Annotated in this window: 186 protein-coding genes, 4 pseudogenes and 1 riboswitch; of the genes and pseudogenes, 113 read left to right on the forward strand and 77 right to left on the reverse strand. The window is 53.4% G+C overall.

The features are described from left to right. The 7 genes and pseudogenes from AYI96_RS01650 to AYI96_RS01685 form a co-directional block, all read left to right on the forward strand. Nucleotides 1–582: pseudogene (locus AYI96_RS01650) on the forward strand (alpha-amylase family glycosyl hydrolase); the annotation flags it as partial. Between the two features lie 603 nt (nt 583–1,185). Next, nucleotides 1,186–1,305 (forward strand): annotated as a pseudogene (locus tag AYI96_RS01660) (alpha-amylase family glycosyl hydrolase); the annotation flags it as partial. 63 nt (nt 1,306–1,368) lie between these two features. Then, nucleotides 1,369–1,596, forward strand: a pseudogene (locus AYI96_RS01665) (alpha-amylase family glycosyl hydrolase); the annotation flags it as partial. Between the two features lie 366 nt (nt 1,597–1,962). Then, on the forward strand, nt 1,963–3,363 hold the full coding sequence (locus AYI96_RS01670) for a TolC family protein (RefSeq protein ID WP_039034851.1): 1,401 nt from the start codon (nt 1,963–1,965) through the stop codon (nt 3,361–3,363). Further along, a complete protein-coding gene (locus tag AYI96_RS01675) occupies nt 3,353–4,327 on the forward strand; it encodes an HlyD family secretion protein (protein WP_028781331.1) in 975 nt (324 codons plus the stop codon). Before AYI96_RS01670 ends, AYI96_RS01675 begins: the two co-directional genes overlap by 11 nt. A gap of 2 nt (nt 4,328–4,329) precedes the next feature. After that, nucleotides 4,330–5,487: an ABC transporter permease gene (locus AYI96_RS01680; protein ID WP_144360870.1), complete on the forward strand. Its 1,158-nt coding sequence runs from the start codon at nt 4,330–4,332 to the stop codon at nt 5,485–5,487. Continuing rightward, nucleotides 5,484–6,647 (forward strand): ABC transporter permease, encoded by a 1,164-nt coding sequence (locus AYI96_RS01685; protein ID WP_144360871.1) that lies wholly within the window; start codon nt 5,484–5,486, stop codon nt 6,645–6,647. The genes AYI96_RS01680 and AYI96_RS01685 overlap by 4 nt, the downstream gene beginning before the upstream one ends. On the opposite strand, the gene hydF is transcribed toward AYI96_RS01685, so the two are convergent. From hydF to AYI96_RS01730, 9 genes are all read right to left on the reverse strand, one after another. Continuing rightward, on the reverse strand, nt 6,607–7,839 hold the full coding sequence (gene hydF, locus AYI96_RS01690; protein WP_144360872.1) for a [FeFe] hydrogenase H-cluster maturation GTPase HydF: 1,233 nt from the start codon (nt 7,837–7,839) through the stop codon (nt 6,607–6,609). The genes AYI96_RS01685 and hydF overlap by 41 nt on opposite strands. Next, entirely contained in the window at nt 7,832–8,845 is a 1,014-nt protein-coding gene (gene hydE / locus AYI96_RS01695; protein ID WP_144360873.1) for a [FeFe] hydrogenase H-cluster radical SAM maturase HydE, read from the reverse strand. Before hydE ends, hydF begins: the two co-directional genes overlap by 8 nt. Continuing rightward, nucleotides 8,842–9,453, reverse strand: coding sequence for a hypothetical protein (locus AYI96_RS01700; RefSeq protein WP_052248165.1), 612 nt, complete (start codon nt 9,451–9,453; stop codon nt 8,842–8,844). The genes hydE and AYI96_RS01700 overlap by 4 nt, the downstream gene beginning before the upstream one ends. Then, nucleotides 9,450–10,904 carry a [FeFe] hydrogenase H-cluster radical SAM maturase HydG gene (gene hydG / locus AYI96_RS01705; protein WP_144360874.1) on the reverse strand — a complete coding sequence of 485 codons (1,455 nt, stop codon included), beginning with the start codon at nt 10,902–10,904 and terminating at the stop codon, nt 9,450–9,452. Before hydG ends, AYI96_RS01700 begins: the two co-directional genes overlap by 4 nt. A 68-nt stretch (nt 10,905–10,972) precedes the next feature. Continuing rightward, on the reverse strand, nt 10,973–11,638 hold the full coding sequence (locus AYI96_RS01710) for a cytochrome b/b6 domain-containing protein (protein ID WP_144360875.1): 666 nt from the start codon (nt 11,636–11,638) through the stop codon (nt 10,973–10,975). 10 nt (nt 11,639–11,648) lie between these two features. Then, nucleotides 11,649–11,966: an iron hydrogenase small subunit gene (locus AYI96_RS01715; RefSeq protein WP_039034845.1), complete on the reverse strand. Its 318-nt coding sequence runs from the start codon at nt 11,964–11,966 to the stop codon at nt 11,649–11,651. A 10-nt stretch (nt 11,967–11,976) separates the two neighbouring features. Next, nucleotides 11,977–13,209: a [FeFe] hydrogenase, group A gene (locus AYI96_RS01720; RefSeq protein ID WP_144360876.1), complete on the reverse strand. Its 1,233-nt coding sequence runs from the start codon at nt 13,207–13,209 to the stop codon at nt 11,977–11,979. Between the two features lie 277 nt (nt 13,210–13,486). Next, nucleotides 13,487–13,891, reverse strand: coding sequence for a hypothetical protein (locus AYI96_RS01725; protein WP_039034843.1), 405 nt, complete (start codon nt 13,889–13,891; stop codon nt 13,487–13,489). 447 nt (nt 13,892–14,338) lie between these two features. After that, on the reverse strand, nt 14,339–14,821 hold the full coding sequence (locus AYI96_RS01730; RefSeq protein ID WP_039034842.1) for an Rsd/AlgQ family anti-sigma factor: 483 nt from the start codon (nt 14,819–14,821) through the stop codon (nt 14,339–14,341). 613 nt (nt 14,822–15,434) lie between these two features. Here AYI96_RS01730 and hemE point away from each other — a divergent pair. The 3 genes from hemE (at nt 15,435) to AYI96_RS01745 (ending at nt 20,361) form a co-directional block, all read left to right on the forward strand. After that, nucleotides 15,435–16,499: a uroporphyrinogen decarboxylase gene (hemE, locus tag AYI96_RS01735; RefSeq protein ID WP_039034841.1), complete on the forward strand. Its 1,065-nt coding sequence runs from the start codon at nt 15,435–15,437 to the stop codon at nt 16,497–16,499. 434 nt (nt 16,500–16,933) lie between these two features. Further along, nucleotides 16,934–19,531 carry a putative bifunctional diguanylate cyclase/phosphodiesterase gene (locus tag AYI96_RS01740; protein WP_071476154.1) on the forward strand — a complete coding sequence of 866 codons (2,598 nt, stop codon included), beginning with the start codon at nt 16,934–16,936 and terminating at the stop codon, nt 19,529–19,531. Nucleotides 19,532–19,557: 26 nt separating this feature from the next. After that, nucleotides 19,558–20,361 (forward strand): SDR family oxidoreductase, encoded by an 804-nt coding sequence (locus AYI96_RS01745; RefSeq protein WP_039034840.1) that lies wholly within the window; start codon nt 19,558–19,560, stop codon nt 20,359–20,361. A gap of 53 nt (nt 20,362–20,414) precedes the next feature. Here the strand turns inward: AYI96_RS01745 and AYI96_RS01750 are convergent, their stop codons facing one another. Together AYI96_RS01750 and AYI96_RS01755 are read right to left on the reverse strand one after the other, a co-directional pair. Then, a complete protein-coding gene (locus AYI96_RS01750; protein WP_039034839.1) occupies nt 20,415–20,639 on the reverse strand; it encodes a hypothetical protein in 225 nt (74 codons plus the stop codon). Between the two features lie 74 nt (nt 20,640–20,713). Then, entirely contained in the window at nt 20,714–22,357 is a 1,644-nt protein-coding gene (locus AYI96_RS01755) for a methyl-accepting chemotaxis protein (RefSeq protein WP_233962916.1), read from the reverse strand. A gap of 339 nt (nt 22,358–22,696) precedes the next feature. Here AYI96_RS01755 and uvrD point away from each other — a divergent pair, with 339 nt between their 5' ends. From uvrD to AYI96_RS01775, 4 genes are all read left to right on the forward strand, one after another. Further along, on the forward strand, nt 22,697–24,862 hold the full coding sequence (gene uvrD / locus AYI96_RS01760; RefSeq protein WP_039034838.1) for a DNA helicase II: 2,166 nt from the start codon (nt 22,697–22,699) through the stop codon (nt 24,860–24,862). Nucleotides 24,863–24,964: 102 nt separating this feature from the next. Further along, the gene (gene ubiA, locus AYI96_RS01765; RefSeq protein ID WP_039034837.1) at nt 24,965–25,825 is read left to right on the forward strand and encodes a 4-hydroxybenzoate octaprenyltransferase; all 861 of its coding nucleotides are present in this window, start codon (nt 24,965–24,967) and stop codon (nt 25,823–25,825) included. A 150-nt stretch (nt 25,826–25,975) separates the two neighbouring features. Beyond that, nucleotides 25,976–27,016, forward strand: coding sequence for an NAD(P)H-dependent flavin oxidoreductase (locus AYI96_RS01770; protein WP_039034836.1), 1,041 nt, complete (start codon nt 25,976–25,978; stop codon nt 27,014–27,016). 139 nt (nt 27,017–27,155) lie between these two features. After that, nucleotides 27,156–27,584 carry a hypothetical protein gene (locus tag AYI96_RS01775; protein WP_025009251.1) on the forward strand — a complete coding sequence of 143 codons (429 nt, stop codon included), beginning with the start codon at nt 27,156–27,158 and terminating at the stop codon, nt 27,582–27,584. Nucleotides 27,585–27,709: 125 nt separating this feature from the next. Here AYI96_RS01775 and AYI96_RS01780 read toward each other — a convergent pair whose 3' ends face one another. Then, on the reverse strand, nt 27,710–28,282 hold the full coding sequence (locus AYI96_RS01780; RefSeq protein WP_144360877.1) for a nucleoside triphosphate pyrophosphohydrolase family protein: 573 nt from the start codon (nt 28,280–28,282) through the stop codon (nt 27,710–27,712). A 289-nt stretch (nt 28,283–28,571) separates the two neighbouring features. On the opposite strand from AYI96_RS01780, the gene AYI96_RS01785 reads away from it, so the two are divergent. The 3 genes from AYI96_RS01785 (at nt 28,572) to AYI96_RS01795 (ending at nt 35,255) form a co-directional block, all read left to right on the forward strand. Next, nucleotides 28,572–29,288, forward strand: a complete 717-nt coding sequence (locus AYI96_RS01785) for a response regulator transcription factor (protein ID WP_039034834.1) — start codon at nt 28,572–28,574, stop codon at nt 29,286–29,288. Nucleotides 29,289–29,340: 52 nt separating this feature from the next. Further along, nucleotides 29,341–31,509, forward strand: a complete 2,169-nt coding sequence (locus tag AYI96_RS01790; protein ID WP_186299992.1) for a tetratricopeptide repeat protein — start codon at nt 29,341–29,343, stop codon at nt 31,507–31,509. 290 nt (nt 31,510–31,799) lie between these two features. After that, a complete protein-coding gene (locus AYI96_RS01795; RefSeq protein WP_071476146.1) occupies nt 31,800–35,255 on the forward strand; it encodes a S8 family serine peptidase in 3,456 nt (1,151 codons plus the stop codon). 69 nt (nt 35,256–35,324) lie between these two features. Here the strand turns inward: AYI96_RS01795 and hslU are convergent, their stop codons facing one another. The 4 genes from hslU to argS all read right to left on the reverse strand — a co-directional run bounded on the left by hslU (nt 35,325) and on the right by argS (nt 39,742). After that, nucleotides 35,325–36,650, reverse strand: a complete 1,326-nt coding sequence (gene hslU / locus AYI96_RS01800; protein ID WP_100142985.1) for an HslU--HslV peptidase ATPase subunit — start codon at nt 36,648–36,650, stop codon at nt 35,325–35,327. A 21-nt stretch (nt 36,651–36,671) separates the two neighbouring features. Continuing rightward, complete coding sequence (hslV, locus tag AYI96_RS01805) at nt 36,672–37,196, reverse strand: ATP-dependent protease subunit HslV (protein WP_025009255.1); 525 nt, start codon at nt 37,194–37,196, stop codon at nt 36,672–36,674. A gap of 227 nt (nt 37,197–37,423) precedes the next feature. After that, entirely contained in the window at nt 37,424–37,993 is a 570-nt protein-coding gene (locus tag AYI96_RS01810) for an SPOR domain-containing protein (RefSeq protein ID WP_039034831.1), read from the reverse strand. A gap of 3 nt (nt 37,994–37,996) precedes the next feature. After that, nucleotides 37,997–39,742, reverse strand: a complete 1,746-nt coding sequence (argS, locus tag AYI96_RS01815; protein ID WP_144360879.1) for an arginine--tRNA ligase — start codon at nt 39,740–39,742, stop codon at nt 37,997–37,999. Between the two features lie 291 nt (nt 39,743–40,033). On the opposite strand from argS, the gene AYI96_RS01820 reads away from it, so the two are divergent. Continuing rightward, complete coding sequence (locus tag AYI96_RS01820; protein ID WP_144360880.1) at nt 40,034–40,711, forward strand: DedA family protein; 678 nt, start codon at nt 40,034–40,036, stop codon at nt 40,709–40,711. 54 nt (nt 40,712–40,765) lie between these two features. Here the strand turns inward: AYI96_RS01820 and priA are convergent, their stop codons facing one another. Next, nucleotides 40,766–42,961: a primosomal protein N' gene (priA, locus tag AYI96_RS01825; RefSeq protein ID WP_039034828.1), complete on the reverse strand. Its 2,196-nt coding sequence runs from the start codon at nt 42,959–42,961 to the stop codon at nt 40,766–40,768. A gap of 253 nt (nt 42,962–43,214) precedes the next feature. Here priA and AYI96_RS01830 point away from each other — a divergent pair, with 253 nt between their 5' ends. The 8 genes from AYI96_RS01830 to AYI96_RS01865 all read left to right on the forward strand — a co-directional run bounded on the left by AYI96_RS01830 (nt 43,215) and on the right by AYI96_RS01865 (nt 52,576). Next, the gene (locus AYI96_RS01830) at nt 43,215–44,036 is read left to right on the forward strand and encodes a FimV/HubP family polar landmark protein (RefSeq protein WP_186299994.1); all 822 of its coding nucleotides are present in this window, start codon (nt 43,215–43,217) and stop codon (nt 44,034–44,036) included. Between the two features lie 125 nt (nt 44,037–44,161). After that, nucleotides 44,162–44,374, forward strand: coding sequence for a 50S ribosomal protein L31 (gene rpmE, locus AYI96_RS01835; protein WP_025009259.1), 213 nt, complete (start codon nt 44,162–44,164; stop codon nt 44,372–44,374). Nucleotides 44,375–45,197: 823 nt separating this feature from the next. Beyond that, complete coding sequence (locus tag AYI96_RS01840; RefSeq protein WP_144360882.1) at nt 45,198–46,160, forward strand: DmsE family decaheme c-type cytochrome; 963 nt, start codon at nt 45,198–45,200, stop codon at nt 46,158–46,160. Between the two features lie 15 nt (nt 46,161–46,175). Further along, nucleotides 46,176–48,170 carry an MtrB/PioB family decaheme-associated outer membrane protein gene (locus AYI96_RS01845; RefSeq protein ID WP_071475517.1) on the forward strand — a complete coding sequence of 665 codons (1,995 nt, stop codon included), beginning with the start codon at nt 46,176–46,178 and terminating at the stop codon, nt 48,168–48,170. 28 nt (nt 48,171–48,198) lie between these two features. Further along, a complete protein-coding gene (locus AYI96_RS01850) occupies nt 48,199–50,715 on the forward strand; it encodes a DMSO/selenate family reductase complex A subunit (RefSeq protein ID WP_144360883.1) in 2,517 nt (838 codons plus the stop codon). A gap of 14 nt (nt 50,716–50,729) precedes the next feature. After that, nucleotides 50,730–51,410, forward strand: coding sequence for a DMSO/selenate family reductase complex B subunit (locus tag AYI96_RS01855; protein WP_039034824.1), 681 nt, complete (start codon nt 50,730–50,732; stop codon nt 51,408–51,410). A 50-nt stretch (nt 51,411–51,460) separates the two neighbouring features. Further along, nucleotides 51,461–52,123, forward strand: coding sequence for a molecular chaperone (locus tag AYI96_RS01860; RefSeq protein ID WP_071475516.1), 663 nt, complete (start codon nt 51,461–51,463; stop codon nt 52,121–52,123). Nucleotides 52,124–52,135: 12 nt separating this feature from the next. Then, nucleotides 52,136–52,576 (forward strand): hypothetical protein, encoded by a 441-nt coding sequence (locus AYI96_RS01865; protein ID WP_039034823.1) that lies wholly within the window; start codon nt 52,136–52,138, stop codon nt 52,574–52,576. 15 nt (nt 52,577–52,591) lie between these two features. On the opposite strand, the gene AYI96_RS01870 is transcribed toward AYI96_RS01865, so the two are convergent. From AYI96_RS01870 to arfB, 3 genes are all read right to left on the reverse strand, one after another. Further along, the gene (locus tag AYI96_RS01870) at nt 52,592–52,972 is read right to left on the reverse strand and encodes an acetyl-CoA carboxylase biotin carboxyl carrier protein (protein ID WP_144360884.1); all 381 of its coding nucleotides are present in this window, start codon (nt 52,970–52,972) and stop codon (nt 52,592–52,594) included. Nucleotides 52,973–53,013: 41 nt separating this feature from the next. Beyond that, entirely contained in the window at nt 53,014–53,457 is a 444-nt protein-coding gene (aroQ, locus tag AYI96_RS01875; RefSeq protein WP_039034821.1) for a type II 3-dehydroquinate dehydratase, read from the reverse strand. 159 nt (nt 53,458–53,616) lie between these two features. After that, on the reverse strand, nt 53,617–54,033 hold the full coding sequence (gene arfB, locus AYI96_RS01880) for an alternative ribosome rescue aminoacyl-tRNA hydrolase ArfB (protein WP_144360885.1): 417 nt from the start codon (nt 54,031–54,033) through the stop codon (nt 53,617–53,619). A 170-nt stretch (nt 54,034–54,203) separates the two neighbouring features. Here arfB and AYI96_RS01885 point away from each other — a divergent pair, with 170 nt between their 5' ends. The 7 genes from AYI96_RS01885 to AYI96_RS01915 all read left to right on the forward strand — a co-directional run bounded on the left by AYI96_RS01885 (nt 54,204) and on the right by AYI96_RS01915 (nt 62,313). Next, nucleotides 54,204–54,569, forward strand: a complete 366-nt coding sequence (locus AYI96_RS01885; RefSeq protein ID WP_025009267.1) for an STAS/SEC14 domain-containing protein — start codon at nt 54,204–54,206, stop codon at nt 54,567–54,569. Nucleotides 54,570–54,648: 79 nt separating this feature from the next. After that, nucleotides 54,649–54,825, forward strand: coding sequence for a DUF3012 domain-containing protein (locus AYI96_RS01890; protein ID WP_039034819.1), 177 nt, complete (start codon nt 54,649–54,651; stop codon nt 54,823–54,825). A 99-nt stretch (nt 54,826–54,924) separates the two neighbouring features. Next, nucleotides 54,925–55,320 (forward strand): hypothetical protein, encoded by a 396-nt coding sequence (locus AYI96_RS01895; protein ID WP_405130434.1) that lies wholly within the window; start codon nt 54,925–54,927, stop codon nt 55,318–55,320. A gap of 271 nt (nt 55,321–55,591) precedes the next feature. Beyond that, entirely contained in the window at nt 55,592–56,860 is a 1,269-nt protein-coding gene (locus AYI96_RS01900; protein WP_039034818.1) for a TolC family protein, read from the forward strand. Nucleotides 56,861–56,940: 80 nt separating this feature from the next. Continuing rightward, nucleotides 56,941–57,999, forward strand: a complete 1,059-nt coding sequence (locus tag AYI96_RS01905) for an efflux RND transporter periplasmic adaptor subunit (RefSeq protein ID WP_224866486.1) — start codon at nt 56,941–56,943, stop codon at nt 57,997–57,999. A gap of 10 nt (nt 58,000–58,009) precedes the next feature. Then, the gene (locus AYI96_RS01910; protein WP_039034817.1) at nt 58,010–61,216 is read left to right on the forward strand and encodes an efflux RND transporter permease subunit; all 3,207 of its coding nucleotides are present in this window, start codon (nt 58,010–58,012) and stop codon (nt 61,214–61,216) included. 173 nt (nt 61,217–61,389) lie between these two features. Then, nucleotides 61,390–62,313, forward strand: a complete 924-nt coding sequence (locus AYI96_RS01915; RefSeq protein WP_082014308.1) for a cation diffusion facilitator family transporter — start codon at nt 61,390–61,392, stop codon at nt 62,311–62,313. Between the two features lies 1 nt (nt 62,314). On the opposite strand, the gene AYI96_RS01920 is transcribed toward AYI96_RS01915, so the two are convergent. Then, entirely contained in the window at nt 62,315–62,896 is a 582-nt protein-coding gene (locus AYI96_RS01920; protein WP_143078327.1) for a TetR/AcrR family transcriptional regulator, read from the reverse strand. Nucleotides 62,897–62,969: 73 nt separating this feature from the next. Continuing rightward, a complete protein-coding gene (locus AYI96_RS01925) occupies nt 62,970–63,521 on the reverse strand; it encodes a carboxymuconolactone decarboxylase family protein (RefSeq protein WP_052248157.1) in 552 nt (183 codons plus the stop codon). Nucleotides 63,522–64,074: 553 nt separating this feature from the next. Here AYI96_RS01925 and AYI96_RS01930 point away from each other — a divergent pair. The 5 genes from AYI96_RS01930 (at nt 64,075) to AYI96_RS01950 (ending at nt 73,941) form a co-directional block, all read left to right on the forward strand. Continuing rightward, nucleotides 64,075–67,752: a DUF4132 domain-containing protein gene (locus AYI96_RS01930; RefSeq protein ID WP_144360887.1), complete on the forward strand. Its 3,678-nt coding sequence runs from the start codon at nt 64,075–64,077 to the stop codon at nt 67,750–67,752. A 66-nt stretch (nt 67,753–67,818) separates the two neighbouring features. After that, nucleotides 67,819–68,871, forward strand: a complete 1,053-nt coding sequence (locus AYI96_RS01935; RefSeq protein ID WP_144360888.1) for an AAA family ATPase — start codon at nt 67,819–67,821, stop codon at nt 68,869–68,871. After that, nucleotides 68,859–71,069, forward strand: coding sequence for a DUF5682 family protein (locus AYI96_RS01940; RefSeq protein WP_039034815.1), 2,211 nt, complete (start codon nt 68,859–68,861; stop codon nt 71,067–71,069). Before AYI96_RS01935 ends, AYI96_RS01940 begins: the two co-directional genes overlap by 13 nt. Then, on the forward strand, nt 71,054–72,163 hold the full coding sequence (locus AYI96_RS01945; RefSeq protein ID WP_144360889.1) for a VWA domain-containing protein: 1,110 nt from the start codon (nt 71,054–71,056) through the stop codon (nt 72,161–72,163). Before AYI96_RS01940 ends, AYI96_RS01945 begins: the two co-directional genes overlap by 16 nt. After that, nucleotides 72,160–73,941: an SWIM zinc finger family protein gene (locus AYI96_RS01950; protein WP_144360890.1), complete on the forward strand. Its 1,782-nt coding sequence runs from the start codon at nt 72,160–72,162 to the stop codon at nt 73,939–73,941. The genes AYI96_RS01945 and AYI96_RS01950 overlap by 4 nt, the downstream gene beginning before the upstream one ends. A 96-nt stretch (nt 73,942–74,037) precedes the next feature. Here AYI96_RS01950 and AYI96_RS01955 read toward each other — a convergent pair whose 3' ends face one another. From AYI96_RS01955 to AYI96_RS01965, 3 genes are all read right to left on the reverse strand, one after another. Then, on the reverse strand, nt 74,038–74,712 hold the full coding sequence (locus AYI96_RS01955; protein ID WP_039034812.1) for a TorF family putative porin: 675 nt from the start codon (nt 74,710–74,712) through the stop codon (nt 74,038–74,040). 15 nt (nt 74,713–74,727) lie between these two features. After that, the gene (locus AYI96_RS01960) at nt 74,728–76,077 is read right to left on the reverse strand and encodes a hypothetical protein (RefSeq protein ID WP_039034811.1); all 1,350 of its coding nucleotides are present in this window, start codon (nt 76,075–76,077) and stop codon (nt 74,728–74,730) included. Between the two features lie 343 nt (nt 76,078–76,420). After that, nucleotides 76,421–77,392, reverse strand: coding sequence for a LysR family transcriptional regulator (locus AYI96_RS01965; protein ID WP_083399724.1), 972 nt, complete (start codon nt 77,390–77,392; stop codon nt 76,421–76,423). Between the two features lie 313 nt (nt 77,393–77,705). Here AYI96_RS01965 and pnuC point away from each other — a divergent pair, with 313 nt between their 5' ends. From pnuC to AYI96_RS01985, 4 genes are all read left to right on the forward strand, one after another. Continuing rightward, a complete protein-coding gene (gene pnuC, locus AYI96_RS01970) occupies nt 77,706–78,437 on the forward strand; it encodes a nicotinamide riboside transporter PnuC (RefSeq protein ID WP_274380979.1) in 732 nt (243 codons plus the stop codon). Next, nucleotides 78,437–79,168: a nucleoside phosphorylase gene (locus AYI96_RS01975; protein WP_071475506.1), complete on the forward strand. Its 732-nt coding sequence runs from the start codon at nt 78,437–78,439 to the stop codon at nt 79,166–79,168. The genes pnuC and AYI96_RS01975 overlap by 1 nt, the downstream gene beginning before the upstream one ends. A gap of 62 nt (nt 79,169–79,230) precedes the next feature. Beyond that, complete coding sequence (locus AYI96_RS01980; RefSeq protein ID WP_071475505.1) at nt 79,231–79,908, forward strand: Crp/Fnr family transcriptional regulator; 678 nt, start codon at nt 79,231–79,233, stop codon at nt 79,906–79,908. A gap of 126 nt (nt 79,909–80,034) precedes the next feature. Further along, entirely contained in the window at nt 80,035–80,742 is a 708-nt protein-coding gene (locus tag AYI96_RS01985) for an MliC family protein (protein ID WP_144360891.1), read from the forward strand. Nucleotides 80,743–80,795: 53 nt separating this feature from the next. Here the strand turns inward: AYI96_RS01985 and AYI96_RS01990 are convergent, their stop codons facing one another. After that, nucleotides 80,796–81,260, reverse strand: a complete 465-nt coding sequence (locus AYI96_RS01990; protein WP_039034806.1) for a YhcH/YjgK/YiaL family protein — start codon at nt 81,258–81,260, stop codon at nt 80,796–80,798. Between the two features lie 214 nt (nt 81,261–81,474). Beyond that, nucleotides 81,475–83,868: a TonB-dependent receptor plug domain-containing protein gene (locus tag AYI96_RS01995; RefSeq protein WP_071475503.1), complete on the reverse strand. Its 2,394-nt coding sequence runs from the start codon at nt 83,866–83,868 to the stop codon at nt 81,475–81,477. Between the two features lie 437 nt (nt 83,869–84,305). Here AYI96_RS01995 and AYI96_RS02000 point away from each other — a divergent pair, with 437 nt between their 5' ends. From AYI96_RS02000 to AYI96_RS02025, 6 genes are all read left to right on the forward strand, one after another. After that, nucleotides 84,306–85,361: an alpha/beta hydrolase gene (locus tag AYI96_RS02000; protein ID WP_071475502.1), complete on the forward strand. Its 1,056-nt coding sequence runs from the start codon at nt 84,306–84,308 to the stop codon at nt 85,359–85,361. Nucleotides 85,362–85,529: 168 nt separating this feature from the next. Next, nucleotides 85,530–86,117, forward strand: coding sequence for an LON peptidase substrate-binding domain-containing protein (locus tag AYI96_RS02005; RefSeq protein WP_039034803.1), 588 nt, complete (start codon nt 85,530–85,532; stop codon nt 86,115–86,117). Nucleotides 86,118–86,199: 82 nt separating this feature from the next. Further along, a complete protein-coding gene (locus tag AYI96_RS02010; protein ID WP_071475501.1) occupies nt 86,200–87,135 on the forward strand; it encodes a pseudouridine synthase in 936 nt (311 codons plus the stop codon). Nucleotides 87,136–87,395: 260 nt separating this feature from the next. Beyond that, nucleotides 87,396–88,787 (forward strand): hypothetical protein, encoded by a 1,392-nt coding sequence (locus AYI96_RS02015; RefSeq protein WP_071475500.1) that lies wholly within the window; start codon nt 87,396–87,398, stop codon nt 88,785–88,787. Further along, on the forward strand, nt 88,780–90,108 hold the full coding sequence (locus AYI96_RS02020; protein ID WP_071475499.1) for a glycosyltransferase family 2 protein: 1,329 nt from the start codon (nt 88,780–88,782) through the stop codon (nt 90,106–90,108). Before AYI96_RS02015 ends, AYI96_RS02020 begins: the two co-directional genes overlap by 8 nt. After that, a complete protein-coding gene (locus AYI96_RS02025; RefSeq protein ID WP_144360892.1) occupies nt 90,108–91,160 on the forward strand; it encodes an HlyD family secretion protein in 1,053 nt (350 codons plus the stop codon). The genes AYI96_RS02020 and AYI96_RS02025 overlap by 1 nt, the downstream gene beginning before the upstream one ends. Before the next feature lie 136 nt (nt 91,161–91,296). On the opposite strand, the gene AYI96_RS02030 is transcribed toward AYI96_RS02025, so the two are convergent. The 3 genes from AYI96_RS02030 to AYI96_RS02040 are packed head-to-tail and all read right to left on the reverse strand — an operon-like array spanning nt 91,297 to nt 94,212. After that, nucleotides 91,297–91,896, reverse strand: a complete 600-nt coding sequence (locus AYI96_RS02030; protein ID WP_260852930.1) for a TlpA family protein disulfide reductase — start codon at nt 91,894–91,896, stop codon at nt 91,297–91,299. Next, on the reverse strand, nt 91,893–92,291 hold the full coding sequence (locus tag AYI96_RS02035) for a cytochrome c-type biogenesis protein CcmH (protein ID WP_052248294.1): 399 nt from the start codon (nt 92,289–92,291) through the stop codon (nt 91,893–91,895). Before AYI96_RS02035 ends, AYI96_RS02030 begins: the two co-directional genes overlap by 4 nt. Next, nucleotides 92,284–94,212 carry a heme lyase CcmF/NrfE family subunit gene (locus AYI96_RS02040; RefSeq protein ID WP_052248295.1) on the reverse strand — a complete coding sequence of 643 codons (1,929 nt, stop codon included), beginning with the start codon at nt 94,210–94,212 and terminating at the stop codon, nt 92,284–92,286. Before AYI96_RS02040 ends, AYI96_RS02035 begins: the two co-directional genes overlap by 8 nt. 391 nt (nt 94,213–94,603) lie before the next feature. On the opposite strand from AYI96_RS02040, the gene AYI96_RS02045 reads away from it, so the two are divergent. The 9 genes from AYI96_RS02045 to AYI96_RS02085 all read left to right on the forward strand — a co-directional run bounded on the left by AYI96_RS02045 (nt 94,604) and on the right by AYI96_RS02085 (nt 103,673). Next, entirely contained in the window at nt 94,604–96,640 is a 2,037-nt protein-coding gene (locus AYI96_RS02045; protein WP_039036055.1) for a cytochrome c, read from the forward strand. 113 nt (nt 96,641–96,753) lie between these two features. Further along, nucleotides 96,754–97,140, forward strand: a complete 387-nt coding sequence (locus AYI96_RS02050; RefSeq protein ID WP_226684573.1) for a rhodanese-like domain-containing protein — start codon at nt 96,754–96,756, stop codon at nt 97,138–97,140. Between the two features lie 38 nt (nt 97,141–97,178). After that, entirely contained in the window at nt 97,179–97,931 is a 753-nt protein-coding gene (locus AYI96_RS02055; RefSeq protein ID WP_144360894.1) for an FKBP-type peptidyl-prolyl cis-trans isomerase, read from the forward strand. An 11-nt stretch (nt 97,932–97,942) separates the two neighbouring features. After that, nucleotides 97,943–98,596 (forward strand): tetratricopeptide repeat protein, encoded by a 654-nt coding sequence (locus tag AYI96_RS02060; RefSeq protein ID WP_144360895.1) that lies wholly within the window; start codon nt 97,943–97,945, stop codon nt 98,594–98,596. A 76-nt stretch (nt 98,597–98,672) separates the two neighbouring features. Next, nucleotides 98,673–99,173 (forward strand): nitrous oxide reductase accessory protein NosL, encoded by a 501-nt coding sequence (locus AYI96_RS02065; protein WP_039036059.1) that lies wholly within the window; start codon nt 98,673–98,675, stop codon nt 99,171–99,173. A gap of 5 nt (nt 99,174–99,178) precedes the next feature. Continuing rightward, the gene (nosD, locus tag AYI96_RS02070; protein ID WP_052248297.1) at nt 99,179–100,483 is read left to right on the forward strand and encodes a nitrous oxide reductase family maturation protein NosD; all 1,305 of its coding nucleotides are present in this window, start codon (nt 99,179–99,181) and stop codon (nt 100,481–100,483) included. Further along, complete coding sequence (locus AYI96_RS02075; protein ID WP_052248298.1) at nt 100,470–101,381, forward strand: ABC transporter ATP-binding protein; 912 nt, start codon at nt 100,470–100,472, stop codon at nt 101,379–101,381. Before nosD ends, AYI96_RS02075 begins: the two co-directional genes overlap by 14 nt. Next, on the forward strand, nt 101,381–102,220 hold the full coding sequence (locus AYI96_RS02080) for an ABC transporter permease subunit (RefSeq protein ID WP_071475495.1): 840 nt from the start codon (nt 101,381–101,383) through the stop codon (nt 102,218–102,220). The genes AYI96_RS02075 and AYI96_RS02080 overlap by 1 nt, the downstream gene beginning before the upstream one ends. Before the next feature lie 172 nt (nt 102,221–102,392). Beyond that, a complete protein-coding gene (locus AYI96_RS02085; protein ID WP_071475494.1) occupies nt 102,393–103,673 on the forward strand; it encodes a transcriptional regulator in 1,281 nt (426 codons plus the stop codon). A 10-nt stretch (nt 103,674–103,683) separates the two neighbouring features. Here AYI96_RS02085 and AYI96_RS02090 read toward each other — a convergent pair whose 3' ends face one another. From AYI96_RS02090 to AYI96_RS02100, 3 genes are all read right to left on the reverse strand, one after another. Further along, complete coding sequence (locus tag AYI96_RS02090) at nt 103,684–104,142, reverse strand: universal stress protein (RefSeq protein ID WP_144360896.1); 459 nt, start codon at nt 104,140–104,142, stop codon at nt 103,684–103,686. A 170-nt stretch (nt 104,143–104,312) separates the two neighbouring features. Beyond that, nucleotides 104,313–105,518 (reverse strand): IS4 family transposase, encoded by a 1,206-nt coding sequence (locus tag AYI96_RS02095; protein ID WP_144360897.1) that lies wholly within the window; start codon nt 105,516–105,518, stop codon nt 104,313–104,315. 272 nt (nt 105,519–105,790) lie between these two features. Next, complete coding sequence (locus AYI96_RS02100; RefSeq protein WP_144360898.1) at nt 105,791–106,705, reverse strand: LysR family transcriptional regulator; 915 nt, start codon at nt 106,703–106,705, stop codon at nt 105,791–105,793. 112 nt (nt 106,706–106,817) lie between these two features. Between AYI96_RS02100 and AYI96_RS02105 the strand changes: the two genes are divergently transcribed. Genes AYI96_RS02105 through AYI96_RS02115 form a run of 3 tightly spaced genes read left to right on the forward strand, consistent with a single transcriptional unit; the run spans nt 106,818 to nt 109,360 of the window. After that, complete coding sequence (locus AYI96_RS02105; RefSeq protein ID WP_144360899.1) at nt 106,818–107,969, forward strand: alanine racemase; 1,152 nt, start codon at nt 106,818–106,820, stop codon at nt 107,967–107,969. Between the two features lies 1 nt (nt 107,970). Continuing rightward, complete coding sequence (locus AYI96_RS02110) at nt 107,971–108,894, forward strand: ornithine cyclodeaminase family protein (RefSeq protein ID WP_144360900.1); 924 nt, start codon at nt 107,971–107,973, stop codon at nt 108,892–108,894. Further along, entirely contained in the window at nt 108,887–109,360 is a 474-nt protein-coding gene (locus AYI96_RS02115) for a GNAT family N-acetyltransferase (RefSeq protein WP_144360901.1), read from the forward strand. Before AYI96_RS02110 ends, AYI96_RS02115 begins: the two co-directional genes overlap by 8 nt. A gap of 358 nt (nt 109,361–109,718) precedes the next feature. On the opposite strand, the gene AYI96_RS02120 is transcribed toward AYI96_RS02115, so the two are convergent. Further along, on the reverse strand, nt 109,719–110,822 hold the full coding sequence (locus AYI96_RS02120) for a phosphoribosylaminoimidazolesuccinocarboxamide synthase (RefSeq protein ID WP_144360902.1): 1,104 nt from the start codon (nt 110,820–110,822) through the stop codon (nt 109,719–109,721). Between the two features lie 1,100 nt (nt 110,823–111,922). Beyond that, nucleotides 111,923–113,482, reverse strand: coding sequence for an oligopeptide:H+ symporter (locus AYI96_RS02125; RefSeq protein WP_039034112.1), 1,560 nt, complete (start codon nt 113,480–113,482; stop codon nt 111,923–111,925). Nucleotides 113,483–113,719: 237 nt separating this feature from the next. Between AYI96_RS02125 and AYI96_RS02130 the strand changes: the two genes are divergently transcribed. Then, nucleotides 113,720–114,892 (forward strand): winged helix-turn-helix domain-containing protein, encoded by a 1,173-nt coding sequence (locus tag AYI96_RS02130; protein WP_409928936.1) that lies wholly within the window; start codon nt 113,720–113,722, stop codon nt 114,890–114,892. Between the two features lie 158 nt (nt 114,893–115,050). Continuing rightward, nucleotides 115,051–115,233: pseudogene (gene deoD, locus AYI96_RS02135) on the forward strand (purine-nucleoside phosphorylase); the annotation flags it as partial. Between the two features lie 191 nt (nt 115,234–115,424). Here the strand turns inward: deoD and AYI96_RS02140 are convergent. From AYI96_RS02140 to AYI96_RS02155, 3 genes are all read right to left on the reverse strand, one after another. Beyond that, nucleotides 115,425–117,950, reverse strand: coding sequence for a hypothetical protein (locus AYI96_RS02140; protein WP_144360904.1), 2,526 nt, complete (start codon nt 117,948–117,950; stop codon nt 115,425–115,427). Then, on the reverse strand, nt 117,950–118,555 hold the full coding sequence (locus AYI96_RS02145) for a hypothetical protein (protein ID WP_052248059.1): 606 nt from the start codon (nt 118,553–118,555) through the stop codon (nt 117,950–117,952). Before AYI96_RS02145 ends, AYI96_RS02140 begins: the two co-directional genes overlap by 1 nt. 949 nt (nt 118,556–119,504) lie before the next feature. After that, nucleotides 119,505–119,762, reverse strand: coding sequence for a DUF2999 family protein (locus AYI96_RS02155; protein ID WP_039034164.1), 258 nt, complete (start codon nt 119,760–119,762; stop codon nt 119,505–119,507). Nucleotides 119,763–120,056: 294 nt separating this feature from the next. Between AYI96_RS02155 and AYI96_RS02160 the strand changes: the two genes are divergently transcribed. From AYI96_RS02160 to AYI96_RS02170, 3 genes are all read left to right on the forward strand, one after another. Continuing rightward, nucleotides 120,057–122,216: a hypothetical protein gene (locus AYI96_RS02160; protein WP_039034115.1), complete on the forward strand. Its 2,160-nt coding sequence runs from the start codon at nt 120,057–120,059 to the stop codon at nt 122,214–122,216. Nucleotides 122,217–122,226: 10 nt separating this feature from the next. Further along, on the forward strand, nt 122,227–124,155 hold the full coding sequence (locus tag AYI96_RS02165; protein WP_144360905.1) for a toxin-antitoxin system YwqK family antitoxin: 1,929 nt from the start codon (nt 122,227–122,229) through the stop codon (nt 124,153–124,155). 259 nt (nt 124,156–124,414) lie between these two features. Next, nucleotides 124,415–124,720: a hypothetical protein gene (locus AYI96_RS02170; RefSeq protein ID WP_039034117.1), complete on the forward strand. Its 306-nt coding sequence runs from the start codon at nt 124,415–124,417 to the stop codon at nt 124,718–124,720. 91 nt (nt 124,721–124,811) lie between these two features. On the opposite strand, the gene AYI96_RS02175 is transcribed toward AYI96_RS02170, so the two are convergent. The 5 genes from AYI96_RS02175 to AYI96_RS02195 all read right to left on the reverse strand — a co-directional run bounded on the left by AYI96_RS02175 (nt 124,812) and on the right by AYI96_RS02195 (nt 131,463). Continuing rightward, complete coding sequence (locus AYI96_RS02175; RefSeq protein ID WP_200887989.1) at nt 124,812–125,336, reverse strand: hypothetical protein; 525 nt, start codon at nt 125,334–125,336, stop codon at nt 124,812–124,814. Between the two features lie 25 nt (nt 125,337–125,361). Next, entirely contained in the window at nt 125,362–125,928 is a 567-nt protein-coding gene (locus tag AYI96_RS02180; protein WP_144360906.1) for a hypothetical protein, read from the reverse strand. Between the two features lie 74 nt (nt 125,929–126,002). Next, nucleotides 126,003–127,676, reverse strand: a complete 1,674-nt coding sequence (locus AYI96_RS02185; protein WP_144360907.1) for a hypothetical protein — start codon at nt 127,674–127,676, stop codon at nt 126,003–126,005. A 12-nt stretch (nt 127,677–127,688) separates the two neighbouring features. Next, entirely contained in the window at nt 127,689–130,040 is a 2,352-nt protein-coding gene (locus AYI96_RS02190; protein ID WP_144360908.1) for a PEGA domain-containing protein, read from the reverse strand. A gap of 10 nt (nt 130,041–130,050) precedes the next feature. After that, the gene (locus tag AYI96_RS02195; protein ID WP_144360909.1) at nt 130,051–131,463 is read right to left on the reverse strand and encodes a glycerophosphodiester phosphodiesterase; all 1,413 of its coding nucleotides are present in this window, start codon (nt 131,461–131,463) and stop codon (nt 130,051–130,053) included. Between the two features lie 357 nt (nt 131,464–131,820). Here AYI96_RS02195 and AYI96_RS02200 point away from each other — a divergent pair, with 357 nt between their 5' ends. The 11 genes from AYI96_RS02200 to AYI96_RS02250 all read left to right on the forward strand — a co-directional run bounded on the left by AYI96_RS02200 (nt 131,821) and on the right by AYI96_RS02250 (nt 142,321). Beyond that, the gene (locus AYI96_RS02200) at nt 131,821–132,585 is read left to right on the forward strand and encodes a cobalamin-binding protein (protein WP_082014276.1); all 765 of its coding nucleotides are present in this window, start codon (nt 131,821–131,823) and stop codon (nt 132,583–132,585) included. A gap of 263 nt (nt 132,586–132,848) precedes the next feature. After that, entirely contained in the window at nt 132,849–134,111 is a 1,263-nt protein-coding gene (locus AYI96_RS02205) for an efflux RND transporter periplasmic adaptor subunit (RefSeq protein WP_144360910.1), read from the forward strand. Nucleotides 134,112–134,121: 10 nt separating this feature from the next. Next, nucleotides 134,122–134,370 (forward strand): hypothetical protein, encoded by a 249-nt coding sequence (locus AYI96_RS02210; RefSeq protein ID WP_144360911.1) that lies wholly within the window; start codon nt 134,122–134,124, stop codon nt 134,368–134,370. A gap of 35 nt (nt 134,371–134,405) precedes the next feature. Continuing rightward, nucleotides 134,406–135,128 carry an ABC transporter ATP-binding protein gene (locus tag AYI96_RS02215; protein WP_039034123.1) on the forward strand — a complete coding sequence of 241 codons (723 nt, stop codon included), beginning with the start codon at nt 134,406–134,408 and terminating at the stop codon, nt 135,126–135,128. Between the two features lie 11 nt (nt 135,129–135,139). Next, nucleotides 135,140–136,450 carry an ABC transporter permease gene (locus tag AYI96_RS02220; protein ID WP_144360912.1) on the forward strand — a complete coding sequence of 437 codons (1,311 nt, stop codon included), beginning with the start codon at nt 135,140–135,142 and terminating at the stop codon, nt 136,448–136,450. 10 nt (nt 136,451–136,460) lie between these two features. After that, a complete protein-coding gene (locus AYI96_RS02225; RefSeq protein WP_129979183.1) occupies nt 136,461–137,660 on the forward strand; it encodes an ABC transporter permease in 1,200 nt (399 codons plus the stop codon). Between the two features lie 126 nt (nt 137,661–137,786). Further along, a complete protein-coding gene (locus AYI96_RS02230) occupies nt 137,787–139,217 on the forward strand; it encodes a sigma-54-dependent transcriptional regulator (RefSeq protein ID WP_039034126.1) in 1,431 nt (476 codons plus the stop codon). Beyond that, a complete protein-coding gene (locus AYI96_RS02235; protein WP_144360913.1) occupies nt 139,214–140,548 on the forward strand; it encodes a sensor histidine kinase in 1,335 nt (444 codons plus the stop codon). The genes AYI96_RS02230 and AYI96_RS02235 overlap by 4 nt, the downstream gene beginning before the upstream one ends. 211 nt (nt 140,549–140,759) lie before the next feature. Next, nucleotides 140,760–141,134, forward strand: coding sequence for a curli production assembly/transport protein CsgE (locus AYI96_RS02240; RefSeq protein WP_226684543.1), 375 nt, complete (start codon nt 140,760–140,762; stop codon nt 141,132–141,134). Between the two features lie 12 nt (nt 141,135–141,146). Beyond that, complete coding sequence (locus tag AYI96_RS02245) at nt 141,147–141,539, forward strand: curli assembly protein CsgF (protein WP_144360914.1); 393 nt, start codon at nt 141,147–141,149, stop codon at nt 141,537–141,539. Then, nucleotides 141,536–142,321 (forward strand): CsgG/HfaB family protein, encoded by a 786-nt coding sequence (locus AYI96_RS02250; RefSeq protein ID WP_039034130.1) that lies wholly within the window; start codon nt 141,536–141,538, stop codon nt 142,319–142,321. The genes AYI96_RS02245 and AYI96_RS02250 overlap by 4 nt, the downstream gene beginning before the upstream one ends. Before the next feature lie 192 nt (nt 142,322–142,513). Here AYI96_RS02250 and AYI96_RS02255 read toward each other — a convergent pair whose 3' ends face one another. Both AYI96_RS02255 and AYI96_RS02260 read right to left on the reverse strand, forming a co-directional pair. Beyond that, nucleotides 142,514–143,128 carry a TetR/AcrR family transcriptional regulator gene (locus AYI96_RS02255; protein ID WP_144360915.1) on the reverse strand — a complete coding sequence of 205 codons (615 nt, stop codon included), beginning with the start codon at nt 143,126–143,128 and terminating at the stop codon, nt 142,514–142,516. Beyond that, nucleotides 143,125–144,573 (reverse strand): coniferyl aldehyde dehydrogenase, encoded by a 1,449-nt coding sequence (locus AYI96_RS02260; RefSeq protein WP_039034168.1) that lies wholly within the window; start codon nt 144,571–144,573, stop codon nt 143,125–143,127. Before AYI96_RS02260 ends, AYI96_RS02255 begins: the two co-directional genes overlap by 4 nt. A gap of 199 nt (nt 144,574–144,772) precedes the next feature. Between AYI96_RS02260 and AYI96_RS02265 the strand changes: the two genes are divergently transcribed. Then, nucleotides 144,773–145,156 carry an STAS/SEC14 domain-containing protein gene (locus AYI96_RS02265; protein WP_039034132.1) on the forward strand — a complete coding sequence of 128 codons (384 nt, stop codon included), beginning with the start codon at nt 144,773–144,775 and terminating at the stop codon, nt 145,154–145,156. 50 nt (nt 145,157–145,206) lie between these two features. On the opposite strand, the gene AYI96_RS02270 is transcribed toward AYI96_RS02265, so the two are convergent. Beyond that, entirely contained in the window at nt 145,207–146,451 is a 1,245-nt protein-coding gene (locus tag AYI96_RS02270) for a lysozyme inhibitor LprI family protein (RefSeq protein WP_186299995.1), read from the reverse strand. Between the two features lie 89 nt (nt 146,452–146,540). On the opposite strand from AYI96_RS02270, the gene AYI96_RS02275 reads away from it, so the two are divergent. Next, nucleotides 146,541–146,972, forward strand: a complete 432-nt coding sequence (locus AYI96_RS02275) for a universal stress protein (RefSeq protein ID WP_144360917.1) — start codon at nt 146,541–146,543, stop codon at nt 146,970–146,972. Between the two features lie 25 nt (nt 146,973–146,997). On the opposite strand, the gene AYI96_RS02280 is transcribed toward AYI96_RS02275, so the two are convergent. The 3 genes from AYI96_RS02280 to AYI96_RS02290 are packed head-to-tail and all read right to left on the reverse strand — an operon-like array spanning nt 146,998 to nt 149,619. Continuing rightward, on the reverse strand, nt 146,998–147,561 hold the full coding sequence (locus AYI96_RS02280; RefSeq protein ID WP_039034135.1) for a DUF924 family protein: 564 nt from the start codon (nt 147,559–147,561) through the stop codon (nt 146,998–147,000). A 25-nt stretch (nt 147,562–147,586) separates the two neighbouring features. Next, nucleotides 147,587–149,065: a PH domain-containing protein gene (locus AYI96_RS02285; RefSeq protein WP_260852940.1), complete on the reverse strand. Its 1,479-nt coding sequence runs from the start codon at nt 149,063–149,065 to the stop codon at nt 147,587–147,589. A gap of 5 nt (nt 149,066–149,070) precedes the next feature. Further along, nucleotides 149,071–149,619: a PH domain-containing protein gene (locus AYI96_RS02290; RefSeq protein WP_144360919.1), complete on the reverse strand. Its 549-nt coding sequence runs from the start codon at nt 149,617–149,619 to the stop codon at nt 149,071–149,073. 226 nt (nt 149,620–149,845) lie between these two features. Between AYI96_RS02290 and AYI96_RS02295 the strand changes: the two genes are divergently transcribed. Next, nucleotides 149,846–150,151, forward strand: a complete 306-nt coding sequence (locus AYI96_RS02295) for a winged helix-turn-helix domain-containing protein (RefSeq protein ID WP_039034136.1) — start codon at nt 149,846–149,848, stop codon at nt 150,149–150,151. Between the two features lie 152 nt (nt 150,152–150,303). On the opposite strand, the gene AYI96_RS02300 is transcribed toward AYI96_RS02295, so the two are convergent. The 7 genes from AYI96_RS02300 to AYI96_RS02330 all read right to left on the reverse strand — a co-directional run bounded on the left by AYI96_RS02300 (nt 150,304) and on the right by AYI96_RS02330 (nt 155,442). Next, the gene (locus tag AYI96_RS02300; RefSeq protein WP_071476653.1) at nt 150,304–150,639 is read right to left on the reverse strand and encodes a DUF2956 domain-containing protein; all 336 of its coding nucleotides are present in this window, start codon (nt 150,637–150,639) and stop codon (nt 150,304–150,306) included. Nucleotides 150,640–150,789: 150 nt separating this feature from the next. Next, nucleotides 150,790–151,584 carry a heme ABC transporter ATP-binding protein gene (locus AYI96_RS02305; protein WP_144360991.1) on the reverse strand — a complete coding sequence of 265 codons (795 nt, stop codon included), beginning with the start codon at nt 151,582–151,584 and terminating at the stop codon, nt 150,790–150,792. Between the two features lie 56 nt (nt 151,585–151,640). Continuing rightward, nucleotides 151,641–152,660: a FecCD family ABC transporter permease gene (locus AYI96_RS02310; RefSeq protein WP_144360920.1), complete on the reverse strand. Its 1,020-nt coding sequence runs from the start codon at nt 152,658–152,660 to the stop codon at nt 151,641–151,643. Nucleotides 152,661–152,662: 2 nt separating this feature from the next. Beyond that, entirely contained in the window at nt 152,663–153,502 is an 840-nt protein-coding gene (locus AYI96_RS02315; RefSeq protein ID WP_186299997.1) for a hemin ABC transporter substrate-binding protein, read from the reverse strand. Between the two features lie 64 nt (nt 153,503–153,566). Then, on the reverse strand, nt 153,567–153,974 hold the full coding sequence (locus tag AYI96_RS02320; RefSeq protein ID WP_039034139.1) for an ExbD/TolR family protein: 408 nt from the start codon (nt 153,972–153,974) through the stop codon (nt 153,567–153,569). Continuing rightward, nucleotides 153,971–154,687 (reverse strand): MotA/TolQ/ExbB proton channel family protein, encoded by a 717-nt coding sequence (locus tag AYI96_RS02325; RefSeq protein WP_144360922.1) that lies wholly within the window; start codon nt 154,685–154,687, stop codon nt 153,971–153,973. The genes AYI96_RS02320 and AYI96_RS02325 overlap by 4 nt, the downstream gene beginning before the upstream one ends. Nucleotides 154,688–154,701: 14 nt before the next feature. Next, nucleotides 154,702–155,442, reverse strand: a complete 741-nt coding sequence (locus AYI96_RS02330) for an energy transducer TonB (protein WP_144360923.1) — start codon at nt 155,440–155,442, stop codon at nt 154,702–154,704. Nucleotides 155,443–155,873: 431 nt separating this feature from the next. On the opposite strand from AYI96_RS02330, the gene AYI96_RS02335 reads away from it, so the two are divergent. From AYI96_RS02335 to AYI96_RS02350, 4 genes are read left to right on the forward strand one after another with little or no spacing between them, the layout of a single operon-like run. After that, the gene (locus AYI96_RS02335) at nt 155,874–157,925 is read left to right on the forward strand and encodes a TonB-dependent hemoglobin/transferrin/lactoferrin family receptor (RefSeq protein WP_144360992.1); all 2,052 of its coding nucleotides are present in this window, start codon (nt 155,874–155,876) and stop codon (nt 157,923–157,925) included. Between the two features lie 11 nt (nt 157,926–157,936). Next, the gene (gene hutX, locus AYI96_RS02340) at nt 157,937–158,485 is read left to right on the forward strand and encodes a heme utilization cystosolic carrier protein HutX (protein WP_405130414.1); all 549 of its coding nucleotides are present in this window, start codon (nt 157,937–157,939) and stop codon (nt 158,483–158,485) included. Then, nucleotides 158,482–159,015 (forward strand): heme utilization protein HutZ, encoded by a 534-nt coding sequence (gene hutZ, locus AYI96_RS02345; protein ID WP_039034142.1) that lies wholly within the window; start codon nt 158,482–158,484, stop codon nt 159,013–159,015. The genes hutX and hutZ overlap by 4 nt, the downstream gene beginning before the upstream one ends. Before the next feature lie 32 nt (nt 159,016–159,047). Continuing rightward, nucleotides 159,048–160,880, forward strand: coding sequence for an ABC transporter transmembrane domain-containing protein (locus tag AYI96_RS02350; RefSeq protein ID WP_409928937.1), 1,833 nt, complete (start codon nt 159,048–159,050; stop codon nt 160,878–160,880). Nucleotides 160,881–160,882: 2 nt separating this feature from the next. On the opposite strand, the gene AYI96_RS02355 is transcribed toward AYI96_RS02350, so the two are convergent. The 3 genes from AYI96_RS02355 to AYI96_RS02365 are packed head-to-tail and all read right to left on the reverse strand — an operon-like array spanning nt 160,883 to nt 163,485. Next, the gene (locus AYI96_RS02355) at nt 160,883–161,632 is read right to left on the reverse strand and encodes a PepSY-associated TM helix domain-containing protein (protein WP_052248067.1); all 750 of its coding nucleotides are present in this window, start codon (nt 161,630–161,632) and stop codon (nt 160,883–160,885) included. Next, the gene (locus AYI96_RS02360; RefSeq protein ID WP_144360925.1) at nt 161,629–162,201 is read right to left on the reverse strand and encodes an FMN-binding protein; all 573 of its coding nucleotides are present in this window, start codon (nt 162,199–162,201) and stop codon (nt 161,629–161,631) included. The genes AYI96_RS02355 and AYI96_RS02360 overlap by 4 nt, the downstream gene beginning before the upstream one ends. A 42-nt stretch (nt 162,202–162,243) precedes the next feature. Next, nucleotides 162,244–163,485, reverse strand: coding sequence for a porin (locus AYI96_RS02365; RefSeq protein WP_144360926.1), 1,242 nt, complete (start codon nt 163,483–163,485; stop codon nt 162,244–162,246). 400 nt (nt 163,486–163,885) lie between these two features. On the opposite strand from AYI96_RS02365, the gene AYI96_RS02370 reads away from it, so the two are divergent. Continuing rightward, nucleotides 163,886–164,617: a DUF3581 domain-containing protein gene (locus AYI96_RS02370; protein ID WP_100144868.1), complete on the forward strand. Its 732-nt coding sequence runs from the start codon at nt 163,886–163,888 to the stop codon at nt 164,615–164,617. 2 nt (nt 164,618–164,619) lie between these two features. Here the strand turns inward: AYI96_RS02370 and AYI96_RS02375 are convergent, their stop codons facing one another. Together AYI96_RS02375 and AYI96_RS02380 are read right to left on the reverse strand one after the other, a co-directional pair. After that, nucleotides 164,620–166,560 carry a GGDEF domain-containing protein gene (locus AYI96_RS02375; protein ID WP_186299999.1) on the reverse strand — a complete coding sequence of 647 codons (1,941 nt, stop codon included), beginning with the start codon at nt 166,558–166,560 and terminating at the stop codon, nt 164,620–164,622. A gap of 275 nt (nt 166,561–166,835) precedes the next feature. Continuing rightward, entirely contained in the window at nt 166,836–168,434 is a 1,599-nt protein-coding gene (locus AYI96_RS02380; protein WP_144360928.1) for a TerC family protein, read from the reverse strand. Nucleotides 168,435–168,681: 247 nt separating this feature from the next. Here AYI96_RS02380 and AYI96_RS02385 point away from each other — a divergent pair, with 247 nt between their 5' ends. The 8 genes from AYI96_RS02385 (at nt 168,682) to AYI96_RS02420 (ending at nt 178,639) form a co-directional block, all read left to right on the forward strand. Further along, nucleotides 168,682–171,693, forward strand: coding sequence for an ImpA family metalloprotease (locus tag AYI96_RS02385; RefSeq protein WP_144360929.1), 3,012 nt, complete (start codon nt 168,682–168,684; stop codon nt 171,691–171,693). A gap of 195 nt (nt 171,694–171,888) precedes the next feature. After that, on the forward strand, nt 171,889–172,503 hold the full coding sequence (locus tag AYI96_RS02390; RefSeq protein ID WP_144360930.1) for a CDP-alcohol phosphatidyltransferase family protein: 615 nt from the start codon (nt 171,889–171,891) through the stop codon (nt 172,501–172,503). A 25-nt stretch (nt 172,504–172,528) separates the two neighbouring features. Further along, nucleotides 172,529–174,298: a bifunctional alpha/beta hydrolase/class I SAM-dependent methyltransferase gene (locus tag AYI96_RS02395; RefSeq protein WP_144360931.1), complete on the forward strand. Its 1,770-nt coding sequence runs from the start codon at nt 172,529–172,531 to the stop codon at nt 174,296–174,298. Beyond that, nucleotides 174,298–175,683 carry a phosphatase PAP2/dual specificity phosphatase family protein gene (locus tag AYI96_RS02400; protein ID WP_144360932.1) on the forward strand — a complete coding sequence of 462 codons (1,386 nt, stop codon included), beginning with the start codon at nt 174,298–174,300 and terminating at the stop codon, nt 175,681–175,683. The genes AYI96_RS02395 and AYI96_RS02400 overlap by 1 nt, the downstream gene beginning before the upstream one ends. Then, on the forward strand, nt 175,676–176,104 hold the full coding sequence (locus tag AYI96_RS02405; RefSeq protein ID WP_093983662.1) for a hypothetical protein: 429 nt from the start codon (nt 175,676–175,678) through the stop codon (nt 176,102–176,104). The genes AYI96_RS02400 and AYI96_RS02405 overlap by 8 nt, the downstream gene beginning before the upstream one ends. Nucleotides 176,105–176,123: 19 nt before the next feature. Beyond that, nucleotides 176,124–176,762 carry a lysophospholipid acyltransferase family protein gene (locus AYI96_RS02410; RefSeq protein WP_025889733.1) on the forward strand — a complete coding sequence of 213 codons (639 nt, stop codon included), beginning with the start codon at nt 176,124–176,126 and terminating at the stop codon, nt 176,760–176,762. Next, the gene (locus AYI96_RS02415) at nt 176,759–177,682 is read left to right on the forward strand and encodes a phosphatidate cytidylyltransferase (protein ID WP_025008904.1); all 924 of its coding nucleotides are present in this window, start codon (nt 176,759–176,761) and stop codon (nt 177,680–177,682) included. The genes AYI96_RS02410 and AYI96_RS02415 overlap by 4 nt, the downstream gene beginning before the upstream one ends. A 99-nt stretch (nt 177,683–177,781) precedes the next feature. Then, a complete protein-coding gene (locus AYI96_RS02420) occupies nt 177,782–178,639 on the forward strand; it encodes a pirin family protein (protein WP_039034149.1) in 858 nt (285 codons plus the stop codon). Nucleotides 178,640–178,688: 49 nt separating this feature from the next. On the opposite strand, the gene AYI96_RS02425 is transcribed toward AYI96_RS02420, so the two are convergent. The 10 genes from AYI96_RS02425 to AYI96_RS02470 all read right to left on the reverse strand — a co-directional run bounded on the left by AYI96_RS02425 (nt 178,689) and on the right by AYI96_RS02470 (nt 189,161). Further along, entirely contained in the window at nt 178,689–179,720 is a 1,032-nt protein-coding gene (locus AYI96_RS02425; protein WP_222116194.1) for a site-2 protease family protein, read from the reverse strand. A 111-nt stretch (nt 179,721–179,831) separates the two neighbouring features. After that, nucleotides 179,832–180,194, reverse strand: coding sequence for a DUF4144 domain-containing protein (locus tag AYI96_RS02430; RefSeq protein WP_260852935.1), 363 nt, complete (start codon nt 180,192–180,194; stop codon nt 179,832–179,834). 103 nt (nt 180,195–180,297) lie between these two features. Further along, nucleotides 180,298–181,968 carry a DUF342 domain-containing protein gene (locus AYI96_RS02435; RefSeq protein ID WP_039034152.1) on the reverse strand — a complete coding sequence of 557 codons (1,671 nt, stop codon included), beginning with the start codon at nt 181,966–181,968 and terminating at the stop codon, nt 180,298–180,300. A 316-nt stretch (nt 181,969–182,284) separates the two neighbouring features. Beyond that, nucleotides 182,285–183,319 carry a class I SAM-dependent methyltransferase gene (locus tag AYI96_RS02440; protein ID WP_039034181.1) on the reverse strand — a complete coding sequence of 345 codons (1,035 nt, stop codon included), beginning with the start codon at nt 183,317–183,319 and terminating at the stop codon, nt 182,285–182,287. Between the two features lie 124 nt (nt 183,320–183,443). Then, nucleotides 183,444–184,760 (reverse strand): alkaline phosphatase, encoded by a 1,317-nt coding sequence (locus AYI96_RS02445; RefSeq protein WP_039034153.1) that lies wholly within the window; start codon nt 184,758–184,760, stop codon nt 183,444–183,446. 7 nt (nt 184,761–184,767) lie between these two features. Further along, entirely contained in the window at nt 184,768–185,727 is a 960-nt protein-coding gene (gshB, locus tag AYI96_RS02450) for a glutathione synthase (protein ID WP_039034154.1), read from the reverse strand. Nucleotides 185,728–185,770: 43 nt separating this feature from the next. Then, complete coding sequence (gene rsmE, locus AYI96_RS02455; protein WP_039034155.1) at nt 185,771–186,502, reverse strand: 16S rRNA (uracil(1498)-N(3))-methyltransferase; 732 nt, start codon at nt 186,500–186,502, stop codon at nt 185,771–185,773. An 18-nt stretch (nt 186,503–186,520) separates the two neighbouring features. After that, nucleotides 186,521–187,258, reverse strand: a complete 738-nt coding sequence (locus AYI96_RS02460; protein WP_260852941.1) for an endonuclease — start codon at nt 187,256–187,258, stop codon at nt 186,521–186,523. Between the two features lie 113 nt (nt 187,259–187,371). Continuing rightward, nucleotides 187,372–187,941, reverse strand: coding sequence for a SprT family zinc-dependent metalloprotease (locus tag AYI96_RS02465; protein ID WP_039034157.1), 570 nt, complete (start codon nt 187,939–187,941; stop codon nt 187,372–187,374). A 71-nt stretch (nt 187,942–188,012) separates the two neighbouring features. Beyond that, nucleotides 188,013–189,161: a hypothetical protein gene (locus AYI96_RS02470; protein WP_144360935.1), complete on the reverse strand. Its 1,149-nt coding sequence runs from the start codon at nt 189,159–189,161 to the stop codon at nt 188,013–188,015. 266 nt (nt 189,162–189,427) lie between these two features. Here AYI96_RS02470 and blaOXA point away from each other — a divergent pair, with 266 nt between their 5' ends. Further along, nucleotides 189,428–190,297, forward strand: a complete 870-nt coding sequence (gene blaOXA / locus AYI96_RS02475; RefSeq protein ID WP_144360936.1) for an OXA-55 family carbapenem-hydrolyzing class D beta-lactamase — start codon at nt 189,428–189,430, stop codon at nt 190,295–190,297. 103 nt (nt 190,298–190,400) lie between these two features. On the opposite strand, the gene AYI96_RS02480 is transcribed toward blaOXA, so the two are convergent. Continuing rightward, the gene (locus AYI96_RS02480) at nt 190,401–191,312 is read right to left on the reverse strand and encodes a LysR family transcriptional regulator (protein WP_025008920.1); all 912 of its coding nucleotides are present in this window, start codon (nt 191,310–191,312) and stop codon (nt 190,401–190,403) included. Nucleotides 191,313–191,433: 121 nt separating this feature from the next. On the opposite strand from AYI96_RS02480, the gene AYI96_RS02485 reads away from it, so the two are divergent. Then, nucleotides 191,434–195,987, forward strand: a complete 4,554-nt coding sequence (locus AYI96_RS02485) for a biotin carboxylase N-terminal domain-containing protein (protein WP_144360937.1) — start codon at nt 191,434–191,436, stop codon at nt 195,985–195,987. Nucleotides 195,988–196,376: 389 nt separating this feature from the next. Here the strand turns inward: AYI96_RS02485 and AYI96_RS02490 are convergent, their stop codons facing one another. After that, the gene (locus tag AYI96_RS02490; protein ID WP_083399827.1) at nt 196,377–196,916 is read right to left on the reverse strand and encodes an outer membrane beta-barrel protein; all 540 of its coding nucleotides are present in this window, start codon (nt 196,914–196,916) and stop codon (nt 196,377–196,379) included. 678 nt (nt 196,917–197,594) lie between these two features. Further along, entirely contained in the window at nt 197,595–201,314 is a 3,720-nt protein-coding gene (gene metH / locus AYI96_RS02495; RefSeq protein WP_144360938.1) for a methionine synthase, read from the reverse strand. A gap of 242 nt (nt 201,315–201,556) precedes the next feature. Between metH and AYI96_RS02500 the strand changes: the two genes are divergently transcribed. The 11 genes from AYI96_RS02500 (at nt 201,557) to AYI96_RS02550 (ending at nt 212,990) form a co-directional block, all read left to right on the forward strand. Continuing rightward, nucleotides 201,557–202,342 (forward strand): histidine phosphatase family protein, encoded by a 786-nt coding sequence (locus AYI96_RS02500; protein WP_144360939.1) that lies wholly within the window; start codon nt 201,557–201,559, stop codon nt 202,340–202,342. 68 nt (nt 202,343–202,410) lie between these two features. Further along, nucleotides 202,411–202,548, forward strand: a riboswitch (cobalamin riboswitch). Nucleotides 202,549–202,646: 98 nt separating this feature from the next. Beyond that, entirely contained in the window at nt 202,647–203,588 is a 942-nt protein-coding gene (locus AYI96_RS02505; protein ID WP_144360940.1) for an ABC transporter ATP-binding protein, read from the forward strand. Continuing rightward, complete coding sequence (locus tag AYI96_RS02510) at nt 203,585–204,655, forward strand: FecCD family ABC transporter permease (RefSeq protein ID WP_093982376.1); 1,071 nt, start codon at nt 203,585–203,587, stop codon at nt 204,653–204,655. Before AYI96_RS02505 ends, AYI96_RS02510 begins: the two co-directional genes overlap by 4 nt. Before the next feature lie 17 nt (nt 204,656–204,672). Beyond that, on the forward strand, nt 204,673–205,737 hold the full coding sequence (gene cobT, locus AYI96_RS02515) for a nicotinate-nucleotide--dimethylbenzimidazole phosphoribosyltransferase (RefSeq protein WP_039034161.1): 1,065 nt from the start codon (nt 204,673–204,675) through the stop codon (nt 205,735–205,737). Continuing rightward, a complete protein-coding gene (locus AYI96_RS02520; RefSeq protein ID WP_025011255.1) occupies nt 205,737–206,513 on the forward strand; it encodes an adenosylcobinamide-GDP ribazoletransferase in 777 nt (258 codons plus the stop codon). Before cobT ends, AYI96_RS02520 begins: the two co-directional genes overlap by 1 nt. Continuing rightward, nucleotides 206,510–207,106 carry a bifunctional adenosylcobinamide kinase/adenosylcobinamide-phosphate guanylyltransferase gene (cobU, locus tag AYI96_RS02525; RefSeq protein WP_144360941.1) on the forward strand — a complete coding sequence of 199 codons (597 nt, stop codon included), beginning with the start codon at nt 206,510–206,512 and terminating at the stop codon, nt 207,104–207,106. Before AYI96_RS02520 ends, cobU begins: the two co-directional genes overlap by 4 nt. A gap of 74 nt (nt 207,107–207,180) precedes the next feature. Continuing rightward, a complete protein-coding gene (locus AYI96_RS02530; protein WP_144360993.1) occupies nt 207,181–208,833 on the forward strand; it encodes a cobyric acid synthase in 1,653 nt (550 codons plus the stop codon). After that, nucleotides 208,823–209,437 (forward strand): cob(I)yrinic acid a,c-diamide adenosyltransferase, encoded by a 615-nt coding sequence (cobO, locus tag AYI96_RS02535; RefSeq protein WP_025011252.1) that lies wholly within the window; start codon nt 208,823–208,825, stop codon nt 209,435–209,437. The genes AYI96_RS02530 and cobO overlap by 11 nt, the downstream gene beginning before the upstream one ends. A 356-nt stretch (nt 209,438–209,793) precedes the next feature. Then, a complete protein-coding gene (locus tag AYI96_RS02540) occupies nt 209,794–210,822 on the forward strand; it encodes a nucleoid-associated protein (protein ID WP_144360942.1) in 1,029 nt (342 codons plus the stop codon). Nucleotides 210,823–210,884: 62 nt separating this feature from the next. After that, the gene (locus tag AYI96_RS02545; protein WP_144360943.1) at nt 210,885–212,357 is read left to right on the forward strand and encodes a hypothetical protein; all 1,473 of its coding nucleotides are present in this window, start codon (nt 210,885–210,887) and stop codon (nt 212,355–212,357) included. 276 nt (nt 212,358–212,633) lie between these two features. Then, nucleotides 212,634–212,990: a hypothetical protein gene (locus AYI96_RS02550; RefSeq protein ID WP_144360944.1), complete on the forward strand. Its 357-nt coding sequence runs from the start codon at nt 212,634–212,636 to the stop codon at nt 212,988–212,990. Between the two features lie 286 nt (nt 212,991–213,276). Here AYI96_RS02550 and AYI96_RS02555 read toward each other — a convergent pair whose 3' ends face one another. Then, on the reverse strand, nt 213,277–214,548 hold the full coding sequence (locus AYI96_RS02555; RefSeq protein WP_144360945.1) for a hypothetical protein: 1,272 nt from the start codon (nt 214,546–214,548) through the stop codon (nt 213,277–213,279). A 1,212-nt stretch (nt 214,549–215,760) separates the two neighbouring features. Between AYI96_RS02555 and AYI96_RS02560 the strand changes: the two genes are divergently transcribed. The 7 genes from AYI96_RS02560 (at nt 215,761) to AYI96_RS02590 (ending at nt 226,114) form a co-directional block, all read left to right on the forward strand. Next, nucleotides 215,761–216,645 (forward strand): LysR substrate-binding domain-containing protein, encoded by an 885-nt coding sequence (locus AYI96_RS02560; RefSeq protein WP_071475444.1) that lies wholly within the window; start codon nt 215,761–215,763, stop codon nt 216,643–216,645. Nucleotides 216,646–216,751: 106 nt separating this feature from the next. Continuing rightward, nucleotides 216,752–217,861, forward strand: coding sequence for an efflux RND transporter periplasmic adaptor subunit (locus AYI96_RS02565; protein WP_233962940.1), 1,110 nt, complete (start codon nt 216,752–216,754; stop codon nt 217,859–217,861). Then, a complete protein-coding gene (locus AYI96_RS02570; protein WP_144360946.1) occupies nt 217,858–220,956 on the forward strand; it encodes an efflux RND transporter permease subunit in 3,099 nt (1,032 codons plus the stop codon). Before AYI96_RS02565 ends, AYI96_RS02570 begins: the two co-directional genes overlap by 4 nt. Continuing rightward, a complete protein-coding gene (locus tag AYI96_RS02575; protein ID WP_144360947.1) occupies nt 220,956–222,431 on the forward strand; it encodes an efflux transporter outer membrane subunit in 1,476 nt (491 codons plus the stop codon). Before AYI96_RS02570 ends, AYI96_RS02575 begins: the two co-directional genes overlap by 1 nt. Nucleotides 222,432–222,536: 105 nt before the next feature. Further along, entirely contained in the window at nt 222,537–223,844 is a 1,308-nt protein-coding gene (locus AYI96_RS02580) for a paraquat-inducible protein A (RefSeq protein ID WP_260852936.1), read from the forward strand. Then, complete coding sequence (pqiB, locus tag AYI96_RS02585; protein ID WP_233962944.1) at nt 223,837–225,510, forward strand: intermembrane transport protein PqiB; 1,674 nt, start codon at nt 223,837–223,839, stop codon at nt 225,508–225,510. The genes AYI96_RS02580 and pqiB overlap by 8 nt, the downstream gene beginning before the upstream one ends. Nucleotide 225,511: 1 nt before the next feature. Continuing rightward, nucleotides 225,512–226,114: a membrane integrity-associated transporter subunit PqiC gene (locus tag AYI96_RS02590; protein WP_071475446.1), complete on the forward strand. Its 603-nt coding sequence runs from the start codon at nt 225,512–225,514 to the stop codon at nt 226,112–226,114. A 175-nt stretch (nt 226,115–226,289) separates the two neighbouring features. On the opposite strand, the gene dbpA is transcribed toward AYI96_RS02590, so the two are convergent. Together dbpA and AYI96_RS02600 are read right to left on the reverse strand one after the other, a co-directional pair. Then, on the reverse strand, nt 226,290–227,675 hold the full coding sequence (dbpA, locus tag AYI96_RS02595; RefSeq protein ID WP_144360948.1) for an ATP-dependent RNA helicase DbpA: 1,386 nt from the start codon (nt 227,673–227,675) through the stop codon (nt 226,290–226,292). A gap of 140 nt (nt 227,676–227,815) precedes the next feature. Beyond that, nucleotides 227,816–229,306: a DEAD/DEAH box helicase gene (locus AYI96_RS02600; protein ID WP_039034517.1), complete on the reverse strand. Its 1,491-nt coding sequence runs from the start codon at nt 229,304–229,306 to the stop codon at nt 227,816–227,818. Nucleotides 229,307–229,529: 223 nt separating this feature from the next. Between AYI96_RS02600 and AYI96_RS02605 the strand changes: the two genes are divergently transcribed. After that, a complete protein-coding gene (locus tag AYI96_RS02605; protein WP_144360949.1) occupies nt 229,530–230,576 on the forward strand; it encodes a DUF3626 domain-containing protein in 1,047 nt (348 codons plus the stop codon). Nucleotides 230,577–230,686 lie beyond the last annotated feature (110 nt).

The following is a 230,686-nucleotide window of genomic DNA, read 5'->3' on the forward strand; positions in this document are numbered from 1 at the left end:
AGTTGGTTTATGCGCTGTTTAAACGAAGATATCGCCCGCAAGGCCAATCGAGAAGATGGTTGCAAGGGCGTATTCTGGGAAGGGCGCTTTAAGTCACAGGCGTTGCTCGATGAACAGGCGCTGCTGGCCTGCATGATGTATGTGGATTTAAATCCCATTCGCGCAGGTATTGCAGATTCGCTGCAAACTTCTGATTACACATCCATTCAGGAGCGCATAGGAGAAGTTGCTGAGCCTGCAACCACCAATGCTTCAATTAAGCCACTGCTGCAATTTGATGGTGCAGCCACTGCCGCCGAACAAAGCGGCATCCCATTTCACTTTGCCGACTATCTGGAGTTAATTGATTGGACTGGCCGGGCGGTGCGGGAAGACAAGCGTGGCTATATTGCCTGTTCCAGACCCAAACTACTGCTTGAGCTTGGTATCAGCGACGATGCCTGGATAACTTCCGCCAAAGAGTTTCGCCGTCAGTACAGTGGCATGAGTGGCCGATGGGATGCAATGTGTGCCATGAAGGCCAAATATGGTGGTAAATGGTGCCGGGGTAAGCAACAAAGCCAAGCAATACATCCCCATTAACTTCAAGCAATACATCCCCATTAACTTTAAGCCGTTGGAAATTTTGCAGAAACAGGCTTAAGCCTGCCGTTGGCCTGCCTGGTAACTGCAGTTTTTGTATGAAGCATGCAAATTACTCGTCTCAGAGAGTCTACTTCCAAAAATCCGTCGTTATTTATCAGAGACTGACACCTTGCAGCGGGCTTCCTTGCAGCTCGGAAAGTGTTTAGGATGTCCTATATATTGCTATATTGTCTCTCAAACTTTTACCGAGCTTGAAGACAGATTTCAGGTAGTTACACGTTATTGTATGGTTCTTGACGATAGCAATAATGGTGAATTTTCGGGATGTGAGTTTACTTATACGCAAGATAGCGACAACATTTTTAAGTACCAAGTCGAAAACTCCATAGCGCCTGAAAATGAATGTTGTACACCTTTGAACCAGCTTAAACTCTCCGTAAATGGAACGCTAGAGTGTGAGGTTATGGAAGAACCGTTAGTAGGTTCTTTTCTCTGCCCATCGAAAAGATAGCGAAAAGATAGGACAGCCATATCTTTTTGATGTTTCACACAGCCTAGACTAGGTTTTGAATACCCATCAAAGCTCAGTCGAGGTTGGTTATGACCATCGCCCGTCGCCAGTTGATAGATGCTGAAAGTACGCCCTTTTACCACGTGATTAACCGTTGCGTGAGAAGGGCATTTTTGTGTGGAGAAAAAGACAGGACAGCCATATCTTTTTGATGTTTCACACAGCTTTGACTAGGCTTTGAAATACCCATCAAAGCTCAGTCGAGGTTGGTTATGACCATCGCCCGTCGCCAGTTGATAGATGCTGAAAGTACGCCCTTTTACCACGTGATTAACCGTTGCGTGAGAAGGGCATTTTTGTGTGGTGAAGATGCACTGTCGGGGCGCAGTTACGGGCATAGACGTGGCTGGGTAGTGGATAAAATCAGGCAGTTGTCGTCAATATTCTGCATCGACGTTTGCGCTTATGCGGTTATGAGTAATCACTACCATTTGGTGCTGGCATCCAAATTCATCCACGGATAAGGTCTGCTCACCATCCTTGGCTTACACCCATAAGCTCACTCGCCGCTGGCCACTTTATTTGCGCCAATAGGCTCTCGGCAACGCCCAAGTGCAGCGCAATTCTGTAAGTCTAAATTCGTGAGTTTAGGATGTGTGTCTATTCCTCGGTGCAGGTTCGCACCTTCCTTAGTTTCAATACAGCTTAAAAAAGACTAGGATCCAGTAGCTTGTCTAGTTTTTAACAATTGTTTCGACAGGCCTTGGAGGCCTTGCGCCGCTGCGCAGCAAGGTTAACTGGTGGCCGACAAGCGAGGATGATATCCTTTTTGCTCAGGAATTAGAGTTTTTACTCTAGGGGTGTAGATGAAATTGACCAAATTTGCCTGGTTGCTGTTGTGGCCGCTGGCGGCTCAGCCTGCGCTTGCCGCAGACTATAGTTTTGCCTCGGCCTGGCAACAGTTGCTGGAGGTGAGCGATAAGCTGGCGGCCGAAGGCCAGGAAGTCAGCCGCGCCGAGGCGCAGCAAGAGGCCGGGCGCGACCTTAACCTGCCATCGCTCAACATCAACGGCAGCTATACCAGGCTGGAAAAACCGATAGAGTTGGATCTTAGCGATCTCAATCCACTCGCCTCTATGGATCCCGCCACTCTGCCACCGGCCATAGGTGGCATTATCGGCTCGCTTCCCGGCTCGATGTTTGTGACTCCTTTTACCGAGCAGGATGTGTTCCGAGCCAGCTTACAGGCGATGTGGCCGATTTATACCGGTGGCCAGATCTCTGCCGCTCAAGGCATTCAGGCGGCTCAGGTGGCTGAGAAGAAGCAGCAACTGGAGTTGGCGCGGCGTGAGCTGTTTACCACTCTGGTAGACAGATACTATGCAGTCACTGTGACCCAGGCTTTGGTGCAAACCCAGGCTCAGCTGGTGGCCTCGCTGGAAAAGCATTACAGCCACGCTGAAAAACTGGAACAACAGGGGCAGATCGCCAGAGTCGAGCGCCTCAATGCCCAGGTGGCACTGGATCAGGCCAAGGTCGACCTCGGCAGTGCCAAACGCCGCCATGAGATGGCGCTGATAGCCTTGTCACGCCTGCTGCACCAGACTGATATCGCCACCAAGTCACCGCTGTTTATGGCGCCAAACTCCCCTTCATTGCCGCAATTGACCGAGCTGACGCTGAAACAGCATCCAGCCTTGCGCTTGTTGGAGGCGAAAGAGACCCAGGCTCAGGGCCTGGTCGATATGGAAAAGGGAAAATACTTCCCTACGGTTTTCCTCTACGGTAACTACACCCTCTATGAAGACGACAGCCTGTTTTCCAAGGTCGAACCCGACTGGATGGTAGGCGTCGGGGTCAAGGTGCCGCTGCTGTCCCGTGATGGTCGCAGTGGCAAGGTGCAGGCGGCCAAGAGCGCCCTGCTGCAGGCCAGATACACCAAGGCACAAACCCGTCAGGATCTCAGTCTGTTGGTGGATCAGAGCTATCGCCAACTGCTGCAGGCCGAAGAGGAGGTCAATGCCTTGAACAGCTCTCTGGCGCTGGCAGAGGAAAACCTCAAGCTGCGGGAACTGGCTTTCAATCAAGGGCTGTCTACCTCTATCGACAGAGTGGATGCCGAGCTCAAACTCAGCGCCGTACGCACCAAGCAGTTGGCGGCTCAATATCGTTATGTTCAGGCCTATGCCCGCTTGATGGCGGTCAGTGGCCAGTTGGATGAATTTATCGGACGCAGTGACAAGCAGGAGATACAGGATGCGGGTTAATCCTTTGGTGGCCATAGTGGCCCTGGTAACCATAGTGGCGGCGCTGGTATATGGGCTGATCCTGGCTTACTCCCCCAAGCCACAGCTGTTGCAGGGGCAGATAGAGGCCAGGGAATACAATGTGTCTTCCAAGGTGCCGGGCCGGGTAGAGCAGGTGTTGGTGCGCCGCGGAGACAGTGTCAGTGAAGGGGATCTGCTGTTTGCTATCGACAGCCCCGAGCTCAATGCCAAACTGATGCAGGCCGAGGGTGGCCGCGATGCCGCCAAGGCGATGCAGCAGGAAGCCGACAGCGGTGCCCGTAAGCAGCAGGTTGCCGCCTCCCGCGAGCAGTGGCTCAAGGCCAAGGCCGCCAGTGAGCTGGCCAAGACTACCTTCGACCGGGTAGAAAACCTGTTCCGCGATGGCGTACTTGCCCGGCAAAAGCGTGATGAAGCCTTTACCCAATATCAGGCCGCCAAGTATACCGAGCAGGCCGCCTATGCCATGTACCAAATGACCGAAGAGGGCGCCCGGGAAGAAACCAAGGCCGCCGCAGCCGGTAATGCCCGTATGGCCGAAGGCGCGGTGAAAGAGGTCAGTGCCATACTCGCCGACAGCCAGATGCGCGCGCCCAAGGGCGGTGAAATCACCGAGGTGCTGTTGCAGGTGGGCGAGCTGGCACCCAGTGGCTTTCCTGTTGTCAGTTTGGTGGATATGACAGATGCCTGGGCCGTGTTTCAGGTGCGAGAGGATCAACTCAAGCAGTTCAAGAAGGGCGAGCGTATGACCCTGACACTGCCGGCGCTGCAACGCAGTGTCGAGTTTGAGGTCAGCCACATCAGTGTGCTGGGCGACTTCGCCACCTGGCGGGCGACCGAGAGTGGCCACGACTTTGATATGCGTACCTTTGAAGTGGAGCTCAGGCCGCTGGAGCCGGTGGCCGATCTACGGGTGGGCATGTCAGTATTACTTGAAAAGTCTTGATTATGAATAAGTTGCTTCGGCGAGAGTGGCAGGCTGTCTGGCGCGATCCCTGGCAGCTGGCACTGATAAGCTATCTGCCGCTTATCGGTGTGCTCTGTCTTTGGTGGTTGTTTTCCACCGGGTTGCCCAGGCAGTTGCCGGTGGCGCTGGTGGATCAGGACAATTCCAGCCTCAGTCGTGAGCTTGGGCGTCATCTTGAGGCTAATCCTGTCACCGCCCCCAGGCGCTATCTGGCGCTGGACGAGGCGGTCGAGGCGATGCGCCGCGGCGAGGTCTATGCCTTGGTTATCTTGCCCTATGGTCTGAAACAGGAACTGCTGACCGGGCATACTCCCACCATAGACCTGCGCTACAACGGCCAGTTTTTGCTGGTGGGCAAACTGCTGGCCAGTCAGTTGCAACTGACCCTGGCCGATGGTTTGCAGCAGGTGGCCAGGCTCAAGCAGCTGGCGGCTGGTGTCAATCCGTCCCAGGTTGAGGTGCGTCTCAGCCCTGTAAGCACCCAAACCACGGCACTGTTCAACCGCAATAACAACTATGTCGGCTTCCTGGTGCCGCCTGTGCTGATCGCTTTGTGGCAACTGCTGGCCATGCTGGCCTTTGCCGGCAGTCTCAACCGTGAGCTGCGCCAGGATACTCTGGGGGAATGCTTCCGCCTGGGTATGCCCTCTGTGCTGCTGAGTAAGTTTATGGTCAACGGCGCCTTTATGTTGCTGCATGGCGGCTTTATTTTGGTGCTGCTGTATCAGCTGCTGGGGCTGCCGATTGCCGGGCAACTCCTGTGGCTGCTGCCGATGCAATTCTTGATGTTGATGGGCGTTTGGCTCTGGGTGCAGGGGATTTTCTTTATGCTGGCCGACTGCGCCAGGGTGATCAGCTTTTGCACCGCGCTGTTTGCACCCGCCTTTGCCTTTATGGGCATTACCTTCCCGACCGGAGAAATGCCGCTGCTGGCGCAGTGGTGGCGTCTGTTGATGCCATCAAGCCACTATATAGAGTCGCATGTTGCTTTGGTGAGCTATGGCGCCGGGCCGACCAGCTTGCTGCTTCAGACGCTGGGTTATCTCGGCTTTCTGCTGCTGTTGATCCCCAGTTGGTTCTTTGCCCGTCGTTATGCCAGGGTGCTGCAGTCGCAGTTGCCGCTTGAGGAGAGGTTATGACAGCCAAGTCCCTCTCGTTATGGCAGCTGATCTGGCTGGATTTGCGCGCCTTGGTGCGTGACAAGGCGATCTCTTTGACCCTGTTTGGCGGCGTGCTCTTCTATGCTGTGCTCTATCCCTTGCCTTATCTGCATCAAGTACCCACAGAGCAGCAGTTGGTGGTGGTGGATCACGATAACTCTTCGCTGTCACGGCGGCTTATCCGTCACGCCGATGCCAGTGCCCGTATCCAGGTTGTCGGCCGGGTCGGCTCCATCGACGAAGCCAAGGCCTGGGTCACCGATGGCCGCGCCCATGGTTTATTGGTGATCCCGTTTGATTTTCGCCGCGATCTGTTACTGGGACGGGGCGCGACCTTGAGCTTCGGCGGTGATGCCAGTTACTTCCTGATCTATTCCGCCGTGGTAGAAGGTTTGGTGAGTGCCGGTATGGATGCCGGCAAGCAGATCCAGCTCAAGGGACTATTGGCCTCGGGCCAGAGCCCTGAGGCCGCCGCTCAGAGTCTGGCGCCGATTAAACTCAATGCCGTGCCCGCGTTTAATAAAGGTTTGGGTTATACCCCCTATGTGGTGCCAGGCTTGTTTCTGCTGATTTTGCACCAGACCTTGTTGATAGGCGCAGGCATACTCGGCGCCGGGCAATGGCGTCAGCCGGGCTATTGGAACCGGGTCAGCCCCTTGATGCTGGTCAGTGCGCGGGTGTTGGCCTTCAGTCTGCTCTATTGCCTGTTCAGTGCGCTCTATATTGGCTGGTGTTACTACGCCTATCAGGTGAGTCTGCAGGCGAGTCTGGGGCAGGTGTTGTTGCTGATGTTGCCTTTCCTGCTGACCACGGCCAGCGCCGGGGTGGCACTCAGCTGCCTGTTTGTGCGGCGCGAATTGCCGACCCAGATGATACTCTTGGTTTCTATGCCTATTCTGTTTGTCAGCGGCTTTGTCTGGCCCTTGGCGCTGATCCCTGAGCCCTTGGTGTGGCTGTCGCAGGTGATCCCGGCGGTACCGGCGATTATGGGAATGTTGCAGTTGAATCAGATGGGAGCCGAGTGGGCAGCCATAGCCCCCAAATGGTTACAGCTGTGGGGGCTATTGTTGCTGTTCTTCCCTCTGGCGGTTTGGGGCGTTAGTTGGCGTCGGCGTCAGCTGCCAGCAGCGGCGCACTGATCCGCTTCAGCACCCCACTGGCCTTGGCTAGTACCAGCCCGTAGTTGGTGATGGCAACACCGCGGCGGCGACATTCGAGAATGCGCCGCTGCATCTCTGCCCGACCCAACATACAGGCGCCACAATGGACTACCAGTTTGTAGCGTTCCAAATCGGCCGGAAAGTCATGACCGGCACAGACGCTGAACTGCAACTGCTTGCCGGTCAATTTGCCGATGGCCGCCGGGATCTTCATTCTACCTATATCTTCATCCTGCACCTCATGGCTACAGGCTTCGGCGATCAATACCCGATCGCCATCCTCAAGCTTTTCGAGTATCTCGGCGCCTTGCAGCTGCGCCGGTAGATCGCCCTTGGCCCGGGCAAACAGGGTGGAGAAGGTGGTCAGCGGAATACTGTCGGGTACCTGAGCGGCCACTTGTCTCACCGCCTGGGCATCGGTTACTACCAGTGCCGGTGGCGTGGGCATGGCGGCCAAGGCCGTGGCCAGCTCAGACTCACGGCAGATGCTGGCGATGGCACCGTTATCCAGCGCTTCTCTGAGAACCTGCACCTGGGGCAAAATCAATCTGCCCTTGGGGGCGGCTGAATCTATCGGGGCGACCAGCAGCAGCTGCTCTCCGGTGCGGTAACAGTCGGCGGCCAGCACGGGATCGCGGCGAAAATCGGCCGGTACCAGTTGAACCAGCTGCTCGACCAAGTCTTCCCGGTGTTTTGCCTCTTGGGTCGACAGGCATAAGAACTTGATGCCTTGGTCGTTGAGCCAGTGCTGATGCTCTGCGGGCAACGGCGCCAGATCTTGCTTGTTCGCTACCACCAGGATCGGCAGTTGCCAGCTTTGCAGCAGTAACAGCCAGTCGCGGTCAAACTCATCCAACCCCAGTTCATCCAGCACATAGACGGCGATATCGGCCTGTTGCAACGCCCGGCGACTGGCGGCTATTCGCTGAAGCCCCAGGGCGCCGGTATCGTCCAGTCCGGCGGTATCTATCAGGGTAGCCGGGCCGACCGGATGCAGCTCAAAGGGCTTGCGCACCGCATCTGTAGTGGTGCCCTTGGTCTCAGAGACTATGGCACTCTGCTGGTTGGATAAGTAATTGAGCAGGGAGGATTTCCCGGCGTTGCGACGACCACACAATACTATGTGCAGTCTGACTCCGCGGGGGGCTGCATTGGGGGCCGAATTACACATTAATTTGTCTCCTGGCGTTGCCTCTGTCCGCAGAGCAATGCAAGCCGCGGGCTTTGAGGCTGAGTTTGATATCGGCGAGACGCTGTTCCAGCGGGCAGCCGGAGGCATTTTTGCCGGGGTAAATAAGGTATTTACTGCTGTCTTTCTGTGGTGTGAACGAGGGCATAAGCACATTGCAGCCGCGGCTCAGGGAGTCGAGCCTAGCGCCGCTTTGCAGGGCATCCAGGGCGCTGGTGGCCGGTATGTTGGCACCGGGGTTAAGCAATCTGAGTATGGCGCAGGCCCGTTGGCACTCAAGCACATTGCCATTGGCCGTGTTTGCCAGCGGGGTTTGTGGATGACTGACGAAGGGGCCGACCGCCAACATCTCCAGTTCCATGGCTGAGAGCGCCAACAGGGCGTCAGCCAGGGCATCGCTCTTGCTGCCCGGCAGGCCACAGATAATGCCGCTACCTGTCTCATATCCCAGGCTCTTGAGGGTTTCCAGTAGCCTTAGGCGTTTGTCCAGCACTCTTCCCGGACGCAGGCGGCTATAGAGCTCGGCATCCAGGGTTTCCAGTTTCAACAGATAGCGGTCGGCGCCGGCTTCGCGCCAGAGCGCCAGTTCACTGTGGCTGCGTTCACCCAAAGATAGCGTGATGGCCAACTGGCTTTGCTGTTTGATAGTGCTGAGGATGCGGCTTATGCCATCCTGGCGAAAGCGGCTGTCTTCACCGGATTGCAGCACCAGGGTACCGATGCCGGCTTTATCTACTTTGAGGGCCGAGTCGATGATTTCCTGGTGGCTGAGCCGGTAACGCTCAATGTCGCGATTGGCGGCTCTCAGGCCACAGTAGTGACAGTCGCAGCGGCAATAACTGGAAAACTCCACTATGCCTCTGAGCCAGATCTCTTTGCCAAAGTACTGGCGCTTGACCTCATCGGCACGGGCAAACAGCCAGTCATCAGCTTCGCCGCAGAGCAAGGCTCTGATTTCTGCTGAATCCAGATTTTCGGCCGGTTTCATGCCTGGGCTCCTGCCTGTTTCAGCACTTGTGCCAGCTCATCGGCGTAGCGATATAACGCCTGTTGCCAAGGCGTGGCAGCGACCTTGGTGCGGCCTTGCATTCTTTGCCATAGGCCTGCCGGTGGCAGCCCCAGCTCGCGGCTGTCCAACTTGAGCCACAATCCCAAAGGCGCCAGATGTGGACTATGGGCATAGTGGCCGACAAACAGTTGATCATCGAGCAATAGCAGCGGCGCGCTGGCGGCCAGCTTACTGCTGACTGCTGTCACCTGCTCAGGCCAGGAGGAGGCGAGTTGCTTGCTCCAATGCTGAGACACCCGGTATTCCTCGAGGATTTCCATCTCGGTGGACTCAGGACGCAACATTTTGCCAAACGCCAGCCCGGCTTCGCTTTCCAGTTCTTGCGTCACTATCAACAGCTGCGACAGCTGGCGGCTTTGCAGTCTTTGTCGCAGCAGCTGATCTATCGCCCCTTCACTGAAATTGGCATAGTGGCCGGCATGCAGGGCCACTCGCCGGGCGCGGCTCAGTGCCGATTTCAGCTGTTGTTTTGGCAGCCCGGCATAGAGGCGGCAGCCGGGTGCCAGTACCAGGGTACGACCTTTCACAGATAGATGTCCCTCTCGCCCGCATCGGTGCGCGTGAGGCAAGCCTCGATATTACGTCTTCTGGCGGGGCTGAGTTTATCCAGCTCGGCGGCTATCAGTGCCTCACCGGCTTTGCGGGTCTGCTCGCTGGCGTAGTCGTTGAGGTATTCCTTGAAGGTGATCAAGGCGTTGGGTTGGCAGAATTTGCCAATAAACTGCTGCTTGGCCAGGCCGATAAAGTGATCGCCGGTACGACCCTTACGGTAACAGCCGGTGCAGAATGAGGGGATGGAATGGCTATGCTTGACCAGATCCAGTACCACTTCATCCATGCTGCGGTGATCGCCCAGGCTAAATTGGGCTGCATCGTCTTCCTGGTTGTAGCCACCTGGGGTGGTACGTGAGCCGGCGCTGATCTGTGATACCCCCAGGCTCAGGAGTTCACGTCTAAGTTCGGCACTTTCGCGGGTGCTCATAATCAGCCCCGTGTAGGGCACTGCCAGGCGGGTAATGGCTACCAGGCGCTTGAAGGTGGCGTCATCGACGACATAGGGAGGCTGCTCCGACAAGCTGGAGCCATCGGCGGGCTCAATCCGCGGGAAGGAGATGGTATGCGGGCCTATGCCACAATCCTGCTCCAGTTGCTGTACATGGGTGAGCATGGCCAGCAGTTCGAATCTGTGGTCATAGAGACCAAACAGTACGCCAATGCCCACATCGTCGATACCGGCTTCCATGGCTCTGTGCATGGCATAGAGACGATAGAGGAAGTCCTTCTTGCGGCCCTTGAGGTGCACCTGTTCGTAGGTCGTTCTGTGGTAGCTTTCCTGAAAACACTGATAGGTGCCTATGGCGGCCGTCTTCAGCAGCTTGAAGTCTTCTGTGTCCATGGGGGCGCAGTTGACATTGATGCGGCGGATCTCACCGCCTTTACCTTTGCGTACGTTGTACATGGTCTTGATGGAGTCGACTATGGCGCGGGCGTTATTGCGCGGGTGTTCACCGTAGACCGCCAGGATCCTTTTGTGGCCCATATCCTCCAGGGTTTCCACTTCGGCGATCAGCTCCTGCTCGCTCAGGGTCTTGCGTGGCAAGTCATGGTTGTCGGCGCTGAAGCCGCAATAACTGCAGGCGTTGGCGCAATAGTTGGAAACATACAGGGGAGCGAACAGTACAATGCGATTGCCATAGATGGCATCTTTGATGCCACGGGCAACGGCAAACAGCTCTTCGTCTACAGTGGCGTCCTGGTTTTGCAGTAAAACCGCCACTTCCTCCAGTGTCAGCCCCTGCAAACGGCGGGCTTTTTCCAGCACCTGGCGTACTGTGTCCGGGCTGGGTTGCTGATTGTTATTGAGCAAGGCCCAGATGGCGTCATCATCAATAAAATTCACGGCGGGGTTATAGTCTTTGACTTGAATCGTCTCGGCATGGCCCGATACAAGCGGGTCTGATATCAAAGGGCCTGACATTTGTGGCTCTCCTGTGAAAAAAGGAGCACAGTCAAACTGCGCTCCTTGGAATTTGAAGAAGGGGAGGGTTACTCGGCGTGCTTGGTAGAGACCGGAACGACCTCCTCCTGTACCCATAGTGGCGTGTATTCGGCGGCATCGTGATAAGGCACTTTACCGTGCAACATCATCGCCTTGAAATCGTCGAAGCGGTAAACCGCCAGGAACAGATGCACGGGCAAAAACGCTGTCAGCAGCAGGCCACAACCCAGGTGGATCATGCCCAGCAACCAAGCGGTATCACGTGGGATTGCATGGGGAACCAGCCATAGCGCCAGACCTGTGATAATCAGTGCAGTACCGCCGAGCAGAACGCAAACCCCGAACAGCTTCTGTCCAGAGTTGTACTTGCGCATAGGAGGTACGGCAACTTTTTTGCCCAGCAAAAACTTCTGTGGATAGCCACCGAGTACCTTAAACCAACCAACATCGTTGCCACCGAAGGTGAACACCCGGTTGGTGAACAGCACGACACGGTCGAATGCCATCAGTGTGAAAGCCACCGCATTCAGTGACATGATGACACCGGCGACAATATGAATGTCATAGGTCAGCCCCATCGCGCTGTCGCTCAAGGGTTTAAAGAACAACAATAGCCCGGTAGCCGCCAGTGGCAGGAAGCTCAGCAGCAAGATGTAGTGGAACACCCGAACATTCAGCGGGTGCTTGAGAATGGGACGATTGTCCTGATGCATAGCCGACTCCTTAGGATTTCAGTTTAGTGCGATCGACAAAATGGGTGTGCAGCAACTCGTGGGACAGATGTCCCAAGGGCTCACCGCCAAATTCGCTGTAATAGCGGGCAATGGCTGGGTTGGCGTGGCTGACGCGGTACTTGGCGATGGCATCATCCATATAGAGGGCATCGGCCCTGGCCTTGATGTATTCGTTGCGCTTGGCGATACGGCTGCCGAGCCAGCCCACAGGCAGGGCCAGTACCGCCAGAATGGCTGCGCCCACAGCCATGAAACGGCGCCGAGACAACAGAAAACCGTCTTCGGTAAATTGATACTTGTCTGTCATGAGCAACTCCTTACAGTTGGGCAACCCAGGATGTGCCTGAGCCGTTGATAGGTTGACCGCCACCGTTGACACAACCACCGGCGCAGTTCATCACTTCGATAAAGTGGTAGGGAGACGTGCCGGCCATCACCTGTTCCAGCAAGGGGCGGATATTGCGGCCCATGTCGTGCACCACGGCGACTTTCAGCTGCACATCTTGCTTAAGCTGTTTGTCATGAATGGTGAGTTCGGCTTCCTTGACGCCTTCCAGACCGCGTACCGGAGTCAGTTCCAGTTTGGCCAGTTCTTCGCCTGTGAGCACCTTGTGCGCAGTACGCACCGCGGCTTCCATTACGCCACCTGTGTTACCGAAAATAGTGCCGGCCCCTGTGTATTGGGAAAACAGGCTATCACCCTTATATTCGGTCACATCGGGTAGGTTGATGTTGAGGCGCTTGAGCAGCTCGGCCATCTCGCGGGTGGTCAGCACAGCATCCACATCGGCGTAAGGTGCGGCATCGTTGTCGTGTTGTTGGTGGAATTGCCAGGCTGATTTGAACTCTGGACGTGATGCTTCGAGTTTTTTCGAAGTGCAAGGCATAACCGCTACAGTGAAGATCTTTTCCGGAGCCATATCGTAGACTTTAGCGCCATAAGTTTTGGCGACAGTACCGGCCATCTGCTGCGGCGACTTGGCGGTAGAAAGATGTGGCAACAGGTTGGGGTATTCGATTTCCAGGAAGCGAACCCAGCCCGGACAGCAGGAGGTGAACTGCGGCAGCTTACCGGCATCTGGTTCCTGACGCACATTGGCGTGCAGCCTGTGAATGAACTCAGAGCCTTCTTCCATAATGGTCAGGTCGGCGGCGAAGTTACAGTCGAAGATCCTGAATCCGGCCTGGTGCATGGCGCCATAGAGTTTATTGGTCAGCAGTTGCCCCTTGGGCAGATTGAAGGCTTCACCTATGGCAACCCGTACTGCTGGAGCCAGAATGCCGACCACTTCAGTGTTGGGATCCTGGAGCTTGGTTAATACTGTATCCAAGGCACTCTGGGTTTCATGAATGGCACCGAACGGACAGTTGATCAAACACTGGCCGCAGCTCAGGCAACGCTCTTCATCAATCTTATGGGGGGCACCGGATGCGCCCTCAATAGCATGGGTGGGACAGAACTGTTTGCAGGCGTCACACCCTTTGCATTTGAGCGCATCTATCTGGATCAGTCCGCGGATCTCTCCTGGCTGATAGCTGGTTGCTGTCATGGCAATGCGTTCCTTTTTACGTGAGAATGTTCTTATTTTCTAATTGCTTATGTAAAAGCTATGCCCCTTGGGAAAGGGCGGAAGGATTATAGGAAATAGCTGGCAGCTATCTGTGATCCAAAGCCGAACAAATTGGAGATTTCACAAGTTTTTACATGAAATATGATGAAATTAGCCAGTGAAACAGGGGCATGGGACTTTTTGACTTAGGCCCTGTTTCAGTTAATTTCACAGATGTGACGCGGGATAACACGGATATATCTAGTTGGGATGAGTGTTAGAAATAGAGGTTTTCGACTGTTTTACCGTCAACCAGAATCTCACACTTGTCACCATTGCTGGATTTTGAGGATTGTACCGCGCTGGCAATAATGCCAAATGCGCCGCCTTGACTGCCGAGTACAGACCCAAAGTAGCACTTGCCATCGATTTCCATCTCTTGATAACGACCACCCAGATTTTGGGTTGGAGTATAAGGAGGGAAGGTGCCGCGCATTATCGGGTCACCATTGACTGTCAGTTCCAGTTTCTTCTTATCGGAAAAGTAGCGTCCACCGAGCTTCAGCGTTTGGCCTTTCACTTCGACAGTTTTTTCCTGGGCTATGATGGGTTGCGGGGTTGAACTACAGCCTGCCAGCAGAGCGCCGGCGCAAGCTAGTGAGGCAAGGGTCAATTTACGCATTAATCCGTCCTTTGTTGGATTGTAAGGTATTACTTTTCCGTGTTATCCGCGCCGGATTATAACTTCTTGGCAACAAAGAACGCCAGCATCTTGGTTTAATTCCTTTTACTAAGTTGATCATTTTGATGAGCGTCGTTTTCATAACAAGGCATGCAACTGTTAGGGAAGGTGCGAATCAAGGTACCGTTTGCTTTGGCTAATACATGCTCCTGATAACACTTGAGCTGTAAACTTAAACAAATTGCGAGAGGGGGCGGGATTTTGCTTTGCCAGATAAAAAGAAAGGATCGAGTATTTCTCCGCTCGATCCCCATTATTCCGACCAAATATCCATCTAGATATCACTGTTAATGCTCATCTGAACATTACATAGAGCCGGCTTTGGAGTCTGAAAACGGCAGTCATAAGGCATTAGGTACGACAATAACCAGCAGACTCGTTACGGTATCAGTTGATTGTCGGTGCTGATTTTTTATTGTGCAGCACTTCCAACATTCTATCTTCCAACTGGAAGCGGGTCTCCAGGGCGTGCACCAATTCGGCGAGATCTTTATCCAGTTGATAGAGTAGATCGTCGCTTTCCAGCTCGGAGTATTTATCACTGAAGTCCAGAGCTTGATCTGTCGTCTCGACAATCTTGGGCAGTAATTGCTGTGCCAGTGCCTTGTTCGATTGCCCTTGTTCGTCACAGGCATCGACGACTCTATTGAAGACCTCGAAATGACCTTCTGAAACGTAATCCACCAACAGATTACAGAAGCCGCGAACCTGATCGACGCAGGGCAGGGACTTGTCACGGTTTTCATAGGGGGCCAGTCCGGCTAATTTGCAGTAATAAACCAGCAATTTCCTGCGGTTATTCAACCATTGATCCACCAAAGCATTGGCTCCGCCCCATTTTTGCTCGGCCTGTTCAAGTTGTTTCAGCATGATCTTCTCATCCTTATCGCCGCACCTGTACCTAATTTAGGTGACAAGTTAACCAGTGATCAACTCTTTTCGGCGTGTAAATGGTTTTTTTACTCATGGACAAACCAGTTGTTTTGTATACAAAAACAACTCAAATGTTAAATTGTGTATCCGGATGCGGATTGGAAAATAAAAAGCCCAGCGGTAGAAACTACAGCTGGGCGAGGAAAGTTTTAACGGGCTCGATGTGACGAGCTTCTTGATTGTTCTTGCTAGCGCAGACTTTTTATACCAAAGGGTGGGAACCTGTGCAACTTTTTTCTGTCATAAGACGTTCGGCTGACGCCTGGATCTTTATACTTTTGTTGTAAAAATGTGAGCTGGCGCAATTGCGTTGCCGTGTCTCGCGGCGCATTAAGTCTGTGGTGGCCGAGTCGTTAGTCTCTATCGTCAATTCGGTCATAAATTTGTCCATTTCAGTTGCCCAATAAAGCTTGGATGGGATCAAACTCTTCTCCGGAATGGTATTTATCCATGCCTCTGGTCACATAAATACTCAGACACAGGTTACAATGCAGCCGCAAATGCTAAACTAGCGAACCAGCAGATCTCAATCGGAGTAGGAATAAGCCCAATGGCAGAATTAAAAAACGATCGTTATTTACGTGCGCTGCTCAAGCAACCTGTTGATGTTACACCAGTTTGGATGATGCGCCAGGCTGGCCGCTATCTGCCAGAATATCGCGCTACCCGCGCCGAGGCCGGTGACTTTATGGCGCTGTGCCGTAATGCCGAGCTGGCTTGTGAAGTTACCCTGCAGCCGCTGCGTCGTTTTGAATTGGATGCGGCAATCCTGTTTTCCGATATTTTGACTGTGCCTGATGCCATGGGTTTGGGCCTGTATTTTGAAGCAGGTGAGGGGCCTCGCTTTGAACGCCCAACCGATACCATTGACGCCATCAAGAAACTGGCTATTCCGGATCCGGAAGATGAGCTCGGTTATGTGATGAAAGCCGTTAGCACCATTCGCCGCGAACTCAAGGGCGAAGTACCGCTAATAGGTTTTTCTGGTTCACCTTGGACACTGGCTACCTATATGGTTGAAGGTGGTTCCAGCAAGGCCTTCGAAAAGATCAAGCGGATGATGTATGCCGAGCCTGCAGCATTGCACATGTTGCTGGACAAGCTGGCTGACTCAGTGACCCTTTATCTGAACGCCCAGATCGCCAATGGTGCACAAGCCGTGATGATCTTTGACTCTTGGGGTGGGGCGCTGTCACATGCGGCTTATCGTGAATTCTCCCTGCGTTATATGCAGAAGATCATCGATGGTTTGAACCGTCATGCAGAAGGTCGTCAGGTTCCTGTAACCCTGTTTACCAAGGGCGGTGGTCTATGGCTTGAAGCTATGGCTGAGACAGGTTGTGATGCCCTGGGGCTGGATTGGACCATAGACATAGGCGATGCCCGTAAGCGTGTCGGCGATAAGGTTGCCCTGCAGGGCAATATGGATCCTTCGACTCTGTACGCATCGCCTGAGCGTATTCATGAAGAAGTGGCGCAGATCCTGGCCAGCTATGGTCAAGGTACAGGCCATGTATTCAACCTGGGTCATGGTATCCACCAGCACGTGGATCCTGAGCATGCCGGTGCCTTCGTTAAGTCGGTACATGAGCTGTCTGCCCAGTACCATAAGTAAGTTAGTATTCGTTTATTAAAAAGGCCCGCAGTGCGGGCCTTTTTAATGTTAAAACAATAACATGTTGTCCGGGCTTGCACCCTTGGATAACATTAATGCGACTGAGTGGCTGTGTCTTAGGGGGAGGACTAACCTGATTCTGCGGTGGACAGGAACCCATGCTGAATTACCCGGAATACAGATTTAGTTCCTTACCATTGATATTTTCAATTTGACAAATTGTGCTCCAAAGCACGTATCTATCTCTTTTTTCCTGCGCCAAATCAACACAAGCCTGTAAGAGTCAGGGCAAGCTGGTGCAGTTTGTCGCGGGCAAAGGGCGGCAAACTGGCGATGATGCCAGTCAAGAGTTTTAACCGGTCATTAAATGAGGTATGTTGCCTGCCGGAGTTCGGTCACTCTTGATATCCGATCACAATCAGCCGTGGTTTAAGATGCACATTGGCAAAAAAATAGGCGTGTTCATTCTGGGGTTCTGTATTCCGGCCCTGCTTGTGGTCGCCTACTGTTTGAATTTTTGGTTTGAATACAGTCTGGGTCAGTTCCGGCAGCAAACGCTGGAACATGAGTATGTCGGTATTGAACAACAGTTTACCCGAGAGTCCCGGCGTCTGCTGCAGCTGGCGCGTCTCTATGTCCCCATTCTCGAAATGCCGTCAGATTCATTGTTAGCCGGTTGGGTTGAGGGGTTACAGTCATCCAATATCAGTCTGTTTCATCTACATCAGGGCAAGGTAACGGCGCTGGCCAACGGCAAGACCCGGGTGCTTGAGCAAAAAGTTCCTCCTGCCGATATGTTTGCTGCTTTGGATAAAGAAGCGTTTGGCGCTGCTGTCGTCAATGGTCAACCGCTGCAGATTGGCTTCTATCGTTTTGACGATGACGAGGCTTTGATCGTCACTCGTTTGCTGACCCCTGTGCACCTGCAGAGTCTTGGGCAGACCAATCTTATCCAATCTGTGACCTTGGTTCCGCTGCGACAGCCTGTGAGTATAGGGCAGCATCTTAAGCTTTTCAGTCAAGTTCCCGTACCGACACTGTTGGACGAGCCTTTTGTATTACAGATCAGACAACAGAGCGATGCCTTTGAACGTCTGGAGTGGCAGAGTTTACTTGTGGTGATGCTGCTATTGCTCGGTGGCATGCTGATGGTCGCCATCGGTTATTTGTGGTTACGACGCGGGTTGCTAAAACCTTTCGACCGACTGATGACAGAGCTTAAGGAGATAGATCCCAGCGCCAGGCGTTATACCCATATTAGTGGTTGCGGCGGCGCTGAATTCAAGGTGTTGGCTGACAGGATCAACAACTTGTTGTTGCGGATATTTCAGCAAAACGAACGTTCCCGTATCACCCTTGAATCCATTGCCGAAGCGGTAATCCTCACCAACAATAAGGCCAAGGTTATCTACCTTAATCCGCAGGCTGAATCCCTGCTTGGGCTGCGCAGTCAACAGGCATTGGGGCGAACGCTGGATTCTCTACTCAAGAGTGACGATCAACTGGATGAAGAGTTACTCGCCTTTATGTCCAGTGGTAACCGACAGCCCGAGTACAGTAAGGTCACTCTGCAGATGCAGCAGCCGAGGATTATGGAACGGGCTGTGAGCAATCTCTGTAACCACAAAGGTAAAGTGATAGGTGCGGTGACAGTGCTGCGGGACATTACCCAAGAAGAAACCCTCAAACAGCAACTCAGGTTGAAGGCCAGTGTCGATGGTATTACCGGGCTTTATAATCGTAGCGCCTTTGAGGAACGCTTGCCCGGCTTTGCCGAAGGCGCCGATACCCTGGCGCTTTGTTATCTGGATTTGGAGCAGTTCAAGCTTATTAATGATAACTGTGGTCATGACGCCGGCGATCAGATGTTGGTGATGGTTGCCAGAGCCATAGAATCCTGCTTGCAGGGCGATGAAATGTTGGCCAGACTCGGTGGTGATGAGTTTGGCTTGGCTGTCCGTAACCGCAGTGCTCTTGAAGTCGCCAAGCTTTTGAAGCAGTTGGTGAAGCAAGTTTGTTTGCAGGTATTGCCTTGCGGCGGTGCCCATTACCGGGTGGGTGTCAGCAGTGGTGTGGCCTTCCATCGAGGCCCTTGCATGGCCCCGGCCGAACTGCTCAAGGATGCCGATATCGCTTGTCTGGCGGCCAAGCGCAAGGGCAGTAATCAAATTCACTTCTTTGATGATCGCAATAAAGAGCTGGCTAATGAGCGCAATGCCCCCAAGTGGGCTGTGCGTATTGCCAGAGCCATAGAAGACAAAGAGTTATTGCTCTATTTTCAGCCAATTAAAGGACTCAATGGTTGTTGTCGCCGTCAAAGGTTGGAGATCTTGCTGCGGATCCGCGACAACAGTGGCCGTATTTTGCCTCCGGCACAGTTTATTGCGGCGGCAGAGCGCTTCAAGTTGATGCCGGAAGTTGATAGGGAAGTTATCCGTAAAGCCTTTCTGTGGCTTTCCGAGCATTCGCAGCTCTGGTCTGAGCTTTGTGTTTCCATCAATCTTTCCGGAAACAGTCTGGGGAGCGAGGGCATGCTGGACTATATCGCCGAGATGCAGGGGCGTTATGGTATTCCCAGCTCCTGTGTCTGCTTTGAGATTACAGAAACCAGTGCTATCCAGAACCGAACCCGGGCGATGGAAATGCTCAACCAATTGCGCCGCTTGGGATTTGCCTTCGCCCTGGATGATTTTGGCAGTGGCTTTGCTTCTTACGGTTACTTGCGGGAACTTCCGGTGGATTATGTCAAGATAGATGGTTGCTTCGTTCGTCATCTGGCCAGCAATGCCAAAGATTATGCGATAGTTAAATCCATTCATGATGTGTGCCGGGTCATGGGGATAGAAACTGTCGCCGAGTTTGTCGAAAACCAGGAAATAGTGGACAAGCTGTTGGAGATAGGGGTTGATTATGCTCAGGGTTACGCCATAGGGCGCCCCAAACCTCTGGAGCAATTTTATCAGTGGCAGAAGGCTCATGAGCAGCAGTTGCAGGGATTGCACTTGCAAGAGGAGTATGCGAGCTTAGCCTGATAACTTCGACTGACAATGGACTGTAGATGGAAGGACTCGCTAATAAGGTCATAGTGATTACCGGTGCCTCGGAAGGTATTGGACGGGCGCTGACGCTGGCATTGGCACCACTCGGTGGACAACTGGTGCTCAGTGCCCGCAACGAACCCAGATTACGTACCCTGGCGATGGAGGTCGAATCGGTCGGCGGTGCGGCGCTGGTGGTCTGTGGTGATGTCGGGCGACAACAGGACTGTGAAGCCTTGATAGCCACGGTAATCGAGCGCTTTGGTCGGCTGGATATATTGATTAATAATGCCGGCATGACCATGTGGAGCCGCTTCGATGAACTCAAGCAACTGGATATTCTTGAACAGCTGATGCGGGTCAATTATTTGGGACCTGCCTGGCTGACCCATGCGGCGCTGCCGCATCTGAAGGCTTCCCAAGGGCAAGTGGTCGTGGTGGCTTCCGTGGCTGGTCTCACTGGGGTGCCAACCCGCAGTGGTTATGCTGCTTCCAAACATGCTGTAGTGGGGTTCTTTGACTCTCTGCGTATCGAATTGGCCGAGGATGGTATTGCAGTGACAGTGATCTGCCCTGACTTTGTGGTTTCCGAGATCCATCGGCGGGCGCTGGATGGTGAGGGTAAGCCACTCGGGACTTCTCCCATGGCGGAGAGCAAGATCATGACTGCCGAAGAATGCGCGCAGATGATGCTGCCGGTCATAGCCGGGCGGGGCAGGATGCTAATTACCTCCTGGCGTGGTCGTCTGGGACGTTTTGTTCGCCTTATTGCTCCAGCATGGGTGGATAATCTTGCCCGCAAGGCAATAGCGTCCGGGCACTAGCCCAAAAATAGATAAGCCTCCGCAGTGGAGGCTTATTTAGGTTATTTTAGAGATTACTTTTTGTCGTTGAGGTGCTGGACTATGGTGGCCTTCGCCTCTTCATGGCTAGCCTTGGCAGCTTTGGCTTGAATATGGGCTGTGGCTTTGTGGCCGGTTAAATCCTCGGCGATATGTAGCCAATCCGGATGCCAGTAAAACTGGCTGCCTTCCAGGGTTGACCAGTTGTGTACTCCATGAGTTTCACCGTTATATACCAAGTCTTTGATTGAATATCCCATAGTCAGTCTCTCCAAGTCGGAATGGTATTATCATGCGGCCGTTGTGGCCGCTTGATTGTGACAAAGATCTCATTTCAGGTGCGAAAACGGCTGATCAAATGCGCCAGATTGTGGGCTAACTGACTCAGCTCCTGGCTGGATTGAGATACCTGCCCTGTTCCCATTGACACCCTGGAGGCGGCATCACTGATATTGGTGATGTTGACCCCCAACTCGCCGGTAACCGCTGTCTGTTGTTCGGTGGCACTGGCCACCTGAATTGCCATATCGTTGATGATACTGATGGCGGCACTAATCCTTTCAATCGCATCACTGGCCTCATTGGCACAGCGGACACTGCCTTGCATACGTTCACGGCTCTTTTGCATCACTTCATTGGCATGTTGAGCCCTTTGTTGCAGCTGCTCTATAGTGCCTTTGATTTCCAGCGCCGAGCTTTGGGTGCGGCTGGCGAGGGTGCGTACTTCATCGGCCACTACTGCAAAGCCTCTGCCGGCTTCACCGGCCCTGGCAGCTTCGATGGCGGCATTGAGGGCCAACAGGTTGGTCTGGTCCGTTATCTGGGCGATCACTTCCAGCACCATGGCTATGGAGTCTGAGTCTTTCTGTAATTGATTTATCACTTCGCTGGCGGCGGTGATTTCTGCATCTGAACTTTGAATGGTATCCAGAGTTTGCATTACCACTTGCTGGCCTTCAGTGGTGGCTTGCACCCCTTGGTTGGCTTGATCGGCCGTTTGTGTGGTGTTGCGGGAGATGTCGGCAATCGAGCTCTGTAGCTCTGTCATAGCGGTGGCTACCTGATCGACCTCAGAGCGCTGCTGTTGCATCTCCTCGGCAGATTCAGCGGCGACAGCAGTCATCTCCTCCACAGCCGCAGCCAGTTGTACCGAGGCGGCGCCTATCTGGGAGATCATTTCATGCAATGTGGTACGCATCTGTCCCAGAGTTTCTGCCAGGTGTTTGAATTCGCTGCCGCTGAATTTCTCCATCGGGATGGCGCTGGCGAGATCGCCCGAAGCGATTTTTTCCAGCACTTGCGTGGTGGCGCCAAGGGGGATAAAGATTCGTCGCAGCAGGAACCAGCCGGCTCCCAGTGCCAGGGTTACAAAGAGACAGAAGACGATAACCAAACTACTGCTGAGGGATTGAATCGCTTGTTCACTGGCGCTTCTGGCAGAGCTGACCTTATTGGTTTCCAGCTCCATCAAGGCTTTGAGCTCGGTCTCGACATTGTTGTAAATATGCCAGGATTCCATGGAGGTCAGCATGTTGGCGGTGTTTTCCGCAAGGTCGTTGCTGTCTTGAGCCAAAAACTGCTTATGCAGTCCCATAAAGGCTTGCAGCGGCGCATCCAGCTTGTGCAGCTGCACCAGGGTATCTTGTCCGGCACCCTGTTTAAGTTGCTGTAATGCCGAGTTGATCGCCAGAGTCTGATCTTGAAGGTACTGACGTGACTCCTCACTCATGGGAGCATTCAGTACCCGTCTCAAGCTGTAACCCAGCTGTTCCCGTCTGAGGCCGGATACCAGTTGCAGTAAAGAGGCGGCCTGATCATTGCTGTGGTACTCACGTTCCAGCAGGCTTATTTGGCTTTTCACCTCCTCTAGGTGATAGCCAATGGTGCCCAATGACAGGCAAAACAGTGCTAAAAGCGCAGCAAACAAGGTGATTAACAACTTGCGCAAAGAAAGATTGGAAAAGATGGCTTGGTTCAAAACCCGGCTCCCAAACAAATGCATGAAAAATATAGTGAATGTTTCAAGATCCTAGGTCTTTGCTCTGTTATAAACTGTGAGTTGTGGCAATTTAATAGGTAAATGTTTTAACTTTTAGTATTTTTGATTGTTAATATTATTAAGTCGTTATTTAGTAATGATTTAATATGAACTTTTGAGACTGTATTTTGTTTTTGAACAAAGTAGGGGAAATACCGATGAAGCCGACTCTGTTTTGCCCTCTTACCTTGAGTCCGGTTCTATCAGTAGCCTGCCAAGGCGCGTAGGAGCAATGGGTCTTTCCTGCTATAATGCGCGCTCGTTTTTGTGGAGGCGCGAATGGACGTATCTTCTTTATTGGATGGCCTGAATGACAAGCAGCGTGAGGCGGTAGCCGCACCTCAATCGAGCATGCTGGTGCTCGCCGGAGCCGGTAGCGGCAAGACCCGGGTACTGACTCACAGGATTGCCTGGCTGCTGCAGGTGGAAAACCAGAGCCCGTACTCCATTATGGCGGTGACCTTTACCAATAAGGCGGCCGCCGAGATGCGGGAGCGGCTGGAGAAGATAGTCGGCAACCATATGGGCCGCATGTGGATTGGTACCTTTCATGGTCTGGCCCATCGTCTGCTGCGTACTCACTGGCAGGATGCTGGCCTGCCGCAGAATTTTCAGATCCTCGACTCGGATGATCAGCTGCGCTTGCTCAAGCGTATTCTCAAGAGCCTGAATTTGGATGAGAAGCAGTATCCGCCGCGGATGGTGGCCAGTTATATTAATGGTAAAAAGGATGAAGGTTTACGCCCGAAGCATCTTGATGGTGGGATTTTCCCCATGGAACAGAGGCTGATTCAAATCTATCAGGTGTATCAGGAATCCTGTGATCGTGCCGGGCTGGTGGATTTTGCCGAGATACTCTTGCGGGCTCACGAGCTGTTTCTCAACAAGGAACATATTCTGGCCCACTATCAGGATAGATTCCGCAATATTCTGGTGGATGAGTTTCAGGACACCAACGCCATTCAATATGCCTGGATCAGAGTACTGGCAGGCAAGAGCGCCAATGTGATGATAGTGGGCGACGATGACCAGTCCATCTATGGCTGGCGCGGCGCCCAAGTGGAAAATCTGCACAAGTTTTTGCAGGACTTTCCCAATGCTGAAACCATTCGCCTGGAGCAAAACTACCGCTCCAGCGGCAATATTCTCAAGGCCTCCAACGAACTTATCGCCAACAACCCGGATCGGCTGGGTAAACAGTTGTGGACCGAAGATGTCGATGGTGAACCCATCTCAGTTTATTGTGCCTTCAATGAGATGGATGAAGCCCGCTTCATCATAGGCCGCATTGGCGACTGGCAGGACAAGGGCGGCAGTCTCAGTGACTGCGCCATCCTCTATCGCAGTAATGCTCAATCACGGGTATTGGAAGAGGCCTTGCTGCACAAGGGGCTGGCTTATCGTATCTATGGCGGTTTGCGCTTCTTCGAGCGTCAGGAGATCAAGGATGCCATGGGGTACCTGCGTCTGATTGCCAACCGCGATGATGATGCCGCCTTCGAGCGGGTGGTCAACACTCCCGCCAGAGGTATAGGCGATCGCACCCTGGATATTCTCAGAACCACAGCCCGGCAGCAGCAACTCACTCTGTGGCAGGCCTGCGTCCGTTTGTTGGAAGAGAAGGTCTTGGCAGGCCGCGCCGCCAATGCGGTGCGTGGCTTTATGGACTTGATAGTGCAGCTGCGCAGTGACACCGAAGAGCTGCCTCTCTATCGCCAAGCGGATAGAGTGATCCAGGATTCCGGGCTCAAGGCCATGTATGAACAGGAAAAGGGCGAAAAGGCCCAGGCCAGAGTGGAAAACCTCGAGGAACTGGTCACCGCGGCGCGCACCTTCGAAGTGCCGGAAGAGCTGGTGGACATGGGGGAGTTGAACGCCTTCTTATCCCATGCGGCGCTGGAGGCGGGAGAAGGCCAGGCTGATGCCCACACAGATGCGGTGCAGTTGATGACGCTGCACTCGGCCAAGGGGCTGGAGTTCCCGCTGGTGTTTATGGCCGGTGTTGAAGAAGGGCTGTTTCCCAGTCAGTTGTCGCTGGAAGAGGGCGATCGTTTGGAAGAAGAGCGGCGCCTGTGTTACGTGGGCATGACCCGCGCCATGCAGCAGCTGTATATCACCTATGCCGAGTCGCGCCGCATCTATGGCCGTGAAAACTATTCACGGCCGTCGCGCTTTATCAAGGAGATCCCGCCTCAGTACCTGCAGGAAATTCGTCTCAAGGCGCAGGTGGCCACCCCCATGGCCAATAACAGGTTCAGCAAGTCGCAAAGCAGCTTCAACGACACGGGCTTCAATGTCGGCCAACGGGTGCTGCATCCCAAATTCGGTGAGGGGATAGTGACCAATTTTGAAGGCCAGGGCGCACAGGCCAGGGTGCAGGTGAATTTTGATGACTTCGGCAGTAAGTGGTTGGTGGTGGCCTACGCCAAGTTAACCGCGTGCTGACAGCCCGCATAGGAAAATTCGCGTTTTGCGGTGTCAATCACACTGTTGCTGAGTCATAATGCTTGGCAAATTTAAGGCTGAGATGTGTTGGAGAGCCTACCGATGAACTTGAGGGAAAAAATTGACGTCTATGCCCGTCTGTCGCGACTGGACAGACCCATAGGGACTTTTCTGCTGTTGTGGCCCTGTTTAATGGCGCTGTGGTTGGCGGCCGGGGGCTTACCGGATCTCAAGGTGTTGATCATCTTTATCATAGGTGTGTTTGTGATGCGCGCCTGCGGCTGCATCATCAACGACTATGCAGACCGTGAATTGGACACCTATGTCGAGCGCACCAAGGCCAGACCTTTGGCCAGTGGCGAGGTCACGGTCAAAGAAGCGCTGGGCTTGTTTGTCGTCATGGGGCTGTTTGCCTTTGGTCTGGTGTTGCTGCTTAACCCTCTGGTGGTGAAGCTCTCCCTTGTCGGTATGCTGCTGACTATCATCTATCCCTTCACCAAACGCTACACCAATATGCCGCAGATGTTCCTCGGCACAGTGTGGAGCTGGTCGATCCCCATGGCTTATGCCGCCCAGACAGGTGAAGTCCCTGTCGAAGCCTGGTGGCTATTTGCCGCTAACTGGTTCTGGACTGTAGCCTACGACACCATGTATGCCATGGTGGACAGGGACGATGATCTCAAGGTGGGGATCAAGTCCACCGCGATTCTGTTCGGCCGTTACGACAGGCAGATCATCGGCCTGTTTCAGCTGGCGGCGCTGGCCTGCTTTATGACTGCAGGTTATGTGGCCGAGCGAGGAGCCCTTTATCTGGTAGGGCTACTGGCCTTTATCGGCTTTGGACTTTATCAGCAGAAGCTGATTTATGACAGGCAGCGGGCACCCTGCTTCAAGGCGTTTCTCAACAACAACTGGGCGGGTATGGCTTTGTTTGTCGCCTTGGGGATGGATTACCTGCTCTGAACGACATTGAGTTTGACTATCAACGCCGCGATTCTCGCGGCGTTTTTGCTGGTGCAAACCACTGCCAACCGTTAGTCTGAACAGCCGGGTTAGTAAACCAAGCAGCGGCAAGAGGTGCTGCTGAGGACTGAAGCAAGAAGGAGTCTTGGTATGTTGATAGAACAACTCTTTGGTATTGAATTACCGCTTATTCAAGCACCTATGGCCGGTGCTCAGGGAGTGCCGCTGGCTTTGGCGGTCGCTTCTGCCGGTGCGCTTGGCTCCATTCCCTGCGCCATGTTATCCCATGACAAACTCAAGCTGGCAATAGAAAGCTTCAGGCGTCAGAGTGACCGGCCGCTGAACCTTAACTTCTTTTGCCATAAGCCACCCGAGGAACAACCCGAGCGTTTGCGTACCTGGCTGCAGCAACTGGCGCCTTATTACCGTGAATTCGAGGTCGAAGAACTCGGCGGCGGTGCTGAGCGGCGTCCCTTCGATGCCAAGGTTGCCGCGGTTATAGAACCCTTTCGTCCCGAAGTGGTGAGTTTTCATTTCGGGCTTCCCTCCACCGAACTGATGCTCAGGGTCAAGAGTTGGGGCACCAAGGTGATTGCCTCGGCAACCAGCGTCGCTGAGGCCAAATGGCTCGAATCCAGAGGCGTGGATGCCATCATAGCCCAGGGATTGGAAGCCGGTGGTCACAGAGGCCATTTCCTCAGTGATGACTTGACTGAGCATAGCGGTACTTTTGCCCTGTTACCGCGCCTGGTACAGGCGGTGAAGGTGCCCGTGATTGCCGCCGGTGGTATTGCCGACGCCGCCGGAGTGCAGGCGGCCATGGCTTTAGGGGCGGCCGGGGTGCAGGTGGGTACGGCCTATCTCCTGTGCCCGGAGGCCGAGATCAGTGAACTGCATCGCCAAGCGCTGAAAGATCCGCAAATGAATCGCCATACGGCACTGACCAATCTCTACAGTGGCCGTCCGGCCAGGGGCATAATGACCCGTTTGATGCGTGAGTTGGGGCCTTTGGGGCAAGCGCCGGACTTTCCACTGGCGGCCAATGCCATTGCGCCGCTGCGCGCCGCGGCAGAAGCACGCGACTGCTGTGACTTCAGCCCGCTCTGGTGTGGTCAGAATCCGGAGGGATGTCGGGAAATTCCCGCCGCCGACTTGACCCGTGAGTTGATGGCGGCCTTTATCAGGGCTTGAGCTTTTTCTGGTCTAGTGTATGTAACTGGTTGTATCATTGCGAATTAGTCACTCCTGCAACCGGTGGAGTGACCCTATCTTAAGATGGACTGCAATCAAAGCTTTGACTGCGGCGTAGAGCCGCAAAAGGGAGATATAGATGAAAAAATCACTTGCTCTGGCGCTGCTGGCCCTAATGGTCAGTGCCAACGCCGCGGCGCGAGATACCATAGCCCAATATCCGGTGCAGGAACTGCTGCAGACCGAGAAGGCCAAAGAAGCCCTTTACGATGTGCCACTGTATTTTGCCACTCAGGCGCATCCGGAGATCAGCAAGAGCTATGGCGAGGTGATCACCAATAAAAAGACCAATGCCTTTGGCAAGTCAGATCGCGAAGCTTGTGAGTGGGTGATGTTGAGTGCCCTAAAGGCGTTGCAGGAGCGCGCCGAGCGTGAGGGGATGGACGCTGTGGTCAATATCCAGTCCTATTACAAGAAGCGTGAGTTTGCCAGCGAAACTGAATATGAGTGTGGTGCCGGGGCTATCATGGCCGGGGTGGCGCTGAAAGGGACCTTGGTGAAGTTCTAACGATGAAGCACTCACAGTTTTGAACGCTGAAAAAGCAGACCTGGAGTCTGCTTTTGTGGGCGAGCGGTTGGGAACCTGTTTGGTTCCCCAAAGGCGAGTGCCAGTTTAGGATTGAACGCCGAGCGTTACACCAGAACCTTGAGGTTGGCTGGACGATAATAGACAGACTTGAGCACCTTGCCCTGGCGCACTGTTTTGCCGGTCATTTCCACATCTTTGGCGCACTTGGCTATCAGGAAGTCACCCTGACGGCTACCGACAATTTCCACCCCTTGCTTGGCATAGTGGGCCACGGTGTCGGCCAGTTCTTGCTCATTGCGGCACACCTTGCTCATGTTGCTGGCATGCACTTCATCCCAGTAGGGCTCAAAGTCGATAGCTTTGTTGGCGGCAACCTGCAGCAGCAGATCTATCAGGTAGCTGATCTCCAGTCGCTCCCCGACTTGGGTGCAGCCCAAGTGCACCAAGCGTCCCATCAATACATACACGCTGTCGACTATGGCGTCGGCCTGTTCAACCTTGTCGTCGGCTTCGGCCAGTTCGGTCAGCTCTTCGCTGATAAGTGAGGTGTGCAGAGTGTCTGCCTTGGCATCTAGGGTCTCAGGAGAGTCGACCGGCAGATCGAAGGTGGTTCGGAATTCGTGAATATCCCGGTAGAGCTTGCTGTATAGCTCTTGAGTCAGCAGAGTCAGTTTCATTGCTTGGGTTCCAGCTTGGGCAAAGGAGGGGATGATAAAGAATTACCGGGTTTGAGGCAAAGTTTGGCTACTGTGCCTGTTTAAAATCTGCCTTTGCTCGGCTTGATGCTGACACCCCAGGTTGTCACCTTTGGATTTTGTGCCAAGCTGAACTTTGTATCTGGAGTTGCCCTCGGACCGTTTTTTGGGCCCTTCCCCTGAGAAGCATTAATCACACTTGAGATACAAAGTTTGAATTTTGTACATAATTACATACAATCAAATTCATAGCTTTCGGGGATGTGACATCATGGATTTGAGTGAATTTATCCTGTTGGTTGATGACGATCAGGAATTAACAGAGCTGCTGAGTGGCTTTTTGACCAAGAATGGCTTTGAGGTCCGAACCGAAGCCAATGGTGTAAATGCCGCCAGACGCATTATTGACGAACGCCCCCGATTGGTGGTGTTGGATGTCATGCTGCCAGAGATGGATGGACTTTCTATCTGTCGCGAAGTTCGTAGTCGTTATCCCGGCCCCATCCTGATGTTAACCGGGTTAGGGGATGATATTGATGAAGTTGCCGGGCTTGAAACCGGAGCGGATGACTATATTGCCAAGCCGGTTCGTTCCCGGGTGCTGTTGGCGCGTATTCGCAGCTTGCTGCGCCGCTCGGAACGACAAGAAAGCCAAGTTCAGGAACCAAGAGCAAATCAGAGTGAGACCCATTTGGCTGTCAATGGTTTGCGTCTGGACAAGCTGGAGCGGACTGCAAGTTTGAATAACCAAGATCTTGAACTTACCCTGGCCGAGTTTGAACTGCTGTGGCTTTTGAGCAAACATGCTGGCCGGACTCTCGCGCGGGATGCTATTTGCGAACACTTTAAAGAGCTGGGTTATGACAGCACACCGCGCACTATAGATCTTCGAATTTCTCATCTGCGACGCAAGATGGATGATGATCCCAAAGAACCCTCCCTAATTAAAACGATACGTGGTCAAGGCTACGTACTGACCCTGAGTTAAGATGAAAGTCTTCTTGGTAGTTTCCAGATTTCAAGGCCGTTCTGGGGCGTTAATGCCCTGGCTCTTGGGATTGTTACTGCTGATATTGCTGCCATCTTGTCAGGAAGCGGAACGTTCATCTTTGGTCTCGGATGAGCATAGTCAAATCCTCGAACTGCTTGATTTGGCTGCCGCCTCACGCCATCAAGACCCAATCAAAACCATAGACTACAGTACACAGGCTCTGCGACTACTGGAAATTGAGCCTGACCCAGGTTCCGAGGTGATGGCGCTCAGTAATCTGGCCTGGGCGAAAATGATGTTGGGGGAGTTTGCCGAGGCTGCGGACTTTGGCGAAGCTGCGTTGACTTTGGCCGAGGAGCAGCAGCAAGCTGAGATCTTGGTGGTACCGCTCAATGTCGCCGGTCTGATTTATTGGCGTCAGAGTCAGTTGGATAAGGCTCTAACCTATTATCAGAGAGCGCTTACAGTTGCCAATAGCCTGAAAAACAGTTCTTTTGAAGCGACCACCTACAACAATATGGGTCTTATCTACAGTGATAAGGCTGAATATCAGTTGGCACTGGAGTGTTTTACCAAGGCCAGGGATCTACATAGAGGACTGGACGACTCAAGAGCATTGGCGCTGGCGTTGAATAATATTGCAGGTATTCATGCGACTTTGGGCGATTTTGGTGAAGCGCTGGCAAATCAACAGGAGTCTTTGAGGATCAGGGAGCAGTTGGATGATAAGTCAGGCGTGGCGGAATTGCATCACAATATGGGGATCACTTATGAGCACATAGGTGATTTGCAGGAGGCTATGGCGCAGTTGCAATTGGGACTGCAGGGATTCGAGGCCTTGGATGACAAGACCGGAATGGCACAGGCGCTGACAGCTCTCGGGACAGTGCAGCAAAAATTGAATAGAAAGGTGGCGGCCAAGGCTGCCATGAAACAAGCTCTGATCTATGGTGAAGAGCTTAAAGACGGTAATGTCACTGCCACGGCTTTAATGAGTCTTGGTAAGCTTTCCTTGGACATGGGCGAGTATCCTATTGCCCGGCGTTATCTGGAGCGAGGCCTGGCTACAGCCGACCGATTGGGGCTGGTCGCCTTGCAAGCCCAGGGAAGGCTGAGTCTCGCTGATTATTTTTTGGCGACCAACGATGTGGATATTGCCCGTGAAAGAGCCGAGCAGGCATTGCAATTGGCGCTTGCCAGTGGCGATCGTGGTCAGCTCAGAGATACCTATGAACTCTTGTCAAAAATACATGAACGTAAAGGTAATTATCGCCAGGCGTTGTTAAACCATAAAGAGTTTAAAAGTATCAATGATGCGCTTTTTAATGCCAACTCCAGTGAGCGTCTGGCATGGCTGCGCAGTTCATTTGAAGATGAAAAACGCCAGCGACAAATCACTTTGCTGGAAGGCGAGAAAGCCTTGCAACAAGAGGTTATCAAACAACAAAAGTTTACCCGCAATCTTTGGATCGTGGCGCTGGTAGCGGCTGCGGCTATTCTGCTGCTGCTCTATGGTCGTCATAGTCAATCGCGGGTAAATCAAGCCTTGCAACGCTCGATAAAGATGCAAAGCGATCTAATGCAGGCAGTGGCGCACGAGTTCAGGGCGCCACTGGCCAGGGTGCAACTGGCTTTTGATATGCTCATCGAAGCCGAGGAGGACGAAAGGCCGCAATTGGAAGACAGGGTACTGCGGGGCCTGGAAGAGTTGGATGAGCTGATCCGTGAAATCGTCAAGCTGATTAAAGCCGAAGGAAGTCCGAGGCGAGCGCCAACAGAGTCTTTGTCGCTGGCGCCATTATTGCAAACTTTGGTGGTAAGGCAGCATCCCTTGTTCCCCGAGAAAAAGATCACCTTAACGCCAGTTGATCCTGAAATATCTGTCATTGCCAGTAAGAAGCATTTGGAATGGGCAATAAACAACTTGCTATCCAATGCATTGCGACACTGCCATCAAGAGGTTCGGCTCAGTTGTCAGCTTGAACAAGGGCAGGTGAATATCATAGTGGACGATGATGGTCCCGGGGTGCCGACTGCAGAAAGAGAACGGATTTTTGAACCTTTCATCCGTCTCGATCCCAGTCGCACCCGTGCCACCGGCGGTATAGGCTTGGGGTTGGCCATCGCTCGACGATTGGCCGAAAATAGTCGGGGGCAAATTCGTGTCGGCGATAGTCCAATGGGCGGGGCGAGATTCGAACTCGTTTGGCCCTGTTAACTTCTTGTTCCTGCTAAATATACCTGCCATCAAATTGTATTTCTTTAGATACACTTCATAACATTCCTTGCTGTTTTTAAGCGGATCTTAGCGTTCTTCAGTTCTTTACCCTGGTGAGACTCAGCTAGTTTTTGCTGCTGAGGATCCACTTTGCTTGGAGTGATGGTGTAAGAACGCTATTGTTAAAAAAGTTTCTTTTTTGTTTGAATTTTGTTTGTTTCGTGTCTAGATTGTATGTGTTCGCATACATAACGATTATAGCGAGCACTCTTAATCACAGGAGACTACAAATGAGAAAGCCGCATACTCGCTTGAGCCGATTGACTTTGGCCATGCTCTCTACTTCCCTGATGGCAGTGACGGTTCCGTCACTTGCCGCCAAGAAACTAGAACCCAAACAAGACTTCGATAATGCCTCTGTTATTGTTAAATTCAAAGAAACCGCAAAGAAAGCGGACCGTAAGCAGTTAATGGCTCAATTCGGTTCTTCATTCAAAGATAAAAACCATGATGGCGTTGATGATCGATTTCGCCATATTGCCAAGGGTCGACTGGCTGAATTGACAGTTCCCCGGGGGCTGGATGCCCGCGCTATGGTGGAACGGCTCAAGCACAACCCCCACATCGAATACGCTGAACTCAACCACAGATTTTATCCTTCGGTTATCCCCAACGATCCAAGCTACGGCCAGTTGTGGGGTATGCCAAAAATCAATGCGGAGCAGGCCTGGGAGATGGAAATGGGCTCGCGAGAGGTAGTCGTTGGGGTGATAGATACAGGTTTTGACTACACTCACCCGGATCTGCGAGACAATATTTGGGTGAATCCCAATGAGGTCCCCAATAACGGTATCGACGACGATGGCAACGGTTATATTGATGATATTCACGGTATTTCAGCCATTAATGATAACGGCAATCCGCAGGATACCCATTACCATGGCACGCATGTTGCGGGAACCATAGGGGCGACCGGCAATAATGGCTCGGGAGTGGTTGGGGTCAACTGGAATACTGCCATGGTAGGTTGCTCTTTCCTGGGTAACCAAGGTGGTACCACGGCAGATGGTATTCAGTGTATTGATTACATGGTTGATTTGAAAAACCGTGGCGTAAATATCCGAGTGTTGAACAACTCCTGGGGCGGTGGCTCATTCAGCCAGGCTTTGGAAGATGCTATTACGGCAGCCAATAATGCCGACATTCTGTTTGTCGCCGCGGCCGGTAATGATGCGATTGATAATGATGTCAATGACAGCTGGCCCGCCAACCATGATGTACCCAATGTGATGGCCATTGCCTCTACTACTCGCGATGATGAAATGTCTTACTTCTCTCAGTGGGGGCTTAATACGGTTGATATGGGGGCTCCAGGCTCGGATGTTTATTCCACTGTTCCAGGGAGTGATTACAATACCCTGAGCGGGACTTCCATGGCGACTCCCCATGTGGCAGGGGCTGCCGCTTTGATTTTGGCCGCCGATCCAACCCTGACTACGGCCGATGTCAAGAATATCCTAATGTCTTCTGGCGACCCCATTGCAGCATTGGAAGGTAAAACCGTGACAGGTAAGCGCTTGAACCTGGAGAGTGCCTTGAACATGGCCGGTGCCGGTGGTCCTGGTTATTATCTGCTGGTGAGTCCTGCCAGTCGCACTGTGAACCAAGACTCGTCTGTGACCTTTGATATCGACATGAACGCCGTGGGTGGCTATAACGGCAATGCCAGTTTCAGTGCTGATGTGCCAGCGGGCTTGAATGCAGCGGTGAGCTTCTCCAGTAACACAGTACCGGCCGATGGTCGCACCACAATGACAGTCTCCACAGATGTCAATACTACCCTGGGCAATCACATCATTACTATTAATGCAGTTGATGGTGATATCCACAAGAGTATCGATGTCAGTCTGCTGGTGTATCCTGCCGGTACGTTCAGCACTACCTACAGCAATGAAAATCCGCTGGCGATCCCCGATGACAATGCCGATGGTGTAAGTAGCGTAATCAATGTACCAATCAACCTGACATTGACGGACCTCGTGGTCAATCTGGACATAGCACATACCTATATAGGTGATTTGCTGGTGACTTTGACTTCGCCCAGCGGTCGCACAGTTACCCTGCATAATCGTACCGGCGGCAGTGCTGATAACCTGGTAGCCAGTTATGCAGTGGAAGACTTTGATCTGGAAGAGGCTTTAGGTGATTGGATTCTTCACGTCACAGATTCAGGATTCCGTGATACCGGTACTCTCAAAAGTTGGAGCATGGATGTTACAGGTGGATCTCAGCCTGGTACCAATCTGCCTCCTACAGTGACTATAGGTGCTAACCTGCAAAATGCTCTATATTTGCCGGGTGATGTAGTCAATTTCGTTGCTGATGCAACCGACTCAGAAGATGGTGATGTTCGTGCCTCACTGGTGTGGACTTCCAGCCTCGATGGTCAAATCGGCACAGGTGGAAACTTCTCCCGCTCGGATTTGAGCCAGGGGACTCACCAGATCACAGTGACAGCCTTTGACAGTCAAGGTGTGGTGAGCAGCCGTGAGTTCTTTCTGTACATTGTTAGTGACGGCACCGTTGTTTCCTATGAGGACAGCAGGGTTCAATCCATCCCTGATATGGGAAGTGTGGTAGCTGAGATTAATGTTCCCCTTGGTGTGAAGATCAAGGACATGAGCCTGTTTGTGGATATTATGCATGGCTTCAACAACGACTTGTTGATCCATTTGGTGTCTCCGAACGGTACTACGGTTGAGATCTTCGATGTGCGCGGTCCGAACGATAACTACCGCGATCTGATTAAAACATTCTATCCTGTTGAGTTTAATGGAGAAGTAGCTACAGGTATTTGGCAATTGGTCATTAGGGATGAATGGAGCGGTGACGCAGGTCGACTGAACAAATGGAGTTTGACTTTTACCCACGACGGTATTGGTAGCACACCTGTTAACGCAGCTCCGGTTGTTGGTATTAGCGCTCCAGTGGGGGGCAGCAGTTTTATTGAGGGTGACACTGTGGCCTTTATGGGCTCTGCCAACGATGCGGAAGATGGTGATGTAGCTAATACCCTGGAGTGGACATCCGATCTGGATGGCCTGATTGGTCAAGGCGCGTCCTTTAGCACCAACAGCCTGAGCGTGGGGCAGCATACAGTGACGGCCAGCGCAGCCGATAGCCAGGCTGCCAATGGTGTGGCCCTGGTAACTTTGACAGTGGAAGCTGCGCCTGTGAATGAATTGCCAAGCGCAGAGTTCAGCTTCCAGGTGAATCATCTGGATGTGAACTTTGCCGATGCTTCCGGTGATAATGATGGGGCTGTGGTCGCTTGGGCTTGGGACTTCGGTGATGGCAATATTTCATCACTGGCCAATCCAAGCCACAGTTATGCCTCTGGTGGTAGCTATGAGGTGACGCTGACAGTGACAGACAACAGTGGCGCCAGTCACAGCATCAGCAAGCAGGTGAGCGTTGCCGCGGCTATCAGCCTCAGTGGTGCCGGCAGTACAGACGGTAGCAAGGTGAATGTCAACTTGAACTGGAATGGCTCGTCAGCCCGAGCCGTCGACATTTATCGTGATGGTCAACTGATCGACAGTACCCGAGATAGAGGCAGCTATAAGGAACGTTTCAACAGCAGTGCCGAAAGCTTTGAATACAAGGTATGTGAAGCCGGCAGCAATATCTGCTCTGAACTTATCACTGTGACCCCTGAGTTAAGCCGCAAAGGAAAAGGTAAGTAACCTATTTGGTTTGTATTGAAAGCCGCCTTAGTTAAGGCGGCTTTTTTTGTTTTCAGTGTTAAGACCGGCTTACAGAATGAAGCGACTCAGATCTTCATCCTGAACCAGGTTGTCCAGGTGAGCATCGACATATTCGGCATCGATAACAAACTTGCTGCCGGACTTGTCGCTGGCCTCGAAAGAGATGTCTTCCATCAGCCGCTCCATCACAGTGTGCAGCCGACGGGCGCCAATGTTTTCGGTACGCTCGTTGACTTGCCAGGCGGCCTGGGCGATACGGTCGATACCCGACTCGGTAAATTCGATGCTGACTCCTTCGGTGCCCATCAAGGCCACATACTGCTCGGTGAGCGAGGCGTGGGGCTCGGTGAGGATCCGTTTGAAGTCGGAGGCGGTCAGGGCATCCAGCTCGACCCGAATCGGCAGACGGCCCTGCAGTTCGGGGATCAGATCCGATGGCTTGCTCATCTGGAAGGCGCCGGAGGCGATAAACAGAATGTGGTCTGTCTTTACCATGCCGTGCTTGGTGTTGACTGTGCAGCCTTCCACCAGCGGCAAAAGGTCACGCTGTACCCCTTCGCGGGACACATCCGGGCCTGAGGTTTCGCCGCGCTTACAGATTTTGTCTATCTCATCGAGGAACACTATGCCGTGCTGCTCGACCAGCTCAATAGCCTGCTCTTTGAGATCTTCCTGGTTGACCAGCTTGGCGGCTTCCTCTTCGACCAGTTGCTTGTAGGCATCCTTGATCTTGAGTTTCTTGCGCTTGCTCTGTCCCTGACCCATGTTCTGGAACAGGCTCTGCAGCTGGTTGGTCATCTCTTCCATGCCGGGAGGCGACATGATTTCGACACCAATTTGCGGCGCCGAGACATCGATTTCGATCTCTTTGTCGTCCAACTGGCCTTCACGCAGTTTCTTGCGGAACACCTGGCGGGTGTGGGACTTGTCCTCGGTTTCCTGATCCCAATCGTTCTTTGGCTTGGGCAGCAGGGCATCGAGAACCCGCTCCTCGGCGGCTTCTTCGGCGAGGGAGCGGCACTTCTTCATCTGCTGCTCGCGGGTTAGTTTGACCGCGGCGTCGGTGAGATCGCGGATGATCTGCTCCACTTCCTTACCCACATAGCCCACTTCGGTGAACTTGGTCGCTTCAACCTTGATAAAAGGCGCATTGGCCAGCTTGGCCAGACGGCGGGCGATCTCTGTCTTACCAACACCGGTTGGGCCTATCATCAGAATATTCTTCGGGGTCACTTCCTGGCGCAAGCCGGCATCCAGCTGCATGCGGCGCCAGCGGTTACGCAGGGCTACTGCGACAGAGCGTTTGGCCTTCTGTTGGCCTATGATGTGCGCGTCCAGTTCGTGGACGATTTCGCGGGGTGTCATTTCAGACATAATACTTCCTCACGCTCGGGATCAGTAATTCAGTTCTTCTATAGTCTTGAACTGGTTGGTAAATACGCAGATATCGCCGGCTATGGTCAGCGACTTCTCGGCAATATCACGGGCACCCAGTTCGGTGTTTTCCAGCAGCGCCAACGCCGCGGCCTGGGCATAGTTGCCACCTGAGCCTATGGCGATAAGATCATGCTCCGGCTGCACCACATCGCCATTACCTGTGATGATCAGTGAGCTTTCATGATCGGCCACCACCAACATGGCTTCGAGTTTTCTCAGGGCTCTGTCACTGCGCCAGTCTTTGGCCAGTTCGACCGCCGACTTCATCAAATGCCCCTGATGCATCTCCAGTTTGGCCTCGAAGCGTTCAAACAGGGTAAAGGCATCGGCGGTGCCACCGGCAAAACCGGCCAATACTTTATTGTGGTACAGGCGGCGTACTTTGCGGGCATTGCCTTTCATCACAGTGTTGCCCAGAGACACTTGGCCGTCACCGGCGACAACAACCTGATTATTACGGCGTACAGATACGATAGTGGTCACGATAGATCCTCTTCTCGGGCGGACGGCGCGTCCGTCATGGGTCAAATCCCCAGGGGCTGCTGCATGAAACGGCCCATTGGGGGCACAGCAAGGCCAACTAATGAGGTGATAGTTTTCTATATGGGGTTGGGGACAGGAATATCAAGTGCCCGGCAGCGGCTTTCGTGCTGAAAAACAAAAAGGCTGCAAATCTTATTGTTTGCAGCCTTTAAATTGAGGAGGGGAGTTTAATCTTCCCAGAACCAGATCATACAGCCGTTGAGACCGGCTCTTTGCAGCACGTGGCGCTGCCGCTCGGCATCGCGCTTGCTGTCATAGGGGCCGAGTACCACCTTGTACCAGACACCACTGGTGCCTTGCACCTTGCGCACCTGGGCTTCAAGCCCCTGGAAGGCGATCACGGCTTTCATCTCGTCGGCCTGGGATTGCACCCGGAAGGAACCGCACTGCATCTGATAAGGGCGAGATGGCTTGTTGCTCTCTTCCGGCAGATCCACTTCTACCTGTTTGTTTTCCAGCTCCTTGAGGTAGGTCCACTCCTCTTTGGGCTTGGGCGGCAAGGCGTTGGGGTCTTTCTTCTGTGGCACCGGCTTAGTCTGTGGCTGAGGCTTAGCCACTTCGGCCTCGGGGGCGCTGCTCTTCAGGCTCCAGAGGAAATAGCCAAAGCCGGCCACCACGGCCACTACCACCACAAGCAACAGCACAGGAAAGCCTTGCCTGGGCTGCGGTTGCTTGCGAGCGCCTCGCTTGGCTGGCTTGCGGGGCTTGGGTTTGCTATTGGCGTAATCGCGTCCCATGGATTACATGCGCTCCAGAGTCTCGATACCCAGCAGTGACAGGCCCTGCTTAAGGGTCTTGGCGGTCAACTGAGACAGCAGCAGACGGCTGTGCTTCTGGGTTTCGTTATCGGCCGCCAGCACGGGGCAGGCTTCGTAGAAGCTGGAGAAGGCTCCGGCCAGTTCAAACAGATAACCACAAAGTACATGGGGTTGGCCCTTGTCGACCATACGGGCAAGGATTTCACCGAACTGGGCCAGCTTGTTGCCCAGCTCTTTTTCCTTGTCGTGTTCCAGAGCGATAACGGCATTGCTCAGATCCACATCTTCGGCCCGCTTGAAGATCCCGGCAACCCGGGTATAGGCGTACAGCAGGTATGGCGCTGTGTTGCCTTCAAAGCTCAGCATCTGATCGAAGCTGAAGATATAGTCGCTGGCGCGGTTCTTCGACAGATCGGCGTATTTCACCGAGGCGATGCCCACCACTCGGGCGATTTCGGCCAGAGTGTCTTCGTCCATGTCGGGGTTCTTGCTGCGTACCAGCTCCAGCGCCCTGACATTGGCTTCATCGAGCAGGTCCACTAGTTTCACCACCCCGCCGCTGCGGGTCTTGAATGGTCGGCCATCTTCACCGTTCATGGTGCCAAAGCCCATGTGTTCCAGTGTCATTTCCGGGCGCACAAAACCTGCGGTGCGGGCCAGGCTGAACACTTGCTGGAAGTGCAGCGCCTGGCGCAGATCCACGAAGTAGAGGGCGCGATCGGCATGCAGGGCACCCGAGCGATAGCGCATGGCCGCCAGGTCTGTGGTGGCATAGAGGTAGCCGCCATCAGCCTTCTGAATGATCACCGGCAGGGCTTCACCGTCTTTGTTACGGAATTCTTCCTGGAATACCACCTTGGCGCCGTTACTTTCAGACAGCAAGCCTTGGGCATCCAGATCTTTGACCACCTGTTCCAGATCGTCGTTGTAAGCACTTTCACCATGGACATCGGCGCGGGTCAGGCTGACGCCCAGGCGCTGATATACGTCATGGCAGTGGCTCAGAGAGATATCGTTGAACTCACGCCACAGCTTGTTGCAGTACTCGTCACCGGATTGCAGCTCGACTACCAGCTGGCGGGCGCGGGTGGCAAATTCGGCCGACTCGTCGAAACGCAGTTTGGCAGCACGATAGAAGCTTTCCAGATCCGACAACTCCAGGTTGGCGTTTTCGCCATTTTGCGCCCGCAGCTCTTCCATATAGGCCAGCAACATGCCGAACTGGGTACCCCAGTCGCCGACGTGGTTTTGGCGGATCACCTTGTGACCGAGAAACTCCAGCGCCCGCACAACGCTGTCGCCAATGATGGTGGAGCGCAGGTGACCTACGTGCATCTCTTTGGCGAGGTTAGGGGAGGAGTAGTCCACTACCACGGTTTGCGACTTGGGCAGACTCACACCCAGATGCTCGTCGGCCAGTGCCGCCTGCAGCTGTTTGGCCAGGGCATTGTCATCAATAAAGAAGTTGATAAAGCCGGGGCCGGCTATTTCTACCTTGGCCACATGGCTTGACGCAGGCAGGTTGTCGATGATCAGTTGTGCCAGCTCCCGAGGCGGCTTGCCGGCAGCTTTGGTCAGCATCATGGCCAGGTTGGTGGCCAAGTCGCCGTGACTCTTATCCTTGGTTCGGTCTACCTGAATCCTTGGCGCAGTCTCTTCGGGGATCAGCCCCTGTTGTTTCAAAGTGGCTACTGTCTGTTCAAGCAAAGATTGGATATGTGATTTCATTGGCGTTTTATCGACACTGACTGATAAAGGTTAAAAGGGGAATAACCGCACATTCTAGCGCTTTCGGCGGTAACATTGCTATCACCAGTATGGTTTTATCAGCAAATTTTGTTGTTGTCTGGGTTTGCTGTTGCCTGTGACCTTTTAAGATCACTGTTATTGATAAAGAGGGATGAATCTTTGTTTAATAATCGCTGATCTTTATTTTTGGGGAGTATGATGTCGATCCTGTCTTCCCCCAAGTGCCGATTTTGCCATCGGCATGCGTCGATAGTTTCAATGGAGATATAGATGCTGGACTCCATCACCACAGTGTTACAAGCCATTTGGCAGCAGGATTTTACCGCGCTGCATGCTCCGGGTATTGCCCTGAGTATCTATGTTTGCATCTTCAGTTTTATTTTCCTGGAGAGTGCTTTGCTGCCGGCGGCCCCCTTGCCTTGCGACAGTGTGGTCATACTCTCAGGCACCCTGGCGGCCATGGGGATCCTCAACCCTTGGCTGGTGTATCTGTTGCTGTTTGCGGCGGCCGCAGGCGGCAGCTATTTGGCATTTGTTCAGGGGCGGCTGCTCAATCGTCTGCCCAGGGTGCAGGGCTGGGTCTACAAGGTGCCGCCCGACAGTCTGGCGGCAGTGGATAAACTCCTTGGTCGTCATGGGCTGGTGGCACTCTTCTGCGCCCGTTTTCTGCCGTTGGTGCGTTCGCTGCTGCCTTTGGTGATGGGCGTGCGCATGGCCTGTATCAAGAGCTTCTATTTTTTTGCGGCCCTGAGCGCCTTCTTCTGGGTGGGACTGTTGGTATCACTGGGCTATATGATGCCGTTTCTGCCGGAGCGGATCAGCAAGCTGTTGACCATGGCGTTGATGGCGGCGCCGGTGATTACTCTGGTATTGGTGCTCGGCAGTTGGCTGACCTATAAGCTGCTGCGCAAGCCGCAGGATAGGCAGGGGCCTCACGGTCAATTCTGAGCCGGATTAAAGCCGTTCAAGGGAGTTACAGCAGATCCTGCGGACTCTTATCAGTTACAGCAGATCCTGCGGATCTCGATCCAGACTCCAGCGGCAGCGCTTGGCCTCGGGCAGCTGTTCGGCCTGGGGCAACAGCTGTTCAAACACCTGTTGCAGCCTGCGTCTGTCCTTGGCCTGGGCCAACAACTGGCGCCGATACTTGCCGGCCTTGCGATCCAGCGGCGCCGGCAGCGGGCCTATCACTTCAAAATCCTTGTCCATGGGTAACATGGCGGCAAAGGCCGCCAGAAAGGCATCAGCATCCTCGGCGCGGTGGGATTCGGCGCGGATCAGCACCATATGCCAGGCCGGGGGCAACAGTGCCTGCTGGCGCTCATTGAGCTGGCTGCGGGCAAACTCGCCATAGCCTCTGTGAAGCAGGTCCCTGAGTAAGGGGTTGTCGCTCTGATGAGTCTGCAGCAGCACAGTGCCCGGCTTGCTGGCGCGACCGGCGCGACCGGCTACCTGGGTATAGAGTTGGCCGAAGCGCTCAGGGGCCCGAAAATCGGCGCTGAACAGGGCGCCATCCACATCGAGTAGTCCCACCAGGGTGACATCGGGAAAGTGATGTCCCTTGGCCAGCATCTGGGTGCCTACCAATATCTTGTATTCGCCGCGATGAATGGCGTTTAAGTGCTGTTCCAGCGAGCCTTTACGGCTGGTGGTATCCCGGTCGATTCGCACCACGGGATACTCGGGAAATTCCTTGCTGAGCGCCGCCTCCAATTGCTCCGTGCCTATGCCCTGGCCTTGTAACATGGTGCTGCCGCAGTTGTGGCACTGGCGTGGAATCGCGTATTGGTTGCCGCAGTGGTGGCAGCGAATTTCGCCGAGGGATTGGTGCAGGGTGAAAAATGCATCACAGCGATCGCACTCATGCAGATGGCCACATTCGTGGCACAGCAGGGCAGGGGCAAAGCCGCGGCGATTGAGAAACAGCAACACCTGGTTACCGGCCTGCAGATGCAGGCGCATCTCGTTCAGCAGCGGTTGCGACATGCCCGCCTGCAGCGGTTGGTTGCGGATATCTATCAGTCCCTGACGCACCTTGAGGGCATTGCCGGCCCGCTCTCCCAATTGCAGATGCTGATAGCGGCCGCTGAGGGCGTTTTGCAGGCTTTCCAGCGACGGCGTCGCGCTGCCCAGCAGCACAGGAACCTGCTCCAGGTGGCCACGCATGACGGCCAGATCCCGGGCGTGATAACCCACGCCTTCCTGCTGTTTGAAACTGCTGTCGTGTTCCTCATCGAGAATGATGATCCCGGGCCAGGCCATGGGAGTGAACAGCGCCGAGCGGGTGCCGATTATGATGGCCGCCTCGCCACTGCGGGCCAGGCGCCAGGCGTCGAGGCGCTGCTTGTCGGTCAGGCCGGAATGGATCACGGCAACCGTGACTTTGAATCTGCGTTTGAACCTGTTAATGGTTTGCGGCGTCAGGCCGATTTCCGGCACCAGGATCAGCGCTTGTTTACCTGCTTTGAGTATGGTTTCCAGTACCGCCAGATAGACTTCTGTCTTGCCTGAGCCTGTGATCCCTTCCAGCAAGCTGCACTGATAGCCGCTCTGGGCATTGAGGCTGGCGACCGCCACGGCTTGCTCCGGGTTGAGCCTGTGAGCTTCTTCCCCCAGTTCAAGCTTTTGCCGCCATTCAAGATTGGCGCTGACTGACCGTTCTCTCTGCTCGGCCCAGCCCTTGTCCAGCAGCCCCTTGATGGCACTCTTGCTCAGCTCCAGCGCGTTGACCTCTTCAGTGGTCAGTTCCCCCAGTTTGAGCTGTTGCAGCAGTTTGCGTTGGGCGGGAGCCCGTTTCAACGACTCCAGCGTGGCCTCCTGGCCCGCACTGGTCAGACACAGATAACTGATTTTCTCCGGCGCGGCATCGGCACCCTTGCGCAGCGCTACCGGCAGAGCCTGGGTCAACATCTGCCCCTGGCTGCAGAAATAGTATCTGGCGGCCCAGAGGGTCAGTTGGTACAGCGCCGGTGGCAGCAATGGCGCGCTGTCCAGCACTTGATATACCGGCTTGAGTTGTTTGGGCTCGAGTTCGCACTCATCACTCAGGCCTGTCACCAGGCCTATGAGTTGCTGGCGGCCAAAGGGCACCCGCACCCGCATCCCCGGCTCGAGTGGCCAGGGACAGGCTTTGGGCATCAGGTAACTGAAGTTCTGCCGCATGGGAACGGGAAGGGCAACTTCGACAAACTGCGGCATAGTCAGAATTTTCGCAAATGATCACGGCACATGTTGCCCGTCAGTTTACTCAGGCTAGAATGAGAGAACCAGCCCCGGAAACAAAAAGCCGCAAAACCGCAGCTTGAATCTGCTGACTTAACGAATCCAAACCAAAGAACTTAAGCCAGAGAACCTAAGCCAGAGAGCCTAAGCCAGAGAATCCAAGCCGGATAGCCTAAACTGGGTAATTTAAAATCAAACAGAGAGGATAGGGATGAGAGCGGGTTTACTGATGCTTGTACTCATGTTGTTAACGTCTGTTACCAGAGCAGAAACCGCCCATGTCAGTATCAATCAAAGAATGTTTGAGCTTGGGCACTTGCCCATGCTCAAGGTCAATGTGGTGGCCGACAGTGAGGATATGACTCGGCTGGAGTTTATTGTCAGGCAGCAAGGTGCGGCGGAAAAACTCATGGTGCAACCCATTAACCGTTACATGGTGTTGCTGCTGGGGATAGATGAAGTGACCGACAAGCAGGCCGAATTACTGGTGCGGGAATACCGAATCAATCGCTGGCATGAACTCAAACGCTTGCCCTTGTTCGATACATCGGTGCCTGTGGCGCTGCGTTCCAACCGTGCCCGGGTCTTTGGTGAGCAGATGCCGAGTGAGTCACAGCGGGCTGCAGTGCAAGCCACAACAGGAGCAAGCGAAGCTGTGCAATTGTCAGCCGTTCAAGCTCAAAGGGTTCAAGAGGTCGCCGTTCAAGCCGATGCCGAGCCTCAAAGTCCTGGTATGTCCTCGGCATCCCTGGCTATTGTAGCACCAGGCTCTAAGGTGAAGGCGCCGCCAATTGAGAAGCGTGAGCCGGGATGCATGCTGGATTTCGATGGTACGGAAACCCTCTGGCGGGTGGCCAGCCGCTATGCCGAGAACAACCATACCCATGTCTATGGCGCCATGCTGGCTATTTTTGAGGCCAATCCCAAGGCCTTCAGCCGCGGTAATATCCGCAACCTTCGCAGTGATGCCAAGCTGCACTGCCCCAGTAGCCGCTTGCTGCAGTCCTATGAGGATAAAGCTGCGGCCAAAGAAAAGTTCGAGCAGATGTAGTCACCTACTTGTCAGCGCTGGGCAGATACTGTACTATTCTGCGCCCTGAACTTTTGATATTAACCGCATGTGGTGTCCGACTTCGGGTTGGAAGAGCGACATGGCCTTAACTTGAGGTAACCCCAATGAAACCAGGTATCCATCCTGAATACGCAGAAATCACTGCAACTTGTACTTGTGGCAATGTCATCAAAGTAAACTCTACTGCAGGCAAAGCTCTGCACTTGGACGTTTGCGGTGCATGTCACCCTTTCTACACTGGTACTCAGAAAGTTGTTGATACCGGTGGTCGTATCGACAAGTTCAACAAGCGTTTCGGTATGCTTGGCAAGAAGTAATTGCCACTGCAACCAATCGAAAAGGCGTCCATGGGACGCCTTTTTTGTTGCTTCAGGAGTCATGCTGTTGTGACTCAGTTCGGAGGCTTCCTGGTTAATGAGAGTTTGATGTTGAGTAGTGTTTGCCGTCGGGCCTGTTATCTAGAGATGTGAGTGTTACACCCTGGGTTCCAGGGGAATTGCAGTGAGCCACGCATTGCATCCAGTAGCCGATGCAGGGCACACATGGGACTTGTTCACAGCTTCCTTATGTTCAATATTTACGGGAGTGATACCTCTTATTTGCATGCTTTTTATCCCATCCGACAAGTTAACTCAGAGTGCTGATGGAACTTGTTAAAACCTTTCTTATTCCTAATCCTGAAAATAAAGTTATTTATTAAATAATAAAATACTTATCAATAATTGAAATAATATATGTCCTATATGATTTTCATTCTCATATTCGTTGTTTATGTTTTAATAATACATATTTTTTGAGTCTTTTTAAATTGTGATTCATATCAATCATGCAATTATTATGCAGCTATTTCGTTGTTACATTCTTTTTCGTTAATTATTTCAACATCTACCCATTTGGTTAACGACTTTGTTTTTTTTAATTGTTATTCAAAATGTTATCTTTGGTCAATTTATTGGCTTTTATTGGTTGTAATGTGGTTTTGAGTGATCTGTGTCATATTGTTGTGTTGTTTTATATGTTCATCCCAAATTTGAGATATGGAAATGCAACATTTGATAATTCGAAAAGTGAATGCCTTAGAATTGTGTTTGGGAGAAAACTGTCTCCTTTTTAAGTGAAATAGATAATAAAGGCCGGAGAATGATTAAATCTATCAATAAAGGCTGGAGTTTTTGCCTATATGCGCTAAGCGCTGTCTTATTGTTTTCAACTGCTTTGGTTCAGGCTACCCCTTGGGATAATTTAACTGCAACCGAGCTTGAACAGCAATTAACTGAAAAGTTCAGTGATGGGAAATATTCCCCTAAAGGCGCTGATTCCTGTCTGATGTGCCATAAAAAAGATCCCAAAGTTATGGCGCTGTTTAAAGGAACCCATGGCGGGATGAATAATAGCCGTTTACCTATGGCTGGACTTCAATGTGAAGCTTGTCATGGCCCCATGGGTAAGCATAACCGTGGCGGTAAGGAGCCTATGATAAGCTTCGGCCCGGAGTCCAAACTCTCAGCTGAAAGTCAGAATAGTGTTTGCCTTGATTGTCACCAGAATACGGAACAGATGGCTTGGCACAACAGTTTGCATAATCTGGAGCAGGTAGCCTGCGCCGATTGCCATCAGGTGCATGCCGCCGAAGACCCCATGCTCAATCCTTTGCGGATTAACGAGGCCTGCACCAGCTGCCATACTCGTGCCAAGGCCGATATGAGCAAGCGTTCATCCCATCCGCTCAAGTGGGATCAGATGACCTGTATCGATTGCCACAACCCTCATGGTTCCTTGACCGAAAGTGCACTGAAGCAGAGCAGTATCAATACCACTTGCTATGAATGTCATGCCGACAAGCGTGGCCCTGTATTGTGGGAACATGCTCCTGTGGTGGAAAACTGCGCCAACTGCCACAACGCCCACGGCAGTGTGAACGAAGCCTTGCTGAAAGCCCGGGTACCCCAGTTATGTCAACAATGCCATGCCGACGATGGTCATGCCTCAAGAGCTGTATCTCAAAGTGGTATTAACGCTTTTGGCTCCGGCAAGAGTTGTTTGAACTGCCACAGCCAAATCCATGGTTCTAATCATCCAGCCGGCAGTATGCTGTCCCGTTAAGCAGGAGTGTTGAAGATGAGATTTCCTTTGAATCTGTTGACTGTGGCACTACTGGGTGTTTCAGGAACTGTTGTGGCTGCCGATTTTGGGGTTAGCCGTGCCAATACAGATAAGGTCAATACTGCCGGTTTTCAATGTCGGCAGTGTCAGTTGACACCAGGCTTGGCCGGTGAGGCTACAGTGAATGCCGGGTACAACGACAGTGATGATATCCACAGCGGTAATGCTTTTGGTGATGATCATGATGGTATCGTCGCCAGTGTCGATGCTGCACTTGGTTACCGCACCGAAAACGGGTATCGCAGCCAACTGCGGGCCCATAATTTGGGTCAGGATAACGGCTTTGTCAGCCTTAAAAGCGGTCGCCCCGGCAAGTACCAGATGACGCTGGATTATCGCAGCTTGACCCGTTATGAGAACGGCAACGTTGGCACCGGACTTTGGCATAACCAGGGTATGCTGCAACCCGATGATACCCTGCGTTACCTGGATCTGGAACTGGAGCGGCAGCAGGCTGGAATAGGCTTTCGCTATGACTTCGGTCAATTGGCCCAAATCGGTGACCTGAGCAGTTATGTTCGCTATGACAGAGAAGAAAAACAGGGCCACCGCAGTGCCAGTTTGATGACTCCAAGGCCGGTCAACTTCGCTTTGCCGGTGGATGAGAGCAACGACAAGTTGCGGGCCGGGTTACAGCTCAGCGGCGACAATTGGTTTACTGAATTGGCGTATCAAGGTAGCCAATACAAGAATGACATCAACAATTTAAGTCTGCCTTATGCCAGTGATATCTACAGCGCCGCACCGGACAATCAGGCCCATCAACTGACATTGAACGGCCAGTACCGGTTGAGCAACACGGTGATCAGCGGCCGGGCAATTGCCGGACGGATGATCCAGGATGAAGGCCTGATCCAGATGACGGGAAATCCGCTGCAAAGCTGGGATGGTCAGGTAGATACCCTGGACGCCAATCTGGCCGTCAGCACCTTGGTCAATAGTCGTTTGCGCCTGGGGGGACAATTGGATTACCGCAAGCGCGACAATGATTCTACTGTTGCCGAATTTGTGCAGCTTGAATTCAACCCAGTCAGTGGCGCTATTCGGCAAAATCCTTTGCTGGATTCTGAACGTCAGGCACTGAAACTCAATGCCAGCTACCGCTTGGCGCCGGGTTACCGACTCCAGACTGGTTACGACTTCAAACAGCTTGATCGCAGCTATGGTGAGCGGGAAGAAACCCGTGACCACAACCTGTGGGCCAAGCTGGGTATGCAGCTTTTTACTCCGCTGAAGCTTGATCTGAAAGCCAGTTTTGGTGAGCGGGATGGCAGCCGCTATGAGGCGGCCGAACTGACCTCCAGCGAAACCCAGAGCCTGCTGCGCAAGTATCACCTGGCTGATCGACGCCGGACCGCAATGGAACTTGGGTTGCAGTACACACCGCTGAGCTGGATGACGTTGGACCTGAACAGTCACTATGCCTTTGATGATTATCAAGAAACAGTCATTGGTCTTACTGAATCCCGCGATTATGGCTATGACCTGAACCTGACAATGCAGTTGAGTAAGCAACTGAGTGTTTACGGTTTCGTTGGCCAGCAGTGGATTGCATCGAAACAGAGTGGCGACCAAAGCGCGACTTGGTATGGCGACATCGATGACAGCTTTATCAACCTTGGGGCAGGTATCGCCTATAGCGGCTTGCTGGACGACCGCCTGACCTTGGGGGCTGACTATCAATTTGCCGATTCCGAGGGGGAAACCTGTATTGGAAGCGCTCAGTACGATGACTATTACAGTTTTAATCATAGTGTTGAGCTATACGGCCGCTACCACTTGAATGATGCCATGGCTCTGAAAGTGTCGTACCGGTACGAGCGTTACTTCGATACCGATGGCAGCGATGTCGGTATTGATGCCGTCACCGGCCTGACTACTTTGGGCGTATTGAATCATAACTATAACGCCCATCAGCTGATGTTCTCTTTCAGCTACCTGTTGCCTTGAGCAAACTTAAATCGTGAGGATAAATATAATGGAACGCAGAAGTTTCTTGAAAATGAGTGCCGCCCTGGGTTGCGCTGCAACAGTGTCTGGCTGTAATTCCAGCTCTGATGACGCCAATGTTGTCCCGCCAAAGCCACCTGTCAGTGATGAGCAGATAAACTGGTCATCCTGCTTGGTTAACTGTGGCTCCAACTGTCCGATTAAAGTGTTCAGTCGTGATGGCATTATTACCCGGGTAGAGACAGATCATGAGGTAGAAGATGTCTACGGTCTTCATCAAATTCGTGCCTGCGCCCGTGGTCGTTCGTTGCGCCAACGTGCATATGCACCGGATCGCCTGAAAACACCAATGAAACGGGTAGGGGAAAGGGGAGAAGCCAAGTTTGTGCCGATCACCTGGGATGAAGCAACTCAAACCATCGCAGATAATTTGCAGCGGGTGATTAATCAATATGGTAACAAGGCCGTATTCCGCAGTTATGGCTCAGGCGCCTATTATGGCTTTGCCTCCAATGCCTGTTTTAACCGCTTGTTTAACCTGGTAGGTGGTTGCCTTAACGCTTACGGCAACTACTCTTGGGCTCAGCAGATGGAAGCGGCCAAACATACTTTCGGGACAGGGAGTACTCAAGGCTCGTCGACCATAACTCTGGAACACAGTGACTTTTTCCTGGGCTTTGGTTACAACCCAAGTGAAATTCGTCAATCCGGATCGGGTGAAGGGTACGACTACCTGCAGGCCTTGATGAAAAATAATGGCCTTAAAGTGGTGATGATTGATCCTCGCTATACCGATTCTATGCTGGGCAAAGAGTCCATGTGGTTGCCTATTCGTCCCGGAACCGATGCGGCGTTTGCCGAAGCTGTTGCTTTCGAGATGATCAGCACAGGTTGGGTAGATGCCAATTCACTTGGCTTTATCAATGAGTATGCAGTGGGGTATGACGCGGCCTCCATTGAGAAACAAAAAGCATTGTTTGCTGCTAGCAGTGATGCCAAAGAGCAAGAATATGCGGCCTGTATGGACAGCAGCGATAACTACCATGATTACATCATGGGGGTTGGTAAGTTTGCCGCTCAAGGCGCGCGCACGCCTGAATGGGCCGAGAAAATTACTGGCATCAGCGCTGCTTATATCCGTCAGGTGGCCGAAGATCTGATGAATGCCAAGGCTCCCTATATCGTGGCCGGTGCCGGGGTTAACCGCCAGGCCAACGGTGAACAGAGCATGCGTGCCCTGTATATGCTTTCTGTACTGACAGGTAAGCTGGGTACGCCAGGCGCCTCCAACGGTGAGCTGCCTTATATGAGCAGCATGTCACGTGCAGGTATTCCCACGGGGTCCAACCCGGTTAAGGAAGCTATCTCCTTCTTTACCTGGACTGAAGCGATTGAAAACGGTGAGAATTTTACTGCACGTACTCACGGTATTCGCGGAACTGCGGATCCCGATGAGAAACTGGGCAGCAATATTCATTTTGTGTTCAGTGCCTCGGATAGTTCTTTGCTGAACCAGCACGCTGAAATCAATAACACAGCGCGTATTTTACGTGATGCTGAAGACTTGTTTATCGTTTCCTGCGATTGCTGGATGACTCCAGGGGCTAAGTTTGCCGATATCATACTTCCCGATACCAGTTGGCTGGAGTCCAATGACTTGGTGAATGACTCATATGCCTCAGGTTCGCTTGGGTATTTGACCGCCATGTCTGCCGCGGTAAAACCTATGTGGGATTGCAAGTCCATGTATGAAGCCGCAGCCATGATCGCTGAGAAAATGGGTGTTGGTCAGCTGTTCACTGAAGGCAAAACCGAAGCTGATTGGTTGGAAGAACTTTATCAGAAAACCAAGAGTGCCAGCGCTAACCTAGGTGTCAGTCCGGCTTTCCCTGCCAGCTATAAAGAGGCCCAGAAAATAGGGGTATTCCGCAAGAATATGGGCGACAAATATGTTGCTCTGGATAGCTATGTCAATGGTGGCAAAGCGTTATCTACGCCTTCAGGCAAGATAGAGATTTATTCTGCAGAGCTGGCTTGGCGCGCCAAAAACTGGGAACAGAACAAGGTAAAAGGTGACTCCATTACAGCCATTCCTCAGTACACGGTGACTTGGGATGGTTATGAGGATCAGGACGCCATAGATGCAGGCTTCCCGCTGCAACTTGCAGGTTATCACACCAAGGGGCGCACTCACTCCAGCTACCACAACGTGCCTTGGTTGCGTGAGGCTGTGGAAGATGCTGTGTGGATTAACCCCATCGACGCGGCTGCCTATCAGTTGACTGCCGGTGATGTGGTCGAAATGTACAACGAGCGGGGATCTATTGAGGTCAAGGTTCGGGTTACTCCTCGAGTGGCGCCAGGCGTCGTGGCATTGGGGCAAGGGGCCTGGTACCTGGCTGATGCCAATGGCCGCATTGGACAGTCCGGAAAAGTGATCGATGTCGGCGGGGCAATCAATACTCTGACCCGTTATATCCCAAGCCCGGTGGCCAAGGGGAATCCTCAACACACCAACCGTGTTCAGCTCATCAAAAAAGCGTAAGGGAGCACTTGTAAATGAATCAATCTACTCAATACGGCTTTTATGTCGATACCACCAAGTGCACTGGTTGCAAGGCCTGTCATGTATCTTGCAAAGACCGTCAGGGTGATTTGCTGCGCGCCAATAATAAACCTTTGGCCAATGGCGTCCCCAGCCTGAAAGGCGTCACCTGGCGCCGGGTTTATGAATACTGTGGTGGTAGCTGGTCTGTGGATCCCAATACCCAGACTTATAGTCAGGATGTATTTGCTTATTATATGTCCATTGGCTGTAACCATTGCAGCGAACCTGTGTGCGTCAAAGCCTGTCCAACCGGTGCTATGCACAAGCGTCGTGAAGATGGTTTGGTGCATGTCGAAGAATCTCTGTGTATTGGCTGTGAAAGCTGTGCCAGAGCTTGTCCGTATGACGCACCACAGATAGATAGAGAGCGCAAAGTGATGACCAAATGCGATGGTTGTCACGAACGCTTGGCTGAAGGGCGCCAACCTGTCTGTGTTGAGTCCTGCCCAATGCGAGCGCTGGACTTTGATACCATGGACAACTTGCGCGCCAAGTATGGTGACGGTGATGGTCATATCGCCCCCTTGCCCAGTGAATCGATAACTTCCCCTAACCTGATCATCAAGGCAAACCGCCATGGTCAACCCGCGGGAAGTGGTGCCGGCAAGGTGCTTAACCCTACTGAGGTGTAACTGGAAAACAGGCGCCCGTGGGCGCCTGTTTTTGTCCATCAGGAGATAAGATGTCTAAGTCTTTGTCTAATATAGATTTCATTCAATATCAAGGGATAGCACGTCTTCTGCATCATCTGCTTTACGGCTACCCTAAACCTGAGTTGATCACCGAATTAAAGGTCAATCAAGTTGCCGAGACTTGGCCTGAGCTGGCTGCTCGAGACGGTAACAGGATCGGTAGGGAAGCACTGGCTAACTATTTGCAGCAATGGGACGAGACTCAATTTCTGGATCTGCAACTTGACTATGGACAACTGTTTTTCGGTCCCGGTGAGCCTAAAGCTGTACCTTATGGTTCTGTTTATTTGGGTGAAGAACAAGTGTTGAATGACAGAAGCACTCTGGCGTTGATGGATTTTTATCAGGTTCATGATGTCAGTTTGCAGCTACCGGCAAGGGATCCGGTCGATCATATCGGCCTGTTCTTTAGCGTGTTGGATGCCAGTTTTGGACGCTTGGCAGCAGAGCCGGATAACCAGAGATTAGTGCGTTTTACTCAGGTATTACTGCAACAGCATCTTCTTCCTTGGGCGGAGCGCTGCCTTGAGTTGGCTGCCGAGCATGCACAAACTGAGTTTTATTTTGCAGTTGCATTGCTGGCCAGGGATTTTTTGCTGCAGCTGACAGAGGATTTTAATCTCATACCTATGCCTGCAAGATTGTTTCGGTAAGAGGAGTCTGGGGTGAGTGTTATTCATGCTTTGGGAGCTCAGTGGCAGAAGGCCGAATTTGCAGAGCATTTGGCTAAGGCCCTGGCAACCCGTCCTGCGGTTTGCGAGTTATCCGGTGGGGCTACCTCTTTGACCACCCTGTGTAACCTGGTAGCGGCCATCAGTTATCGGCCCGATGATCCCCGCTTTAGCCAAACACAGATAGATGATGGTCTACTGTTATCTGTATTTTTTGATTGTTTCAGGCTCTTGTTTATCAAGGAAGTACAGCAAGAATCAATCACTCAGGCCGAGCAGCAGATACTGCATTTGGCCCCCAAGTTGGCAGCCGAGCTGTCCGTCGGGGCCTTGAGCGAATCTCAGCAACTGCAGCGGCAGCAATTGTTGGAGATCAGCTCTCAGTTGGAGTCCTTATATACGCAGCGACGCCAACTCAGTCGCAATATGGGGTGAAGTTAAACTGAGAGTTTAATCGAGCACAAACAGGGTTTGCTGTAGCCCTACCGCTTCACCGTTTTCTGCCAGTATGGCTTTCACCGTGCCGCTCTGTTCTGCCTTGACCGGATTGAGGGATTTCATGGTTTGCACATAGCCCAGTACTGTGCCCGGCTCAACTTCTGTGCCCAATTCCACCAAGGGGACGCCATGGTTGCCGGCGCTGCGTAAAAAGGTGCCGGCGACAGGCGCCAACACTTGCACGCTGTCATTACCAATACTGAAACAGGCTTGGGGTTGTTGTGGGCCAAAACGGCGGATACGCACGGCTTCCTGGCCTTCAGTGATTTCCAGCTCATTGATGCCGGATTCCTGCACCAATTCGATCAGTTTTTTGATTTTACGTATGTCCATCGTCATTCTCAGTACTAAAGGGTGACAGGACCTTCCTTTGCTCAGCCTTGTTTGAGCGCCTCTATGGCGGCTTCCAGGGCAAATTCATAACCCTTTGGCCCCAGTCCCACTATCACTCCTTTGGCCTTGTCGGAAAAGAAGGAATGATGGCGAAACGGCTCCCTGGCATGCACATTGGAAAGGTGCACTTCAATGAAAGGAATGGCGACCCCCAGCAGGGCATCTCTGAGTGCCACGCTGGTGTGGGTAAAGGCGGCCGGGTTGATGATCACAAAACCGGCATCTGTGTTGTGGATAGCTTCTATGAGCTGGTATTCGGCATTGGACTGAATATGCTCCAGTTTTACTCCGGCGGCAAGCGCCTTGTCCTGCAATCCCTGCACCAGTTGCTCCAGCGTCCGCTGGCCGTAATGTTCCGGCTCTCTGCGACCAAGCAGGTTGAGATTGGGGCCATTCACCAAGAGTATTTTTGCCTGACTGCTCATATTGTTTTCCTTGCCTTAAGGGAGAGTTCGCACCTGAATTTGTGCCTCCCTGATTTCAGCAAAAGCTGTCGAATTTGTCGACCAATAGCCGCACAATCGCTGCACATTCCTTTCAGTTGCCAGCAATTATTGTCTATTCCGGCGGCAAGACTGGTCTTATCAGAAGCGGATCTTATTCTGCCGCAGCGATTTCACTTCACCGCGTTGCTTTTTGCTGTCGACCCGGCGCCTTTGGCTGGCGCGGGTGGCCTTGGTGGGAATACGTTTCTTGGTTACTTCGCCGACCGAAGCAACCAGTTCGATAAACTGTTGTAAGGCTGTCTGGCGGTTGGCGTCCTGGCTGCGGCTCTGTTGGCATTTGATAATGATCTTGCCGCTTTGAGTAATGCGGTGATCTGTCTTGGTCAGCAGCTTTTCCTTGTAGAAGTCCGGCAGCGATGAGGCCTTGATGTCGAAGATGAGTAGCGCCGCCGTGGAGACTTTATTCAGGTGCTGGCCTCCGGCACCACTGGAACGGACAAATTGCCATTCGATTTCATTTTCTGAAACTTGGACACGGTTTGAGATCTTTATCATGGCAAAATAATTGTTTTTTGAGGCAGTCGCTATATTACCATCCCATGGAAGCGTTTACTTCCTCCATAGTGCGGAGAGTCTTGTAAGACTAAACTTCCTGTACGGGATAACCCATAGTCATCAGATACCGTGCCATAAGCCGGTATCGAAGGTTCAATGGAGCTTTGCTTATGTTGTGTCAAATTCCGGATATTGCCAAAGGCGTGATCAGCTTGTTTGCCAGTGGCCGTATCACTGCCGAGGATTACCGCACATATCTGCGTCCCGCCATCAAGAGTTACCGCCAGGAGTGGGGCCAGGTCTGTCTCTACATAGAGGCAGATGTATTGTTGGAAGGCTGGGAGATGGCCTCCCTCTCGGGAGCCGGTGAAGTGCAACTGCCTCCATTTGATGCCTTGGTGTTTGTCGGTGGCCCGGATTGGGTCGGCAATGCGGTGCGTCTGCTGGGGCCCTTTGTCAGCGCTGAACTGGCTTGGTATCCGCTGGAACATAAAGACGAGGCTATTCGTTGGATAGCCAAACGTTCGGCCTGCTAGTTGTCAAAACCGCCTATAGGGTAAAGCCGGTTATTCTGCTATTCTGTGGCGATTAAGTAACTCAGATAAGGAAATTTCGATGTCATTATCCAAAATTTTTGCTGCATCTTTGGCGCTGGCTTTTGCCGCCGGATTGAGTGCTTGTGCCCCTGAAGTGGGCAGCGAAGCTTGGTGTAAGCAGATGGATGAAAAGCCCAAGGGTGATTGGAGCGCCAATGAAGCGGCCGATTACGCCAAACATTGTGTGTTTAAATAACTGAACTTTATCTTGGCCTGTAGGTCTATTTGGGCACGGGCCATTTTTTACCCTTAACCGGAATTATCCTTGACTGTATTTGTCCGCAAACTGACTCATATGCTTATCGCCTTGGTGGTGCTGCAATTTTGCGCCGCTAATCTTGGCGCGCATCAGTTGCATCTGGGCAATCCGGCCGAGGAAGAGAGTAACCATCCTCATCTCAAGTTTGTCACCGAAGTCACAGTGATCAGCCAGTGTATCGATTGTACCTGTGAGTCAGAGACTTCATCCGGGATGGAGGTTTCCCGAGTGACTCACAGTCATCTGCATTCTCATACTGAGTCCCAACAGTTTGATCTCTGCCTCGACTGTCAATGTCATGGTGGTCACCTGTCTTTGCCGGTGACTCTGGCTCAGAGCCTGACTCCCTTGATGCACGCAAGGCCCCAGAGTCTGGAGCCCGCTTTCCAACCCTATTTCTCCACCCCAGATTACCGCCCCCCAATAGCTTGATTAACTGATTTCAGTGTTTGTGGTGCCCAGGCATGGTTTGCCTGTATTCCATGGCGCTTGTCTTGAGCTGTCTGTAGTCAGAGCCTTTAACCGCTTTATTTCAACAGCTTGAATCATCTCATGCGCTTTGGCTGATATAGCCGCAGCATTCTGATCAGTATTCGACTCAACACACAAAACGTTAACCATTGACTTTAGATTTAACTCTAAGGTTTAACCTTTGGTCACACGATTTCATCGTGGCCATATAGGTCTTTCCCAAGGAAAGTTTATGTTGAAATTTATAGTCTCCATGAGTCTATTTGGGCTGGGAACACTAGTCTCGCAACCGGCGTTTGCCGCCGAGAAGCCGGATACTTCCTATCTTGTTGGTGGCACCGAGTCCGAAGTGTCATTGGCTTGGCTTGAGCAGCTGATGCGGCAGATGACGACTTTACCCGAGTTTCAGGCGCAGGAAGCCAGACTCCGTGAGGCCCAATATCTGGCAAAGGGCGCCGATCGCGCCATCTACAACCCCGAGTTGGGCTTGAGTTATCAAAATGCACCGGAAGATGACACCTACAACCTGTCTCTCAGCCAAACCATTGACTGGGGTGATAAGCGCGCCGCAGCCAGTGCATTGGCGCTCACACAGTTGATGTTGCTGAAGAGTGATATCGCTATTGAACGTTCCCGCTTGTATGCCGAGGTATTGCAGGCCCTGGTCGATCAGAGTCTGGCCAAGAAGAAGCTGATGTTTGTGCGGGCTCAGAATAATTATGGTGAGCAGCAGTTGCAGATAGCCAGGCAAAGAGCCGAAGTCGGTGATTTGTCCCAGGCAGAATTGAATCTGATGGAGTTGGAACAGGCCAGTGCCATCAGTGATCTGGCTTTGGCCCAGAAAGCGTTGCTGGATGCCGATACCCGTATTCTGGCGCGTTTTGGCCGGGCAGAGCTGCCCTTTGGCAGCTTCGCCGACCGGCTAGAGTTGCCCGCGACCGAGGCGCCCGTGCCGGCACTGAATAGTGCCGGGTTGCAACTTGAGTTGGCGCGGCTGCAAGTCAATCAAGCCAAGGCTCAAGCAGCGGCTGACCCCAATATCAGCCTTAGTGCCGAGAGAGAAGGTTCAGATAACAAGTTGGGGATTGGGGTATCTGTGCCACTGCAACTGCGTAACGACTACAGCGAGTCGATCAAGGCGGCTATGGAGGCGGTTACCGCCGCCAGCGCCCAGTTCCAAAGCATTGAGATGGCACTTAAACAACAGCAACAGCAGTTTAGCTACAGCTTACCCAGATTAAAACAGAGCTGGCTTGACTGGCAACAGCAGGCTTTGGTGGCCGGTCGCAAGGCGGCCGAGCTTTTGGGGCAACGCTGGCGCAGCGGCGATCTTAGCACCAGCGACTATTTGACCAGTCGGCGGCAATTGGCCAGCAGTTTTCAGGCCGGTCTCGAACTGGAAGCCGCCCTCTATCAAAGTTGGCTCGAGTGGATGGGCGCTTCGGGGCAACTGCCCGGCGCACTGCCGAAAATAGCCGTATCCCAGGAGAATGCCCAATGATAGCCCCATACACACTAAGGTACCGGACAATGAACAAGACTTTACAATACCCACGGCTACAGGCCGCTTTACTGGCGCTGATGTTGGGGCTGTCCAGCCCTTTGACTGTCGCCGCCGAAGATGGACATGAAGATGAGCATCAGGCGCTGCAGCTCTCAAGTGAACAACGCCAACTGGCTGGCATTCAGATCCAAGAGGTCAGCGTCGGTGGCTTTAGCCTCAATGCTGTTGCCAACGCCACCTTACTGGTGGATCGCGAGCGTACTGTGGTGCTGACGCCGCAGCTGGAAGTACGGGTGTTGGAACGGCATGTGGTGCCGGGGCAAGAGGTAAAGGCGGGGGATCCTTTGCTGACCTTGGGTGGTGCCGCGGTGGCCCAGGCTCAGGCCGATTATATCAATGCCGCTGCCGAGTGGAGCCGGGTTAGCCGCATGAGTGAGAGCGCCGTCAGTGCCAGTCGTAGGTTGCAGACTCAGGTCGATGCCAGTCTGAAACGCGCCATTCTCAAGTCATTGCAGATGACGGATCAACAGATAAAGGCACTGGAAAGCCGGCCCCAGGAGATAGGTCAATATCAGTTGTTGGCGCCCATTGATGGCCGGGTGCAGCAGGATGAGGCGCGCCTCGGGCAGTTGCTCGGCGCCGGTAGCCAACTGTTGCAGCTAACCGATGAGCGCTCGCTGTGGGTGGCCGCCGAGCTGACTCCTGCGCAGGCCGAAGGCTTGGGTGAAGGTAGTGAGACTCTGGTGCGGATTGGCGATCGCAGTGTCAGTGCCAGCGTGATAGGCCGCTCCCATGAGTTGTCCAGTGTGACCCGTACCGAGCGGGTGCTGGCGCGGTTGGATAACACTCAGGTGCGTTGGCATGCAGGTCAGTTTGCCGAACTGTTTTTGCCCGATCCCCGCGGTGAAGGTGTGATGTTGCCGGATGCGGCATTGAGCCGGAGTGGCGATGGCGACTGGCAGGTGTTTATCGAAGATGATGACGGTTTCGAGGCCAAAGAGGTGCAACTGCTGGCCAGTGAACGCGGCATGAACCTGGTATCCGGCATAGAGCCTGGAACTCGGGTTGTTACCGCCGGAGCCTTCTTCCTGGCATCCGAGCTGGCCAAGTCTGGCTTCGACATCCACAACCATTGAGGAAAGCACTATGCTGCAATCGTTAATAGATTGGGCTATCCGCAACCGCTTTCTGGTGTTGCTGGCCTTGATTGTTGTTTTGGTGGTGGGGGTGTTTGCCCTGCCAAAGCTTAATCTGGATGCCTTTCCCGATGTGACCAATGTGCAAGTCACTGTCAATACCGAAGCCGAGGGACTGGCGGCCGAAGAGGTGGAAAAACTCATCTCTTATCCGGTGGAGTCCAGCATGTACTCACTGCCTGCGGTGACAGAAGTTCGTTCACTCTCCCGCACCGGACTTTCCATAGTGACTGTGGTGTTTGAGGAAGGCACAGATATCTACTTTGCTCGTCAGCAGGTGTTTGAACAGCTGGCCACCGCCAAGGAGATGATCCCGGATGGAGTCGGGGTGCCGGAAATCGGCCCCAACACCTCGGGTCTTGGGCAGATTTATCAGTACATTCTGCGAGCCGAACCGGACAGTAATATCGGCGCCGATGAGCTGCGTAGTCTCAATGACTATCTGGTGAAGCTGTTGCTGATGCCGGTTGGTGGCGTGACCGATGTGCTCTCTTTCGGTGGCGAAGTGCGTCAGTATCAGGTCAGGGTCGATCCCAATAGGCTGCTGGCTTACGGTTTGTCTATGTCACAGCTGGAGCAGGCGCTGAATGCCAACAACCGCAATGCCGGCGGCTGGTTTATGCCCAACGGTCAGGAGCAACTCGTGGTGCGTGGTTATGGTTTGTTGCCTGCGGGTCAGGCCGGGCTGGACGCCATAGGCCGCATTCCGGTGAGCGAATACCAGGGCACGCCGGTCACAGTTGCTGACTTGGCGGAAGTGGGCTTTGGCAGTGAAATCCGGGTCGGCGCCGTCACCATGACCCGTCGGGACGACAATGGAGAAGCCAAGGCCTTGGGCGAAGTGGTTGCCGGGGTAGTGCTCAAAAGAATGGGCGCCAACACCAAGGCGACTATCGATGATATCGCCGAGCGCGAGCAGTTGATCAGCCAGGCGCTGCCCGAGGGGGTGACCTTCGAGGTGTTCTACGATCAGGCTGACTTGGTAACCAAGGCGGTGACCACAGTGCGTGATGCCCTGTTATTGGCCTTTGTGTTTATCGTGGTGATCCTGGCACTGTTCCTGGTCAACGTACGGGCCACCTTGCTGGTATTGCTGTCAATTCCAGTCTCCATTTTGTTGGCATTGCTGGTGATGAGCTATCTGGGAATGTCGGCCAACCTGATGTCGCTCGGTGGTTTGGCGATCGCCATAGGTATGCTGGTGGATGGTTCTGTGGTGATGGTGGAGAACATCTTCAAACATCTGAGTGAGCCGGATAGGCGCCACCAAGACCAGGCGCGGCAGCGCAGCGATGGCGAGGAAGCCCCTTACCATGGCGAAGAAGACCAACACAGAGGCTCGATTGCCATGCGGGTATGGCAGGCCGCCAAAGAGGTGTGCAGCCCGGTGTTCTTTGCCACGGCGATCATCATAGTGGTGTTTGCGCCACTGTTTGCCCTGCAAGGGGTGGAAGGCAAGCTGTTTCAGCCGATGGCGGTGAGTATCATTCTTGCGATGATCTCGGCGCTGCTGGTGGCATTGCTGGTGGTGCCGGCACTGGCCGTTTATCTGTTCCGCAAGGGGGTGACTTTCCGGCAAAGCCCAGTATTGGCACCGCTTGAGCGGGTCTACCGCCCGCTGCTGCAAAAGGTGTTGACCTCGCCTGGCAAGGTGGGCCTGGTGGCGGTAGTCATGCTGGGCATGAGCCTGTCGCTGTTGCCAAGGTTGGGTACGGAATTTGTACCTGAACTGGAAGAGGGCACCATCAACTTGCGGGTCACCTTGGCACCCACCGCGAGCCTGGAGACCTCTCTGGATGTGGCGCCCAAACTTGAGGCCCTGCTGCTGGAGTTCCCTGAGGTGGAGTATGCCCTGTCACGCATAGGGGCACCTGAGCTGGGCGGTGACCCTGAGCCGGTGAGCAATATTGAAATCTATATCGGTCTCAAACCTTTGGATGAGTGGACTTCGGCCGAAAACCGTGCCGAACTGCAACGCTTGATGGAGCAGAAACTCAGTGTCTTCCCCGGATTATTGCTGACCTTTTCCCAGCCGATCGCTACCCGGGTTGATGAACTCCTGTCCGGGGTTAAGGCGCAGTTGGCCATCAAGCTGTTTGGCCCGGATCTCGATGTGCTGGCGGAAAAAGGCGAGCAACTGTCGAAATTGGTGGCCCAGGTGCCCGGCGCCGTGGATGTGTCTCTTGAGCAGATCACCGGCGAGGCGCAATTGGTGGTGCGGCCCAACAACGCGATGCTGGGACGTTACGGCATCAGCGTCGATGAGGTGATGTCGCTGGTGAGCACAGGCATAGGCGGCAGCAGCGCCGGCCAGGTTATCGACGGCAACGCCCGTTACGATATCAACCTGCGTCTGGCCAGCCGTTTCCGCCAGAGCCCGGATGCGATAGCCGATCTGCGTCTGGTAGCTGCCAATGGGGCGCAGGTGCGTTTGGGCGAAGTGGCCGATGTCAGCATAGAGATGGCGCCGCCCAATATCCGCCGTGACGATGTGCAGCGTCGAGTCGTGGTGCAGGCCAACGTCTCCGGCCGGGATATGGGTTCCGTGGTGCAGGATATCTACAACCTGGTGCCCGAAGCCCAACTGCCGCCGGGCTATACCGTGATGGTGGGCGGCCAATATGAGAACCAGCAGCGGGCCCAACAAAGGCTGAGTATGGTGGTGCCCATCTCTGTGGCACTGATCGCCTTGCTGCTTTACTTCTCCTTTGGCTCCATCAAGCAGGTGGCGCTGATCATGGCCAATGTGCCACTGGCGTTGATTGGCGGCGTGTTGGCGCTCTGGCTCAGCGGTACCTATCTATCTGTGCCCAGCTCCATCGGCTTTATCACTCTGTTTGGGGTGGCGGTGCTCAATGGGGTGGTGCTGGTGGATTCAATCAACCAGAGGCGCAACAGCGGCGAGTCGTTGGAACAGGCGGTGTTTGAAGGCACGGTCGGCCGACTGCGCCCTGTGTTGATGACGGCACTGACTTCGGCGCTGGGGCTGATCCCCATTTTGATGTCAACCGGTGCCGGCAGTGAGATCCAAAAGCCGCTGGCCGTGGTGGTGATAGGCGGCCTGCTGAGCTCAACCGCATTGACTCTCTTGGTATTGCCAACCCTGTATCGAGCCCTGTACCTCAAGAGCGACAAGGAGCTGGAAACCTTGGAATAACAGCTGATTTACTCCGATAGAGAAGCATTGTACAGATTGGAGCGTGACGCCCTAAAGTGGAAGATGAGAGCCGCTTTGGGTTATGGCCGGACTGCCTACCTGGCCTGCGTCTAAGGCCTGCCGCTTTGCGGTAGGCCTGGGCAGGGATGCCCCCTTTTATAGGGAAACATGCTATGCAAAAATCTTCTCAAGAATGGCAGGCACTGGCGTTGGAGAATACGGGGCACTTCCACCAAGATAACCCGGATCATGGCGGTCGTCTGGGATTGGCGGTGATCATCAATATGTTACTCACTCTGGCGCAGTTGTTTGGTGGTATTTGGGCTGGTAGTTTGTCATTGATTGCCGATGCTCTGCATAACTTCGGTGATGCCATAGCAATCTTGATAGCTTTAATTGCCCGTAAATTAAGTCGGAAAACCAGTCACCCAGGGATGAGCTACGGCTATAAACGCGCCGAAGTGCTGGGCACCTTTATCAATGCGGCAATCTTATCGTTGGTAGGTGTGTACCTTGTCTATGAGGCTCTGCAGCGTTTCTGGAACCCGCAATGGAGTCAGCAGGCTGTGGACGGTTTGCTGATGTTTTGGCTGGCTGCCCTGGCTTTGATTATCTATATTGGCACTGCTATGTTGACTTATGGTGTCGGGGCCAAGGACAAGATGAATATCCGCGCAGCCTTTGTTTATAATGTATCGGATGCCATGGCATCAGTGGCTGTGTTGGTAGCCAGCGGGCTGATTATCCTTTACCAATGGTATTGGGTCGATCTCTTGGTCACTGTATTGATCTCTGTTTACGTGATCCACCATGGCGCACTGCTATTGGCGGAGTCCGGGCGTATTCTGATGCAGCAGGCTCCGGCTGACTTGGCCCCGGAACTGTTGCAGGAGCAGTTGGCCGCCAGACCTGAAGTGGTCAGAGTCGAGTCGATGCACCTGTGGCGTTTGGATGAGAAGCAAAACGTGTTGACCGCGGTGGTCTACCTGGAGCCAGGGTTGGACAGTGCATCGCCCTTGGCGCAGCAGCGGCTCAGATGTTGGTTGAGCCGGCGCACTCAGGGGGCAGAGATAACGCTTGAATGCAGGTTTGCCTGAATCAGCAATCGTCGGCGCCGAGCATGCGTTGCAGTAATTGGCTTAGCCTGGTTATTGTTTCTTGTGGTGTGGCATGGCCGCAGGCTACGGCATTGGCGACTTCATTGATGGCACCATGGATGGCCCAGTACAGCAGTTTACTTTGTGGCGCCGGCAACTGGATGTAATCGGCAAAGAGTTCGCTGTAGAAATCGGTGAAGAAGTCGCGAATATCTGTAGTGATGTTCTGATACTCAGGATAGCCGCGCAGCGCCGCAACTATCGCCTCATACTCGGGGCCGCAGCGTACGGCGCAGTCCAGATAGGCGCAGCAGACCAAAGTGCAAAGCTCTGCCAGCGAGGTTTTTTGCTCCGCTTCGGCTTGTTTCACCGCCTCGACAAATTGACTGTCGTAGTGGCGGTACATCTGTGCCAACAATCCTTGTCGGGTGGCGAAGTGACGATAGGTCAAAGGCTTGGTTACTCCGGCTCTTTGAGCCAGGGTGTTCAAGGTCAGCGCATCGGTACCGGCTTCGCGGACAATCTCACAGGCAACTTCGAGCAACTGTTCCCGGCGCTGATCTTTGAGCATTCTCTTCTTCACGTATCCCCCACAGATAGCTGATTGAATTTAAATTGAAAAAGCGGCAATGCATAGCATTGTCGCTTCTCTTTTGTTACTCAGTATAGGGTTGCAGTGGAACCTTTGGAAAGTCGATTTTTGGCTGCACTGTGTTGTTAACCCAGTTGCTGAAGTTATTCAGACCACTCCAGGCGCAGACTTGCATCACCTTGGCCTCACTGAACCCGGCATCCAAACAGGCCGTTAGCAATGAGTCCGGCAGTTTGCCTCTGTGTTGCAGCAGTGCCAGGGCAACATCCAGCAGCAGTTGATCTTCGCTGTTATCGGCCTTGCCTTGCTGCGCCTTGATGCAGGCGTCGGGGCTGAGTCCGGCACGTTTTCCGGAAAAGCTATGGCCGCTGACACAGTATTCGCAGCCGTTATAGTTGGCAACCGCCAGGGAGATCATCTCCCGCTGGGCCAGGCTCAGCAAACTGTGCTCTTCCAGATTGGCCTCAAACTCCAGATAGCCCTTCATGACCGCGCCATCTATGCCCAGGGCTGAATAGAAGTTGGGGATCACTCCGTAGCGAGCCTTGATCTCCTGCAATATGGGTTTGGCCAGTTCATCGGCATTGTCCAGAGTGCACTTGGTTAACCTTTCCACACTAAAACTCCTGTTGCTGTTATTGGCCGTTTACGGCTTAAGCGCAACGGCAAAAATACCAAGCTGTGCCGGTCGGCTGCTTTGCCTGTCCTCGAAACGGATGCCCTTGAAACGGATACCCATGAAACGACAGCCACTAACGCTTGGTTGACTAAGTTACTTATGGTAACAAGCGTAAAGTTACCATTAGTAACTTTTGTTTGCAATCTCCAGCCAGCATGTTTTTCAAACAAGGTTTGAGACATCGACCATGACCCCTTGCCGGATATCGCTGATTTTGTTGTTGGCGTGGCCTAAAGCCGCTGGCGGTTTCAAGGCCAATCAACCGCACTCTATGGGTAATATGGCGTCATCCCGGGGAGGCTGGATCACACTTGGCGGCATTGAACTGTAAATGGGTGTTTTGTAAGCGATATTGTTTTTGTGTTTCCGTTAGAATTGCCCTTCCTCGTCCGAAAAGGAGGCTCGGCCGCCAGCTTAAGCAGGTGTTTACTGAATGTCTGCTATTGGGGGAAGGAAGACATATTTGCTAATGACTCAAGGAATATGAGAGATGCTGGACGTATTAAAAAACAAGCTTGAAGCCTTCACTCGCCCCAATACAGACAAGTTACTGCTAGACGCTTGCCAGATTATTGATGAGCAGCAAACGGGTTTGGCACAAGCCGTCAGTCAGTATATTTTGAGCGGTGAACCTGTGGCGTGCCTGTCGCAGCTCCAGCAGCTCAGTGCTAGAGAAACACTGGCGCGGCCGGGTGTTTCCTATGGTTACGGACAAAATGATGAACGCTTGGTTCAGGCCCGTGATGCCATTAACCGGTTTGTGGCAACCGGTGCCTGTAATGAAGCGGCCGTTATGCGCCGTCTCGGCTTGGTGTGTCATGCCTGCAACCCAGATATAAGCACCTACGGCGTGCAAAACAGCTCGAGCGGCTGGCTCAATGGCGTGCTGATGCTGTTTAAAGAGTTGGCGGAAGAGTATTACGGTTGCCGTTTGGCGGGCAAAGATCTGCCCGGTCGTGATTATCTGGCGTCGCTGGTCGCGCAATATGAGCACCCGCCCCATGAGCTGGAAGCCTTTATTCTTGAAGGTTCTGACTCTTATTATCACGATACATTCCGCACCGCGCTGAGGAAGAGAACCGACTGGCTCAAGCTCAGTGAAGATCCTGAATATCTGCAGCTGTTGAAACAGTTGCATTTCAGCGGCCGCGAAACTTTTTGCGCTTTGCTCAATAAAGCCTGTCAGACCCTGTCACCGGCGCAGCTGCCGCTGGTCATGGCGTTGGCCGCCGATGGTTCGGCGACTGTCCGTGAAGAGGCCCTGAAACTGCTGAAAAAGAGCTCGCAACAAGAGCTGCTGGCGTTTCTGGAGCGGGAATTTCCGGGGGCCAAGGCGGCTACCCGTGGCCACTGGCTGGTTGTGGCCGGCCGCTATCCTGAAGCGACCCCCTTGCTGCAGCGCTGGCACAGTGAAGAGAAATCCGCCGCGGTGAAAACGGCACTGGCGAAAATGCTGGATAACACGACCCGGCAGCAACAGAGTGAGCAGTTCAGCTGGGACATTCCGGCCGTTGCGGCCATTGATAATAAGGTCAAAGTGCCTGAAGAATGGCTCGGTCTGTGTGAAAAGCAGTTGGCTAAAGAGATCAAAGAGTTCGAAGAAGATATCGCTGCAGCGGAGCACCCAGATGCCCCCAGCTACCGAAAAAGTTATTTGGCCGACTACCGGAAAAGTCTGCAGCAGTGGCAGCAGATCAGTAGTGCCAAGCTGCAAGCGGCGCTGATGGATCTCGAAAATGGCCGGCAATCATCTCTGTCAGGGTTTTATTCTCTGATCAGCCACGCCGATCTCGACGAGCACCCCAAAGCCTGTTTGCGGCTTATTTTGCGGATGGAACGTCATGAGCTCTCCTGCCATTCCTGGGAACGTATGCTGGGGCAGGAACATATTCTGAAAAGTCTGCAGGGAATGACGGATTTACGGCAACTCTTGAGCCTGTGCAACCAAGAGAATCAACCCGCCGCGGCCTTGGTTGAAGCCCTGTTTGGTTACGAAGGCCGCGAAGATGACTGGTTGCCTGCCGCCTGTGAACAACTGCTGATCTGGCCCTTCTTTGCCGAAAACCCCGACTATATAGAGCATGGCCTCAATGGCCGGGTGCTCAATGGCACCTATCGACACGATGCCAATCAGGTATTGATACAGACCTTGGCGATTCTGGCCGAATTTCCCAAGCTGCCGCAGCACTGGCAAAGAAAGGTTCATGAACATGCCTTCCATGGTCGCAAAGCCATACAGGCGGCGGCTCAGTACTGCGCCGAACGCCACGGCGCCGATATCAGCCTTATCACTCCCGAACTGGCCTCCGGCAGCAAGGATAACCGGGTACTGGCCGCCACTTGGCTGGGTCGCCTCAAGGCGGCTTCGGCGCAGGAGGCATTGAGTCAGGCGCTGAATAAAGAGAAAGATATGCCAACCCGGGTGGTGCTGCTGGAAGCCTTGTTGCAAACCGGCGCCGATATCAGCCAGTTTCTCGGCAAGGAAGCGCTGCTGGCCGAAGCCAAGGCCGGCCTTAAAAAGGCGCCACCCAAGTCGATGGATTGGTTCCCGCGTGAATCGCTGCCCGCATGCCGTTTTGAAGATGGCAACGCGGTCGAGCCCGAACTTGTGTTCTGGTGGGTAGTCTTGGCGGTGAAGCTCAAGCAGCCTCAGGGCAACCCATTGCTGAGTCACTATCTGTCGCTGCTGGATAGCGAAAGCCGTCAGCGTCTGGGGCATTTTATTCTGTCGGCATTTATCGCCCAGGATACCAGTGGTCCTTCGGATGATGAGGCGCTGGCATACGCCAACGCTCACCAACATCAACAGTTGCAAATTTTCCAGCAATGGGCCCGGTATAACTGGGGTAAAGAGTATCAACACAAGACCCTTGAGGATGCGTTTCAAACCTGTTTTGCCGAGAAAAAGAATGAGCTCTTGGGCTCGGCCATCAAAGACAAGGGGATGTTGGCCCTGATCGCTGGCGGCGATGCGCAAACCCTGCTGGGCATGATCCAACCTTTTATGAAGAAGCGCTATGAGCGGCGGGCACAGATAGAGGCCATGTTACAGGCCTTGGCCAACTCGGACGATCCTGTGGCTATTCAGTTTCTGCTGAGTATTTCGCGGCGTTATCGTACCAACTCAGTGCAGGAGCTGGCGCGGGCGCAAGTCAGTCAAATTGCGGCCCGTAACGGCTGGACTCAGGATGAGCTGGCGGATCGCACTGTGCAGACGGCCGGGCTCGAACATCTGACCCAGCCCAGCCCGTTTGAATTCGGCAGCCGTACTTTGGCGCTGGCACTCGGGGACGACCTCAAGCTGAGATTGCTCAACGAAGAGGGCAAGCTGCTCAAGAGCCTGCCGCAACCTCGGCAGACAGACAACGAAGGCGATATTGCCGAAGTGAAAAAATGGTTCAGCAACTGCAAGAAAGAACTCAAGCAGGTGGTTGAACAGCAAAGTGCCAGATTGTATGAGGCCATGGTCACAGAGCGGCATTGGCTCGCCGCGGACTGGCAGCAATACCTGCATCAGCATCCGGTCATGTATCGCCTGTTGCAGCGCACCCTCTGGCAGGTGGAGATTGATGGTCAATGGCAAACCTTCAGACCCACGGAAGACGGCGCCTTTATCGATATTGATGATGAAGAGCTGCAACTGCCCGCTGCGGCGAGCATACGCCTGGTGAGCGGTAACCTGTTAGCGGCGGCAGCGCTGGATGCCTGGCGTTCACATCTCAAGGATTACAAGGTCAAGCCGCTGTTCGAACAACTGCGAAGTGCCGAAGTGACGCTAACTGAAGGTCAGGAGGCTCTCAATGACCTGCGCGGCCGGATGACCGACTGCTATACCCTGCGAGGCCTGTTGACCAAGAAAGGTTATCAGCGCGGCGAAGCGGAAGATGGCGGTTTCTTTGATCACTACTTCAAGCGTTTCGATACCCTGGGACTGAGAGTGGAGTTCGGCTTCAGCGGTAACTGCGTGCCGGAAGAAAACGAGGCCGCCGCCATCTATGACATCAGGGTCATGGAGCGGACTAACCCCCGCGGCCGCTATGCCCGCTACCGTAAACTGCCGTTGGCCGAGGTGCCGGTCAACCTGCTCAATGCCATCGCCGTTGACTATCGTGAAGTCGGCGACAAGTGCGTGGCAGAATTGGACTGGGAATCGAAACTGCCCTGGTAAAGGTCGATAACGGATGGATTAGGCTGCTGCCTTGGCGGTGGCAGCCAATAAGGAGAAGCAAACAGGATGGAACAAGTCATTCGGGCTCATGCCGAGCAGCGTTATCAGGATGAATTGCAACGCTTGATAGCGGCCGACAAGGGGGTTATTCCGCCGGGTTGGGTCATGTCGGCCGGAGCGGTGCGACGTTTTATCTGCGGCGATGCGGCGCTTGATATCAGCCGCAAATACTACGGGGAAGATGCCCTGGTGGAGCGGGCCATTGTCAGCCTGATGGGCAACAACGGCCTGATGTTGGTCGGTGAACCCGGTACCGCCAAGTCAATGCTTTCTGAGCTATTGAGCGCCGCCATCAGCGGCAGTAGTGAGTATCTCATTCAGGGCACAGCTGGCACTACGGAAGAGCAGCTCAAGTACAGCTGGAACTTTGCCCTGTTGCTGTCTGGTGGCCCCAGTCTGGAAGCCCTGCTGAAAAGCCCCGTCTATCAGGCGATGGAGCAGGGCAAGCTGGTGCGTATCGAAGAGATCACCCGCTGCCCGCAGGAGGTGCAGGATGTGCTGATCTCGCTGATGTCGGAAAAAAGCCTCAGTATCCCCGAGCTGGGCGTCTCGATTCAGGCCAAGCCCGGCTTCAACCTGATAGCCACCGCCAACCTGCTGGACCGTGGGGTCAACGAGATGTCCAGCGCGCTCAAGCGCCGTTTCAACTTCGAGACAGTGCCTGTGCTCAGCGATCCTCTGCTGGAGCGCCAGCTGATTTTGGCTCAGGTGAGCCAACGTCTGGCTGACAGCGGCCAACAGGTGCAGCTGGATGAAGCGCTGGTGGACTTGCTGGTGCGGGTATTTCACGACCTTCGCAGCACAGTCGGCCCACAGGCGATGGATGCCACTCTGTCCACGGCCGAGGCGGTTAACATAGTGCATGGCTGTGCCCTGCACAGCCTCTATTGGCAAGAGCCCATGAGTGCCGCCCAGTTGGTGCAGCAGATGCACGGCACGCTAATCAAGGACAAGGCCGACGATGTGAAGAAGCTGGCTCATTACATGGATGTGGTCGCCCGTGAACGCCAGGGCTGGCAAGCCTTCTTCCAGGCAGGAAAAGCGCTGTGGATGAGGTGATGCTCCTTAGAGAGGAGTTTGGCGAACTGCTCAAGGCCGCCGCGGCCGATCCCGGGGTGTGCTGGTTGCCGCTGCGGCATCACAGCCCGGCCTGCGCCGCCATGGCGCTGGAGCAGTTGCAGCGCCGGCAGCCCCAGGCTGTGTTAATAGAAGCCCCCGGCAGTTTTATCCGCCATCTGTCGCTGCTGCAGCGCGATACTGTGGTGCCGCCTATTGCCATCTATCAGAGTGGCAGCTACTACCCTCTGGCCGAGAACAGCCCGGAGTGGCAGGCGCTGCGCTGGGCGACGGCGCAGGGCGTTGAGGTGATCTTCATCGATCTGGATGAAAAGGCGCAGGAGGGCGGAGTAAGTAACCGTTGGAGTGATAGCCGCTTTTTAAGCTCGGACTACAGCCGCCGCCTACAGCAGCAACTGGGCTGCCGGGATGCCGACGAACTCTGGCAGCGTTTGTTTGAACAACAAAATTTCGCCTCGGCCGAGAGCTTCTTTACCCAGGTATTGCTGTTCTGCGCCGCCAGTCGTGCCTGCTTTGGCACAGACAGCCTGGAAGAGATGGGCGATCTGGCCCGTGAAACCCAGATGCGGGCCCATATCAAGGCGGCCCGCCGCCGCTATGAGCGAGTGGCCGTGCTCACAGGTGGTTTTCATACCCCGGCGTTGATTAACTTTGCCGATGAGGCCGAGGCGATCGTCGTCGATGACACGCAAGACAGCTTTGTGATCCGTTTCAGTGACGCCTTGCTGGATGCCCGCAAAGGCTACGGCGCCGGTATGCCTTATCCGGCCTTTTGTCGCTGGCAGTTTCAGCAGCGGCAATTGAACGCCGATGATTGGTTGCTCTACCTCTTGGAGCAGATGCCGCAACTGCCGCTGATCTATAAGAAAAACTGCTTTGAACATCTGCAGGCCCTCTGTAGTTTGCGTGGCTTGGCGCGCCCCGGCAGCTATGATCTGCTGGATTCTTTGGGCAGCTGCCTGATTAAACAGCAGCTGTCGGCATCGACACTCGAACCCTGGCAAAAGTTGCTCAGCGGCGATGCCCTGGGGCAGTTACCGGCCGACCAACCCAGTTTACCGCTGGTGGAAGAGGTGTTGGCGCTATGTCGCAAGGCCAGATTGCAGACGGATAAACCGGGACGCTGCCACTTCGATCTCTACGCCATGACGGACAAGCATATTGAGCGCCGTCGCCTCCTGTGTCGGCTGCTGTTTGTGGGCAGCGGTTTTGCCAGGCCACAAAATGGTATGCCGGTCATCCGGCAATTGAAGTTCAACCATCGCCATGAACATTGGGACTATCATTGGACTCCGGCGGTGGAAGTGGCACTGGCCGAGAAATCCAGCCTGGGGCTACGTCTCGAGCTGGTGGTGAAACGGCGGCTCAGTGAGTTGCCCCAGGAAGATTTGCAGCAACTGGTGGAAAAACTGGTGTTGGCACTGCATCTGGGGATGCCGGAAGAGCTGAGCGCCCATGCCATTGCGCAGCAGATAAGCCAATGCAGCGACATTCAGCAACTGGCCAATAGCTTTATGACCTTGCTGGCGGCAGCGCATCATCCACTGTTTGCCGATATTGAGCTGCTGGCTTACCAAAAAGCCCTGTGGCATCAGGTGGGTTTTCATTTACCGGCAATCAACCGTCTGAGCGATGAAGAGGCGCTGAAGTTACTGTTGGATCTGCAGAGCGTAGCTGTCTTGCATCAGGACGAGCTCGAGTCTCCCTGGCGTGACAGACTGCGCTGGTTGACAAGTCATAACGCCCATCGACCCGTGCTCTATTTTGTCCTGCAGGCCTTGGCTATCGAGCTGGACAAGTTAGACCCGGCGCCACTGCTGCAACAGTTGCAGCTGCAAAACGATCCCTTCCCTGTGATTGAGTCGCTGCTCAAGGTGGTGCCGCACTGGTTGCGGCAAGACCATGGCCTGTTGCCCATGCTGAATCACTGGCTCAGTGAGCTGAGTGAGGCGCAGTTTATCGACAAGCTACCGGCCATGAGGGGCTTGTTCTGCGCGCTGGATGCCAGAGAGGTGGATGAGCTCTGCCGCCGTTTGCTGCAGCTGAATCAGTGGGATAACGGCCTGAATTGGTTGCAATACGGGATATCTGAGCAGGACTTTCAACAGGGGCTGGCGCTGGAGCGGCAGCTGCGCAGTGACCTGGAGCAACAAGGATTGAGTCAATGGATGAGCAACTGAAGCAACGCTGGCGTCTGGTGTTGGGGCGCTATGCCAACGCGCTTGATACCCGTCTCAGCGCCCGGCAACAGCAACAGGATGAGGTGTTGCAGCAGCTCTATCAGGAGGGCCAGCTGCAGCGTGGCTTCAAGGTAAGCGCTGGCTTGGGGGAAAGCGAGTTGGCAGTGACCAACTGGCTGGAGGCGGCGGAGACCCTGTTTCCCCGTTCGGTCAACGACAGGCTGCAGTCCGATGCGGTCGAGCGCTTTGGGTTGCATCAGGTGTTGCAGCAGCCGCAGGTGCTGGAAAAGATCACTCCCAGTATGGGGGTGCTGAAGCAGTTGCTGAAACTCAATGCCCATCACAAGCCGGCCATTCGGCAACAGGTAGAGCGAATTATTCAGGGAGTGGTCGAGGAGTTGCTGCGTCGCCTGCGGCCGACCTATATCAACAACTTGAGTGGCAGGCTCAACCGCCAGGCCCACAGTCCGGTGAAACGGCTGGCCAATCTGGATTGGCAGACCAGTATTCGCCGCAACCTCAAGCATTTTGATGGCGAGAAGGTCTGTTTCGAGCGGGTCTATTTCCATGCCCGCCAGCAGCACCAACTGCCCTGGCACATAGTGCTCTGCATAGATCAGTCCGGCTCCATGGCGACTTCACTGATCTACTCGGCAGTGATCGCCGGGATCCTGACCCGCTTGCCATCGGTGAAGTTGTCGCTGGTGGTGTTCGACACCCAGGTGGTGGACTTGAGTGAGCAGGCCCAGGATCCCGTGTCTGTGTTGCTCAATTGCCAGTTGGGCGGCGGCACCCTGATCTCCCAGGCCTGGCGCTATTGTCAGCAACTCTGTTCTGAGCCGGGGCGCTCTGTGGTGGCAACCGTGTCCGACTTTGAAGAGGGCGGTTCGATGCAGACCTTACTGGCCCAGGCTCAAGGGATGATAGACAGTGGCATCAAGATGTTGGGGATGACCGCCATGAATCACGATGCCGAGCCTTTCTACAGCACTTTTAGTACCGACAACCTGCAGCGCCTGGGGATGGAGATAGGCTCACTCAGCCCGGATAACTTTGCCGAATGGCTGGCGCTGACTATGGGGCTACGCCGATGAATGAAACCATACTCACCAGCCTCGGCAGTGCAGGTTTGGTGCGCCGGGCCCGCAAGGCGTTGGAGCAAAGCCAGCCGCAGATGCAGGATTATGGCTTTGAGTTTGAAGGGCAAAAGGGGCAGCTGGATTGGGATAACCCGCTCGCCAGTCGCTGCGATTGCGGCGCCTCCGGCCTGTGTAAACACATAGTGGCAGCGGCGCTTTATCTGCTGGAGCGGCCCGCATCCCCTGAGACTCGCGCCGAAGATCCGCCCCGGGTGGAACTCCATCTGGCCGAGCTTTTGAATGATGCCGGCAAGACTCAGGTTCGCCGTCTGTACCAGCAGAGTCAGCGCCGCTGGGCGGTGGATATTAAGCTTGCGCAAGGCACAGTCTGCGTCGAACTGGAGGGGCAGCAGCTGTATTTTCGGCGTGTACAGGGGCTGCAGGATATTATCTGCACCGAAGAGGCGCAGCGTTATGCGCTGCTCGCCGTCTGGCTCTATTGCCAAGAACAGGCCATCGCCTTTGAATGGCCGCAATGGCTGCTCGATGAGCAGGCGCAGTTGCAGTATCTGGGGCAGCAGAGCCGCGATCAGTTAAAGCGCCGTTGTCTTAAGTTGCTGGAGCAGATGACTGAGCTCGGCATCGAGAGGTTGCGGCCCTCGTCCCTGATAGAGCTGGAACTCCTGCTGGTGCCCATGGACAGGCAAAATCTGCCGCTGACCGCTTTGAAACAGCTGCATGGCACGCTGGAAAAATATGTCTCGGGCCAAGGCGTCAGGGACCGAAAATTGCTGCTCAGCTGTCTGGCCCGCTCCTTGGCGGCCCTGGAAGGCAGCCAGGCTCAGACGCAAAGACCCTATCAACAAGCGCCGGAGCAGGTGCTGGGGCTGGGCGCTTTTCCCTGGCAAAGCGAAGGGGGCGCCCATGGTGTGACTCAGGTATTGCAGGATGAGCAGGGGCGCTTTATCACCCTGGCCGAGAGCCGCCCCAAAGCCGAGCAGCGGCTGGATTATGCCAGCGTATTTCGCGGTCTGCCCATGCTGGCAGGTGCGCCGTCGGCCCTGGGTTGGCAGGGTAAGACCCAAGCCCTGGCTCAGGCCGAACTCAATGCCTGGGGGCGCCTGCGGCGTTTGCAGGATACCCGGGTTTACCCCGCGACCCAGCCGCTGGAGCCCGTGAGTCTCTCTGTTGCCGGCGAGATAGACTGGCAACAGGAGTACCTGTGTTTCCGGCCGAGCGGTCTCTACCTGAGTGGTTTCAATCAGGCCAGTCAGTGTATGGAACTGCATTATTGGGACAGGGAGCAGGCGCTGCTGAGTTTCTCGCTGCCTTACAACAAGTTGAGTCAAAGAGCCGTGACCAATCTGGAGTTGCTGGGCGAGAGGGTACCCGAGCTGATAGTGGCGCGCATCGAGCGCACTGCCAGCCACTTATACCTGCGACCTGTGTCCCTGCTGCTGGATAACTGGTTCAGCCTCTTTTTCGATACCTTGCCCCAATCCGGCGATCAGCAACTACTCGCGCAGGCGCTGGCCGAGCCTTCAGCTCCCCAGGCGCCGCAGCCGCGCCTGGGCCTGATGCAACAAACCCTGCATGGGGTGCTGGATGAGCTGGCCGATGGCCTGCCGGCACCAAGGCCAACATTGGCGCAAAGGGCCGAGCGTCTCGGGCTGATGACGCTGAGTCACAACCTCAAGGGAGCTAAAGCGCGGGACTATCTGCGCGCCGCCTATTGCGCCGAGAAAATGCTCGCCATGTGTCTGATCAAGCCGGTGCATTACCCGGAAGGCTAGGATGAACCTAAAAAAAGCCCCGCTGCAGGGGCGGGGCAAGAGTTTGGGAGTTGCTAATTATTATTATGGTGAGGAATTAGTCGTTAACTAGCTTGATTAGAAGTTGAACGCGAGTCCTATCATATAGTGGTCGTGCTCAAACTCCTGATAACTGGCTTCCAGCAGCAGATCCAACTGTGACAACAGGGGATAGCTGTAGCGCAGTGCCAGATCGTAGGCGCTGTTTTTAAGCTCCCCCTTATCTTCAAAGCCCATGGTTTCGGCATCGAAGTAATAGCCGCCATGGATCACCAGTTCGCCATATTGTGCCAGCGGCAGCGCATAGTTGGCCTCGCTGTACCAGGTTTCAAAGTCCTGATCATAGTTGAGCGCCAAGTTTAAGCTGTTGTAGTCCATGGACAGTGTGTATTCGAGATTGGAGTGATTGTCACCATAGGTGTAACGCATGGCATTGAAGCCAAAGCCCAACTCGTCGTTGACCGTCAGGTAGTAACCCGCGTAGTAGTCGATTTCATAATCTTTCTCTATGCCCTCATCGCCTTGATACCTATAGGTTTCAAAGGCGACTCCGGCATAGAAACCGGTTTCATGTTCCAACATGATATCGGCCTGCAGTGAGGGTTTGTCGTCGCTGATGGTCAGGCCGCGCCACAGATAGTTGCTCAGCCCCATGATCACTCCTGAGGTCTGAAAGGCGCTTTCCTGGGCCTGCGCGTATTGCATACTGCCAAGACCGCACAGCAGTAAACTGATTATCATCTTATGTTTCATATTCGGCTCCTGGGCTCAGTGTTTGGGTAAACGTTCTTTAGGGACTATCCATTGGCTTTCTGAGACGGGATCTGTTTCTCCTAGATGAACGTCACTTTCTTTGAGGAAGATATCCTCATCAGTGTTGTGGCAGTTTTCACACATGCGCCCACTTTCGCGTGCCTGCTTGGTCGCCAGAGGGTTCTTGGCGGTAAAGTGAGTAGAAAAGGGCACCCAATAGGATTTGGTGGCCGGATCTTTGAGATCCACCTTGACCCCGGCATCGATACTGATCCCGGCCGAATGGCTCAGCGGAATCAATTTGCTGTTTTTATCATTGGCTATGCTGAGACCCAGCTTGATGTTCTGCTCCGGAGTCTCGGCAGTCTTGAGGCTCTGCCAGTTGCCCAGAGACAAGGTGTCGTCCTGGTGGCAACCGAAGCAGTTGCTGTAGGGCTGGGTGTGGCAGGCGGTACATTTCAGCTTGGCATTGTGATCTATGGGAGAGGCCTTACCGCTTAGAAGTTCGGTGTGATCGGCGACTTTATCCTGGTGGCAGTCTTCACATTTCACCACGATAATGTCGCGTTTCTGAGTCTGCTCATAGGGGCCGGTCTTGTTACTGTTCGGGCCTTCGCTGTAGAGTCTGCCTTCGGGGATCTGCTTGATGTCCCGACCGTGGAATTCCTGCTGTGCACTGTGACAGTCGATACAGCTCATATTGTGCTTGGTGACGTGCACATCTTGCTCTTTGTGCTGCTCGGCATTTTCATAGTGACAGGTTTCGCAGGTTTTGACCGGATCCGGTGTACCGATAAAGGCGTGCTTGTTCAAAAGGCCGCCACCGGCGAAGTCGGGAGCACTGACATGGCACTGGCCGCAAGTTGCGTGGCAACTGGCACAGCCTTCTTCGCCATTGTGCATCTGTTCAAACAACTGGGCCCGCTCTGGGGTCTGCTGCAACCTTTCCATCAAGCCCTTGGCAACACCATTGACAGTGAAGTGCAGTGAGTGGCGGAAGTTGGTAATCATCTCCTCACCATGGCAGTCGCCACAGACACTGCCGCCATCGGCACTGGGATCGGCCAGAACGCCTGGGTGCCAGGCTCTGCCCTCTGGTTTGTCGGCCTTGCTGTGGCAGTCGCGACAGCCGAGTTCGGCATGACTGCCCATATCTGTTTGGCTTACCAAAAGTTGCAGAGATTGTTGCTCGACGGAGAGCGACTCTTTTTCCAACTGATGTTGCTTTATCAGCGCCTGTAATTTGGCTTGATCACTGTGACAATTCAGGCAGCTGTCTGCCGCCTGAACCCCTTGTCCCAGCAGACAAAGGAGCGCAGCCAACCCTGCCGAATATGTGGCCATATTCAGTATTTTTGGTTTCATCTTGTTATCCCTTAGGTAATAGCTCCCCCTGACAAGAGCGAACTCTTGCCATGTTCATTCCGGGAGACTTTTTGTTATGAGTTGGGTTTTCCTGGGAAGGTGCGAACAAGCCTCATGTGTGCTCTGCGTCGGCTTACAGGCCTGGATGCAAGGCGTGGTTCGCAGCAAATGGCCCTAGTCCTTTGCAAGAAACACAACACAGCAGGCAGGTCCGTAAGCCACGCCCTTCGGGGCTTTCACAGCAATCGGCTTTCTGCGTTATCCGACTTTGACAGGCCCCGGCATGCCTTCAGTCAGATGCCTTGAACGCCAATTGCTGTGTAAGCCAGAGTGCCACTAGGACTTATTTGCACCTTCCCCTATTCCATTCGCTTTTCAGCTCTCTGATCAATACCTCCTTAAGCCAGTCTCTGGCCTGTGATTTATTTAGATCACTGACCACGACATAATGGCCTATATCTCTGTTGGTGTTTATTTCGCTTAACAGCGTCTCACTTATTTCGAGAGGCAGTTTTCTATAAATAAGATTGGGAAAGCTGGCGATATAATCTGTGGTAAATAGATTGCAGGATATGGAGTAGTAAGGCATATCCAGCAGTACACAGGCGAGGCTGGCCAGACTCCCGGTAGAGCCGGCAATGACACAATCCTGGTTGCGCCGTCTGGCTGCCGAGACAATTAAAGGCTCGGGTAAGTCGCAGAAATTATCCATCTCATAATAAGGGTATTTGAACAGGTCTTCCAAAGTCACCTGCACATTATCCTGCAAGAAAGGATGTTTACGGCTGCCCAATAAATACAAGTTTTTCACTTCGGCAAATAGATTGCCCTGTAAATGGGCGCCGGTATAACTTTCTGACATCACGGCAATATCTATATTGCCGTTTTCCAGTTCTGTGGTGTATTCGTGGGAAAGAATTCGAATATCAAAACTCATGTCAGGAGCGAAAGGACGTACCTTATTATTGAGTATTTTGTGAATAATCGGACTGAAGTCATCGTAAACGGAAATAACAAAGTGCTCCCGTGACTTGGCCGGTTGATACTCGGTGAACTGATTTTCCAACTCCTGATAGCGCTGACACAACTCCCTAATCATGGGCAGTAATTGACTTGCTTTATGGGTGGGAATAAAACCACTGGCACGGCGGATGTACAGGGTGTCATCAAAAATTTCTCTTAGCTGCTTGAGGTACCTGCTCATAGCAGAATTGCTTATCCTCAAGGCATGGGCCGCATTTTGGCAATTTCTATGCTCATCTATGGCGATAAGCACCTGCATTAATTCATAGTCCAGTCGTTTTATATCTTTCATAGCTGGGTAAGTGCTTCCAAGGTATGTCCGAATAATGGCGGGATAACTAACAGGGGAAAGTGAACTGAGTCACATCTGACTTGAGTGAGTTAACCAAAATGTTACATAGCGCCCAATGTTGCCGAATCGAAAAAAGCGAATCCCAAAAGTGGAAAAACTCTATTGTGAACCTCTGTGACCGGCATGGACGTCGTGCTGAAGAGATCAAACAATTGTGTGCTGTGACTTAAATCAGCCAAGGTGGACAAATGTCCTTAACTTGAGCTTTGCCATCTGCTTACATTGGCCCAAAACACAATAATGCAAGGAATAGATGATGGATATTGCCGCTTGGTTTGATATCAACAATACTCTGGTGAACATTCCCATTGGCAGTGGCTATGCCATGTCATGGATTGAAGCCGTGGGCACAGTATTTGGTTTGCTCTGTATCTGGTTTGCCAGCCAGGAAAAAACGATTAACTATCTGTTTGGGTTGGTTAATGTCACTCTGTTTGCGATTATTTTTTATCAAATACAGCTCTACGGCATCTTGCTGCTGCAGCTGTTTTTCTTCTGCGCCAACCTCTATGGCTGGTATGCCTGGACCCGGCCGGATCAGCAAACCGGCGACACCCTCAAGGTGCGTTGGCTGTCGAAGCAAAAACTGGCCTTTACCGCGGCGGTCTCAGTGCTGGGCATCGGCCTGATGACTGTCTATATCGATCCGGTATTTGCTCTCTTTGCCCAGGTCAGTGTCGATACGCTCAACCTGTTTGGTGCCGAGCTGGCCCAGCCAGTGCTGGAGCCGGATGCTTTCCCTTTTTGGGACTCAGTAATGACAGTGTTGTCTGTGGTGGCGCAAATTCTGATGACCCGAAAATATGTCGAGAACTGGATCCTCTGGGTACTTATCAATGTGGTCAGTGTCGGCATTTATGCCGCCCAGGGGGTTTATGCCCTGTCGATTGAATACATCATTCTGCTGTTTATTGCCGCCAACGGCACCCGTCAGTGGATGCGTACCGCCAAAGACAATGGCAGCCGTCCGGCGGAGGCTTGCTGATGAGCGCCGATAAACAGCCGCATATCTGTCTGTCTCCGGCGCAGGTGAGTGAGCGGGTGATCCTTTGCGGTGAGCCACAAAGGGTCAATCGGATTGCCGCGCTGTTGGACGATGGCCGGTTGCTGGCAGAGAACCGCGAGTTTCGCAGCATGGGCGGATTTTACCAAGGCGTGGCTGTCACTGTTTGCAGCACAGGCATAGGCGCACCATCGGCGATTATCGCCCTGGAAGAGTTGTATCAGTGTGGCGCCCGCCGTGTTATTCGGGTCGGCTCCGCCGGCGCGCTGCAGCCGCAGATAGCCTTGGGCGAGTTGATTCTGGCCGAGGCCGCAGTGCGCGATGACGGTGGCTCAGCTTGTTATGCACCGCCCGGTTACCCGGCGCTGGCGAGTCGGCAGCTTATCAATGCCATGGCGGCCTATTTGCAGCGCCGCGATTGCCGCTTCCACTCCGGCATAGTGCGCTCACACGACAGTTTTTACCGGGATGATGAGCTGGAGATTTGCCGTCATTGGCATCGACTCGGAGTCTTGGGGGCCGACATGGAAACAGCCGCGCTGCTGACGCTTGGCCGCCTGAGAGGCCTGGAAGTGGCTGCGGTGCTCAATAATGTGGTCTTGTATGGTGAAGATGTACAACAGGGCATCAACCAGTATGTCGACGCCGATAGCGCTATGATGCAGGGGGAGAAGCTAGCGTCTTTGGCGGCGCTGGAGGCGCTCTGTTGTTGAAGTTTGTGCCCGTAAGGCTGATGGGCTAGCATGAGCCATCATCTTTACGGGAGCTTGTTGTTATGCAGCTGCAACCATACAGCACCGGGCGTTTCAGTGCGCATCTAAAGCAGTCTCACCAGGCGTTTTGCGACGCCATGCTCGAGTGCTGCGTCCAGAACCAATTGCTGCAGGCTGGTGAAGATCTCTTGTCTCAGGGGCGGGAGTTGACCCATATGTGCCTGGTGCCCGAAGGCCGGGTGTCGATGAATATCTGCGCCGTCAATGGCCGCAGGTTTCAATTGGGGGAGCTGGATTGCGACTGGCACCTTTTCGGTGAGATGGAGTTCTTTACCGCCACCAGTTGTCAGTGGAGTGTGGTGGCCGAAGAGCCGATGGAAATCCGCCGGTTATGCCTGAAGAAAGTCAGGCAGATGCTGCTGCAACAACCCGAATTTACCCTCTTTTTTGCCAGCGCCCTGGCCTGGGATTATCAGGACTCGCTGGACATCTACACCAATAGGCTCTTGCACCCCATCAGCTACAACATCGCTTTCGATCTGCTCAGGCGTCAACACGAAGAGGTGATGCTGGGTTCCTGTGGCAGCCCGGATCAGGAAGCGGAGCGATTCGGCACCTCAGGCCGGGTCTATCGCAGGGCGGTAAAAGAGCTTATCGACAAGGGCCTGGTCATAAAACAGGGTGCCTTGCTGAAAATAGCCAACCTGCAGGCATTGCAGGATTTTGTCGATAAGGCTTAGTAGCCAACTTATTGATCTGACATTTAATTCAGCCAGCGGACAGGCGACGGGTTTTAGACTAGGATTAGTTTGCGCAAAGGCTTTGGCAGCCGCGAGTAGATCTAGCGAGAAGATTAAGGAGCAAAAATGAGTTTGGGGACAGTTTCACAGGCAGGGCTTGTACTGGCGTTGGTCGCCGCGGCGACGCTCAGTGGCTGCGGGCAGCAGGCACTGGATAACAGCCAGGATGTTGCCGCCGCATTGGCTACAGGTGATGGCTCAACCTCGCCCCAGGGGGCGGAGCGGGAACTGCCGACATTTGATTGCAACGCCTTGGGCGAGCGGGCCTCCAGCATAGAGATGCTTATTTGTCAGGAACCCGAGCTTGCCAAGCTGGATCAGCAGCTGGCCGAAGTTTATGCCAAGGCCAGTGACAAGGCGGTCAATGAACAGCCACCCCTGCTCAAGGCCGAGCAGCGCGGCTGGATCAAGGGCCGCAACGAATGTTGGAAGAGTGAAGACAAGCTGCAATGTACCAAGGATTCATATCAAAGGCGGATAGTGGAACTGCAGGCCCGTTATCACTTGGTGGAGTTTAGCGGCCCGGTATTCTTTGCCTGTGACGGCAACCCGGCCAATGAGTTGGTGACTACTTTCTTCGAGACAGAGCCGGCAACCATGATTGCCGAGCGCGGTGACAGAAGCATTTTGATGTTCAGTGTGCCAAGCGGTAGCGGCGCCAAGTATCAGGGCGGTGACTACAGCTTCTGGGAGCATCAGGGCGAGGCCAGGGTGACCTGGGGTTATGGCGCCGAGGAGATGCTTTGCAAGCCCACACCCCAAGACGATAAATAAACCACTGACCCCAAAACGCCCGCAATCGCGGGCGTTTTACTGCAAGTGCTCTTTTAATCCAACAGTACTTTTACGACTACCTTGCGGACAGCAACGGCCTTGGCCAGCGTACCCGGCATATGCATGTCTCCGGGGAAGAAAATGGCAAACATGCCGGCCTTCAAAGGGATAAATGCCGCGGCTTGGCGGTTGGATTGATAATCAAACTCGGCATAGTCGTGCGTCTCATGATAGGGGCGACTGGGCGTTTGGGCTCCCAGCGGCAGGTAGCCAAACTCCTCTTCACCACTGACCACATACTGCACGTCCAGATAGCGTCTATGTACCTCGAATGGCTCTGTTTCTCTGGGCTTGGTGTGGTAATCGTTGACTATGGCAAACAGCTTTTTACCATCCAGTTCATAGCTGCCGGGGGCCAGTTGGCTGAAGTCTGTTGCGGCCAGATAATCCAGGGCTGCCTGAATACGCGGGCCCAGCACTCGGTAATGGCCACGGTTGGCCAGAGTATCCACTATCATTTTGTATCTTCTGGGGAAAGGGGTTGGCTCAGTATAATAGCATTCCTGCTGGTAGTTTGATCTCTTTGAGAAGCAGCAGGCGCCTACAGGCGCTTGAGTTGCCAAGCGGCAGATATCAGCGGCATCAGCGCCAAAAAGCACAAAGGCCGGCGATATCGCCGGCCCCCATGTTTCCCTGCAAATATGTTTCCCTGCAAATGTGTTTCCCGGTAAATCAGTAGCTGTATCTGGCTTCGAGGAAGTAGTAACCGCCGTTGAAACCAAAAGGTGTGTTGGTCAAGGGGTAGACGAAGATCCCGTTGAAGTTGTTGTCGTCCGGACGTTTTTCCGGATAGGTATCGAACAGGTTCTGCACCCCGGCGGTGAAGCTCAGGCTATCTGTGGCCGCATAGGTCAGCGACAGATCCACGGTGAACTTACCGTCGTACTCCACGTCTTCACGGGAATAACCTATGGTGTAGGGGCCAAAGTAACTCAGGCGCAGATTGGTCTTGAAGTCGCCCAGGCTGTGGGTCAGCCCCAGGTTACCTGTGTTCTTTGGATTGGCCTTGGTCATCCGGGTCTGCTCTATACGGTCAAACAGCTGATCTTCCAAGCCATCCAGAAGGTTTGGCAGATGAATATCGCGGATTTCCGTGTCGTTATAGGCATAGGCCAGGCTGGCGCGCAGATCGCCGTAGCTGCCGAGATCAAAGTCCTGGGTCACCACCAGATCCACACCTCGGGTGCGGCTATCGACGGCGTTGATAAAGAAGCGTGCCGACTCGGCGTTGGTACCGGCCAGCGCATCTGCCACCACCTGGGAGTCGGCCGGTGTCAGCGAGCTGGAGAGCACGATTCTGTCATCTATGCTGATCTGATAGGCATCCAGAGTCACCGCCAGACCGGAATCATTGGTGTACACCAGTCCCAGGCTGAAGGACTCTGACAACTCGGGTTGCAGCTTGCCCACCTGTAGCGCCTGGGTCACGGAAGACAGGTTGTTGAAGGTGCCCGACTCGGTCGGTACCAGCTGGCCTGTCACGGGATCCGGGTTGAACAGGGTCGAGATATTGGTGAAGTACAGTTGCTGCACGCTGGGGGCGCGAAAGCCGGTGTTGGCCGTGGCTCTGAGTGCCAGGTTGTCGGTCAGATCGTATCTGGCGGCCAGCTTCCAACTGGTGTTGTCACCAAAGTCGGAATAGTCTTCATAGCGCACCGCGGCGGCCCAGTAGAAGTCGTCGGTCAGTTGGTTTTCCACCTCGAGATAGACACCTATGTTGTCTCTATCCTCATCTACCGCCGATTCTGGGGTAAAGCCGCCAAAGCCTTGGCTGCCGCCGGCCTTGTTCTGATAACCGCCGTTGATATAAGAGGCTTGCTCTCCGGCTTCCACCTGATAAGCGTTCTGGCGCCAGGCTGTGCCCATAGCGACCAGCAGCTCTGAGTCATTGTAAAAGTCGAAGTAACGTGAGGCATCCAGAGTCAGGTTCCACTCTTCGGTGGACAGGGTACCTGCGTTGAATTCGGTTTGGCTGCCGGGGCCCAAAGAGGCGTTGAGTGTGTTCTCGACCCGGTACTTAAAGCGGTTCTTGCCGTATCCGGCCGAGGCATCCAACTGCCACTCGCCCAGGTTAAATTCATAACCCAGCAGCAGCGACTGATCTGTGATCTTGGGGGTTATCTGCGGCAGGAAACCATCGGGATAGATTTCGGTAACATTGCGGCTATCCAGTGGACGGCGGAAGAAGGCGCCGGAGCGGGTCTCGCGCTGGCTCAAGCCACCGAAGGCGTACAGTTTGCTGTCATTGGCAAACTCCTGAGCGGCATTGAGAAACAACCCCAGGTTGTCATATTCGGCGTCACCCACATGGTGATTCTTGCGGTTAACGGTTTCTTCGCGGGGATCCAGGCTGCCATCGGCCAGCAATGGATATTGCTGACGCGGATCCAAACCGGCGCGATTGGTGCTGTTCTTGTGATGTGCTTCCAGCGACAGATTCACAAAGCCAGTGTCACCTATGCTGAGGCCGTGGTTGAGGCCGACACGCCACTGCTCGCCATCACCCTGATAGGTTTGACCGGCTTGGGCCGATACCATGCCACCTTCACTGTTGTCTTTGAGCACTACGTTGATCACCCCGGCTATGGCGTCAGAGCCATATTGGGCCGAAGCGCCATCACGAAGAATTTCGATGCGTTTGATGGCCGTCATAGGGATGGCGTTCAGGTCGACGTTGGAGGAGCCCTTGCCCACAGTCCCTGAGAGGTGGACCAGTGCCGAGCCATGACGGCGTTTGCCGTTAACCAGCACCAGGGTATGGTCCGGTGACAGGCCGCGCAGACTGGCGGGACGCACCGCATCTGAGCCATCGGTGACCGAGGAGAAGGGGAAGCTGTAGCTAGGTGCGGCAAACTGCAGCGCCTTGGCGGTTTCCGTCATGCCAGTGGCTTCAAGTTGTTCGGCCGTAATGATATCGACCGGTGCCACGCTGTCGGTGGCGGTCCGCAGGGCGATACGTGAACCTATGACGGAGATGGTTTCGATACTGGGCTGCTCTTCGGCAGCAAAGACGGCAGGAACAGTCAGTTGACTCGCCACTGCCAGTGAAATAAGAGCTAAGCGCATACGACCTCTTGAATGATTCAAAACTGCATTTTTATTGCGTGGATAGTAGCATTGTTACAATTGATGCATTTAGACGTAAAAGTGATAACTCAGAGCGCAGCGTTCTAGAAACATTTGGTTTTTTCGAGAAAATTTTTCCCTGAACTTGGTTGTTTGGGGAGCTGCCTATTTTGGCGATATCTGCTGATATTGGGTTTATTTGGGGGTTAATTGGCTGTTTTGCTTTTATTTATACAGTGGTTTTTGAGTTAACAGCCTATTTATGACTATCTCTACTTTCAAAGCTGTCTTTAGAACATTTTCTTGGACATTTAAACAAGGGCTATCCCGGCCGTTTTCGGAGCCGTCGGGAGGAGGGGAAATACTGAGTCAAACTTGGTTGCCGTGCAAGGCTGCGGTATCTTGCCTGTGACTTTTGCGGCTCAGGGAGTGACTTTTTGGCTAACTTACGATTTCTTGCCGGTACAGACGCCCATCAGACATTGATGGAACAGGGATTAAAACCCGAGCATTTTACTCAACTATTGGCGGCATCCGGTGGTCCCAAATGGCTGGGGATTGCCGGGCTAGATAAATACCTGTTTGGTGAGTTTTTCAAACAGAGGCAGACTCCGCTCTACACTTTTGGTGCTTCATCTGGCGCCTGGCGTTTGGCCTGTCTGGCTCAGGCAGATCCGCTGGCGGCTTATCAAAGGCTGGAACAGCTCTACATAGGCCAGCGCTATGAAACCCGTCCGAGTCGGGAAGATGTCAGCCGCCAGGTCCGCGGTATAGTCAGCGGGATTTTAGGCACCAGCGGCGCCGAAGAGATCCTCAAACAGCCGCATATTCGCAGCCATATAGTGGTATGCCGCGCCCGTCACTTGAACCGGGCCGGCAGTAAGTTGGCGCTGGCGGCAGGCCTGGGCGCTGCCGCCATGACCAACCTTGTCAGTCGCCGCACCTTGGGGTGGCACTTTGAGCGTCTGGTATTCGCCTCTGCCATAGAGGGTTCCCCCTTCGCTCAGTTGAAAGATCTCCCGGGAGACAGCGCCTTGCTCAGCAGTGACAATATCGAAGCCGTGTTGCTGGCCACAGGTTCTATTCCGTTGCTGCTGTCACCGGTAACCGAAATCCGCGGCGTGACCAACGGGCACTTCTATGATGGCGGCATCACCGATTACCACTTCGACCTGCCGCTGTCACGGGCGCCGGGGTTGACCCTGTATCCGCATTTTTATCCCCATATGGCGCCGGGATGGTTCGATAAATCCTTGCCTTGGCGCCGGGCCAAGCGCCGTTATCACAATGCTTTGGTGTTGGCACCCACAGAGGAGTTTGTCGCTTCGTTACCCTATGGCAAAATTCCAGATCGCAAGGACTTTGAAACCTTGGATAGTGCCAGTCGAATTCAATATTGGCGCCGCGCCGCCGATATGAGTACCAGATTGGCTGATGAATTTGCCGAGGTATTTCTCGGCGGCAAAATAGCCCAAAGGCTGGAGCTTCTATAAATACGCTTGCAACAAAATCCACTCAACGCCTGTCTAACTCATTAGCAGACCTAAGGACTAGCCTAAATTGCCAATGGATGAAATTTCAGCAACTGCTAGACTTTAAAACGAATGTTGAACCTCAGGTTCGCTTTCGGTTGCTCACTCCCCGAGGGGAAGGAGGTTGCTATGCATACACAGGAAATGGCGTTACTGACCTATGATGCCTTGTTGTTGCCAGGTGGACGGCTTGAGATCAGGATCCTTGACCCCATTACCTTGAGCATGGTGGCCGATGTCCTGAAGGGGAAATATCCGCTGGCTTTCGGAATGCGTAATAACGTTGCCATGCCGCCCAGTTTTCCCATTGCCACTCGCTGCGAGCTCATCGACTTCAATCAGCTCGAAGATGACTCGCTGAGTATCACCCTGGAAGGCAAGCAAAGGGTCAAAGTCCTGTCCGCCAAACAGGAAAAAGATGGCCGCTGGCTGGCAAAGGTAATGGATTGTCCCAACTGGGCCGAGGAGCCTATTCGGGGCGAGTTCACCCTTATCAGCGCGGCACTGGAGCAGTTTTATGAGGTCAACCCGGATTTGCGCGGGCTCTACTCATCAGAAGTGCATCTGGATGATGCCGCTTGGGTGAGCCAGCGTTGGTTGGAGGTTTTGCCCTTATACAACAAGGACAAACAGCTGTTGTTGAATCAACCTGATTGCCACAAGACCATGGACTTTGTGCTCAAGTTGATTAAGTCCCATGTTCAGCAGCAGCTTTGAGTGTACTCGCCTCGAATAATCTGAGGCAGATAGAGTAGAATGGCGGCCCCGAGTCGCCATTTTTTATTTTGCCGGAAGAGTTATGAGCCAAACAGACAGAGCCGCACAGCCCTCCTATGTTGTCTTGCCAAGGGATGTGACCGATAAGCCCACTGTATTGGCCTTTCTTATCGACCATTTCAGCCGCATCGATGCCGATGTCTGGCGTGAGCGGGTCGCAACCGGCAAGGTACACTGGCAAAATGGCGAGCCTATCCAGGCCGATACCCCTTATCGGCCTACCGCCAGGGTCTACTATTACCGTGAAGTCCCCAAAGAAACCCGGATCCCTTTTGAAGAGCGGATCCTGTTTCAGGACGAGCACAGTATTCTGGTGTTCAAACCGCACTTTTTGCCTGTGACTCCCAGCGGCAACTATGTCAACGAGTGCCTGGTGCACAGGTTAAGGCGCCGCACCGGAATAGAAACCATAGCGCCGGCGCACAGGCTGGACAGAGAAACGGCCGGAGTCATGCTGATGTCCACAGATCCCGAAACCCGGCATGCCTATCATGCGCTGTTCCGTGAAGGCCAGATACGCAAGGACTACCAGGCGCTGGCGCGGCTGACACCTGAGCTTCAGGCGGGATTGGCAACTGGCGAACTTAGCCTGCCGCTGCACTGGACGGTGAAAAATCGCCTTATCAAGGGCGAGCCCAGTTTTATCATGCGTTTGGCCGAGGGTGAGGCCAACAGTCACTCGGAAATCAGTCTCATCGCCGTTAATGGCGATATGGGGCTGTTCAGTCTAAGTCCAATTACCGGTAAGACTCACCAACTCAGGCTGCATATGCAGAGTCTTGGAATGCCACTGCTGAACGACAGGTTTTACCCCGAACTGCAACCCAGGAGCGAAGACAATTTCAATAAGCCCCTCAAACTTATGGCTTGTCGGTTGCGCTTTATTGATCCCATCAGTGGCAAACAACAGGATATAAAAGTGGATGGTTTTGAAACTGAATTGGTCGATACAGCTTGATACGTTGGAAAATAAAAACAGGTGTATTGATTAACTCTGTTTATTATGTTTTGTGAGGTTATTATAAAATATGATCAATTAAAGGTTGGTTTAAGTGGTTTTGGTGGTAATTACGGTTTTTTTGTCAAAATATTGGCGGTTTTCTTCATTGTCTATATAATCCCCATTTGTTGAATTTCATTTTTGTCTAATTAAATTGTATGAACTTAGCCGAGGTTTTTCCTCTTATCATTGGCGGGTTTATCATTGTCGGGATTTATATGTCTATTACCAGAGCAGATATCCATGTTGAGGCGCAGGCCATTCCTTGTTGGATTGGTGATAGAGGTGAAGAATTATATGGCAATGATTTTGAAGAATTTAATGATGTTTTTGGTTTCTTGGATACCGGGCTTGCTTATGATGCCATCTGCCTGAATCTGCCGACAGGAATTCAGGACCAAGCGCTTATTCTGTTGAGGCAACAGCCATCGACTTTTATGGCCATGATCAAGGTGGTAACGCCAAGCCTTTTATCTGATTATCTGGCCAATGGTTTATTTCAGCCTGACTTCAAACAAGAGTTGGAAAATTATTGGCAAAGGAAGAACTTAATTAAATTACCCAGCCGGGATGATGTCAGTTATCGGCTGTTGAGTTTTATGTGGCTATTCCCTGAATATAGTTTGCAACCTGTGGCTACGCCGGAAAAGCCACATCTTTATGAGTATCCACTGCTGCAGATATTGACTGATTCAGCGAAGGAAAGTCAGACCCTATTAAATAAATTAATGAACCGGCATTGGCTGGCACCCACCAAGTTGAGGGACAGAGTTAGGCTATGCTGCAAGTGCCACTCAGGACATCTCAACTATATCGATCTCTGTCCCCAGTGCCGCAGCATAGAAATTGATATGCAGACCAGTTTGCACTGTTTTAACTGTGGTCATGTGGATAATCAGCAAGCCTTCGGTCGTAGTAGCGGACTCAGTTGCCCCAACTGTTTGCAGCGGCTGCGGCATATAGGTGTCGACTATGACAGACCAATAGAAAACCAGCATTGTAATAGCTGTAATAGCCTGTTTTTGGAGGCCAAGGTCGAGGCTGTTTGTCTGCACTGTGGTCATGGACATCAACCGGACGAGCTGACCATACGTCGCATCTCTGACTTTGAACTGGCGGAGCAGGGAAGAGAACTGGTGCGCCATGGCGTGCAGCAACAACTGCTTGCCGCACTTGGCGAACAGATGAGTCGGGCCCATTTCCTCTGGTTGCTGCAATGGCACAATCAGCTGGCGCTGCGTCATGATCATGAGCATCTGTTGCTGGTATTGGAGCTGGAGGCGTTGGCGCCAGATCTGGCCGGCAGCGGAGAAACCCGTTCCTTAGTCTTACTTGATGCGCTCAAGCAGCGATTATTGAGCCTGGTGCGGGTAACGGACGCCTGCAATAGCCATGATGACCAAGGTGTCTTATTACTATTGCCTTACACCGGCGAGTCACAGTTACCGGCATTGAAGCAAAAGCTGCAGCGGCTTAATGACAGTGTGCCTGAAGGGGAGCTGAGACTCAGGTTTAAGGCAATCAGCCTGCCGGATCAACAACTTGATACTGAAGTTGAGTCCTGGTTGGCCAGTCGTCTGCAGCAGGCCGAGGTATTGGACGGTGAGTGAGTTCAATACCCTGGCTTTTATGAGCCTGGATATTTGGCACAAGCTTGCCACAGACGTCAGTCTGTTTCTCTGGCTGGTGCCGATGATTTTCCTCTATGAAATACCATTGATGTTGATCGTAGTTTCAGGCGTCATCGGCTGGCATTGGCGAACATTTCGTCGTCCCAAGGTTCAAAAGGCTTATCGGCCCAAGGTTAGTTGCATCATTGCTTGCTACGCCGAGAAAGAAGCGGTGCGGCAAACCATAGTCACCCTAGTTGAACAGGACTATCCAGGGGAGATGGAGATCATTGCCGTGGTTGATGGCGCGGTACAAAACGCCGAAACTTTTGCAGTTGCCAAAGCAGCCGCAGCTGAATGCCGTCGCCCTGGACGGGAGATTATCGTGTTGCCCAAGTGGCAACGTGGCGGTCGGGTTTCGACTTCAAATGCAGGTCTGGCCAGAGCCAGCGGTGAGTTGGTGATTAATGCCGATGCCGATACCTCTTTCGACAATGATATGGTTTCTCAAATCGTGCCGCTGTTCGCCGATCCCAATGTGCCTGCCGTCGGCGGTGCTTTGCGGGTACGCAATGTCAATGATTCGCTGTGGACCCGGATGCAGGCGATTGAATACTTGATCTCCATGCAGGGGGGGAAGACGGGCCTTGGGCACTGGAATCTGCTAAATAATATCTCTGGGGCTTTCGGCGCCTTTCGTCGTGATGTGCTGGTCAAAATTGGCGGCTGGGATACCCATACCGCCGAGGATCTGGATCTAACGTTGAGATTAAAACAGTACTTTGGCCGTCACCCCAATTGGCGCATTCCCTTTGCTACGCTGGCTATTGGGCATACCGATGCCCCCATGGATCTCAAGACGCTTGTCTGGCAAAGGTTGCGTTGGGATGGCGACCTTTTGTTTCTCTACTTTCGCAAGCACTGGCCGGCTTTTTCTCCAAGGCTTCTGGGGGGCGCTACTTTCGCTTTTACGCTGATTTACGGTGTTATGCAAAATGTGCTGATGCCTTTTGTCATCCTGCTTTACAGTTTCGGGATAGCGCTGGCGTATCCCTGGCAGTTTTTGACAATAATTACGCTGACTATCTATTTGGCCTATTTGTCTTTTTTGTTGTTTTTCTATTTGTTGGTGTTGTTGGCGATTTCCGAGCGGCCGCGGCAGGATTTAAGGTTGCTGCTCTGGTTGCCCCTTTATCCCTTCTATGCCTTGTTTATGCGTAGTGTCAGCTTATTTGCCCTGATTAATGAAGCAGTTAGACGTTCACATGAAGAGAGTTCCATGGCTCCTTGGTGGGTGCTGAAACGAGGGAGAAAATTTTAGTGAAAGTGACTTACCAAGCGGCCGCCAAGGCGCAACAACCTACACGAGATCAAGGTTTGAAGGTGGACTACGCCCCGGCGAAACGGGGCGGAATGAAATGGCGTTGGTATCTGTTGCTATTACTGGTTATTGCCCCAGTGGTCCTGTTGCTTTGGGTGTTGCTGCGTCCGAGCCTGTTTGTGCTGGCGCCGGGAATCTTGACCTCAGAGCCGCTGGAGATGCGGGCTATGCAGAAGGGCAGATTATTGGAGCTTTCAGTGCGGCCTGGTTCTCAGGTGGAGCCGGGTCAGGCGCTCGGGCGTATAGCCGATGCCGGTCTGGACGCCAGCATTGACGAGTTGCAGCGCCAGTTAACCGAGCTGACACCGCCATCGCAGGCGCAGGATCAGGCTATTTTGGGGCAACTTGAACAGCGGATATTGGTGGCTGAACAGGGAGTAAAGCGTCAGGATGAACTACTGTCGCAGTTTGAGTCATTCCGTAAGCAAGGGGTGGTTCCCACTGCAGATATGGCGGCAGTGATGCAAGCCCATACCAGTGCCAGAATGGCGCTGGAACAGGCCCGGGCCGAGTTGTTGCAGCAAAGGCAGTTGCAACAACAAGAACGGGAGGCTGGTGTAATAGCCCAGAGCCGCAACAGCCTGTTGTTAAAGCTGGCGGAGCTGCAAGCCAAACGTCAGCAATTGACCTTGCAGGCGCCGTTTGCCGGCCGGGTAGCCGATGTTTTGGTGCAGCGGGGGGAAGCCATAGCCGAGCAGCAGCCTATGCTTTGGTTATCGGGGCGGGCACAGCCTGTGGTGGTATGTTATCTGGCGCCTGAGTATCTTGACTATGTTGCTCAGGGGCAGCAGGCCAGTGTCAAATTGCCCAATGGCACCCTAATCCGCGCCGAAATCAAAGAGCCGACCCAGTTAGTGGGCAAGGTGCCCAAGCAGCTGTCCGGTCCTTTTGACGGGGACAAACCGGCACTCAAGATTACGCTTGCTTTGCATCAGAATCTGCCTTTGGCGATTGAGGGGGTTCCGGTAGAGGTGAGTTTCGATCGTTTCTGAGAAAAAGGCTTTCCCGACAAAAGAGGCGTGCGTGACGGGAAAGCGGGCAAAAAGTGTGGGCGGAGAAGTCACATGGTTCTTTGCCAAAGAGTTGCCCGGAGTGACTTGGGGAGATGCTCCGGGACGGTTGCACTATTTACTGTTTCGCTTTGCTTTGGGTCAGCGTTTGATACTTGGCGGCAAAGCGCAACAGATAGTCGGCGATATCCGGGTCGTCCCAGTCCAGATAGCCGCGGATAAAGCCGACTAAGTTCCCATTGGGATCAAAAACATAAGTCGCCGGAACCACATTGGCCGGCATGATCTTCTCTATCTCTTTTTTGCTGTCTATCCAGCTGTCATCCAACTTGAGTTCATGCTTGGCCAGAAAAGGTGCCACAGCAGCCGGATCTTCATCTATCGACAGCGGCACTATTTGGATACTGCTGCCCTGCAGTTTGCTGCGTAGCTTGGCCAGCGCCGGCATCTCACGCAGACAGGGTGGACACCAGCTGGCCCAAAGATTCAGCAGCACCATACGTCCTTGGTATTCAGCCAAGGTCTTGGGGTTACCCTGTAGATCGGCAAAGGTCACCTTGGCCACCTTTCTGGCGTGCTGCATTTCAACAAATTCACGCATAATCATAGGCTTGTTTGGTACAGGTTCCCCTGTGTGATAAGCCTTGTGCTGCATTATGCCCCCTTGGGCCGATAGCGGCAGCAACAGGGCGAGACATAGAAGCAAGTAAGATCTCAAGATGGATTCTCCTGATCGTGTGGGGATGGATTGTTGCTGCGGCCGAAAAACAGCAGCATGCCGGGCAATACCAGTAACAAGATGACAGGTCCCAGCCATAGCAGTGCTGTGCCTGCGTTCAGCGAGGGTTGATAACGGATCTGCTCGCCATAGCGTTCTACCATAAATTCGAGGATCTGCTCCCGGCTCTTGCCCTGCTGCAGCATCAAGTAGATCTGTGCTTTGAGCTCACTGGCAATGGCGGTTTCCGACTCAAACAGGTTTTGGTTGGTGGCCATGGGGCAGCGCAGTTCTTTGGAGATATCTATGCTGAGACGGGCTATATCCATGTCGGTCGCCTGGGCTTCGGCGCAAGCAAAGCTGAGCCATAATCCAAGTAGCATTAGCTTAATCATGTTGAAGTCTCCCTGAGGCGGTTAACAAATCGGTTTGCGGCCGGCGTTGACGTCGGTTTCCGAGGGCCAGTAGGCCACCAATGGCCATCAAGGCACCACCGAGCCAGATCCAACTCACCAATGGTTTGATGCTGAGGCGCACCAAAAATTCTTCATCGCTCAGTTGGGTGCCCATGGAGACATAGAGATCACCAAAGGCCCCACGGTGGATAGCAGCCTGGGACAGTGACATGCCGTTGGAGTTGAATTCCTGGCGTTCCGGATAAAGGTAAGTAAGCAGTTGCTCATTGTGCTCTACCCGAATCACGGCCTGTTCACCTCTGTAGGCAGGTTTGTCCAGCAAGCGGGTTTGCTCATAGATAAAGGTGTAGTCACCCAGAATGCTGCCTTGGCCCGGCCCCATACGCAGCAGAGAGTGCTGCTCGAAACAACTGACTCCGGTCGCGCCCATGATGCTGATAAGAAGGCCGGTGTGAGCCAACAGCATGGGAATACTGCGGCGTTTGCCGGCAATCTGGCCCAGCGGCAACAGATAAAGCAGCAGAGTGCAGAGTAGAAAGAGGCTCATCGCACCGCCTGCCAGTAACCAAGGGTCGAGCCTGCCTTTAAAAAACAGCGCCAGTGCGGTCGCAATTACAGTGACCAGCGCCAGTAGCCCCAGGCGCCTCGGCGCCATATACGGCAGGGTGCTTATCGCCATGGGCAAGAGCAGCAGCGCCAACATGGGCACAAACAGGGTATTAAAGTAGGGCGCCCCTACTGACAGACTTCCCAGGCCAATTGCCTGATAGAAAAGTGGGTAAAGGGTGCCCAGCAAGGTAGTCAGCGCCATGGTCAGCAGGATCAGGCTACCGAGCAACAGCTGACCGTCCCGGCCAAGTGGTGCCAGCTTGCCCGGCTGCCAGTGATGGCGACATCTGAGGCCAAATAGGGTGAATCCGGCGCCACCATAAAGTAGCAGTAACAGGAGTATGATGACTCCTCGCTCCGGATCGGCAGCAAACGCATGTACAGACTGAATAATGCCGGAGCGAACAATAAAGGTACCCAGCAGACACAGACTGAAGCCCAGCAGCACCAGCGCCAGGGCCGAGAGCTGGGCCAAGGGGTTGTGGTTTTTGATCAGCAAGCAGTGTAGCGCGCCTGTGGTCACCAGCCAGGGAATAAAGGCGGCATTTTCCACAGGATCCCAGAACCACCATCCGCCCCACCCCAATTCGTTATAGGCCCACCAGGAGCCCAGGGCATTACCTGCGGTGAGAAACACCCAGGTCAGCAGCAGATGGCGCTTGAGCCTGCCAAGGCGGGCGGCGCTGAACTTTTGGCTGACAAGCAATGCCAGCGCAATACAAAAACAGATCCCAAGGCCTGCATAACCGAGAAACAGCAGCGGCGGGTGCAGGATAAGGCCTATGTCCTGCAGCATGGGGCTGAGATCGCGTCCCTCTATCGGCACTTCCGGTAGTAGACGGGCAAAGGGGTTGGCGTACAGCAACATAAAGAAGATAAAGCCGCTGAGAATCGCTGAACAACTGCCGTGCAGCATCAACAGATAGTTGTGATCTTGCGAGCGCCTCTGTAGTCCCAGCCAGGCCCATAGTGCCATTACTGTCATCCAAAACAGCAAAGACCCTTCATGGCTGCCCCAAACTGCGGCCACTTTATAAAACAGCGGCAGGGCCGAGTTGGAGTTGTTGGCCACATAAGCCACAGAGAAGTCGTTGAGGATAAACGCCAGTGCCAGCATGAGTACGGCGCCGGTCAGCCCAAGCGCTTGCCCCAGCAACAGCGGTCGCAGCGGCCATTCGAACCGAGGAATGCGATATTTGAGCAGCGCAAGCAAGGCGCCAAATAAGGCACAACTGCCGCTCAGGATCAGCAGGAAGTGTCCCAGTTCGGGCAACATGGTGATGGAAAACATGGCCGCTCTCTTTTGTTTTGCCGGGAAGCCCCGGGAATGGATCTATGGCACTGAGACTAGGGTTATTACCCCTTTGGCTCTGTGATCTGTCGCGCCTTTATCAGCCTATGTTTGCCGGCGCGGCATTTTTCAATTTTCAGCCGGGGTTTTGAGGTTTTTTGAGAAATAAAACGCTCAAAAAAAGAACTGAATAGTTCTGTTGTTAAAGATTAAAGCTATTGTTTTAAAAGATAAATGTAAGGTGTTGCTTTCTTGAGTTCTCAAGCGGGGGCGGGCTGTGCTCTGGCGCAGATTTTTGTCCTTGCACATATGAAGAATGAGTCGTGACCGGTCAAGCCGGCAATAACAAGTTCGTTTGTGAAATAACCGACGACAAATTCAGGAGTATATGATGAGACGATGGCAACAAAGGACAACACTCAGTATGTTGTTTTGTTTAACTGCCGTCAGCGGGGCTGGTGCGCTCGCGGCAGATAAACCAGGTCACGGCAATAAGCAGATGGGAGAGTCGGCACAAAAAGTGATCGCCAATCCCAACGGCATGGAAAAGGTAAACGGCGTCAAAACACTGCAGGATTATATCGTTCAGGAGAAAGAGCTGTTCGATTACCTGTTCCAGAATCACCCTGTGTTCAAGTATCAGGAAGAAGGCCGCCTCATTGGTATGTATAAGGTCAGTGACCGCGGTGAAGAATACATGGATCAAGGTAACAGCCAGAAGTACAGCAAACGGGTGGGACGCCCTTCTGCGGTGCAATATCGTTTGGCTGCCAAGTCTATTCTTGACTTCCCCAATAAGTTTGTTGGCCCTGAGAAGTGTGGTGAGTGTCATGCGGTGCAGTATGAGAAGTGGCAGCGTTCCCGTCACGCCCAGACCATACGTTTCCCCGGTGAGCATCCGGAAGTGGACAATGATCTGAAGAAAAAGCTGTATGGTTCTGATGCTTCCATATTGCCGGACGGCATTACTCCGGATGCTATTTACGCCACTGTAGGTACTCCAAGAACCAAGTATGGCTATATCGATAGCTTCCTGGTGCGTGGTTCCTACCACATTGAAGGCGGTCTGCTGAAAGATGGTACAGGTACCATGGTTGCCGGTGGTAACCAATTCTCCCGTGGTTGGGCCGAATGGTTGACCCCGGAAATGGCCAAGAAGATTCAGAAGGTTATTCCTGACTTCCCAACCAAGATGGAAGACTTCGGCGCCAGTGGTTCTCACCAGTGGGGTATGACCTCCTACGGTGCCAAGTATAAGAAAGAGTTCCTGTTCCAGCCTGCCAGCTCCTACTGCGAAGTGTGTCATAGCTTCAAGTTTGACTTCAAGAACAAGCAGGAATACCTGGATGCCCTTGGCGATCCCAAGAAACTGCAGGAACACACCATCAGCCGCGGTATCGCTTGTGAAGAGTGTCACGGCGCGGGTGGTCACCTGGACGGTGGTAACGGCGGCGGTATGCCTTCCAACTGTGAACGTTGTCACCAGCGTTTCAACTATATTGACGAACTGGCCGAAACCGAGCAAGGCAAGGAAAAGCTGGAATATGCCTTCAACGTCAAGATGAAGTCTTCTTGCCCATCTTGTGGTACCGAAGGTTCACAGATGTTCATGTCTTCTCACTATGACAAGGGCATGCGTTGTTCTACCTGTCATGATCCACATGAAGTAACAGGTAACGACTGGAAATCCGGTTACACCAAGCCAGCAATCAAGAAAGACTGTGTTGACTGTCACCAGGTTCAGGCCGAAATGGCTGCCAACACCGGCACTCACGCCAAGAACAGCTGTACCAGCTGTCACATGCCGAACATGGGTAGCTGTGAAAACTTCACCGCGATTCAATACCCGGATATGGCCGGCTTCGACGCAGTGCGTAAGTCTCACCTGTGGAAGATTGATGTCAGCCCGGATCGCAAGACTCTGAATCCTCCTGAAGGTCAACCTCGTAAGTCCACCACCAAAGGCTGGACTGTGGCTCAGGATGAGAATGGCCATGGCTATCTTGACCTGATGTGGACCTGTGCCCGTACCTCTATCTCTGACCACGACGTGGTTGAGCGTAAGGGTTGTCACAGCCAGTTCCAGTCCGAGCTGAGCAAGGGCCTGCACTTCAAGGATCAGAAAGAGATCTACGGCAAGGTCATGAAGTGGCAGACACCTGTCAAAGACAGCCTGGCGAAAGTGGAAGATGCGCTCAAGCGTGTCGATCGCAAGGTCGCCAAGAACAAACTGTCTATCGAAGACAAGACTCAGGTACTGCTGTTGACCGACAAGGCTCGCGACATAGTCGAGTTTATTCGTAAAGACGGTTCCTGGGGTGTTCACGCCCCCCGTTATGCCCGCAAGCGTATGGATGCAGCGGTCACTTATGTGACTCAGGCTGAAGCCATTGCTGACGGCAAAGGCACCAAGACAGCCTCGCTGTAATTTGGCAACTCAGGCTCCGGGCGCTCGTCCGGAGCCTTTAATGGAGGATAAAGATGCGAGTTCGACTCTCATTGAAACAGGCGCTGAAACAGTCCCTGCTGCCGCTGGCATTTATGGTTGCGGCACCGGCGGTGCTGGCAGGCGGTGGCGGAGATCTGGTTCCGGCTCCCTACCACGAAGAGATACTCAACCAGATCTCCATGCGTGAGGCCGAGATGCTGCTCAGCCAGCCCGGGGTGATCTTCTATGACGTCAACACCCTGGAGATATGGGGTGATGGCTTCATTCCCGGCGCCATCTACTTCAACGTCAATAACTGGAAGACCTTGTTGCCGGAAAACAAGGACACCACCATGGTGTTTTACTGTGCCAACCGCCTCTGTACTGCCAGCAACGTGGCCGCCAGAGAGGTGATGAAACTGGGTTATACCGATGTCAGACAGATGCCGGATGGTATCTATGGCTGGCGTATCTCGGGACGACCGATTGAGCGTCCTTGAGAATAGATTATTTGGGCATTGAATTTAGAAATTGCAGGATGAAAACCATGAAATTACAAAAACTTGCTACTACTATTTCCCTCTCTCTTTGTCTGAGCCTGCCCGCACTGGCGGCCGACTTGAAGACAGAGACAGACAAGACCTCCTACGCACTGGGTGCCTCTGTAGGCAACTATATATCGGGCCAGGTTTATCAACAGTTGGAGCTGGGCGCCGAAGTCAATATGGAGCTGCTGGTTACCGGCTTTACCGATGCGCTTAAAGATAAGCAGCAACTGACAGATGAACAGATCCTGGATCTACTCAACCAAAGAGCCATTGCTCTCAACGAAGAAAGAGAAGCCCGCTTCGATAAACTGGCTGAGGATAACCTCAAGGCCGGCGAAGCTTTCCTGGCCGAGAACAAGAAAAAGTCCGGCGTTAAGGTCACCGACAGTGGCTTGCAGTACGAAGTGCTGAGCATGGGGAAGGGCAAGAAGCCTAATCCTGAAGATGTGGTGACGGTCAACTATGTCGGTAAGCTTATCGACGGCACAGTATTTGAGGACAGCAGTACCAACAAGGCCGCCGGCCGTTTTGCGCTGATGACAGTGATCCCCGGCTGGGAAGAGGGCCTGAGACTGATGCCCGAAGGCTCCAAGTTTCGCTTCGTGATCCCTGCCAAGCTGGCCTATGGCGAGCAGGCTCCCGGGGTGATCCCGCCGCAGGCCACTCTGGTGTTTGAAGTCGAGCTGGTCAAGGTCGAGCAGCCGGGTAAAGACAGCAAGTATCCAATGCCTGGCCACAGTTGACAGGAGGCGTTATGGCTAACCCGCTTTGGTTGGGACTGGCCCTGCTGAGTCTGGCATTTATGAGCCTGTTTGCCCTTTATCAGTGGCAAACCTGCCGCGGAGACAGGGGCGTACCGGCTCTATGGCACTGGAGTCTGTTGCCGCTGCTGATCATAGGTCTGAGTCTTGGGACTTACTCCTATACCGGCCGTTATAACGATTGGCAGTTGGCCGAAGCCGACGACAGCATAGATTATCTGTTGGCTGCCGAAATTGTCCGGCTTCGGCGCGCCAGTGCCGAGGCGCCACAAGACACCAGCCTGATGCAACAGCTGGCGCAGGCCTATGTGCGCGGCGGCATGTATCTGGATGCGGTAGCTACCTTGAAGCAGCAGTTGCAACTTCAGGGCAAGAGTGCCGCCTTACTGGGGCAGTTGGCCGAAGCCGCCTATTACCGAGATCAACGCCAGTGGCTGCCGGAATCCCAGGATTGGGTCGAACAGGCCCTGGCGCTGGATAACGCCGATCCCGGTACCAGGTTGTTGCTGGCCAATGATGCCTTCCTTAACCAAAGATATGCCGAGGCTATAGGCCATTGGCAACTGCTGTTCGACAGTAGCAATGAGCAGTTGGACCGTGAGGCGTTGCAATATGCCATTGCCAACGCCCGCAGCCGACTCGAATGATTTTTTCAACCCTCGCCCAATGGGTTGTCCCTGCAAGGCCCCGGCGAGGTGTTGAATCTGTTGATTGGAGAGAAAGATGAAAAAGACACTTTTGGCTATCGCTATTCCTATCCTGTTAATGGGGCTGTCCGGATGCTCTCCGGCGCAGAGCCACAATCAGGAAACTCACGCCCAGCATCTGGAACAGCATGACAAGTGCCATATGTGCGGCATGATGATCACCAAATACCCTGGACCCAAGGGGCAACTTATGCTCAAAGACAGTGATGCTGTGCCCAAGTTCTGCTCCAGCCGTGACATGTTCAGCTTTGCGTTGCAACCGGAAAACCAGCGTAGAATCAAGGCTATGTTTGTCCATGATATGGGTACTACCGACTGGGAACAGCCGGATGACAACGCCTTTATCGATGCTACCACTGCTTGGTATGTTTATGGCACCAGCAAGAAGGGAGTGATGGGGCCGGCGGTTGCACCATTTTCAACCAAGGAAGCGGCGCAGGCTTTCGCCGAAGCCTGGGGTGGCCGGGTACTGGCCTATGAGGAGATCACCTTGGAACTGCTGGAAGGAGCCGACTGAGGTTGATGTTACGCACCCTGCTGGCCCTGATGCTGCTCTCGTTTGGCTGCCTTGGCAGCCAAAACCCGCTGCAGGCACGTATAGATGCACTGAGAGAAGGCGAGGTACTGACTCTCTCTGCCGCCGAGTATGTGGGGCCGCTGATGATCGACAAGGCGATCGCCATTGTCGGCGAGCCCGGCACTATAATCGATGCCGGTGGTAAAGGTAGCGCCGTGACCATCAAGGCTGCAGGCGTGCGCCTGCAGGGGCTTGAGATACGTAACTGGGGCAGCGATCTCTATGAACATGATTCCGGGGTGCGTCTGTTGCCGGGGGCCGATGATGTCCGCTTGTTGCAGCTTGAGCTGTCTGGGCCTGGATTTGGCATTCATGGCGAGCAGCTCAAGCGTCCGGAAGTGGAATATTGCCGTATCAGCGGTGACGACAGGCGTTATCTGCTGGACAGAGGTGACGGCATCTTTCTCAAATATGTTGAGGCCCCCGAACTGCACCACAATCAGATAGCTTCGGTGCGCGACGGTATTTATCTGGAAAACGTCGACGCCAGCCAGGTCAGCCACAATCAATTCAGCCTCCAGCAATATGGCATTCACTACATGTACACCCGCAATGACAGCGCCTGGAACAACAACGCCAAATGGTTACAGGGTGGCTATGCGCTGATGAGCTCCAAGGGGATCACCCTGGAACATAATCAAGTCAGCGCCGCAATCGATTTTGGTATCTTGCTCAATGTGACTCAGCAGAGCGAGGTGCATCATAACCGGGTGACCACTATTCATAACCCCAAGGGCGATCCCGCTATTGCCAGTGAAGGTAAGGGGCTGTTTATCTATGGTGCCGCCGACAACCGCATCAGCCATAACCATTTCAGTGACAGTGATACCGGCATAAGTGTCGCTTTGGGCGGTGAAGGTAATAGCCTGTGGCGCAACAACATAGAAAACAATCTGACTCAGGTGCGTTACGTCGGCAGTAAGTCGCAGGAGTGGAGCCTTATGGGACAGGGTAATTATTGGAGCAGTTATCAGGGCTGGGATCTCGATGGTGATGACATAGGTGATACTCCCTATCTGCCCAACGATGCCCTGGACAGGCTGTTTTGGCTTTATCCAGAGGCCAGATGGTTGATGGACAGCCCAGTGGTGCTCCTGCTGCGCTGGCTGCAGCGCCAGTTGGCTCTGGCCGAGGATATCGGCATTCGCGACAGTTTTCCTTTGCTGCAACCCATTGAGATTCAGACGAAGCGAGAAATGACAACCAATTCGCAACCGAGTGACGAGGAGACCCGCTATGCCCAGCATTGATTGTCGGCAACTGGCCTATGTTCGTGGCGACAGGCCTGTGCTGGAGAATATCAGTTTGCAGCTGCCCCAGGGTAAGTTACTGGCGCTGCTGGGCCATAATGGTGCCGGCAAATCGACCCTGATCAAACTGCTGTTGGGGCTGCTTAAACCCGCCGGTGGCGAGCTGAAGATTCTCGGTAAGGCCGCCGGTGAAAGCCCTATGCAGGTGGGGTATCTGCCGGAGAATGTCAGTTTCTACGACAATATGCCTTTGGGCGAACTGCTGAATTATTTTGCCGGGCTCAAGGGTATAGACGCGGCCAGGGTCAAAGAGCTGCTGGTTGAGTTTGAACTGGATGGCTTGGTGAAACGCAGGTTGGGACAGTGCTCCAAGGGGCAAAGACAGCGGCTTGGGTTGGCGCAGGCACTACTGAGCCGCCCCAGATTACTGTTGCTCGATGAACCGACAGTAGGCCTGGACCCCTCGGCCTCGGCGCTCATGTATGCTCAATTGGCGGCGCTGAAACAGCAGGGCTGCACCATAGTGGTTTGCACCCATGAGCTGGCTTTGGTTGAGCCGCATCTTGATTTGGCGCTCATGTTGGCAAATGGCCGGATGCGGGCGTTGGGAAGCTTGGATAACCTGAGGCAAGAGGCTGACTTACCACAAGAGATCCTGTTGCCATCTCGGCTGGAGCTCAGTGGCGATCCCGTGCTGGGGCCGAGTTTTTCCGCTGGCCGGTTGAAACTGGCTAAGGCCAGCGTGCCGGATGCGATAGCCGTACTGACGGAGCAATACCGCTGCTTTGACTTTCAGTTGCCTCCGGCCTCGCTCGGTGAACTATTTCATCATTTTATGGCGCCGTCTGACTCAAATCGCCGAAATGTTGCGCCCAAAAGATTCGGGGAGGCCGCCTGATGCAACTGGTCAGAGAAAATGAAGCATTGACATCTCAGCGGCCTAATCCGTTATTTATCGTAGCCGCCAAAGAGTTTAAAGATTGCCTGCGGAGCCGCTGGCTGCAAACGGCTTGCTGCTTGTTTGCCTTGTTGGCGGCGGCAGTTATTTTCGGCGCCGGAGCCTTAGGCGGTGAGTTTCGCTGGCAGGCGCTGCCGCAGCTGTTCAATTCTCTTTTAACCTTAAGTGTCTTCCTGGTGCCGCTGCTGGCGCTGCTATTGAGTTTCGATGCCGTGGTGGGGGAGGCCGAAGCCGGCACCTTGTTATTACTGCTGACTTACCCTTTGAGCCGCAGTCAGTGGTTGGCCGGTAAACTGATGGGGCAGGGCGGCGCCTTGCTGCTGGCTTTGTTGCTGGGGTTTGGCTTGCCTTTGGGGTTACTGCCGCTACTGGCTCAGGAATACCGTACAGTTGAGTTACCCGCGGCTCTGACCCTTTTGCTGGCCAGCGCCTGGTTGCTCGGGTTGGTGTTTATGCTGTTAGGCTACTGGGTCAGCATGCAGGTTAAACAGAAGGCTCAGGCACTGGCGCTGCTAATGCTGCTTTGGCTGCTGCTGGTGCTGCTCTATGATCTGGCCTTACTGGTATTGGCCGTGGTAGCGGCCGATACCCTTGGTCAGGCGGGATTGCAGTGGCTGATGCTGCTGAACCCGGCCAGTGTGTTTCGGCTGCTCAATCAAAGTTTTCTGGGCTTGGCCAGTGGTGTGCCGACCTGGCCCTGGTTACTGGGAATACTCTTTGGCTGGCTGTTGTTGTTATCTTGGCTGTGCCGCTACAGTTTTCAGCGTCGACTACTGTAAATCTGCTATTGGAGCCTGCTGTATTAGATATTTTTTGTTTAACAAAAACAAATTGTTAATTGATATAGCTGTCACATTCTATCTGTTGCACTCAGGTTAAACTCATAACCTATCCTCAGGCCCCCATTGATGGGGGCAGTCAAATCTTCTGGAGTGACTTTTCGGAGTGACAATGCAACAGCTGACTCCCTATTTGGCGTTGGATACCAAGGCAAAACACTTGCTGGATCAACGCGATGGTTCAGAAATCGTCCTGTCGTTTTCTGAGGCTCAGGTATTGTCACACCTGTTGTCTGCCCCGGGAAACGTGTTTGGAAAAGAAGAATTGCTGGCTGTAGGTTGGCCGGAGCGGGTGGTGGCGCTGACCTCTCTGACTCAATGCATCAGTATTCTCAGAAAAAAGCTGGAACCCTATCCTGAAATTCAGCTCAAGACGGTTGCCCGCCGTGGCTATCAGCTGAATATTTCCGAGCAGTCGCACGTGCATATGCTGGCTATCTCAGATGGTGAAGCTATCCGCACTGCCTTGGTGAGTGTGTCGCTCAAGATAAAGCTCCTGGGGATTTTGTTGTTGTTGGGGCTGGTGGGCTTCTTCTGGTACTACAGTGACTATCATGAGATGGTCAAGCAGGTGAGCCATTGGCGGGCCGACAAGCAGTTGCCTTTGAATGTGGGCGGCACGCTGGCCTCGGCGCAGTTGTTTTACAGCGATGAGGCCAAGCAGCTGCATCCTTCCATGTGGCAAAAGCATCTGGCGCCTGAGGGAAATCTTATCCCCGGATTGAAGCATTTCAGCGCTTATGCCTCTTCGGATGGGCGTAATTACTCCTTTGCCATCTGTCCCAGTGCCGATGAAACCGGCTGTGACGGCGATGGTATCATCAATATCACCGCCATAGATCCCAAACCTGCCGGTCTTAGCATGAAGGAGTTTGTGCCCCTGAGTAAGGAGATGGAGCGACGGATCCGCTACAACCGTATTATTTTGCCACCGGCGGTAGACAATGCCGAATTGGTGGAGCACAACTACCATGCGGATATCTATTTCCCGGTTGCCGGTGAACTCTTGGTGCGTACCGATCTCAGCCTATCCTTGGTTTACGACAATAAAGACTCGGGGCAGTTTTATTCATCGGCTTGTGTTACCGATCAGGATTGCATCACCACACCGATAAAGTATCAACTGCGGGGCCATTTTCACCAGTACCGCACTGAGATTTCCGGCACCTTGGTGGATGTGTTCCAGGTGAAAGTGAATCAGAAAGAGCTCATCAAGCCGGACAATGTCAGTGACTCAGCGATGCACTTCTACCGCGAGATCCGTAAAGACGATATCCGTGATGAGGAGATCTACTACTTCCGGGTCTATCAGGATCACAAGACAGCGGTCTGGATAGTGCCGCAGATGGGTAATTTGCTGGCCTGGACCACTTACAGTGAAGTGAAACTCTGAGCCGATAAGGTTACTTTACTACCATCACAGGGCACTTGGCCTTGTTGATAATCTCCTCGGCGACACTGGGCAGCAGCCAATGGGCCAGCGCAGTGCGTTGATGACAGCCGATAACTATCATGCCCACATCGGCGCTCTCGGCCTCTTCGAGGATTTGGCCGGCAGCGCTGCCGCGGCGGATAAGCACCTCGAGCTGCTGCTCTGGATGCAACTGCTGCAACAGAGCTTGGATTTTTTCTGAAGCATAGGCCTGCATATGTTGCTGCAACTGCGCTTGGGTCACGGCCACTATGCCGAAGTTCTCTTCGTGATGGGGTAGAGTGGTAATGTCTTCGCCATAGGCTTTGCTTATCACATGCAGCAGCCTCAGCTTCACTTTATAGAGCGCCGCCAACTCTATGGCATATTCCAGGGCGTGTTCGGATTCTTCAGAGAAGTCGACCGGACAGAGGATTTGTCGGGTACGCATGATGCATCTCCTTTTACTCGGCGTTGGCCATTTCTTTAAGTTTAAGCCAGTCTTGGCCAGGTACAAATCTGGCGTTCAGGGGAGATATTCGCTGGTGCCTCATGCTGTTTGATGGCCTTGATGATTGTTCTTCGGTGTAACGTTTCTTCATGTTGAGATCTCCATTGGCTCTAGTGTATTGGAAATCTCATCAATGTCATGGTCTTAAATTCGGGCCTCCCAGAGGTGTTAACCAGTTTAAGAAATTCACCCCAAGCCCAGCGAAAATGCGATTCTTTGATTGAGTATTCCGGACGTCGTCTCACTTCTTTGCCGAGTCTGAGCACAGATAGCACGTTTCTGTCACGTATCGTATTGGCTTGAAACCTCCGCTGCCATCCCAGATGCCTGGCAGCCAGACCGATGCACCAAAGCAGGATTTCTGCCAACAAAGCTATCAGCAACAACACATCATAACGGCGTGGACAACGACTGCGGCTTTGCCTGAGTCCCATGCCGTATTGGGGACTTTTGAGGTCGCGAAAGGTTTCTTCTATCTGCATCCGTCTGGCATAAAGTTTGACCACCTGCGTTGACGAGAACGCCTCCGTAGGCAAGTTGGTTGCCAGTAACCAAGGCTCTTTACTGCCAAGACGGTAACTTTGTTGTGCCGTATGATTGCGTCCTGCTTTGGATGAGCGCTTGTCGGCTCGATATTTCGGCGCAGCCTTGTACAGATGTAAATGACAGCACATAGGCGATTTTCGTCCCAGTTTTACGTAACCAATATGTCGGGCTTTCGCCGTGGCGGAGGGATAAAGCGACTTATTCGACTGCCATTGGGCATGATTGGCCAGGAGAAAGCCGACATTCCCACGGACACGGCCAAGCCAAAACCAACCATATCGTTCCACCTCCCGAAACCAGGTATTGCGGTAACCCGCATCGGTGACAATCAGTGGACACACATGGGACGGCAGCACCTGTGCCAACTCAGCCAAGAAGGCGTTATGGCTTCGGGGAGCATTGTAGTCGGCAAACTTGAAAGTACGCTCATACAGGGTAACCGCGCGCCCTTGCACACTGACAGAGGCTCGCAATGTCATCATCCGCAGTTGTTCACGGACATCAGACCAATCAATGAGGATTACCGGCATGGGATTAGCTGCACAGAGTAACTTTGCATGCCATTGATAAATAGCGAATTTATCAGAGTGTAGATGCGGGTTGCCGAGTAGCCTGTCTATCCGTTTGATGTTGTGCTTTGGCGCCACCGCACCAGAGATATTGCGACCAAGTAACGCTTCTGTAGCAACCATCAGAGAATTAAGCCGTTTTTGATGTATTTGCGGGCATTGCTTTTTGAGTAAATCGTGTAAGATGTGGACATCACGCATGGTGTTGGATCTGGTAGTTTTTGGCGAAATCAATTAGATAAATCAACACCATGCGTGTCTACTGAATTGAATAAAAAGGGAATTACCTGGGGATTCCCTAGATTCGGGGTAAAGGTCACTGCCAAAAGGTAATAAAGATTAATCCACAATGAGTTAGTTGAATAGCTAACTTAGTTGTGGGCATTAACTGGTTAGAATTTTTGTTCTACTTTGATGAATCATCATTGTAAAAAAAATTAGGTTTGTAGTACAAAACTCCGATAACCAACTTACTATCGATTTAACCACGGCGCCTTTTGGCATTGATCTTTTAGTAGAGATAAAAAGCCAGTGACTCGCGCCGACCTCTCATGCGCAGCAGAAGTCACTAGGGCAACAATATCGGCATTTGGAAGCTCGTAATCAGGTAATAGCCGCACTAATTTACCACTATCAATCTGTGATTGAATGTCCCATTCGGATCGCATGATGATCCCCAAGCCTTGTAACGCCCAGTCTTTAATCACTCTGCCCTCATTACTTGCAAGAGAAGGGCGAATACGAATACTTTCTATGGCCCCTGTCACTGCATGAGTAAAGCTCCACAGCGTGACATCTTCATTATTCTCTCTCAAGGCAATACATTGATGCTTCTTAAGATCTTGCGGAGTCTTAGGCTGTCCATGACGAGATAGATACTCCGGCGAAGCGCAAACAAAGCGTTTGTTTGGGGCCAAGCTCACCATCTTAAGGCTGGAATCCGCTAAGTGGCCAATGTAGATGATAATGTCCCATTTATGATGGTTTGCCCAGTTTGGGTTGTCTGACAATTCTAACTCCACCTCTAGGCGCGGATGAGCTTGTTTATACTCACCTAATAAAGGGGCTATCACATCGTTGCCAAAGCCAAGGGGCGCCAAAACTTGTAGACGACCACTGACATCCCCTCTGCTTTCATTGAGCTTATCGATGAGTTCATCCAAGTCCTCAAGGATCGAAATACCGGTATCGATTAAGACGCGCCCTTCTTCTGTTAGGCTAACCACACGCGAAGGTCGTTGAAGTAACTTAAGTGATAGCTTCTTTTCGATATGTTGAATACGCTGAGTGACTGATGGAGGCGTTATATTGAGCGCACGAGCTGCATCTGCCAATGTTCTATGGTTAGACACTACCACAAGAAATCGAATATCTTCTGTCGTCAACATTAACTTTCAACCTAATCTATAAGTAGATTTTTGTTAATATAATTCAAATTTCTCCTATCTCATAATTATTTCATCGACATTGAACTGCAATTTTCGAGCTTAGGTAAATGAAATGATTAAACATACAGAACACCCTGATTTAGAAAAGCAATACAATGCCATCGGCACACCATTTCTCTACCTGGACAAACAAAAGTTTTTAAACAATCTCACGCAAATGTGCAGTCATATTTCGAAACTGGGCACGTTACTAAGACCTCACTTTAAAACGGTAAAGTCGTTAGATGCGCTTCCTTACTTAATTGACTCTCTAGAGGACCCAATCACTGTATCTACCCTTGAGGAAGCAGAACAGCTTGCTAATTATGGTTGTAAAGACATTCTCTATGCAGTTGGTATATCACAAGAAAAGCTATTACGAGTCGAGCAGTTACTGAAACGTGGCATTAGCATTGTGGTGTTACTTGATAGCATGGAACAAGTCGATTTTGTTAACACCTACTCTCAGGAACATGAGTGTGTCATTAGCTGTCTTATAGAGATTGATTGTGACGGACACCGAGGTGGCGTCAGTGCAGATTCCGAAGCCTTGATTGCTATGGCTAAGAGCTTAGATAAAGGTTTTGCCGATTTTAAAGGTGTGATGCTTCACGCAGGCGAATCTTACCACTGTTCGTCTCAAGAAGCGCTAAACCAATCAGCCAGTAATGAAGTAGCGACTGCACAACTTGCAGCGAAACGCCTCGAATTAGTGGGGGTTCATTGCGAAATAGTCAGCATAGGGTCTACCCCAACGGCATGTTCATACACAAACACAAGTGGAATTACAGAGGTCAGAGCTGGTGTCTATTCGTTGTTTGATTTGGTGATGCATCAGCTTGGAGTGTGTACCTTAAACGATATAGCAATCTCAGTAGTAAGTAGTGTTATTGGACACAATAAATCAAGGGGACAAATATTTGTTGATGCTGGTTGGATGGCTCTTTCTTTAGATAAAGGCCATGAAGAACAATGTTATGGCGTGGTTCTCCAACCGAATGGTCAAGAGAGTAAAATACTGAAAGTCGTGCAGGTAAATCAAGAGCACGGCATACTCGAAGCGGCTTCTGGAAGCGAGATTGACTTCGAATGTTTTCCCATTGGTTCTCGAGTACACATAGTCCCAAATCATGCATGCTCTACAAGCGCAATGCACCGTCAATACCATGTCTTTGACTTGGTCGAGGGGCAAATTGAACAATGGCAACGTATCTCAGGGTGGTAACATGCTTTATTTAGATGAAAAAACAACCGCAGCGTTAATTACTCACGAACTGGCATACAAAGCAGTCAAAGCGGCCTTTTCCGCAGTACAAGAGCAGCACTCATCAATATTTTCAGTGGTTAACGCATCAGGCCCGATAGAAGGCTCAATGTTTTCACTCAAATCAGCACGTACAGATCAATTGCTTGGTTGGAAAATGGGAAGTTATTGGCCTTACAATAATCAATCTGGGCTACCAAACCATGGTACTCATATCTTTCTTCTCTCACCTGATACGGGAGAAATGAAAGCCATTTTGTCAGCAAGTTTGGTTAATGCCTATCGAACCGCTGCAGCCGATGCCATCGCAGTTGATCTATTGGCGAGACAAGATTCAACGGTACTAGCGTTATTTGGCACGGGTCATCAGGCTAAATATGAAGCGCTTGCCATTTCAAAAGTTAGGAACCTATCTAAAGTGCTGATTATTGGTAGAAATCAGACTAGCGCTAACCAACTGGCGCAAGAGCTAAGCAATGAAGGTTTAACAACTGATATCAAGACTGCTCAAGAAGCCTGTGAAAGCGCAGATATTATTGTTACCGTCACAGCATCCACCGCCCCTTTGTTTGAATCGTCGTGGATAAAGCCTGGAACTCATATTTCTGCAATGGGAGCAGATAAAGTAGGAAAACAAGAACTGCCGCCATCACTATTTGAGAATGCCATCCTCTACTGTGACTATTTACCTCAGTCCAAAACAATTGGTGAGTTCCAGCATGCACCAGATAAAGAGATATATCAGATCTGCGACAAGCTTCAATTAAAAGAAAGGAACGAAAACGACATTACTATTTTTGATAGCTCAGGAATTGCCTATCAAGATCTATACATTGCAAAAATAATTTTAGATAAATACCTATCCAAGGAAGATAACCATGAATAACGTTAGCTTTTTAAAAATAAACGGTAACACCATCGATGACATTATTGACCTTACAGTGGGAGAGCTTCAAAAGCATCTTATTGCTAGTAACGCAGAATGGCTTGCAGAGGCGAGTTTTAACGACGATAGTGTCAGCTACGGCATTTATTTAGACGACAAGCCAGCAGGGCTCATCTCTCTTATCGATCCAAGATTACTCGATAAGTTCGATGATCACTTTCAAAAGGATCATTTGTACGTGTGGCGTGTCATGATTGACCATCGTTTTCAAGGAAAGGGATTGGGGAGTCACGCGATTAACTTCAGCAAGCGATACGCTTCCATTGTTGGTTTAAAAGGCGTGTCGCTAACCACAATGGATAAAGAGGAAGGGAATGCTCTCTATATTTACCAAAAGCTTGGGTTTACACCAACGGGCAGAAGACTTGATGATGAAATTGAATTAATTTTTAGCTTAGATATTTGATTGAATAAACGGGTTAGACGGTTCAGTGTAGTACTCATGATTTAATTTGTGATAAAAATTAAGTGGCTATTTAAATTTAGGTTTTCAAATTGTTGATGAATTGATTCATAAAGTTGAGGTTTTAATTTGTCAATCTGGAGAGCTAATGAAGAATATACTGAGATATATTATTTTCTATTGTCACCCCAAACCACTGCCTATGGCGGTGGTGGTTGTCTTAAATTCGGGGTAAAGGTCAATTGATATAAAAAAGACCTAAATGAATAGATCTTTTTATATGCTACCAACCACAAGTAATAACATTCTGGGCTTTATGCTTAACGGGAAACTGCCTCATCAGCAGCCGCGGCAGAATGCTTTAGTCCACCAGGCTGTATTGTTCCTTGAGCACTCGGATGATTTCTGCCTTGGGATTATCCGAGAGAGTAATCTTGGTTCCGGTGACTTTCTCGGCAATACCTGTGTAGGTACGCGAGACATTCATCATGGCCTCCAGTGGCAGGTCGTTGTCGCGGGCCAGGGCTTCACGTTCCGGCATTCTGTCCTTGTTCAACAGGATATCCGGATCCGGGAAGTGGTTGAGCAGGAATTGACGGAAACCTTCTTTGGAGTTCTCGAGGATCTTGCCGTCACGGTAGGCGCTGCCATCCCAAATACGTGAAGAGTCCGGGGTTCCCACTTCATCCATATAGATAAGCTTGGATTGGCCTTGTTTGTCAGTGACATAGCCAAATTCGAACTTGGTATCGACAAAGATCTGATCTTGCTGTGCCAGCGCCTCGGAAATGACTTCGAATCCCTGCTTGAGCAGCTTTTCGTACAGATCGATATCTTCAGGCTTTTCAAAGCCAAAGGCCTCGAAGTTGGCCTCGATATCTGCGCGGCTGATGTTGACATCATCCTGCTCCGGCACCCCAGGGATCCCCTTGAGTATGCCCTTGGTCGATGGGGTGATCAGTAACTCGGGCAACTGCTGATCCTTTTGTAATCCTTCCGGCAGCGTGATGCCGCAAAATACCCGCTCACCCTTTTGATAGGCGCGCCACATGGATCCGGTAATATAGCGGCGAATAATGGCCTCCACCTTTATCGGGCGAGCCTTTTGTACTATCCACACGAAGGGATGGGGAATGTCGAGAATATGGCTGTCGGCCAGCCCTTTTTCCTTGAACAGGCTGAACCAGTGGTTGGAGATGGCGTTGAGTGCCGCCCCTTTGCCCGGGATCCCTTTGAGATCTTCTTCGCCGTGGAAGATGCAATCGAAGGCGGAGATACGATCCGAGATCACCATGATCGCCAGCGGAGTATCGGCGGGCACATCATAGCCCTTTTCGCGGATCAATCTGGCGCTGTCGGCCTCGGTCAACCAGTAGACACTGCGCACTTTTCCGCTGTGAACCGGCTTGTCGGTGCGGATAGGCAAATCATTGTTTATGGCTAGAACGGAATCAGCAAGACTCATGACGAGTATTCCTCTGGGTGTAGGGTTTAAGGCTAAGTCCGGCAGGCGGGGTTATTGTTATCTGCCTGTTTCCGGGAGAATGCGAGCCGGCGGCGGGGCAGCAGCAAGCAGCAAAAAAGACTGTGCTTGAGAGGTAAAGCCGCTGTGGAGTCATGCAAGTATGAGATGCCGCCGACAAAAGATGGGTTATTTTACCTCAGTCGCAACCTTTTGCCACGGGGAGGCTTTGTTTACTGGAGCAAAACTCTGTTCGCGATAGAGACTAATGAGGCTGCACCCAGGGAGATTGGGCGCTGATTCGGCATCCATGTTTCAGCCACGTTATTTGCGCCAACAGTTTTCGGCGACACCGAGGGGGAAAGTCGGTGCAATTCTGCAATCATAGCGTTGCTTGAAATTGCTTATATACCTACAGACATACGCCTATTTTCCAGGCATAGGCGGAACTGTGACCTTCCGAGCCAGGGATGGCGAGGCGACTACCGCATTTGTTCCAGACAAATGTTGGCATACACTCCATCCATGGAGATAAGGGATGTACTTGAATAACGTCCCTGTTTAACGGCCGGCTCACCGTCCCTGGCTCGCGCTCGAAAGCACGTTGCTGTGCAACTCTCGCCATGTCACAGGATCGCCTATGCATAAGCCGGCGGCAGGCAATGAGCAACATCCATCGCCGGAAGCTCGGGCAATATTAGCTTAGATACTTTTAGCTGGAAGCCATGCTAGCCGCTGTGCCAGCGGCCTAAAGTCGTGGAGCAAATGCATCCATGCATAACGGCAGTACTTGAAAGCACGTTGCTACGCAACACTCGCCGTGTTACAGAATCGCCTGTGCGAAAGGCCGTTCTCGAACATCCTATTCTTCACTGCATTCGGGCTTCCTGCCCATCCTCACTGCAGGTGATGAGCTGCAGCTTAACCAATACCCAGGCACAGGATTGTCTGTGTAAAAGTTGTTCTTGGCAGCGCCGCGTTCGGGGGAGGGAATAACTTGGTTTCCGGCGGTTATTATCATTAATGAAAAGACCCAACTCACGTTGGGTCTTTGGGGTTTTTAAATCAAGGAGATTTTACCGCTCAGGTTGGCGGCAAACGCCTTAAGCCTGTTGCGGTTCCACTGCCCGATAATGATCCTGCATGGTGTAAGAGCGGGCATAGAGCGCAAACACCAAGGCGGCCAGCAGGGCGAAGCCGGCGAAGAAGAACATCTGGAAGGCGGTGACACTCAGGCCGGTTTCGGCAATCTGATTGGTCACGGCATCGCTCTTGACGCTGGCGTTGGCTAATAGCACCCAGAGGTTGCCCACAGTGACCGATAGGGTCCAGAAACTCATGATGCTGCCTTTCATCGACTTGGGTGCCTGGCTGTATGCAAACTCCAATCCGGTGGCAGAAACCAGTACTTCACCGAAAGTCAGCAGTGCATAAGGCAGTACTTGCCAGGTGATGGACATGGGGGTGCCGCCATCCATCATCAACTGAATGCTGCCTATCACTATCCAGGAAAGGCCGGAGAAGGCGATACCCGCCCCCATTTTACGCAGGGCATTGAGGCGCACGCCATTGCGCTCCAGCATGGGGTAGAGCACAAAGTTATTGAAGGGGATCAGCAGCATAACCAGCAGTGGGTTGAGAGCTTGCATCATGGCCGGCTCAAACCAATCCGGCTTGACCATGTCGTTGGCCTGTAAAATCCAGGTGGAAGCCTTTTGATCGAACAGCGACCAGAAGGGGGTGACCAGGGCAAACAGGATTAAGATGCGAAATACGGCGCGCACTCCGTCCACTGCCTCGAGCGGGTGTTGATTGCGGGCCCGCTCAAGCTGCATGGAGGCGCCTACGCCGACAAAGCCCATCAAGAGCACCATTGCCAGACATAGCGCTGTTACCACTCCAAGGCTGTTGTATTGGGTGAGGGAAAACAGCGCCAGCAGTATACCTATGGCACTTAGCAGCAAACCTGTATTGGCCTTGCCGGGTACGGGGGTGAAGATGGCGCTCTTGAGCACAGGTAGGAAGCCGTGTGGATCTTTGGGCTCGGGTTGCTGGTGGACGTAACGTTTACGGCCGCCCCAGAAGAATACCGTGGCGATAAACATCAATACCCCTGGGATACCGAAGGCCACCGAAGGGCCGAAGAATTTCAGCAGCAGCGGCATCGACAGCGAGGCGAAGAAGGAGCCGAAGTTGATGGTGAAATAGAACATATCGAAGGCTTTTTGCGCCAACGACTTATTGCTCTGATCGAACTGATCGCCCATGAAAGAGGATACCAGCGGTTTGATGCCGCCCGACCCCAGGGCTATCAGAAACAGGCCCGAATAGAAGCCGGTTTTGCTGGTTTCGAAAATCGCCAGGAAGGCATGGCCAATCACGTAGACTATGCTAAGCCACAAAATGGTGTGGTATTTACCGAAGAAACGGTCGGCCAGCCAGCCCCCTAAGAGGGGGAAGAAATACACCCCGATCACAAAGGAGTGGAACACATCTTTGGCTTCGCCCTGACGCAGTTCTTCCGGCACTGACAGCAGCAGAGCCGTCATCAGGAAGGGAGTCAGAATATTGCGCATGCCGTAAAAACTGAAGCGCTCGCAGGCTTCACTGGCAATGATAAAAGGGATCTGCCGCGGCCAGCGTGCAGAGGAAGGTGAGCTCATAATGTACCTTGGTTATTGTCGATTCTAATAAAGGTTGCAGCTATATGCGCATAAACCGGCTTTCCATTCAACTCCGGCCATGAACAAAACCGTTTTTTTTGTGAACTGAAGTGCAAATTTGCTTCGAAAGCCATGAAAAGGGCAAACTGATTACTCGCATTGGCAACGGCATTGAGCTGTCATCATAGCGCCACGCTAAACCAAGGTTATCGGGAGCCAGGCACCATGGATACACCCTTGTATGGACCATTGACTATCGATGAATGGCTCAGGCTCAATCTGCAGCGCCAGGGCTTGTTGCAACCGGCGGCATCGGCGGCGGCCGTGATCCGTCAGTTGGGCTATATCCAGATAGATTCCATCAATGTGGTCGAGCGGGCCCATCACCATGTGCTGCACAATCGGTTGCCCGGTTATCACCCCGAACAGCTGCAACAGGCTATGGCCGATAAGGAGGTGTTCGAGTACTGGGCTCACGCTGCGGCCTATCTGCCCATGAGTGACTACAGGTACAGCCTGCAGCGCAAACGGCAACTGAGTCAGGGGGATAAACACTGGTTTGAACCGGACGAGCCCTTGATGCGGGAAGTGCTTGCCAGAGTGCGCGCCGAGGGGCCGCTCAAGGCCAGTGATTTTGAACACTCAAGTGATCAACGTGGCAGTTGGTGGGACTGGAAACCGGCCAAGAAGGCGCTGGAACAGCTGTTTATGCGCGGCGAGTTAATGGTGCTGCGGCGTGAGCGGTTTCAAAAGGTTTATGATTTGGCCGAGCGAGTGCTCCCGCCGGGCATAGATACCAGGGAGCCTGACGATGAGGAGTTTGGCCGGTATCTGGTGAACCGCTTTCTCAATGCCAACGGTTTTGGCTCAGAGGCCCAGTTTGCCTATCTGCGAAAAGGCATGCGGCCGGTTATCAAGCGGGTGTTGGACCAAGGGCTGGAGGCCGGTGAACTGCAGCGGTTCAAGGTCGATGGTCAGCAGTATTTCTGCCCGGCAGAGCTGAGCGCGGTGCCCAAGATCCCGGAGCGGGTCTGGCTGCTCAATCCCTTCGATAATCTGGTTATTCAACGTAACCGCTTAAAGCAATGGTTTGGCTTTGACTATCAACTGGAAGTGTACCTGCCGCAGGAAAAGCGGGTCTACGGCTATTTCAGCCTGGCCATCCTCTGGCGCCAGCAGTTTATCGGCCGGGTCGATGTCAAGGCCGACCGGCTGCGCCAATGCCTGTTGTTGCAAAACCTGGTGTTGGAGCCCGAGTATGCCAACCGGCCTTTGGATGATGTGTTGCTGGCCGAGCTTACCAGGGCCATTGGCGACTATGCCTGTTTCAATGCCTGTGAACGCTGGAAGCTGGTGCGCAGCAATCACAAGGGGCTGAAGCAGCGCTGGCGCCGTTTGCAAAGTTTATAGTGCCGACTCGGCTCTGAGCCTACCTTAAAATAGCCGTGTAGTTGGCTGAGAGGAGTGTGGCATTTTGGTCAATAAATCCCCGCAAGCGGACTTTTGTTCTCAAGGCTTTTTTGGCGTCACCGGTAGACTCGGGCCAGTTTTTATCCGAGAAACAGCTTATGGCAGCACATGCCAACGGCGCCAAAGGCGATTTTGCCAAGACAGTTATCATGCCCGGCGATTCTTGGTGGGCCAACTACATTGCCGAGCACTTTCTCGATGATGCCCGCGAGGTGATCTCGGTGCGCAATATGCTGGGTTATACCGGCAGTTGGCAGGGGAAGCCGGTTTCTGTAATGGGCCAATCAAAGCAAAGAATACGCTTTATAGTCAGAAGTGACAGAGTCAGCGCGCGCTTATGGTACGTTTCGGGACGGCGCGAAATGACATATTGTGAATGGCCTTTGTCGGTTTTTTGCAAGCACACAATAGGTTTCAGTAAAAAACGGGAGCCTTGTGGCTCCCGTTGGCAGTGACTCACTTCAACTTTGCATCAATCGTTCAGGTGGGCACAGCGACCAAACTCGGCTCCGCCTTTAACGGCAGCAACCACCTGTTTAGGGAAGCTGAGCTGAACATCCTGGCCATCATGGCAGACAAAGGCCTTGTTCAGATCGACATCGATAGACAAGACTGCTCCTGCGATACCACCCATCATTTCAGAGCCGTTGGCACTGATGGCAAATGGGTTATCTATGGTCAGTGCCTTGGCTTCGGTAACGCCCTGCTTGGCGAAGAACTCCTTGGTGCTCATCCAGCCCAAACCTTCCAGGTAGATACCACCACTGAAACCGGTAAACAGGTTGCCGGAGCGAGCAGTAATCATCGACAGATCGTCGCTGGCATCAAGCAGCAGCATACGCGGTACGCCAAATTCGGCGCTGATGCTGTCGTGATCCCAACCTTCGGCACACAGATTACCCAGGAAGAAGTGATTGAAAGGTACCTGCTCACACCAGCGCAGACTGCCTATGTTTTCCTGTTGGCCCGAGTCCGTATGCCACAGGGTGACTCCGGTGCGGGTACCAAAGCCAACTGTGTTACCGTCGTTGGAGATCACTGAGGAGTCCTGGGCGCCAAATTCAGCCGAGGTGTCGTGGAAGCGGCCATCGACCCAGGCAACCTGACTGGTGCCATCATAAGTACCGGTAATGGTACTGCCGTTGCCGGCTATCCTGTCGGCACGTAGCCATTGAACCTTGTCGGCAAATTGGTAAGGCAGTTGTTGCATACCGGCTTTCTTGGTCCAGATAAAGGGTACTATCTCGTCTTTGAATGCACTCTGGCAGGCGCCGTTACCGTCAGTATCCATATAGGCGGTGCCGACAACTGTGTCGCCGCTATCGTCCATATCCCAGACATAGCTGGAGTTGGTGCCTGACTGGCCCGAACCACCACAGCTGTTACCGTTGAGATCTCCAAGCGAGGTCAACTTGTCGCTGCGCAGATCCCAGATGGCGGCATTGCTGATGCCGTTGCCGCTGAAGTCTGCCATGACGCCGGCCTTGGTGGCGTTTTTGTTCATGGTGGCGTGTCCGGCAACCACGGCATTCCCGGCCGGGTGCAGCTCGAACAGGGCTTTCTTGGTGCTGTCATAGAGGAAAGGCGTAGTGCCGGTTATCCCCATCGCACGTTTGCCGTTCTTGGCATGATCCAGCACAAAGGCGCTTACCAACGGGGTATATTGGATGCCATCGCTATAGCCGTTGAAATAGATATCTGCCTGCTTGGTTACTCCGGCTTCGGCAATGATAGGAGTGAAATCACAGGCGCTATCGCTGGCCGGATTGCTGCTTTCATTGCTGTTCCAATACTCGGCCTCTGACAAGAGGGAGGTTTGCCGGGTAGGATAACCACCGGCCTTGATGGTCTCCATATAGAGCACATAGCGGCCGCCGGGAGTCAATCCATTGATGGTGAACTTTCCATCCGGGCCTACCAGTCCTTGAGTCAGGTTGCCGGACTGCTGAGTGACCACATCGTACAGCGGGTTATCCAGGTTGCGGGCCACCATGTTCATGCCCGAATAGTCCACTCCTTCCTTGGTGTACAAGGTGCCGGAAATCGAGCCGTAGCCTGAACGATATTCCGCTGTTGGATAGAGGTCGGACAGATTGACTATATCGTCGCGCACATTAACAGTTGATTGCTCGGCACCCTGAACTCCTAACACATTGATGAAGGGGAACATGGTTTCAATAGTGTCCGGCGCTATCTGGCTGGCGCTGGTGTATTGATTGGTGATGGCGCAACCCGGTACTCCGTCATATTGCGGGCTGTATGAGGCTGACATATAGCTGAGATGGCCATTGGCCTGGGAGTGCGACATGTTGAGGGCGTGGCCGAATTCATGGGTAAATACCCCGGCAATCATTTCGCCTTCTGTGTCATCTATACCCACATACCAGCCGTTCATCAAGGCAGTAGCCTCGAGGATTTCACCGGTTTCTTCATCGGCCCACTCGGGGAAGGCTATCCCCAGCACCTGGCTGCGTGGAACACCGAAATACTGTTCCAGGATCTGACCGTCGGTGTCATAGTTGACCCAGAAACCATAGCCGTTAACGGCGGAATAGATCTGGTCGACATTGGTTTGATTCACATCTTTGATGCCGATTTGTTGTTCAATGGTGCCCTGCACCGACATTTCAAAGGTGGAGGTTTCCACCGCAGACCATTCGCCAACGGCCTTGGCGGTAATGGCATTGGCTTGAGCTATGCTGAGGAAGGTGTAATCCCGGTCTAACACAGTACCCGCCGGGATAACAGTGCCGTCCGGCAGTGTAATGTCGAGATTGAACACCAGCCCTTTTTCCAGAACGGTGAAGGTTTGTACGTCAACGCCATCCTTGTTTTTAATCACAGGGCCGCCGTCGGTATAGACGGGAATCGCCCCCTTGGACGTATCCCACTTATAGGGCTGCATTGTAGGTTCGTGAATATACAGCGGGCCACCGGCCAGCGCGGCAGAGGAGACTGAGCCCAAAAGTAAGGCAGTGGCAATTCTTGAAAGCTTCATTATTTGGCCTCCTGTACCAGTTTGCCAACCAGAGACATAAATGCGGCGGCATCCACAGCACCGGCCGTGGTGATAAGGCTCTGCTCTTCAGGGCTGAGCGACTGAGTGTTCATGCCATCAAACAGGCCTATGTTGCCCAGTTGATTGCTGACTTTGCCGTTTTGCACAATGAATTTGCCTTGTTCCAGCCCTACGGTAGAAGTCAGGCCGGCACCGAGATCCGGATTCATAAAGGCCACTACCTGCTCGCCAACCGACCAGCGGGCGAACCCTTCGGGTGATACGCCCAGGTAGACTTTGCCATTACCCATGGAGCGGGGCTTGAGCAAACCAAACTGGCGGAAGGTATATTCGCTGCCTGCTTTATGTTTGTGTTTGGCATCCATACCTACCCGAATGGTTATCTGGGTATAGGGGCGTTTGCGCTCATCAAAGCCATCGGTCACAGACACCACTTGGCCCGAGACTATGCTGGACGCTTGATTGGTCAATTGACTGAGATTTTGTTTGAGATGTTTTTGGGCTATCGCGGCGGGTGTCAGCAGCAAACTGGCTGAGACGAGACATAGCGCCGACAGACGCTTGAACCACTGGGATCTTGTCACTGGAATACCTCCTGTATGATTGGGATAAATTCAGCTTTCGATCATCGACCCATACATCCTTGGTCGAATATTGACCGAGCACCTACTTAAGCACGCCGACTCAGTGGGTGGCACGGCAAATGATGTAGCGTTTTGTAGCGTGTTTGTTAAACGCACACGATTTGTCTCAATCTTGTGCTAGGAAAATATCACGGAGAGATAAGAGATTGGCTTTCAACACACCTTTGGTTATCTTTTGCTCAGCGTGAGCTGTTTTGCCATGCTGAATATCAGTTAATAACAGGGAGAGAGCTGATGAGCTGTAACTTTTGTGGTGGGCGTTTGAATAGCGGAATGTTACGTAAGCAGGAGCCGGGAAGCGGCCGAAAGTTTAAGTCGTGTCCCAACTGTTCAACGACTCATGGTGAGGAACATATATTTCATCCCTATCCCACTGATTTTGGTAATACGCCGGCACGAGTGACCGCGGCCAATCCGGACGGGCATCAAAGTTATTGCAGAAATTGCCGGGCGCTTGATACGGGTATTGCTTCAGAGAACTATCAAAAATGGAAGGTGCGAACAAGTCCCATGTGTGCTCTGCGTCGGCTTACAGGCCTGGATGCAAGGCGTGGTTCGCAGCAAATGGCCCTAGTCCTTTGCAAGAAGCACAACACAGCAGACAGATCTGTAAGCCACGCCCTTCGGGGCTTTCACAGCAACCGGCTCTCTGCGTTATTCGACTTCAACATGCCCCGGCATGCCTTCAGTCAGATGCCTTGAGCGCCAATTGCTGTGTAAGCCACTCTCTACAAAAGAGAAGGCCACGAGGACCTATTCGCACCTTCCTAAGCGTTGCAGCGAACTGAGCTGATGGCTCTGCCAATTTATCAGCCTAATACCTGATGCATGACAGAGCATGAAATTGACCCTCAAAGCCATGTGAGTCAGGCCTTGAGGGCGCACAGGATTAAACAGGTTTGTTCATTTGTGCTTTGGCGGCTTCAACCTTGGAAAAATCCAGTCCCAGTTCTTCCACGGCTTCTTTGATCAGGGCTGGGTTCTGCATCACCTGCATCATCAACCCCTGCAGCTTTTCCGGTGGCAATCCCAACTGACCCAAGATACCCATGGCCATCAGAGGATTTTCGGTCAGGCTCTGGAACAGGCTGCTTATTTGTTCATCGCTGATATTGTGCTCTTTCAGCAGGGCAATAATAGGGTTCATAAGTTCCTCATTGGTTTCAAGCATTCAGATTGAGTTGATTTTAACAGAAGAAACGCCTGGTACCTTCATCGGGACATCGCAAAATTAAGCTGCTTTGGGTTATTTTTAAAGACTCTATTCAAGCCTGGCTGAGAGAAAACCTGCCAAGAGTCATGGGGCTTGGTTTTTTGTTTTTAGTCGTAGTCTTGGGGTTCAGTTCGATACGGCGTATATGGTCGAATAGCAGGAGAATTGTGACTTCTAATTTGGCATAATGTGGCGCTAATTTTTCAGCGTTCTTCTTCAAGGAATGAAATGAAGCAGTATCTTTCCCTCTTCGGCCTGTTATGGCTCTTATCCGCGTGTACCCCCAATTCCCATGTTGAATTTGACCCTAAACAAGGCGATCGAGTCGATTACTGGGTGCAGACAAAAGCCAACATAGATATTGGCGGACGGGTATTTACTCAGTACAGCAACTCTTTGATGCACTATGAGGTGATTGAGACCTCGCCGACACTAAAGCTGGAGCTGGTGCCCAGGTTTATGACTATGTCCGGTGGCGGCAATAGTTTCAGTAGTTTTACCGCTGCAAACGATGAGCCCGAGTTGCAACAGATGTTTTCCAGCGGCTTTGAAATCACCCTGGATAAAGACTCCGGCAAATTACTGGCATTTAAGGGCAAGGATGAAGAGAGCTGGCAAAAGATGTTGGCACGCTCGGGCCCTGAGTTAATCGAGCATTTGACTCAGGGGATGGAGACTCCCGGTGTGTTGCAAAAGATCCCCGCCAAAGAGGGCAGTAAGCTGATACTCGAGGGGTTCAATGGTCAGCAAACGGAACTATTGGTCACTAAGGTGACCCCGGAGATAGTGGACGCAGAGTTGACCGCCGAAAGCGGCGATAGTCGCCTGTATGGTCATATGCGCCTGGCGCGTGAGAGTGGTTGGTTGCAGAAAATGGTATTGGTGCTGGAGAGCAAGATTGACGCCATGGGCCAACAAGGCAACAACCATATACAGATAGTGATGTCGCGCAAGGATCTGCTCGATCAGGTGGGCGATCTGAGGCAACAAATCGCCTTCGATGATATGGACAACTGGAACCCCATCATGGCATCGCCCCCCAAGCCAGCCGATGGGCTTGAGCTCAGTGCCGAAAGCTTATTCCAATATGGCAAGGGCACATTTCGTGGCGAGTCAGAACATCTGCAACTGGAACTCTTGCTGACCGAAGTCGATAGAGAAGTTTTGGGGGAAATCCGCTACCGAGATCTGCAGGCGCTGGATGCCGAAGATAAACCCATTGCAATGGAGTGGAGCATACTCAGCCAGTTGGGTCCCTATCGGGAGAGTGGTGCGCTAATCACCAGCACCGCGATTGTGCCCCTGGGATGGGATCAGCGAAACCAGTTTGAAAAAATATCCTCCTTCAGTGCCGTGGCAGACTATACGCCACTCGAGTTGGTATCGGTTTCCAGCCAATGGCGGTCTGGGCAGGAGCAGCAGTTGGCGCTGGCCGGTGGCACACTCACTATTACCCCGGTAGCGCAGCAAGAGGGCGAGTATCTGCTGCATTTCAGTGGCGCCGATGGTTATCTGGTGCCGTTTTTCGATGGGCTTGAAGGCGAGTTCCGCTATCAGACACCGCAAGGTGGCCCCGAGTGGCTCAACAGCATGGATCGCAGTTTGCTGTTTAGCGGCCAACAACTTTTTCGGGTGAAATTGACCAAGCCGGCAGCAGAGGTAACCTTCCATGCCATCTTGGATCAGCAACAAGCCGGTTTCAGCCGTGAGGTGCGCTGGGTAAGCCGAGAGGCCTTTGCCGCCGATTACACTCTGCCTCCCATGGGCAAGCATTACCTTTATTACAATGATACCGACGAAGAGGCGGTCGATTTTGATCCGGCCAGCTTTGCGACTCAGGCCGATACGCCACAGGGTGCCAAGCTGATTCTGCCGCAGGACTGGGCCGGTATCTGCCAGCTGCAAATTGAAGGCGATTTTAAACAAGGGCCATCGGCTTTGGTCTGGAAAGCAAAGCCTAACGAGCGCATGACGACTCAAGTCGAGTACCAACTGAGTACCGAGGATGGTATACGCCGTTATTTCTATGGTCTGGAAATACCCAGTCACCTGCATTGTGATGGTCGCCCGGTATGGAACTCTGTCGACTATACCCCGGGTGAACGTGCCTGGTTGGTGCCCCTTGAAGTGTTTGGCGAGCTGGATCGGCAGCAATCTGTGCAGCAATTCCTGCAGAATTACCATCTCTACAGCGCCGATGATGTGCAACTGCCGTTGCTGGACAAGCAGGCGCGCTACCTGAGTTCAGAGGATATCCCGCTGAGCGAAGCCATCATGGAAGATAAATACCTAAGGGTTGCCGATAGCGTGGAACGTATCGGTAAACTCGACTACCAGGGCGAACCCCTGGATATCCGCTGGGTCAACAGTTTCCCGCCACTGCCTTAAGGACAAGAAAATGCGTGTATTGATATTACTTTGTGGCCTGATGAGCTGGATGGCCAGCGCCGAGACAGTGTGGCTGAATGAGGATTGGCAAGTGGTCGACAGTGAGCGCCAGGCCAGTTTTTATGTCAAAGATCCGCAAACTCAAGATCAACAGGGTTGGCAGACCACCATCTATTATGTCGGCTCGGATACCCCCAGATTCAAGGGCAGCTTTGCCAAGCCGGGTATCTTTCAAAATGCCTTGGGTAACTACCAGTTCTTTCACAATAACGGCAAGCTGTCTTCCGATGGCCGTTATAACGATAACAGCGAGATGGAAGGCCCGATCCGTTTCTATGATGAAGACGGCATCTTGACCATGGAGGCCGGTTTTGTTGATGGTGAACAAAGAGGCACTCAAAAAAACTTCTACAGTAACGGTCAGTTAGAGGAGGTTTATCAGCAGTTGGGCGACAAACGCGTCGGTAAAGACAGCCACTATTACCAGGATGGCAGTCTGCAGGCGCAGCACTCGCTGGTCAATGGTCTGCCGGAAGGGGAGCAACTGGAATACTACCCGGGTGGGCAACTGCGTGAGCGCAGTCTGTATCTGGCGGGTAAACTGACAGGGGAGCGCAAACGTTATCACCGCAATGGTGAGCTGTCCTCCATTGACACCTTTGGCCCTAAAGGTCAGCAGGGAAAAGCCTATGAATACTGGGATACAGGTGTCCAAGAGGCCGAGTATGTCTATGTGGATGGTCAGCGACAGGGACCGGCCAAACGCTGGCATAAAAATGGCCAGCTTAGTCGGGAAACCAGTTTCCGGCAGAATCGAGAGCATGGGGAAAGCCGCCAGTATGATGCCAAGGGACAGCTGACTCGAATTGAACATTATCAGCAGGGCAAAAAGGTGGGCGAGCAGCAAACCTTTTATACCAGTAGCTCGCAGCTGCAGCAGTTGCAGCGCTTTGACGAAAAAAGCCGTTTGGTCTTTGAACAAAAGTTTGCCGATGACGGCAGCAAGACCATGGAGTTCAACGCCCGTTTTGTCAAAGACAAACAGATCCTCGACAGACAATACTTCCAAGACGGCAAACTCAGCTCAAGAATGCAGCAGGATATGACTCGGGTGTGGACTTTATACCAGAAGTTTGATGCCAACGGCGTTGTCATCGAACGAGAGGAGAAACTCAAGGGCAAGCGCGAGGGGCTGGCCGTGCAAATGTATCAGGGGCTCTGGGATGATGAGCCCTACATAGAGACCAGTCACTACCAAGAAGGCCAGCTTCACGGTGCTTATGAGAAGAAACTGGTCAGCGGCAAGCTGCTGGAGCAGGGCGAATATGCCCATTACAAAAAGGTGGGGTTTTGGACTTATCAAGATGCCCGTAACCGCCGCACAGAACAGCGTGACAGCCAGGGGCGGTTGCACGGTGAAGTGAAAGAAATCCAGGTACACGATGGCCAATTGTTACAGCTGGCGCATTACCGGCACGGGCAGCTTGAGGGGGAATACCAAACCTACAGCGAAAAAGGCGAGCTGCAAGCCAAGGGAAATTATAGCCAGGACAAACGGCATGGCCAGTGGCAGTACCAGGATCCCTATGAAATCCAAGTGTCCCTCTGGCAAGGGGAGTATCATTACGGCAAAAAAGTCGGCACTTGGCTGGCGCACTCTGCAGCGGGTTACGAACTGGGGCGGGAGCAATATGACGCCAAAGGACAGGCGCAGGGCAGTTTTTACTATTTCACCGAAGATGGGTTACTGAACAAGGTCGCCCGTTATCAGGACGGTAAAGAGCATGGCGAAACCGTGTCTTACATCCAGGGTAAAGCTTACTATATCCAGACGTTCGAACACGGTGAGTATCTGGGCAGTCGTGATGTTTACGACGATGAGCTTAAGGCCGAGAGCGACTGCGATAGCTCTGCCTCATCGCTGTTATTTGGCTGTTGAGGCTTTATTTATGGTTTAGCCGTGTGGGCTTAATGATTGCCGCAATAAGCTGTTTGCGCTGCAGCTTGAGCCCTTCGGCAACCTGTTACGCCGAGGGACTATAGTGGCTCTGGCGCTTAAAGCAGGCCGGTTTGTCTGTCAGGAAAGTGGTCAACTCGGCTTCGCTCGGCGCCTGTGCGAATTAATGGGCAGAGTTGTTGAAATCGGGTGTAAAATAAGGTTTTCAACCCTTACCGCAAGCGTTACAAGGAAAGTATAAGTGGCTGAATTTACTTTTTTATTCCTATGTTTAGTGGTGCTCTCTCTTTGGGTAAGAGCATGTCTGAAACTGCATAAACTGACTCAGACCAATCAGGATAAAAACAGGACATTTTGGGGACAAATAGGCCAACAACTAGGCGACTATGATCTGTATATGGGGATCTTGTTTGGAAGAGCTGAACGTTATTCCCTGTATCATTCAGAGTTGGCAGCGCTAATCACTGAAATCAGAGCGGCTTTCAAACTGGCTATATGGGCAATACTCTTGTTTATTTTGTACTTGATATTCAACTTTGGGTTATAGCAAGGCAAATTACCGCGAAAGAAATTTGCGGGTCGAAAAAAGTCATACCAGGGGGCATCAATAGGCAGTTGTTAATGCATAAGCGTGTTTTTTATACATCTCTTACCCAAACTGTTTTTACATGCTTTTTAAGCAAAGCTACCACGCTGTTATGGATAAACAGGTAACCGAAATCCTCTTCAAGCTTAAATATTAGTCGCTCTTCAAGTGGGACACCTTCCAGGCGTGAAAAATCCAGCTTTGCGGTTTCCAAATCCAACCAGTTTAACTTGCCATATTGCTTCTCTTCATTAGTTAGCCGATAAGTCTGGTGTATGTACGGCATACGGAAGTTTTCAAATACTTTTATTTGATCTTTTGATGGTTGGCTTGGTGAGCAATCTACCCTTGCGTCCAGCCACTCGACACCATGTTGGACCCGTTCCGCGATTCTCTCTGCTATATCGTTGACAATAAAAAGCTTGGGGGAGAATGTTATTTCCAGAAGCAGGTCTGGTTCAAGAGTGACTGTGGATTTCGGGGTTGGCTGGAATGCAAATTCAGCCAGAGATTGTCTGGACAGCAGCGCGTAATCATTCATGGTTATATTCATAGCGGCATTATTAGTGGGACTCATAGCCAGGCGCATCCTTTTTAAAGGTTTATATTCTAGGTGCTTCTTCGGATGTATCAAATGAGAAAGCCACAATGCTGGTGTTTATCTTTCCTTCCTCGTCCAGGCGTATGAGGGCTTCAAGTAGTTCAATAGAGAAGAATGTTTTCGTCATTCCTATCGGCTTGAATACGTGTCTTTTACTTTCGGGGAGTTTATTGATTTTTTCAGCCGATAAGAAAAACCGGCTGGTAGCTTTGGTTATTTTGATGCTGTTTTCGGTATCAACGGCATCCACCAAGTTGTCTACTGCCAGTATATAACGATCGATTAAAACCCCTGAGCCGGCACAGGTTAACTTGGAGGGGTAGACTTCGACCCCGTAAGGGTCAAAGCTCATGATTAATTCGGCTATCTCCTTGGTAACATTAAAAGCGCCCCCTCTGATTAAATCCAGCGCTTCAATATCGAGGATGTCAGTGTCCTGCCATACAATCTCATTCAGACAACTAGTTGGGATAAAATCATTGTCATCATAAAGTGACGAGCGAATATCGACCGCACTAAATAGTGATTCCCCTTCATTCATGTCTTCGTTTATATAGGCTACTTGCATTCTCAATTCTCTATATTTTTCTCTGGGGTAAAAAAGCCACCTCGTGAGGTGGCTTGGGGGAGTATAAACCGGCGTTAGCCCATACGTTTAAGCTTTTCCTTCAACTCCGGGATGGCGCGGGTAAAACCGTCGATATGGTCGGTCAGGCGTGACAGCAGTTTGCGCTTACGCTCTTGGTTACGCCGACCATAAAGTAGGGTCCAAACCAGGAGTACTGCACTGACCATGATAAACACCACCAGGGTCAGGTTGTGTCTGAAAAATGAGGTGCTGTAGATGGGATCCAGCAGCGGGAAGTAGAGCATATCGAACAGCGGATACCAGATATAATCCGGACCCCAGAAGTTGAAGACCAAGGCGGCAATCGCCAACAAGATCCAAGTGCCTGCGCCGTTGAGCTTGCCGTATTGCTGGAAAGATGTGTTGTTATAGCGTTTGTTCTTGGTCAGGTTGTAGGCGTACTCACGGTTATAGTCATCAACGCCCAATTTGGCTCTTGAGCTGGCGTAAAGCATCCAGTCGCCCACATCCAGATCCCCCAGCAGATCTTCGCCGAAGCGCATCTCCCGCACTTCGCCATCGGCCAGTTGTAGCAAGACTTCGCCATCAACGTTGGAGCTGCGGCTGCGATGGCTGCTGGTTTCAGTGTCTGTGGTGCTGTGGGAAAATCTGTTACCCACATAATGGTCTGTAGTGGTGGTTTTAGTGGTGGTGACCGTGAAGTCATCGACACTGGCGCTGGCACTTCTGTCGAGCACTTTGCCCATGATGCAGGAAACGCTGACTTCACCCTTTTCATCGCCGGCCAAGACATGTTTGTGCAGATAGGGTTCACGGTAACTTAGGCTGTATTGCCGCATCATGGCTTCTTCCTCATCGCGGACACTGAGGCTGTTGGCGGCCGTTGCCGGTGCTTGCTGCTGCGAGCTGCCGCACTGAACACAGTAGCCGTGCTCGCCGTCGATGCGACTCTGGCATTTGAAGCAGAAAATATCCGAGTCTTTTCTCGGCCGCTGGGCGATATGGTAGCCCAACGCTTCCTGGGTGACAGACAACAGGCGTTTCATTGCCAGTTGCAGCGCCTCGTAGCGGCGCAGTTCCCTGGTGTGCTTCTTCTGGTTGCGCTGACGCTCCAGAATGAAACACACCACAGACAGAACCACGGCCACCCCGATAGCGATTTCTGTGGGTTGCTTGGCACCAAAGTACAGCAACAAGGCGCTGGCAATCCCCAGCAGCAGCCACCAGAAGGCGCTGGATTGGCTACCCGGCTCATAGTCGGGCACTATGGTCGAGCGTTGACCGTCGGCTTCATGACTGATGGCTGCCGGAGCCATATGGTTATGGCTGACCAGGCGTTTGGCGTCTTTACCTTCGATGCGGTAATTCAGGGTGTAGTCTGTCGGATAAAACAAGGTCAGCACATCGCCGCGGCGAATCTGGTCGTAGAACTTGTTCTCGGCGTTGACACTGACCCGCTCTATGTTGCCGTCTTTATCTTCCAGCTCAAGCCACCAGTAGCTGTAGGTGAGATTATTGCCACTGTCTACCCGGCGCCGCTTGTAGAGGAAGCTGGAGTTGACCCGGCCGGTGAACGTCCTGGCACCGGAATAGTGGGGTTTGAGATCTTTTAGGATCTCAGGGGCGACATCCTCAATGTTCTTCAGCTTGGGCTGCTCAGGCAGGGACTCTCCGCAGTGACCGCAGAAGTTTTCCTTGGCATAAATGGGTTGATTGCAGTGGTGCATTCAGTTTCCTTGTCAATTGGGTAAAAGACGGATTGTCAGTGTTTGTTCGCCGCCATTCAGGCTGTGCCATTTGCGGTAGGTCTGATAACCGGGGGCGCTTACCTGCACATCGTAGTTGCCCGGTTTAAGCCGGATCCCCGGGTGATACTTGGGGCCGATGTTCATGATCCTGATATTTGCATTGTTCACATTGGTTTTGACCTTGAGGCGTGTCTCGGTCGGTGCCAGCTCGCTGGCCTTGAGTGGCGCTGGAGTGCTCTTGTGCAGCAAGTCTATCTTGGCCAGTGAATGCGCCAGCGGCGAGAAGGCCTGATAGATACCCGTGTGTTGCTCAAAGCTCAGCCCCAAAGGATGCAGCAGCGGTTGGGCGTGCAGTGTCCAGCGCAGGGCGTAGGCAAAGCCGATATTGCCGGACTGTTCCACCTTGGTGAGGAAGTAGTTCACCGGGCTGGTATCATCCTGGGTGTAGCGGTTTTGCACCAAAAGCACCGGCAAGGTCAGCAGTAGTAGGGGCGGCAACAGCTTGGCGGTCAATGCCAGCCAGCGGCGTTTGCCGGACTTGGCACTTTCAGTGGCATTCTCATTTATGCCGGTACTGTCTTCGCTGCCACTTGCTTGACTCGCGCCGGGGCGGAATAGCTGCAGCGTCTTCAGCGGCAGCTTGATAAAGGTCATACAGATCAAAAACAGGCTGAGTGACATGGAGATGGGCGGAATAATCACAGATCGCAGCGCCTGCTTGCCTTGCTCGGCATAGCGTCCGCCATCGGCAAATTCACGTTCCGACTCGGCCAGCATCTGCAGGTAACTCTGGGTACGTTTCTGGATGTTGGGATCCAGCACATGGCGTTTGAAGTTGGCCTGGTTCCAGTCGGCGCGGACGTTAGGCACATAGAGATCGCCCATGCGAGCGGCTATCTTGCGTTGGATCTGCGGATGCAACTGGAAGGCGTTCCAACTTAAGTTGATGGGCAAGTCCAAACCGCGTTTACGCATCTCGCTCTGCCAGCGGGCATCGGCTTCAGCCTTAACCGTCTTGGCCACGCTTTGACTAAACAGCGGACGATTGCTGATATGCCAGCTGTCCGGCAGTTTCAGCCCCTTGGCCTTGAGGGCCCGGCGCAGTTTCACCTGAGTCACAGGATGCACCCTGAAGTCGGCCAGTGACGCTATGTTGAACGGATAGCCGGTTTCCTTTTCAAACATCGCCTGGAATTTGGGATGGGCCAAGAACAGACGCTGGTAATGATCCGGATCGTCTGTGTACTTATAGCGTTTGTCCTTAAGACCGCCATCGCCACCTGTAGCCAGGCTCAGCGCCTGCATGGCGGTGCCGACACCGGCTGTCATCACCCCGAACAGGGCGCTGGACAGCAGGTTTTCGCCTGTGCTGATGTCTTCGACTATCAACCAGTAGTTGGGATCTATGTAGCCGAGCCCCGCCTTGGAGATCATTGTCTTGTAGCGGGCGTTTTCCCGTTCTATACATTGATAGCGACGTTCTTTCTGGGATGACTTCTTGTAGCGTTCCTGGCAGCGGTTGGTGTCTTCATGGTAGGCGAAGATCTTGGGGCCGTATTCCTGGGCCCTGGCACCGGCCTTGGCCACATGGGCCTTTTGCGCCTGTTGATACTTGCCCCAGCCCTGATTGACCTCTTGCTCTATGTTTTGCCAGTAACCCATCTCCCGCTCCGGGATCCCCGCCAGGGTCTGGTTGTAGCGGTTGGAGCCTTCGGCATAACTGCGATAGCTGGCCGACAGCTCATCATAGAGTTGACCAAAGTCGTGATAGTGCTGGTCAAAGTCGCGATAGGCCCGCTTTTGCACGAAGTTGTGAATGATCTTCTGTTTGTAATCATCCAGGTTGTCGGTGAGGTTGTGGTCGGCATAGGCCAGGCCGCCGAATAGGGCCAGAAAGGTCAGGTTTTCAGAGCTGTGCAGCTCTTTGGGGTCGTAGTTGAGACCTTCGACTTCGACCGCATTAACCGCCAGGGCATCACGCAGCGCCGCGCTGTAGGCTGCGTATTGACGCTGTTCCGGGGTAGAGGGTTCAATCAGCCATTGCTCTATCAGGTATTTTTGGCCGAAAAACACGCTGGGCCAGACGCACAAGGTGAGCAGCAACAGGGTCAGGCTGCCTCTTAGGGCGGTTTTGAACAGCCGTGCCGGCAAGAGATCGGCCAGCAGCAGGGTCACACCTATCCCGGAAATGGTGCGGCCGTAAATCTCCAGGTGTTCGAGTTGCTCGGGCTTGGGGGTGCCCAAGCCCACCAAAGAAACCAGTTGGGCGTTGAAGATGGCCTCTGGGATCAGATAGGCAGCGCTCAGCAGCAGGAAAAATACCCGCCAGGACAGTTTTTTCATCCTTGGTTCCTCATTGCTGCTCGCTGCGGCGCAGCTCTATTTTCACTGCGTCATCTGCGGTGAGGTCTACTTGGGTTTGGTTTTCTCTGGGGCCGGCCTGGGTTTTCATGATCACAGGAACAAAGCCGCCGCCAGACTCGGACTGGGACGCCTTGCCTTTATTGGCCACAGCGCCTGTCTTGAAGGACTTCAGTTTGCCATCCACCGCCGGATACAGACCGTTGGGCCAGTAGGTTTCCAGCAAAGAGAGCTTGGAAAGATCCAGATCCTTGGGCAGCGTGGCCAGCTTGCGGGTCAGCTCAGTGCTGCCTTGATAAGGCAGCATGGGCGGCAGGGCGAAGCGGCTGCAAAAACCATAGAGACTGTCGTCGATAATCACAGAGTCGGGTAGTTGACTGCGCTTGAGTCCCAGTAGGCTCTGTTCGTGGTAATCATGACCATTGATGGTATAGCTGGCCACAGGAATGCCGCGGTTATGGGCCAATGACTTGAAGCCTTTGGCGTTTCGCCGATAGTGGCGTATGTCCACGGCGATACCAAAGTTGGACTTGAGCGCCTTTTTCAGCTTATTGAGTCCTGCCGCAGAATCGTAGCGTTTTTCCCGGTAGCGGCGGTTGGCGTAACCCTGAATATCCTCCAGCATGGATTGATTACGCAAAAAGATGGGATCTTGACCTGCGCCGCGTTTCATATCGGCCGCCAGTTTGTTCATCGAGGCCTTGGCGGGGCTCTGGATAAAGGACAGGAAAACAGCGTCGTTTATCTGCCTCATTTTTTTGAGGTTTTCCAGCTCCAGACTACTGTAGAAGTAGCGCCCCTGGCCTATGATACTGAAGGCCAGATAGTCGAGCATCTCCAGATCCCGGCTGCCGGCGCGGCTCTTGATCTCAATATTCAGCTTCTGTCCGCTATGGGCATAGCGGCTGAACACCTGCGCCAGTTGGCGAAAGTTGGGCGGTACCGTATCTGTGAGGGCGCCGGTTTGCATGTCCCGCTGGCGCAGATAGCCCCACTCTTTCTCATAGCGAATCGACTCTATCTTGCGGCGCTTATTGTCTATGGTGCCGGTTTCGCGTCCGGTGCGGCCATCGTGATGAATGACCCAGACATCATCCCGGGTCAGGCGCACATCGATTTCAATCACATCAAACTGGTTATCCAGGGCATCTATGACGGCTTCCAGCGAGTTTTCCGGAAAACGTATCGAGCCTCTGTGGGCCTGGAGCTCCAGGTTGCTGCACTGCCTGGCACCCAGATAATTGATGTTATCCAGTGCTGACAGAGTAAAGCCTCGGGCGTTGAAGGCTTGTTCCAGCGCCAGTTTTTGCGGATCCACGGGCTGAGATTCGGGGGCGGATGGGGTGCTTTTACAGCCGCCAAGCAGGCCGAAACAGCAAAATATCAGGATGAAAAAGAGGCGCACTTGTATTCCTTGGTGCTCTGTAAGTATATATAAAAACAGGGTATTAAAATTAATTATTTACTCTCGGTCAACCTGTGATGCCAATGTTTAACAAGTTTTACTTGTGCCGTCTCAAAACTGAACATTGGCTGACTTTTTATTGGTCAAATGGTGCGCTTTTTTACGGCCGCAGAACCTGGGCCGCGCGTTTTACTCGCAACTTGCTTGAGGTATGCTTGAAGCAATTTTGTGAATAACCAAGGAAACCAGGTGAACCGACTGATACTCTGCCTGCTTTGCAGTTTGGCTCTGAGCCCTGCCGCCCAGGCCAAGTCGCCCAACAAAGCGGTTAATAAAAGCGTTAGCGCCAGGCCGGCCATGCGCATAGTGGCGCTCTCTCCCCATGCGGTGGAGATGCTGTTTGCCATAGGCGCGGGGGAGCAGATAGTGGCCACCACAGACTATGCCGATTTCCCCGAGGCCGCCAAGGCAATTCCCCGCATAGGCGGTTACTACGGCATACAGATAGAAAGAGTGATAGAGCTGAACCCGGATCTGGTGGTGGTCTGGGACACGGGCAACCGCAGCGAAGATATCGAACAGTTGACCAAGCTTGGGTATCGCATTTACGGCAGTGACCCCAAGACCCTGGAAGGTATTGCCGAAGAGCTGGAACAGCTAGGGCGTCTCACCGGCCACAGACAGCAGGCCGGGGAAGTGGCTGCCGACTACCGGCAACAATTGGCAAACTTGCGCCGGGACAATGCCGCCAAGCCGGAGATCAAGGTGTTCTATCAACTCTGGTCCGAGCCTTTGATGACAGTGGCCCAGGACAGCTGGATCCAGCAGTTGTTGGAAGTCTGCCATGGCAACAACGTCTTCAAGGACAGCAGCTCACCTTATCCGCAGGTAAGCATGGAAAATGTGCTTCTCAGTCAACCCGAGGTGATCATCAAGACGGATGAAAAGGGCGATGGCAAGCGGTTGGACTGGAGCCGATGGCAGGAGATCCCTGCGGTGAAAACGGAACAAATCTACACACTTAACGCCGATCTCCTGCACCGGGCGACCCCAAGGGCGCTGGAAGGTGTTGAGGCTATCTGCAAGGTGCTCGACCAGGCCCGCGAAGGGCAGCGGCCATGATAATCATCATCCCGGCTTCGGCGCCAGTCTGGTAATCCTGCTGCAAGCGTTTTAAGCCCGCTCTCTATTTATTCTTCTGTTACTAAGTGTCCGCCAGGCGGACACTTTTGCAAAAAGCGGACAGTATCCGCTTGTCCGCGGACACAAATAAAATCTCCTCTGTTTTTCAACCAATTGATAACTATGACTATCTAAACTTGGCACAAGCTTTGTAAACCTAGTTGCAACAAGATGGTCACAAGCTCAATTGAGGAACAAACGGGATGATTAAGGATACCAGCGGACAAGACAAGCAAGTGGCGCCGGGTTTAGCGCGTCGCCTCAAGTGGCCGGCCACCCTGGGCGCGGCAGTATTGTTGCTGTCGGGCCTGGTGTGGGCCAGTGTCAGTGGCAGCGGTGTCAGTGAATCCATAGATCGCACTGAGCTGCGCTTCGCCACTCTGGAGCGCGGCACTCTGACCCGGGATATCGCCACTACAGGCAAGATAGTCGCCGCCAACGCGCCAATCCTCTACAGCCCGGAAGGTGGCACTGTGACTCTGATAGCCAACCCGGGGGACAGGGTCGAGCAGGGCCAGGTGGTTGCGACCATAGAAAGCCACAGCCTGACCAACAGCCTCAAGCAGCAGCAAGCCCTGCTCGATGGGATGAAGAGTGCCCTGGAACGGGCCAAGTTGGACGCCCGACGTAATCAACTCAAGGCGAATCAGACACTGGATATGGCCAAGGTGGATCTGGAGGCCGCAGACAGGGAGAGCCGCCGCGGCGATCAACTGATCGAAACCAGTCTGATCTCCAAGATAGATTACGAGAAGAGCAAGGATGAGCTGCACAAGGCCAAGCTGCAGTATGCCCATGCCCAGCAGGAAGCCGCACTGATGAAAGACACCCTGACCTTTGAGCTGCAAAACAAGGCGGCCGAGGTCAATCGTCAGGCACTGGTGGTAGCCGAGTTGGAACGTCAGGTGGCAGCACTGAACATCACAGCCCCTGTTGGCGGCATCATAGGTAACTGGCTGACGGAACAAAAAGCCCGTATCGCCCAGAGCCAGCCGATCCTCACCGTTGTGGACTTGAGTGCCTTCGAGGCCGAGTTGGCTGTGCCGGAAACCTACGCCGATGAACTGGGGCTGGGGATGGATGTGGAACTCAACTTCGGCGGCGTGATGGTGATGGGCAAGTTGGCCTCCATCTCCCCCGAAGTACGTAACCGCGAAGTCTCTACCCGGGTCCGGTTCCCGCAGGATACCGCTTTGCACCTGAGGCAGAATCAGCGCCTGTCGGCCAGAGTCTTGTTGGAAAACCGTGCCGATGTGCTGATGGTCAAGCGCGGCGCCTTCGTGAACAGTGGCGGTGGCCGCCTGGTGTACCGTCTCCAGGGGGATATTGCCGAGCGCACCGAGATCAAACTCGGTGCTCGCAGCATGAGCCATATCGAGGTGCTGGAAGGCGGCGAGGTGGGCGACCAATGGGTGATTTCCAATATCGATCTGTTCAATGACGCCGAGCAAGTGCTGGTTCGCTGAGGAGAGAAGAATGAAAACCGAAAGCTTCAACACCGAACGTCTGGTGGCGGCCCTGGCTCTGCTGCTGTTGCTGGTGGCGACTCTGGTCTATACCCGAGATACCTCGGACTGGTTCCTGCTGGGACTCAATCTTATCGAAGCCACCACAGTCAACTCTGTGTCGGCCGAGCCGGGGCAAGTTGCCGATTTCAGCCATGCCGCGATGGCGCCGGGCCAGTGGTTTGGGCAATGTCTGTCTGCCCTGACGAAACTAAAATAACCCACCGAATAACGCAAAAATAAGGAACTAAAACCATGTTAACCATGAAAAATATCAACAAGGTGTTCAAAACGGATTTAGTGGAAACCCATGCGTTACGGGATTTCAATCTGTCGGTGCAAGAGGGGGAGTTTGTTGCCGTGACCGGACCGTCGGGCTCGGGTAAAACCACCTTTCTCAATATCGCCGGTCTGCTCGAAGGCTTTACCCATGGCGAGTATTTTCTTGATGATGTCAATATCTCCAACCTGAATGACAACAAGGCTGCGGCCATTCGTAATGAGAAAATTGGCTTTATCTTTCAGGGTTTTAACCTTATCCCTGACTTGAATCTGGCAGAGAATGTTGAAGTACCACTGCGTTATCGCGGCTTTGGCGCCAAGGAGCGCCAGAAGCGGGTGAAGCAGGCACTGGAGCAGGTGGGCCTGGGGGCGAGGATGAAGCATCTGCCCTCACAACTCTCGGGTGGTCAGCAGCAGCGGGTGGCCATCGCCCGTGCCTTGGCCGGGGAGCCGAGATTCCTGCTCGCCGACGAACCTACGGGTAACCTGGACAGCCTGATGGCCCGCCAGGTGATGGAACTGCTGGAAGAGATCAACAAGGCCGGTACGACCATCATCATGGTGACCCATGACCCGGAGCTGGCCCGCCGCGCCCAGCGCAATATTCAGATAGTGGATGGCCAGGTGTGTGACTTCAGCCGTTATCAAACCGAACAGGCGCCGCAGCTGGATGTGGCCGAACAAGTGGCCAGCTAAGGAGCGCGAGCATGTTTATTTACTATGTTGACCTGGCCTGGCGCAGCATCAAAAAGACGCCGATATTGTCGCTGTTGATGGTGTTGGCCATCTCAGTGGGGATAGGGATCACCATCACCACGCTGAACGTGTACAGCATGATGTCCTTCAACCCGGCCGGGGATCGCGCCGAGCAACTCAACACAGTACAGCTGTGGAGCCAGGGACCTGATTCCTGGGATGAGTTTAACTCGCTGATCACTTTTCAGGATGCCATGAATCTGCGTAAGGGGGAGCTCCCCAAATCGCAGGCCGCCATGTTCCGCAGTGGTATGGCGGTGCAAACGGATGACCCTGAAGTTCTGCCCATGTTGCAGGGCGTCAGGGTGACCGACCGCGGCTTCTTCCCGCTGTTCGAAGTGCCTTTTCTCTATGGCAACGTTTGGGACAAATCAGTGGACGAGCAAGCGGCCTATCAAGTGGTTATCGGCAGAAAGCTGAACCAGAAGCTGTTTGGCGGCGAGAACAGCGTCGGCAAGACTGTCTATCTCAACCGCAAACCCTTTCAGGTGGTGGGCGTGATAGCCGACTGGAACCCTCAGCCCAAGTATTACGATCCTACCAGCGGCGCCTTTGCCAGTGCCGAGCAAGTGTATATTCCGTTTTCGCTGGCCGCCCATGAAGAGTTTCCGATTTGGGGGAATGTCTCGGGTTGGAAGTATGAGCGTCTGGACAACTATCAGGACAGACTGGTTTCAGAGAAAGTCTGGCTCGAGTACTGGGTCGATCTGCCAAGCGCAGAAGACAGAGCCGCCTATAAGAACTTCCTCGCTCAGTATGTCGAGCAGCAAAAAGAACTGGGGCGCTTTACCGATGGCAAGTCTCCCTTTGAGTCGGCGCAGCTGTCCGATGTAGACGCCTGGCTGGAGAAAAATCACGTAGTGCCCGAGGACAATAAGATTCTGGTGGGGCTGAGCATACTGTTTCTCAGTGTTTGCCTGGTCAATATTCTGGGATTGATGCTGACCAAGTTCCTTAAGCGAGCCCCCGAGGTTGGCGTGCGCCGCGCCATTGGGGCCAGCCGCGGGCAGATCTTCTCTCAATACATGGTCGAGGTGGGCGTGATTGGGCTGTTGGGTGGTTTTCTCGGCCTCGCCTGGGCCTGGGGAGCACTCTATAGCCTGTCGGCGCGCTTCGGGGTTGCCGAAGGGCTGACGCACCTGTCTTTGAGTATGTGGTTTATCACCCCCGGGATAGCGGTAGGTACCGCCATGTTGGCGGGTCTTTATCCGGCTTGGGTTGTGTGCCGCACTAAACCAAGCGTTTACCTCAAGAGCCAGTAAGGGATTGACTATGCTAAATATTAAACCGGTTTTCAGCAGCCTGATGCGCAGCAAGAGCGGCCCGATACTACTGCTGATGCAGATCATCTTATCGGTGGCCATAGTCGCCAATGCCAGCTTTATTATCCATGAACGTTTGACCATGATGCAGCGTGATTCCGGGATTGCCGAGCAGGAGATCCTGGTCTTTACCGTCTATAACTTTGACCCCAATATAGATACCAAGCTGCAGAACAAGGTCGACCAGCAGATCCTCCGCCGCCTGCCCAATGTCGTCACGGCGACGTCCACCAATATGTTGCCGCTCAGTGGCAGTGGCTGGTCCACCACGCTGAATCTGGGCCCGGATCCGGAAACGTCCAAAACGACGCCCCAGCTTGCCATGTACCTGGGGACAGAGCACACCCTGGAAACCTTGGGGGTCAAGTTGGTGGATGGGCGTAACTTCTACGCCAACGAGATCAATGATGATGTTAACGGCAGCAATAAGCTGGTGATCATCAGCAAGGCGCTGGCCGATGAGGTTTGGCCGAATGAGTCCGCCGTGGGCAAGACCCTCTGGGCCGACAGGGACGAGAATGTCACAGTGATAGGTGTGGTCGACAAACTGCAGGGTGCCTGGGTGGACAGCAAAGATCTTGAGTACAGCCTGATCCAGAACGTCGATTACACCGGGCATTTCTACATGGTGCGGGCGCCGAGCGAGCATCACAAGGCGTTGAAAGAGCAAATCCTCGAGGCCTTGATGAAGGAAAACCCCAATCGGGTGATCGATGATTTCCAATCTATTCAGGAAGTAAAGCAAAGCTCCTATCGTGACCACGAGCTCATGGTCAGCGTGCTGTCCATGATGGTGATTTTGCTGCTGCTGATCACCAGTTTAGGCCTGACAGGTATGGTGATGTTCAACATTCAGCGCCGCACCAAACAGATTGGCACCCGGCGGGCCTTGGGGGCCACCAAGGCCGATATCCTGAGTCTGTTTCTGACGGAAAACTACCTTATCTGTATCGCCGGAGGGCTGTTGGGGGCTTGTCTTGCCGTGGTGTTGGGGCAACAACTGATGCAGCACTATGACCTGCCACAGCTCGACCTCATCTATCCGCTGCTGACAGTGGTGGGCATGTTGCTGGTGACGACAGTGGCTGTGGTCTTGCCTGCCCGCAGGGCGGCGAATATCTCACCGGCAATGGCGACCCGCAGCGTCTGATCTGTTTGCCGCCCATTCGGGCCGAGGGCATGGCTCATGCAGTTTGGCTCGCGTTGGCGGCAGCTTTAGGTTAGTTTTACCCATAATTTTTACAATAGATATAACAGGATGTAACAAGCAGGCATGATGGATACTGTACTTGTTGTCGATGACAATCAGGCCGTATGTCAGGCGTTGTCGCTGATGTTGGAAATTGCCGGTTACCGGCCGCTCAGTTGTCAGAGCCCTCAAGAGGCACTGTACTTTATCGAGCAAGAAGAGGTCAGCCTGGTAATCCAGGACATGAATTTCAGCCGCGACACCACCTCGGGGGAGGAAGGGCGGGAGCTGTTTCACGCCTTGCGCAGTCGTCAGCCGCAACTGCCAATCATCTTGCTCACCGCTTGGACCGAGCTGGAAATGGCAGTGGAATTGATGAAGGCCGGGGCCGCCGATTATCTGGCCAAGCCCTGGGATGACAACAAGTTGCTCAACAGTGTCGCCAACCTGATTTCCCTCTACAAGCTGCAACAGGATAACCAGCAGTTGCAACAGCGTGAGCAGCAACGGCAGGCGGCATTCGACGGCGCCGATCTCTGTGGTTTGGTATTTGCCAGCGCTGCTATGGAGCGCTGTATTGATCTGGCGTTGCAACTGGCACGCTCGGATGTCTCTGTGTTGATCACAGGTCCCAACGGCGCAGGCAAGGATAAACTGGCGGACATACTGCACGCCAATTCGCCACTGAAACACAAGCCGCTTATCAAGGTCAATGTCGGCGCCTTGCCAATGGAGCTGATGGAGGCCGAGCTGTTTGGCGCCGAGGCCGGTGCATTTACCGGCGCCACCAAGGCCCGTATCGGCCGTTTCGAAGCGGCCGATGGCGGCACCCTGTTTCTGGATGAGATAGGCAACCTGCCGCTGTCCGGGCAGATAAAACTGCTGCGGGTATTGCAGACCGGCGAGTTTGAGCGCCTGGGCAGCCATCAGACCCGTAAGGTCAAGGTCAGGCTGCTGAGTGCCACCAACGCCGATCTGCGTCAGGACATTATCGAAGGCCGTTTTCGCGAGGATCTTTTCTATCGCCTCAATGTGGTGGAACTGGCATTGCCGCCATTGGCGCAGCGCAAAGACGACATCTTGCCGCTGGTGGAGCACTTTTGTGCCGGCGCGGCCGCGGCCTTGAACAAGAGCGCGGCGTTGAGCAAGAGCCTTACGTTGGACAAGAGTGCCAAAGAGGCGCTGCTGGCCCACGACTGGCCCGGTAATGTACGCGAGTTGGAAAACGCCTGTAAACGCGCGGTTTTGCTGAGTCGCGGCGAGTCTTTGAGCTACAGTGATTTCGGTTTGGCTGCGGCAACCGCCTCGAAAGCTATTTTGGATTCAAGTGTCGGCCAAGCTGCAGAGAACCAAGGCCAACAAGCCGGGGCAGAGGAGCCGGGCAAGGCGGAAATAGAAGCAGCGCTGGCCGAGCACGGCGGCGTTATCGCCAGGGTTGCCAAGTCATTTGGCATCAGCCGTCAAGCGCTCTATCGGCGGATGGAGAAGTTTGGTATCGACGGCAAGAGGCAGGCATGACAGGAGGACTCAGTCTAAGACACAGGCTGCTGCTGGGCATGCTGCTGAGCACCTTGCTGGGTTTGCTGCTCGGGTGGGGTTGTCTGTTGTGGTTGGGGCCTGAATGGTTATGGCTGGCGGTAGTGGCAGGCTTGCTGGCAGCGCTGGGCATAGGGCTCAGGTTGACCCGAACCCTGGGTGACAGCCTGGCGGGGCTGGAAATCGGCATGCTTAACCTGATTGATCGAGATTTTAGTGTCTCGTTGCCGGACAGCGGCATCAGCGAGCTGGATAGACTGGCACAACTGTTCAACGAGGCGTCGGCCCGACTCAGGCAGGAGCGGCAGCATATTTACCAGCGGGAACTGCTGCTGGATAAGGTCATTCAAAACTCGCCCAATATCATGCTGCTGTGCGATAGCGTGGGTCATATCATTTATGCCAACGACGCCGCCAAACATCTGTTCAATGCCAGGAAAGGCCTTGAGGGAAGCAGCCTCTCTGAGCTCAAAGCCAAGGTGAGCGAAGAGATGCGCCAAATGTTGGAGAGTGAGCGCGATGGCCTGTTCAATCTCGGCTTGCCGGAAGGCGAAAACCAGAGCTGGCACTTGAGTCGCGGCCAGTTCAACCTCAATGGTCAGCAGCATCAATTGCTGCTGCTCAAGCAGATGACCCGTGAGCTCAACCGCCAGGAGGTGGCGGTGTGGAAGAAGGTGATTCGGGTAATCAGTCATGAGCTCAATAACTCGCTGGCGCCAATTGCCTCCATGGTCAACTCGGGTCGGCGCTTGACCACAGAGAACCGCGATCCCAAGCTGAGCCTGATCTTCGATACCATAGAAAATCGCACCAATCATCTGGGGCAATTTATCGAAGGTTATGCCCGTTTTGCCAAGCTGCCCAGCCCCAAAAAACAAGTTATTCCATGGGCCCGCTTGCTGCCTGAGTTGGCTGAGCATTACGCCTTTGTCTGCCACGAGCCCCCTACGCTGACTTTGCTGGCCGATGAGGTGCAGCTGGAGCAGGTGTTGCTGAATCTGCTCAAAAACGCCCATGAGTCCGGCTCAGCGCCTGAGGAGATTGAGCTGCAGATAGCCAGCCGCTCCGGTTGGCGTAGCGATGCTGCCGACCCGGTTGCCGGCGTTAGTATCTGCGTGATGGATCGCGGCAGTGGCATGTCAGCGGAGGTGTTGTCGCAGGCGCTGTTACCCTTCTACTCCACCAAGCCCCAGGGCAGTGGCCTGGGACTGGCGCTGTGCCGGGAGATAGCCGAGGCTCACGACGGTCGCCTCAGCCTGCAAAACCGTCAGGATGGTGGCTTGCTGGTTCAGCTGTGGTTACCGCAACAGTGAGTCATACTTTCGTATGGTTTTTAACAGATATTGACTCAGCCGAAATAGCTATTTTCAGGTAAATACATTGCTGACGGGTGACTCGGTTCCGGCGCTGCTGTTAATGTAATGCTCTTGTTAAAGGAATGGCCTTTTCAGGCAACAAAGGGAATTTTCGGGGACAATGCCGCACTCTGTCTTGTTATCCATGCGCTGTATCTTGTGCTTACTTATGCTGACACTTGCGTCTGCTCCGGCGTTGGCTGCAGCCGAGGCGGATGATATAGAGATCAGTGGCCTGGTCATAGACAGAACCCTGACCCGCTTTGGCAAGGATTTTGGTTTTTACTACTCGGGGTATTGGCGGGATCTGCCCTTTACCCAGGGATTCAATGTCACCCTTTACGAAACGGTTTTCCCTCAGGCCGGCACCTTGCTGACACTGGAGGTTAACGGTACCCGTATTTACCAAACCCATTTTGGCCGCAGAGCCAGTCCCATCAAGGAGCGGGCCGAACAGGCGATTCTCTTGACCATAGATTATATCGCCTCGGTCAGAGCCCAATCCATGACAGGGGAATTGGGATCCCATTGGGATGGAATTTAGGAAGCAAGCACAATGACACTCAGGATGTTAATCGCAGCCGGCGCCTTGCTGGCTTTTTCGGGGCAGGCCACCGAACTGGTCTATACCCCAATCAACCCCAGTTTTGGCGGTAACCCTCTCAACGGTTCGTTTCTGTTGAATAAGGCCCAGGCCCAAAATGACAATCAGGCCGCCGGCAATGAAAAGGATTTTGTTACCCGCTTCAAGGAGTCACTGGAGCGTAACATTATTAACTCTATCACCCGTGGTGTGGCCGACGGTGATATCACAGATGGCGTTTATGATACGGGTGACTACCGCGTCGAAGTGGCTTCTACCGGCAGCGGTGTGATGTTGACCATTACCAACCTGCTTTCCGGCGAAGTCACAGTGATAGAGATGCCTATTTATGGAGGTAATCCATGAGGTGGCTGGCATTGGTTTCACTGTTACTGCTGGGGGGCTGTAGCCTGGTTCCCAAGCCTGATTTGAATATCAATGAGGCCCAGGTAAATCCCTTGAGTGAAACCATGAAGGCGCTGCAGTCGCGTCCCGGCCCGCGTTTCCCTATCCCGGTTGCGGTTTACTCTTTCCGGGATCAGACCGGGCAATATAAGCCCCAGGCCAATGTCAGTTCCTTCTCGACCGCAGTGACCCAGGGTGCCACTTCCATGTTGGTGCAGACTCTGCTGGACTCCAGGTGGTTTACCCCTGTGGAGCGGGAAGGGCTGCAGAACCTGCTGACCGAGCGCAAGATCTCAGGTAAGCAGCAGGGGCGCAATAATGAAGTGCCGACCCTGACCAATGCCAGGCTGCTTCTGGAAGGTGGGATCATCAGCTATGAAACCAACGTGGAAACCGGCGGCAGTGGCGTGGAATACTACGGCATAGGCGCCTCCGAGCTGTACCGGGAAGATCAGGTGACCATATATCTGAGGGCGGTGGATGTGCACACAGGTAAGGTGCTGATGTCGGTCAATACCACCAAACGGGTGTTCTCTCAGGAGATGCGTGCCGGCCTGTTCCGTTACACCAGTTTGAACCGCCTGGCCGAGGCAGAAGTGGGCTTTACCACCAATGAGCCGGTACAGTTTTGTGTGTTGCAGGCGATAGAACTGGCGGTCTCCGAGCTTATCGACAAGGGGAGCCGCATGGGTTACTGGAGCGCCGAGGCCTCGGGCGACGACAACAGTCTGAGTCAGGGATAAACAGCTTGAGCGAGAGAGCAACAGCTTGAGCGATAGGTAAACCGCAGTTTGTTGATTTTCAAAAAAGAAGGGCCCGCAATTGCGGGCCCTTTGTTTGACTAACTCCAGGGCATTTATTTCAGCTGGCTCATTTCAGGAGGCCGATTTCAAGAGCCAGGCTTGCGGCTGCCATTGGGGTTTGACTCCGAAGGGCTAGGCTGCCACACCGCGCCAGAACAGGCGAAAGCTGGCGTCTCTGGCCTCTCGGGTGGCCTTCTGAGGCTGGTTGCAGAAGAAGCGTGCCGCCGCCAGGAACTGGCTGTGGCAAGCTTCCAGCAACAGTTCTCTGGGTAAATCTGCCAGAACCCCTTGGTTGATGCCTTGCTCCAACAGGTCAGCGATAAAGCCGAGAATGCCATGCATCGCCTGCTGCCGGACCGCTTCACTGACACTGGGCGACATGGCGTATTGCACAAAGAAACTCAGCTTCAGAGGCTGCGCCAGCGCCCAATCGAGCCCGGCCTGCCAGAGCATTTCTGCCCGCTGCGGCAATTCAGTGATGCTTGCCGGCGTCTTTGGCAAACTTGCTGAAATGGCGTTGGCAAACTCTGTCTTGATAGCCAGAAACAGCTGATCCATCAGGGTTTCTTTACTGCTAAAGTGATGGAACAGGGTGCCGGTGGCCACGCCGGCGTGGCGGGCTATGCTGGCGGTCGAGGTGGCATAGAAACCTTGCTCGACAAACAGTTGCAATGCGCTGCCCAGGATCTGTTGCTTCTTGTCCTGTTTGCTGCTTATTGCCCGGGCAGCTTCGCTGCTGCGCTTCATCTGAGAAACACCTTAAGCAGCAGCTTCTGGATCCCCTTGCCGTAGGGAGGATGCACCAGTTTGCCGGTATTGAATCGCCCCCGGGACAGCACAGTGCGGGCGTGACTGAAGGTGCGAAACCCTTCCTGGCCGTGGTAGTGTCCCATGCCGGACGGACCTATGCCTCCGAAGGGGGCATCATCGGCGGCTACATGAAACACGGTTTCATTGATACAGACGCCGCCTGAGTGGGTTTGGGACAATACCTTTTGCTGCACTTCTTTATCGAAACTCATCAGATACAAGGCCAAAGGTCTGGGGCGCGCCTTGATATAGTCGAGCGCCTGCCCCAGCTCTTGATAACTGACCAAGGGCAGTAAAGGGCCGAAGATCTCTTCCTGCATCAGTTTCATATCGTCGCTGACCTTGGTCAGCAACAAGGTGGGCCATTTGCGCTGTTTGGCGCTGGGCAGTTTGCTGAGTGGTTGCTCGCGGTCGGCGGCAAATACCTGTGCCCCTTTGGCGGTGGCATCTTCCAGGAGGGCGACCAGCCTGGCGGCCTGACGTTCGTTGAGTATCTGGCCATAGTCCGGGGTGTTGTCAAAGTCGGGATAAAACTGCTGGAAGCGGCGCCGATAGGCGCTAATAAACTCAGCCTCTTTGCCACTGGGGCAGAGAATATAGTCGGGGGCGACACAAATTTGCCCGGCGTTGAGACACTTGCCGTAGATGAGGCGCTCTACCGCCGTCTCCATGGGCATGTCCCGGGCGATTAACACAGGGGACTTGCCTCCCAGCTCCAGGGTGACAGGGGTGAGATTATCGGCCGCCGCGCGCATTACATGGCGTCCTACCTGAGTCGAGCCGGTAAACAGCAGATGATCGAAGGGCAGGGCGGAGAAACTGGCGGCAATCTCGGCTTCCCCTTCAATCACACAGACCTCGGAGCCATCGAAGACTTCGGCCAGCAGGGAGCGCAGGGCGGCATTGGTGTGGGGAGTAAATTCAGACAACTTCAACATGGCGCGGTTACCGGCGGCAATCACTGTTGCCAGCGGACTCAAGGACAACATGATAGGAAAGTTCCACGGCACTATAATACCCACCACGCCTTTGGGTTGATACTCCACCCTGACGCTGGCCGGGGCCAGCAATAATCCGGCATGGCGGCGACTGGGTTTCATCCAGCCTTTGAGATGCCTGAGGCTGTAGTTGATCTGGGTAACGACCGGCAGTATGTCGGAGATCAGGCTATCGTCGGTCGATCTGTGGCCATAGTCGCGACTGAGTGCATCCGTGAGGGCTTGCTGGTGTTTCAACAAGGCTTGTTTTAACGCCTTGAGCTTGGCCTTGCGCTCGCCAAGGCTTGGCATGGGGGCGGCATTGAAAGCCTGGCGCTGCACGGTGAATTTTTGCAGTAATTGCTGATTTTCCACTGTGAGCGGCTCTGGGTTAACAAGCGACATTTTGCCTCCTTCGGCAACCATTAAGCTGCTTTTAAAATAACCGACTGATTAGTCGGTCTAATGTTAGTTCAGTCTGCGCCTATTGGCAATAACCGGGCTATATTTGATATGGATCACAGAATGCGTTACGGTCGCCAACTAGACTGAAATCGAATAGATGGGGCTTTGTTTTTGAAATCGTTGACATAAGGAATTGATGATGAGCTTGAACATGCATGGTATTTCAATCGGAATTGAGCGTTATGGTGATGACGATTTCTTTGTCACCATGAAAGCCGTGGGAAAACTGACCCACGAAGACTATGAATATATGGTGCCTATGCTGGAATCGGCGATATCCGGTGTGAAGGATCCGGATATTTACGCCCTGCTGGATGTTACCGAAATGGATGGCTGGGAAGCCAGAGCCATGTGGGACGATCTCAAGCTGGGGATCAAGCATGGGCGCCATTTCGAGAAGATTGCCATCATAGGCAATACCAGTTTGCAGGAATGGATGACCAAGATGGCCGACTGGTTCACTCCCTTAGATGTGAAGTTCTTTGTCGACCGTCTCGATGCCATCGACTGGCTGAAAGACTAAACCGTCTTGCCATGAAATGCCCGCGACCTGTGAGGAGGCGCGGGCATTTTTTATTGCCATTCCAACAGGGCTTTGAGCTGCTCGCTGCGCTCTTGAGTCAAGAGTGCCTGCCACTCCTGCTCAGTGGTAGAGCCTTCAAGTGCGGCAAATAGGCGCGCATTGCTGTCGCGGTATTTAAGCCACAACCGCTGCACCGCGCGAAGGTCTTCTTTGGTCACTTCAAACATATAAAGCTCGGGATCATCTGCCGGGCGCAGTTTCTTCATCAAGGCGCGGTACACCTGGTTGAGCTCTTTGTCGGCGCTGGCAAAGTCAGGGAAAGTGTTCACCACTTGCTCTTCGTTACTGAGCATTTCCAAACGTGCCAGATAGTTTTGCCGCTGCTCGCTCTGGGAGCCAATAATAAAGGCGCTGCGACCGCTGCCGCCATGGCCTTCCTCCCTTGAGGTTTTCGCTTGCAGCCACAGCTCGAATGCGCTGTTGGCCGGCTCAAGTAATTTAAGCGGCGCTAATCCCAGGCGTTGTTTGATATTTTGGTTGATCTCTTCTTGTTTGGCGAGGCGTTGTTGCTTCAGCCGCTGCTCTTCCCGTGAGGCACAAAAGCCCATTCCCATGCCGCTGGTAATCGCGCTGCAGAGATCAAATTCAGTGGTCTGTTTGGCACCGGGGTCGAGTTTGAGCCTGTCTTTGACGGCTATATCCAGCTCGGCCGGTACCTCGGCGCCATAACAGATGAGCTGTAGCACCTGGCGGTCATAATTGTTGCCATCTTGCAGTTTGGAGAGATTCTCGGCCTGTTGCCACAAACGATAGCTATAGCCTTCCTCTAAGGGCGCGCTCAGAGCCTTAAGCCGGTTGAAATCGGGCTTGTCGGCATAGATGCAGGCATCCAGCGTGGTTTGATAGTCGAAGCTAAAGTCCGGGTGGTGAATTCGATACTGTTTTAACACCTCGGCCAGCCTGAGCGGGTCGGCACTGTTTGTTGAGCCGCCGCGGGTCAGCAGGCGCTCTGTCAGGTAATAGAAGGCCTTGGGGTGACCGGCCCTTGCAGCCTGGCTTAAATGGGCTATGTCTTCGGCCAAAGGTAAGGAATAACTGTAGCTCAGCATGAAGTGGGCTTCGCTGCTGCCAAGGGCCGCGGCTCGTTCAAAGAGCGGCTTGGCCTGTTGGCTCTGTCGGGCTTGTTGCAGCGCCTTGGCTTCTTCTACCAGACTGGCGGCATCCTCGGCGTAAACCGGGGTAAAAATAATCACCAATAGGCTTACGGTTGTGGCTAAATGGAGTAAAGTATTCATAGGGTGCTTAAAAGTTTTGCAATATAACTTGTTGATATTATTCGGCAGGTATCTCATCAGTCGATGCCCGCCGTGTCAAGGAGGTCGCTATGCGTAACAAAGATATCCTCTGGCCCACTGATTTCAGTGATACGGCCGCCAACGCCTTGAGATATGCTATTGAAATGGCCAACCTCTATCATGTTGGGCTGCGGATTTTGCATGTGGTAGATCAACCTATAGGTGATGAAAACTATCAGCTGTTGATCATCACTCCGGAAGAACTGGCACAAACCATGGAGAAGGCCGCCGCCGAGAAGATGCATGAGTTGCTGGCCAAGCTGAAAAGCCCGCTGAAGATTGAAACTGTGATTCGCCGTGGTGACGCAGTTGATGAGATCCTGGCGGAAGCCGAGTCTGCCGATGTCGGTATGATAGTGATTGCCAGCCATGGTCGCAGTGGTCTGGCCCATTTCCTCAGCACCAATGTGGCCGAGGCCGTGGCCAACAAGGCAAGCTGTCCCGTGCTGGTGGTGAAGTAGCAAGTCGATGCCGCTTGAATGAGCACTAGAACGAGGAGCCGGGCTGCTCTAGAAAGGTCAGCTCCTCGGCGGTCGACTCTCGTCCCAATATGGCATTGCGATGGGGATAGCGGCCAAACCTGTCGATAATCGCCTTGTGTCTCAATTCAAAGTCATAGTTGTCCTTGGTCTGTTCCGAGGTGAATAGTTCCAGGGCTTTTTGATGGATAAGCGCCGACTCGCTGTGCATAAAGGGCATATAGAGGAATGCCAGCATAGGGGCTTGCAGCTGTTTGTCGGCGCCTATGCTGATAGCCTCCTGCGCCAGAGCCAATGCCATGGGATCGGCACTGAAGGCATCGGGAGTGTCGCGGTGAATGTTGCGCGAGAACTGATCCAGCAGCAAAATTTCCGCCAGGCGCCCTTGTGGCGTTTGCCGCCAATGCCACAACTCGCCCTGACGGGCCGCATTGAGCAAGGCGCCGAAACGACGCTCAATTGTTTGGTCAAACTCAGGATCCTTGACCCACCAGGCCTTGGGGTTTATCTCTTCAAACCAAAAATGGATTATCTGTTGTGGCTTGTACTCGGAGACGATTTGAGCTGACATGACAATTCCTTCTATTGACCTGAGATTAAATCCAGTTGCTGTGATCATGGGCGATAAGCCCAAGGGTTTGCGCCGCGATATCCTGCGCCTTGGCCAGCGGGATCGCAGGTAGCGTCAGTTCACCGCTGGCCAGCCCCAGTTTGAGGCTGGCGAGGCCTCGGCGTTTTTGTCCCCGGCTTTGGATCAGCTGCAGATGTTGCACCTTGTTCAGCGACACCAATAGCCAACTGTGGCTTAGGATCCCTTTGTGGATCCAGAGATCGTTTTCAATCCGCCAAAATCCCCATTGACGATAGCGTAGGTAAAGCGCCGGGACAGCCATTACTCCTGCCAGTAATAGTAGCCAAACTTCTGTCGTCAGACCCCAAAACGCCCATGTCAACGATGCGGGAGTTAAGCACCACAGCGCCCTATAGTAAAACCAGCTCGGGTGAATGGGGTGCCAACGATTGGGAATACGGTCGGCCTTGCTGCTTCTTTGGTTGAGCCTTTTCAGCAGGCGATGCACTTCGCCGCTACCGAGAGATGGCACCAACATGTGATGGTTGCTGCCGCCTTCCACCTCATGGCCTTTTACCTGTTTGAAGCTCAGAGTCCAGCGTTTCAGCCAGCGGGCCAGCAATGGCTGCTGCAAACTGATGAGTTGAATCCTGTGCTGCTTGAGTATGTCTTGCTGGTGGGACAGCAGGCCGCCGCTACGCTGTAATGTTTCCTGCTCCTGGGTCAGGCGATAGGGGGCATATTTCAGCAGCGCCGCGACTATTGAGATCAAGGAAAACAGCAGATAGCCAAGGAGCAGAAGGCCGACAAGGAACCCCAGCTCCAGCAGCAGGTTGCCGCTTACCTGCTGCTGATGCCAGTCGAAGACTTGTGTCAGCCCGAGCTCCATCAGTTGACTGCCTTCGAGCTGGCTGAGCACCGGACCTGCGATGACGGCAAACCAAACAAAATTATTCTGATACAGACCAAAGAGCGCCAGCTCGGCCAGGGACTTCTTCACCAGTAAGCGGGAGTTTGGCGGTGCAGAGGTGGCGGCGCTTTGGTCTGTGTCGGCCTGTTTCATCAATTGCCGCCTCAGTGACTCGGCCTGAACTTGGGTGACTGCGCTTAAGCAGGCTTCATCCTTGGTTGAACCCGCAGTTTCCACTATCAAGTTACCCAGTCGCAACGGCTTAAAGTAAAAAGGCTGTTCCAGACGCACATTTTGAATTCTATCTACCGGCAGTTCGACTTTGCGCCTGAACAGGGCGCCGCTGTGGACCTCGAGTTGCCCTCGAGTCAAGCGATAACGGAATTTACGCCAGCTCAACAGCCCATGGGCAAAAATGATTACCAGGGTCAATACCAGCGCCAGTGGCAGCCAAACGGAGTCAAATCCCTGCTGCCAGCCGGTATAGAGGATAGGCACCAGGGCATAGCCGTTGCTGAGGAAGTGCTTCAGGCTGGAGAGGCTGAAACTGATGATTGCCCAAGGCGAGAGCGAGTGCCAGTCGGCTTGCTGCACCTGGTTCAATTCGGCGTCTCCATTGAGGTGCCACTGACATTTTTACTCGCCAGAGACAGCAGATGTTGGCGCAGCGCTTCGGCTACTTCATTCTCCAACCCGGGCAGGCTGACCTCGGCCGCCGAACTGCCGGCACTGTAGCAGCGCAAACTTGTCAGTCTGAAATGGCGCTGCAATGGTCCCTGAGACAGGCTCACATGTTGCAGCCTGCTGGCCGGCATGGCGGTATGGCTCTGCCACCAAAGCCCTTCACGCAGCAAAATGCCGTATTCACAAACGCCATAACCCATGGCTTCGGCTTGTTTTTGATTGAGCCAGGTCTTGAATCCCAAAAGCAGCAGTGCCAGCGTGACCGAGATGATGACTTCAAGACCACTCAGCTTGGCGCTGAGCAGTAAAGCAGGCACTAGCAGCAGTATGATCAGTGCCATCAGCAGCAGGTTTTGCCACAGCAATTGTTGGCGGTAGCGGGGAGACAAAGGGGTTAAGGGTTGGCTGTCAAAGCCTAACCACTGTTGCTGTGGCAGGGGCGAGTGGGGCGAGCGGATATCCATGTGCTTTGAGTCCTTGGGGCATTGACTCGACTATAGCAATAGAGAGTTTGTCGCTTCAAGCAGCCAGCTCGGATGGCAGAGACTTGATGCAGTTCCAGATCCTGAGCGATTGCACTTGTGTTAACAACTGGATATCAAGTAGTTTGGTTGCAAGACTTTGTTGCCTGTGTGGCGCTCGTTTTCTCAAACGCGCCGCTACTGGCTGTAAACCATCAGGACGATGAGTATGTTCCAAGCCGATAAGGTATCCAAACAGCAAACCGCCTTTTTACGTAAGCTCTATCTGGCCCACCTGATAGACGATAGCCAACATAATCTGTTGTCCTTACAGAAGGAAACCGGCATGCCGCGCCGCACCTTGCAAGATGCCATTGCCGCCTTCGGCGATATAGGTATTCAGGTGGACTTTATCCAGGATGGCCGCCGGAATAACTCAGGGCACTACCACATCCGCACCTGGGGCCCGATTAACAGCGCCTGGGTCGGTACTCACCTGGAGCAGATACGCACCTTGTTGTTTAGCGACATCTGAGCTTCTCTGTTGCCATTAACCGTCAGGAAGTTCGCGGATTATCGTATCTTAAATCATGCCGCAACTTGTTCGTGTGTGGCTGAACTCACTGTGAGGAAGCTATCTTTATAACCTTATCAGTTCTCCAGACCAGCATTAAGTAATTGATAAGTCTATATAAAAACAAACCAAATCCAGCTTAAAATCAGCAGTATCCAAGGTAACAAGAGTTGCCATTTGGGGATGTGGCTTGAAGGCATTTCGCTTGCCTCTACACAGTCATCTTCGTCGTGCTGGAGTTTCTTTTTCTGCCTAAGCTCTTGCTTGCGTGCCTTGTCTCTTTCTCTGGCCTTGGCCTTTTGTTGCTTCTTGTATTCGGCAATGCCTTTCTCTATGCCCTGGGCAATGAGGCGGGTTTGCTCCTTGGTCTGCCCCGCCTTTTGAGTGGCTTTGGCCATACGCATGGCTTCGGTTTGGGTTTCGTTGGAAATCGCTGGCTTCTTGTTCATCTCTGATGGGGTTAATGACTGACCCAAGGATTATACTTGCCTGCTTGACGTTCTGACCACAGACGGCTTCACATCAAAGGTGTTTGTTGGTGCTGAATTTGTTCTGGGTCATCTTATGGCAGGGTTCATACTGCATGGGCTTTGATAGCTTCAAAAATAGAGTCTCTGTCCCTGCGCGTCGGCGAAGGTGCCAGGTTCATAGTGCCAGACCCTGGAAATCAGTTCAGGTGTCAAAGCCTGTTGGGGCGGCCCCTGTACCAGGAGTTTTCCTTTGTCCATAACCAGCAATTGATCAGCATAGTGACTGGCCTGGTTGAGGTCGTGCAGCACGGCCAATACAGTGTAGCCCTGCTCATGTGCCAGCTCTCTGGCGAGCCGCAGTACTCTGTGTTGCTGGGCCAAATCCAGTGCCGAGGTGGGTTCATCCAGCAAGAGTACAGGCGAGTGCTCGGCCTGGGCCAATTGAGTCAAAACCCTGGCCAACTGAACCCGCTGGCGTTCACCGCCGGACAGTGCCGGATAGTTGCGCTCACTCAGATGAGCCAGGTCCAGACGCCAGAGTTGCTGCTCAACCAGTTGGGCGGCATCTCTGGCACTGAGACTGAGAGGATACAGGCCCATGGCTACCACTTCACGAACGCTGAAGGGAAAGCTGAGACTCGAGTGTTGCGGCAACATGGCCAGATGCCTGGCCAAGGCTTGCTTCGGCCACTGCCCAAGAGGCGAGCCGTGAAGGCTTATCCGCCCGGCATCGGCCTTGAGCTCCTGGGTCAACAGCCTTAGCAGACTGGACTTGCCGGCGCCATTGGGCCCCAGCAGAGCGTAAAATTGGCCGCTTTGCAGTCGGCAACTGACATCGGTCAGCAAGGGCTTGTTGTCGACTCTGGCATGGAGATGTTTGAGCCCCAATACTTGCTCAGTAACTGCGGTGGACTCAAATGGCATGGCTGTCTGTACGGCAGTTGTCGTGGTCACGGATTCAAGTGAAGGCATGGAGTACCTCAATAAAGCTTACGTCGCTGACTCAGCAGCAAATAGAGGAAGAAGGGAGCGCCGAGCAGAGCCGTCATCAGGCCGACAGGGATCTCCGCCGGTGACATCAAGGTACGGGCCCCTGAGTCGGCCAATGCCAGTAGCACGGCGCCGAGAATGGCACTCAGCGGCAGCAGTTGGCGATGATCCGGCCCCTTGATCAGTCGCACCAGATGCGGTACCACCAGTCCGATAAAACCTATGATGCCGGTGGCCGCCACGGCAACACCAACACCCAAAGAACAGAGCAAGATCAACTTCAGCTTGAGCCTGTCTACCTCTATGCCCAGATGACGCGCCTCGGATTCGCCCAGCAATAGGGCGTTGAGCGCCAATGCCTGTTTGTTGAACTGCCAACTCACCAAGGCCAGTACCGGCAGACAGATAAAAACGGATTGCCAACTGGCACCGGCGATGGCCCCCAACTGCCACAGGCTAAGATCCCGCAGTGCCATGTCGTTGGCAAGGAAAGTCAGCATGCCAATTCCGGCACCGGCCAGGGCGGTAATAGCCACCCCGGCCAGCAAGAGTAACACCACTGAGGTGCTGCCACCTGAAGTGGCGAGCCGGTAAACCAGTAAACTGGTTGCTAGACCGCAGAGAAAAGCACCAAGGGGGACGGCATAGCTGCCAAGATGCGGCAGCAGCACTATACAGATGGCGGCTCCCAGCGCCGCGCCCGAGGACACACCTATGATGCCTGGGTCAGCCAGAGGGTTACGAAACAGGCCTTGCATTACGGCGCCGCACTGTGCCAACAGGGCGCCGACAATCAGTGCCAGCAAGGTTCTCGGCAGACGGACATTTTGCACTATCAGGGTATTGGCTTCCTGCCCGGCGGCGACTGAGCCAAACAGGGCGTCGATTATATCGCTCAAGCCTATGGTCACTGGCCCTGTTGTTATCGAGAGCAACGCGGAAAACAGCAGCAGGCTGGCGAGTCCAGGCCAGAGCCAGGGGTGACGGTGGGTGGGCAGCACGGCAGCCATGATTATTGCTCCAGCAGTTCCTGATTCAGGGACTCGGCCGCTTCAATGGCGGAGATACCCAATCCTCCGAGTAAGGCCTGAGGTTGGAGATCCCGGATCAAACCGGCTTTTCCGGCCGGAGTATGGGCCAGTAGCGGCATGCTCTTTAGTAGCTTATCGGCTTGAGGCTCGGGTTGCTCGCTGGCGCTTGAGAGTAAAATCAGCTCTGGCTTGAGCGCCAGAATGCCTTCCTGAGACAGGCTGCGGTAGCCGCTGAAGTCGGCGGCGTTGGTGGCACCGGCCAGCTGGATAATGATATCGGCGGCCGTATCGGTGCCGCCGACTCTGGCGGGACGCTCTGACTGCAGCAACATAAACATGACTCTGGGCGGATGTTCGAATTTGGCCGCAGATTGCGCCAGCTGCTGTAACCTGCCACCCAGGGTATCGGCCAGTTCGGTGGCGGCTTTCTCCTTATTCAGGGCCTTCCCCAGAGTGAGAATATTTTGTTGTAGTTGCTCGGCGGTATCGGCCGCCTTCAGGGTGATAACCGGCACACCGGCCTGTTTTACCAGGTCTATACTGCTGGTAGGTCCCATCACAGAGGTGCCAATCAGGAGATCCGGTTTTTGCGCCAATATGCCCTCGGCTGACAGCATTCTGTGGTAGCCGAGTCTTGGCAGTTTCAGCGTCTTTGGCAGGGCGCTACTGGCGTCGACAGCCACCAGTTGTGGGGCGGCATCCAATGCCAGCACCAATTCAGTGACACCGGCACCGGCACTGATCACTCGCTTGGGGGGCTCTTCAGCGGCAAAAAGCGGCATGGCGAGCAGGCCACAGAGAAAGATAAGAGAATTTTTCATTCTAGCTCCAAAATAATTCAGGGACTCATCGCCACAGACTTGTGTCTGAGGTTTCATCAGGTGTTTAGGGTTCCATCAGAACCCGGGTCTGGCTGATCTGCAGCCGTTGCAGCAGACTCAGCAGCTGCATCAGCGGCTGGACTCTTGCCTCCTTGTCGGCGGCCACGATTAAGGTCAGCTCGGGATCGTCGGCCAGCGCTTGAGTCAGGGCCTGCTCGAACGCGTCGAACCGGGCAAATTTTTGTTCATTGAGTGCCCAGAACGGCGCCTGGGGTAACACGCTGACCGTCAATTGAGTCTGCGCTTGTGGGCTCAAAGTGCTGGCGCTGTTATCCGGCACTTCAATCGGCAGGCTCAATAACCTGGGGTTGGCTGTGAGCAGTAAAAACACCAATACTATGAAGATGATGTCTATCAAGGGGGTTAGATCCAGGCCGCTATCCAGGCCATGCTCTTCCTTAATTTCAATCATGACAGCGGCTCCGGATGGCGCCGCTTGCCGTTGACACCGGTGAGCTTGGTCAGGTTGAAGGCGGCGTAATCATTGTCTTCGCCCTGCAGCGGAACCCCTTCCAACCAAAGGTTGAGATGATTCAGTACATGGGCGCAGGAGATCACTGAACGCTCGGCCCAGAGTCCGAATAGCTGCGCTCCCAATAACGCGGGTACAGCGATCAACAAGCCGGCGGCTGTGGTGTACATGGCTAATCCCAAGCCCGAGGCCAACAAGGCCGGAGTGATACTGTCACTCTGATTGGCGCCAATATCGTTGAACATCTCCACTAGCCCCAGCACAGTGCCGAGTAAACCCAGAAGCGGGCTGATGGTACCTATGTATTGCAGCAACTTGAGTCCGGCGTGGAGTTTGCGCTTCTCCCTTGCCAGCCAAAGTGACAACAACTCTTCCCGCAGCGCCTTGGGTTGTGCGGCCTGCCTCAGCAAATGGCGGGCACCGCAGGAAATCAGTCCCCGGTTATCTTTCAGGCGTTCAAGCAGGCTGTCACTGCTTTCATCCAGTGTGCCGTTGCGTAATTCGCCGAGCCAGGATTGGCGCCTGAACAGGCTGGGCAACAAGATGGCAAAGCGCTCCAGTAATATCATCAGGGTCAGAAAGGCGCAGATGAGCAAAGGCCAGGTAAGAGCGCCTAGTTGCTGGTGCAGGCTTTGGTACAAATTTAATTCCATCGTGTCTCCAACTGTTAATTAAGGGCGAAGCGAACCGGCACCCTGACTTTGAAACGGGCTGCTGAAGCTTGGGAAGGAATGCTGAACTGCCAGTGGCGTACGGCGGCCAATGCCGCTTCATCCAAAATGGCATAGCCTGAGCTGCTGACGAGCAAGGCGTTTTGGGTTCTGCCCTGATGATCAAAGAAGATGTCTACCAGAGCCGTACCTTCAAAGCCCCGCTTGCGGGCGAGTCTGGGGTAGCTCGGCGGCGTCGGCGGGCTGGCAAATACAGGCTCAGCCAGCTCTACTGTGTGATTCAGCCCTGAGGTGGCGGCAGTTTGAACCTGTGACGAAGGAATACCCGGCTTTTCCTCATGGGACACAGGCTCTTCTCGCGGAGTCGATGGGGCGTGTTTCGGTTCAGATTTCTCTGTTATCTCACGCGGCTTTTCCTGAGTCGGTTGTGGCTTGCTCATCTTTGAGGCTTGTTTCTGACTCGCTTTGAGCGGCCTGGTTTTGAGCAGCTTTGACTTTGGCGGCTCAGGTTTCGCCACATTCTGTTTCAGCGGTTCTTGATGTTGAGGGGCTTTATGTTCAGCTTCTTTATGCTTAGCGGATGGGGCGTTTGCCGCAGGGGCTGCGCTGAAACTCAGTTGCAAACCGCCCTTGGTGGGCATTACCAAAGGATCTGGGGTGGCTGTCTGAGAGGCCAATACGGCACTCTGAAGTGACAATGCCATGAGCGCAAAACCACAATAACGCTTGGGGGTCACGCCGTTACTCCTGTTTACAACCGCTTGTTGCGGCGGGTGAATGTTCAAATTCAACTAAGCAATGACCCATAAGGCTCAATGCTGTTCTGTCTTGGGTCGGCTCTGTCCCTGAGCCGCCACCATTCCATGGTTCCTGCCTTTACCGTCTGGCCAGTTTTTACCGTTTGGCTGGCACCGTATTTCGTACCGAAAAATGGCTTGGCTTCCCGAGTAACTTCCCTTTCTTCAGATTAAAATATATTAGAGTAAATAATATTGCAAATGATAATAATTACTATTTGATCATCTTCTAAAGTTAAGCTAGAGTGCCGCCTTAAGTGGTGTTGTCCCGGGCTTGCTGTTTTCCCTTGGGCTCAATTTATTTTCAGTAATGCCACTCCCATGAGAAAGGCTGGAGATACAGCCTGATAATCTGTTTGAGGATTAAGATGATGAATAGAAAACCGCTGGTTATGGCTATTACTCTGGCATTGGGAACCCCCCTCCTGAGTCTGGCCGCTGTTGCCGAGCAGGTGAAAACAGCTGAATTTGATGAAGTGCTGGTAAGTGCTACCCGCATTCAGGAGAAAGTCTCTGAATCCAGCCGCAGTGCTGCGGTTGTCGGTGAAGAGCAGTTGGCCGAGAAGCAGGGCAACTCGGTGGCCGAAGTGCTCAAGACGGAAGCCAACATCAATATCGCTAATGGCCCCAGGGCATCTGCCCAGCAGGTAGAAATTCGTGGTCTCAGTGGCCAGAGGGTATTGCAGACCATAGATGGTGCCAGGCAAAACGCCAGTGCCGGCCACAGAGGCACCTTCTTTATGGACCCTGAGCTGCTCAGTTCTGTTGAGGTGGTACGTGGCCCGGCTTCCAGCCTTTGGGGCAGTGGCGCCATAGGCGGTGTGGTATCGCAAAACACCAAGTCGGCCAGAGAGATGCTCGACGAAGGCCAGAGCTTTGGTGGCTATCTCAAGCAGGGCTATGAAACCAATGGCCAGCGCAGCAAGAGCAGTGGTGCCATTTATGGAGCCAAGGGCAGTATCGACTGGTTGTTGAACGGCAGCTACAGCGACGGCGACAACATCAAGGCCGGTAATGACAATACCCTGGAAAACAGCGCCAGCCGTAGCCGCAGCGGCTTGGCCAAGTTCGGTTGGCAGTTGGATGAGGCGCAAAGGTTGCAACTTTCCGGCAGGATCAATGAGATCTTTGAAGCCGTGCCCAGTAATCCGGCCACAGGTGTCAGCAACAGTGTGCCTCTGGTGCGCCGTGACAGCAAAGATTCCAACCTGACCCTGGACTACAGCCTGGCACCAAGGGGCAACGCCCTTTTGGATCTGGATGCCAAGTTCTATTGGAACAAGACGGATTATGATGAGAATCGCCTGACCAAGGGCCAGTTCGACACCACAGAATATGAAACCCTGGGGTTCAGTATTGCCAATCGCAGTCAATGGCAGGGGCTTAAATTAACTTATGGTCTGGACGGCTACCGCGACCAGATAGAAACCTTCCGTGATGACAGCGGCCAGAGCGGTCAGCGTCCCGGCAACATAGATGGTGAGTCTCGGGTGTGGGGCGCTTTCGTTGCCGCCAATATCGCCCTGGGGGAAAACTGGTCATTGGATCCGGCGCTGCGTTACGACAGCTTTGAAAACGAAAGCAATAACCTGGGCCATTCCAGTGATGACGATGCCTTGTCTCCCTCGTTGGCACTGGTGTGGAAGACTGCGCCTTGGCTGACACTCAGCGCCCGTTACGATGAAGCCTTCCGCGCACCATCAGTGGAGGAGATGTACTCCAGCGGTACTCATTACTGTATTCCTCCCATCCCTAACTTTTTGCCCAACGGCCTGTGCAATACCTTTGAGGTCAATGAAAACCTCAAGGCTGAAAAGGCCAAGAACAAAGAATTGAAGGCCGATATGCGCTTTGCCGAGCTGGCGGGCAACGATGAACTGGCGCTGAGCCTGAGTGTATTCAGAAACGATGTCGATGACTTTATCGAGCAGCGGGTGACCAATCCACTGCACGGCATTCCCAGACTTGAGCAGAACACCCGCTGGGATAACGTCGACAAGGCCAGACTGACTGGCTTTGAACTGACAGGAAAGTATCGCATCAATCAGACCCGCTTATCGCTCAGCTATGGTCAGACTGAAGGTAAAGACAGGCATGACGGGGGCTATCTGGCCAATATTCCGGCCAACAAGTTGGTGCTCGACTTGTCGCAGGGGATCATGGCGGGCGATATGAAGCTGGGAACCCGGGTCAGCTATAACGCCAGTCAAGACAGGGTGCCCAAAGATAACCCGGTTAACCGCTACCAGGACTACACCCTATGGGATGTGTATCTGGCCTGGGAGCCTGCCATGGGGACCTTCGAAGGGTTGCGGGTCGACTTTGCCATTGAAAACATTGGCGATGAAGAGTACATCCAAGCCTGGCAAACACTTATGGATCAAGGGCGCAACTTCAAGCTCTCGGCCCGCTACCGTTTCTGATGGAGCAACAGATGCAGATAAGCGATACAACAAGGGCGGCCGCTGGCCGCCTGCAGATAGCCGCCGCCATGCTGGAACACCCCGAGTGGTTGCCGGCCGATGCCGCCGCTAATCTGGGGATTTCAGAGCTTGAGGTGGTGCAGGCATTACCGGCCGAGCAGCAGCAATTCTTGCCGCTGGAGTGGCTGGAAGCCCTGCTGCAGGCACTGCCTGAGTGGGGTAAGTTGACCACCATAGTCACAGTTGCCGGGCAGATATTTGAATTCAAAGGCGACTTCCCCAAGGGAAAGACGGCTCATGGCTATTTTAACCTCTACAGCAAGGGAGATGGCCTGCATGGCCATCTGAAATTGGAGAATTTCAGTGCCATTGCCTTGATAAGTCGTCCATTTCGGGGCACTGAAAGTCATTCGATTAATTTCTTCGGCCCTGATGGCGCCATCGTTTTTAAGGTCTATTTGGGCCGGGATCAACAACGCAAGCTGCTGCCGCCACAGTTGGCACTGTTTGCCGACTGGCGTCACCGTGGTGAAGTGGCTGCCCAAAAGGGGGAAATATGACCAGTGAAAACCAACGCCTGCAGGAAAAACTGCTGCCGGAAATCGAAGAGTTCAAACAGGGGCGTACCACCTTGCAGTTGGCGACCCAGGATGCCAATGGGATCCCCAACGCCAGTTATGCGCCGTTCGCGCTGGCCGATGATGGTTTCTATATTCTGGTAAGCGATCTGGCGCGTCACGGTATCAACCTTAAACAGTCACCGCGGGTATCTGTGATGCTGGTGGAAGACGAAGCCGAGGCGCGCAGCGTGTTTGCCCGCCGCCGCCTGACCTTTGATGCCGCCGCCGAGCTGATAGCAAGAGACAGCCCGAGCTTTGCCAAAGGGGTACAGGTGTTGTCCGGGCGCTTCGGTGAGATGATAGATAACCTGGCGGCCTTGACCGATTTCAACTTGTTTAAGCTGGTGCCCGAGCGCGGTCTCTATGTCAAAGGCTTTGGCCAGGCGTTCAGTCTCAGCGGTGCCGAGTTGTTGGATGTCAACTGGATGCGTGATGGTCACCATGGAACGCCCAAGGCCGTACCTGCCTGAGCTGGACTCATCGGCGCTTTGGCGCCACAATCCTGATTAACAGTCATTGTCTGGATTTTCTCTTGTCTGCTCCTCAAACCTCTTCGGCTCGGATCCTGCCCTGGATCCTGAGCTTTCTTAAGCCTTATCGTTTGCGGGTTGCCCTGGCGCTGCTGTTTCTGCTGCTGGGGTCATTGGCCTGGCTGGCCCTGGGGCAAGGGGTTCGCTTGATAGTGGATGAGGGCTTTATGGCCGACAACTCGGGGCGCCTCAACGAAATTGTATTGCTTATTCTGGGGATCACCTTGGTCAGTGCTGTGGCCGTGTTCTGCCGCTTTTATCTGATGACCTGGCTCGGTGAGAAAGTCAGCAACGATATTCGCCGCTTGGTGTATCACAGGTTACTGGAACAAAGCCCGGTGTTTTTCGCCCGTTTGCGCACCGGGGAAATCATCTCCCGCTTTACCGCCGACAGCACTCTGTTGCAGACAGTTATAGGTTCTAGCCTGTCGATGGCGCTGCGATCTTCAGTGACCACTATGGGTGGCTTGGTGATGATGGCTTTTACCAGCATCAAGCTCACGGCCTTGGTGCTGCTGGCCGTGCCGCTGGTGTTGGTGCCTGTAGGTTTGCTCGGGCGGCGGGTACGCAAGCTTGCGCGCACCAGTCAGGACAGTGTCGCCGATCTCGGCGCCTATGTGGATGAAACCTTGCATGAGATCCACACGGTACAATCCTATGGTCACGAGGCTCGCGATCGCGATAATTTTGACGGCTACCTGGCGGCGGTGATGCGTGCTGCCAGTGGTCGCATCCGCTATCGCTCGGCACTGATCTCCTCTGTCATGTTGCTGACTATCGGTGCCATAGTGGCTGTGACCTGGGTGGGGGCCAGAGACGTAATGGCCGGTGTGGTCAGCGCCGGTGAGCTGTCGGCATTCATGTTTTACGCCATGATGGTGGCGGGCGCGGTGGCCACCATAAGCGAAGTGATAGGTGATATTCAGCGGGCCGCCGGTGCCAGCGAACGCTTGATGGAGCTGGCCGAGTCCAAGGCAAATATTGCCGAGCCGGTCAAGCCGCTGGCGCTGCCCAGTCCGCTCAAGGGGGAACTCAGAATAGAGCAGCTGAGTTTTGCCTATGATGAGGGCGCAACTGTGCTTGAGGATCTCAATATCCATATTCAACCCGGTGAACGGGTGGCTTTGGTTGGGCCCAGCGGTGCCGGCAAGAGTACGTTGTTTCAGCTGCTGCAGCGTTTCTATCAGCCGAGTTGCGGCCGCATTCTGCTCGATGGTGTCGATATCGCTTCTGTATCATTGGCGAGCCTGAGGGCACAGTTTGCCCTGGTGCCCCAGGAGTCGGTGATCTTCGCCACCAGTGTGCTGGAAAATGTGCGTTATGGCCGCCCGGAGGCCAGCCTGGAAGAGGTGGTTGCCGCCTGCAAGGGCGCCAGAGCTCATGAATTTATCAGTGAGTTTGCCCAGGGGTATGATACCTATTTGGGTGAGCGTGGCGTGCGTCTTTCCGGTGGTCAAAAGCAGCGAATTGCCATTGCCCGCGCCATCTTGGCCCGCAGGCCTTTACTGCTGCTCGATGAAGCCACCAGTGCCCTGGATGCGGTCAGTGAAGTCAAGGTCAAACAGGCTTTGGATGAGTTGATGGCGGGACGAACCACTCTCATCATAGCCCACAGATTGGCGACAGTGCTCAATGCCGACCGTATTCTGGTGCTGGAGCGGGGGCGATTATTGGCCAGTGGCAGCCACAGTGAGTTGATGCAAACCAGCCCGCTGTACCGTGAATTTGCCAGTCTGCAGTTGCTTGCGCCCGATGGCCTGGCCGGGAGCTCAAACGAGCCCGGGCAGACATCATCGCTGGCTTGATCTCAGCGCTTCTGTTTTAAATAAATGATCAGGCCAGTCACGGCCAGCAACAATAAGGCGATCGCCGCCAGATCCATCAGATAACTACCGGCAGCGCCGAAGATCCGGCCGCTGTGCAGATCCTGAAGAACCCTGTGCCAGGACAGGCGACTGGCGCGAATATCTCCGAGCAACTGCTGCGTTTGTATCTTTGCCCCTTCGAGTGGTTTTATCCAGGGGAGGGCAACCAGGCTGCTGGCCGCTTGCCAATCCAACAGTTCGCTGTCGCTGCGATATTGGCCCCGGGGTGTTTTCAGCCAGACACTGCCGGGCTCGACCGCCATGGCGTTTATCTGCGGCGGCAAACCTGTCAGCTCGGTTTGGGTTTCCAGCACAGCAAGATCCTGGCTCAAAATCGTCAAACTGTTTCGGGTCAGCAGCAGCCACTTGTCTTCAAAGGGGGCTATGGCCAGTATCTCATCGGTTTGCTCGGCTAGCGGCGTGCCGGCTATCCAGGCCTGCCCCTGACTGCTGCCCGCCAGCGGCTGGGCTTGCCAGACTTTGACATCTTCCGGGGCGCCAATGCCGTAATAGTCTTGCAGCCATTGCCAGTGCACGCCTTGGGATAGGTTCAGCTCACGGCCGTGATTCAAAGCCAGGCCGGTCAGAGTCAGCAGCAACACAAGCACACTGCTGATGATGCCAATACGTCTGTGCCAGGGGCGCAGGGTGCGCAGGAGACGGACTCGAAAGTCCGGATGTTTACGTGTCATCTGGGCTCGCTGTTTTGTTGCAGGCTGTGTTGTTGCAGACCGTGTTGCAGGCTGAGTTGCCGGTCAAGATAGAGGGCGATGCGGGCCAGTTTGGTCAGGGCCCTGACGGAAAGTGTCGCTCCGGTAATGCCATCTATATGTTTGTCCAGCTGTTTATCTTTTGTGAGTGTTGCCGATTTAAATTGGTCGGTAAAGAAGTCGTGCCTGACTTCATCGCCGCGGCTCTCGCGGTAGATAAGCACCTTGGTGCGATAAATCTGCCCATGGCGCACCTGAATACCCACAGTGATTGGCGCTTCTTTACCTATCTCCTCGAGGATCCAGACAGTGTCGTCTCCCTGCTGCCAATAGCGGGTACGCAGCGGCCGAAAATCGTGGGCCAGTATCTCTTCTATGACCTGGCGTTGCTCGGCGCTGAACCAAAAGACTTTGGCTTTCGCTTGACCTTTACCTTGGTTTCCCAAGGCCTGGGTGACAAAGTCTGCCGGGCTTTGGTAAACGCTTTGCGCCGCCTGGGTTTGAGTGAATGGCAGCAAAAACAGCGAGAGTAATGCAATAAGAGTCTTCATAAATGCCTCAACGAGGGTGCCCCAGAGGGCACCCAAAGATCATCAGAACTGATAACCTACACCCAGATTGAACCCATCTGAGTCTGACTTACCGCCACGTTTTTCGTAGTCGGCCTTGAACACCACATTCTCGTGCAACCAGTAGTTGATACCCACATTGGTTTGGGTTTCTTTGGTGTCTTGATTGTCACCGGCGTTGTTGTCCCATTCGTTGTAGCGGGCGAAGATACCGAACTGCTCGTTAAAGCGGTAGGACGGTTCTATGTACCAGCCATTTTGCTTGTCGCGGCCCAGGGCTTCGGCTTCAAATCCATCTATGTCCCACTCGGCATAGAGGGCTCTGATACTGAAGTTTTCTAGGTGGTAGATAGCATGCGCCGACCACATCAGGGCCGAGGCAGTGTCTACACTGGCTTCGCCTTGAGTCAGATCCGATTGGTACTGCACCGTCGCGGCCAGCTCCAGGCCGGGAACGGCTGTGTATTTCACCCGGCCGGTATAGGCCAGATCGTCAGCCTTGGCCTCGGAAACCTTTTGGCGACCGCTTCTTGGCTTATAGGCATTTTTACCTGTGGTAGGGACATTCAGACCCGAGGTCACGGCCGCATCGAAGGCCAGTCCGGGAGCCGCCTGGATATTCATTGCCAGACCCGCTTCCCACCAGGTAGCCGGGAGTATGTCTTTCTCAACCGGGTTGCGCTCGACACCATAAAATGCCGGTGGCTCGTGGGTTTCATTGATGATGCCAACCGGCATCAGGAACAGACCCGCCTTGGCAGTCAGGGCTTGGTTGAAGTCGTGCTCTATGTAGGCCTGCTCCAGCTCGACTTCACCATTTTGACCATCACCTGAGATGGAGTGCTCCACTTCCAGCTCGGAGAAGAAACGGGTGTCTTCGGTAAACTCATGGCCGAAGAAGAGCACGAAACGGTGGAAGTCGAACTCTTTCTTATCCTCGCCCAGCTTGTTGTCTATGTTGTTGTAGTGCAGCTCACCATAACCGCCGATAGTGGTGGCGGTTTTTTGCGGCGTGGCATCTACCACCTCGGCGGTCTGTTCAACCCGCTCAGCGGTCTGTTCAACCCGCTCAGCGGTTTGCTCGACACGCTCGGCAGTTTGTTGCTGACGCTTTTCGGTTTCTGCCAGACGGCGCTCCAGATCTTTGAGGACCTTCTGCTGCTGTTCGATGATTTTGCGCAGCTCCTGAGTCTCGTCCGAGGCGAATGCCTGTGGGCCGCACAGGGCTGTCAGTAGCGCACTGGCAATGAGAGTTTTCTTGATCATCTTGGTTCCCGTTGTGATGTTACTGTTGTTGAAATCGAGCGAATTCTAGCAATTGATTTAATAAATGCAAACGATTTGCATTTATTATTGTGATCAAAATTAACAAATGTCAGCGTCTGTAAACCGAGTTGTTATTGTTGAGGTTTTGCCTGAAAAACTGGCTTTACAAAGTAAGCTTTTGATCTTTTAAGCAAAGTAGTAAGGCTGTATTTGAGTTATCCAGGAGAGCTTGGAACCATTTTCGGATAAAGTCGCTGAAGTGCGATTGCTTGATTTTTAAACATTTAACCTTGGCGGGAAGTCAAGGCCAACAGATCGGGTGAGTTATTTGTCAAAAGGCGGTTAAACTGATAAACCTTTTTATTCCGGTTAGCCTTGGCTTTGTGAGTGTTCGAACAAGATGTTTCTAGTTGATTATTTTAAAAGAGAAAATAACCAAATAACCATAGGCCGCAAGCAGGCCAGTGATTTTGCCAAGGGAGTAGCAGGGGATTTCAATCCTATCCATGATGAGGATGCCAAGCGTTTTTGCGTTCCAGGCGATCTTCTGTTTGCCCTGGTGTTGAACGATTATGGCCTTAGCCGCCGGATGCTGTTCAAGTTTGAAGGCATGGTCGGTGACGGCGTATGTCTGCATTTTCCTGGTGACCAGGGGGCTGAGCTGGCGATAGAAGATGAGCGCGGCAAACGCTACCTGAATGTCCATCGCGAAGGTGAAACGCGCCACTGCGAGCGGCAACTGGAGTCATTTGTCCGCAGTTATGTGGCTTTTTCCGGCCTCAACTTTACCCATGTTTTGGTGCCTTTGATGCGCGAGCATCAGGTCACCATTAATCCGGCGCGGCCCTTGGTTATCTATGAAAGCATGGGTTTTGAACTGGACACCCTGGAGTTTGAGCAGGTTAAACTGGAGCTGATTAACAGCAATCTCAAAGTCGATGGCAAACGCGGCGATGTGACGCTGGATTTCGCGCTTATCAGTGATGATAAACAGGTAGGAACCGGACGTAAGACCTTGGTACTCAGTGGCTTACGTCCTTTCGACGAGGCGGCAGTGGAGGCCATGGTCAGTGAGTATCAGGCGCGCCGCGATGGCAGCTGGAATGGCGGCGGCTCGCAGACAAACGCCTGAATTCAAACTGCGTTGGCTTCTGAGTCCTGTGCCAGCTCACTTTCGACTCGATTACGCCCAAGCTGCTTGGCTTGATAAAGAAGTTTATCCGCAGTATCAGTCAGTTGACTGAAGCTTTGGCAGCCGTCGGCGTCCAAAGCCACTCCTTGGCTAACGGTGAGTCTCAGTGGCTCGCCATTTTCCAGGGTGAATATGTGCTCGGCCACGCTTTGCCTAAGGGTTTCGGCAACAGACACAGCGTCATTCAAGCCGGTATTGGGCAGCAATAACATAAACTCTTCACCGCCAACCCGAGCCAGTAGATCATCCTTCCGCAGCAAGGCTTTCATCACCTTGGCCAGTTCGATCAGCACCCGGTCGCCGTTATTGTGGCCATGAGTGTCATTAACCTTTTTGAAACTATCTATGTCGAGCGTGATTAACGCCAGCGGGCCATGTCTGCGCTGGACTTTGGCCGGCAACAACAGTGATTTCAGTCGAAAAAGCAGTGTGCGCCACTTAGGTTGCGACTCCTGGCTTTGCTCCTCTGAAGCTTGATGGTACAGCAACCAACCTGCCAGATAACGGCGGTTATAGAGGCCGGTGAGGCTGTCAGTCTTGGCCAGCAGTCCCCACTTCAAGCGTGAGCGATTGAGCCAGAGAATGATGATAGTGGCCAGTAACAGCAGCAACAGGATGATGCTGCTGATGATATTGAGTTGATTCAGGGTCGTGCGGTTGGTTTCCAACTCCAGTTTTTGCAGTACGTTGTTCCAGTTGAGATCCTGGTTTTCAAATTCGAGACGTTCTAAGTTAAACAGTAACTGCTGGCGATCCAGATTACTGACCAACTCCTTGGAGCTGTATACGGCGAAGCGTTGCTGGTACTGATCCAATACCTCGTAAGCGCGCTTGAAATTACCCAATCCGGCAAAGCCTTCGGCGCTGACCTTTAACAGCTCTATCTGGGAGCGTAACAAGGCTTTTTCCTTGGCAAAGCTGATAAGCAGAGGGTCGACATAGACGGCCATTTCGGCGTACTTATGCTTGTTGAGTAACTCTTGGGCCTTGAGCAGTTGAAAGCGGCTGGTATAGAGGGTTGAAGTCTCGCGATATTGCAACTTGTCGGCCAGTTGCAGGTGCTTTGCCATGGACGACACATCCCCGGAATCCCGGTACTTTAGCGCCAGTTCTACATTGATGCGAAAGCGATACAGGCCGTATCCCAATACTCTGGCCAGTTCCAGCGCCGCTTGATATCTATCTATGGCTATTTCAACCTGTCCCTGCTGCTCGGCCAACTGAGCCAATTCCAATTGCACCAGCATCTGATTGTAGGACATCCTTCTGTCCTTGAAGAATTTGAATGCTTTCTTAAGCAGTTTTTCCGAGCGCTCAAAGCCGTTGAGGCGCACCAGAAGGTGGCCCATGCCAAAGGAGATCCGCTCCAGCAACTCCTTGTTCTGGCTCTGTTCGGCGGCGTCCAATGACAGCATCAGGCTGGCATAGGATGCATCCAGCTTGCCTTGCTGTTCAAGCGCCTTACTTTTTAGTAGCAGGGCTTCAGCCTGAACCACTTTATCGGCCGAATTTTGCTGACTATCTATTATTTTTTGCAGTTCGCTGATGGCCTGCGTGACCTTGCCGGATTGCAACATCACCTGTACCAGTCTCAGTTCCAGCAGGGTATGTTCGCTGGTTCCCGGAACCGCCAGTTTCAGGCCCTCTTTGGCGGCTTGCTCGGCGGCGGGGATCTCATGCAGCAGCAGAGATACTGTCGCCTTGGTCAGATAAAAACGGGTCAGCAGGGGCTTGGGCAGGTCTTTGAGTTGCCCGCTTTCCATCTCGTACAGTTGAGCCTGCGACCGTTGCGGCAGGGAATAGAGCTGGCTTTCGGCCCCTTTAAGCAAGCGGGAGAATTGCTCTGCGTTGGTCGCCGACAGAGCAGGGCTGGCCAGTATCATTATTATTGCTATCCATGGCAGGCAGAAGCGTTTCTTCATACTTTTAGTGCTCTTTGAACCGAAAATGTCTGATAAAAGTGATATTGGGGAGGGATTATCGCGTTGGCGGCTTGGGTTTGTCTAATTATTCGCGGGTGACTACTTAAGTTTGGGAATTGTCCGATGGAGCCGGAGTGCCCGAAGGAGCTAGGTGATCAACAAATGGCGGAAAGGCGGGTTGTCGTAAAAACAGCGCCGATAACCGCAAATTTTGTTTGGCTATCGGCGCTTGTGGATCAGTTTTCTACTAGCGTTTGATAGGGGCCGTCGTTGGCAGGGCTGTTTTCAGTTTGCTGATCCAGACGGCTTATTTTGACTTCGGCTATCTGGTGCTGATTCATCTCAGTGACTTCAAAGCGCCAGGGCTCTATAGTCAGCACACTGCCTGCTTCCGGGATCCGGCCAAAGCGTGCCAGTAACATGCCCGCGAGGGTCACATACTCGTGATTATGGCTTTCGAGTTCATCGTAGCCCAGGAGCTTCCCTAACTGATGCAGGTTAATGCTGCCGCGAGCGCGCCAACCATCGCCATCGATGCGGATCTCTTCGGCCTCATCTTCCTGGGGCAGTTCGCCGACTATGGCTTCGAGAATGTCGTGGCCGGTGACCAGTCCCAATAGGGCACCGAATTCGTCTGTGACCAACGCCATGTCGGCCTTGGCGCGCTTTAGCTCTTCCAACAAACGGAACACGCTGATGCTTTTCGGCACTATCACCGGCTTGTGGCCGGGGCGCAGACTCTGCAGTGGCCGTTGTTGCTCTATGGCGGCCAGCAACTCCTTGGCACTCACCAGTGCCACGACCTTGTCTATATCGCCGTCACACAGGGGATACTGGCTGAATCTGTCGCTAAGCAGTTGTTGTTTTATCTGCTCGGGGCTGTGGCTGAGGTTAACCCAGCTTATTTCGGCTCGCGGCGTCATAATGCTCTTGATGCGGCGCTCCGCCAGAGTCAGCACCTCGCCGACCATGTTGCGCTCGTCTTCAGCAAAGCACTTGCTCAGGGCACGCTCGTCGTTTGGCTGTTCTTCATCTTCGTCAATTTCTTCAAACTGTTTCTTGCCGCCCATCAGCTTGAAAATAGCGTTGGCTGTCCTGTCCCTCAAGGGTTTACGGGCTTCACGTTGTTCGAACCTGCGTTGCCCCAACTGGTTGAAGAACTCGATCATGATGGAGAAACCTATGGCGGCATACAGATAGCCTTTTGGAATATGGAAACCAAAGCCTTCGGCTACCAGGCTGAAACCTATCATCAACAGGAAACTGAGACAGAGCACCACCACGGTTGGGTGGGCATTGACAAAGCGAGTCAGCGGTTTGGAAGCCAGCAACATCACAGTCATGGCTACCACTACGGCTGTCATCATCACCCAGAGTTCATCCACCATGCCGACCGCGGTGATGATGGAGTCGATGGAGAATACCGCATCCAGCACCAGTATCTGGGTCACAACTATGCCAAAGCTGGCATAGGCGACTTTCTGGCCTATTTCCGGCTCTTTGGACTCCAGCCGTTCATGCAGTTCACTGGTGGCCTTGAACAGCAGGAATAGACCACCGGATATCAGGATCAGATCCCGTCCGGAAAAACTGAAATTGGCAAGGCTGAACAAAGGTTGGTTGAGGGTGACCAGCCAGGACACCACGGCCAATAGGCCAAGGCGCATCAATAAGGCCAGCGACAGGCCTATGACCCGGGCTTTGTCTCTTTGATGTTGAGGGAGTTTTTTAACCAGAATGGCAATAAATACCAGGTTGTCTATGCCGAGAACTATCTCGAGGATGATAAGGGTAAAGAGTCCGATCCATATGTGTGGGTCGAGCAAAAGTTCCATAGTGGTGAACCAAGGGCCTCAAAATGGGTTTAACTTGGGCCTATTGCAGCACAACTTGGGCGAAATGCTGAATTAATTTTGGTTAATCCTTTGCCGGTGCTGCAGCGCTTGAATGAGTGTCAAAAAACTGCCTTTGAGTCATAAAATTTACGCATTGATAGTTGCTTAAAAAGTTGATTATAAAGGTTTTATCTTTCCATGGCAGACTTTAGAATTAACCCGGAATAACAAATGGGAAACATCTGTGATGGCAAGAAAAAAACCTCTGTTGCTGCACTCGATATTACTGGGTAGTTTACTGCTTGGCGCTTGCGGCGGTGGTGATGATGAAAGTGGCGCCGGGTCAAGCGGTGATAATCTGCAGCCGCCTGCTGGCGTTAATCAAGCGCCTAAGGGTGACGATATTCAGCTGGCTTATGACAGCTTGCTGCAGAGCATTACGGTCAACTGGCAAGGTTATGTGTCAGATCCCGATGGCGATCCCTTGCAGGCCAGCATTGCCGAGCAGGGCAAGCTGGGGCAGTTCAGTCTCGATGGCGATATGCTGAGCTACAAAGCAGATAAAGATGCCAAGGGCAGCGATCAAGGGCTATTGCAGGTCAGTGATGGCCGTGGTGGCAGCGTCAGCCTCAAGTTGGCAGTTTTTGGCGTGGACGGTCAAAGCCCTCTGGAGCGGGCGCTGGCAAGCGGTGATGCAAGCGGGCTGAACCCGGATACTCTGCTTGAGGCGATTGCCGCGCAGATAACGCAGCTGCGCTCGAATGAGCAAGCCCTGCGGCAAAGGGTATTTGCCGATACGGCGCTGGCCTATGCTCCAGGCAACCGAACTCAATTGTTCAATATCATCGAGCCGGAAATCGCCACACCTCTGCTACGTGCCAACACGGGGCAGGTATTGGCCGTCGCCGGCGAGCAGCATACCGGGCGCTTTGCGGCCTTTGGTACCCATCTGTTTGCCCGTTTCCATGCCGGTGAACTCACCGCCATGGAGCCAGCCAATGATAATCTGCTGGCTTGGTTGCTGAACAGAGCACAAGTGGCAGAATTGCAGCAACCATTGACCGTGTCCTTGAGCTTTCTTGGTGGCCAGGAGAGTGCCAGTCGCAGTTGGCTGCAAGGGCGGTTTCCCAATTGGACCATCAAGAGTTGTAATCAGGTCGCCACTTTGGAAGCCTGTATCGCCGATGCCCAGTTGTTAATCAGTGGCTGGCGCGCGGCCGATACCGATGCCGGGCAGGTAGCCGGCGTCTATTCCCGGGCGCTGGCATCGGGCAAGGCACTCTATTATCAGCACAACTGGTATGAAGCGACCAATGCGGTGGCCGACGCCATTGCCGGAACCATGGGAGTCAGTTTGCCCTATGGCGGTAACTTCTGGGCCAGCGCCGCTGCCGATTGGTCTTCGGCCACGGCCATGGCGGCCGCTTTCCCGCTGCTTGGCAGTGAGCAGCGCCTGACACAACACTTTATTGATGATGACTTCAACTTTGACTGGTCCGGCTGTGAAACCTATGTGGGTAAAGTGAGCTGTGACAAGGTCAACGGCTTTGAGTCTGAGTTTCTTGCAGGTGCCAGAGCGCTTAAAAATTCACTTAATCAACTGGATAGCCGTGGTCAGATGTTGTTCGGCAACGAGGGGCGCAGGCTGCTGAAACTCTTTGTGTTGCTTGGCGATCTTTACCGTGCCGACATAGCTTATCCCATGGATAAGGACACCACGCCGCAAGGGCGTTTTCTGGCGGCCTATCTGGCCGACCACTTGGCGCTGTATTTGAGGGGGAATAATCCAGCGCAGCCGGATTTGGGCAATTTCAGCGATCCTTTGCCGCAAACGCTGACGCTTGAGAACGTCAGCCTGGAAATGGCACTGGGTAAAGAGAGTGGTTATCGCGGCAGCGGTTTTTACTTGTTGCCCGGCCAGAGTGTGCGTCTCGAGCGCAAAGACACACTGCCGCTGACGGTCAAGGCCTTTATCAATACCCAGAGAACCGGCTCAACCCGGGAATTCAATAACCAGGGATACCAGCGCCCCAAATTTTTGCGCTCGGTCGAGCTGACCTTGAAACCCGGGCAACCTCTGACCCTGAGTAGCCCTTATGGCGGGACTTTGATGCTGCAACTGCCGGCCGGTGAGGGCGTGGTGAGTGTTGAAGCGCAAAATGTACTGGCCTATCCCTACCTCAAGGATTTCAACCAAGCGAGTGGTTATTTGACGGCGCTTGAAACCAGCCCGCTGAGCTGGGCCGGGCTGCGCACCGACTTTGTCGAAGTTAACTCCCGCAAACATATGATGAAACAGTTCATCTATGCCGAGCCGTACCGCGGCGATGTGGAGCAGGCCCTGAATGATGTTTGGCGCTATATGATCAAGGGGACCTACGATCTGGCCGGCTTCAGTGGTGAAGGACTGGCGCTGGCACCCAGCGTGGCCGCCCGCTGCGCCCTGCTGGGTTGGGATTGCCAAAATGAACAGATCCATGCCAAACCCAAGGTGCAGCACATCAATGTCGATGAGGCGGCACACTGTGGTGGCGGCTGCTCGGGTAACCCCTATGATCAAGCCTGGGTATTGAGTCCCTTCGGCTGGGGCGAGAGTCACGAGATAGGCCACAATCTGCAGCGGAACCGGCTGAAAATCTATGGTGGCCGCTCCGGTGAAGTCTCCAATAATATTTTCCCGCTGTACAAGGGTTGGCAACGCTTTAAAGATAGTGGTGAGCGGATCGCCAGCTGCGATCGCCAGTCGCCTCAAACCACGTTCGAGTGGCTGAAACAGGCGCAAAACAGCAGCGATCCTGTGACCTCTGTCTACGAAAAGCTCTGGAGTCAGACCGGCACCTATGACAACGCCGGGCCCAGGCTGGATTTCTATCTGCAGCTGGCGGCATTGGCCGAAGAACATGCCGGTTTGGATAACGGCTGGCAGATTTTCACCTTGCTCTATCTGCATGAGCGTCTGTTCAGCCATGCGATTGCCGACGTCGCTCGCTGGGGCGAGATGAGGGATGCACTGGGCATGAGCAGTTATATCTATGCCCCGAACCTGGATGGCAACGACTTTATGCTGCTCAGCCTGTCGAAGTTGCTGCAACTGGATATGCGTCCCTGGTTCGATCTCTGGGGTGTGCGCTATCAGGCCCAGGCCGCCAACCAGGTAGCTGCCTATGGTTACCCGGCCGCCGAAGCCGTGTTTTATCGCCTTTCGAGCCAATGTGCTGAGCTGGCGGTGCCCAAGCTCACTCTGGATGCCAATTGGTAACAGAGAGGAAAGGGCGCTTTAGCGCTCTTTCCCTCTTTTCGGAGGCGTTGCGGTTGGGGCGTGATTCAGCCGCGGCTTTTTCCCCCAAGCACTTTGAAGCATATTAAAAATCAGGCATAGTGCACTTTGGTCATTTGCGCGAGACTCAAGGATGACTGTGAGAACTTTTCTTTCTCGATTAGGATGTTGTAGCCAATGAGTTTGTCTGTTTATCAGTTGAAATCCCGCTTTCAGGGCCTACTGAGGCCACTGGTTACCCGTCTGTATCGGCGCGGCGTCAGCGCCAATCAAGTCACAGTGTTGGCGGCGCTGGGTTCTATATTGCTGGGAACCCTGTTGCTTATCTGGCCTCATCCTTGGCTCTTTGCTCTCATCCCTATTTGGATGCTGAAAAGAATGGCGCTCAATGCCATAGATGGCATGTTGGCCCGTGAGTTTGGGCAGCAATCCCGTCTCGGCGCCTATCTCAATGAGCTCGCCGATATCGTTTCGGATGCGATACTCTATCTGCCTTTCGCCTTGCTCGGTGGTGTGGAACCTGCGCTGGTGATCGCCCTGACCTTACTGGCCGTTGCCAGTGAATACGCCGGGGTGCTCGGCCTGATGGTGGGGGCAGAGCGCCGCTATGATGGCCCCATGGGCAAGAGCGATCGCGCGTTTGTCTTCGGTATTCTGGGGCTGGCTGTCGCCTTGGGTTGGTTGACGCCATTCTGGCTCAATTTGATCCTGTCATTGGTGCTCCTGTTACTCTGTCTGACCATATTCAACCGGGTAAAATCCGGTTTGAAGCAGGCCGAGAGCGCAAGTTAAGTTGGTTATCAAAGGAATGAATTATATGGATAATGCCGCAAGGGTACCCGAGGAACACTTTTTTACTACCCATGATGGATTCCAGCTGTTTTATCGTTTCTGGCCGGCGCTGGAAACCAATGAACAAGAGGAATCCGGGGCCGTGTTGCTGTTCCACCGTGGCCATGAACACGGTGGCAGAATGGCGCACCTGGTGGATGAATTGGCGCTGCCTGAGCAGGCTTTTTTCGCCTGGGATGCCCGTGGTCATGGGCAATCACCGGGCGCCAGAGGCGACAGCCCCTCCTTTGGTACCAGTGTTCGCGACATTCAGACCTTTGTGGAACACATAGAGCGCAAACATGGTTTCAGCCAAGAGCAGCTGTGTGTGGTGGCCCAAAGTGTCGGCGCCGTGCTGGCCAGCACCTGGGTGCATGACTATGCGCCTGCTATTCGCGCGCTGGTGCTGGCGTCGCCGGCCTTCAGCGTCAAGCTCTATGTGCCTTTTGCTATCCCTGGGCTCAAGCTGCTGAGGAGCCTCAAGGGCAACTTTTTCGTCAACAGCTATGTTAAGGCCAAGCTGTTGACCCATGACCCCGCCAGACAATACAGCTTTGAGACAGACCCACTGATCGCCAGACCGATCTCGGTCAATGTGTTGTTGGGACTCTATGATGCCGCCGAAAGGGTGGTGGCCAATGCCCAGGCGATTACTGTACCGACTCAGGTACTGATCTCGGGCGCCGACTATGTGGTTCGGCGCAAGCCGCAGCAGCAGTTTTTTGAGCGTTTGGGTTCCCAGCGTAAAGAATTGCACCTGCTGCCCGGGTTTTATCATGACACCCTGGGAGAGCTGGACCGGGCCGACCCGATAGCCAGGATTAGACGCTTCCTGCGGGCCAATATCGCCTCGCCGCAGGCGGCAGTGAATTTGTTGCAGCAAGATAAATTCGGCCCGAGCTGCGCCGAGAGTGAATCGCTCGCCGCCCCTTTGCCCGAGGCTTCCTGGCAGGCCAAATACTGGCAAGCCACCCGCGCGGTGATGAAGCTGGGGGAGAAATACTCAGAGGGCATCGCTCTGGGTTTCGAGCGCGGCTTCGACTCGGGCAGTACCCTGGACTATGTCTATCGCAACACCCCCTCCGGCAAGGGGGAGTTTGGCCGTTTTGTCGACAAACAATATCTCAATGCCATTGGCTGGCGCGGCATACGCCAGCGTAAACGCCATATCGAAGAGCTGCTGGCGCAGGCGCTGTCGACGCTGAGAAAGGAAGAAAAGCCGCTGCATTTGATGGATGTGGCCGCCGGACATGGCCGCTATCTGCTGGAGAGCCTGGCGAACAGCGATATTAAGCCTGATTCTGTGCTGCTGCGTGATTACAGTGATATCAATATCCGCGACGGCCGCGCCCTCATCGATGAGCTTGGCCTCAGTGACATAGTGCGCTTTGAAAAGGGCGATGCCTTCGACTTTGATTCGCTGGCGGCGGTCGAGCCCAAGCCAACCCTGGCGGTAGTCTCGGGCCTTTACGAGCTGTTTGGTGACAATGAGATGGTGTCTCGCTCCCTGGCGGGTATTGCCGCGGCGCTGGCGCCCGGAGGTCTGCTTATCTACACGGGCCAGCCTTGGCATCCGCAGCTGGAATTCATCGGCCGGGCCCTGACCAGCCACAGAGACGGTCAGCCTTGGGTGATGCGTCGCCGCAGTCAGCAGGAGATGGATCAACTGACCAAAGCCAACGGTTTTCACAAGTTGACTCAAAGAGTGGATGAGTGGGGCATATTTACCGTGTCCATGGCGCGTAAGGCCGACTGATGCCTGAGCTGCCCGCCCGTCGACGCGAGGTCGGCACCATTCGCCGGGGCCTGCTTTGGCTGGCCTTGTTGGCGCCGTTTTTCTTTGCCAGCTATGGTTTTGCCAATTGGTATGCCTCGCAGCAAAGTGAGGTTCCCAGTCTGGTGTTTTCCTGGGAACATGCCATTCCGCTCTGGCCCTGGACCATAGTGCCTTACTGGTCGATAGATCTTCTCTACGGCCTGGCGTTTCTGCTCCCCTTCAGCCGTAAGGGGATAGACAGACTGGGGCTCAGGCTGCTGAGCGTACAGCTTCTGTGCATCGGCTGTTTTCTCATCTGGCCCCTTAAATTCAGTTTTGAGCGCCCGCCGCTCGACGGCGTTTTTGGTGGTTTGTTCGATCTCCTGATGGGGTTTGATAAGCCTTTCAATCAGGCGCCCTCTTTGCACATCGCCCTCTTGGTGGTGCTCTGGAGTGAATACAGTCAGCGGGCCAGTGGCCCCTGGCGTTATCTGCTCCACGGCTGGTTTGCCTTGATTGGCCTGTCTGTGCTGACAACCTGGCAACATCATTTTATCGACCTGCCCACAGGGCTGGCGGCCGGTCTGTTCTGCCTCTGGCTGTGGCCACGAAATTCGTTCAGCCGCTTGAGTTTGGCGAGGGAACCTTGCAGGCTCAAGCTGGCAGCGGCTTATGGCGTGGGCGTCGTCTTGCTGCTGCTCGCGGCCTTGCTCTGGCCCATGAGTCTCTTTGGCATGCTGCTGTTTTGGCTGGCCTTGGCGCTGGCCATGGTGGCGCTCAATTATCTCCTGTTTGCCGCCGCGGGTTTTCAAAAGAGTGAGTTGGGCCATCCCAGCTTCGCCAGTCGCTGGCTGTTGTTGCCTTATCGGTTGTTTGCCTGGCTCAATATCCGTTTCTGGACCGCTGGCAAGGTAGCGGCGCAAGAGGTGCTGCCCGGGGTTTGGCTCGGGCGCATGCCCACCATGAGTGAAGCGCAGCAATATGATGCCATATTGGATCTCTGCGCCGAGTTGCCCTTTCCCTATTCGGGCAAGGCCTTGCTGACACCCGCCCGGGGGATGACCGAAGGCAGGCTCAAATGGTATCAGCCCATGCCCATGCTGGATTTATGCTTGCCGGATGAACAGGACTGCCTGGAAGCGGTCAGGCGGCTCGAGTGTTTGCGCACCTCAGGTACTCTACTTGTATGTTGCGCCTTGGGTTATGGCCGTAGCGCCTTGGTATTGGCAGCCTGGTTGCTGCTGAGCGGTCGGGCCGGCAGTGCCCTGGATGCCGCAAAGATGATTTCCGCCGTTAGGCCCAAGGTGGTTTTCAAGCCAGAGACTCTGGCTTACCTGGAGCGGCTCAAGTCCGGTTTTTGCCCGCCAGAGGTGCAACATGCCTGAGTCGCAGCAGCGGGATCTGGCAAAATTGGTGGCCACTTTATTGGGCAATGCCGCGCCGCTGCGCTGGTTCAGTGCGGTTTTGATGTTGGCACCTTTGCTGCTTATCTGGGGCGGCAAGCTTCAGGGATGGCCGGAACTGCTCAGTGCCCTGTTGATGGTGCTTTTCGGACTGGCCGGACAGTATTTTGGCCTCAGAGTGGCGCTGGATGCCAAGCTGTTTGCCGCCCTGGCAGGGGAGCATTCCTGCGAACGTCTGGATCACAGCATGCAGCAACTCGGATGGCTTAAAGAAGAGCTGGCCGGTCGCAGTATGCTGCTGCGTGCCCAAGGGGCGCAGGCGCTGCTAAAGCGTCTGTTCCTCTGCTTTGCCGGGCAGGCCGCGGCGCTGGTGTTGTTACTCGTCTGGCGCTTTTTCCTGTAAGAGGAGTTTACCCTTATCTATGGATACCCTAATCGGCTGGCTCGCGGGATTGACCGCCTTTGGGATCACCTCGGCGGCCAGGTTGGTCACCGGTGCCCGCGCCCTGTGGCTTGGCTGCCGCGCCAATCACAATCAGCGGCTCTACTTTGCCAATCACAGCAGTCACGGTGACTTTGTGTTGCTGTGGGCATCACTGCCTGCCTTGCTGAGACGCAAGACACGTCCGGTTGCCGGCGCCGAGTATTGGCAAAAGACGGCGCTGAGGCGCTTTATTATTCAGCGGGTATTCAACGCCGTGCTTATTCCAAGAGAGAGCCATGGTGAGGGCAATCCCCTGGCGCCGGTGGAAAAGGCGCTGGCCGAGGGCGACTCGCTGATCTTCTTCCCGGAAGGGACCCGTAATCTGAGCGAGGCGCCATTGTTGCCGTTCAAGAGTGGAATCTATCATCTGGCACACTCGCGCCCGGATCTGGAGCTGATCCCCGTGTGGATTGCTAACCTCAATCGCGCCATGCCCAAGGGGCGTTATCTGCCGTTGCCGCTGCTCTGCACTTTGAGTTTTGGCACGCCTATCAAGCTGCAGCCGCAGGAAACCAAGGTGGCCTTTCTCGAGCGTTTGCGTTTGGCACTATTGGCGATGTCACGGGAGGAAGTATGAACCAGACACTGTGGTTGTTTGCCGGTATAGGCCTACTGCTGGTGGTAGCGACCCTGATAGGTCGTTTGCTGGCCTGGCGTAAGGGCAACAACGCCGTTATTGCCAATCTCAACGCCAGAATCGATGCCTGGTGGATGATGGTGCTGGCCATAGGCATAGCTTTCCTGTTCGGGCTCTATGGGGTGATATTGCTGTTTGCCCTGGTATCTTTCTATGCGCTGAGGGAGTTTTTAACCCTGACACCGACCCGGGCCAGCGATTATCCGGCCCTGGTCGCCGCCTTCTATTTTGCCTTGCCGGTGCAGTATCTGCTGATCGCCATCCATTGGTACGGCATGTTCAGTATCTTTATTCCCGTGTATCTGTTCCTGCTGATGCCGATTCTGGCAGCACTTGGCGGCGATACTACACGTTACCTTGAGCGTACCGCCAAGGTGCAGTGGGGGCTGATGATAGCCGTCTATTGTGTCTCGTCAGTGCCGGCGCTGATGACCTTGAAGATTGAGGGCTATGAAGGGCGTAACTTGCTGCTGATCGCCTGGCTTATTTTGGTGGTGCAACTCTCCGATGTGCTGCAGTATTGCTGTGGCAAGCTGTTTGGCAAACGCAAGGTGGCACCCAAGCTGTCGCCCTCCAAGACCCTCGAAGGCTTGGTCGGTGGGGTGTTGCTGGCGACGCTGGTGGGTACTTCGCTGTTTTGGATCACCCCATTCACCCCCTGGCAGGCGGCAATCATAGCTTTACTGGTGAACCTGCTCGGCTTTGCAGGGGGACTGGTGATGTCGGCCATCAAGCGTGACCGCGGCGTCAAGGATTGGGGCCATATGATAGAGGGCCACGGCGGCATGCTGGATCGTATGGATTCTGTCTGTTTTGCTGCGCCGGTTTTCTTCCATGTGGTGCGCTATTGGTGGGTGTGACCTTTCTATAAAGTCGAAGACTCATAGCGGATAAATGCGCTTTTTGTTGTTATTTGTCGGCAGTAAGCTGGGGCTATTCCAAAGTGAAGGAGCCCAATGATGAAAATATTGCAAATACTGCCGGCGCAACCCACCTCTGACGGCGATGGGGTCAATATCAGCCGGGTCGCCGATTTTCAGGCTCTGGCGTTGGATCCCTATCTGATGCTGGATGAGATCCGCTCCGACGATGAACGCGATTATCTCGGCGGTTTTCCGCCGCATCCCCACCGCGGTATGGAAACTTTTACCTATATCCGCAAGGGCGGTTTTGAGCACAGGGATCAACTGGGCAATGTCCGCGCCATCCGCGAAGGCAAGGTGCAGTGGATGAGTACCGGCCGCGGCGTGGTCCACTCCGAAATGCCGCTGGCTGATGCCAAAGAGGGGCTGCATGGCTTTCAGATCTGGCTCAATATGCCGGCCAAAGACAAGATGCGGCCGCCCAGGTATCAGGACAGCGCGGCCGATGAACACCCGCAGCTTGAAACTGACGGCGCCAGCCTGAGACTGCTGGCCGGTGATTGGCGTTTCGCCGGTACTGAAGCCAGTGCTCCCTTGACCGGGTTGGCCGGCGATGCGGCGATTGCCGATTTAACGCTGGCGCCTGATGCCCAAGCCGAGTTGGATCTCAGTCATCTGGGGCGACTGGCGCTCTATCTGCACAGTGGTGAATTGCAACTGCCGGATGGCAAACAACTGGCGGCCGGTAATATGTTGCTGCTCGACAGTCGTTATCCTCTCGAGCTGCAAGCCGGTTTCAAGGGCGCGGGCCTGCTCATTCTGGCCGGTAACCCTATTGGTGAGACCGTGGTGCAGATGGGGCCTTTTGTGATGAATACCCAGGCGGAGATCCTGCAGGCCATTCGTGACTACCAAAACGGTGATTTTGGTGAGATCCCATCCGGTTCCGTTTAACTGATAGGCAACAGACGGCTGCTTTACTGCAGCCGTTTGCCATATTGCATCAGCTCTGCAATATCTTGAGTGGCAATCCCAGCATATCATCTCCGCTACCCGCCAGATGCCAGATAACCCCTACCAGGGCCGCCACGGTTAACAGATACCAGATAAGGGAAAACACTTGCCCATACCTGTCCAGCGGCAACAGATGGCTTTGATGACGCTGTTTCCACTCAAACAGAATCTCGGCGCTGCCTATCAGCAACAGGAACCCCAGCAGCGCTAGCCCCAGGCTGTAGCTGATAAATACTCCGATGGCGGCACCGAGAATACAGGCGATAAGGCCGATGGCGCTGTTCATTGAAAAGCTGATGCTCTTGAGAATATGTCCGCCGTCCAGCGGCAGAATTGGCAATAGGTTGAACAGATTGAGTAAGGCGTTGAAGGCCGCCAGACCGGCAAAGAAGGGATTGCCAGTGATCCAGTAGGCCACGAGTGCCGCCAACGACATCAACAGGCCAAAGGTTGGCCCCATGATGGAGATCACCACATCTTGCCAGCGGGTGTTGATCTTCTCATCGGATAAGGCCAGGCCGCCCATAAAGGGAATGAGGTAAATACCTTTGGTTTTCATACCAAAATACTTCATCGCCCGGATATGGCCGTATTCGTGAAACACCAGACAGGCAATAAGGGCCAGGGCAAACTGCAGTGAAAACAGCCAGGAATAAGCGGCAATACTGGCCCCGGCCAGTACGACTTTGATTACCTTGGCACTCTTGAGCAGCTTAAAGCCCAGAGACACCAGCCCCACCAGACTCAGTTTCTGTTGTTTCACCGGCGCTATGTCTGGTGTTTGCCGCTCAATATCTTTGCTATCGCGCCTGCCTTCAATCGTGACTTGCTCATCGATGAGCAAACGATAGCTCAGCTCAAAGGGTTGCCAGTTGAGCTGGGTTTCCAGGCGTACCTTGATGCTGCTGCCATCGGTGCGACTAAGACTGAACTCATGGCTGCCGCTGCCTTGGTCATTGGCGCTGGCGGCTTGTTGCGAGACCAATTGGTTATCCCAAAAGAGTTGTTGCCAACCTGCCATGGAACCTTCCAGCCTCAGAGGCTTCCCTAAGCAATCTATTTTCAGAAGTTGCAAATCTATGACTCCGGTGAGAGAAAACGCGCCGATTATACCCGTGGGCGCCGGGCTTTGTCAGAGATTGTCGAGATAACGCACCATCTCCAGCCCTTGTGGAAAAGTGATAAAGGCTAATTTGGCCACGCAGCAACTGCCGAGCGCGGCGGCGTGCTTTTGTACCAACAGCTTGAGATCTTTGAGTTCGAGCCGAGACTGGCTCGGGCCTATTTGCGGCAATGAAGCCAGTACAGGTTCGTCATAGCGAGTGGCCGGAAGTATGGGATAGCATAAGCCGTCGGAATCTATCAGTTGGTCGCCCTGGCAACTCAGGTGTTGATGTAGGCAGATATACTCCAACCAGTCTCTTTCATTCTCAAGGAACAGGAGTTCGTCTGAATCTGCCGGTTTTAGAATGGCGGGCCAGGTGGGCTGTGTCATAGGATATCCAAGCATAAGCTGTTGCCGATACCATAACACAGTGACTTGGTGTTGCTATGATTTCTTCCCGGTCAGATTGAACCATAACCGTGCGGCTTTGAGCTTAACCGCGATTGCTGTAATCGAAGTGGATTTCTCCATTTTGGTTTTCAATCACGCAGGGGCCGTGTTCCCTTTGAGTGCGCTGCTGGGCCGGGCCTATATGAATTTCCACATTGGAGTAGACATGCTTCAGGGCTTCGACAAAGTAATGGCGATAGTAACCTTCGGTTTCTGCTTTCAGTAGATCGAGTTCGGTTTCTTCCCGCAGCCGCTCATCATCGACACGATGTTTCTCCTGCAGCATCATTTTTACCTGTTCGACCATGGTAGGATCTGTTTGCCATTCACTCTTGGGCGGCAGTTTTCTCAGCCGGGCTTCCATTTCCAGCCCGGCCACTACCAGAACCCTAACACTCTCTTCGAGTTCTTTGAGGTTTTGGCGGTATTCCCCCAAACGCATGGCGCAGAAGAGCTCTGTCTTGGTATCGGCTGTGGCGCCTATGGCAACCGCCTTGATGCCTTTTTCTGCCTTGGCTATTCCGCCCACCAGGTCTCCGCGACGGCCGTTGCCATCGCTGACTATCAGTTTGCCATCGGTGCAACTGTGGCTGTGCAGCAGTTGCTTGGTTACCAGAATATCGCCTTGGCACTGAAGATCGGAATATTGCACAAATTGGGCCGAAATTTGCCCTTTGGCTCTTATTTGGGTCGACAGCTCATTGGTGCGGATCTGCCTGCCTATGATGCCTTTGCTGACAGTGATATCTCCCTCGGCCGTCAGGGATGCCGAGTCGACAAAGCCCATGACTGTGATATCGCCGCTGCTCGTGACTTGCATCCCTTCATGGACGTCGCCACTGATAAGAATACTGCCTTTAAAGTCGACGTTGCCATAGCCCACGTCGACATCTTTTATCTGCAGCACATCATCTACCTGCATGCCATTGCGGATTTCCACCGGCTGACCGGCAACTGTGGCGATAAGCTTATTGCTGTCCTTGGCGCTGAGTTCTGTACCTTTACCTATCACCATCTCCAACTCTTTACCTGGCTTGGCCGGTAGTACTTCACCGAAGACATTGTAGCCAGGGGTACCTTGGGTGGCGGGGATCTTCTCCATTAAAAGATCGCCGCTATTGACCATGATGACGGCGCCCAGGTTGCGCATATCCACAGTGCCATCCTCACGTTCTTGCGGATGCAATAGGCGTTCACGGGCCAGGGGCACTTTGCGGTCCAATTTGGCATGGTTGCCATTTACCGCCGCCTTGCCGCAGGCAATGATGCCTTCTATGGTTTCACCAGGTTTACTCTGCTTCAGGCGTTTGAGCATGGTTTCTATCTTGATTTTCGACAGCCCCATGCAGATCTTATCTTCCTTGAGACGGCGAAGGATATCCGGCAGGGTGATCTCCTTCCCCCCCCAGGCGGCGGTAAGGGTCATTGTGGCTTGCATCTTGTCCTTACTGGGCTGGAGTGATATCTGGCCGTCACGACGCTCGGCTATCTGAAAAAATTGCTCGAATTGGCCATCTTCTTCGGCATAGAGCTTGTTGATCTCTTTGACGGCTTTAACAATTTGACTGTCGAGGGGGTAAAGTTTGGCAAAGTCAGGTAATGCCAGCAGATGACGAATGGCTTCCTCGGTAACGGGACCATGGGTTTTGGGGATGAGCCTCAGCTCGGCAAATTGCATGTTACTGCTGAGTTCAACGAGATCCGGCGCCAGCATATTAGAGTATCCAGGTTAGTTATACCTTTCCTTTGGAGCTTGAACATGTTTGCCACTCGAGTAAGAAACTGTTTGTCCATGGTGCGGGGTGTGCCATGACATAACAGGAAAACAGGGGCTCTTATCGACTGAGTCAACTCCTGTGCGGAACGGTACTATTATTATTTTTCCGACTGCTATTGAGTATAACAACATAAGCTCGCCGAAACGAAGCCTGTCGTTAACATCCCATTAGCAGTTATTCAAAAGATAATAGCCCTGAATACTTATAAAAATCTTTGATCTCTTAGCGAAAAGTTACCAAAAATTTTCGGCGCTACTTTTTGTCACTGGTATTCCGGTAAAGCTTGTATTTGTTGTTTTCGGCGATGACATTCACCTTGCCGAAATGGGCCGCGATTGTATCGCTGTAAGGCAGGTGGCGGTTGGCTACTATCTGCCATACTCCTCGCTCTGTGAGTTTTTTGGTACTGTCGGCGATAAAGCTTTCGGCAATATGGGTAGTTGCCGCCAAACCATCATGAAACGGTGGGTTGGAGATAATGGCGTCGAACTCGCCCTGAGTGGCGCTCAAGCCATCTGATGGATAGACTTTGGCGCTAAGGCCATTGGCCTTAAGGGTCAGCTCACAGGACAGCAGCGCCATGGCATTGATGTCGACACATTCAAGGCTCAGCTCCGGCTGGGCCTTGAGCAGGGCGGCCGCAATCACTCCGGCGCCGCAGCCAAAGTCCAATACCCGGCCCTTAAGCTTAGGCAGATGAGACAGCAACAGCTCAGTACCCAGATCCAGCCGTTTTTCACTGAATACTCCGGCCATATTGCAGATTTGCACATCCCCTTGGGGAGTAGGCAAGCTGTAGTGGCTGACATAGGTCTCAATATCCAGCGCAGTTGGGCTGGTGATGGCCTCGGCGGCAAACAATAGGCAGTGACGGGCGTTGTCCAGTTTGGCAGCATTGCTGAACCAGCGACTTTGCTGCTTGGCAAACGACTTTATCCCGCCTTTGTTTTCCCCTATGACCAGAAGTTGGCCTCCCGGTTGCAGGTGCAGCGCCGCCAGCTCCAGCAGATAAGCGAGCAGCGGCTTGGCCTTGGGGTAGTAGACAACAACGGTCTCGAACCTGTCTGTATGGGGCAATTGGTGGCCAAAGTAGCAATGAAGCGAGGCTGTGGCTTGCGATTTAAGCTGTTGGAAGTGATTGAAGTCCAGCGCCAGGGCATCGACTCTGGGGCACAGCTTCAAAAGCTCTCTGGCGCAGCTATCGCTTTCATGGTTGAGCAGCAGCAGGCTTTGGCCTTCAAATAGCGCACTGTTGCGCAGCAGTAATTGCGATGGCGGTGTCAGCAACATAGGAGAACTTCCAAGGATAAAATCTGCCGCGCATTATAGCCAATCAGTGGTGGCAGCGGGCAAGAGTTATAGTCGGCAAAGACAAAAAAAGCGGCCGCAGCCGCTTTTACCAGGCCAAGCCTTATTTGGCGGCGTGTTGCCCCTTGGGCAGTAGGCTGCTCAGTTTGGAGGCGATATCCGTGTTGTCCTGGTTGCCGATAAACAGCTCGGCGCCCGGGCCTGCGGCAAACACCTGCACATCTGTGCCCGTATGGCCACCTGTGGTCCAGCCTGTGTTGGAGCGGCGATCCACTTCCTGTTTGATAGCGCTGGCCAGCGTCTCTTTGCCTTGCATTCTGGCCTTGGCCAATTGCTCCAGCAAAGCGGGTTCCAGCTCAAAACCCAGGCCTTGAGCCAGCGGTGCTTGCCAGTCTTCTGCGGTCAACGCCGCGGCTGCCAGAGTGTCGATACTGGCAGAGAGCCCCTTGAGTACCTCTGGATTCCAGGCATATTTGCCCTTGCTGCCGATGGAGAGACCGCCGGTATTGTGATCTGCGGTGGCCACCATCAGGGTATTGGGGTTTTGGCGTACGAACTGCTCGACCACTTCCATGGTACGGGCAAATTCATCCATCTCCGCCATGGCGGCGGCGATGTCGTTGTTGTGACCGGCCCAGTCGATCAGACTGCCTTCGACCAGCAATACAAAGCCGTTGTTGTTTTGTGACAAGAGCTCCAGTGCCTTGCCTGTCATGGTGCTGAGGCGATGGCCGTCCTTGTCATCCAGCACCCAGGGCAATTGCACTTCGGCAAACAGGCCCATTACCTTGGGTTGTGTGATACTTTCAAGCGCGCTGAACTCCTGCAAAATTTGATAGCCCTTGGCATCAAACTTGGCCAGCAGTTCCTGATCAAAGTATTTCTGGCCGCCACCCAGCATTACATCAGCATCCGTCTCCAGATACTTGTTGGCCAGCTCGACATAGTGCTTGCGACTTTCGCTGTGAGACAAAAAGGCCGCCGGTGTGGCGTGATTTATCTGGGAAGTGACCGCCACTCCTGTGCTCATTCCCCGTTGCTTGGCCTTTTCCATTATGGTCGGGATCGGCTGCTTCTGGGTGTCGACCGAGATGGCACCATTATAGCTTTTTACCCCGGTTGCCAGCGCGGTTGCCGCGGCGGCGGAGTCGGTGACATAGCCACTGACTCTGGCGGGGTAGGTACTGGCCATACCGACCAACAGGCGATCGAATACCGTCTGTTCTATCTCTTCGGTATCCGGGTTGTCTTTGAAATATCGGTAGGCGCTGGTATAAGCCGGCCCCATGCCATCACCGACCATGATCACGATATTTTGGGGTCTGGAAGGGGCGGGATTGGGCAACTGATTGGCATCGACCGCCAGTGGCAGCAGCAATGACAGTCCCAGTAATGCGCCCGTGAGTTGGCTCAGTTTCATCAGAGTCTCATCCTTGTTGTTTTTGTTGCAGTCTTTGCTCAATGGCATTCATCAGCATGCCGGTGATATTGACATCGAAAGCCGCTTCAATCTCTTTGATGCAAGTTGGGCTGGTAACATTGATTTCGGTGAGCTTATCCCCAATCACATCCAGACCGACGAAGATCAGGCCGCGCTTTTTAAGCTCTGGCCCCAGGGCTCTGGCAATGGCCCAGTCACTTTCTGACAGAGGCTGGGCAACACCGCTGCCACCGGCTGCCAGGTTACCGCGGGTTTCGCCCTTCTTGGGGATCCGCGCCAAACAGTAGGGGACAGGCTCGCCGTCGATGACCAGAATACGCTTGTCACCCTTGGTGATCTCAGGAATAAATACCTGCGCCATGGCATAGTTTTGGCCGTAGTTGGTCAGGGTTTCTATGATGACCCCCAGGTTGGGGTCGTCCTGCTTGACCCTGAATATAGATGTGCCGCCCATGCCGTCCAATGGCTTGAGGATCACATCGCCATGCTGAGCATGGAAAGCGCGTAACCGCTGCGGATCGCTACTGACCAGTGTGGTGGGGGTGAATTGACTGAACCAGGCGGTAAACAGCTTTTCATTGGCATCACGCAGGCTCTGTGGCTTGTTGACTATCAGTACCCCGGCCTCTTCGGCGCGCTCAAGCATGTAAGTGGCGTAGATGTATTCGGTATCGAACGGTGGATCCTTACGCATCAGAATCACATCCAGCTCCTTGAGCGGCGTGTCGGTCGCTTCACCCAACTGGTACCAATCAGTGGGATCTTCCTGAACTTTGAGTGGCCGCATCTTGGCCCAGGCTTCGCCCTGCAGCAGCGCCAGATCCTGCATCTCCATATAGAAGAGCTCATAGCCGCGGGACTGCGCCGCCAACAACATGGCGAAGCTGGAGTCTTTTTTGATGTTGATATCCTTGATGGGGTCCATCACTATGCCGAGCTTGATCATGATGCCTTTCCTTTATTCGTTACGCCCACCGGGCGGAAAATGGTTAACCCAGATCGCCGAATCTGAGTTGCAATGCGGTAATGGCGGTTAGCGCCGCGGTTTCGGTGCGCAGTACTCTGGGGCCGAGCAGAACTTCAGTAAATGCCTGGGTTTCTGTCATGGCAATTTCCTGCTCCGACAAGCCGCCTTCCGGACCTATCAAGAGTCGCACCTTGTTGTTTGGCAGCTCAAGGCCATTGATGCCGTGAGCGGCTCTGGGATGCAGATTGAGTTTCAATGCTGTTGTTGGCTCGGCGCACCAAGCGGCCAGCTCCATGACTGGTCTCACTTCAGGAACCCGGCTACGGCCGGATTGCTCACAGGCGCTGATAACAATTTTTTGCCACTGCTGCAGTTTCTTTTCTAACCTATCGCCGCTGAGTTTAACGCCGCAACGCTCTGAAAACAGTGGCGTGATGGTGTTAACCCCCAACTCTACCGATTTTTGCAAGGTGAAGTCCATGCGATCGCCGCGGGAGATCACTTGCCCCAGGTGCAGATCCAGAGGGGACTCAGAGGGATTGTCCATGGCAGACAGCACGTTCACATCCACGGCCTTCTTTCCGGCGCTGACGATAGTGGCCGGATAGTCTTTACCATCGCCATTGAACAGGCTTATCTGCTCGCCGCTGGACATCCGCAGCACTCGGCCGACATGGGCGCTGGCATCATCATCCAATGACAGGACTTGCCCCGCAGTTATTGGACCTGGGTGATAAATTCTCGGCACTCTCATGCTCTGTGTTCCTTAGGCTTAATGTGTTCTGCCATTGAAGGCACTTTGGCTGCAGGCAGCCTGCACCCATGGATTGTGATTACCCTGAGAGGTGGCAATCGCCTGATCTCGTTGGCATTCAATAGTATCAACTGGATAGCTTTTGTCCCAAGCCTTGAATAACTTTAATTGGCTGGAGGCTATCTTGAGCCCATAGGTTTGTTGCATATAAAGGTAGGTTCGGGCGATGCGCCCCCTTGCCTGCGCTGGTGGCTCTGCCTTACGGCCTTTAAAGTCGACTGTCATCTGACACTGGCCATATTGGTTTGGCTTGGCGTTCCACTGGCTGAACCTGAAGTTGGACCTATCGCCGTTGACCTCACCTACGGCGGGCACCAGATTATGCAGGTCGGCCTCCATGCGCTTGAAGGTCTTGTCGTTACGGCTGCAGTTCTTGCGGCCGCCGTTTTGCCAGCACTGCAACTGATGGCCAAACTCCCAGGCAGGCACTATGTGCTCCCATTCGATGCGGTTGGCACGGGTCTGTTGTTTGCGGATTTGATAGCCGCAGCTTTCCAAGTCAGGCTGCCATTTCTTGCCTTCCATTTTGATGGCGCAGCCACAGTAGAAACTGACCGCCGGCAGGGTTTGGCTGTAGATAGTCCTGGCGCGTTTTTTTGCTTCGGGAAAACTGCTTGGATGGCTGGGCGAAGCCAGCACAGATGAGGCTGCCAAAAGCAGCGGCAGGGCCACAAGCGGCCGCTGAAGGAATGAAATCACTCTGTTCCCTAAAATCATAGCTAAGGATGCCGACAGCCGATACTTCAGGTGTCAGACTTGGAATTGTTGCAGCAGATAGTAAAAGAAGCCGCCAGGCTTGGCAACTTGGCTCAGGATGGCTGAGGGCTTAGCAGTTGGCCGCAGCGGCGGCATTGATATTTAGCCTGACCCCGCATGACCTTGTTATGGCGGCGGATGCTTAGCTCCACCACGCCGCAGCCACACTGATAGGGTAGGGTTCTGGGTTTGACCGAACTGATATCCATTGAGTGAGTGGTACGCGGTGCCAGACCGTAGATCCGTCGCATCAAGCTCTGCCACTCCTTACCATGAGGTCGGGTTTTGCCATGCAGTTGGAAGCAGAGCAGGTGACAGATCTCGTGTGGAACCACCTCATGGGTGAAGGTGTGCAGGTTTTGCTCCAGCAGTACTGGATTGAAACGCAAGCGGTTCTCGGTTGGATGAGCGGTACCGGCGCTGCGGCCTCGCAGGGCAAAGCTGACCGAGGGGCGCTTTAGTGCATGCCCCAGCGCGGCCTCCGCCTTGAGATAGCAAAGCTCTATTGCATCGAGCACTGCCTGCTGCGCTTCACTAGCGGCAGCTTCAGGCTGCGGTTTAGACGCTTGGTTGTATTCAGAGGTGTCGGCATTTTTAAGGGATCTGAACAACTGACTCAGCATGAGAAAACTCGAATTGGCATTAATTGGTGGCAAATAAGCAGAGGCGCAACCGCGCCTCTATGAGTAAGGAATTATAGGCTTTTGGCAGCCGCTGTCAGCATGGCTTTGACCTGCTCGACAATTGCCGTTTCGGTATCGGCTTCAAAACCGGCAATTCTCGGGGTGTGAATATGCCCGGTGGGAATGCGGCTGCCGAGTTGGTTCTGCAACAGGATAGCCCGGTAGGAGATTTCGTTGGACAGGTAACCGCCGCCAGAGCCCTCCACCGAAATGCTGTTTTGCAGTTCGCTCAGGCTACTTGCCTGAAACTCGCCCCGGGAAATAGTGCTGACGCTATGGTTGTCGTTGACCTTCCAGCGGCCATTTATACTTTGCATGGCCGCTACCGGCAGGGAGAACTCGACAAACTCAGGGCCATTGAGGGTATCGTTATCCAGCTTGGGGGGCAGAGGGCGCTGTATACTGGCGCCGGTGAAAATATTGCGGTTGTCCGGTGCTTCGGCGCTGCGGTTGCGGCCCGGGAAGCGCTCCAGATCGAAGTCGCTGCGCCCCATACTGACAGTGACCACCATGTCGACACTCTTGTCGCGATAAACCGGGGTCAACAGCGACTCTATGATGCCCTCATCAAAGTCGGCGAAACGCACCGGGATCATCACAGTCTCTATCTGCGCATGACGGCCGTTAACCGAAAAGCGGTAACCATCCAATGCCAAAGCGACCAGACCTGAAGGGTTGCTCTGCTCTATATTGCGGTCGAGAAAGAAGGGGTCGAATCCGGTCAGCAGTATCTTGATGCTGACATCATCTTTAAAGTCGATATCGCTGAAACCTCGGGATGACTTTTCCACTGCCTTGGTGAGTATCTGCCGTTGCCAGGAGGCGATATTGAACTTGGGCGATTGTTTGCTTAGCTCTGCGCGCATTTGCAACCGGCTCCAATAAAGGGAGCGATCGTCGCTGTGACCTGACTGCACATCTCTGACCGCCTGTTGCCACAGGCGTTGCCCCTGGTGCGCCACCATCTGGGTAACCTTGAGCTCATCGGTATGTTGGCGGTATTTGGTTACCAAATCATCAGTCAATGCCTGATAGCGCTGGACCACTTGAGGCATTTTTTCGTTGGCGGCAGGCAGGCGATCCTCTTCGACACCGGCCTGAGCCGACAGAGAAACCAGAGTACCCGACAGCAGGGCTATGGCCAGGCTAGGCTTAAACATGGCAGTTCCTTTCGCTTATAGAGTTGTAAAGTTAGGGACGGTGCGAATAAGTCCTCGTGGCCTTCTCTTTTGTGAGTGGCTTGCACAGTCATTGGCTCTCTGCGTTATTCGACCTTCTTCAAGTATGCAACACTCGCCAGCAACTGGAAAGCTATCTGTTGCCTTGCCAGATTGTTGCCACAATTGAGCAGGGCTTTGCCAGACATTTATTCACCCCAGGGCTGTATGCTTGTTGCTTTGACTGCCGGGATTAAAAGGGGAATGAGATGAATAAAGCTTTGCACAGAAAGCGCCTGAGTAAGCGTTTGCTGCTACCCATGTTGCTGTGTTTATTGGCTCAACAAACGCAGGCTGTGGCAGCGGCGCAGACCAAGGTCAGTGACGTCGGCTCTGAGGTCACGGCCGAGGGGTGGCAAGAGGTACGCCGCTGGGACAAACTGTTCGAATCCGCAGGTGTTAAAGGCTGTTTGCTGCTTTGGGATCAAAAGCGTTCTTTGGGGCTCTCCAACAATCTAAGTCGCGCCGCCGAAGCTTTTATTCCGGCTTCTACCTTTAAGATCCCCTCCAGCCTTATTGCGTTGCAAACCGGGGCAGTGCGCGATGAAACCAGTCGTTTTAGCTGGGACGGAAAGGTTCGTGAAATTGCTGCCTGGAACCGGGACCAGAGTTTTCGCACCGCAATGAAGTATTCTGTGGTGCCTGTGTATCAGCAGTTGGCAAGGGAGATAGGCCCCAAAGTGATGGCAGCTATGGTGCGGCAGCTGCAATATGGCAATCAGGATATCGGCGGTCAAGCGGACAGTTTCTGGCTCGACGGCCAACTTAGGATAACGGCGTTTCAACAGCTGGATTTTCTGCAGCAACTGCATGACAACAAGTTGCCTGTGTCCGAGCGCAGCCAGCGAATTGTCAAACAGATGATGCTGACCGAAGCGAGTACTGACTATATCATTCGTGCCAAGACAGGCTATGGTGTGCGGCATACTCCGGCCATAGGTTGGTGGGTCGGTTGGTTGGAGTTGGACGACAACACTGTCTATTTCGCCATTAACCTGGATCTGGCCTCAGCTGGCCAGTTACCGTTGCGCCAACAACTGGTGAAACAGGTGCTCAAGCAGGAACAGCTACTGCCTTGAGTATGGCTGGCACGGAATATAGAGAGCCAAAAATAAGTCACAGAAGGCCGACTTGTGTGCTGTGCTATTGATTCCTCAGCCTACTTTCATCTGCAAAGATTGGCTACATCATTAAAGATTGCAATGACTCCTGACTGTTGAAGCGTTTGGTGAAAAAGTCCAGAAACACACTGATATTGGTCGCCAGTTGCCGACGGGAGGAGTAGACGCCATAGACCTTAAAGGGCTCTATGGGCCATTCCTGCAGCAGCGGCACCAGGGCGCCACTGGCCAGTTCGTTCTTGCATACCGAATGGGACAACATGGCGATGCCAAAATCATCCAGCGCCAGTTGCTTGACCATGATGGCACTGTTTACCCGAGTGCGGCGCCTGAAGCTGGCCATGGTTTTGCGGCTACCCTTTCCCAGCGGCCAGATGGGGGCCGAACGGGAGGTACCCAGCAAGATACCATCGTGGCGGGCCAGATCTCTCGGGGTTGCCGGCGTTCCTTTGGACTTGAGATAGCCAGGGCCTGCCACCAGAATCGGCTGACGTTCAAACAGGAGCCGGGCGACAAGATCCGAAGGCTGCAGCGGGCCATACTTGATGGCGATATCATAGCCTTCGCCTACCAAGCCCACATCGGCATCGGTAAACTGTACATCCAGTTCGACCCCAGGATAGAGACGCATAAAGCCGCTGCAGAGATTGGCGATTAACTCTTGGCTGAATGAAACCGGGATCGCAATCCGCAATGAACCGGAAACATCGTTATGGGTATTCTCGATTGTGGCTTTTGCCGCTTCCACTTCGTTGCAGATGCTGTCACAGTGTTGATAAAAGAGCGCGCCCACCTGAGTGAGGCTTATTGAGCGGGTATTTCGTTGCAGCAGACGTACCCCAAGCTGTTGTTCCAGTTGGGCGATTTTTCGGCTAATGGTAGACTTTGGCAGGCCGGTTTCACGGGCCGCCTGAGAGAAGCCTTCTGCTCTGACCACTGCTGCAAATAGGAGCATCCCATTCAAATCTGGCATGTTTTTATTACTGTCTCAAAAATGGAACATAGCGTCTAAGGCAGTTTAATGGCATTTGACGGGATAACAAAGGTATATTTACTGGCTAAAAAATTTCAGAGGCTTAGCAGAGGATCGATAGATGACCAGCAAGAAGCAGCCCGCAAACACGACTCAAGCCCAGACTCCGGATCCCCTGTTTTTGCAGGCGGAGCATTTGGCTAAAGATTTTTCGCTGTTCCCAGAGCACAGCAAACAGAGCCTTTCAGAAGAGATAAAGGGTCTGTTGGATGACGATGCCATCCAGAGTAACTTAAAGTCATTGGCGCAGTTGGATGTGGATGGCTATGTTGCCAAAGTTATCCAGCCTACCCAGGACAAGAACCGTCCAGGTGCCAAAAGGATCATTGCCGATCTGAAAGGCAAAATGATCGCCGAGAGCCACAACGGCCCATTCTACAGCGCCGAAATAGAGCTGAATTTTGGTGGTCGTAACCGCCGCATCGGCTTTATCGCCCAGGAGCGCACCACGGCCAACGGTGCCTGGATGCCGGAGCACCACCTGCAGGCCTGTGAGGCGATTCGCCATTTTGCCGAATTGTCCATGCCCATCGTTTACTTGATTGATACCCCCGGAGCCGATGCCGGTGAAGTGGCCAACAGCCACAACCAGGCGCATTCTATTTCCAAGGCGATTGCCGAAAGTGCCAACGTCGATGTGCCGACTCTGGGTATAGTGATTGGTGCTGGCTACTCGGGCGGGGCTATTCCACTGGCGGCGGCCAATATACTGTTGTCGCTGCGTGATGGTATTTTCAACACCATTCAGCCTCAGGGCCTGCAGAGCATTGCCCGCAAGTACAACCTTTCATGGCAGGAGTGTGCCAAGTCTGTGGGCGTGTCCCCGGAAGAGCTTTACACTTCAGGTTGTATCGATGGCATTGTGGATTTCTCTCCTTATGATCGCGATGAGCGTCAGCACAATCTGCGCCGCGCCATCATCAGCGCCATCGAAGCCATTGAGCGCGCTGCGGTGCAGTTTGTAAAAGAATCCGATGACCTGCGCGAACATTATGATCGCAGCCTCAAGCGTTTCCTCGAGCCTTCCAAGAGCCTCAAGGCGTTGGAGTCCAACGCGGAAATGTCGGTTGCTATCAGCCCGACCATGCACCTTAACCTGTTCGGCAGCGCCTACCGTTATTTGCGTTATTTGACCCTGCGTAGCCGTATTCACTCCATCTCAATGGATCAGTATGGTCGCCTGTCCAAGGTGAGTGTGCCGGAAGGGGATCTGTTGGCCCGGATCCAGAAAGAGCAGGAGAAGGTGTTCCAGGCTTGGCTGTCCAGTCCGGATAAACTGGTTTACGACGAAGAACTCAACAAACTGTGGAGTAACTTCATCTCCAAGCGTGATGATGTTTCCACCGAGCGCAACATGCTGACCCGTCTGATCCTGGGTGAGCCGAAAGAGAACTACAAGAAGGCCCGTAAGGCGCTGTTGTTCAACATTGGTTGGTCTTTGTATCACCGCTGGAAGAGTAATGCCGCCAACAACTTCAAGGGGCTTATCCACTATCTGGAAACTCTGCCGGCAGAAGTGACCCAGGCGCCTTGGCCTGAACTGAACCAACTGACATTATTGGATGTCGTGGTCAATGAAGAACTGCGTGAAGACTTCATTTGGCAGTGTTACAACATCCTGATCTTTAACGCGCTGTACGACAATGTCGTGGGTAACCTGGCCTCTATCGCCAAGGAAGCCATGATGGCCAAGAGCCTGTCGCGTCAGTCTGTTGATGGCTTGCTGCACAAGTCTATCGACCGGGCGATTTCCACTCAGGATACCGCCAACGACAAGAGCAAGTTCTACAAGTGGCTGAAGTACTTCATGTCACAGTCCAACCGCGCTGAACTGCTGACCAAGACTGAGCAGTGGAAGAGTGTGGGTTTCCCACAACTGAACGATTCGCTGTTTGTTATCCTGACTTACTTCTTCGAACGTCTGTTGCCGGAATACTTCGACAGTGAAGAGGATAAGGGCAAGTACACAGGTGCCATCAATCCGGTGCGTATCGGTCGTCGTAAGGACTTCTGGAACCGTTTGACCATGGGTTACCAGGATCTGCTGATCCAGAAGGTGCTGCGTGACGAGAAGAAAGCCGGCAATATGACCTGGGAAAATATCATCGCCAAGTTCTTCAAGAACTTCGATGAGCTCAACGGCGACAAGATGTCGGCCAACTTGCTCAACTTCCCAGGCTTCCGTCTCTCTATTGAAGATGCACTCGACAAGGGCATTCGCCCCTGCGGTTTGATCACGGGTCTGGCAGACTTTGAACATGGCGGTAAGGCGCTGCGTGTCGGGGTTGCCGTATCCAACACCGCCTTCCAGGCCGGTGCCTTCGATATGGCCAGTGCCGAGAAGTTCTCCGCCCTGCTTATTGAGTGTGCCAAGCGCAGGCTGCCGGTGATCTGCTTTATCAGCTCCGGCGGTATGCAGACCAAAGAGGGGGCTGCTGCGCTGTTCTCCATGGCCGTGGTAAACGACCGTATTACCCGTTTCGTGCGTGACAACGAACTGCCTGTGCTGATGTTCGGTTTCGGTGACTGTACCGGTGGAGCCCAGGCTTCCTTCGTGACTCACCCTCTGGTGCAGACTTATTATCTGTCCGGTACCAATATGCCGTTTGCCGGTCAGATGGTGGTACCTGCTTACCTGCCATCCACTTCGACTCTGTCCAACTACCTGTCCAAGGTACCCGGAGCGATGAATGGCCTGGTCAACAATCCATTCAGCAATCAGCTCGATGAACAGCTCAAGAGCATAGATCCTCTAATGCCTATGCCTAACGCTGAGATAAGTGATGTGTTGACCAATGCTCTGTCGACTCTGGTGGTTGAAGTTGAAGAGGTCAGCGAAGAGATAGTACAGGACGATCCTCGTGCCCTGATGAAGCCTATCGACAAGGTGCTGGTACACGCCCGAGGCTGTACAGCGGTGAAACTGATCCGCAAGGCGCACGACAATGGCATTAATGTGGTACTGGTGGCGTCCGATCCTGATATGACTTCGGTTCCTGCCGACATGCTCAAGGAAGACGACAAGCTGGTTTGTCTCGGTGGTAATACTTCCGACGAGTCCTACCTGAACGCTTACTCAGTGTTGAAAGTGGCCGAGTATGAGCAGGTAGACGCGCTGCACCCCGGGATTGGCTTCCTGTCGGAAAGCCCACAGTTTGCTGCCCTGTGTGTGAACAACGGCGTGAACTTTGTTGGTCCAAGTGTGCACTCGATGACAACCATGGGTAACAAGTCCAACGCCATCAAGACCTCTCAGGCGCAGAATGTGCCCGTGGTACCAGGCTCTCACGGTATTTTGACCAATGCCGAGCAAGCGGTTAACGTGGCCAACGAAATCGGCTACCCAGTGCTGCTCAAAGCGGTACAAGGTGGTGGCGGTAAGGGTATCCAAGTGGTTAAGCGCCCCGAGGATATGATTGGCCTGTTCCAGAAAACCTCCACCGAAGCGGCTGCCGCTTTTGGTAACGGTGACCTGTACCTGGAAAAATATGTGACTTCCCTGCGTCACATTGAAGTTCAGCTGCTGCGTGACAAGTTCGGCAACACCAAGGTACTGGGTCTGCGTGACTGCTCGGTGCAGCGTAACAACCAGAAGGTGATTGAAGAGTCCGGTTCCACCATGCTGCCTGAAGAACTCAAGCAGAAGGTGATGGAATACACCCGTGCTCTGGGTGATGCCACCGACTATATGGGCGCAGGTACCGTTGAGTTCATCTATAACCTGGATGCCAACGAAGTCTACTTTATGGAGATGAATACCCGTCTGCAGGTAGAGCACCCGGTAACCGAAGCGACTTCCGGTATTGATATCGTCAGCGCCCAATTCGATGTGGCAGCCGGTCGCTCCATTGAAGATCTGCAGCCGCAGGAAATCGGTTATGCGATGGAAGTGCGGGTGACAGCCGAGAAGGCGGCACTGGACAGCCAGGGCGTTCTGCAGTTGGTGCCAAACCCGGGGCTTATCACTGAGTGCGTGATGCCTGAGCGCGATGATGTGGAAATCATCTCTATCGCGGCCGATGGCAAAGAAGTGTCGCCATACTACGACAGCCTGATTGCCCAGATCATCATCCGTGGTGAAAGCCGGGACGATGTGATTGCCAAGATGTATGACTATCTGGATCAGGTGGTCATCAAGGGTATCGCCACCAACATCCCGCTGCTGAAGCGGATCCTGGCCGACGAGACCTTCCGTGAAGGCGTGTATGACACCAACTATCTGCCGCGCCTGATGGCCGAGCTGGATATCCCAGCCCTGATCGCCGAAATGGAAGCCGCTGCCGAAACTCAAGGTGTGGATACCGAATCGCTGCGTGTGGGTGAGTCCAACGAGCTCAAGGTGTTGGCTCAGGGCGCGGGTATCTTCTATACCTCTCCGGCACCGGGCGAAGCCGACTTCGTTAAGGAAGGCGATATAGTGACTGTCGATCAGACGCTGGCACTGACCGAAGCGATGAAGATGTTCTCTCAGGTGACACTGGCAGGCTTTAACCGCAAAGGCGCCGAGCTGTATCCAGAGGACAAGAAATACCGCATCGAGCGGATCCTCAACAGTAATGGTCAACAGGTGTCCCAAGGCGATTTGCTGTTTGTGGTTTCCCCAGTGGAAGACTGAGGTTACAGATAGTCAGCTCAGGTAAATCGTGAACTGTTAAGCCTGAGTGTTTGCAGTTTCATTTATAAAGTTAAAAATCCGGTGGCTAACAGTCATCGGATTTTTTTATTTAACTCTCAGCATACCTTACACAATTGCCTAAGGTCTTGCTGAAAGCTTGTCTGCCATTGGCTTGTTTCCCATCATGCTGGTTTAAGTTCCTATCTGCGGGACATAGACATTAAATGACAACCAATATTATAAAAATCAATATGATAAAAAAATGCCAGTCGCCCTAAAGCTGACTGGCACTTGCCAAATGGTCAATAGTTGATGAATGAAGAAGAATGAGTTTAAAATTCCCGGGTACTTAAACTATCAGTACCCTTTGAAAACTATGTCAATACAGTTTAGAACTTGTAATCCAAGGTCAAATATACTTGCTGGCTGTCATTAATTTCGATGCCGTTCTTTTCATAGTCCTGGGCCAGGTAACGATAGCCAAGGTCTGAGGAGAAATGTTCACTCCATTTGTACTGGACACCGACTTGACCACCCCAGACGAAATCTGTTGAAGATTTGCCGGCAATCTTGTTGTCATTGGCGCCCATACTGACACCGGCGAACAGATTGACATCTTTATGCACCGGCAATAGGTAATCATAGGATACCAGCCAGCTGTATTGTTCCTGTTTGTAGTTGTTGGCGGCAACGCTGAACTTATCTTCCATGTAACCAAAAGTACCGGTAATACGGTGTTGCTGTTCAATCAGCATACCTATACGTGCCTGATAGCTCATATCTTCGGTGTCTTTATTGACTACACCCTCAATTTCATCAGCCTGGTAGCCCAGACCTGCCCCGGCGAAGTACTCTATCTCGACTGCTTGTGCACTGCTACATACCAATGCTGCTCCTGCAGCCATCATCATTATTTTGTTCAGTTTCATCATAGACTCCTAAGACTGCTAAGTCGTTTTATTAAAATGTTTATCGGGTTGATGAGTCATACTTTAAGGTAAGTTAAGCGCTTACAGAAGCCCGCAACTATGTGTCTCTTTGTCTCAAAAAATAGAACAATAAGAGCCTTGTCACAGAGATAGCTTCAGATCTTGTGTGATAACTATGAGGGGAGGGGATGATGCTGGGATTGCCGCCGCTAAAGTCTCTATCTACTTGATTTTATTGTGTATTTTGGATTGTCCAAGTTGGAGTTGTTAGGCAGGTTGTGCACAAGTCCCATGCGTGCGTAGCGTCGGTTTACCGGCTTGGATGTAAGGTGTTTTAAGCCGTCGAAGCTCCAAGCTCATTCATATAATTTTATTATTTAACAGTTGGTTAGGTTTTTATTGGCGATTTGGTGAGTGCATGTTTTTACCCTTCCTGAACCTGAGCTGACTCATTGCCAATAATCCTTCGGGATATCCAACACCGCTGATATAGATGCTGATGTTTTCGCGGCCTTTACACCAGCCCTCGGGGCGAAAGCCCAGAGGGCTGTGATTGGAGACAATAACGGATTTTGGGAAGCGCTTGTTTTAAAGAGGAACAATGGTCAGCAATCAGGGGCTCTGATGAGAAAAGGCGAAAGCCCCTGAACAGCTCAGTTGTTCGCTTAAGAGCCTCTTTTACTCAGGATCATAATCCAACACCGGGGCCAGCCATTTTTCGGCTTCGGCCACTGTCATCCCTTTGCGGCGGGCGTAGTCTTCCACCTGATCTCGGCCTATGTTGCTTACCCCAAAATAGCGTGATTGTGGGTGCGCAAAGTACCAGCCGCTGACCGCCGCCGTAGGGTACATGGCAAAGCTTTCGGTGATCTTGAGGTCGATACACTCATCTGGCTTAAGAAGCTGCCAAAGCAGGCCTTTTTCCGTGTGGTCCGGGCAGGCAGGGTAGCCGGGAGCCGGGCGTATGCCCTTGTACTTTTCACGAATAAGCGCCTCGTTATCCAGGTTTTCTTCGCTGGCATAACCCCAGAACTCCTTCCGCACCCGCTCGTGCATCCGCTCGGCGAAGGCTTCGGCCAGGCGGTCGGCCAGACACTTGAGCATGATGGCGCTGTAGTCATCGTGGGCCGCCTCAAAACGGGCAATATGGGCGTCGATGCCATGGCCGGCGGTGACCGCAAATCCACCCATATAGTCGGCCACGCCGCTCTCTTTGGGAGCAACAAAGTCAGAGAGACAGAAGTTGTGGTTGCCCACCCGCTCCAGCTGCATCCGTAGATGATGGGTGGTCAGCAACACTTGGCTGCGAGAGTCATCTGTGTAGATCTCGATATCATCGAAGTTGACGCTGTTGGCGGGAAAGAGGCCGATAACCCCCTTGGCGGTGAGCCACTTCTCTTGGATGATTTGCTCCAGCATCGCCTTGCCGTCGGCATAGACTTTACGGGCCTCAGTACCAACGACTTCATCATCCAGGATCTGCGGGAAATGACCGTGCAATTCCCAGGCGCGGAAAAACGGCGTCCAGTCGATGCGCTCGAGCAAGTCCTCCAGCGGATAGTCGTCAAACACCTGGATCCCCGGGGTGTTGGGCTTCATTGCTTGGTAGTTGGCCCAGTCGTGGCTGCAGCGGTTATCCCGTGCTACCTGCAAGGGCACTATCTGCTTGCGCTTGGTCTGCGACAGGCGCTTTTGGCGCATCATTTCATATTCGCGATAGGTTTCGTCTATGGTGGCCTGGCGGGTTTCATTGTTGATGAGCTTGCTGACCATGGGCACGGCGCGCGAGGCATCGGCGATATAGATGGCGCCGTGGGGGTAATGAGGCGCTATCTTCACAGCGGTATGGATCTTGGAGCAGGTGGCACCACCGATAATCGCCGGCAGGGTCAGACCTTCGCGCTCGAAGGTTTTAACGTTGTGCACCATCTCATCCAGGCTCGGGGTAATGAGCCCGGACATGCCTATGATGTCGACCTTCTCGGCCTTGGCGACTTCGATGATTTTCTCCACCGGCACCATGACACCGAGATCTATCACTTCATAGCCGTTACAGGCCAGCACCACCCCGACTATGTTCTTGCCTATGTCGTGAACATCGCCCTTGACCGTGACCATCAGCACCTTGCCGTTGCTCTGGCCTTCGACTTTTTCGGCTTCGATATAGGGGTTGAGATAGGCGACCGCTTTTTTCATCACCCGGGCGGACTTGACCACTTGCGGCAGAAACATCTTACCGGCGCCAAAGAGATCGCCCACCACGTTCATGCCGTCCATCAGCGGGCCTTCAATCACATCCAGCGGCCGCTTGGCCTGCAGGCGCGCTTCTTCGGTGTCGGCATCTATGTATTCGGTGATCCCTTTCACCAGCGCGTGTTCCAGGCGCTTGTTGACCGGCAACTTGCGCCATTCGAGATCTTCTTTCTTGCCTGCGCCGCCCGGGCCACCGCGATACTTCTCGGCGACTTCGAGCAGCTGCTCTGTGTTACTGGAGTCGGTAACCGGGCAGGGCAGGTTGAGCACCACGGCCTCTACCTTCTGCTTCAGCTCAGGGTCGATATCATCATAGATGGCCAACTGACCGGCGTTGACTATGCCCATATCCATCCCCGCCTTGATGGCGTGATAGAGGAACACGGCATGAATGGCTTCTCGCACCGGGTTGTTGCCGCGAAAGGAGAAAGAAACGTTGGACACCCCGCCGGAAATCATCGCATGGGGCAGGTTGGCCTTGATATCTGCAATGGCGCCGATAAAGTCCACCGCATAGTTATCGTGCTCCTCTATGCCGGTGGCGATGGCGAAGATATTGGGGTCGAAGATAATATCTTCCGGCGGGAAGCCCACCTTATCCACCAGCACCCGGTAGGCGCGGGTACAGATCTCGGTTTTGCGCTCCCGAGTGTCGGCCTGGCCCTGTTCGTCGAAGGCCATGATGATGGCGGCGGCGCCGTAGCGCTTCACCAGTTTGGCCTGTTCAATAAACTTGGCCTCGCCCTCTTTGAGGGAGATGGAGTTGACTATTCCCTTGCCCTGAATGCACTTGAGCCCGGCCTCAATCACCTCCCACTTGGAGGAGTCGATCATCACAGGTACCTTGCTGATATCCGGCTCTGAGGCGATAAGGTTGAGGAATTTCTGCATCATCTCGACCCCGTCGAGCATGCCCTCATCCATGTTGATATCTATGATCTGGGCGCCGTTTTCTACCTGGTCACGGGCCACCTCCAGCGCGGTTTCGTACTGGCCTTCTTTGATTAACTTGAGAAACCGGGCCGAGCCGGTGACATTGGTGCGCTCGCCCACATTCACAAACAGGCTGCTTGCATCTATGGTCAGGGGTTCCAGTCCGGAGAGGCGACATGCCACCGGCAGCTCAGGCAGCGGCCTTGGTGCATGAGGGCTAACGGCTTCAGAAATCGCCTTGATATGCGCAGGCGTGGTGCCGCAGCAGCCGCCGACAATATTGAGCAGACCCTCTTCGGCCCAGGGGCCTATCACGCTTGCCATCTCTGCCGGAGTCTCGTCATAGCCGCCGAATTCATTGGGCAGACCGGCATTGGGGTGCGCCGAGACAAAGCACTCGCTGATACGGGAAAGCTCCTCGACATAGGGCCGCAGTTCTTTCGGGCCCAGGGCGCAGTTTAGGCCTATGCTCAGCGGCTTGATATGTCTGAGAGAATGGTAAAAGGCCTCTGTGGTTTGCCCTGTCAGGGTGCGGCCCGAGGCATCGGTAATGGTGCCGGAAATCATCACCGGCAACCTTTGGTCCAGTTTCTCGAACACATTTTCGATGGCAAACAGCGCCGCCTTGGCATTGAGAGTATCGAAGATGGTTTCCACCAGGATGATGTCGGCGCCACCGGCGATCAGCGCCTCGGTGGATTCGCTGTAGGCCAACACAAGATCGTCGAAATGTATGTTGCGAAAGCCGGGATCATTCACATCCGGACTGATGGAGCAGGTGCGGTTGGTGGGGCCGAGCACCCCGGCCACATAGCGGGGAATACCGCTGGCGGCGGCCACTTCATCGGCCACTTCGCGGGCGATTTTGGCGCCTTGGTAATTGATCTCCGCCGCCAGGTTTTGCATCTCGTAGTCGGCCATGGCAATGGTGGTGGCGTTGAAGGTGTTGGTTTCTATGATGTCGGCACCGGCCAGCAGGTATTCCCTGTGAATGGTCTTGATGATCTCGCTCTGGGTCAGTACCAGCAGATCATTGTTGCCTTTGACATCGCAATGCCAATCTTTGAAGCGCTCGCCGCGGTAATCGGCTTCTTCCAGCTTGTAGTCCTGGATCATGGTGCCCATGGCGCCATCTAAAATCAGGATCCGCTCTTTGAGGGTCTGTTTGAGCTTGAGCTCTGTCTGGCTTGGGGAGTGCTGGGAAGTCGCCATAGGGTTACCTTTCATACCTGTCTTATTGCTGTTTTACATTCGCGGTGCTTGGCATCCGCGACATCATCTCTGCCGACCTGACGCCCGGGACACTATCTGGCATGATAGCCAAAGGCGTGTGTGGGCGCGGAAAGTTATTTTGGACATTTATACGTATAGACGTCCATAATATACGGATTCCGGCGGCCTGCGGCAAGGTTAAATTGGCCCGGTAACCACCGGGACTCTGACGGGAGAGGTGTGTGGCTGAACATAGGCAACTGAATATCTATCTGCTGCGGCACGGTGAATGTGAAGGCGGCGAGATTATCCGCGGCCGCAGTGATGTGGCCCTGAGCGATGAGGGCAAAGCGCAGATGTGGCGTAGCTGGCGGGCTATCAGTAGTGAGCTGGAGCAGTTGCCGAGTGCGCCCGAACGCCTGGCGCTGCTGAGTTCTCCGGCCCTGCGTTGCCAGGCCTTTGCCGCCGAGCTCAAGGCCGATATGCCCGACTATTTCCCGGCGCCGCTGCAGCAGCATGACTGGCTCTGGGAGCTAGACTTCGGTGACTGGGACGGCATGAAGGTGGCGAGTGTCTATCAGCAGCATAGCGAGGCGGCCGAAGCCTTCTGGCGTGACCCAGTGGCCAATACTCCGCCGGGCGGGGAATCGCTGCCAGCCTTTCGTAGCCGGGTGTTGGATGGCTGGCAGACTATGGTGCAGCGCTGGCTTGCGAGAGAGGTTAGTTGTTCCGAAAGCTCTGATTCAAGAGACTCTGGTTCAAAAGGCTCTGGTTCAAAAGGCTCTGGTTCTTCAGCAAGCGCCGATGCGGCACTGATCTTGACTCACAGCGGGGTTATCCGGCTGCTGCTGGCCGAGATTTTGCTGCCGGGGCAAATACCGCCTGCGGCAGTGTTCAACGCCTTGGAGCTACCTTATGCGGCCTGGGTCAGAATAACCCTCTATGCCAGCCGTGATGCCAGCGGTGATGCCAGCGGTGAAAGTGACCAGGAATGGCAGTGTTTCAGCAAGCTCCACTGGCCGCAATAGTGCTGCGCTATTGCGCCGGGCAATTGTGCCGGGCGATAAAACCGGGATAATAACCCCAAATGGCCGCCAAGTGCGGCAGCAGCCAGGGTGTTGGCGCCTTTGCAGGTGAACCAACCCAGGGAACCGGGAAAGCCCGGACTGTGCCCGCAACTGTGAGTCGCCTTTGGCGGCGAGTCAGGAGACCTGCCCAGGCTGATAAACCAAACCAGAAACCCGGGCGGGTAAACCGGGGGAGCGAATAGATGATTCTTCCACTGCAGCTTGAGCCTTCTGCCGGTCACAGGCTCAATGTCGGGGGGCGGTTATGAGCCTGGCACTCAAGGTGCAACAGCTTAGCTGGCTTCCCGGTGGTCACAGCGTATTGGCCGATGTGGGTTTTGAGCTGCCAAGTGGCAAGATGCTCGGGCTCATAGGCCCCAATGGTGCCGGTAAGTCGAGCCTGCTGCGCTGCCTCTATCGTTATATCCGCCCGGATAGCGGCCAGATCCAGCTGTTTGGTCAGGATATCCATAGCTTGTCTGCCAAAGCCTTCGCCAAAGAGGTGGCCGTGGTGCTGCAGGATACCCCGGCCCAGTTGGCACTGGATTTGACTCAATTAGTGGCCATGGGACTGACTCCCCACAAGGGGTTGTTTGATATGCCATCGGCGACCGACAAGGCCCAGGTGCAGGCGGCATTGGCGCAGGTCGGGTTGCAGCACAAGGCCGCAGAGCCTTTCGCGCAGCTTTCCGGCGGAGAGAAGCAAAGGGCCTTGATTGCCCGCGCCATAGTACAGCGCCCCAAGCTTTTGATCCTGGACGAGCCCACTAATCATCTGGATATCCGCTATCAGATCCAGATCCTCGAGCTGGTGCGCAGCCTGGGGGTCACGGTGATCGCCTCGATTCACGATCTCAATCTGGCCTCGGCCCTGTGTGACGAACTCTTACTGCTGGATAACGGCCGCCGTATTGCCCACGGCTCGCCCCAGAGCGTATTGACCGAAGACAGAATTGCCGGTGTCTTCGGTGTTTGCTGCCAGGTGGGGACGCATCCGCAGTTGGGAAGGCCGCTGATCCACTACTTTTACGGCTATCAGTCGCCAGAGCCTGGTCACGGCAAGGCTGTAAGCTCGGCGGCGCTCGCCAGTGGCGAGGTTCAAGGCGCTGCGATAGTCGAGCCAATGGCAGGGCCTGCCTCGGCCGAAACCTGTGTTGCTCACAAGGAAACTGACCGGCGCCCACGCTCGGTGGGAGGTGGCGCATGAATGCTTCCGTGGCCGCACCGGGGCGCTCGCTTATCGGCTGGTTTCTCAGGCCCTTGCCCAGACTTTACTGGTGCTGGCTGCTGTTGCTGCTCGGCACTGTGTTGACACCCTTGGCCGCCGCCGGTTTTGGCGCCGCCGATATCAGCCTCTTCGATGTGGCAAGAGTGATTGGCAAACACCTGCTGGGCGTGGGTGAGCCTTCTGCCATCAGCGAGCGTATCGTCTGGGATCTGCGCCTGCCGCGTATCTTGCTGGCCTTTATCGCCGGCAGCGGTCTGGCATTGTCGGGTTATGTATTGCAGGCGGTGACCCGCAACCCGTTGGCCGATCCTTACCTGTTCGGTATCAGCTCGGGCGCCAGCTTCGGCGCCGTGGTCTCGGTCGCCCTGGCGACCGGCCTTGGCCTGAGTTCGGCCATCTCCGGGATATCGCTGCCGCTGGGAGCCTTTATCGGTGCCAGTTTGGCTGTGCTCATGGTACTGCTGCTCGCGGGCAGGAATATCGGCAACCAGATAGAGAGAATGTTGCTCTCCGGGGTCGCCATCTCCTTTATGTTCAGCGCCCTCACCAGTTTGATCTTGTATTTTTCCACCCCGCAGGCCACCACCTCCTTGCTGTTTTGGAGTCTGGGGAGTTTTGCCCGTGCCAGTTGGGATGGGCTTGGACTGCCCACTCTGGTGGTGCTGGCGGCCTTGCTGGTGATCCTGGCCTTCAAGCGCCAGGTGCTGGCGATGCTTGCCGGTGATGAAACCGCCCACACTCTGGGGATCAGGGTGCAAAGGCTCAGGGTTTCCATGCTGCTGTTATGCTCGCTTATTACCGCCACTCTGGTGGCCCACTGCGGCGGGATAGGTTTTGTGGGGCTGATGGTGCCTCATATTGTCAGGTTGTTGCTGCCGGGGCAGCATCCCATGGTGCTGACGGCACTGGCGGGCGGCCTGTTTATGGTTTGGGTCGATGTGCTGGCTCGCAGCATACTGCCCACCCAAGAGCTGCCGGTGGGGGTGATCACCTCGGCCATCGGCAGTCTGTTTTTCCTGATGGTGCTGCGTAAACGCGGCCAATAACGATAAGAGAGGGAAGGATGTACCAGGTTGCAGCAATCAATCACGCGCTGGATGACGCGATTCAGGCCCGCATAGACAACAAGACCAAACCCCTGGGCGCTTTGGGTGAGCTGGAGGCTTTGGCGCTGCAGTTGGGGCGCATTCAGCTCGGTTCCGCCACTGATGAGTTAGTCATCCGCCGCCCCGTGATGCTGGTGTTTGCCGCCGACCATGGTATTGCCGCGGCCGGGGTGTCGATTGCTCCCAGCGAGGTGACCACCCAAATGGTGCTTAACTTTGTTGCCGGCGGCGCCGCCATCAATGTGTTTTGTCGCCAGACCGGCTTCGAGCTGGAGGTGATTGACTGCGGCATTCTCAGCCCCTTGGGGATCCCCGAGGTTACAGAGCAGCGTCTGGGCGCCGGTACCGGGCCTATCCACAAACGCGCCGCTATGACTCTGGGCGCTGTGCGTCAAGGGTTTGCCATGGCGCGCACCTTGGTAAAACGCCATATCGATGCCGGCAGCAACCTGCTGGCGCTGGGGGAGATGGGAATAGGCAACACCTCTTCTGCCGCCGCCGTGATGGCCGCTCTGACAGGCTTGCCTGTGAGTGAATGTGTCGGCCGCGGCACCGGCATAGATGCCGCGACGCTTAAGCGCAAATGCCTGCTGATAGAGCAGGCACTGCTGCTGCACCACTGCGAGCTGACCGAGCCACTCAGTATCCTCGCCTGCCTCGGAGGCTTTGAAATAGTGCAGATGACAGGGGCCATGTTGGCGGCGGCCGAATTTGGCGTGCCCGTGCTGGTGGACGGTTTTATCGCGTCGACAGCGGCGCTGGCGGCTGTGCGTTTGGCGCCGGGGGTGAGGGATTATCTTATTTTTGCCCATGAGTCTGAAGAGCGCGGCCACAAGTTGCTGCTCGAGGCCATGTCCGCCAAGCCCTTGCTCAGGCTTGGGCTCAGGTTGGGCGAAGGCTCGGGCGCGGCGCTGGCGCTGCCTTTGGTGCAGGCGGCGGCCAACTTCTACAACCAGATGGCCAGCTTTGGTGAAGCCGGGGTCGACAAGGTGGTAGAGCCTGCTACCCAAGAGGTGCTCTGATGGGATTCTGGCTCGGGCAGCTGCGGCTATTTTTGATCGCAATAGGTTTTTTCACCCGTATTCCTGTACCCAGCGCCCTGACGGTGGACAGCGACAGCCTCAACAAGGCCAGCCGCTACTTTGGCCTGGTGGGCGTGGTGGTGGGTTTGATCTCCGCCTTGGTGTTACTGCTGGCCGCCGGCATATTGCCAAGCTCCATCGCCATAGTGCTGGCGATGATTAGCAGTGTGCTGGTTACCGGCGGTTTTCATGAAGATGGCCTGGCCGACACCGCCGATGGTTTCGGCGGCGGTTGGCGGGTAGAAGACAAACTGAAAATCATGAAAGACAGCCGCCTTGGCAGCTATGGCGCCTTGGCATTGGTGTTGGTGTTGCTGCTCAAGTACCAGTTACTGCTGGAGTTGGCACTTTACGACATCAACCAGGCGGCGCTGGCCCTGGTATTGGCGCACTGTGTCAGCCGGGTGACGGCGGCCAGCATTATCTTCAGCGAAACCTATGTTCGCGACGAGGGCAAAAGCAAACCTTTGGCGCAGCAGCAGGGGCTCAATGAGCTGGGTATTTTGCTGCTGACTGGAATTGTGCTGACGGCACTGCTGTCCACCACGCTGCTGTTCTGGCTATTGCCGACCATGTTGCTGCTGCGTTGGGCCCTGGTGTTTTGGTTCCGGCGCCAGATTGGCGGTTACACAGGTGATACCCTAGGGGCGGCGCAGCAGGTGAGTGAGCTGGCGGTTTATATGCTGTTGCTGGCATTGGGAGGCAGCCCGGCATGATCCATCTTATTCTGGGCGGTGCCCGCAGCGGCAAGAGTGGTTACGCCGAGCGGCAACTGGCCGACTTGTGCCCGGCCAATGTCCGCCCCTGGTATCTGGCAACAGCCGAGGCCGCCGATGAGGAGATGGCCCGGCGTATCACCCACCATCAAACTGAACGCCAAGGCGGCAGCCTCGAATGGCAGTTGGCCGAGGTGCCGCTCGATTTGACCAAGGCGCTTGTGCAGCGCTCAGGCTCTGGAGCGCCGGTATTGGTAGACTGCCTGACGCTTTGGCTCAGTAATCAGCTCTGCTTTGGTGCCGATATGGCTTGTGAACGCGCGGCCTTGCTGCAGGCGGTAGCCGAGTTTGACGGCGATCTGCTGTTGGTGAGCAATGAAGTTGGCTCCGGCATAGTGCCGCTTGGGGAGCTGAGTCGGCGTTTTGTCGATGAGGCCGGTTGGCTCAATCAGGCGCTGGCTGCCAAGGCAGACAGAGTCACTCTGGTTGTCGCAGGTTTACCGCTGGCGTTAAAGCCTGTGAGCTCTGATAGCAGTGGCTCCCTGGGCTTGAGCGTTTCGGGTACAAGCCCGGATCAGCGGGGTAAGGTATGAGTAATCCAGTACCCCATAATGGCGCAGAACTTAAAGCTGAATTGTCGGCTCTGGCCCGGCCTGGCCGCAGCCTTATGGTGCAGGGCACCACTTCGGATGCCGGTAAGAGCACCTTAGTGGCCGGACTCTGTCGTGTGTTTCATCGTCATGGTCAGCGAGTGGCGCCCTTCAAGCCGCAAAATATGGCGCTTAACAGCGCCGTCACCCGGGATGGCGGTGAAATTGGCCGGGCCCAGGCGCTGCAGGCGGTGGCCGCCGGTCTTGAGCCGAGAATCGACTTCAACCCGGTATTGCTTAAACCCAGCTCGGATACCAAGGCGCAGGTGATAATTCAGGGCAAGGCGCTGACCAGCCTGGAAGCCGCCGCCTTTTTCGGCCCCGAGAGTCGTGACTATAAAGCCGCTGCCATGCAGGCGGCGTTGGCATCCTGGCACAGGTTGCAGCAGGAGTTTGACTGGCTGCTGGTAGAAGGCGCCGGTAGCCCGGCCGAAATCAATTTGCGCCAGGGCGATATTGCCAATATGGGCTTTGCCGAAGCGGTGGACTGCCCGGTGATCCTCATCGCCGATATTGACAAGGGCGGGGTATTTGCCCACCTGGTCGGTACCTTGGCCCTGCTGTCCGAGAGTGAGCAGGCGCGGGTAAAAGGCTTTGTGATCAATCGTTTTCGCGGTGATATCTCATTGCTGCAGTCCGGGCTGGATTGGCTCGAGGCTCACACCGGCAAGCCGGTATTGGGCGTATTGCCCTACCTCGATGCCCTGCATCTGGACGCCGAAGATGCACTGGTGCAAACAACTGCTCAGTCTCAGGGGGGAACTACCGAGCAGCCGACAACAGCTCAATCAGCACGAGCTCAATCTGAAGCAACTCAATCTGAAACAACTCAATCTGAAAGAACTGGGACGCGACTGCGAGTCGGCGTCTTGGTGTACCCCAGGATCAGCAACCATACCGACTTTGACCCGCTGCGGCTGCATCCGGATATCGAGTTTTATTATATAGGGCCGACCCATCAGGGCGAACTTCCTGGGCTGGATCTCCTGCTGCTGCCCGGCAGCAAGAATGTGCGCGCCGACCTGGCTTTTATCCGCCAACAGGGCTGGGATAAGGGCATAGCCCGCCATCTGCGCTATGGCGGCAAGCTTATCGGTATCTGCGGCGGCTTTCAGATGCTGGGGCAGAGCATTGCCGACCCCTTGGGGCTGGAAGACTTGCCCGGTACCAGCCAAGGACTGGGCTACCTGCCGCTCACTACCGAGCTGCAAGTCGAAAAACAGCTGCTCAATGTCAGCGGTAGCCTGAGGCTTGGGCAATCATCGGCGTCAGTCTCCGGCTATGAGATCCACTGCGGAGCGTCGCGGATCCCGGACCAATACACCCAGCCACTGTTGCTTAATGAGCGAGGCAGTGACGCCAACCGCGTCAGCGCCACTGAGCCTGCAAAAACCACAGTACCTACACAAATCGCAGCAGTCCGCAGCGAAGGCCTGCTGTCGGAGGATAATCAAATTCTCGGCAGTTATTTGCATGGTCTGTTTGACAGCCCAGAGGCCTGTGAGCTGCTGCTCGCCTGGGCCGGGATGACGGCGCCACAGGGCCATGCCGTGGATATCAATCAGCAGCGCCAGCAACAGCTGGATCGTTTGGCCGATGTGCTGGAGCAACATCTGGATTTCAATAAAATAATCAACATATTCAAAGAGGAAGGCCAGGGTGACCGATAATAATCAAACCGATATCAAGGCAGAGCGTCATAAACAGCGGCAGCAGAAAGTAAAAGCGGCGGTGGATGCCAAAATCGCGGCCGCCACCGAAGAGAAGGGCATACTCCTGGTCGTGACAGGTAACGGCAAGGGCAAGTCCACCTCCGGCTTTGGCACTCTGGCCCGCGCGGTCGGTCATGGCAAGCAGGGCGCCGTGGTGCAGTTTATCAAGGGCACCTGGGAGTGCGGTGAGCGCAAGCTACTGGAAGGCGCCGGGGTCAAGTTCGAAGTCATGGGCACAGGCTTTACCTGGGACACCCAGGACAAAGCCAAGGATATCGCCGCCGCCGAAAAGGCCTGGGCGGCCGCCGAAAAATGGCTTCAGGATGCCAGCATAGACATACTGCTGCTCGATGAACTCACCTATATGGTCAGCTACCACTATCTGGATCTGCAGCGAGTGATAGATGCGTTGCAAAATCGTCCCCCCATGCAGCATGTGATCATCACCGGCCGCAACTGCCACAGGCAACTGATTGAATTGGCAGATACTGTCAGTGAGGTGAATAGCGTGAAGCATGCGTTTGAGGCGGGGGTTAAAGCGCAGCCTGGTTTCGACTACTGAATCTGCAGCCTGTTCTTCGAGGCTGACGGTATTGCCAGCGTAGCTTCATCCCATCACCTAGGATAACTAGGCTCAGGGACTGAAGCGACTCGGCGGCTTTGTCAGCCCTCGATCAGACTGCAGTGCTTTACTTTTTGTGCGACCGTGGAGCTATTGTCTGCGTCGGCTCACCCAATCACATACTCATTGTATGCTCATGGGCTGATTTAGTGCTTAAATTACCTAGTGGTGCTTGAACGCAAACAGAAAGAAGATTAAGTTATTGTTCTATAGTGGGTGGCTTGTTTTTCTATGAAAACAGTTGATTTTTACATTTTAAAAAATAAATTTACTAAAAAAGTAAAAGGAATCTATTGATGCAGTATATTAATACCACTTGCTACCATATTGATATACAGAAAGGAACCTATTCCGAATTTATAGAAAATGCTAGTTCTAAGCAAAACTTTAAAGATTTTGCGAAAGAAGCAGTTAAACATACTCAGAACACTAGTAACGCTCAAGAGTTCATTTTTAATACTGACTCACTTGTTGAGAAAGAGTTTCTAACCTATCGAGAACATTTGCCTCATTGGACTGTAATGTGTGACAAGTTTTCTGCTGAGCTATTGGTAGAACAGCAAGCATCTCAAAGGAGTATTGATCACTTAAATAAGAAGGTTACACCTGGTAGCTTACTGATTATCCACTGTAAACCGAATGCAAATGTCGATTTACTAGTCCTTGTTAAGATGGAACAAGAAGAGTTTGCGAATGTTATCGATTTTGAACATCAATACGGTTTGCCTACTGAAAAAAAAGCGCTGAATACTGCTTTAATGAGATTTGAAAAAGGATCTCCTACTAGCTTACTTGTATCAAGAACTAACGCATTCTGGGTAAAATTCCTGGATGTATATCCAGTAAGATCTGATAATGTAAATACAGCAAATGCGTTTAACGCTATCGACATTGCACTTAGAAAAGTTAAGCGTGATGGGTTTAAGGCTGATCACTTGGCTCTTCGTAATCATCTGATTACTTATCTAAGAAACAATGAAGGCAAAACGGTTGTTTACACTGAATTAGTTGAGACAGTATTTGATTATCACAAACCTTTGGATAAGAACTTTCTTGCTAAAGAATTTGCCAATAGCTTAAGGGATTTACCTAATAAGAAGACCGGTAAGCAGGCATTTGACCCACACTTTCAGATAGATATGGAAGATGTAAAAGCGAAAAAGCGTACAACATCTATCGGGTTGACGGACAAGATTGAATTAAGTTTGAAAGATGGTATCGAAAACCTAGATGAAACGATTCTGCCTTATAAGGAAAACGGGCGAAAAGGTATCGTTGTTTTCTCTGATGAAGGTTTCGAATACTTCAAAAAAAGTGAGGATTGAGAGGTATAATGTTAGATAGTGTGAGCAGAATTTGGCAAAAGCCAATAGATACGTGGGAGAGTATGACTGAATCTCTCATGTATTTCTCTGCATCAAGTAAGTTGGATAGCTTAGTTGAGAGCGATGTTGAGTCATTGTCTCAATTTCTTGACTCACACCGAAAACATCAAGACAAGTTTACCCTAAAAATATTCTATGATGTTGGCGAGTCGATAGAGTTTTCGAATAATACATCTATCCCGAAAACCCATGAAAAACTTGAAGACTTACGTCGAGAAATAAGCGGTTTAGAGGGAGATGAACATGTATCTGTGTCTTTATCTATCTCAAAGCAATTGCTTGAATCAAAAGATGGTGTACTGGTAGACAATGTTTATTCATTAGATGCACTCTCATCGTATCTGAATAGCCTGACTTTAGCTCAGCTCCATCGTTCTTTTTCTGAGCGTTACTGGAGAAAAGGGGTTAATGGGGTAGCTTTTATTGGAGATTATAGTCGTTCATTGCATACAGACTATTTTTACTTTATTCCAAAAGATGAATTTAATATTGAGCTATTTGAGCCTCATTTTAACCATTATAGAGCAGGTGAAATTCATCGGCTTAGAGGTTCTCTTGGTCATTTTGCAAATGCATCAGAGTGGTTTTTGCTACCTGATCATTTCAAGCTCACAGAAGCATTAGGAGGTGAGTTTACTTCAATATGTCTTCTTTTTAATGCCTTAAATAATGCTTATTTGATTAGCTTTTTAAGCAACTTTGCGATCATTACTGAGCAAGGTATAGAGTACCGCTTGAAGGGACTAAAAGATATCTCTGGAACCTACGACTTTGAAGCATTAAAACACATAGATGCGAATGCTTTGTGGGAGTTGTATCAATGGATTTATGAGGGTAATACGGTCGATAAGCTTGGTGTGGCGCGAAATATTATTCCTTTACATGTTGATGATTTGTTGAGTGTTAGTCCACCAGTTTTAACTTCTGCATATTCTAGTTTTATCTTGTCTCAGAAAGACGATGTGAAGAGTTATATCGAGACAACGAAAAAAGTAGCTGAACAGGTTCAAATTACTTCTCAAAAGGCAAGTGAAGTAGCAGAAAAAATAGCAAACTCAATCAAAACAGGCGTTCTTGGTGTTACGACTTTTGCGATATCAACAATACTGTTTCGGATATTTACTAAAGGTAGTGAGCTAAAAACATATACTGAGTTATTTACATTCATTGGATCTCCACTTTTTGTTTCAATGATAATGTTTGCCCTTGCTGTATTCTCGGGCTTATTTGGATTAGCATGGTATGAGTCTAAGCAGGAGCAAGTGCGCTTCAGAGAAATGTATGAGCAATTTAAAAAGACGTATGAATCGGTATTAACTCGAGAGGATATGGAGAATCTACTCGAAAATGATGTATATTTTGAGAAAAGTTACCTTTTTATAACAGAAAGAAGAAGTATGTACACCTGGGCGTGGGGAGCTGTACTCTCAGTCTCGATAACTATTTTGGCACTCGCAAGTTGTTTCGTTGATTAAAAGTAAAAATAGGGAAAGTGGGCACCCAGCGTGGATGGTCGCTTAAATTCTACTTTTAACTGCGGTTAAAAAGGGGAGGATTACCCTAGATTTTGTTTAGTTTGAAGCCGATAAAGCTAAGAAACTGGTGAGGCATCGCGGTTTACTAGCATGTAACAAATTAAGTAAGAGCCAACCTTAGTTGCGGAGCCGAGGACCATATATTTCCTCATTTTTGACTCGATCTTTTCAGCTTGCATTTTCTTTTCCCATTTTATTTTCTGTTCTGAGGGCTTTATGAATATCGATGAATTACTCAATGTTGTAGCAGAACAAGAATCTAATTCTTGTTCTGAGTGCGGAAAGGAATCCAAGCTTCATTTGACTAACTCTGATGGCCTGGAAAACAAACTTCATTTTATGGGTAAAATAGAACCAATGACTTTTCTCGGTTATCAGACTTACAGCAAAAATGGTAGTAATCCATTTTCAGATATGGCTCCTGTGAGTTTGTCGCATTACCCTTACAACGGTAGTGATGTATATCGTTGTGATTCGTGTATGGCTACATTTGTCATATATTTAGAAACTGGTGGGCATGCTGCAAGATACCAAGCAAGGTGGATTAGGCGTGATCTTAACTTTTTACCCTAACAAGTAATAATGAACTGACCTTTCCCCCGAATTTAAGACCATGACATTGATATGACTCCCTTGGCCAAATTGATGAAAACTTATGATAAAGAGATTAGATAATATGATGGCTTGCTATGATTTATAAATTGTTGCTTTGGCTTGGTTTATTATATTTTGATAAAAATAACGTGTTAAGAGTGAACAAATTCAAGATGCCAGAGTTGTTGAAAGAGTGGGAATCAAGGGGCTGAGGTGTTGATTCAAACTCGCCCCCTTGATTCCCATTTTATATCTAGCCTTTAGTCTAGCCCTTATCATAGTGACGGATGGGTAGCTGGCTGACGCTGTCGAGTCGCCAGGCGCCCTTCTCATACACGAAGCTAACGCTGTGCAGGGCATCCTTAAAGTCATAGCGTTGGTTCGAGTCTGGCAGGAGATTGTTAAACTCCAGCTGAATGTTCTGATAACCATCCTCGATAGACAACTTCCCCAGATGATTTGGCAGATCGATAAGGCGGCTCAGCGCCTTGTCCAACTCGCGATCTTGTATCGGCAGTTGCTGCTTAAACTGCTCACTGAACAGGGCTGCGAAGGCCTGTTTGTCCTTGCTGTGGATATAGGCGGCGTTGGTCCAGTCGGCCAACAAGAGTTCGAAGGTCTTGTTGGCCTGGGTCAGAGATGCGATTGGGGTCTTGTTGTCGTTGGTAAGGTAACTTTTAAGAGTCGCCTCGGCTTCTTCAAGGCCGCGCTCGAATATTTGCGCCACCTTTATCGCCGCCGGATCCTGGCTGGCCTTTAGCTCAGCGCTGACTCTGTTGACGGCCTCCACCCGCTCTTGCCAACTGTTGAAACCCTTCATTAAGCCTTGTAGTGAAGCTTTATGCTGCTTCATCGCTTCGGCGACAGCCTTATCCTGCTGGCGCGCCGCTCTGGCTTCGGAGCTCACATAATCTCTAAAGGTGCTGTTGAGTATGGTTTCGGGGGCATCGAAGTAGAGTCCCGCGCCGCTGTAGGGATCGACCCAGAGATCGCCTGTGCTTATTGGGGCTGATGGCTTAGGGTGGATATCGCCATAGTAGATTCGATCTAATTTGGCTTGGTTTTGGCTAAGGAAGGCGCCAATCGCCTTGCCATCAGTGGCGGACAGCAGTTGGTATTCGGCCGCCAGTTGTTGCAACTCTTTGGAGTTCTGCACCCTTTGGCTGGCATAGTAGCCGCAGCGCAGGTTACAGACTTGCTTGGTCAAACTGGAAGCCGGGCCCAGGGTGATCGCCTTGCTCTGGACAAACACCTCGGCGGTATAGATGCCTCTGGGGATGGCACCACTCTTATCCATCAGGTAGATGGTGTTGTTGGGGCTATGGCGGCCGACGACTTGGAGATCTTGCTTACTGGCGCACAGGGAGTAGTCCCTGCTGGTGACCGGCAGCTCCTTGTCATAGGTGGAAACGATCAACTTATCCAGGCTAATCCCTTCGGGCACAGTACCTGTTATGCTGAGATCGCACTGCTGAGCGTTGGCGTTGAGGGTTAGGCCACCCAGGGCCAGGCCAAGAAATACCAATCTTTGTTTCATGCAAAGTCCTTGTTGCGCGTAGTTTGTAGTGAGGCTTTTCCCCATCATGTTTTCGTTAAAAAACCATATTTGCAATTAAAATTAGTTGCTTAGTGAATGATGGTTTTCATTTATTTATGCTATCGCGAATTGTCCTGCCTTGTCATCAGTTAATGGGGAGCAAGGCGTCGGGTGATTGTAGAAAGTAAGGGGGGGACATCATCTTATGTTAAACATACCTCACTGATGCCTCGGATAGACTGTAATTGGCGGAAATTGTGCTTTCAGCCGCCGTTTATATAATGTGGTGTTCAGGTGTATCAACATAGGTGTTGAATTCGCGACAAGCTAATCATTGAAGTGATGCCTGATTCTGGCTTGGGAGAATTGCCTGAAAGGTAACATGGTTATAGGTATTAAAAATGTTCAGCACTACTACGAGTTTGAATACGCTCTGCTATAACTAGTAATTGGACAATAGATGTTTTTAATGGAGGGTTATTGCTTTATATGGAAAATGTCGTTCCATCGGATGTTGAGATTGTTACCAATTTCGAGCTTAAAAAAAGTGAAAGCTGAACCAGATTTAATTTGGACGAAAAACAATAATTAAATAAATTCCGTTAAGCGACTTATATCCCCGTAACTTTGATTTCTTGATTGCAGAATGTGAAAGATATGAATGTTTCAGGGGGCTTCTTTTCTGAATGAATCCCTGGGTAATATTTAGGTTAAGTGTTTATTGTGTTGGAATATATTATTGTTTATAGAGCCAAGGTTGAGGCTTTCAATGTTGGATGTATAAGGCTGAATCAGTCAGGGTGTGGCCGAGTTTATTAAATGTTAATCTGTTATGTGTTGAATGTAGTTTAATGAGAATCCAATAGCAAGCTGAGGCGTTGTCGCGTCCAGTTTTTATAGGTCGATATTATTTACAAGTGTATTTTTTATAATGTAAGTATGGTTATCGGTTTGTGATTTGTGAGAACGTTGAGGTTCAATTGTTGTTTTTTGAATTTATACTGAATTATTTTGTAACTGTAGAGCTTGATAGGGCTTCAATAACACCTTTTTATGAGTTAATGACTTACAATGAGTAAAGGACGGTGGGATTGTGACAGGCAGTGCGGAGCCATGCTCATGCGTTATCTGAGCTGTTGATATTCCACATTTGTCATCTTGGTCTCCTTAGAGGCATAGTGTGTAACTTATGTTTGGCATGAGAAGAAAACAGTGAAAATTGACGACCTCAGATTATTTTTATCGGTTGTGGATCTAGGCAGCTTTGCCGCAGCCGCCAGTTCCATAGGTGTTCCAAGAGCCTATGTCAGCCGCCGTATTGGTGAGTTGGAGGCTGACTTAGGTAGCAAACTCTTTACCAGAACCACACGTAAGCTGACTCTGACGCCAACCGGAGAAATCTACTATCAGCAGTTGCTGGAGATTATTCCCAGATTAGAGTCGTTAAATGAGTCGATAAAGAACCAAAGGAATATGCCAACGGGCTCGGTCAAACTGGGTTTAATTGGCGATGCCGATATTGTCGCCCACAACCTGTTGCAGGAATTCCTTCGAACCTATCCTTTAATCACTTTGGAAACTCATGTCAGTAACTTGGGATACCACGATATTTTGACCTATGGTCTGGATGCCTGTGTTCATATCGGTGAGATGAAAGACAGCTCCTTTGTGGCCCGCCCTTTGATGAGAGGATTGCGAAAACTCTATGCCAGCCCGGATTATATCGCGGAGCATGGCATGCCCACATCGATAGATGATCTGGATAATCACGCCTTGATCATTCACCGTCTGGCTAACGGTGAGCTGGAAGATAAATGGATTTTTAATCAGGGCGAGTACCGCACCCATAGCCGGCTGATTTCCAACAATAGTTCCTACGTAAAACATGCTGTTATGAATGGTGCAGGTATCAGTTTGTTGGCTGAACTGAGCGCTGCAGAACACGTTAAATCGGGCGAGTTGCAGGAAGTATTGCCCGAGTGTGAAGTTTATGTTGATGACGTTTGGTTGGTTTATCCCAGCCGCAAGGGGATGACCCATGCGGCCAGGTTATTGATTGACAGTATTATTGAAGAAGCACGTAAGTTGGATCTGTAGATTGTCACGAATTTCATGACATTGATGTGTAAATATATGTTATTGTTTTAAATATGGCTCGGCATTACTCTGTGCCGCAATTGATTCAAGTAGTTAGGAAATTGCAGTGACAAGAGTAAAACCGACCGGGCTTAAGTTAAGCCTGCTATGCAGCAGCGTGGTATTCATGCTGTGGGGTTGTGGCAACAGTGAGCAGCCACAGGCGGCCTCGACCGCGCTTCCACTGGTTCAGGTGATGGAGCTTCCGGCTCCGGTCAGTGATAGAGTGCATCAGTTCAGTGGCATTCTGGAATCAGACAAAACGGCTGAGCTGTCTTTTAGGGTGCCGGGCACACTGGAGCAGATCTTGGCTGATGAAGGCAGTCAGGTTAAAAAGGGCCAAGTCATCGCTCGTCTGGATCCCCATGACTTCCGGGTCAGTGTGATGGAGCTTGAGGCCAGACTCAGCGAGGCCGAGGCTGCACATCGTTTGGCAGCCATTGAACTTAAGCGGGTTCGCGCCGCTATTAATGATAAGGCGATAGCCGGGGTCAAACTGGATCGGGCTATCAGCGCCGAAGCCCGCGCCAAGGCGGGTGTTGAACTGTTGAAGCAATCTTTGAAAAAGGCCCAGGACTCTCTGGCTTATACCTCTCTCAAAGCTCCCTATGACGGCGTCATAGGTAAGCGCTTTGTCGACCGATATGAGCTGGTGGATGTTGGCACTCAGATAGTCACCATACATCAACCCACCACGCTTAATGCCGTGGTCGATGTCTCTGAAAGTCAAATTTGGAATCTACGCCAGGGCGCAAACGGTGAAGTCTCCTGGTTCAATGCTGAAGGTTCGGTTGCGGCTGAGATCACCCAGATTGCCAGTGTCCCCGATAGGCTCAAACGCACCTATGAAGTGACCTTTGCCCTGAAACAAGCACCCAAGGAGTTGGTCGCCGGAAAGGCGGTCAATGTGGCGGTGAACTTACCTTACGCCAGCCAAGCGCCGGTGTTTTGTATTCCGGCGATGGCGGTATCCAGTCAAAAGAGTCAGCTGTATGTTAATCGGGTGGTGAATGAGCATGCCAAGGCGGTAGCGGTTAAAGCCATGAGTCAAACCGACGACTCTATCTGTGTTTCCGGCGATCTCCAGCAAGGTGAACGTATCATTTTGGCCGGTGGTGCCTTTGTGGAAAATGGACACAAGGTGGAGGTATTGGGCGAGGCGCAGGTTAAGTCATGAATCTGTCTACCTTTGCACTGAGACAAAAAACCTTTGTCATTTTTTTCACGATTCTTGGCATGATCGCCGGGATCTACTCCTATTTTGATCTGGGGAAGTTGGAAGACCCTTCATTTACGGTTAAAAGCGCGGTTATCGTGACTCTCTATCCAGGAGCCGATGCCAAGGAAGTGGAACAGTTGGTGACTGACAAGGTCGAGACTAAGTTGGAGGAGATGGAGTCGCTGTGGAAACTGCGCTCACTGTCCCGTCCCGGTAGCTCGATGATCTTTGTTGATCTCAAAGAGAAGGTGAACTCTGACGAACTGCCGCAGCAGTGGGATTTGCTGCGCCGCAAAGTGGAAGATGTGAAGCTGGAGCTGCCGATGCAGGCGCAGATCAGCATAGTCCAGGATGAGTTTTCCGAAGTCTACGGCATGTTGTTTGCGGTCTATGGCGACAACATGAACATGGCGGAGATGAAAGACCACGCCAGGGAATTACAGCGGCGGATCAAGGCAGTTGATGGCGTGAAAAAAGTGCAACTGCACGGCATTCACGAGCAGGTGGTCAATATCCGCATCTCGGAAGAACGTCTGAGCGAAACCGGCCTGACCATGCTGCAACTGATCGATCAGTTGCAGAGCCAGAATATGCCAGTGACCGCCGGTGACTTTGATCTTGGGATTGAAAACCTGCGGGTAGAGCAGGGCGGCAGTTTCCAAACTGTGGATGATATTCGTAACGTCAGTATTCAAACCGGGATCAATGGTTTGAACTCGGCGGTGATCCGCTTGGGCGATATCGCCGATATCACGATGGACTATCAGGATCCTGCCACTACTTTAAGCCGTTTTAATGGCCAACAAGCGGTTACTCTGGCTGTGAGCCCGGTTAACGGTATCAATGTGGTTAGCATAGGCGACACCCTTAAACAGGTGCTGGCAGATTATCAGGCCGAATTGCCTGCGGGTGCCGGTATCGGGGTTATCGCTTATCAGCCGGAAGAGGTGCAGAAGTCGGTCAATAACTTCATCAGTAATCTTATTGAAAGTATTGTGATAGTTGTGGTTGTGCTGCTGATCTTCATGGGCTGGCGCAGTGCTTCGATTGTCGGTGCCAGTTTGTTGCTGACAATTCTCTTTACCCTGGTTTATATGAATTTGACCAATGTGGATCTGCAGCGGGTCTCCTTGGGTTCCTTTATTTTGGCCTTGGGGATGCTGGTGGATAACGCCATTGTGATAGTGGATCTGTTCCAGGCCAAGATTAAACAAGGGATAGAGCGTACCCAGGCGGTTATCGATAGCATCAAGGAGATGGCGGTTCCGCTGCTGGCGGCGACTGTGATTGCCGCTATGGGTACGGCGCCGGTATTGCTGTCACAAACCGACTCGGCCGAGTTCTCCTTGTCCATCGTCCAGGTGCTGTGCAGTTCACTGCTGCTTTCCTGGGTAATCGCCATGATAGTCACGCCGCTGATGTGCTGGTTCTTCCTCGGCACGGCCGTTGATGAAGACAAGGCGAAAGCCCCTTCTCGTTATTGGCTGATGTATGAAAATGCAGTTGATTGGGTAGTGGAAAACCCCAAGAAAACCTTACTGTATGTTGTCCCTTTACTGGTCGGCACCCTGTTGGCCGCACCGCTGCTGAAGGTGAACTTCATGCCGTCATCGGACCGGGCGATAGTGTTTTTGGATTACTGGTTGCCCAACGGTGGCCGCATAGAGCAGACCTCTGCCGATATGCGCAAGGTCGAAGCCTGGTTATTGCAGCAGCCAGAGGTGGAAAGTATCTCCAGCTCGGTCGGCGAGAGTGCACCGCGTTTTTCGGTGACAGTTGAACCCGAGCCGCTGGACTCCAGCTATGGTCAGATACTGATCAACACTCGCAACTATGAGGATATTGAGCCCCTGGTCAGTCGTGGTGATGCTTGGTTAAAGGCGCAATTCCCCTATGCCGAGCCGAGATTCAGGGATCTCAAGCTGGCGACCAAGGATAAGTATTCGATTGAAGCGCGCTTTATTGGCCCGGATCCCGAGGTGCTGCATCGCCTGGCCGATGAGGCAAAGGCTGTGATGGTCTCACACCCCAATCTCAAATATGTTCGCGACGATTGGCGCCAGGAAAGCAAGGTGATGACGCCTATGGTGGACCTGCATGCGGCGCGCCTCGCCGGCGTGACCCGAACCGATATTGCCAATGCCATCAATCGGGTGACCGAAGGCAGCCAGGTGGGCACCATGAGGCATGGGGATGACCTTATTCCTATTAAGCTGCGCAGCGCCAACGCGACTTTGGAGCATTTTGAGAATATTCCGGTGCGCTCTTTACTGGGCACTCACAGCGTGCCTATGGGGCAAGTGGTTGAGAGCATAGAGATCAAGGGTGAAGAAAGCATGATCTGGCGTCGCAACCGGCTGCCGGCTATTACGGTTCAGGCCGGAGTTAGCGGCGACACCGCATCCAATGTTCGTCAGCAGATTGCCGCCGAGATTGAAGCCATTGCCTTGCCGGCCGGTTATAAGATGGAGTGGGGTGGTGAATACTATGACGAGCAGCGCTCTATTGATGACTTGCTGGAACAAAACCCCAAGGCCACCTTGCTGATGCTGATCATTCTGGTCGCCATGTTCAATGCCTTCCGCCAGCCTTTGATCATCATGATCACCTTGCCACTGGCCTCCATCGGCATTGTCTGGAGCTTGTTGTTGCTGGATAAACCCTTCGGCTTTATGGCGATAGTCGGCATGATCTGCCTCTCGGGCATGATCATCAAAAACGGCATTGTCCTGATGGATCAGATAGAGCTTGAGCGTCGTAACGGTTCGGGCATCGCCGAGGCGATCAAGGCCGCGACCTTGAATCGAACCATGGCGATCTCAATGGCGGCGTTGACTACGGCGCTGGGGATGATCCCTCTGCTTACCGATCGCCTGTTTGATCAGATGGCGGCCACCATTATTGGCGGTCTCACCGCCGCATCCGTGCTGTCACTGTTTGTAATGCCGGCCCTTTATCGCCTGTTTTATCACAGGGATGAACAAAGAGAAGCCGAACAAATTGAGTTGGCAGCCCCATCACAGCCTGTATTGACAGCCAAAGAGGTGAAGTAATGAAGAAGCATATTTTGGCTGCCATTGTCGGTGTAACCCTGGTCAGTGGTTGCAGCATGGCACCTGATTATCAGTTGCCGAGCGTGAAGGTCAGTGAGCTGTATTTCAATGCCGATACCCAAGGCGTGGCGGCTCAGGCCCTTGACTATCAAGAGTGGTGGCGGCAGTTCAATGATCCGCAATTGGATGCCTTGGTAGCCGCGGCGCAGCAGCAAAACATCAACCTGAAAATCGCCGCCGAGCGGATCCGTTCGGCTCAGGCCTACGAAACAGCAGTGTCATCTTTGAAGTTGCCTTCGGTTTCTCTGGGCGGTGGGTATATGGATCTGCGGATCAGCGAGAACGATCCCATGATGGGGGGCGCCGTTTCCGGCGTCGACCTGCCCGACTCCCTCGGTGGCGGCAGCGTCAAACTGATGGACCGAGACCCCAATAGCAGCTTTCTCGGGGCGACGATAGCCTGGGAGGCCGATCTGTTTGGTCGTATAGATAGCCTGAGCCGGGCCGCCGAAATTCGGGTTGAGCAGGCAAAAATACTGAAAGCCAACCTCACCACCCTGATGACGGCCGAAGTCATAGATAACTATCTGCAATATCGCGGCGCCGAGGAGCGGATGCTGATCGCGGCCAAGAATATCAAGGAGCAGACAGAGGTGCTGGCACTGGTGGAATCGCTGGAGCGCCATGGTTATGGCTCCAGCCTGGATGTAGCCAATGCCAAGGCGGCGCTGGCGACGACCAAGGCGATGCTGCCCATGCTGGACTCGGCCAAGCAGGCGCATCTGCATCGGTTGGCGTTGCTGCTTGGGGAGAATATCAACCAAACCCAGGCGCGTTTGACTGATGCCGCATTGCCGCAGATGCAGCAGTTGATCCCGACCGGGGTGCCTTCTGAATTGTTGACCCGGCGTTTGGATATCGCCTTGGCCGAGCGGGAAATTGCCGCCAAGAACCGGGAGTTGGGGGCTGCCATTGCCGCCAAGTACCCCAGCTTTTATCTGACCGGCGCCCCGGGGATATCGGCAGATCACTTTGACGATCTCTTCTCCTCTGGTTCCACCACTTGGGCGCTGGCGGCAGGGTTCAACTGGAATATCTTCGATGCCGGTCGGACTCAAGCCATGGTTGATATCCAGGAGAGTGGCTTCAAGACCGCTGTGATGAGTTACCAACAGACGGTCAATAACGCCATCAATGAGGTGGAAACTGTACTGAGACTCTACGGCAATAGTCAAGAATATCATAAGCATATAGTCAAAGCTGAGACTCAGGCCGAGACGGCGGTGACCAAGGCCACCTCCCTGTATCGAGCCGGGCTTGAGAACCACTTGAGTGTGTTGAATGCCCAGAACGTCAAAAACAACATTCAGGATGCCGAAGTGGTGGCCAGGCTCAATACCGCCTCTACTGTTGTCACTCTGTATAAGGCGCTCGGGGGCGACTGGAGCTTGGAGCAAACCCAGTCGCAACAATAAGGCGTTGATCTTAGGTGCAGGGACTTTGTGTGAGTCTATCCCTGCACCCGCTTTTTCCTGAGTGAACCGCTGAGTCTGGTCATACTGAGAATCACAGGAGTTATTGTGAAGCCGTTAAATACCCCGCCGGAAGATGCTGGCCGCCAAGGGCAAAATACCCAGTTGCAGGCCTGTGAAGAGTGCGGTTTGGTGAGTGCTTTTAGCGAGCCCAAACCCGGCAACAAGGTGAGCTGTCCTCGCTGTCATCACGGCTTACAGTCAGCCTTGAAGGCACCGTTTCAGCAGGTTTGGGCCTACGGTTTGGCAACCCTTATCCTGTTGGCCTTGAGCCTGGGGTTTCCCTTTCTGTCTTTCAGTGTCCAGGGCTTGTCGCAAAAGGTCAGCCTCTGGGGCGCCTTGGTCAGCATGCATTACGCCAGCAACAGCATATTGGCGTTGGTGATCTTACTGTGCGTGGTGATCTTACCGCTGATCTATATCCTTTTTGCCATGTGCATCTATCGCCTGGGTTATCTGGCGAGCCTGGGGAGAGCTGTATCTTTAGGTTGGGCCCGAGTGGGCAGCAAGCTTATTTTCAAGTTTGAATCCTGGTTGATGGCCGATGTGTTTCTGGTAGGGATCTTGGTGGCCATGGTGAAGATCATCGCCTTGGCAGATGTCGGTTTCGGGCCATCTTTCTGGGCTTTTTGCCTCTACAGCATGCTATTGGTGAAGTTTGTCTCCGTCATCGACAGCTCGTGGATCTGGGATCGCTTGTCACCCAGAGAAGAGATTGCCAAGGTTCATAGCGGCGACAGTCATCTGAATCATAACCATGATTCCTGCCATATCTGCGGTCAATTAAATCTGGTGTCGAGTAAAAACTGCTGCCGCTGCGGCGCCGGGGTTCAGCCCTATATTCCGCTGCAAAGTATGCAAACCGCCTGGGCTTTTTTGCTGGCCGCCGTGGTGTTTTATATACCGGCCAACTTCTATCCCATCATGTATACCACCAGCGTTGGGCAGACCGAGGCCTCGACCATAATCAGCGGTGTGGTCTTGCTTTGGCATCTGGGTTCCTATCCTGTGGCTTCGGTGATTTTTCTGGCCAGCATAGTGATCCCTACCGCCAAGATCCTGTCTCTGGCTTATCTGTTTCACCAGGCGGGCAAAGGGCGGGTAAAGGGCAAAGAGAGTCGCAATCAGTCGCTGTACTGGGTAACCGAATTCATTGGCCGCTGGTCCATGATAGATATCTTTGTGGTGGCTTTGTTGACCGCTCTGGTTCAGTTGGATGAGCTTATGGCCATCAAGCCGGGACCCGCGGCACTCTCCTTCGCCATGGTGGTGATTTTGACCATGCTGTCTGCCATTAGTTTTGATTCCAGGGTGCTTTGGAGTCAGTCAGGGCTTAAAAAGTCTACCCATGAATAATATGAGTGAATCTATGTTAAATGACGAATATGTCCGGGCCGAAGAGTCCCCAGCCACCAAGGTGTCGGCCGTTTGGTTGATACCTATAGTTGCACTGGTGATCGGTTGCTGGATGCTTTATGACTACTTCGATCAACTCGGTAGTGAGATCAAGCTACACCTCAAGACTGCCGAAGGCATTGAGGTGGGTAAAACCTTTCTCAAGTCACGTAATGTCAATGTTGGTGTGATTGAGAGCATTAAATTGAGTGATGATTACAGCGCGATTATTGCGACGGCAAGAGTGTCGCCGGACGCCGAGAGAATGCTGACCACAGACGCCCGCTTCTGGGTGGTGAAGCCCAGAATAGGCAAAGAGGGGATCACAGGGCTGGATACCTTGTTGTCCGGTGCCTACATAGAGTTGGAGCCGGGAAGATCTGCCGTTGCCAATTATGAGTTCAATGTACTGGAGAACCCTCCGGTGGCCTCGGCCGATGAACAGGGCATTAGAGTAGTGCTTAATAGCCGTCAGGCGGGCAAGCTTGGCGTCGGCGACCCTGTACTCTACGAAGGCTTCACAGTTGGCAGAGTGGAAAGCACCGGCTTTGATACCGATAAACGCCAGGCGTTTTACCAGCTGTTTATCAATAAACCCTATGATGAATTGGTGCGCAGCAACAGCCAATTTTGGCTGGCTTCGGGGTTGAATATGCAGCTGTCTGCCAAGGGGCTGGATCTGCAGGTGGGTTCATTGGAGTCATTGCTCAGAGGAGGCGTCAGCTTTGGCTTGCCTGAGGGGCGTTTGGCCGGGGAAAAGGTTGAGGATGGTGAGGATAATTTCCCTCTCTATGATTCGCAAGAGCTGGCCAGTCAGAGCCTTTACAGCCAGTATTTGGAATATGTCATGTTGTTTGATGAGTCGGTGCGGGGGCTGCATGAAGGCGCCAGCGTCGAATTCCGCGGTATTACCATAGGTAAAGTGGTCAAGGCACCGCTGACGTTGCAGCAATATGGTGTCCATGGTGCAGGACTCAGCAATGGCACCATTCCTGTATTGGTCAGAATTGAGCTGGCACGAGTATTTGAAAACGCCGAGTCGACGGGGCTTGAGCAGCTGCGCTCAGAAATAGAAAGAGACTTGGGGGCGGGCCTGAGAGCGAGCCTCAAGACAGGGAGTCTGTTAACCGGTGCGCTGTTCATCGACTTGGATCTGTATCCGGATGCCGAGCCATACCAGGCCGGGACTTTTATGGAGTATCCACTGTTTCCTACCAAGCGTGCCGGAGTGGCCGAAATACAAAAGCAGGTGGGGCAACTGATCAGCAAATTAAATAACTTACCACTGGAGAGCACTTTCCAGGGGGTCAACCATACCCTGGAAAACACCAGTGCCGCTTTGGCGCAATGGGACAAGGTGGGGCAAAAATTGGAGCAGTTGCTTAAGCAACAGGAGATGCAGGCCTTACCGGGTGAACTGCAAAACACGCTGCGGGAATTTCAAGGGATGGCGCAGGATTATGGCCAGGACTCGGCCATGTACGCCGAATTGCAATCCAGCCTGAAACAGCTCAAGGCTGTGATGCGGGAGTTGCAGCCCTTGTCACGGCAACTGAATGAAAAACCCAACCTCTTGATCATGGGGGCAGATACTGCCGCCGATCCGACACCGAAAAAGGCCGATTGATATGCGAATTATCCTGTTTTCTCTACTGCTGGTATTGGCCGGCTGCTCCAGCCAACCCCAGGTAACCACTTACTTCTTGGGTAAAGCGCCGCAGGCAACTTCTGAAGCGAGAGCAACACCCCCTCTACGCCAGTGCCAATGGCGCCTCGCCGGGGTGGAAATGGCTGACTTTCTGGCGGGTAATGGTTTGGTTTATCAGGTCTCAAACCATGAATTGGCTATCGCCCGTCAGCATCTGTGGGCCGGCGATATCAGTGAGCAGATAAAGGTCAAGATGGCGTCTTTATTGGCCCATGAATGCCCGCGTGAGGCCTCGGTCAATATACCGGCGCAGCAGCCATTAACCCTGACTTTAGGTTTCAACGAGTTTCACGGACGATACAGCGGCGATGCTTTGATTGGGGGCGATTGGCGCATCAGTAACTCTTCCGGTGAACAAGTACTGCAGGCCGACTTTCATTATGACGTGCCCCTGGCTTCAGACGGATACCCGGCGCTGGTCGAGAGCCTCTCCCAGGGGCTTGAAAAGCTGGCGCGGGATATTAATGCCGGGATTGCGAGCCTGAATCTCACTAGCGAACAGAGTTTGGCCTCCACGCGCTAAAATACCGTTGAACGCGGCCAACTTGCTGACAAATGCCAGAGGCTTGCTGATGGTTTTTGCCTAACGCTATTTGGCTGGCGGCAGCTATGTGGATAAGCATAAAAATGCCTGCAATTGATGCAGGCATTTTTATCATCCTTAAACCACCGCCTTTGGCGGTATTGAGGGTTTCGGTTTAAGGTTTCATCGCCCAGGCGCGGAATGACTTGCCTTTGAGCTTGCGCTCACTCAGTAATTTGACCGCAGTATTGGCGCACTCGCTGCGCACCGCTACATAAGACCAGATATCCTGAATTTGTATTTTGCCCACATCGGCGCCGGTCAGGCGGTTGTCGGCTGTGATGGCTCCAAGAATATCCCCCGGGCGCAGCTTATGCTTCTTGCCGCCTTCAATGCGGATGCAGCGCATGGCCGCTCTTATCGGCGCAGAGGAAAAACTGCCGGGCTTTGGCAGTTCACTCATGGTTTGCGGGCCAAAGATATCCTCCAGCAGCGCCATTCGCATGCCATCTTTGGGGCCTACCAGGCTGACGGCCTGGCCCGAGGCACCGGCGCGGCCGGTACGACCGACCCTGTGCACATGCACTTCGGGATCGAACGCCAGTTGATAGTTGATCACCAGATCCAGGGCTTCGATATCCAGGCCCCTGGCGGCAACATCTGTGGCTACCAACACCACCACGCTCTTGAGGGCAAACTGCACCAGCGCCTGATCGCGCTCACGCTGATCCAGATCGCCATGGAGTGCCCGCACGCTGAAGCCCTGCTGCTCCAGGTTGTCGGCCAGCTCCTGGGTTTCTCTTTTGGTATTGCAAAATATCACGGCACTCTCAGGCCTGTGGGCCAGTAGCAATGCTTTCACAGCTTGCAACCTGGAGGCGGTGTCTGTCACTTCGATAAACTGCTGCGCTATGCTGAGTTGATCATGTTGCTGCTCCAACTTGATGCTGAGCGGCTTATCCATCATGGCGCGGGCCAATTCGGCAATCGGTTCCGGGAAGGTGGCGCTGAACAGCAAACTTTGGCGCTTGTCCGGCATATAGGCGCTTATCTGCTCCAGTGCATCGGCAAAGCCCATCTCCAGCATACGGTCGGCTTCATCCAACACAAGTTGCTGCAATTCGCTCAGATCCAGACGCCCCTTCTGCAGGTGGTCCAGTACCCGCCCCGGTGTGCCAACTATAATGTGCGCGCCATGTTCCAGCGAGCCTATCTGTGGCCCCACAGGCACACCGCCACACAGGGTCAGGATCTTGATGTTGTGAATGCCGCGGGCAAAACGGCGCAGTTCCTTGGCCACCTGATCGGCCAGTTCCCGGGTGGGGCAGAGCACCAGGGACTGCACCCGAAAACGTTTCACATTGAGTCGATTCAACAGCCCAAGACCGAAGGCCGCCGTTTTGCCCGAGCCGGTTTTCGCCTGAGCCAGTACATCGCGGCCCTCAATAATGGCCGGCAGGCTGGCGGCTTGAACCTGGGTCATGGCGGTGAAACCAAGATCGTTCAGGGTGGCCAGCAGGGCGGGTTTCAACGGCAGGCTGGAAAAGGGTAAATCACTCAAGCTGTGTCCTATGGGCTCGCAAATGGAGCAAAAATGGTAAAGGGGTATTGTAACAGGCGGGGATGGTTTTTAGGCAGACTAATCTTGCGGCATTGAAAAAGCCCACTCGGGTGGGCTTTCAATCTCAGGCTTGATTGAGCTTAGCGCTCATTTCTTTGCCGGGAGCCGCGCGCTTGTGAGTCGCGTTGCTGTGCCTGGTTGTTGCGCTGCTGGTCTGAGCCGCTATTGCCCTTGCCGGCGCCTTGCGGCTTACTCTCTTGGGAGCGACCGCCCTGAGGCTTGGCGTTCGCGGGTTTGCGTCTGGCACTTGAACCTTCGGTCTTGGCGCCCTGAGCCGGACGACGATGGCGGTTTTCAGCATTGGCCGGCTTGCTGCCACTACTTTTATCCAGGTTGCTGCTACGCTGGCCATCCTGATGCCCCTCTTTGGGCTTTTTCGGCTTCTTGGGCTTTTTCGGGCCTATCTTGTTCGGGTTGAGCCGCGATTCCGGCAAGGCTTCCTGAGGTTCGAAGCCATTGACGATTTCACGCTCGATAGTCTTGCCGATCAGCTGCTCTATGTCTTTGAGCTGCTTGAATTCTTCCGCACTTACCAGAGACACTGCCTGACCACTGGCACCGGCGCGGCCGGTACGGCCGATGCGGTGCACATAGTCTTCGGCCACATTGGGCAGATCGAAGTTAACCACTTGCGGCAACTGATCTATATCCAGGCCGCGGGCGGCAATATCTGTGGCAACCAACACCTTGACCTTGCCACTCTTGAAATCGGCCAGTGCCTTGGTTCTGGCACCCTGGCTCTTGTTGCCGTGGATGGCGGCGGCGCCAATTCCTTTGCCATCCAGGTGCTTGGCCAGACGGTTGGCGCCGTGTTTGGTGCGGGTAAACACCAGTACCTGTTGCCACTTGTACTCTTTGATAAGCGAGGTCAGCAGCGCCGATTTCTTTGACTTGTCTACCGGGTGCAACTTCTGGCTCACCCGCTCGGCGGTGCTGTTGGCCGGCGCCACGGAAATCTCGGCGGGATCGTGCACCAAGCCCTTGGCCAGGCGGCGAATGTCGTCAGAGAAGGTGGCACTGAACATCAGGTTTTGCCGCTTGGCCGGCAGCAAAGCCAGAATTTTTTTGATGTCGTGAATAAAGCCCATATCCAGCATGCGGTCGGCTTCGTCCAGCACCAGCACTTCCAGCTGGCCGAACTTGACGGCATTTTGTTGGTACAGATCCAACAGGCGTCCCGGTGTGGCCACCAGGATATCGACCCCTTTTCTCAAGGTCTGCATCTGTGGGTTAATGGAAACACCGCCAAAGACCACTGAGCTGCGCAGATCCAGATGTTTGCCATAGAGACTGACGCTTTCGGCCACCTGAGCGGCCAGCTCACGGGTGGGGGTCAGCACCAAAGCGCGGATATGGTTGCCCCGCGGACGAATACCACCATTGAGACGCTCCAGCAAAGGCAAGGTAAAGCCGGCGGTTTTGCCTGTCCCTGTCTGGGCGGCAGCCATCACATCCCGTCCCTGCAATACTGCGGGAATGGCCTGGGCTTGAATGGGGGATGGAGTGGAGTAACCTTGTTCGGCGACAGCGTTCAAAATCGGGGCCGACAGGCCCAGGGAGGCAAAACTCATGCAATCTTCTCAATTGACAGCGCGGAGCTGAGATATGGGAGCCGCAATGCACAGCGTTGCGGCGAAGGCGGCAAGCTTACAGCATTTGCGGCTAAAGTGCTAATTGCAGCCAACTTGAACCCTTTTATTTTACGCTTGTCTTAACTTTAACTGTTGCAAAGCAGCCGCTTAACCTATCTTGGAAAAGCAAGAGCCAAATTCAGGCCTCGACTCGGTGAGGTGTATGGGGGCAATAGAGCATATACAGGCGCAGGCCCTGCATCGCAGGGAGTATGCCCTGAGCGTGATCAAGAATGTGCAGTCGATGTCCGCCATCGACACCGCACGGCTCTCTCTCGGGCTGAATATGCTGGCTCAACATGGCCGTATCGCCTTTCATTTCCACCCGGATAGAATCGACTCCCGCGGCTGGCCCGTGTTGGCCGGTATGCTGGCCGATGGTATTTACAAGACCCAGTTTGAAACCCGGGTATCCAACGGCAAACTCTCGCCTCAGGTTGGTGGTCCGCGAGATCATTGGGAAAACCAGCTGTTCGGTGACTGTTATCGCGGCGCCAGAGGGCGCCCCAAATACGGCGCCCTGGATCTGGGCATGCATCAAAACGGCCCCTCGGCCCGTTTCGGCAGCTGCTATCTGTTGTCATCTCCTGCGTTGTTGCATCGCTGCACATTCAGTTATCTGGACTCCTGCCGTGAGCCCAGGGAAAAAGGCACTGCGGCCTGCTTTGAAGATATTTTTGCTGCGCTGTTCAACGAGTGCTTTGAACGTAGTTCGGCATTGGGCGTAGGTCAGTTGCGCCCGGCGGCCTTGGTCGATTATCTACTTGATGCCTTGCCTTTGGGGGTGGCAGCCAGGTTTGAGCGCCCCATGAGCGGTGACCTGGATCATTACATTGAGGCTCAGTGCCACGGTGAGCTGGTGATAGGTGAAGACTTGACTCATTTGGTGGCCGACCCGGCATTCAAAGGCACAGAGATGGAGATTTTGATGCAGCGCTTGTGTGACAAGTACCGACTGCAGCTGTGTTGGCATCAGGGCTATCAAATGCCGGTTGATGAGGTGCCGCCGGACTTTCGCGGCGCCGCCATGCCCAAGCTCGCCGCCTTGGTGGCACCGGATGGCCTGCTCGATGCCCGTCTGATAGGGGAAGCGGCGCTGGCACTGCATAAAGATCCGCAGCAGTGGCGCATGCTTGGCAATGAAACCGAGCTCAAGCAGCAGCTCAAGTTGCTGTGGCATGTGCTGGTGCGTTTTGGTCATAGTCGTTGAGGGCACTCCATCTCTGGTCGGTCGTCTCAATTGAGCGGGGATTAGCCGTGAGTATGCACTGTGTGCTCACAGCGGTAGCTGCGCCATCGAAGCGAACCTCTAACGTTAGT

The sequence above is a fragment of the Shewanella sp. MSW genome (assembly GCF_007636515.1).
GTDB classification, from domain to species: Bacteria; Pseudomonadota; Gammaproteobacteria; order Enterobacterales; family Shewanellaceae; genus Shewanella; species Shewanella indica.

Coding starts and splice junctions, on each gene's coding strand:
- AYI96_RS01670 (WP_039034851.1), top strand. CDS start 1,963: ATGAAATTGACCAAATTTGCCTGGTTGCTGTTGTGGCCGCTGGCGGCT.
- AYI96_RS01675 (WP_028781331.1), top strand. CDS start 3,353: ATGCGGGTTAATCCTTTGGTGGCCATAGTGGCCCTGGTAACCATAGTG.
- AYI96_RS01680 (WP_144360870.1), top strand. CDS start 4,330: ATGAATAAGTTGCTTCGGCGAGAGTGGCAGGCTGTCTGGCGCGATCCC.
- AYI96_RS01685 (WP_144360871.1), top strand. CDS start 5,484: ATGACAGCCAAGTCCCTCTCGTTATGGCAGCTGATCTGGCTGGATTTG.
- hydF (WP_144360872.1), bottom strand. CDS start 7,839: ATGTGTAATTCGGCCCCCAATGCAGCCCCCCGCGGAGTCAGACTGCAC.
- hydE (WP_144360873.1), bottom strand. CDS start 8,845: ATGAAACCGGCCGAAAATCTGGATTCAGCAGAAATCAGAGCCTTGCTC.
- hydG (WP_144360874.1), bottom strand. CDS start 10,904: ATGTCAGGCCCTTTGATATCAGACCCGCTTGTATCGGGCCATGCCGAG.
- AYI96_RS01710 (WP_144360875.1), bottom strand. CDS start 11,638: ATGCATCAGGACAATCGTCCCATTCTCAAGCACCCGCTGAATGTTCGG.
- AYI96_RS01715 (WP_039034845.1), bottom strand. CDS start 11,966: ATGACAGACAAGTATCAATTTACCGAAGACGGTTTTCTGTTGTCTCGG.
- AYI96_RS01720 (WP_144360876.1), bottom strand. CDS start 13,209: ATGACAGCAACCAGCTATCAGCCAGGAGAGATCCGCGGACTGATCCAG.
- AYI96_RS01725 (WP_039034843.1), bottom strand. CDS start 13,891: ATGCGTAAATTGACCCTTGCCTCACTAGCTTGCGCCGGCGCTCTGCTG.
- AYI96_RS01730 (WP_039034842.1), bottom strand. CDS start 14,821: ATGCTGAAACAACTTGAACAGGCCGAGCAAAAATGGGGCGGAGCCAAT.
- hemE (WP_039034841.1), top strand. CDS start 15,435: ATGGCAGAATTAAAAAACGATCGTTATTTACGTGCGCTGCTCAAGCAA.
- AYI96_RS01740 (WP_071476154.1), top strand. CDS start 16,934: ATGCACATTGGCAAAAAAATAGGCGTGTTCATTCTGGGGTTCTGTATT.
- AYI96_RS01745 (WP_039034840.1), top strand. CDS start 19,558: ATGGAAGGACTCGCTAATAAGGTCATAGTGATTACCGGTGCCTCGGAA.
- AYI96_RS01750 (WP_039034839.1), bottom strand. CDS start 20,639: ATGGGATATTCAATCAAAGACTTGGTATATAACGGTGAAACTCATGGA.
- uvrD (WP_039034838.1), top strand. CDS start 22,697: ATGGACGTATCTTCTTTATTGGATGGCCTGAATGACAAGCAGCGTGAG.
- ubiA (WP_039034837.1), top strand. CDS start 24,965: ATGAACTTGAGGGAAAAAATTGACGTCTATGCCCGTCTGTCGCGACTG.
- AYI96_RS01770 (WP_039034836.1), top strand. CDS start 25,976: ATGTTGATAGAACAACTCTTTGGTATTGAATTACCGCTTATTCAAGCA.
- AYI96_RS01775 (WP_025009251.1), top strand. CDS start 27,156: ATGAAAAAATCACTTGCTCTGGCGCTGCTGGCCCTAATGGTCAGTGCC.
- AYI96_RS01780 (WP_144360877.1), bottom strand. CDS start 28,282: ATGAAACTGACTCTGCTGACTCAAGAGCTATACAGCAAGCTCTACCGG.
- AYI96_RS01785 (WP_039034834.1), top strand. CDS start 28,572: ATGGATTTGAGTGAATTTATCCTGTTGGTTGATGACGATCAGGAATTA.
- AYI96_RS01790 (WP_186299992.1), top strand. CDS start 29,341: ATGCCCTGGCTCTTGGGATTGTTACTGCTGATATTGCTGCCATCTTGT.
- AYI96_RS01795 (WP_071476146.1), top strand. CDS start 31,800: ATGAGAAAGCCGCATACTCGCTTGAGCCGATTGACTTTGGCCATGCTC.
- hslU (WP_100142985.1), bottom strand. CDS start 36,650: ATGTCTGAAATGACACCCCGCGAAATCGTCCACGAACTGGACGCGCAC.
- AYI96_RS01810 (WP_039034831.1), bottom strand. CDS start 37,993: ATGGGACGCGATTACGCCAATAGCAAACCCAAGCCCCGCAAGCCAGCC.
- argS (WP_144360879.1), bottom strand. CDS start 39,742: ATGAAATCACATATCCAATCTTTGCTTGAACAGACAGTAGCCACTTTG.
- AYI96_RS01820 (WP_144360880.1), top strand. CDS start 40,034: ATGCTGGACTCCATCACCACAGTGTTACAAGCCATTTGGCAGCAGGAT.
- priA (WP_039034828.1), bottom strand. CDS start 42,961: ATGCCGCAGTTTGTCGAAGTTGCCCTTCCCGTTCCCATGCGGCAGAAC.
- AYI96_RS01830 (WP_186299994.1), top strand. CDS start 43,215: ATGCTTGTACTCATGTTGTTAACGTCTGTTACCAGAGCAGAAACCGCC.
- rpmE (WP_025009259.1), top strand. CDS start 44,162: ATGAAACCAGGTATCCATCCTGAATACGCAGAAATCACTGCAACTTGT.
- AYI96_RS01840 (WP_144360882.1), top strand. CDS start 45,198: ATGATTAAATCTATCAATAAAGGCTGGAGTTTTTGCCTATATGCGCTA.
- AYI96_RS01845 (WP_071475517.1), top strand. CDS start 46,176: ATGAGATTTCCTTTGAATCTGTTGACTGTGGCACTACTGGGTGTTTCA.
- AYI96_RS01850 (WP_144360883.1), top strand. CDS start 48,199: ATGGAACGCAGAAGTTTCTTGAAAATGAGTGCCGCCCTGGGTTGCGCT.
- AYI96_RS01855 (WP_039034824.1), top strand. CDS start 50,730: ATGAATCAATCTACTCAATACGGCTTTTATGTCGATACCACCAAGTGC.
- AYI96_RS01860 (WP_071475516.1), top strand. CDS start 51,461: ATGTCTAAGTCTTTGTCTAATATAGATTTCATTCAATATCAAGGGATA.
- AYI96_RS01870 (WP_144360884.1), bottom strand. CDS start 52,972: ATGGACATACGTAAAATCAAAAAACTGATCGAATTGGTGCAGGAATCC.
- aroQ (WP_039034821.1), bottom strand. CDS start 53,457: ATGAGCAGTCAGGCAAAAATACTCTTGGTGAATGGCCCCAATCTCAAC.
- arfB (WP_144360885.1), bottom strand. CDS start 54,033: ATGATAAAGATCTCAAACCGTGTCCAAGTTTCAGAAAATGAAATCGAA.
- AYI96_RS01885 (WP_025009267.1), top strand. CDS start 54,204: ATGTTGTGTCAAATTCCGGATATTGCCAAAGGCGTGATCAGCTTGTTT.
- AYI96_RS01890 (WP_039034819.1), top strand. CDS start 54,649: ATGTCATTATCCAAAATTTTTGCTGCATCTTTGGCGCTGGCTTTTGCC.
- AYI96_RS01895 (WP_405130434.1), top strand. CDS start 54,925: ATGCTTATCGCCTTGGTGGTGCTGCAATTTTGCGCCGCTAATCTTGGC.
- AYI96_RS01900 (WP_039034818.1), top strand. CDS start 55,592: ATGTTGAAATTTATAGTCTCCATGAGTCTATTTGGGCTGGGAACACTA.
- AYI96_RS01905 (WP_224866486.1), top strand. CDS start 56,941: ATGTTGGGGCTGTCCAGCCCTTTGACTGTCGCCGCCGAAGATGGACAT.
- AYI96_RS01910 (WP_039034817.1), top strand. CDS start 58,010: ATGCTGCAATCGTTAATAGATTGGGCTATCCGCAACCGCTTTCTGGTG.
- AYI96_RS01915 (WP_082014308.1), top strand. CDS start 61,390: ATGCAAAAATCTTCTCAAGAATGGCAGGCACTGGCGTTGGAGAATACG.
- AYI96_RS01930 (WP_144360887.1), top strand. CDS start 64,075: ATGCTGGACGTATTAAAAAACAAGCTTGAAGCCTTCACTCGCCCCAAT.
- AYI96_RS01935 (WP_144360888.1), top strand. CDS start 67,819: ATGGAACAAGTCATTCGGGCTCATGCCGAGCAGCGTTATCAGGATGAA.
- AYI96_RS01945 (WP_144360889.1), top strand. CDS start 71,054: ATGGATGAGCAACTGAAGCAACGCTGGCGTCTGGTGTTGGGGCGCTAT.
- AYI96_RS01950 (WP_144360890.1), top strand. CDS start 72,160: ATGAATGAAACCATACTCACCAGCCTCGGCAGTGCAGGTTTGGTGCGC.
- AYI96_RS01955 (WP_039034812.1), bottom strand. CDS start 74,712: ATGAAACATAAGATGATAATCAGTTTACTGCTGTGCGGTCTTGGCAGT.
- AYI96_RS01960 (WP_039034811.1), bottom strand. CDS start 76,077: ATGAAACCAAAAATACTGAATATGGCCACATATTCGGCAGGGTTGGCT.
- AYI96_RS01965 (WP_083399724.1), bottom strand. CDS start 77,392: ATGAAAGATATAAAACGACTGGACTATGAATTAATGCAGGTGCTTATC.
- pnuC (WP_274380979.1), top strand. CDS start 77,706: ATGATGGATATTGCCGCTTGGTTTGATATCAACAATACTCTGGTGAAC.
- AYI96_RS01975 (WP_071475506.1), top strand. CDS start 78,437: ATGAGCGCCGATAAACAGCCGCATATCTGTCTGTCTCCGGCGCAGGTG.
- AYI96_RS01980 (WP_071475505.1), top strand. CDS start 79,231: ATGCAGCTGCAACCATACAGCACCGGGCGTTTCAGTGCGCATCTAAAG.
- AYI96_RS01985 (WP_144360891.1), top strand. CDS start 80,035: ATGAGTTTGGGGACAGTTTCACAGGCAGGGCTTGTACTGGCGTTGGTC.
- AYI96_RS01990 (WP_039034806.1), bottom strand. CDS start 81,260: ATGATAGTGGATACTCTGGCCAACCGTGGCCATTACCGAGTGCTGGGC.
- AYI96_RS01995 (WP_071475503.1), bottom strand. CDS start 83,868: ATGCGCTTAGCTCTTATTTCACTGGCAGTGGCGAGTCAACTGACTGTT.
- AYI96_RS02005 (WP_039034803.1), top strand. CDS start 85,530: ATGCATACACAGGAAATGGCGTTACTGACCTATGATGCCTTGTTGTTG.
- AYI96_RS02010 (WP_071475501.1), top strand. CDS start 86,200: ATGAGCCAAACAGACAGAGCCGCACAGCCCTCCTATGTTGTCTTGCCA.
- AYI96_RS02015 (WP_071475500.1), top strand. CDS start 87,396: ATGTCTATTACCAGAGCAGATATCCATGTTGAGGCGCAGGCCATTCCT.
- AYI96_RS02035 (WP_052248294.1), bottom strand. CDS start 92,291: ATGATTAAGCTAATGCTACTTGGATTATGGCTCAGCTTTGCTTGCGCC.
- AYI96_RS02040 (WP_052248295.1), bottom strand. CDS start 94,212: ATGTTTTCCATCACCATGTTGCCCGAACTGGGACACTTCCTGCTGATC.
- AYI96_RS02045 (WP_039036055.1), top strand. CDS start 94,604: ATGAGACGATGGCAACAAAGGACAACACTCAGTATGTTGTTTTGTTTA.
- AYI96_RS02050 (WP_226684573.1), top strand. CDS start 96,754: ATGGTTGCGGCACCGGCGGTGCTGGCAGGCGGTGGCGGAGATCTGGTT.
- AYI96_RS02055 (WP_144360894.1), top strand. CDS start 97,179: ATGAAAACCATGAAATTACAAAAACTTGCTACTACTATTTCCCTCTCT.
- AYI96_RS02060 (WP_144360895.1), top strand. CDS start 97,943: ATGGCTAACCCGCTTTGGTTGGGACTGGCCCTGCTGAGTCTGGCATTT.
- AYI96_RS02065 (WP_039036059.1), top strand. CDS start 98,673: ATGAAAAAGACACTTTTGGCTATCGCTATTCCTATCCTGTTAATGGGG.
- nosD (WP_052248297.1), top strand. CDS start 99,179: ATGTTACGCACCCTGCTGGCCCTGATGCTGCTCTCGTTTGGCTGCCTT.
- AYI96_RS02075 (WP_052248298.1), top strand. CDS start 100,470: ATGCCCAGCATTGATTGTCGGCAACTGGCCTATGTTCGTGGCGACAGG.
- AYI96_RS02080 (WP_071475495.1), top strand. CDS start 101,381: ATGCAACTGGTCAGAGAAAATGAAGCATTGACATCTCAGCGGCCTAAT.
- AYI96_RS02085 (WP_071475494.1), top strand. CDS start 102,393: ATGCAACAGCTGACTCCCTATTTGGCGTTGGATACCAAGGCAAAACAC.
- AYI96_RS02090 (WP_144360896.1), bottom strand. CDS start 104,142: ATGCGTACCCGACAAATCCTCTGTCCGGTCGACTTCTCTGAAGAATCC.
- AYI96_RS02095 (WP_144360897.1), bottom strand. CDS start 105,518: ATGCGTGATGTCCACATCTTACACGATTTACTCAAAAAGCAATGCCCG.
- AYI96_RS02100 (WP_144360898.1), bottom strand. CDS start 106,705: ATGTTGACGACAGAAGATATTCGATTTCTTGTGGTAGTGTCTAACCAT.
- AYI96_RS02105 (WP_144360899.1), top strand. CDS start 106,818: ATGATTAAACATACAGAACACCCTGATTTAGAAAAGCAATACAATGCC.
- AYI96_RS02110 (WP_144360900.1), top strand. CDS start 107,971: ATGCTTTATTTAGATGAAAAAACAACCGCAGCGTTAATTACTCACGAA.
- AYI96_RS02115 (WP_144360901.1), top strand. CDS start 108,887: ATGAATAACGTTAGCTTTTTAAAAATAAACGGTAACACCATCGATGAC.
- AYI96_RS02120 (WP_144360902.1), bottom strand. CDS start 110,822: ATGAGTCTTGCTGATTCCGTTCTAGCCATAAACAATGATTTGCCTATC.
- AYI96_RS02125 (WP_039034112.1), bottom strand. CDS start 113,482: ATGAGCTCACCTTCCTCTGCACGCTGGCCGCGGCAGATCCCTTTTATC.
- AYI96_RS02140 (WP_144360904.1), bottom strand. CDS start 117,950: ATGAAGCTTTCAAGAATTGCCACTGCCTTACTTTTGGGCTCAGTCTCC.
- AYI96_RS02155 (WP_039034164.1), bottom strand. CDS start 119,762: ATGAACCCTATTATTGCCCTGCTGAAAGAGCACAATATCAGCGATGAA.
- AYI96_RS02160 (WP_039034115.1), top strand. CDS start 120,057: ATGAAGCAGTATCTTTCCCTCTTCGGCCTGTTATGGCTCTTATCCGCG.
- AYI96_RS02165 (WP_144360905.1), top strand. CDS start 122,227: ATGCGTGTATTGATATTACTTTGTGGCCTGATGAGCTGGATGGCCAGC.
- AYI96_RS02175 (WP_200887989.1), bottom strand. CDS start 125,336: ATGAGTCCCACTAATAATGCCGCTATGAATATAACCATGAATGATTAC.
- AYI96_RS02180 (WP_144360906.1), bottom strand. CDS start 125,928: ATGCAAGTAGCCTATATAAACGAAGACATGAATGAAGGGGAATCACTA.
- AYI96_RS02185 (WP_144360907.1), bottom strand. CDS start 127,676: ATGCACCACTGCAATCAACCCATTTATGCCAAGGAAAACTTCTGCGGT.
- AYI96_RS02190 (WP_144360908.1), bottom strand. CDS start 130,040: ATGAAAAAACTGTCCTGGCGGGTATTTTTCCTGCTGCTGAGCGCTGCC.
- AYI96_RS02200 (WP_082014276.1), top strand. CDS start 131,821: ATGCGCATAGTGGCGCTCTCTCCCCATGCGGTGGAGATGCTGTTTGCC.
- AYI96_RS02205 (WP_144360910.1), top strand. CDS start 132,849: ATGATTAAGGATACCAGCGGACAAGACAAGCAAGTGGCGCCGGGTTTA.
- AYI96_RS02210 (WP_144360911.1), top strand. CDS start 134,122: ATGAAAACCGAAAGCTTCAACACCGAACGTCTGGTGGCGGCCCTGGCT.
- AYI96_RS02215 (WP_039034123.1), top strand. CDS start 134,406: ATGTTAACCATGAAAAATATCAACAAGGTGTTCAAAACGGATTTAGTG.
- AYI96_RS02220 (WP_144360912.1), top strand. CDS start 135,140: ATGTTTATTTACTATGTTGACCTGGCCTGGCGCAGCATCAAAAAGACG.
- AYI96_RS02225 (WP_129979183.1), top strand. CDS start 136,461: ATGCTAAATATTAAACCGGTTTTCAGCAGCCTGATGCGCAGCAAGAGC.
- AYI96_RS02230 (WP_039034126.1), top strand. CDS start 137,787: ATGGATACTGTACTTGTTGTCGATGACAATCAGGCCGTATGTCAGGCG.
- AYI96_RS02235 (WP_144360913.1), top strand. CDS start 139,214: ATGACAGGAGGACTCAGTCTAAGACACAGGCTGCTGCTGGGCATGCTG.
- AYI96_RS02240 (WP_226684543.1), top strand. CDS start 140,760: ATGCTGACACTTGCGTCTGCTCCGGCGTTGGCTGCAGCCGAGGCGGAT.
- AYI96_RS02245 (WP_144360914.1), top strand. CDS start 141,147: ATGACACTCAGGATGTTAATCGCAGCCGGCGCCTTGCTGGCTTTTTCG.
- AYI96_RS02250 (WP_039034130.1), top strand. CDS start 141,536: ATGAGGTGGCTGGCATTGGTTTCACTGTTACTGCTGGGGGGCTGTAGC.
- AYI96_RS02255 (WP_144360915.1), bottom strand. CDS start 143,128: ATGAAGCGCAGCAGCGAAGCTGCCCGGGCAATAAGCAGCAAACAGGAC.
- AYI96_RS02260 (WP_039034168.1), bottom strand. CDS start 144,573: ATGTCGCTTGTTAACCCAGAGCCGCTCACAGTGGAAAATCAGCAATTA.
- AYI96_RS02265 (WP_039034132.1), top strand. CDS start 144,773: ATGAGCTTGAACATGCATGGTATTTCAATCGGAATTGAGCGTTATGGT.
- AYI96_RS02270 (WP_186299995.1), bottom strand. CDS start 146,451: ATGAATACTTTACTCCATTTAGCCACAACCGTAAGCCTATTGGTGATT.
- AYI96_RS02275 (WP_144360917.1), top strand. CDS start 146,541: ATGCGTAACAAAGATATCCTCTGGCCCACTGATTTCAGTGATACGGCC.
- AYI96_RS02280 (WP_039034135.1), bottom strand. CDS start 147,561: ATGTCAGCTCAAATCGTCTCCGAGTACAAGCCACAACAGATAATCCAT.
- AYI96_RS02290 (WP_144360919.1), bottom strand. CDS start 149,619: ATGGATATCCGCTCGCCCCACTCGCCCCTGCCACAGCAACAGTGGTTA.
- AYI96_RS02295 (WP_039034136.1), top strand. CDS start 149,846: ATGTTCCAAGCCGATAAGGTATCCAAACAGCAAACCGCCTTTTTACGT.
- AYI96_RS02300 (WP_071476653.1), bottom strand. CDS start 150,639: ATGAACAAGAAGCCAGCGATTTCCAACGAAACCCAAACCGAAGCCATG.
- AYI96_RS02305 (WP_144360991.1), bottom strand. CDS start 151,584: ATGCCATTTGAGTCCACCGCAGTTACTGAGCAAGTATTGGGGCTCAAA.
- AYI96_RS02310 (WP_144360920.1), bottom strand. CDS start 152,660: ATGGCTGCCGTGCTGCCCACCCACCGTCACCCCTGGCTCTGGCCTGGA.
- AYI96_RS02315 (WP_186299997.1), bottom strand. CDS start 153,502: ATGAAAAATTCTCTTATCTTTCTCTGTGGCCTGCTCGCCATGCCGCTT.
- AYI96_RS02320 (WP_039034139.1), bottom strand. CDS start 153,974: ATGATTGAAATTAAGGAAGAGCATGGCCTGGATAGCGGCCTGGATCTA.
- AYI96_RS02325 (WP_144360922.1), bottom strand. CDS start 154,687: ATGGAATTAAATTTGTACCAAAGCCTGCACCAGCAACTAGGCGCTCTT.
- AYI96_RS02335 (WP_144360992.1), top strand. CDS start 155,874: ATGAATAGAAAACCGCTGGTTATGGCTATTACTCTGGCATTGGGAACC.
- hutX (WP_405130414.1), top strand. CDS start 157,937: ATGCAGATAAGCGATACAACAAGGGCGGCCGCTGGCCGCCTGCAGATA.
- hutZ (WP_039034142.1), top strand. CDS start 158,482: ATGACCAGTGAAAACCAACGCCTGCAGGAAAAACTGCTGCCGGAAATC.
- AYI96_RS02355 (WP_052248067.1), bottom strand. CDS start 161,632: ATGACACGTAAACATCCGGACTTTCGAGTCCGTCTCCTGCGCACCCTG.
- AYI96_RS02360 (WP_144360925.1), bottom strand. CDS start 162,201: ATGAAGACTCTTATTGCATTACTCTCGCTGTTTTTGCTGCCATTCACT.
- AYI96_RS02365 (WP_144360926.1), bottom strand. CDS start 163,485: ATGATCAAGAAAACTCTCATTGCCAGTGCGCTACTGACAGCCCTGTGC.
- AYI96_RS02370 (WP_100144868.1), top strand. CDS start 163,886: ATGTTTCTAGTTGATTATTTTAAAAGAGAAAATAACCAAATAACCATA.
- AYI96_RS02375 (WP_186299999.1), bottom strand. CDS start 166,560: ATGATACTGGCCAGCCCTGCTCTGTCGGCGACCAACGCAGAGCAATTC.
- AYI96_RS02380 (WP_144360928.1), bottom strand. CDS start 168,434: ATGGAACTTTTGCTCGACCCACACATATGGATCGGACTCTTTACCCTT.
- AYI96_RS02385 (WP_144360929.1), top strand. CDS start 168,682: ATGGCAAGAAAAAAACCTCTGTTGCTGCACTCGATATTACTGGGTAGT.
- AYI96_RS02390 (WP_144360930.1), top strand. CDS start 171,889: ATGAGTTTGTCTGTTTATCAGTTGAAATCCCGCTTTCAGGGCCTACTG.
- AYI96_RS02395 (WP_144360931.1), top strand. CDS start 172,529: ATGGATAATGCCGCAAGGGTACCCGAGGAACACTTTTTTACTACCCAT.
- AYI96_RS02400 (WP_144360932.1), top strand. CDS start 174,298: ATGCCTGAGCTGCCCGCCCGTCGACGCGAGGTCGGCACCATTCGCCGG.
- AYI96_RS02405 (WP_093983662.1), top strand. CDS start 175,676: ATGCCTGAGTCGCAGCAGCGGGATCTGGCAAAATTGGTGGCCACTTTA.
- AYI96_RS02410 (WP_025889733.1), top strand. CDS start 176,124: ATGGATACCCTAATCGGCTGGCTCGCGGGATTGACCGCCTTTGGGATC.
- AYI96_RS02415 (WP_025008904.1), top strand. CDS start 176,759: ATGAACCAGACACTGTGGTTGTTTGCCGGTATAGGCCTACTGCTGGTG.
- AYI96_RS02420 (WP_039034149.1), top strand. CDS start 177,782: ATGAAAATATTGCAAATACTGCCGGCGCAACCCACCTCTGACGGCGAT.
- AYI96_RS02425 (WP_222116194.1), bottom strand. CDS start 179,720: ATGGCAGGTTGGCAACAACTCTTTTGGGATAACCAATTGGTCTCGCAA.
- AYI96_RS02430 (WP_260852935.1), bottom strand. CDS start 180,194: ATGACACAGCCCACCTGGCCCGCCATTCTAAAACCGGCAGATTCAGAC.
- AYI96_RS02435 (WP_039034152.1), bottom strand. CDS start 181,968: ATGCTGGCGCCGGATCTCGTTGAACTCAGCAGTAACATGCAATTTGCC.
- AYI96_RS02445 (WP_039034153.1), bottom strand. CDS start 184,760: ATGAAACTGAGCCAACTCACGGGCGCATTACTGGGACTGTCATTGCTG.
- gshB (WP_039034154.1), bottom strand. CDS start 185,727: ATGATCAAGCTCGGCATAGTGATGGACCCCATCAAGGATATCAACATC.
- rsmE (WP_039034155.1), bottom strand. CDS start 186,502: ATGAGAGTGCCGAGAATTTATCACCCAGGTCCAATAACTGCGGGGCAA.
- AYI96_RS02465 (WP_039034157.1), bottom strand. CDS start 187,941: ATGCTGAGTCAGTTGTTCAGATCCCTTAAAAATGCCGACACCTCTGAA.
- AYI96_RS02470 (WP_144360935.1), bottom strand. CDS start 189,161: ATGTTTAAGCCTAGCCTGGCCATAGCCCTGCTGTCGGGTACTCTGGTT.
- blaOXA (WP_144360936.1), top strand. CDS start 189,428: ATGAATAAAGCTTTGCACAGAAAGCGCCTGAGTAAGCGTTTGCTGCTA.
- AYI96_RS02480 (WP_025008920.1), bottom strand. CDS start 191,312: ATGCCAGATTTGAATGGGATGCTCCTATTTGCAGCAGTGGTCAGAGCA.
- AYI96_RS02485 (WP_144360937.1), top strand. CDS start 191,434: ATGACCAGCAAGAAGCAGCCCGCAAACACGACTCAAGCCCAGACTCCG.
- AYI96_RS02490 (WP_083399827.1), bottom strand. CDS start 196,916: ATGAAACTGAACAAAATAATGATGATGGCTGCAGGAGCAGCATTGGTA.
- metH (WP_144360938.1), bottom strand. CDS start 201,314: ATGGCGACTTCCCAGCACTCCCCAAGCCAGACAGAGCTCAAGCTCAAA.
- AYI96_RS02505 (WP_144360940.1), top strand. CDS start 202,647: ATGAGCCTGGCACTCAAGGTGCAACAGCTTAGCTGGCTTCCCGGTGGT.
- AYI96_RS02510 (WP_093982376.1), top strand. CDS start 203,585: ATGAATGCTTCCGTGGCCGCACCGGGGCGCTCGCTTATCGGCTGGTTT.
- cobT (WP_039034161.1), top strand. CDS start 204,673: ATGTACCAGGTTGCAGCAATCAATCACGCGCTGGATGACGCGATTCAG.
- AYI96_RS02520 (WP_025011255.1), top strand. CDS start 205,737: ATGGGATTCTGGCTCGGGCAGCTGCGGCTATTTTTGATCGCAATAGGT.
- cobU (WP_144360941.1), top strand. CDS start 206,510: ATGATCCATCTTATTCTGGGCGGTGCCCGCAGCGGCAAGAGTGGTTAC.
- AYI96_RS02530 (WP_144360993.1), top strand. CDS start 207,181: ATGGTGCAGGGCACCACTTCGGATGCCGGTAAGAGCACCTTAGTGGCC.
- AYI96_RS02540 (WP_144360942.1), top strand. CDS start 209,794: ATGCAGTATATTAATACCACTTGCTACCATATTGATATACAGAAAGGA.
- AYI96_RS02545 (WP_144360943.1), top strand. CDS start 210,885: ATGACTGAATCTCTCATGTATTTCTCTGCATCAAGTAAGTTGGATAGC.
- AYI96_RS02550 (WP_144360944.1), top strand. CDS start 212,634: ATGAATATCGATGAATTACTCAATGTTGTAGCAGAACAAGAATCTAAT.
- AYI96_RS02555 (WP_144360945.1), bottom strand. CDS start 214,548: ATGAAACAAAGATTGGTATTTCTTGGCCTGGCCCTGGGTGGCCTAACC.
- AYI96_RS02570 (WP_144360946.1), top strand. CDS start 217,858: ATGAATCTGTCTACCTTTGCACTGAGACAAAAAACCTTTGTCATTTTT.
- AYI96_RS02575 (WP_144360947.1), top strand. CDS start 220,956: ATGAAGAAGCATATTTTGGCTGCCATTGTCGGTGTAACCCTGGTCAGT.
- pqiB (WP_233962944.1), top strand. CDS start 223,837: ATGAATAATATGAGTGAATCTATGTTAAATGACGAATATGTCCGGGCC.
- AYI96_RS02590 (WP_071475446.1), top strand. CDS start 225,512: ATGCGAATTATCCTGTTTTCTCTACTGCTGGTATTGGCCGGCTGCTCC.
- AYI96_RS02600 (WP_039034517.1), bottom strand. CDS start 229,306: ATGAGTTTTGCCTCCCTGGGCCTGTCGGCCCCGATTTTGAACGCTGTC.
- AYI96_RS02605 (WP_144360949.1), top strand. CDS start 229,530: ATGGGGGCAATAGAGCATATACAGGCGCAGGCCCTGCATCGCAGGGAG.